General features: G+C 42.7%; 210 protein-coding genes, 3 pseudogenes and 1 other annotated feature (2 of these 214 only partly in view). Of the genes and pseudogenes, 163 read left to right on the forward strand and 50 right to left on the reverse strand.

What is annotated here, in order from left to right; all coding sequences use genetic code 11:
* From QT711_RS04785 to QT711_RS04855, 15 genes are all read left to right on the forward strand, one after another.
* Window positions 1–78, forward strand: partial view of a SpoIID/LytB domain-containing protein gene (locus QT711_RS04785; protein ID WP_317942382.1) — the 3' portion only. 1,500 nt of this gene lie to the left of the window's left edge; only the last 78 of its 1,578 coding nucleotides appear in the window; the start codon falls outside the window, past its left edge; the stop codon is at window positions 76–78.
* Between the two features lie 18 nt (window positions 79–96).
* On the forward strand, window positions 97–1,062 hold the full coding sequence (locus QT711_RS04790) for a BadF/BadG/BcrA/BcrD ATPase family protein (RefSeq protein WP_317942383.1): 966 nt from the start codon (window positions 97–99) through the stop codon (window positions 1,060–1,062).
* 21 nt (window positions 1,063–1,083) lie between these two features.
* A complete protein-coding gene (locus tag QT711_RS04795; RefSeq protein WP_317942607.1) occupies window positions 1,084–2,031 on the forward strand; it encodes a GNAT family N-acetyltransferase in 948 nt (315 codons plus the stop codon).
* Window positions 2,032–3,090: a serine hydrolase domain-containing protein gene (locus QT711_RS04800; RefSeq protein ID WP_317942384.1), complete on the forward strand. Its 1,059-nt coding sequence runs from the start codon at window positions 2,032–2,034 to the stop codon at window positions 3,088–3,090.
* A gap of 65 nt (window positions 3,091–3,155) precedes the next feature.
* Complete coding sequence (nagZ, locus tag QT711_RS04805) at window positions 3,156–4,724, forward strand: beta-N-acetylhexosaminidase (protein ID WP_317942385.1); 1,569 nt, start codon at window positions 3,156–3,158, stop codon at window positions 4,722–4,724.
* A 114-nt stretch (window positions 4,725–4,838) separates the two neighbouring features.
* Window positions 4,839–6,014 carry an anhydro-N-acetylmuramic acid kinase gene (locus tag QT711_RS04810; protein WP_317942608.1) on the forward strand — a complete coding sequence of 392 codons (1,176 nt, stop codon included), beginning with the start codon at window positions 4,839–4,841 and terminating at the stop codon, window positions 6,012–6,014.
* A 225-nt stretch (window positions 6,015–6,239) separates the two neighbouring features.
* Complete coding sequence (locus tag QT711_RS04815) at window positions 6,240–7,568, forward strand: extracellular solute-binding protein (protein WP_317942386.1); 1,329 nt, start codon at window positions 6,240–6,242, stop codon at window positions 7,566–7,568.
* Window positions 7,569–7,627: 59 nt separating this feature from the next.
* Window positions 7,628–8,566 carry a carbohydrate ABC transporter permease gene (locus tag QT711_RS04820; protein WP_317942387.1) on the forward strand — a complete coding sequence of 313 codons (939 nt, stop codon included), beginning with the start codon at window positions 7,628–7,630 and terminating at the stop codon, window positions 8,564–8,566.
* A 14-nt stretch (window positions 8,567–8,580) separates the two neighbouring features.
* Window positions 8,581–9,552, forward strand: coding sequence for a carbohydrate ABC transporter permease (locus QT711_RS04825; RefSeq protein ID WP_317942388.1), 972 nt, complete (start codon window positions 8,581–8,583; stop codon window positions 9,550–9,552).
* Window positions 9,549–10,718, forward strand: a complete 1,170-nt coding sequence (locus tag QT711_RS04830) for an exo-beta-N-acetylmuramidase NamZ family protein (protein ID WP_317942389.1) — start codon at window positions 9,549–9,551, stop codon at window positions 10,716–10,718. Before QT711_RS04825 ends, QT711_RS04830 begins: the two co-directional genes overlap by 4 nt.
* Window positions 10,719–10,729: 11 nt before the next feature.
* Window positions 10,730–11,644: an N-acetylmuramic acid 6-phosphate etherase gene (gene murQ / locus QT711_RS04835; protein ID WP_317942390.1), complete on the forward strand. Its 915-nt coding sequence runs from the start codon at window positions 10,730–10,732 to the stop codon at window positions 11,642–11,644.
* 68 nt (window positions 11,645–11,712) lie between these two features.
* The gene (locus QT711_RS04840; RefSeq protein WP_371389078.1) at window positions 11,713–12,588 is read left to right on the forward strand and encodes a MurR/RpiR family transcriptional regulator; all 876 of its coding nucleotides are present in this window, start codon (window positions 11,713–11,715) and stop codon (window positions 12,586–12,588) included.
* Window positions 12,589–12,600: 12 nt separating this feature from the next.
* A complete protein-coding gene (gene nagA, locus QT711_RS04845) occupies window positions 12,601–13,806 on the forward strand; it encodes an N-acetylglucosamine-6-phosphate deacetylase (protein WP_317942392.1) in 1,206 nt (401 codons plus the stop codon).
* A 22-nt stretch (window positions 13,807–13,828) separates the two neighbouring features.
* On the forward strand, window positions 13,829–14,926 hold the full coding sequence (locus tag QT711_RS04850) for an ABC transporter ATP-binding protein (RefSeq protein ID WP_317942393.1): 1,098 nt from the start codon (window positions 13,829–13,831) through the stop codon (window positions 14,924–14,926).
* Between the two features lie 518 nt (window positions 14,927–15,444).
* Window positions 15,445–17,187 carry an AAA family ATPase gene (locus QT711_RS04855; RefSeq protein ID WP_317942394.1) on the forward strand — a complete coding sequence of 581 codons (1,743 nt, stop codon included), beginning with the start codon at window positions 15,445–15,447 and terminating at the stop codon, window positions 17,185–17,187.
* Between the two features lie 499 nt (window positions 17,188–17,686).
* Here QT711_RS04855 and QT711_RS04860 read toward each other — a convergent pair whose 3' ends face one another.
* A complete protein-coding gene (locus QT711_RS04860) occupies window positions 17,687–17,821 on the reverse strand; it encodes a hypothetical protein (RefSeq protein WP_317942395.1) in 135 nt (44 codons plus the stop codon).
* A 243-nt stretch (window positions 17,822–18,064) separates the two neighbouring features.
* Here QT711_RS04860 and QT711_RS04865 point away from each other — a divergent pair, with 243 nt between their 5' ends.
* Window positions 18,065–22,582, forward strand: coding sequence for an endonuclease (locus QT711_RS04865; RefSeq protein ID WP_317942396.1), 4,518 nt, complete (start codon window positions 18,065–18,067; stop codon window positions 22,580–22,582).
* Between the two features lie 542 nt (window positions 22,583–23,124).
* On the opposite strand, the gene QT711_RS04870 is transcribed toward QT711_RS04865, so the two are convergent.
* Window positions 23,125–24,036: a hypothetical protein gene (locus QT711_RS04870; RefSeq protein WP_317942397.1), complete on the reverse strand. Its 912-nt coding sequence runs from the start codon at window positions 24,034–24,036 to the stop codon at window positions 23,125–23,127.
* Between the two features lie 284 nt (window positions 24,037–24,320).
* Here QT711_RS04870 and QT711_RS04875 point away from each other — a divergent pair, with 284 nt between their 5' ends.
* Window positions 24,321–25,814 carry a class I adenylate-forming enzyme family protein gene (locus QT711_RS04875; protein WP_317942398.1) on the forward strand — a complete coding sequence of 498 codons (1,494 nt, stop codon included), beginning with the start codon at window positions 24,321–24,323 and terminating at the stop codon, window positions 25,812–25,814.
* An 80-nt stretch (window positions 25,815–25,894) separates the two neighbouring features.
* On the opposite strand, the gene QT711_RS04880 is transcribed toward QT711_RS04875, so the two are convergent.
* Both QT711_RS04880 and QT711_RS04885 read right to left on the reverse strand, forming a co-directional pair.
* On the reverse strand, window positions 25,895–27,340 hold the full coding sequence (locus QT711_RS04880) for an S-layer homology domain-containing protein (protein WP_317942399.1): 1,446 nt from the start codon (window positions 27,338–27,340) through the stop codon (window positions 25,895–25,897).
* Between the two features lie 26 nt (window positions 27,341–27,366).
* Window positions 27,367–28,455, reverse strand: coding sequence for a hypothetical protein (locus tag QT711_RS04885; RefSeq protein WP_317942400.1), 1,089 nt, complete (start codon window positions 28,453–28,455; stop codon window positions 27,367–27,369).
* 279 nt (window positions 28,456–28,734) lie between these two features.
* On the opposite strand from QT711_RS04885, the gene QT711_RS04890 reads away from it, so the two are divergent.
* Genes QT711_RS04890 through QT711_RS04900 form a run of 3 tightly spaced genes read left to right on the forward strand, consistent with a single transcriptional unit; the run spans window position 28,735 to window position 32,195 of the window.
* Window positions 28,735–29,727 (forward strand): TAXI family TRAP transporter solute-binding subunit, encoded by a 993-nt coding sequence (locus QT711_RS04890; RefSeq protein WP_317942401.1) that lies wholly within the window; start codon window positions 28,735–28,737, stop codon window positions 29,725–29,727.
* Window positions 29,714–30,187 carry a DUF1850 domain-containing protein gene (locus QT711_RS04895; RefSeq protein ID WP_317942402.1) on the forward strand — a complete coding sequence of 158 codons (474 nt, stop codon included), beginning with the start codon at window positions 29,714–29,716 and terminating at the stop codon, window positions 30,185–30,187. The genes QT711_RS04890 and QT711_RS04895 overlap by 14 nt, the downstream gene beginning before the upstream one ends.
* Window positions 30,188–30,218: 31 nt before the next feature.
* The gene (locus QT711_RS04900; protein ID WP_317942609.1) at window positions 30,219–32,195 is read left to right on the forward strand and encodes a TRAP transporter permease; all 1,977 of its coding nucleotides are present in this window, start codon (window positions 30,219–30,221) and stop codon (window positions 32,193–32,195) included.
* 248 nt (window positions 32,196–32,443) lie between these two features.
* Here QT711_RS04900 and sda read toward each other — a convergent pair whose 3' ends face one another.
* Window positions 32,444–32,608: a sporulation histidine kinase inhibitor Sda gene (sda, locus tag QT711_RS04905; RefSeq protein ID WP_317942403.1), complete on the reverse strand. Its 165-nt coding sequence runs from the start codon at window positions 32,606–32,608 to the stop codon at window positions 32,444–32,446.
* 601 nt (window positions 32,609–33,209) lie between these two features.
* On the opposite strand from sda, the gene QT711_RS04910 reads away from it, so the two are divergent.
* The 12 genes from QT711_RS04910 (at window position 33,210) to QT711_RS04965 (ending at window position 48,263) form a co-directional block, all read left to right on the forward strand.
* Window positions 33,210–34,622, forward strand: coding sequence for an FAD-linked oxidase C-terminal domain-containing protein (locus QT711_RS04910; protein ID WP_317942404.1), 1,413 nt, complete (start codon window positions 33,210–33,212; stop codon window positions 34,620–34,622).
* Complete coding sequence (locus QT711_RS04915) at window positions 34,615–35,928, forward strand: (Fe-S)-binding protein (RefSeq protein WP_317942405.1); 1,314 nt, start codon at window positions 34,615–34,617, stop codon at window positions 35,926–35,928. Before QT711_RS04910 ends, QT711_RS04915 begins: the two co-directional genes overlap by 8 nt.
* Window positions 35,929–36,153: 225 nt before the next feature.
* Window positions 36,154–36,684 (forward strand): DL-endopeptidase inhibitor IseA family protein, encoded by a 531-nt coding sequence (locus QT711_RS04920; RefSeq protein WP_317942406.1) that lies wholly within the window; start codon window positions 36,154–36,156, stop codon window positions 36,682–36,684.
* A 376-nt stretch (window positions 36,685–37,060) separates the two neighbouring features.
* Window positions 37,061–38,728: a dihydroxy-acid dehydratase gene (gene ilvD / locus QT711_RS04925; protein ID WP_317942407.1), complete on the forward strand. Its 1,668-nt coding sequence runs from the start codon at window positions 37,061–37,063 to the stop codon at window positions 38,726–38,728.
* Window positions 38,729–39,157: 429 nt separating this feature from the next.
* On the forward strand, window positions 39,158–40,879 hold the full coding sequence (gene ilvB, locus QT711_RS04930) for an acetolactate synthase large subunit (RefSeq protein ID WP_317942610.1): 1,722 nt from the start codon (window positions 39,158–39,160) through the stop codon (window positions 40,877–40,879).
* Window positions 40,876–41,391, forward strand: a complete 516-nt coding sequence (gene ilvN / locus QT711_RS04935) for an acetolactate synthase small subunit (protein ID WP_317942408.1) — start codon at window positions 40,876–40,878, stop codon at window positions 41,389–41,391. Before ilvB ends, ilvN begins: the two co-directional genes overlap by 4 nt.
* A gap of 200 nt (window positions 41,392–41,591) precedes the next feature.
* Window positions 41,592–42,626, forward strand: a complete 1,035-nt coding sequence (gene ilvC, locus QT711_RS04940) for a ketol-acid reductoisomerase (RefSeq protein ID WP_317942409.1) — start codon at window positions 41,592–41,594, stop codon at window positions 42,624–42,626.
* Window positions 42,613–44,160, forward strand: a complete 1,548-nt coding sequence (locus QT711_RS04945; protein ID WP_317942611.1) for a 2-isopropylmalate synthase — start codon at window positions 42,613–42,615, stop codon at window positions 44,158–44,160. Before ilvC ends, QT711_RS04945 begins: the two co-directional genes overlap by 14 nt.
* Window positions 44,161–44,248: 88 nt before the next feature.
* Window positions 44,249–45,349 carry a 3-isopropylmalate dehydrogenase gene (gene leuB / locus QT711_RS04950; RefSeq protein WP_317942410.1) on the forward strand — a complete coding sequence of 367 codons (1,101 nt, stop codon included), beginning with the start codon at window positions 44,249–44,251 and terminating at the stop codon, window positions 45,347–45,349.
* Window positions 45,350–45,367: 18 nt separating this feature from the next.
* On the forward strand, window positions 45,368–46,777 hold the full coding sequence (gene leuC, locus QT711_RS04955; protein ID WP_317942411.1) for a 3-isopropylmalate dehydratase large subunit: 1,410 nt from the start codon (window positions 45,368–45,370) through the stop codon (window positions 46,775–46,777).
* Window positions 46,778–46,792: 15 nt separating this feature from the next.
* The gene (gene leuD, locus QT711_RS04960) at window positions 46,793–47,377 is read left to right on the forward strand and encodes a 3-isopropylmalate dehydratase small subunit (RefSeq protein WP_317942412.1); all 585 of its coding nucleotides are present in this window, start codon (window positions 46,793–46,795) and stop codon (window positions 47,375–47,377) included.
* A gap of 631 nt (window positions 47,378–48,008) precedes the next feature.
* Window positions 48,009–48,263, forward strand: coding sequence for a hypothetical protein (locus QT711_RS04965; protein WP_317942413.1), 255 nt, complete (start codon window positions 48,009–48,011; stop codon window positions 48,261–48,263).
* Here QT711_RS04965 and QT711_RS04970 read toward each other — a convergent pair.
* Window positions 48,260–48,922: a LytR/AlgR family response regulator transcription factor gene (locus QT711_RS04970; RefSeq protein WP_317942414.1), complete on the reverse strand. Its 663-nt coding sequence runs from the start codon at window positions 48,920–48,922 to the stop codon at window positions 48,260–48,262. The two genes, QT711_RS04965 and QT711_RS04970, sit on opposite strands and share 4 nt — an antisense overlap.
* 197 nt (window positions 48,923–49,119) lie before the next feature.
* On the opposite strand from QT711_RS04970, the gene aceA reads away from it, so the two are divergent.
* The 5 genes from aceA (at window position 49,120) to QT711_RS04995 (ending at window position 54,296) form a co-directional block, all read left to right on the forward strand.
* Window positions 49,120–50,400: an isocitrate lyase gene (gene aceA / locus QT711_RS04975; protein ID WP_398295691.1), complete on the forward strand. Its 1,281-nt coding sequence runs from the start codon at window positions 49,120–49,122 to the stop codon at window positions 50,398–50,400.
* 42 nt (window positions 50,401–50,442) lie between these two features.
* Entirely contained in the window at window positions 50,443–52,035 is a 1,593-nt protein-coding gene (gene aceB, locus QT711_RS04980; RefSeq protein WP_317942416.1) for a malate synthase A, read from the forward strand.
* 19 nt (window positions 52,036–52,054) lie between these two features.
* On the forward strand, window positions 52,055–52,177 hold the full coding sequence (locus QT711_RS04985; protein WP_317942417.1) for a YhfH family protein: 123 nt from the start codon (window positions 52,055–52,057) through the stop codon (window positions 52,175–52,177).
* A gap of 319 nt (window positions 52,178–52,496) precedes the next feature.
* Window positions 52,497–53,663 carry a pyridoxal-phosphate-dependent aminotransferase family protein gene (locus tag QT711_RS04990; protein WP_317942418.1) on the forward strand — a complete coding sequence of 389 codons (1,167 nt, stop codon included), beginning with the start codon at window positions 52,497–52,499 and terminating at the stop codon, window positions 53,661–53,663.
* Window positions 53,664–53,774: 111 nt separating this feature from the next.
* A complete protein-coding gene (locus QT711_RS04995; RefSeq protein ID WP_317942419.1) occupies window positions 53,775–54,296 on the forward strand; it encodes a hypothetical protein in 522 nt (173 codons plus the stop codon).
* Here QT711_RS04995 and QT711_RS05000 read toward each other — a convergent pair.
* The gene (locus tag QT711_RS05000) at window positions 54,273–55,136 is read right to left on the reverse strand and encodes a glycerophosphodiester phosphodiesterase (protein ID WP_317942420.1); all 864 of its coding nucleotides are present in this window, start codon (window positions 55,134–55,136) and stop codon (window positions 54,273–54,275) included. The two genes, QT711_RS04995 and QT711_RS05000, sit on opposite strands and share 24 nt — an antisense overlap.
* 126 nt (window positions 55,137–55,262) lie before the next feature.
* Here QT711_RS05000 and QT711_RS05005 point away from each other — a divergent pair, with 126 nt between their 5' ends.
* The 7 genes from QT711_RS05005 (at window position 55,263) to QT711_RS05035 (ending at window position 63,265) form a co-directional block, all read left to right on the forward strand.
* The gene (locus tag QT711_RS05005; protein ID WP_317942421.1) at window positions 55,263–56,393 is read left to right on the forward strand and encodes an ABC transporter ATP-binding protein; all 1,131 of its coding nucleotides are present in this window, start codon (window positions 55,263–55,265) and stop codon (window positions 56,391–56,393) included.
* Window positions 56,390–57,283, forward strand: coding sequence for a carbohydrate ABC transporter permease (locus tag QT711_RS05010; protein WP_317942422.1), 894 nt, complete (start codon window positions 56,390–56,392; stop codon window positions 57,281–57,283). Before QT711_RS05005 ends, QT711_RS05010 begins: the two co-directional genes overlap by 4 nt.
* A 2-nt stretch (window positions 57,284–57,285) precedes the next feature.
* Entirely contained in the window at window positions 57,286–58,098 is an 813-nt protein-coding gene (locus QT711_RS05015; RefSeq protein ID WP_317942612.1) for a carbohydrate ABC transporter permease, read from the forward strand.
* A 38-nt stretch (window positions 58,099–58,136) separates the two neighbouring features.
* On the forward strand, window positions 58,137–59,471 hold the full coding sequence (locus QT711_RS05020) for an ABC transporter substrate-binding protein (RefSeq protein WP_398295693.1): 1,335 nt from the start codon (window positions 58,137–58,139) through the stop codon (window positions 59,469–59,471).
* 237 nt (window positions 59,472–59,708) lie between these two features.
* Complete coding sequence (locus QT711_RS05025; RefSeq protein WP_317942424.1) at window positions 59,709–61,397, forward strand: methyl-accepting chemotaxis protein; 1,689 nt, start codon at window positions 59,709–59,711, stop codon at window positions 61,395–61,397.
* Window positions 61,398–61,792: 395 nt separating this feature from the next.
* A complete protein-coding gene (locus QT711_RS05030) occupies window positions 61,793–61,969 on the forward strand; it encodes a hypothetical protein (protein WP_317942425.1) in 177 nt (58 codons plus the stop codon).
* 207 nt (window positions 61,970–62,176) lie between these two features.
* The gene (locus QT711_RS05035) at window positions 62,177–63,265 is read left to right on the forward strand and encodes a CapA family protein (protein ID WP_317942426.1); all 1,089 of its coding nucleotides are present in this window, start codon (window positions 62,177–62,179) and stop codon (window positions 63,263–63,265) included.
* 41 nt (window positions 63,266–63,306) lie between these two features.
* Here the strand turns inward: QT711_RS05035 and QT711_RS05040 are convergent, their stop codons facing one another.
* A complete protein-coding gene (locus tag QT711_RS05040; protein WP_317942427.1) occupies window positions 63,307–64,140 on the reverse strand; it encodes a C40 family peptidase in 834 nt (277 codons plus the stop codon).
* Between the two features lie 427 nt (window positions 64,141–64,567).
* On the opposite strand from QT711_RS05040, the gene QT711_RS05045 reads away from it, so the two are divergent.
* From QT711_RS05045 to QT711_RS05065, 5 genes are all read left to right on the forward strand, one after another.
* On the forward strand, window positions 64,568–65,656 hold the full coding sequence (locus tag QT711_RS05045; protein ID WP_317942428.1) for a glycosyltransferase: 1,089 nt from the start codon (window positions 64,568–64,570) through the stop codon (window positions 65,654–65,656).
* A gap of 250 nt (window positions 65,657–65,906) precedes the next feature.
* Window positions 65,907–67,010: an amidohydrolase gene (locus tag QT711_RS05050; protein ID WP_317942429.1), complete on the forward strand. Its 1,104-nt coding sequence runs from the start codon at window positions 65,907–65,909 to the stop codon at window positions 67,008–67,010.
* 300 nt (window positions 67,011–67,310) lie between these two features.
* Window positions 67,311–68,312, forward strand: coding sequence for a TAXI family TRAP transporter solute-binding subunit (locus QT711_RS05055; protein WP_317942430.1), 1,002 nt, complete (start codon window positions 67,311–67,313; stop codon window positions 68,310–68,312).
* Window positions 68,313–68,340: 28 nt separating this feature from the next.
* The gene (locus QT711_RS05060; protein ID WP_317942431.1) at window positions 68,341–70,311 is read left to right on the forward strand and encodes a TRAP transporter permease; all 1,971 of its coding nucleotides are present in this window, start codon (window positions 68,341–68,343) and stop codon (window positions 70,309–70,311) included.
* 292 nt (window positions 70,312–70,603) lie between these two features.
* Window positions 70,604–71,341: an SDR family NAD(P)-dependent oxidoreductase gene (locus QT711_RS05065; protein WP_317942432.1), complete on the forward strand. Its 738-nt coding sequence runs from the start codon at window positions 70,604–70,606 to the stop codon at window positions 71,339–71,341.
* 338 nt (window positions 71,342–71,679) lie between these two features.
* Here the strand turns inward: QT711_RS05065 and QT711_RS05070 are convergent, their stop codons facing one another.
* From QT711_RS05070 to QT711_RS05085, 4 genes are all read right to left on the reverse strand, one after another.
* On the reverse strand, window positions 71,680–73,353 hold the full coding sequence (locus tag QT711_RS05070; RefSeq protein ID WP_317942433.1) for an ABC transporter ATP-binding protein: 1,674 nt from the start codon (window positions 73,351–73,353) through the stop codon (window positions 71,680–71,682).
* Complete coding sequence (locus QT711_RS05075; RefSeq protein WP_317942434.1) at window positions 73,350–74,120, reverse strand: energy-coupling factor transporter transmembrane component T family protein; 771 nt, start codon at window positions 74,118–74,120, stop codon at window positions 73,350–73,352. Before QT711_RS05075 ends, QT711_RS05070 begins: the two co-directional genes overlap by 4 nt.
* A 21-nt stretch (window positions 74,121–74,141) precedes the next feature.
* The gene (locus tag QT711_RS05080; protein WP_317942435.1) at window positions 74,142–74,744 is read right to left on the reverse strand and encodes an ECF transporter S component; all 603 of its coding nucleotides are present in this window, start codon (window positions 74,742–74,744) and stop codon (window positions 74,142–74,144) included.
* Between the two features lie 174 nt (window positions 74,745–74,918).
* Complete coding sequence (locus QT711_RS05085; protein WP_317942436.1) at window positions 74,919–75,278, reverse strand: SCP2 sterol-binding domain-containing protein; 360 nt, start codon at window positions 75,276–75,278, stop codon at window positions 74,919–74,921.
* Window positions 75,279–75,517: 239 nt separating this feature from the next.
* Between QT711_RS05085 and QT711_RS05090 the strand changes: the two genes are divergently transcribed.
* Window positions 75,518–77,419: a sensor domain-containing phosphodiesterase gene (locus QT711_RS05090; protein WP_317942437.1), complete on the forward strand. Its 1,902-nt coding sequence runs from the start codon at window positions 75,518–75,520 to the stop codon at window positions 77,417–77,419.
* Between the two features lie 75 nt (window positions 77,420–77,494).
* On the opposite strand, the gene QT711_RS05095 is transcribed toward QT711_RS05090, so the two are convergent.
* Genes QT711_RS05095 through QT711_RS05105 form a run of 3 tightly spaced genes read right to left on the reverse strand, consistent with a single transcriptional unit; the run spans window position 77,495 to window position 79,821 of the window.
* A complete protein-coding gene (locus QT711_RS05095) occupies window positions 77,495–79,144 on the reverse strand; it encodes a b(o/a)3-type cytochrome-c oxidase subunit 1 (protein WP_317942613.1) in 1,650 nt (549 codons plus the stop codon).
* The gene (locus tag QT711_RS05100; RefSeq protein WP_317942438.1) at window positions 79,144–79,650 is read right to left on the reverse strand and encodes a cytochrome c oxidase subunit II; all 507 of its coding nucleotides are present in this window, start codon (window positions 79,648–79,650) and stop codon (window positions 79,144–79,146) included. Before QT711_RS05100 ends, QT711_RS05095 begins: the two co-directional genes overlap by 1 nt.
* Window positions 79,651–79,674: 24 nt before the next feature.
* Entirely contained in the window at window positions 79,675–79,821 is a 147-nt protein-coding gene (locus QT711_RS05105) for a cytochrome c oxidase subunit 2A (RefSeq protein WP_317942439.1), read from the reverse strand.
* Window positions 79,822–80,130: 309 nt separating this feature from the next.
* Here QT711_RS05105 and QT711_RS05110 point away from each other — a divergent pair, with 309 nt between their 5' ends.
* Window positions 80,131–80,832 carry a glucosamine-6-phosphate deaminase gene (locus QT711_RS05110; RefSeq protein WP_317942440.1) on the forward strand — a complete coding sequence of 234 codons (702 nt, stop codon included), beginning with the start codon at window positions 80,131–80,133 and terminating at the stop codon, window positions 80,830–80,832.
* A gap of 329 nt (window positions 80,833–81,161) precedes the next feature.
* Window positions 81,162–81,647, forward strand: a complete 486-nt coding sequence (locus QT711_RS05115; protein ID WP_317942441.1) for a C40 family peptidase — start codon at window positions 81,162–81,164, stop codon at window positions 81,645–81,647.
* A 609-nt stretch (window positions 81,648–82,256) separates the two neighbouring features.
* Here QT711_RS05115 and QT711_RS05120 read toward each other — a convergent pair.
* Together QT711_RS05120 and secA2 are read right to left on the reverse strand one after the other, a co-directional pair.
* On the reverse strand, window positions 82,257–83,150 hold the full coding sequence (locus tag QT711_RS05120) for an accessory Sec system S-layer assembly protein (protein WP_317942442.1): 894 nt from the start codon (window positions 83,148–83,150) through the stop codon (window positions 82,257–82,259).
* Window positions 83,150–85,513, reverse strand: a complete 2,364-nt coding sequence (gene secA2, locus QT711_RS05125) for an accessory Sec system translocase SecA2 (RefSeq protein ID WP_317942443.1) — start codon at window positions 85,511–85,513, stop codon at window positions 83,150–83,152. Before secA2 ends, QT711_RS05120 begins: the two co-directional genes overlap by 1 nt.
* 228 nt (window positions 85,514–85,741) lie before the next feature.
* Here secA2 and QT711_RS05130 point away from each other — a divergent pair, with 228 nt between their 5' ends.
* Window positions 85,742–86,791: a glycosyltransferase family 4 protein gene (locus tag QT711_RS05130; protein WP_317942444.1), complete on the forward strand. Its 1,050-nt coding sequence runs from the start codon at window positions 85,742–85,744 to the stop codon at window positions 86,789–86,791.
* Between the two features lie 162 nt (window positions 86,792–86,953).
* On the opposite strand, the gene QT711_RS05135 is transcribed toward QT711_RS05130, so the two are convergent.
* Both QT711_RS05135 and QT711_RS05140 read right to left on the reverse strand, forming a co-directional pair.
* Window positions 86,954–88,021: an LCP family protein gene (locus QT711_RS05135; RefSeq protein ID WP_317942445.1), complete on the reverse strand. Its 1,068-nt coding sequence runs from the start codon at window positions 88,019–88,021 to the stop codon at window positions 86,954–86,956.
* A gap of 160 nt (window positions 88,022–88,181) precedes the next feature.
* A complete protein-coding gene (locus QT711_RS05140) occupies window positions 88,182–88,814 on the reverse strand; it encodes a YigZ family protein (protein WP_317942446.1) in 633 nt (210 codons plus the stop codon).
* Window positions 88,815–88,959: 145 nt separating this feature from the next.
* Between QT711_RS05140 and QT711_RS05145 the strand changes: the two genes are divergently transcribed.
* The 4 genes from QT711_RS05145 (at window position 88,960) to QT711_RS05160 (ending at window position 92,127) form a co-directional block, all read left to right on the forward strand.
* Window positions 88,960–90,117, forward strand: a complete 1,158-nt coding sequence (locus QT711_RS05145) for a sensor histidine kinase (RefSeq protein WP_317942447.1) — start codon at window positions 88,960–88,962, stop codon at window positions 90,115–90,117.
* A 20-nt stretch (window positions 90,118–90,137) separates the two neighbouring features.
* Entirely contained in the window at window positions 90,138–90,812 is a 675-nt protein-coding gene (locus QT711_RS05150; RefSeq protein WP_317942448.1) for a response regulator transcription factor, read from the forward strand.
* 150 nt (window positions 90,813–90,962) lie between these two features.
* Window positions 90,963–91,553, forward strand: coding sequence for a Cif family virulence factor (locus QT711_RS05155; RefSeq protein WP_317942449.1), 591 nt, complete (start codon window positions 90,963–90,965; stop codon window positions 91,551–91,553).
* Between the two features lie 190 nt (window positions 91,554–91,743).
* Complete coding sequence (locus tag QT711_RS05160) at window positions 91,744–92,127, forward strand: hypothetical protein (protein ID WP_317942450.1); 384 nt, start codon at window positions 91,744–91,746, stop codon at window positions 92,125–92,127.
* On the opposite strand, the gene QT711_RS05165 is transcribed toward QT711_RS05160, so the two are convergent.
* The 3 genes from QT711_RS05165 to QT711_RS05175 form a co-directional block, all read right to left on the reverse strand.
* Window positions 92,084–92,722 (reverse strand): competence protein ComK, encoded by a 639-nt coding sequence (locus QT711_RS05165; RefSeq protein WP_317942451.1) that lies wholly within the window; start codon window positions 92,720–92,722, stop codon window positions 92,084–92,086. The two genes, QT711_RS05160 and QT711_RS05165, sit on opposite strands and share 44 nt — an antisense overlap.
* 287 nt (window positions 92,723–93,009) lie before the next feature.
* On the reverse strand, window positions 93,010–94,185 hold the full coding sequence (locus QT711_RS05170; RefSeq protein WP_317942452.1) for a M20 metallopeptidase family protein: 1,176 nt from the start codon (window positions 94,183–94,185) through the stop codon (window positions 93,010–93,012).
* Window positions 94,186–94,272: 87 nt separating this feature from the next.
* A complete protein-coding gene (locus QT711_RS05175) occupies window positions 94,273–94,782 on the reverse strand; it encodes an antibiotic biosynthesis monooxygenase family protein (RefSeq protein WP_317942453.1) in 510 nt (169 codons plus the stop codon).
* A gap of 214 nt (window positions 94,783–94,996) precedes the next feature.
* On the opposite strand from QT711_RS05175, the gene hemE reads away from it, so the two are divergent.
* From hemE to QT711_RS05195, 4 genes are all read left to right on the forward strand, one after another.
* A complete protein-coding gene (gene hemE / locus QT711_RS05180) occupies window positions 94,997–96,034 on the forward strand; it encodes a uroporphyrinogen decarboxylase (protein WP_317942454.1) in 1,038 nt (345 codons plus the stop codon).
* A 26-nt stretch (window positions 96,035–96,060) separates the two neighbouring features.
* Window positions 96,061–96,993: a ferrochelatase gene (hemH, locus tag QT711_RS05185; protein WP_317942455.1), complete on the forward strand. Its 933-nt coding sequence runs from the start codon at window positions 96,061–96,063 to the stop codon at window positions 96,991–96,993.
* The gene (gene hemY, locus QT711_RS05190) at window positions 96,993–98,435 is read left to right on the forward strand and encodes a protoporphyrinogen oxidase (protein ID WP_317942456.1); all 1,443 of its coding nucleotides are present in this window, start codon (window positions 96,993–96,995) and stop codon (window positions 98,433–98,435) included. Before hemH ends, hemY begins: the two co-directional genes overlap by 1 nt.
* A gap of 867 nt (window positions 98,436–99,302) precedes the next feature.
* A complete protein-coding gene (locus tag QT711_RS05195) occupies window positions 99,303–100,163 on the forward strand; it encodes a glycerophosphodiester phosphodiesterase (RefSeq protein WP_317942457.1) in 861 nt (286 codons plus the stop codon).
* Window positions 100,164–100,245: 82 nt separating this feature from the next.
* Here QT711_RS05195 and yhfH (QT711_RS05200) read toward each other — a convergent pair whose 3' ends face one another.
* Window positions 100,246–100,371, reverse strand: a complete 126-nt coding sequence (gene yhfH / locus QT711_RS05200; RefSeq protein ID WP_317942458.1) for a protein YhfH — start codon at window positions 100,369–100,371, stop codon at window positions 100,246–100,248.
* A 190-nt stretch (window positions 100,372–100,561) separates the two neighbouring features.
* Complete coding sequence (gene yhfH, locus QT711_RS05205) at window positions 100,562–100,687, reverse strand: protein YhfH (RefSeq protein WP_317942614.1); 126 nt, start codon at window positions 100,685–100,687, stop codon at window positions 100,562–100,564.
* 134 nt (window positions 100,688–100,821) lie between these two features.
* Here yhfH (QT711_RS05205) and QT711_RS05210 point away from each other — a divergent pair, with 134 nt between their 5' ends.
* From QT711_RS05210 to QT711_RS05240, 7 genes are all read left to right on the forward strand, one after another.
* Window positions 100,822–101,814, forward strand: a complete 993-nt coding sequence (locus tag QT711_RS05210; protein WP_317942459.1) for a lipoate--protein ligase — start codon at window positions 100,822–100,824, stop codon at window positions 101,812–101,814.
* Between the two features lie 356 nt (window positions 101,815–102,170).
* Window positions 102,171–102,875, forward strand: a complete 705-nt coding sequence (locus QT711_RS05215; protein ID WP_317942460.1) for a response regulator transcription factor — start codon at window positions 102,171–102,173, stop codon at window positions 102,873–102,875.
* Window positions 102,872–103,924 carry a sensor histidine kinase gene (locus tag QT711_RS05220; protein WP_317942461.1) on the forward strand — a complete coding sequence of 351 codons (1,053 nt, stop codon included), beginning with the start codon at window positions 102,872–102,874 and terminating at the stop codon, window positions 103,922–103,924. The genes QT711_RS05215 and QT711_RS05220 overlap by 4 nt, the downstream gene beginning before the upstream one ends.
* A complete protein-coding gene (locus QT711_RS05225) occupies window positions 103,875–104,648 on the forward strand; it encodes an ABC transporter ATP-binding protein (protein ID WP_317942462.1) in 774 nt (257 codons plus the stop codon). The genes QT711_RS05220 and QT711_RS05225 overlap by 50 nt, the downstream gene beginning before the upstream one ends.
* 26 nt (window positions 104,649–104,674) lie before the next feature.
* Window positions 104,675–106,600: an ABC transporter permease gene (locus tag QT711_RS05230; protein WP_317942463.1), complete on the forward strand. Its 1,926-nt coding sequence runs from the start codon at window positions 104,675–104,677 to the stop codon at window positions 106,598–106,600.
* A 277-nt stretch (window positions 106,601–106,877) separates the two neighbouring features.
* The gene (locus tag QT711_RS05235; protein ID WP_317942464.1) at window positions 106,878–108,431 is read left to right on the forward strand and encodes a fatty acid--CoA ligase family protein; all 1,554 of its coding nucleotides are present in this window, start codon (window positions 106,878–106,880) and stop codon (window positions 108,429–108,431) included.
* A gap of 137 nt (window positions 108,432–108,568) precedes the next feature.
* On the forward strand, window positions 108,569–110,272 hold the full coding sequence (locus QT711_RS05240) for a methyl-accepting chemotaxis protein (RefSeq protein ID WP_317942465.1): 1,704 nt from the start codon (window positions 108,569–108,571) through the stop codon (window positions 110,270–110,272).
* A gap of 672 nt (window positions 110,273–110,944) precedes the next feature.
* Here the strand turns inward: QT711_RS05240 and QT711_RS05245 are convergent.
* Window positions 110,945–111,826 (reverse strand): LysR family transcriptional regulator, encoded by an 882-nt coding sequence (locus QT711_RS05245; protein ID WP_398295660.1) that lies wholly within the window; start codon window positions 111,824–111,826, stop codon window positions 110,945–110,947.
* A gap of 102 nt (window positions 111,827–111,928) precedes the next feature.
* Between QT711_RS05245 and QT711_RS05250 the strand changes: the two genes are divergently transcribed.
* The 4 genes from QT711_RS05250 to QT711_RS05265 all read left to right on the forward strand — a co-directional run bounded on the left by QT711_RS05250 (window position 111,929) and on the right by QT711_RS05265 (window position 116,793).
* Window positions 111,929–113,026 (forward strand): citrate synthase/methylcitrate synthase, encoded by a 1,098-nt coding sequence (locus tag QT711_RS05250; protein WP_317942467.1) that lies wholly within the window; start codon window positions 111,929–111,931, stop codon window positions 113,024–113,026.
* Between the two features lie 58 nt (window positions 113,027–113,084).
* The gene (locus QT711_RS05255; protein ID WP_317942468.1) at window positions 113,085–115,058 is read left to right on the forward strand and encodes a S9 family peptidase; all 1,974 of its coding nucleotides are present in this window, start codon (window positions 113,085–113,087) and stop codon (window positions 115,056–115,058) included.
* Window positions 115,059–115,166: 108 nt separating this feature from the next.
* Window positions 115,167–115,652: a GNAT family N-acetyltransferase gene (locus tag QT711_RS05260; protein WP_398295695.1), complete on the forward strand. Its 486-nt coding sequence runs from the start codon at window positions 115,167–115,169 to the stop codon at window positions 115,650–115,652.
* A gap of 856 nt (window positions 115,653–116,508) precedes the next feature.
* Complete coding sequence (locus tag QT711_RS05265) at window positions 116,509–116,793, forward strand: late competence development ComFB family protein (RefSeq protein ID WP_317942470.1); 285 nt, start codon at window positions 116,509–116,511, stop codon at window positions 116,791–116,793.
* A gap of 28 nt (window positions 116,794–116,821) precedes the next feature.
* Here QT711_RS05265 and QT711_RS05270 read toward each other — a convergent pair whose 3' ends face one another.
* Complete coding sequence (locus tag QT711_RS05270; protein WP_317942471.1) at window positions 116,822–117,634, reverse strand: flagellin N-terminal helical domain-containing protein; 813 nt, start codon at window positions 117,632–117,634, stop codon at window positions 116,822–116,824.
* Between the two features lie 128 nt (window positions 117,635–117,762).
* Between QT711_RS05270 and QT711_RS05275 the strand changes: the two genes are divergently transcribed.
* A complete protein-coding gene (locus QT711_RS05275; protein WP_317942472.1) occupies window positions 117,763–118,161 on the forward strand; it encodes a flagellar protein FliS in 399 nt (132 codons plus the stop codon).
* Window positions 118,162–118,310: 149 nt separating this feature from the next.
* On the opposite strand, the gene QT711_RS05280 is transcribed toward QT711_RS05275, so the two are convergent.
* Window positions 118,311–119,087, reverse strand: coding sequence for an enoyl-CoA hydratase-related protein (locus tag QT711_RS05280; protein WP_317942473.1), 777 nt, complete (start codon window positions 119,085–119,087; stop codon window positions 118,311–118,313).
* 147 nt (window positions 119,088–119,234) lie between these two features.
* Between QT711_RS05280 and QT711_RS05285 the strand changes: the two genes are divergently transcribed.
* From QT711_RS05285 to QT711_RS05380, 20 genes and pseudogenes are all read left to right on the forward strand, one after another.
* A complete protein-coding gene (locus QT711_RS05285) occupies window positions 119,235–120,485 on the forward strand; it encodes an EAL and HDOD domain-containing protein (protein ID WP_317942474.1) in 1,251 nt (416 codons plus the stop codon).
* A 69-nt stretch (window positions 120,486–120,554) separates the two neighbouring features.
* Entirely contained in the window at window positions 120,555–121,400 is an 846-nt protein-coding gene (locus tag QT711_RS05290; RefSeq protein ID WP_317942615.1) for a DegV family protein, read from the forward strand.
* Window positions 121,401–121,450: 50 nt separating this feature from the next.
* Window positions 121,451–122,830, forward strand: coding sequence for a DEAD/DEAH box helicase (locus tag QT711_RS05295; protein ID WP_317942475.1), 1,380 nt, complete (start codon window positions 121,451–121,453; stop codon window positions 122,828–122,830).
* A complete protein-coding gene (locus QT711_RS05300) occupies window positions 122,830–123,432 on the forward strand; it encodes a ComF family protein (RefSeq protein WP_317942476.1) in 603 nt (200 codons plus the stop codon). Before QT711_RS05295 ends, QT711_RS05300 begins: the two co-directional genes overlap by 1 nt.
* A gap of 25 nt (window positions 123,433–123,457) precedes the next feature.
* Window positions 123,458–123,871, forward strand: coding sequence for a TIGR03826 family flagellar region protein (locus QT711_RS05305; protein ID WP_317942477.1), 414 nt, complete (start codon window positions 123,458–123,460; stop codon window positions 123,869–123,871).
* 194 nt (window positions 123,872–124,065) lie between these two features.
* On the forward strand, window positions 124,066–124,329 hold the full coding sequence (gene flgM / locus QT711_RS05310) for a flagellar biosynthesis anti-sigma factor FlgM (protein WP_317942478.1): 264 nt from the start codon (window positions 124,066–124,068) through the stop codon (window positions 124,327–124,329).
* Between the two features lie 23 nt (window positions 124,330–124,352).
* Window positions 124,353–124,850, forward strand: a complete 498-nt coding sequence (locus tag QT711_RS05315) for a flagellar protein FlgN (protein ID WP_317942479.1) — start codon at window positions 124,353–124,355, stop codon at window positions 124,848–124,850.
* Between the two features lie 11 nt (window positions 124,851–124,861).
* Window positions 124,862–126,418: a flagellar hook-associated protein FlgK gene (flgK, locus tag QT711_RS05320; RefSeq protein WP_317942480.1), complete on the forward strand. Its 1,557-nt coding sequence runs from the start codon at window positions 124,862–124,864 to the stop codon at window positions 126,416–126,418.
* A 15-nt stretch (window positions 126,419–126,433) separates the two neighbouring features.
* Window positions 126,434–127,312 (forward strand): flagellar hook-associated protein FlgL, encoded by an 879-nt coding sequence (gene flgL / locus QT711_RS05325; RefSeq protein WP_317942481.1) that lies wholly within the window; start codon window positions 126,434–126,436, stop codon window positions 127,310–127,312.
* Between the two features lie 7 nt (window positions 127,313–127,319).
* Complete coding sequence (locus tag QT711_RS05330) at window positions 127,320–127,970, forward strand: DUF6470 family protein (RefSeq protein ID WP_317942482.1); 651 nt, start codon at window positions 127,320–127,322, stop codon at window positions 127,968–127,970.
* A gap of 79 nt (window positions 127,971–128,049) precedes the next feature.
* The gene (gene fliW, locus QT711_RS05335) at window positions 128,050–128,487 is read left to right on the forward strand and encodes a flagellar assembly protein FliW (RefSeq protein WP_317942483.1); all 438 of its coding nucleotides are present in this window, start codon (window positions 128,050–128,052) and stop codon (window positions 128,485–128,487) included.
* Between the two features lies 1 nt (window position 128,488).
* Entirely contained in the window at window positions 128,489–128,713 is a 225-nt protein-coding gene (gene csrA, locus QT711_RS05340) for a carbon storage regulator CsrA (RefSeq protein WP_317942484.1), read from the forward strand.
* Between the two features lie 242 nt (window positions 128,714–128,955).
* Window positions 128,956–129,909: a flagellin N-terminal helical domain-containing protein gene (locus QT711_RS05345; protein WP_317942485.1), complete on the forward strand. Its 954-nt coding sequence runs from the start codon at window positions 128,956–128,958 to the stop codon at window positions 129,907–129,909.
* A gap of 342 nt (window positions 129,910–130,251) precedes the next feature.
* Window positions 130,252–130,365 (forward strand): annotated as a pseudogene (locus QT711_RS05350) (flagellin); the annotation flags it as partial.
* 184 nt (window positions 130,366–130,549) lie between these two features.
* The gene (locus QT711_RS05355) at window positions 130,550–131,668 is read left to right on the forward strand and encodes a flagellin N-terminal helical domain-containing protein (RefSeq protein ID WP_317942486.1); all 1,119 of its coding nucleotides are present in this window, start codon (window positions 130,550–130,552) and stop codon (window positions 131,666–131,668) included.
* Between the two features lie 342 nt (window positions 131,669–132,010).
* Window positions 132,011–132,124: pseudogene (locus tag QT711_RS05360) on the forward strand (flagellin); the annotation flags it as partial.
* 184 nt (window positions 132,125–132,308) lie between these two features.
* Window positions 132,309–133,388 carry a flagellin N-terminal helical domain-containing protein gene (locus QT711_RS05365; protein WP_317942487.1) on the forward strand — a complete coding sequence of 360 codons (1,080 nt, stop codon included), beginning with the start codon at window positions 132,309–132,311 and terminating at the stop codon, window positions 133,386–133,388.
* 321 nt (window positions 133,389–133,709) lie between these two features.
* Window positions 133,710–133,844, forward strand: coding sequence for a flagellin (locus tag QT711_RS05370; RefSeq protein WP_398295665.1), 135 nt, complete (start codon window positions 133,710–133,712; stop codon window positions 133,842–133,844).
* A 151-nt stretch (window positions 133,845–133,995) separates the two neighbouring features.
* Complete coding sequence (locus QT711_RS05375) at window positions 133,996–135,876, forward strand: flagellin (protein ID WP_317942488.1); 1,881 nt, start codon at window positions 133,996–133,998, stop codon at window positions 135,874–135,876.
* A gap of 344 nt (window positions 135,877–136,220) precedes the next feature.
* Window positions 136,221–136,334, forward strand: a pseudogene (locus QT711_RS05380) (flagellin); the annotation flags it as partial.
* 474 nt (window positions 136,335–136,808) lie between these two features.
* Here QT711_RS05380 and QT711_RS05385 read toward each other — a convergent pair.
* On the reverse strand, window positions 136,809–137,732 hold the full coding sequence (locus QT711_RS05385; protein WP_317942489.1) for an endonuclease: 924 nt from the start codon (window positions 137,730–137,732) through the stop codon (window positions 136,809–136,811).
* Window positions 137,733–137,867: 135 nt separating this feature from the next.
* Between QT711_RS05385 and QT711_RS05390 the strand changes: the two genes are divergently transcribed.
* The 4 genes from QT711_RS05390 to QT711_RS05405 all read left to right on the forward strand — a co-directional run bounded on the left by QT711_RS05390 (window position 137,868) and on the right by QT711_RS05405 (window position 139,788).
* Window positions 137,868–138,467 carry a hypothetical protein gene (locus QT711_RS05390; protein ID WP_317942490.1) on the forward strand — a complete coding sequence of 200 codons (600 nt, stop codon included), beginning with the start codon at window positions 137,868–137,870 and terminating at the stop codon, window positions 138,465–138,467.
* Window positions 138,468–138,701: 234 nt separating this feature from the next.
* Window positions 138,702–139,037, forward strand: a complete 336-nt coding sequence (locus tag QT711_RS05395; RefSeq protein WP_317942491.1) for a GNAT family N-acetyltransferase — start codon at window positions 138,702–138,704, stop codon at window positions 139,035–139,037.
* Window positions 139,015–139,311 carry a hypothetical protein gene (locus QT711_RS05400; protein ID WP_317942492.1) on the forward strand — a complete coding sequence of 99 codons (297 nt, stop codon included), beginning with the start codon at window positions 139,015–139,017 and terminating at the stop codon, window positions 139,309–139,311. The genes QT711_RS05395 and QT711_RS05400 overlap by 23 nt, the downstream gene beginning before the upstream one ends.
* Before the next feature lie 168 nt (window positions 139,312–139,479).
* Entirely contained in the window at window positions 139,480–139,788 is a 309-nt protein-coding gene (locus QT711_RS05405) for a hypothetical protein (RefSeq protein WP_317942493.1), read from the forward strand.
* Window positions 139,789–139,987: 199 nt separating this feature from the next.
* Here QT711_RS05405 and QT711_RS05410 read toward each other — a convergent pair whose 3' ends face one another.
* A complete protein-coding gene (locus tag QT711_RS05410) occupies window positions 139,988–141,388 on the reverse strand; it encodes a plasmid pRiA4b ORF-3 family protein (protein WP_317942494.1) in 1,401 nt (466 codons plus the stop codon).
* 244 nt (window positions 141,389–141,632) lie between these two features.
* Between QT711_RS05410 and QT711_RS05415 the strand changes: the two genes are divergently transcribed.
* Window positions 141,633–141,986, forward strand: a complete 354-nt coding sequence (locus QT711_RS05415) for a hypothetical protein (protein WP_317942495.1) — start codon at window positions 141,633–141,635, stop codon at window positions 141,984–141,986.
* Between the two features lie 175 nt (window positions 141,987–142,161).
* On the forward strand, window positions 142,162–145,362 hold the full coding sequence (locus QT711_RS05420; RefSeq protein ID WP_317942496.1) for a BTAD domain-containing putative transcriptional regulator: 3,201 nt from the start codon (window positions 142,162–142,164) through the stop codon (window positions 145,360–145,362).
* A 214-nt stretch (window positions 145,363–145,576) separates the two neighbouring features.
* Here the strand turns inward: QT711_RS05420 and QT711_RS05425 are convergent, their stop codons facing one another.
* The 6 genes from QT711_RS05425 to QT711_RS05450 all read right to left on the reverse strand — a co-directional run bounded on the left by QT711_RS05425 (window position 145,577) and on the right by QT711_RS05450 (window position 148,939).
* Entirely contained in the window at window positions 145,577–146,440 is an 864-nt protein-coding gene (locus QT711_RS05425; protein WP_317942497.1) for a hypothetical protein, read from the reverse strand.
* Window positions 146,441–146,604: 164 nt separating this feature from the next.
* The gene (locus tag QT711_RS05430) at window positions 146,605–147,048 is read right to left on the reverse strand and encodes a GNAT family N-acetyltransferase (protein WP_317942498.1); all 444 of its coding nucleotides are present in this window, start codon (window positions 147,046–147,048) and stop codon (window positions 146,605–146,607) included.
* A 34-nt stretch (window positions 147,049–147,082) separates the two neighbouring features.
* Window positions 147,083–147,529, reverse strand: a complete 447-nt coding sequence (gene fosM, locus QT711_RS05435; protein WP_398295668.1) for a FosM family fosfomycin resistance protein — start codon at window positions 147,527–147,529, stop codon at window positions 147,083–147,085.
* A gap of 80 nt (window positions 147,530–147,609) precedes the next feature.
* Window positions 147,610–148,173, reverse strand: coding sequence for a hypothetical protein (locus QT711_RS05440; RefSeq protein WP_317942499.1), 564 nt, complete (start codon window positions 148,171–148,173; stop codon window positions 147,610–147,612).
* 84 nt (window positions 148,174–148,257) lie between these two features.
* Window positions 148,258–148,668, reverse strand: coding sequence for an ABC transporter permease (locus tag QT711_RS05445; protein WP_317942500.1), 411 nt, complete (start codon window positions 148,666–148,668; stop codon window positions 148,258–148,260).
* Window positions 148,669–148,726: 58 nt separating this feature from the next.
* On the reverse strand, window positions 148,727–148,939 hold the full coding sequence (locus QT711_RS05450) for a hypothetical protein (protein ID WP_317942501.1): 213 nt from the start codon (window positions 148,937–148,939) through the stop codon (window positions 148,727–148,729).
* Between the two features lie 447 nt (window positions 148,940–149,386).
* Here QT711_RS05450 and QT711_RS05455 point away from each other — a divergent pair, with 447 nt between their 5' ends.
* The 12 genes from QT711_RS05455 to QT711_RS05510 all read left to right on the forward strand — a co-directional run bounded on the left by QT711_RS05455 (window position 149,387) and on the right by QT711_RS05510 (window position 161,091).
* Window positions 149,387–150,583 carry a substrate-binding domain-containing protein gene (locus QT711_RS05455; protein ID WP_398295697.1) on the forward strand — a complete coding sequence of 399 codons (1,197 nt, stop codon included), beginning with the start codon at window positions 149,387–149,389 and terminating at the stop codon, window positions 150,581–150,583.
* Between the two features lie 95 nt (window positions 150,584–150,678).
* Window positions 150,679–151,452 carry an ABC transporter ATP-binding protein gene (locus tag QT711_RS05460; RefSeq protein WP_317942503.1) on the forward strand — a complete coding sequence of 258 codons (774 nt, stop codon included), beginning with the start codon at window positions 150,679–150,681 and terminating at the stop codon, window positions 151,450–151,452.
* Window positions 151,430–152,137, forward strand: coding sequence for an ABC transporter ATP-binding protein (locus QT711_RS05465; protein WP_317942504.1), 708 nt, complete (start codon window positions 151,430–151,432; stop codon window positions 152,135–152,137). The genes QT711_RS05460 and QT711_RS05465 overlap by 23 nt, the downstream gene beginning before the upstream one ends.
* 13 nt (window positions 152,138–152,150) lie before the next feature.
* Window positions 152,151–153,011, forward strand: a complete 861-nt coding sequence (locus QT711_RS05470; protein ID WP_317942505.1) for a branched-chain amino acid ABC transporter permease — start codon at window positions 152,151–152,153, stop codon at window positions 153,009–153,011.
* Between the two features lie 4 nt (window positions 153,012–153,015).
* Window positions 153,016–154,020, forward strand: coding sequence for a branched-chain amino acid ABC transporter permease (locus QT711_RS05475; protein ID WP_317942506.1), 1,005 nt, complete (start codon window positions 153,016–153,018; stop codon window positions 154,018–154,020).
* A complete protein-coding gene (locus tag QT711_RS05480; protein WP_317942507.1) occupies window positions 154,017–155,030 on the forward strand; it encodes a 3-oxoacyl-ACP synthase in 1,014 nt (337 codons plus the stop codon). Before QT711_RS05475 ends, QT711_RS05480 begins: the two co-directional genes overlap by 4 nt.
* Window positions 155,030–155,914, forward strand: a complete 885-nt coding sequence (gene phaZ / locus QT711_RS05485; protein WP_317942617.1) for an intracellular short-chain-length polyhydroxyalkanoate depolymerase — start codon at window positions 155,030–155,032, stop codon at window positions 155,912–155,914. The genes QT711_RS05480 and phaZ overlap by 1 nt, the downstream gene beginning before the upstream one ends.
* Before the next feature lie 12 nt (window positions 155,915–155,926).
* Window positions 155,927–156,667: a 3-oxoacyl-ACP reductase FabG gene (gene fabG, locus QT711_RS05490; protein ID WP_317942508.1), complete on the forward strand. Its 741-nt coding sequence runs from the start codon at window positions 155,927–155,929 to the stop codon at window positions 156,665–156,667.
* Window positions 156,668–156,684: 17 nt separating this feature from the next.
* A complete protein-coding gene (locus QT711_RS05495; RefSeq protein ID WP_317942509.1) occupies window positions 156,685–158,160 on the forward strand; it encodes a class I adenylate-forming enzyme family protein in 1,476 nt (491 codons plus the stop codon).
* Window positions 158,161–158,333: 173 nt separating this feature from the next.
* Window positions 158,334–158,588, forward strand: a complete 255-nt coding sequence (locus tag QT711_RS05500; protein ID WP_317942510.1) for a hypothetical protein — start codon at window positions 158,334–158,336, stop codon at window positions 158,586–158,588.
* Between the two features lie 165 nt (window positions 158,589–158,753).
* Window positions 158,754–159,458, forward strand: coding sequence for a gamma-glutamyl-gamma-aminobutyrate hydrolase family protein (locus QT711_RS05505; protein WP_317942511.1), 705 nt, complete (start codon window positions 158,754–158,756; stop codon window positions 159,456–159,458).
* 28 nt (window positions 159,459–159,486) lie between these two features.
* Window positions 159,487–161,091 (forward strand): gamma-glutamyltransferase family protein, encoded by a 1,605-nt coding sequence (locus QT711_RS05510; RefSeq protein ID WP_317942512.1) that lies wholly within the window; start codon window positions 159,487–159,489, stop codon window positions 161,089–161,091.
* A 270-nt stretch (window positions 161,092–161,361) separates the two neighbouring features.
* On the opposite strand, the gene QT711_RS05515 is transcribed toward QT711_RS05510, so the two are convergent.
* The gene (locus tag QT711_RS05515) at window positions 161,362–163,344 is read right to left on the reverse strand and encodes a methyl-accepting chemotaxis protein (RefSeq protein WP_317942513.1); all 1,983 of its coding nucleotides are present in this window, start codon (window positions 163,342–163,344) and stop codon (window positions 161,362–161,364) included.
* Between the two features lie 262 nt (window positions 163,345–163,606).
* Here QT711_RS05515 and flaG point away from each other — a divergent pair, with 262 nt between their 5' ends.
* The 18 genes from flaG to QT711_RS05605 all read left to right on the forward strand — a co-directional run bounded on the left by flaG (window position 163,607) and on the right by QT711_RS05605 (window position 182,353).
* Window positions 163,607–163,975 (forward strand): flagellar protein FlaG, encoded by a 369-nt coding sequence (gene flaG, locus QT711_RS05520; RefSeq protein WP_317942514.1) that lies wholly within the window; start codon window positions 163,607–163,609, stop codon window positions 163,973–163,975.
* A gap of 12 nt (window positions 163,976–163,987) precedes the next feature.
* Entirely contained in the window at window positions 163,988–165,463 is a 1,476-nt protein-coding gene (locus QT711_RS05525; protein ID WP_317942515.1) for a flagellar hook-associated protein 2, read from the forward strand.
* 62 nt (window positions 165,464–165,525) lie between these two features.
* A complete protein-coding gene (gene fliS, locus QT711_RS05530) occupies window positions 165,526–165,927 on the forward strand; it encodes a flagellar export chaperone FliS (RefSeq protein WP_317942516.1) in 402 nt (133 codons plus the stop codon).
* A 29-nt stretch (window positions 165,928–165,956) separates the two neighbouring features.
* On the forward strand, window positions 165,957–166,277 hold the full coding sequence (locus tag QT711_RS05535) for a hypothetical protein (protein WP_317942517.1): 321 nt from the start codon (window positions 165,957–165,959) through the stop codon (window positions 166,275–166,277).
* Window positions 166,278–166,444: 167 nt separating this feature from the next.
* A complete protein-coding gene (locus QT711_RS05540) occupies window positions 166,445–167,926 on the forward strand; it encodes a methyl-accepting chemotaxis protein (RefSeq protein WP_317942518.1) in 1,482 nt (493 codons plus the stop codon).
* Between the two features lie 37 nt (window positions 167,927–167,963).
* The gene (locus tag QT711_RS05545; RefSeq protein ID WP_317942519.1) at window positions 167,964–168,344 is read left to right on the forward strand and encodes a PilZ domain-containing protein; all 381 of its coding nucleotides are present in this window, start codon (window positions 167,964–167,966) and stop codon (window positions 168,342–168,344) included.
* Between the two features lie 129 nt (window positions 168,345–168,473).
* On the forward strand, window positions 168,474–169,037 hold the full coding sequence (hpf, locus tag QT711_RS05550) for a ribosome hibernation-promoting factor, HPF/YfiA family (RefSeq protein WP_317942520.1): 564 nt from the start codon (window positions 168,474–168,476) through the stop codon (window positions 169,035–169,037).
* A 192-nt stretch (window positions 169,038–169,229) separates the two neighbouring features.
* Window positions 169,230–171,737 carry a preprotein translocase subunit SecA gene (gene secA / locus QT711_RS05555; protein WP_317942618.1) on the forward strand — a complete coding sequence of 836 codons (2,508 nt, stop codon included), beginning with the start codon at window positions 169,230–169,232 and terminating at the stop codon, window positions 171,735–171,737.
* 92 nt (window positions 171,738–171,829) lie between these two features.
* Window positions 171,830–172,931, forward strand: a protein-coding gene (prfB, locus tag QT711_RS05560; RefSeq protein ID WP_317942619.1) for a peptide chain release factor 2 whose coding sequence is annotated in 2 segments (ribosomal slippage) — window positions 171,830–171,901 and window positions 171,903–172,931 — 1,101 coding nt in all. Because the reading frame shifts where the segments join, the coding sequence is not laid out codon by codon here.
* Window positions 172,932–173,165: 234 nt separating this feature from the next.
* Complete coding sequence (gene cccB / locus QT711_RS05565) at window positions 173,166–173,492, forward strand: cytochrome c551 (RefSeq protein WP_317942521.1); 327 nt, start codon at window positions 173,166–173,168, stop codon at window positions 173,490–173,492.
* 580 nt (window positions 173,493–174,072) lie between these two features.
* Window positions 174,073–174,759, forward strand: coding sequence for a cell division ATP-binding protein FtsE (gene ftsE / locus QT711_RS05570; protein WP_317942522.1), 687 nt, complete (start codon window positions 174,073–174,075; stop codon window positions 174,757–174,759).
* Complete coding sequence (gene ftsX, locus QT711_RS05575; protein WP_317942523.1) at window positions 174,749–175,633, forward strand: permease-like cell division protein FtsX; 885 nt, start codon at window positions 174,749–174,751, stop codon at window positions 175,631–175,633. The genes ftsE and ftsX overlap by 11 nt, the downstream gene beginning before the upstream one ends.
* Window positions 175,634–175,703: 70 nt before the next feature.
* Complete coding sequence (locus QT711_RS05580; RefSeq protein ID WP_317942524.1) at window positions 175,704–176,990, forward strand: murein hydrolase activator EnvC family protein; 1,287 nt, start codon at window positions 175,704–175,706, stop codon at window positions 176,988–176,990.
* 468 nt (window positions 176,991–177,458) lie between these two features.
* Window positions 177,459–178,118 carry a hypothetical protein gene (locus QT711_RS05585; RefSeq protein WP_317942525.1) on the forward strand — a complete coding sequence of 220 codons (660 nt, stop codon included), beginning with the start codon at window positions 177,459–177,461 and terminating at the stop codon, window positions 178,116–178,118.
* Window positions 178,111–178,707: a peroxiredoxin family protein gene (locus tag QT711_RS05590; protein ID WP_317942526.1), complete on the forward strand. Its 597-nt coding sequence runs from the start codon at window positions 178,111–178,113 to the stop codon at window positions 178,705–178,707. The genes QT711_RS05585 and QT711_RS05590 overlap by 8 nt, the downstream gene beginning before the upstream one ends.
* A gap of 71 nt (window positions 178,708–178,778) precedes the next feature.
* Entirely contained in the window at window positions 178,779–180,221 is a 1,443-nt protein-coding gene (locus QT711_RS05595) for a S41 family peptidase (RefSeq protein ID WP_317942527.1), read from the forward strand.
* 677 nt (window positions 180,222–180,898) lie between these two features.
* On the forward strand, window positions 180,899–182,065 hold the full coding sequence (locus tag QT711_RS05600) for a PDZ domain-containing protein (RefSeq protein WP_317942528.1): 1,167 nt from the start codon (window positions 180,899–180,901) through the stop codon (window positions 182,063–182,065).
* A gap of 24 nt (window positions 182,066–182,089) precedes the next feature.
* Window positions 182,090–182,353 (forward strand): CsbA family protein, encoded by a 264-nt coding sequence (locus QT711_RS05605; protein ID WP_398295673.1) that lies wholly within the window; start codon window positions 182,090–182,092, stop codon window positions 182,351–182,353.
* Between the two features lie 357 nt (window positions 182,354–182,710).
* On the opposite strand, the gene QT711_RS05610 is transcribed toward QT711_RS05605, so the two are convergent.
* Together QT711_RS05610 and QT711_RS05615 are read right to left on the reverse strand one after the other, a co-directional pair.
* The gene (locus QT711_RS05610; RefSeq protein WP_317942529.1) at window positions 182,711–183,019 is read right to left on the reverse strand and encodes an AzlD domain-containing protein; all 309 of its coding nucleotides are present in this window, start codon (window positions 183,017–183,019) and stop codon (window positions 182,711–182,713) included.
* Entirely contained in the window at window positions 183,019–183,744 is a 726-nt protein-coding gene (locus QT711_RS05615; RefSeq protein WP_317942530.1) for an AzlC family ABC transporter permease, read from the reverse strand. Before QT711_RS05615 ends, QT711_RS05610 begins: the two co-directional genes overlap by 1 nt.
* Window positions 183,745–183,894: 150 nt before the next feature.
* Between QT711_RS05615 and QT711_RS05620 the strand changes: the two genes are divergently transcribed.
* The 7 genes from QT711_RS05620 to QT711_RS05650 all read left to right on the forward strand — a co-directional run bounded on the left by QT711_RS05620 (window position 183,895) and on the right by QT711_RS05650 (window position 196,879).
* A complete protein-coding gene (locus QT711_RS05620; protein ID WP_317942531.1) occupies window positions 183,895–184,515 on the forward strand; it encodes a TVP38/TMEM64 family protein in 621 nt (206 codons plus the stop codon).
* An 895-nt stretch (window positions 184,516–185,410) separates the two neighbouring features.
* Window positions 185,411–188,902: a helicase-exonuclease AddAB subunit AddB gene (gene addB, locus QT711_RS05625; protein ID WP_317942532.1), complete on the forward strand. Its 3,492-nt coding sequence runs from the start codon at window positions 185,411–185,413 to the stop codon at window positions 188,900–188,902.
* Entirely contained in the window at window positions 188,880–192,593 is a 3,714-nt protein-coding gene (gene addA / locus QT711_RS05630; protein ID WP_317942533.1) for a helicase-exonuclease AddAB subunit AddA, read from the forward strand. The genes addB and addA overlap by 23 nt, the downstream gene beginning before the upstream one ends.
* Window positions 192,590–193,783 (forward strand): DUF418 domain-containing protein, encoded by a 1,194-nt coding sequence (locus tag QT711_RS05635; RefSeq protein WP_317942534.1) that lies wholly within the window; start codon window positions 192,590–192,592, stop codon window positions 193,781–193,783. The genes addA and QT711_RS05635 overlap by 4 nt, the downstream gene beginning before the upstream one ends.
* Before the next feature lie 81 nt (window positions 193,784–193,864).
* Window positions 193,865–194,764 (forward strand): fumarylacetoacetate hydrolase family protein, encoded by a 900-nt coding sequence (locus QT711_RS05640; RefSeq protein WP_317942535.1) that lies wholly within the window; start codon window positions 193,865–193,867, stop codon window positions 194,762–194,764.
* Between the two features lie 73 nt (window positions 194,765–194,837).
* The gene (locus QT711_RS05645) at window positions 194,838–195,212 is read left to right on the forward strand and encodes a YisL family protein (RefSeq protein WP_317942536.1); all 375 of its coding nucleotides are present in this window, start codon (window positions 194,838–194,840) and stop codon (window positions 195,210–195,212) included.
* Window positions 195,213–195,436: 224 nt separating this feature from the next.
* Window positions 195,437–196,879, forward strand: a complete 1,443-nt coding sequence (locus QT711_RS05650; RefSeq protein WP_317942537.1) for an alpha-amylase family glycosyl hydrolase — start codon at window positions 195,437–195,439, stop codon at window positions 196,877–196,879.
* Between the two features lie 52 nt (window positions 196,880–196,931).
* Here QT711_RS05650 and QT711_RS05655 read toward each other — a convergent pair whose 3' ends face one another.
* Together QT711_RS05655 and QT711_RS05660 are read right to left on the reverse strand one after the other, a co-directional pair.
* Entirely contained in the window at window positions 196,932–197,789 is an 858-nt protein-coding gene (locus QT711_RS05655) for a DegV family protein (protein ID WP_317942538.1), read from the reverse strand.
* Between the two features lie 15 nt (window positions 197,790–197,804).
* Entirely contained in the window at window positions 197,805–198,611 is an 807-nt protein-coding gene (locus tag QT711_RS05660) for a Cof-type HAD-IIB family hydrolase (protein WP_317942539.1), read from the reverse strand.
* Between the two features lie 173 nt (window positions 198,612–198,784).
* Between QT711_RS05660 and QT711_RS05665 the strand changes: the two genes are divergently transcribed.
* From QT711_RS05665 to QT711_RS05680, 4 genes are all read left to right on the forward strand, one after another.
* The gene (locus QT711_RS05665; RefSeq protein ID WP_317942540.1) at window positions 198,785–199,552 is read left to right on the forward strand and encodes a prolyl oligopeptidase family serine peptidase; all 768 of its coding nucleotides are present in this window, start codon (window positions 198,785–198,787) and stop codon (window positions 199,550–199,552) included.
* A 48-nt stretch (window positions 199,553–199,600) separates the two neighbouring features.
* Window positions 199,601–199,909 (forward strand): metal-sulfur cluster assembly factor, encoded by a 309-nt coding sequence (locus QT711_RS05670; protein WP_317942541.1) that lies wholly within the window; start codon window positions 199,601–199,603, stop codon window positions 199,907–199,909.
* A gap of 69 nt (window positions 199,910–199,978) precedes the next feature.
* Window positions 199,979–200,452: a ribonuclease E activity regulator RraA gene (rraA, locus tag QT711_RS05675; protein ID WP_317942542.1), complete on the forward strand. Its 474-nt coding sequence runs from the start codon at window positions 199,979–199,981 to the stop codon at window positions 200,450–200,452.
* A 114-nt stretch (window positions 200,453–200,566) separates the two neighbouring features.
* Window positions 200,567–202,702 carry an ATP-dependent Clp protease ATP-binding subunit gene (locus QT711_RS05680; protein ID WP_317942621.1) on the forward strand — a complete coding sequence of 712 codons (2,136 nt, stop codon included), beginning with the start codon at window positions 200,567–200,569 and terminating at the stop codon, window positions 202,700–202,702.
* 406 nt (window positions 202,703–203,108) lie between these two features.
* On the opposite strand, the gene QT711_RS05685 is transcribed toward QT711_RS05680, so the two are convergent.
* Window positions 203,109–203,294 carry a DUF2929 family protein gene (locus tag QT711_RS05685; protein ID WP_317942543.1) on the reverse strand — a complete coding sequence of 62 codons (186 nt, stop codon included), beginning with the start codon at window positions 203,292–203,294 and terminating at the stop codon, window positions 203,109–203,111.
* A 186-nt stretch (window positions 203,295–203,480) separates the two neighbouring features.
* Here QT711_RS05685 and QT711_RS05690 point away from each other — a divergent pair, with 186 nt between their 5' ends.
* Complete coding sequence (locus QT711_RS05690; RefSeq protein ID WP_317942544.1) at window positions 203,481–204,413, forward strand: beta-ketoacyl-ACP synthase III; 933 nt, start codon at window positions 203,481–203,483, stop codon at window positions 204,411–204,413.
* A gap of 137 nt (window positions 204,414–204,550) precedes the next feature.
* The gene (gene fabF, locus QT711_RS05695; RefSeq protein ID WP_317942545.1) at window positions 204,551–205,789 is read left to right on the forward strand and encodes a beta-ketoacyl-ACP synthase II; all 1,239 of its coding nucleotides are present in this window, start codon (window positions 204,551–204,553) and stop codon (window positions 205,787–205,789) included.
* A gap of 643 nt (window positions 205,790–206,432) precedes the next feature.
* On the opposite strand, the gene trpS is transcribed toward fabF, so the two are convergent.
* Complete coding sequence (trpS, locus tag QT711_RS05700) at window positions 206,433–207,434, reverse strand: tryptophan--tRNA ligase (RefSeq protein WP_317942546.1); 1,002 nt, start codon at window positions 207,432–207,434, stop codon at window positions 206,433–206,435.
* 42 nt (window positions 207,435–207,476) lie between these two features.
* Window positions 207,477–207,703 (reverse strand) — a binding site (T-box leader).
* 230 nt (window positions 207,704–207,933) lie between these two features.
* On the opposite strand from trpS, the gene QT711_RS05705 reads away from it, so the two are divergent.
* The 5 genes from QT711_RS05705 (at window position 207,934) to pepF (ending at window position 213,988) form a co-directional block, all read left to right on the forward strand.
* Complete coding sequence (locus QT711_RS05705; protein ID WP_317942547.1) at window positions 207,934–209,142, forward strand: putative glycoside hydrolase; 1,209 nt, start codon at window positions 207,934–207,936, stop codon at window positions 209,140–209,142.
* Between the two features lie 396 nt (window positions 209,143–209,538).
* Window positions 209,539–209,937, forward strand: coding sequence for a transcriptional regulator SpxA (spxA, locus tag QT711_RS05710; protein ID WP_317942548.1), 399 nt, complete (start codon window positions 209,539–209,541; stop codon window positions 209,935–209,937).
* Window positions 209,938–210,178: 241 nt separating this feature from the next.
* Window positions 210,179–210,835 (forward strand): adaptor protein MecA, encoded by a 657-nt coding sequence (mecA, locus tag QT711_RS05715; protein WP_317942549.1) that lies wholly within the window; start codon window positions 210,179–210,181, stop codon window positions 210,833–210,835.
* Between the two features lie 126 nt (window positions 210,836–210,961).
* Window positions 210,962–212,116 (forward strand): competence protein CoiA, encoded by a 1,155-nt coding sequence (locus QT711_RS05720; protein WP_317942550.1) that lies wholly within the window; start codon window positions 210,962–210,964, stop codon window positions 212,114–212,116.
* Between the two features lie 54 nt (window positions 212,117–212,170).
* A complete protein-coding gene (gene pepF, locus QT711_RS05725) occupies window positions 212,171–213,988 on the forward strand; it encodes an oligoendopeptidase F (protein WP_317942551.1) in 1,818 nt (605 codons plus the stop codon).
* 497 nt (window positions 213,989–214,485) lie between these two features.
* Here the strand turns inward: pepF and QT711_RS05730 are convergent, their stop codons facing one another.
* The 3 genes from QT711_RS05730 to QT711_RS05740 all read right to left on the reverse strand — a co-directional run bounded on the left by QT711_RS05730 (window position 214,486) and on the right by QT711_RS05740 (window position 216,469).
* Window positions 214,486–215,292: a DsbA family protein gene (locus QT711_RS05730; RefSeq protein ID WP_317942552.1), complete on the reverse strand. Its 807-nt coding sequence runs from the start codon at window positions 215,290–215,292 to the stop codon at window positions 214,486–214,488.
* Window positions 215,289–215,681 carry a globin domain-containing protein gene (locus QT711_RS05735; RefSeq protein WP_317942553.1) on the reverse strand — a complete coding sequence of 131 codons (393 nt, stop codon included), beginning with the start codon at window positions 215,679–215,681 and terminating at the stop codon, window positions 215,289–215,291. The genes QT711_RS05730 and QT711_RS05735 overlap by 4 nt, the downstream gene beginning before the upstream one ends.
* A gap of 92 nt (window positions 215,682–215,773) precedes the next feature.
* On the reverse strand, window positions 215,774–216,469 hold the full coding sequence (locus QT711_RS05740; RefSeq protein ID WP_317942554.1) for a lytic transglycosylase domain-containing protein: 696 nt from the start codon (window positions 216,467–216,469) through the stop codon (window positions 215,774–215,776).
* Between the two features lie 146 nt (window positions 216,470–216,615).
* Here QT711_RS05740 and QT711_RS05745 point away from each other — a divergent pair, with 146 nt between their 5' ends.
* The 4 genes from QT711_RS05745 to QT711_RS05760 are packed head-to-tail and all read left to right on the forward strand — an operon-like array spanning window position 216,616 to window position 219,413.
* Entirely contained in the window at window positions 216,616–217,005 is a 390-nt protein-coding gene (locus QT711_RS05745) for a UPF0738 family protein (protein WP_317942555.1), read from the forward strand.
* An 18-nt stretch (window positions 217,006–217,023) separates the two neighbouring features.
* Entirely contained in the window at window positions 217,024–217,680 is a 657-nt protein-coding gene (locus tag QT711_RS05750) for a GTP pyrophosphokinase (protein WP_317942556.1), read from the forward strand.
* A 16-nt stretch (window positions 217,681–217,696) separates the two neighbouring features.
* Complete coding sequence (locus tag QT711_RS05755; protein ID WP_317942557.1) at window positions 217,697–218,497, forward strand: NAD kinase; 801 nt, start codon at window positions 217,697–217,699, stop codon at window positions 218,495–218,497.
* Window positions 218,469–219,413, forward strand: coding sequence for an RluA family pseudouridine synthase (locus tag QT711_RS05760; protein WP_317942558.1), 945 nt, complete (start codon window positions 218,469–218,471; stop codon window positions 219,411–219,413). The genes QT711_RS05755 and QT711_RS05760 overlap by 29 nt, the downstream gene beginning before the upstream one ends.
* Here QT711_RS05760 and prpE read toward each other — a convergent pair.
* Complete coding sequence (gene prpE / locus QT711_RS05765) at window positions 219,394–220,137, reverse strand: bis(5'-nucleosyl)-tetraphosphatase PrpE (protein WP_317942559.1); 744 nt, start codon at window positions 220,135–220,137, stop codon at window positions 219,394–219,396. The genes QT711_RS05760 and prpE overlap by 20 nt on opposite strands.
* A 64-nt stretch (window positions 220,138–220,201) precedes the next feature.
* Between prpE and mgtE the strand changes: the two genes are divergently transcribed.
* Both mgtE and QT711_RS05775 read left to right on the forward strand, forming a co-directional pair.
* Window positions 220,202–221,602, forward strand: coding sequence for a magnesium transporter (gene mgtE / locus QT711_RS05770; RefSeq protein ID WP_398295679.1), 1,401 nt, complete (start codon window positions 220,202–220,204; stop codon window positions 221,600–221,602).
* A gap of 87 nt (window positions 221,603–221,689) precedes the next feature.
* Window positions 221,690–222,055 (forward strand): hypothetical protein, encoded by a 366-nt coding sequence (locus QT711_RS05775; RefSeq protein ID WP_317942560.1) that lies wholly within the window; start codon window positions 221,690–221,692, stop codon window positions 222,053–222,055.
* A gap of 149 nt (window positions 222,056–222,204) precedes the next feature.
* Here QT711_RS05775 and QT711_RS05780 read toward each other — a convergent pair whose 3' ends face one another.
* Window positions 222,205–222,762 (reverse strand): CotY/CotZ family spore coat protein, encoded by a 558-nt coding sequence (locus tag QT711_RS05780; RefSeq protein WP_317942561.1) that lies wholly within the window; start codon window positions 222,760–222,762, stop codon window positions 222,205–222,207.
* A 122-nt stretch (window positions 222,763–222,884) separates the two neighbouring features.
* On the opposite strand from QT711_RS05780, the gene QT711_RS05785 reads away from it, so the two are divergent.
* The 7 genes from QT711_RS05785 to QT711_RS05815 all read left to right on the forward strand — a co-directional run bounded on the left by QT711_RS05785 (window position 222,885) and on the right by QT711_RS05815 (window position 226,490).
* Window positions 222,885–223,283 (forward strand): hypothetical protein, encoded by a 399-nt coding sequence (locus QT711_RS05785; RefSeq protein WP_317942562.1) that lies wholly within the window; start codon window positions 222,885–222,887, stop codon window positions 223,281–223,283.
* The gene (gene spoVAC, locus QT711_RS05790) at window positions 223,283–223,738 is read left to right on the forward strand and encodes a stage V sporulation protein AC (protein ID WP_317942563.1); all 456 of its coding nucleotides are present in this window, start codon (window positions 223,283–223,285) and stop codon (window positions 223,736–223,738) included. Before QT711_RS05785 ends, spoVAC begins: the two co-directional genes overlap by 1 nt.
* Window positions 223,732–224,730 (forward strand): stage V sporulation protein AD, encoded by a 999-nt coding sequence (locus QT711_RS05795; RefSeq protein ID WP_317942564.1) that lies wholly within the window; start codon window positions 223,732–223,734, stop codon window positions 224,728–224,730. Before spoVAC ends, QT711_RS05795 begins: the two co-directional genes overlap by 7 nt.
* 9 nt (window positions 224,731–224,739) lie before the next feature.
* Window positions 224,740–225,102, forward strand: a complete 363-nt coding sequence (gene spoVAE / locus QT711_RS05800) for a stage V sporulation protein AE (protein ID WP_317942565.1) — start codon at window positions 224,740–224,742, stop codon at window positions 225,100–225,102.
* A gap of 74 nt (window positions 225,103–225,176) precedes the next feature.
* Window positions 225,177–225,311 carry a YjcZ family sporulation protein gene (locus tag QT711_RS05805; protein ID WP_317942566.1) on the forward strand — a complete coding sequence of 45 codons (135 nt, stop codon included), beginning with the start codon at window positions 225,177–225,179 and terminating at the stop codon, window positions 225,309–225,311.
* A gap of 17 nt (window positions 225,312–225,328) precedes the next feature.
* A complete protein-coding gene (locus QT711_RS05810; protein WP_317942567.1) occupies window positions 225,329–225,580 on the forward strand; it encodes a stage VI sporulation protein F in 252 nt (83 codons plus the stop codon).
* Between the two features lie 601 nt (window positions 225,581–226,181).
* Window positions 226,182–226,490 carry a hypothetical protein gene (locus QT711_RS05815; RefSeq protein ID WP_317942568.1) on the forward strand — a complete coding sequence of 103 codons (309 nt, stop codon included), beginning with the start codon at window positions 226,182–226,184 and terminating at the stop codon, window positions 226,488–226,490.
* A gap of 97 nt (window positions 226,491–226,587) precedes the next feature.
* Here QT711_RS05815 and QT711_RS05820 read toward each other — a convergent pair whose 3' ends face one another.
* The 3 genes from QT711_RS05820 to QT711_RS05830 all read right to left on the reverse strand — a co-directional run bounded on the left by QT711_RS05820 (window position 226,588) and on the right by QT711_RS05830 (window position 228,349).
* Entirely contained in the window at window positions 226,588–227,019 is a 432-nt protein-coding gene (locus QT711_RS05820; protein WP_317942569.1) for a GNAT family N-acetyltransferase, read from the reverse strand.
* Between the two features lie 2 nt (window positions 227,020–227,021).
* The gene (locus tag QT711_RS05825) at window positions 227,022–227,537 is read right to left on the reverse strand and encodes a YjcG family protein (protein ID WP_317942570.1); all 516 of its coding nucleotides are present in this window, start codon (window positions 227,535–227,537) and stop codon (window positions 227,022–227,024) included.
* Window positions 227,538–227,623: 86 nt separating this feature from the next.
* Window positions 227,624–228,349: an alpha/beta hydrolase gene (locus QT711_RS05830; RefSeq protein ID WP_317942571.1), complete on the reverse strand. Its 726-nt coding sequence runs from the start codon at window positions 228,347–228,349 to the stop codon at window positions 227,624–227,626.
* 203 nt (window positions 228,350–228,552) lie between these two features.
* Between QT711_RS05830 and QT711_RS05835 the strand changes: the two genes are divergently transcribed.
* The 3 genes from QT711_RS05835 to QT711_RS05845 all read left to right on the forward strand — a co-directional run.
* On the forward strand, window positions 228,553–229,122 hold the full coding sequence (locus QT711_RS05835; protein ID WP_317942572.1) for a phosphatidylglycerophosphatase A family protein: 570 nt from the start codon (window positions 228,553–228,555) through the stop codon (window positions 229,120–229,122).
* 170 nt (window positions 229,123–229,292) lie between these two features.
* Entirely contained in the window at window positions 229,293–230,261 is a 969-nt protein-coding gene (locus QT711_RS05840; RefSeq protein ID WP_317942573.1) for a TAXI family TRAP transporter solute-binding subunit, read from the forward strand.
* Window positions 230,262–230,335: 74 nt separating this feature from the next.
* A protein-coding gene (locus QT711_RS05845; RefSeq protein ID WP_317942623.1) for a DUF1850 domain-containing protein crosses the window boundary here: on the forward strand, window positions 230,336–230,686 show its 5' portion. 198 nt of this gene lie beyond the right edge of the window; only the first 351 of its 549 coding nucleotides appear in the window; it begins with the start codon at window positions 230,336–230,338; the stop codon falls past the right edge of the window.

Below are 230,686 nucleotides of genomic sequence, written 5' to 3' on the forward strand. Positions count from 1 at the left end.
ATGGCTGAAAAAGGCTATACGTACGATGTCATCTTAAAGCACTTTTATACAGGAATTGATTTGGAAACTAGATATTAAAAAGGCGGTCGTCGTATCATGTATGTTTTAGGAATAGACGGTGGGGGGACGCGAACAACTGCAGTTGTTGCGGATGAATTTGGGAACGTTTACATGCATGCTGTTGCTGGCAGAAGTAACCCGAACACCCTCACGCAAGAAGCATTTGAAGAAGTGTTAAGGTCTCTATTAGTGGACTTGAAAAAACAAAACGACGATGTTTTTCGACAACTTTCCTTATGTTATGCAGGCATAGCAGGTGTTGGCGAAAGTGGTCGTGATGAGGAGGTGGTAACCCTTTTGCGTAAAGGGTTACCGCCACAAACTGTTGTTACAGTACAAAATGATGCGTGGAATGCACTTTACGCAGGCACATTAGGGAAGCCGGGGATTGTGCAAATTGCAGGCACAGGAGCAATCACATTAGGTGTGAATGAAGAAGGCAAAGAGGCTCGAGTAGGTGGTTGGGGTTATTTGTTTGATGATGAAGGTAGCGGCTTCTATTTAGGCAAGCATGCGCTAAAAGCGATCTTTCGTGCGTACGATGGACGTGGTCCAGAGACTTCATTGTCGAACCGTTTTTGCAAGCACTTCCAAATAGCTCATGTTCCTACAATCATTTCAAAAGTCTATGGGAATGAGCATCCGAGATCGGTAATTGCGCCCCTTGCAAATATCGTTGTGGAAGAGGCACAACAAGGTGATGCGGTTGCGCTTGCTATTACAAACGAAGCGTGTAAAGAAATGGTGCATGCCATTCACACGTGTCATCGGACTTTATTTGCTAACAATCATGCAACAAACATCGTGTTATCAGGTGGCGTTTTTTCCGAAGGACCATTTTTTATAGAGAAATTTCGCGCACTGTCAAAAGTGTCGTTGCCGTCTGTTACATTTGAATTAACAAAAGTACCACCAGTCGGAGGAGCTGTTTTAGCAGCTTTTGCAAGTGAAGGCATACAAGTAGCAGAGGACTTTTCAGCTCGATTCAATGAACAGCTTTAGGGGGGTGTACCATTGGAAAAAGTGTACATGGATAAGCTTGATCATTCACAAATTGTGCAACTATGGAATGATACAATCGGAAATCGTTTTCCGATGACAAATGCGTTATGGCATCAAAATACCACCCGTGATTCAAATGTAAATTGGAAAGGATCCGTAGCGATCGTCGAAAATGGTGAGCTACTCGGCTTTGTTGTCACGAAACAGTTTCAAGAACAGCTTCCTGTACAAATGTCGACGTCAATTGGTTGGCTTCAATGCTTACTCGTCAAATCCTCTGCACGTCATCGTGGAATCGGGTCGAAGCTCCTTTATCATGCGGAAGAGGCATTAAAGGAAGCAAATGTACGTGAAATTCTTTTAGGGCGTGATCCGTGGCATTACTTCCCAGGTGTGCCGCTAGAAGATCTATCTGCTATTGAATGGTTCAAGGAAAAAGGCTATGAAAAGACTGCTGTCGAAACCGATTTGAAAAAGAATATGAGGAATGCTGAGTTGTACAAATTAACCAATTCAGCCGACCATTTTCGCGTGCTAAGTGATGAGGACGTACCGAACCTCGTCCAATTCCTAAAACACACTTTTCCTGGTCGTTGGCATTATGAAGCGGTTCATTACGAAAAACTGCTAGGGACAGGTCGGGAATTCATAGGTTTATATCAGAAGGCTAGATTGAAAGGCTTTTGCCGAATCAATGATGCACAATCGCCAGTTATTGCGCAAAACGTTTATTGGTCCGGATTAGTACAAGGTGAATTAGGTGGAATTGGTCCGTTAGGAATAGACAAGTCCATACGGGGGAAGCACTTTGGTTTGGATTTAGTAAAGGCGGCAGCCAATGAATTGGCGTCAAGAGGTGTGGATGAAATTGTCATTGACTGGACGCAACTGGATTCATTTTATAAAAAACTTGGTTTCATACCTTGGAAACGCTATCAAGGAATGCGCAAAACGATAGGGGTGAAGTGATTGAGAGAAGCGATACGAGCGTTTTTACAACGAGAAATCGATGAGCAAGTGACACCAGGTGCGGTCATTCAAATTCGGCACAAAGGGAAAATACTTGTAGATGAAGCACTCGGAACAAATAGCTTAGAAAATGACAAAGTCCCGATGACGAGTGCTCACGTTTTTGATATGGCGTCCTTAACAAAAGTGATGGTAACGTTGCCGGCAATTTTACAACTTTGTACCGCAGGCGAAATCCACTTACATGACAAAGTCGCTACATTCGTTGATGGTTTTGGCAATAAAGGAAAAGAAGCTATAACCATTCAACAATTGTTAACCCATTCTTCCGGTTTGATTGCGCATCGTCCTTATTTTGAAAGAAGGCTGTCAGCGCAAGCAGTATTGGAGGAAATTAAGCGCGATGAGTTGACTTATCAATCAGATACAGCTGTCGTCTATAGTGACTTAGGGTTCATCTTACTAAAGGAGATTATTGAACAAGTAACACAACAACCGCTTGAAGAATATGCAAAGACACATCTATTTGAACCGCTCTCCATGCAGGCTACTTGCTTTAAACCGCAAGTCGCTCGGGATAAGCTTGCTCCAACAGAATATGTTGAGCACTTACAAGGCCACAAATATGGCATTGTCCATGATGATAATACGGAATTTATGGGCGGTGTGAGTGGGCATGCAGGTTTATTCTCAACAATGGAAGATTTGTCACGTTTCACGTCGATGTTGGAGACGGAGGGTGTCTATAATGGAAGAACGATTATTCATCCACAGTGGTTAGCACTTTCTAAAAAGAATTTTACATCGTATTCAACCGAAAGCAGAGGGATTGGCTGGCAGTTGAAAGGAGAAGGGTCGAGTCCTATTGGAGACCTGATGTCTTCAAAAACATATGGTCATACAGGGTTTACTGGCACAAGTTTTTTCATTGACCCTGTGAATGAACTGACTGTCATGTTGTTGACCAACCGAGTCTACTTTGGAAGAACCGCTTCCATGATTCGCTTGCGGCCACGATTACATAACCTCATCATGACAAAACTATATGAAACTAAATGAGCGATTAGTCTTCATCGAGGGCAGTGGAATACATTGTAGGCTGCATTTTAAAAAGGAGGAGTACCATGAATTTACAAAAGAAGGTCGGTCGACTACTTGTAGCCGGATTTAAAGGGATCACGATGTCTGAGGAAATAAAACACTTGATCCATACGTATCACATAGGAGGAATTATACTATTTGGCAGAAACATTGGTACGCCTGAGGAAATTCGCAAGTTGACGAACAGTTTGCAACGTGAAGCGAAAAAAGCAGGGTATACATCACCTTTGCTCATATGCATTGATCAGGAAAACGGTGTAGTGAGACGATTGGGAGAAGGGACGACAATTATACCGGGAGCGATGCTATTAGGAGCGACAAAAGATTCTCTTTTAGCACAGCAAGCAGGTTTTTTGACGGGTAAAGAATTGAAAGCGCTCGGCATTAACTGGAACCTTGCTCCGGTCGTGGATGTGAATAATAACCCTGACAATCCGGTAATCGGTGTACGTTCTTTTGGTGAAAATCCAATGGAAGTCGCAGAAATGGCAAAACATTCAATGGTAGGTATGCAAGAAGCGGGGATAGCGACGACATTGAAGCATTTTCCGGGTCATGGCGATACGAGTGTTGATTCTCATCTTGATTTGCCGGTCATTGCACATGACTTGGACCGTTTACATGCGGTGGAATTAGTGCCATTTAAAACATGTATGAGTGCTGGGGCAGATGCGATCATGAGTGCGCACGTTTACTTTCCTGCATTAGAACGTGAAGCAAACGTGCCAGCGACGTTATCTCGTGCGGTCATAACAGGGCTATTGCGAGAACAATTAGGATTTGAAGGTGTCATTACGACAGACTGTATGGAAATGGATGCGATTGCTAAAGGTGTAGGGACAGTGGAGGGATGTGTCCGAGCAGTCGAAGCGGGTGTTGATTTTGTCATGGTTTCCCATTTGCATGACTTGCAAGAGCAAGCAGTCAAGGCGTTGGAACAAGCAGTACGAACGGGAAGAATAGCCGAAGAGCAAATTGACGCATCAATCGCTAGAATTGAGAAACTTGCCAATTTGTATTCGTCATGGGAGGAAATTGAGACAAACCTAAACGGCTTGGAAGAAGTCGGTTCCCTTCATCACCAACAGCAGATGCAAGAGGTCTACGCAAAAGGGATTACAGAAGTCGTAGGGCCTGGTACAACCATTCAACAAAATGACAATGTCTTACTCGTATATCCGACGAACAACTATGCAACGTTAGTGGAAGATAAACGCTATTCTACGTTATCCATGGCGACGCAATTAAACAAAGTTCACCGACATGTTACTGCAATGGAGATTGCATCGATGCAAGATGAAAACCGTCTTCGTGAAGTGTTAGAAGTTGCTCAAAACGTTGATCACATAGTTGTTCTGACGTTGAATGCAGTCCAACAAGACGAACAACAACAATTTGTTCAGCGGTTACTAGCAAGTGGAAACCCTGTAGACGTAGTAGCAATCCGTTCACCGTATGACGCCGGCTGCTTCGTAAACGTCAATCGAATGGTTTGTACGTATGAATTTACAGAAACAGCTTTTGTGGTGGTAGCCAAGTATTTAGTAGGGGAATGCCCTGTTAGTGGTAAGTTGCCTGTGACGATTACGTGATTGAAAATTCTTTTTAGAAAAATAAATTTGTATTGAAATTTAATTTCACAACAGCTAAACTATTGGTAAGCGTTTACAAAGTCTTATGAAGAATGGGGGATGCCTTTGAAGCCTATGCGCGTTTGTGGATTGATGTCTGGCACTTCTTTGGATGGTCTTGATATTGCCATTGTAGATTTTTCGTATGAACAGTCAACGCTGCAACATGCATTGATTGGTTTTACGACAAAGCCCTATGACGAGGTGTTACGCAAAAAGCTTCATGCACTCATGGATCCAAGGACATCTGTCCAAGAAGTTTCATCCATGAATATGTATTTGGGTGAACTGTTTGCGACATACGTAATAGAAGCTTTAGAAGAATTAGAGATTCCTATAGACACCGTTGATGTAATCAGTTCACATGGACAGACAATTTGGCACGAACCGTCTGTAGATGTGGCTGATGTATATGCTCGACCGAATACGCTACAAATTGGAGATATTGCAGTAATTGCTGAAAGAACGGGTCGGACTGTCATCGGAGATTTCAGAACGAGAGATATGGCTGTTGGAGGGCAAGGTGCTCCTTTAGTGCCGTATGCGGATAAGCTATTATTCCAATCAACAACTGGTCGTGTGCTCGTTAACATCGGCGGAATTGCTAATTTGACAGTGTTGCCTCCTATTCATTCAACAGAAAGCATCATTGCCTATGATACGGGGCCCGGCAATATGATCATTGACGCTTGTATCTTGAGGCATTCAAATGGCCAAGTGACATTTGATGAGAATGGAGAAATCGCTAGAAGTGGCAAGGTGCAAAATGCATGGCTGAGCGATTTGTTACAGCATTCGTATTTCAAAGCACCTATTCCCAAAAGCACGGGGCGCGAGTTGTTCGGAGAGGCGTATGTGAAAGAATTCTGGTATGAAGGGGATGCATACAACTGCACATCCGCCGACAAAATTGCAACCGCCACAATGTTCACCGCATCATCCATCACATCTGAAATTCTAAAATACCGAGACACACATGACGTACAAGAAGTGATTGTCAGTGGCGGTGGCGCACATAACAGTACGTTAATGGCAATGATCCAACAACTGTTACCTAGCGACATCCGGCTTATCACATCAGCCGAAGCAGGTATTAACGCAGACGCCAAAGAAGCCTTCGTCTTCGCACTACTCGGCTACTTAGGAATCCAAAAAACACCAAACTCCCTCCCAGAAGCAACAGGAGCGAGAAAAGAAACCATAATGGGAAAAATCGCATGGGGACACTCAAAAGCGGAGAGTGGCGTCTAGCTGCGACAGGCATAAGGCAAAGACGCGAAGTGGCGCCCTTTGCCACACAGCGGATTTCCTTATGACCCGAGCAGCTGCCACTCGAAGCTAGCCGACACCCTGGCGCTTAGCTATCCGTTTCCTGAAAAAAGTAAGACACACTCAATACAAGTAACAAATAACTATTAAACAAAAGGGGAAAAAGTTGTAACCATATAATCATTTAAAACTTTGGGGGGTTAAGAGATGAAGAGATTGTGGAAGAAGTCAGCTGCAGCCGTTTTGTCATTAGGGTTGGCAGCAACTGTACTTGGGGCGTGTAGTGAGAAAGAAGATGCAGGAAATGCAGAAGAATTTAAAGGGAAAATAACAATTTGGGACGGACCGAGATGGCCAGATGAAGACGACAATAAATTCCATTGGTTAGAAGCGAAAATTAAGGAATACGAAGAAGCGAATGATGGCGTTGAAATCGATTTAGTCCAAGTGCCTTGGGCTGAAATGGGCGATAAACTAGGTGTTGCGATTGCAGGTAAAGCTTGGCCAGATATCGCGCCAGTCGATATTAGTGGGAGCGCTGTAAGTATTGATCATATTGAACAAGGCGTCATCGAATCATTAGATCCGTATTTTGACAAAGACGCGAAAAAAGATTTCTACGAAAACGCGTTAGATGCATACACCCATGATGGGAAATTGTACGGTATTCCAAATAGTATTACGCTACACTCCATGCTTTTGAACTTGGATTTATTTGAAGAAGCAGGCGTTGAGCCTCCGAAAGATGGAAAATGGACATATGATGAGTTTTTGGCAGCTGCTGAGAAACTGACCTTCGACCGTGATGGGGATGGGAAAATCGATGTCCACGGCTTCTCCACATACATTATGCCTGGCTACTATGAAGCATGGCCGTTCTTCTACAAAAACGGAGGTTCACCACTTAATGATGATATGACGGAGTTCACTTTTGATTCACCAGAAACTGTGAAAGCGATTCAAGATTTAGCTGATTTAAAATTGACGCATAAAGTTGCGCCTGAAACACACGGTGGCAATGACGTTGGTGGAACGTTCCAAGCATGGGCGAATGAAGAGCAACGGACAGTCGCAATGCAACCTTGGGCAACATGGGCAATTGGTGCAGCACAAGGTAAATACCCGACAAACTTCATGGTTGCTGATTACCCAACTGGTGAATCAGGGGATCCAGTCACAATCGGTGGTGTTGGTGGATGGGTCATGATGCACCAAAAAGATGTAAATAAGAAAGCTGCCGTTGCAGACTTCATGAAATTCATCTCAACTGCAGAAGAGCAATCTCATATGGCTCAAAATTACGGAATTTTCCCTGCACGCATCAGTGCTGCAGAAATGGATCCATTCAAAGACAATCCTGAAATGACACGCGCGATGGAAATGTCTGACCAAGTTATTATGCTTCCACGTCATCCAGAATGGAGAAAAATCGATGAAGCAATCCAAACAGAGCTACAGCTCGTGTTTAACGGAGAGAAAACCGCCGAGCAGGCAATGGCTGATGCAAAGAAAGCTGTCGATAAAATACTAGAGTAAGATTTCACAAGCAGGCTATGCATCGCGTATGCCTGCTTCACTTTTAGGGGGTGTCCAACATGACGCAAATGCCAATGGGAGCCGTTCCAAAAAAAGAAGAGAAGTTACGCGTGAAAAAACCGAACAGACATGTGTTTCGGGCAATGAAAAAAAACTATAGTGCTTACCTCTTTCTATTACCTAAACTCATATTGTTTACATTGTTCGTTGCCATCCCAGTTGTATGGGCCTTCGTATTATCCTTTCAAAAGTACAAAATTTTCGGTAGTGAATTTGTCGGTTTTGAGAATTACATAGAAGTGTTTCAAAGTGAAGCATTTCGTATCGCTTTAAAAAACACTTTGCTATTTACAGCTGTAACCGTTCCATTCGGTGTCATTAGTGCACTCGTACTCGCGACACTCATATTTGAACTTGGGAAGTTCTCGCAAAGCCTTTTCAGATCTGCATTTTACTTACCGACCGTTACATCTATGGTCATCATTGCGATGGTATGGAGATGGATGTACAACTATGACTTCGGATTATTCAACTATGTTCTAGGGTGGTTCGGCGTAGAACCAATTAATTGGCTCGGTCAATCAAGCACAGCACTATGGGCATTAATTATTATGCAATGTCTCATTCCATTCGGTGTCGGCATTATTTTGTATTTGGCTTCGATGGGCTCGATTTCACAGTCATTGTATGAGGCGGCAAGGATGGATGGAGCAGGGAAGTTTAAGCAATGGATTCATATTACGATTCCGTTGCTCAAGCCGACGACGCTATACCTTGTTTTGTTAAGCACAATTGGTTCCTTCCAAGTGTTTACACAAATTATTATGATGACAGGTGGCGGACCGGGAAGTGCAACGGAAACGCTTGTCCACTTAATTTATAAAACCGGTTTCCGCGACTTTGAATTTGGATTGGCTGGGGCACAGTCCGTTGTATTGTTTGTCATTATCCTCATCTTTTCCGTCATCCAATTCCGGATGCTTCGCCACGATGAGTGATTGGGGGATAGGAAATGAAGAAAAAACCGCTAGATCGTATAAATAAATTTATCATATTCGGCTTGCTATTTGTCTTTGCAATCGTCTCATTGCTACCGTTGTATTGGGTGTTTTCCACTTCATTGCAATTAAGCAGCTACCAATCACAAGATATGGAGCGGCCAGTCTCTTATGTAGACTCTAATCCTCCAAAAATGTATCCGATGGGCATCCCGCTCTATTTTGAACATTGGGGAGAAGCGAGAGAAGCAGCGAAAGCGGGAGATGTGGAAGAAGAAGCTTACCATCGAGAGATGATGGATCATATCGTATCAAATACATTTGGTAGTTTTAAAACTTTGTTCAAAAAACACGATGTTGGGAAATGGTTTTTTAATAGTATTTATATCGCCGTTGTTGTAACGATTGGCATATTGCTCATCGACTCGATGGCCGGTTATGTATTGGCGAAAAAGAAGTTCCCAGGACGAAATCTCATCTTCTGGATTATCATTTCAACAATGATGATCCCTGGTCAAGTAACACTCGTGCCGTTATTCATCATGGTCGGGAATCTTGGGTTAATGGATACCCATTGGGCGTTAATCTTACCAGATCTATCAATGGTTTTCGGTGTATTTCTTATGAGGCAGTTCATGTATTCCGTTCCGGATGAGTTGCTTGAAGCGGCTAAGATCGACGGAGCAAGTGAATGGCGAACATTTTGGACAGTCGTCCTACCTCTTGCAAAACCGGGCTTGGCAGCACTTGGAATCTTTACATTCATGAATGTGTGGAACTCCTTCCTATGGCCAATTATCGTATTGAACACAGCGGAGCTTTACACGTTACCTGTCGGCTTGAAAACGTTGCAAGATGCCAACTTGGCAAGTTTCAAGCTACTCATGAGTGGAGCAGCCGTAGCAGCCATTCCGATGATTATTGTATTCATTCTATTCCAACGCTATTTTGTTAAAGGTTTAACACTAGGTGGCGTGAAAGAATGATGCGTTCACAACAAGTACAGTTAGGTGTGGATGTGTTTTTTGAACAGGATTTATCATCGCTCAAAGGAAAAAGAATTGGTTTATTGACAAATCAAACGGGCGTAAATGCAGAACTTGTCTCAACGATTCGATTAGTCCATGATCATCCCGATTTACATTTGGTGGCATTATTCGCCCCTGAACATGGGCTATTGACAAATGCAAGAGAAGGCGAAAAATTCACAGATGCAGTCCATTGTTCTACAGGTCTTCCGGTATTTAGTTTGTATGGGAAGTCGAAAAAGCCGACGGATGCAATGATGGATGCAGTGGATATTGTCATCTTTGATATGCAAGATATTGGTGCCCGCTATTATACGTACATGTACACGATGGCTTATATGATGCAAGCGTGTGCAAGAAAAGGGAAGCGGATGATTGTACTTGACCGGCCAAATCCGATTGGAGGAGAAGCCGTTGAAGGGAATTTCATAGAGGAAGGCTTTACATCATTTGTCGGATTATACCCGATTCCAAATCGTCACGGCATGACGATTGGGGAATTAGCGACTTATTTTAATGAAGTGTTTGGTATTCATTGTCAATTGGACGTCATTCACATGAAAGGCTGGAATCGCAATTTATACTTTCATGAAACGGGTCTTCCATGGGTGCCACCTTCACCCAATACAACAACCGTTCAGATGATGCTCCTCTACCCTGGTACATGTCTGATGGAAGGGACGAACCTTTCTGAAGGAAGGGGAACAACTCAACCTTTTGAAGTGATCGGAGCGCCTTTCATTGATGGTGAAAAACTGCAAGATCGTGTAAATTCACTAGGTATAGAAACCATTCGGGCACGAGCAACTGCATTTACACCGACTTACCAAAAATACGCAGGAGAACACTGTGAAGGCATTCAATTGCACGTGACAGAACCAAGACGAATACAGCCTTTACATACGTTTGTTACTGTGCTTGCTGAAATTATTGACATGTATCCAAAACAAGTGGAATTTTTGACGTACGGATCGTTGAAACATCCGATGTTTGACTTGCTCGCAGGAAATGCAGAGCTACGCCATGGTCTATTAAGAGGGAGTCTAGGAGATTATCAGGCTAAATGCCAATCGGATACAGCGGTTTTCATGGACAAAAGAGAAAAATACTTATGCTATAGATAGGAAGGCGGACGATGGAAAAGTTACCATTTCTACTCACAGAACAATCAAATGTAAAGACGACGCGATTAGATGAAATGTCAATTCGTGAAATCCTTACGACAATGAACGAAGAAGATGAAACGATTGCCCTTGCAGTTCGCCAAGTATTACCGCAAATCGAAAAAGCGGTCGAGAAAGTTGCCAACGCTTTTAAGGTCGGTGGACGTCTTATTTATGTCGGGGCAGGGACAAGTGGCAGAATAGGTGTGATGGATGCTGTGGAATGCCCGCCGACATTCAGTACGCCACCCGAACAAGTGCAAGCGGTTTTGGCGGGTGGTGCAGGTGCGATGTATGTGGCGGTTGAAGGAGCAGAAGATGATGCAATGCTTGGAGCGAAAGATCTAGAAGCCCTTCGAGTGAATGAAAAAGATGTCATCCTTGGAATCGCTGCGAGTGGCCGCACCCCTTATGTAAAAGGTGCACTCCTTTATGCGCAAGCATGTGGAGCGGTTACAGTGAGCTTATCGAGTAATGAACGAGCAATTATAAGTGAATGCGCGGATATCCCCATAGAGGTGTTAACAGGGCCTGAAATTTTGACAGGATCGACTCGCCTAAAAGCTGCTACTGCTCATAAAATGGTTCTAAATATGATTTCTACGACGGCAATGATTAAGAATGGAAAAGTGTATAAGAATTTGATGGTGGACTTGCACGCAAGTAATTACAAGTTGCGTGAACGTGCAAAAAAAATGGTCTGTACACTGACGGACATCGGTTACGAACAAGCGGAAGCAGTATTGGAAGAAACAGACTATAATGTAAAAGTAGCAGTTGTCATGATTTTGGCAGAAACGACAAAGGAACGAGCCCACCAATTACTCCTGGAATCGGACGGATTTGTTGGGAAAGCATTGAAACTGGCGACGAGTGAAGGTGTGTGATGAAGTTGTATCGTGCACTTCAAAGTCGAGATCAGAGAAACGTTGTGCATTGAAACGGAGGGATGGAGTTGGCTATTGCAAGTGGTGGGTTAATATTACTCAATGAGATGAAACAGATGCTCCCTCCTTCAGAACAGAAAATTGCAGATTATATATTAGGGAACCCAGAAGCAATTGTTACGATGACAGTTACTGAGCTTGGCGAAATGAGTCAAACGAGTGGAGCGGCCGTGACAAGACTTTGCAAGTCATTGAAGTTAAAAGGGTTTCAAGAGTTGAAATTACGCATAAATGGTGATTTAGGGAAAAAACTTGAAATTACAAACCGGGACATTCAACCGAATGAGTCCGTTTCGTCAACGATACAAAAGGTGACGGAGCATGCTGTCCACACATTGCTTGAAACAGCAGAATTATTGGATGCTACTCAGCTTGAATTGGCAGTGGACGCCATTGTCCAGGCTAAAAATGTTCACTTTTTTGGTGTAGGAGCTTCCGGAATTCCAGCAATTGATGCGCAACAGAAATTTTTACGTATCCATAAAGCATCGACTGCAAGTACGGATTTACATATGGGAGCTACCATTATGGCAAACGTAGGAGAAGAAGACGTAGTAGTCGTTATTTCATTCTCTGGAGAAACGTTTGAAGTGCAAAAAATCGTAGAATTGGCCAATTTAAACGGAGCAAAGACGATTAGTCTTACCAAGTACGGTCAAACACCGATTGCCCAAATCGCTGACATACAACTTTTCACTTCTCCTACAAAAGAAGCGAATTTACGAAGTGGTGCAACTTCTTCGAGGCTTGCACAATTGCATGTAATGGATATTCTTTTCATGTCAGTTGCGTCAAAGCAGTTCGATACAACAATCAATTATTTAGATGCTTCTAGAGAAGCGATTGAAACAATTCAAAGTAGCAGGCCGATAAAAACAAAATGACGGATTGAGAGGGTGATCAAGCTGTCTACTCAACTGCATATTCGCAACAGTAAAATTGCATGCGAAGACGGGACAATTATCGAGGGTGAAATGTTAGTGGAAAACGGTGTCATTACCAAGATTTCTCGAAGTCCTATTAAAGACGTGAAAGGAGAAAGTCTTGATGCGCAAGGTTGTCTTGCCTTACCAGGTTTTATTGATATCCACGTCCACGGCGCTGAAGGGGCTGACTTTATGGACGGGACAGATTTGGCCTTTGAGACGATTTCAAGCGCACTCTCAAAAGAAGGAACGACGTCATTTTTGGCAACTACATTAACACAATCAGACAATGACATTGTCCAAACAATTGCTACGGGTCGGCGATTCATGCAAAAGCATATGCCTAAAGCGGAAATGCTTGGCATCCACTTAGAAGGGCCGTTCATCCACGTAGAGCAGGCAGGTGCCCAACCACGTGAATTCATTCGTAAACCGTCTACCGATTTAGTCGAAAGATGGTTCGCTGATGGTTTTGACATATTGAAAGTGGTTACTTTGGCGCCTGAACTTGACGAACAGTACGCATTGACTTCCTTTTTAGCTGAAAAGGCGGTTATTGTCTCAGCTGGACATACGAAAGCGACTTGCGGCGACATTCAACAGGCAATCCAAAAGGGCTTAACGCATTTGACGCATTTTGGTAACGCGATGACTGGCCTCCATCACCGTGAAATCGGAGTTGTTGGGGCAGGCTTTCTGTTTGATCAATTAACGTGTGAAGTAATTGCAGACGGCGTTCATACATCAACGGAAATGTTACAGCTCCTGTTCAAAACAATGGGGTCAGAAAGAATAGTTCTTATTACAGACTCCATGCGCGCAAAAGGGCTCACGGATGGCGAGTATACATTAGGCGGTCAAGAAGTAGCAGTACAAGGGATTAAAGCAACGTTGAAAGATGGTACATTAGCAGGCAGTGTGTTACGAATGGATAATGCTTTGCGAAATATGTTTGAGGTTACAAGTTGTTCAGTACAGGATTTGGTGAACATGACATCTGCCAATGCAGCTAAACGGTTAGGCGTGTTTGAACGAAAAGGAAGCTTGGCAGTTGGGAAAGATGCAGACATTGTGCTATTAGATCATGATTTACAGGTGCATATGACGATCTGTAGGGGAGCAATAGGCTACAGACAAGATGTTGCATGTACAGCAAGTACAATGGAAGGAAAATGAGTAGCAATTGGGGGGAGCATGCATGGCTGAACTGAAGTTAGTGAATTTAACGAAGGAATACGATAAAGGCGTTATCGCAGTAAAAGACTTCAATCTTCATATTGAAGATAAAGAATTTATCGTTTTTGTTGGCCCATCAGGTTGTGGGAAGTCGACAACATTGCGTATGATTGCAGGACTCGAAGAGATTACTGACGGTGATTTTGAAATTGACGGTCAGCGTATGAACGACGTAGCGCCGAAAAATCGAGATATTGCGATGGTTTTTCAAAACTATGCTTTGTATCCTCATATGACAGTCTACGAAAATATGGCGTTCAGTTTGAAGTTGCGGAAAGTGAAGAAGAAAGAGATTGACGAAAAAGTACAGGAAGCAGCGAAAATACTTGGCTTAGAGGACTACTTATCACGTAAGCCAAAAGCATTATCAGGGGGGCAACGGCAACGTGTAGCGTTAGGTCGAGCAATTGTCCGTGATGCGAAAATCTTCTTAATGGATGAACCGTTGTCCAACCTGGACGCAAAATTACGTGTCCAAATGCGCGCAGAAATTCAGAAATTGCATAGACGTTTGCAGACGACGACGATATACGTAACCCATGACCAAACCGAAGCGATGACCATGGCGACAAGGCTCGTTGTGATGAAAGATGGTTTTATCCAACAAGTAGGTACACCGAAAGAAGTTTATGATTTCCCGAGAAATGTTTTTGTTGGTGGTTTCATTGGATCACCTGCTATGAACTTCTTCCACGGCACAATGACAGAAGTTGGTTTTGTCATCGGCGATGTACATGTTTCCATTCCAGAAGGGAAAAGCGCTTTGTTGAAAGAGAAAGGTTACGTCGGAAAAGAGCTGATTCTAGGTGTCCGTCCTGAAGATATTTATACGAAAGCGGCAGACGTGGAGCTCAATGCACAAGCTACATTCCAAGCGACGATTGAAGTCGCTGAACTGATGGGGGCAGAAACGTATTTATATTCTTCTTTGAATGGATCGGATTTCATCGCACGAATTGACTCAGACACGACAATCTCGCCGATGGATCAGATTACGCTCGCATTTGATATGGAAAAAGCACATTTTTTTGACGTGGAAACAGAAGAACGGATTTATTGAATACATTGGAAAAGGGTTGCTCCCATTTTGAGGAGCAACCCTTTGTTTTTTTGTATATTTACTTTTAACTTATTATGTTCATCTAAAAAAATCCAAAGTTGGATGCTGTTAAAATGAGTTGTGCCGCGGTAGTGTTCCACTGGGTGTCTTCTATCCTTAAGCAACGTAAGCCCTACCTTCTCTTACGTCCTTGCGACCCTTTAGCCGCGCCAGTGTGAATAAGTGTCTTCAAAAACAGTACGTAGAATGCCATCTAGTAAAAGTACCTATACGATGTTGTGAAAAAATAGTGTACCATGAATTTATGAAAAAAGCAAGTTGCTGAGATTGTAGTTATGAATGAGGTTAACTAGATATGCTTGAGAGACGTTGCGTTTATTCGGTAATAACAGAGGAATACCACTCTAGTTAGCGAGTTAGTGTGATAAATTTGTCAATGAAAATTCTTGTAAATTGCTGTTCTTCCTATCTTATATTATATATAATGGTTTTATCTTTTTAAAGGAGTTGGGGATGGCTTGAAGCCAAATTCTACATTTGCAACGAAAATTGTCGTCCTAGTCGCCTTAGTCATTGGAGTAGCTACAACTGTTGGATGGTATGTTTCGAATGCAAATAAAGGAATGAATGTCTCGTTTTCTGAATTTGAGAAAACGATACAGGCACAAGAAGGTCAGCAAGTCTCTTTGAAAGAGGCAGCAGATGGCACGCTTTCCCTTAAGACTGCTGAAGGACTGTATGTGACACAAGTCCGTCCGCAAAGTCAGTTGGCAGAACAATTAGTAGAAGAACATAATCTTTCATATAAATATGCAGATAGTGGACAATTCAGTGGTGTAATCTTCGGTGGATTGCTGGTCGCAGCACTTCTCACGTTGTTCATTTTACATCGAAAAGGAAAGTTAGGCGTCGGTGTATCTTCCATGAAAAACAGCGCTTCAAAGTCCACACCTTTACCGGACATAACACTTGACGATATTGGTGGACTTCCTGAAGAGATGAAAGAAGAAATCCACCAAACATTATCCATTATTAAAGATCCAAAACGCGCTTCACAAGTCGGGATTCAAGCGCCAAAAGGAATTTTGTTATATGGACCACCTGGAACAGGGAAGACGTTGCTCGCTCAAGCAATTGCGAATGAAATAGGCGCTACTTTCTATTCTTCGAGTGGTTCAGCTTTTACCGAGTTATTTGTCGGAGTCGGGGCATCCCGTGTCCGCACATTATTCCAGAATGCACGCAAGCAACGGCCCGCTGTCATCTTTATTGATGAAGTCGATGCGCTTGCTGGTAAACGGAAAGAGCATGGTGGCGAAGAGTCAGAGAAAACGTTAACGGAGGTGCTCGTTCAATTGGATGGTGGAAATGACAATGAAGGTATTTTATTCATTGCAGCAACGAACCGAAAAGACATGCTCGATGAAGCGTTTTTGCGTCCTGGGCGGATTGACTATACATTTAACGTACCGCTTCCTGATACGAATGGGCGTCGAGAAATCATCGACATCCACACAAAAGGAAGATTGCTGGCGGATGAAGTATATGCATCGTTGGATGTGTTAGCTGAAAGTACATCAGGCTTTTCCGGTGCGGAGTTAAGTTCATTGTTCGAAACGGCGAGTAAACGTGCGATTCGTGATGGCCGTGAGGAAATTGGGAAAGGTGATTTGGATTTCGCAATTGACCGCACAATTCTAGGAAGCACTTCCCGAGCACTAAACGATCCTGAAACGAAAAGACGAGTGGCGATCCATGAAGCAGGCCACGCGCTCGTCGCCGCGCTGACGAAACCGGGTTCTGTCCGTAAAGCAACAATTATACCGCGCGGTCAAGCGCTTGGTTATGTGGCACCGATTCAAAAAGAGCTTCATCTACAAACTGCAAGCGAACTAATGGATCAAGTGAGCATGATTTTAGCAGGTGGTGTTGCGGAAAGGCTTTATCTCGGCGAGCACAGCATTGGTGTGAGTGGTGATGTTCAACAAGCAAAGGACATCATTGAACGGATGGTAGATACAGGATTGCTTCAAGATCGCTTCGTGTTGACATTCAATAAAGGCGAAAAGGAATTGAAAATGAAAGCCATTTTTGAAGTGTCACTACGCAAAACAGAAGAGCTTATCCGAGAATATGCCCCTCAATTCGAAGAGTTGGTCACTGTCCTCTATCAAAAGGAGACGTTGGATGGTACAGAAGTCCAGCAGATTGTCGATGGAAAAGGTGTAAAGACAGAAGAATTGGTTGTTATATATGAATAAAGTTTAGATGATGCACTTCCTAGTTTGGTTGACTAGGGAGTGTTTTTGGGGTTTTGGGTTAAGGTGTATCACAACGTAGAGCAATCGCATTAGAAAGCTCACGTCGTAACACAACGTAACGTGCTCGTATCACAACGTAACCTGTTCGCATCACAACGTAAAGCTTTCGTATCACAACGCTCGCGCCGTAACACAACGTAACGTGCTCGCATCGCAATGTAACCCGTTCGTATCACAACGTAAAGCGTTCGCAACACAACGCTCGCGCCGTAACACAACGTAAAGTGCTCGTATCGCAACGTAACCCGTTCGCATCACAACGTAAATCGTTCGCAACACAACGCACGCGCCGTAACACAACGTAAAGTGCTCGTATCGCAATGTACCGAGTTCGTATCACAACGTAAAGCTTTCGTATCACAACGCACGCGCCGTAACACAACGTAAAGTGTTCGTATCGCAACGTACCGCGTTCGTATCTCAATGTAAAGCGTTCGCATCACAACGCTCGCATCGTAACACAACGTAAAGTGCTCGTATCGCAACGTAACCCGTTCGTATCACAACGTAAAGCGTTCGCATCACAACGTAAAGCGTTCGCATCACAACGCTCGCCACGCATCATTTCCGTCAACCAATCCACCCCTTCACTACATCTTCTCCAACTAACCTCACACGCACACTCCAGAAAAACACAACGAAAGCATTATTCGGTAATCGCTAAATATTACAAAAAGTCGCATAGTCATGCTGACAGGGCAGTGATACGATGGTGTTGTAGTCTCTACGACTATGAATCTAGTAAGAGGGGAGCGATTTTTCCTCGCGACGGTAATGCGCAGCACCAAATTTCAAACTCTAGGAGGAGATTGGTTCGATGCGAAGTAAAAGTTGGAAAAAGCGATTAAATGGTTTACTGGCTTTGTCATTAGTTGTTAGTATGGTTTTGCCTGTCATGCCAATGGATGTACGGGCAGAGACGGCAGCTTCAGACTTGATTATTTCCGAATATGTTGAAGGCAGTAGTTTTAATAAAGCAATTGAGTTGTATAACGGCACCGCGCAGTCACTTGATTTGCAAAATTACGCATTGGAGTTGTATGCGAATGGAGCAACGACCGCTACGAATAAGCTGGGATTGACAGGTTCTTTGCCGGCGGGGGAAACGTTTGTCGTCTACCATCGCGATGCTTCTGCGGCTATAAAGCAGCAAGGAGATCTGGAAAATAGTACGGTTACAAATTTTAATGGGGATGATGCACTCGTTTTAAAGAAAGCGAACAACGTCATTGATTCATTTGGACAAGTCGGTGCACGAAGCAATTGGGGTACGGATGTGACGTTAGTTCGCAAGCCGACAATCGTCTCGGGGGATGCAATTGCAGATGACGCATTTACTCGTGATGCTGAATGGATTGTCTATCCGAAAGATACGTTTGAACATTTAGGGACGCATGAGATGGATGGAGCTGATCCGGGTGAACCGGGGGATCCATCGATTTTACCAATCGTAGATGCGCGTGCATTGCCTGTTGGTGAAACGGTCACCATTAAAGGAATTGTCGCAGCGAAATTGAAAAATACAATTTCGGTACAAGATGCTTCTGGCGGCATAGCGGTTAGGCCGACAAGTTTGGCTGTTGCTGTTGGTGATGAAGTGACACTACAAGGTACACTTGCAGATTACCGAGGCTTATTACAATTAGACGGAGCGCAACTCGTTGACCGAACGGAAAACGTAGGTGAGCCCGCGCCAAAAGTTGTGACGGGAGATGCTGTTGGCGAAGCGAATGAATCCCAACTCGTAACCGTCCATAACGTCGTTCTTACAGACGTCCAAACAGGAAGTAGTTGGGCGAATTTCATGGCAACGGACGGCCATCCATTTATCGTTCGTGATGAAACGGCTTCCTTGGGACTAACGGTAGGGACGACGTACGACAGTATAACGGGTATCGTCCAGCAATTTGATAACGACTATCAAGTGATTCCACGTTCCGTAGGTGATGTCATTGTTGACAGTACGATTGTACAACCTGTCGTTGCACAACCAGGTAGTGGTACATTTGTTGGAAGTGTCGATGTTTCATTCACAACGGGCACAGCAAATGCAACAATTTTGTATACGTTGGATGGTTCAAATCCAATTGAACATGGCGTGACGTATGCAACACCGATTACGATTCAAGAAGATGCGACAGTGAAAGCGGTCGCGAAAACAGATGATGGACGATATAGTGAGATTTCAACGTTCACTTATACGATTGCGGAGCAACTTGCTATTCACGATATTCAAGGAGATGGCCATACATCGCCTTTTGTGAATGAAGTCGTAGAAGGTGTTGAAGGGATCGTTACGTATAAGTACGAGCTGAAAGGTTCTACGTATTACCACATTCAAACGCCCGATGCGAAGCGTGATGGAAATTTGCATACGTCTGAAGCAATCGTCTTATATAGCGGAAGAGACGTCTGGAATTTGGCGGTAGGCGACCTCGTTTCGGTTACGGGTACGGTAAGTGAGTATGCGATTGACGGTTATGCGGATCGTCAAGAGACAGACTTGAAGACGACGCAAATCAATGTCCGCAATGATCGTGGTGGACATGTCGAGGTTTTAGGACGAAATGTACCTTTACCAACTCCTTTCATGATTAATGAAGAGAACTTACCAAAGGAGCAGATTGCGTCAGAAGGATTTTCAACTTTTGATCCTACGACATATGCAGCGGATTTCTGGGAAAGCCGTGAAGCGATGCTTGTGCAAGTAGGCGATGTAAAAGCGGTTTCACCGCAACAACATGGCGATCTCGTCACGGTGTTTGAATCGGTAGCAACGGACACGTTAAACGGTGGACTCTTGTTAAAAGCCAACGACCAAAATGCGGAGCGAATCCAATTCAGATTGGAACCGAATGGCCCGGCACGTGATTTTGAAGTAGCGACAGGAGATCGATTTACTGGACCGTTAACTGGGGTTGTCGGCTATTCATTCCAAAACTATAAAATCTATGCGTCGTTAGATGAAATGCGTGCAGCTCATGTAAAAGGGGATGCTGTTCCTGAGCAGACGACGATTGTGAAAGCGGAGGATAAACTGACGATCGCATCGTATAACTTGGAGAACTTCTCCAATAACAAAAAGACGACAACTGATGAGAAAGCAAGAAAGCTGGCAAGAGCATTTGCGGTCGATATGCAAAGCCCTGATATTATTGGTGTGACCGAAGTACAAGACAACAATGGTCCAGACGCAGGGGATTCGCGGGCAAATGAAAGTTATGAACGACTTATTCAAGCGATTGTCGATGCAGGTGGTCCTCGTTATGCGTACGTGAATATTGACCCTGTCTACAATGAGGACGGCGGGCAACCGAATGCGAATATCCGCGTTGGATTTTTATATAATCCTGCACGTGTTTCACTGACGCAAGGAATGCCGCATGGAGATGCGACAACTGCTGCGGGTTATGTTGATGGAAAGCTGACCCATAACCCTGGACGAATTGATCCGAACAATGCAGCTTTTGCGAACAGCCGAAAGCCACTCGCCGCACAGTTCGATTTCCAAGGTGAGTCTGTGGTCGTCATCGCGAATCATTGGAATTCGAAGAGGGGAGACACGCCGTTATTTGGTGCAACACAACCTCCTGTATATGGCAGTGAAGTACAACGGAAGCAAATTGCCCGTATCGTGTATGACTTCATTTCAGACATAAAGACGGATAACCCTGAAGCAAATGTCGTGTCACTAGGTGATTTTAATGACTTCCAATTTGCAGAAAGTCTGTTGATTCACGAAGGTGACTTAATGACAAACATGGTCCATCACGTACCTGAAAGCGATCGTTATTCATACGTCTTCCAAGGGAATTCGCAAGTACTCGATCATATTTTAGTGTCCAATAATTTGGTGGAACAAACTGAAGTGGACATGTTGCACATTAATGCGGACTATACGGATATGGCAGGGCGTGCAAGTGACCATGACCCGGTTATTGTTCAAATCGGTTTTGAAGCACCGGTCATTTGGGAACCTGTTCCGATTCAGAAAGAGTATCGCTTAGTGAATGAACACAAAAAGAAACTAATGATTGCTGAACCAAGTGTAGCGGTCTTCATGGACGGACAATCTTCTCTTAAGGAAGGTGTTTACCTGAAAGGGGATTATGCAGAACTGACAGGAGACGGTTTCAAAACGAACAGAGTCATTTTGCAACCGAAGAAAAAGGGCTTAATTGTCAATATGAAAGGGACCGAAATGGGCCATGTCATTGTGGAAGGCTCACATCCGCTTGAAATCCGCGGAGCTGAAAATATTCGTAAAATCGACTTTGTCAAAGGTGCTGATGCATCGAAAGTCGTTTTCTACAATTCAAAAGGCAAACGGATTTCCGTTCCGGTCATTAACCGAGCGCCAATTGTCGTGAAGCCGATTGCTAACAAAGAGATTCGTGTTGGGGATTCAATCTCTATTCCTCTTCCAGAGCATTTTAATGATCCGGATGGAGATCCAATGACGTATTCCGCAACAAAAGGTACCATCAATCTAGTTACGGGTGAATTAAGGTTGCAGCTTGAAGAAGGCAATCACATTGTCGGCGTAACAGCAACAGATGGCGATAAATCCGTAACGACGACATTCACGGTCATTGTAACAGCTGAAGAAGTTGAAAACCCTACAGATGATTATTATCGGAATGCTTTAGGGAAAGAGGGGCAAGCATTAAAAGATGCCCTTCACGACATCATTTCAGACCATCGTCAACTGGCTTATAGTGAAGTGTGGGCTGCCCTAAGGGAAACAGATAGTGATCCGAATAACACGGACAATGTTATTTTGTTTTATTCCGGTAAGTCTCGTTCAAAAGATCGGAATGGTGGAAATGTTGGTGATTGGAACCGTGAACACGTATGGGCAAAATCGCATGGGGACTTTGGAACAAGCAAAGGCCCTGGAACGGATATCCATCATTTGCGTCCAACTGACGTACAAGTGAACAGCGCACGCGGCAACCTGGATTTTGATAATGGTGGGAGTCCGGTGAACGGCTGTGATGGTTGTTTTAAAACGGCAAACTCCTGGGAACCACCTGATCGAGTTAAAGGAGATGTCGCTCGCATGTTGTTTTACATGGCGACACGGTACGAAGCAGGAGACAGAGTAGACTTGGAGCTGAATGAGCTGCTGAACAATGGAAACAATCCGTATCATGGGAAACTTTCTGTGCTATTGGAATGGCACGAACAAGATCCAGTCGATGCTTTTGAAATGAATCGGAATGATGTAATTGAACAATGGCAAGGGAATCGCAATCCTTTCATCGACCATCCGGAATGGGTGCAGTCGATATGGAAGAAAGCAGGATCATCTGATCTAAGAAAAGCATCATAAAATAACAGGAGGCTGGGACAAAACTCTAAATAGACCGTTCCTCTGCGCTCCAAAAGGCACGCTTTCCGCGGGGCGCGCTTGAGCCAATCGAACAACGAAGAGTTCGATTTGCCGTATTTCTGCGTACTTTGCGGAAATTAAGGCATCCTTGCTCCCAACGCTGCGCTTTTGCTCGCAAAAGCCGTTCTACGTGACGGCTTTCCCTGTGGGGTCTCAACATTCGCGCTAAATCCCGCAGGACATTGAATAGGCTTCCTCGAATAAGCATCGCACGAAGGAAATGCGTTAGCATTTTCGAGGAGTCGGCCTTTTTCCGCTTCGATTCACTCATGAATACGAAAAGAAACATTGAAAAAATATAAAAAACTGCATAACGGCGAATTAGCCATAATGCAGTTTTTTCATGTTATGTCCCAGCCTCTTTATAAGAAACAGCGCAAAAAAAAAAGAATGCCACGGGGAGCGAATCCGTTGGCATTCTTTTTTACTACATAGTAGTACGTATATAAAGTAGAGCTTGGTTAATTATTTCTTCCTGCAATTTAGTTCACTTTCGTATAAGCACCGGAATCAACAGCATAAAAGAAGTTTTCATCAACAGCAATAAGCAGAAATTCATGCCCTTCTGGATTCAAAAAATTGGAAGAACGATAAATGAGCAGCTGACCGTCTTCGGGGTCTAAAAAGAACTCCGAATCTGAATTCGTATCTTTGTAATGTTCTCCTGTAAATGATTTTTTGACGTTGGCTAGATCATCTGCATTGGCTTTTGCCGTCAGAGCATAAAGTTCGTAATTGTGATACGTAATGAACATGTTGTCCGAAGCATAGTGATGAACAGTTTCATGCTCCATTAAAATGTCATCTTCATTGTTGTCAACAGGATCCGGATTTCCCCAAATTGCTTTTGCATCGGTTGGTGTATTGCCGAATGTCAATCCGTTTATATAAATTCGTCCTTCATCCACCTTGAAAAGGGGAGGGGCCTCTCCATTTTCAGGATTGATATACGTCCCGGTCAATCCTAGTGTTTCATTGCAATCCGTTCCTTCCGATTTTGCAAGAAGGGATTTTCCTTCGTGTGTAAGCGTGAGTTGACAGTCTTTGTTTGCAATTTCTAACTGAGCATCTTTATTCGTAATAGCACCGGAGCCTTTTAAGTCCTCTTCAGCAACAACCCTGTTATTCTCATTCGTCTGCTTTAGAACGAGTTGATAAGTAAACGCCGCTTGATCCTGCTCGGAAATTGTGAGCTGGCCGTTAATCGTATCATGTAGATAAACGTATTCATCTTCCCAGTTGTCTGTTTGTTCAGGTTTGTCTGCATCACTTGTTAAGTCTTCACTCGATGTATCAATAGGAACCTCTTTCTCTGCGGCATCTTCTACGTTTTTATCGGTACAAGCCGCAAGGATGAAGAGTAGGAAGATAAACGAGAACGCTAACTTCTTCATGAAAAAATCCCTTCTTTCTAGTTGTGCTATTTTGTTTCTCTACTGTTGTACGAAACTTTCGCTGTTATTGTTTCGAAGAATACGGAAAATATCTCAAAGATAGGCAAACAAATTCTTCGTTGTGATCGGTCTTCTTTATTCTATAAATCTCATAGCTTCCACCTAATGCGTTTAGTTATGAGCAGTTTACGCTTAAAAAAAGTATAGACATGCATTTGTAGTCTAAATATTTTATACTATTATTGTAGTCTGAAATATTAGTTTAGAGAAAGGGGAGATAAAAGATGATCATGACAGATGTTTTACGACAGTATGCAACGAGTCAACCCGACAAAGTCTGTACTACGTATAATGGACGGGAATGGAGCTATGGAGAGTTCTATGAGCAAGTGAGAAAGGTGGCGGGACTTTTTCAGACAAACGATTATCAAAAAGGGGATATTATTGCACTTTATAGTTTGAATTCCGATGCTTTTCTTGTCTATTATTTCGGCATTCAACTTGCTGGACTAACCGTCATGCCGATCAATACGAAGTTAGCACTTCCGGAAGTGGAATATATTTTCGATCACTCCGAAGCGAAAGCGGTTGTGTATGACAAGCGATTGGAAGATGTTATTGTGCGATCTCAATATGCATTCAAAGAGAAGTATCCGATTTGTATGGAGGACGGTATAAATATTTCTGAGGACATTTCATTCAATGAGGTCGTTATGAACATCGAAGATACAGCGGTTGTTATGTATACGTCCGGTACGACGGGTAAGCCAAAAGGTGTCATGTTAACCCATCAAAACATCATCTCCACAGCAGCAATTTGGTCTGAAGCAATGGACATGACAGAAAGTGATCGGATGTTAATTTCCACGCCATTGTTCCATTGTGCGGCGTGTCACGTTTTCATGATCCCCACTCTCTACAAAGGGGGTACCGTCATTATCGAGGAAGCTTTTTCACCTACAGGGACATTGGCTTTACTGCAAACGTCCAATGCGACCATTTTCTTCGGTGTTCCGGCGATGTACACAATCTTATTGAATATGCCGGAAATCAAGACAATCGATCTCCCATCACTTCGTCTATTTTGCTATGGAGCCGCCCCGATGCCATACGAAATGGTCAAGCGATTGAAAGAAACGTTTCCGAATGTGAAGGTCCAAAACTTGTATGGACAGACGGAAAATTCTCCTGCGGCAACGACACTGAAAGATCATTTAGCGTTAAGTAAAATTGGTTCAGTCGGAGAAGCATTGCCGCAAACGGACATCCAAGTGGTGGATGAATTCGGGGAACCTTTACCGATTGGGCAAGTGGGTGAAATCGTGATGCGCGGTCCTCAAGTGATGAAAGGGTATTTAAAAGATGAAGAAGAAACACGGCGTGCAATTCGAAATGGTTGGCTTTATTCCGGAGATTTAGGAAAAATGGATGAAGATGGATTACTGTATATTGTGGATCGTAAAAAAGACATGATCATTCGAGGGGGAGAGAATGTCTATCCTGTGGAAGTCGAAGAAGTTCTTTATCAAATTCCCGAATTGTTAGAGGCTGCCGTTGTCGGGATTCCCCATGAAGTGTTAGGGGAAGTACCGAAAGCTTATGTTGTTTTAAAAGAAGGAAAGGCATTGTCTAAAGTGGAATTAGTGGCTTTTTGTACAGAACGGTTAGCAAAATACAAAGTGCCTGATGAAGTGGAGTTTATGGAGGTTTTACCGAGAAATGCTTCAGGGAAAGTGTTGAAGCATACGTTACGATCACCTACTCAACAGGTCACTTAACTTGTGAATCAAAAGAATGTTTCAAAAAGGCAGCAAGCCCCTATTGAAAGGAGCTTACTGCCTTTATACATGTAGCAATCTTAATTCATCTGTAAAATATCCTCACGGTAATTCTCTTGCAAATCGTGTTCAAGAAATTCTAGGAAACGTTGAATCATTGCAGACGCTTCAGCTCTTGTTAATTGTTGTTGCGGTTTGAAGCGTTTATGCGCATCGCCTTGTACTAAGCCGAGCTCATAAGCGACGTATGCACTATCTTTTGCCCAATTTGGAATGAGTCGATCATCAGAGAATTTTGTTTTGTAGCCAGGACTTGGCGCTCTTCCTTCCATTCCAAGTGCTCTTACGAGTACGGCAACTGCTTGTGCACGTGTAATGGGGTCATCCGGTTTGAAGGTATCTGCTGTGATACCGTGAATGATTCCTTGATTCACTGCACTTTCAATATAGCTGTATCCTTTATCGCGTCGGTCAATATCTTTAAAAATGGATTTTGTGGAATTCACTTTGCTTTTTGTATCGTAGACACGCATGTCGACCGCTTTTAAAACGCCGATTGTGTATTGATAACGATTCATCGGTGTGTTCGGTGAAAAGAATTGAGAAGTTTCATCGAAAACCCCTATTGAATATAGTTTTTCAATCGCATCTTTTGCCCAATGCTTATTCAAGTCCCTGAACTTTGGAACAATGAGGCGCTCAATCGACGTTGCATTCTTTTGCGACAACTCGATGACACCGGCTCTTGAATAATAAGGATACGCATACGTGTATTTTCCGACCATCTCTGAATTGCTTACAACAATATGACCGCCAGGGAAACTGGAAATCGACGGGTCATGAGGTTGGTATTTTAATGTTTTTGTTTTACTGTCTGACACTTTGCTCGTCACAAATGTCGTCCCGGAATTCGTAATAATTTCATAGTCAATAATTTGTGTTTCGGTTGCACCCCAAAAGTTTTCATAACCCATATTTCGGCCAGTCATATGGACAGTGATGAGTTTCGTATAATCTTTTGGTGCACCTGGTCGGGTCACTTTATAAATTTTACGACCAACGAGGTCTCCCGAATAAAAGTCGGAAGCAGGGCGGTTATCGTTCACTGCTGCTTGGGAAAATTGGAAATCATCCAAAGTGAAAACCGCCTTGCTTGCTGTTGTAATTTTTTCCGAGTAGCTTTTAATCGTCGTTTGTGAAGTCGTCTGTCCCTTATCAGCACGATTTTCAAGCGTTGTTTCATAGACGATGGAACGTGTCAGTTTATCGCCACTTTTGCTTGTGAGATTAAATCGATACGTCTTCGTAATTTTGTCTTTCGTCTTACGTTCTGTTATGGTCGGCTTTCCGCTGAACGTAATCGGATAGCTATCCAAAAAGAAAGCTTCTTCGTACGTATACTCATTTGCTACTCCTCCACTGTAATCAGGAGGTGCGGCTTCAACTGGTGTAGATAAAAAGTTTGTTAGTAGAAGTGTTAAGCAAAGAACGAGCATGAATTTGAACTGTTTTATGAATTGTATCATTCGATTGGAATCTCACCTTTTCTAGTTTATTTAATATACACAACATTCACGTGAGCGATGCCGTCAATCCGATCTGTAATGACATATGCCTTGTCGCCTTTTTCAATGCTAGCAGAGTCGACAATTCGATTATTGCGGATGAAAATCGTACCGTCATGGAAATAATACTTTCCTGAAGTACGCAATGTAATGTATGCATAGTTCAAGTCAATGGAAGTGATGTCTTCTTGCAAACTTCCTGAGGTAGATTGTTGGATAATGATTCGTTCAATCACTTCGTTTCCAAATTGCGAAGACGTTACGAAATACACTTCATTGTTTTTGTAGGAACGAAAACTGTCCCTGTCGACTACTTCATCTCCATAATGAATGACTAGATCTTTTGCGAATGGTAACGAACTATTAGAACTGTAGTAGGAAGGAGAACTCCACCAATAGTGAGAGAACTTCATACCGTTTCGCAATTGAAGTTTATTTGTCATTGCATCAAGCTGTTGAATCGTGCCTTTTCTGAGAGCTTCTATTTCACGTCCTTGTCCTACAACTTCAATGACATCCATATAGGATGAGTTCGGAACATTCACCGTAACTTTTATTCGATCACCTTCGACTAGATTACTAATACTTCCCTTAACGGAATCTTTCAGGATTTTTGTTTGGCGTGAAACATGATACTTCTCTAAGTTGCCATCATCTCTTTTTAACGTAATCGTTTGTTTATTTACCAAATGAATGGTTCCATATACAATTTGCCCTCGTGTGTCCAATTGCCCGGGAACGGTTCCTGTTTTTCCTTTCATGCTCTTCACTTGCCCATTGGAAATGGAGACTTCTACTGCCATTCCTAGCTTAAAAGCATCCAGTTTTACTGGCAGCGTATCGACCGAAAGCGAGGGGTGTTGAGTAAGTGCAATATGTATTGTCTTCCCTTTTTCTGTTTTGATCGTAATGGATTTCGGTTTTTTCTCAACTGTATGTTTGTTGTTTCCTGCATCCTCAAATTGGACTTTCACAAAAGTTCCTTTCACTGTCGATGCAGCAGTTGCAGGACTTGTCAGCCATGTACTACTCACTAGTAAAAAAAGGATAGCTAACGATAAGATTCTCGAATACAAAATATGCCACCTCCATATGAATTTACAGATATTCTCCTATCCTCTTTATCGGCAATAATTGAAAGAGTATAAGGGAATTTACTGTATTTTTTTGATTTTATTAAAATCGACTAACTCGTTAAATAGAGGATTAGCGTACAGTTAGCTACTTAAAACGTATTTTCTTAAAGTTAGAATTCCTATTTAACTATGAATATTATTAACGATGTATTGATTTCAGAAAAATATTACTGTATTATTGTAAAAGTTGTTAGATAAATAGTAGGAAGGATGAATGGTATGAAGTTTAAGAAGTATGGACTATTTTTTGCAAGCGCTTTAATGAGTGCTTCAATCCTTGCAGCTTGTGGGGAATCTGACAAGGACGGGGGTTCGTCAAAAGGGGATGAAAGCGCTGACAGCCTTGAAACAAAGATTGTAACAATCGCAACGGGTGGATCATCTGGCCCATACAACATTATCGGAACGACATTAGCAAATGAGTTTTCAAAAGAATTTGGCGTGAACTCCAAGCCGCAATCGACGGGTGCTTCCGTTGAAAACATTAACTTAATTAAAGAAGGAAAAGTGGAAATGGCGTTTGTCATGAGTGATGTTCTGACAGAGGCTGTTGAAGGAACTGGAAACTTCTCAGAAAAAGTAGAGAACGTACAACAAATCGCAGCACTTTATCCGAATTTCGTTCAAATTGTAACGACAGCCGATTCTGGTATTAAAACAATTGAAGATTTAAAAGGTAAACGTGTCGCTGTTGGCGATCAAAACTCTGGCGTTGAAGTAAACGCAAGAAACTTGCTTGCAGGTTTTGGCATTACATATGATGATTTAAAAGTCGATTATTTAGGGTATGCAGAAGCAGCTGACGGCCTTAAATCCGGTAGTGTCGATGCAGCATTCCTAACAAGTGGACTTCCAAACTCTTCAGTAATGGAGCTTGCAGCGAGTATCGATTTAGCACTAGTTGCAGTAGATCGCGATAAAGTCGAAGAAATTGCAAAAGATCAACCGTATTTCGTTGCAATGGACATCCCTGCAGATACGTATGGCAATGCAGAAGCTGTACCGACAGCGGCAATTATGAATGCACTTGTCGTTAGCAGTGAACTAAGTGAAGAAGATGTGTATAAGTTAACTGAGAAATTCTTTAACAGCTTAGGTGAACTTAGCAACTCTCACCAAGCGGCAGCAGATATTTCACTTGAAGGTGCTCAAAAAGGAATGGTAGCACCTGTTCACCCTGGTGCACAAAAGTACTACGATGAGCAGAAGTAAAATTCTTGTAAGTGGGGGCATAGTCGTTATGCTCCTGCTTTCTCTATTTTTACTACGAATTCCAGCCATACAAGTGGATTACCCGGATGGTCGTTTTTATTTGATGGATACGTCACTTGACATTGGCTGGATTCATTCGGTAGAAAAGGAACCTTGGTTTGAAACGTATGAAAGAGATGGCGATCAGTTAACGTTAACGACGACAAAATTCAAAACGTTTGGCGCGGGCGTTCCAGCTTCAGCTGAATTGATAGAAGCGGATGATGGATTCATTCATATGACGATTAATGAACAAATGAACGAAATTAATTTAGCTGTTTCAAGCAATGTACGAACAACTTTATACACGAAAAACAACGAAATTCCATTGTATGAACTCGCCGATGAGTATGAAACGGTCAACATTCATGCCGAGAAAGTCTCTATTTGGAATTTAGTAAGAGGTGAAAAAATTGACTAAGCTTGAAAATAGGAAAGAGAAGCATGCAGAAATGGACGTGCTGACAGAGGAGCAGCAAGCCGCGTTACTCGAGAAGTTTGACACGGAATCCAAGGTACGAAAGTTTTCAGGGAAGAAAGTGGCGTTCTTCGTCTCAGCAATCGCTATTCTCTACTCCCTCTACCATTTGTACATTACATTTTACCCGATGCCAGCACTGCAACAACGTGCTGTTCACGTGGCCATCGGTATATCTCTCATTTTTCTCATCTATCCAACATACAGTCGCCAAGATCGGAGTAAAGTGGCGATTTTTGATTGGTTGCTGTTCATTTTAGGTTTACTGACAGCAGGGTATTTGATTAAGGAATACACAGCAATCGTCACGACACGAGGTGGAATTCCGAATACGATGGATATCGTCATGGCGATTATGACGGTTGTTCTCATATTGGAAGCAGCACGTAGGGTGACAGGATGGATTTTACCGTTACTCGCGCTTATTTTCCTATCGTATCCGTTTTTTAGTCATATGAGTTGGGTACCAACTAAAATGGCGACACGACCATACGATTTGGGGGATATCTTTGGCCAAATGTATTTGAAGACGGAAGGGTTGTACTCGACAGCAATCGGCGCGTCCGTATCGTTCATCTTCTTATTCATCCTCTTCGGTGCTTTTTTGGCAAAGTCAGGGATGGGCCAATTTTTCAATGATTTAGCCCTTGCTTTAGCAGGGCACAAACAAGGTGGTCCCGCAAAAGTTGCGGTCATTTCAAGTGGATTCATGGGAAGCATTAACGGTGCAGCCGTTGCGAACGTAGTAGGTACAGGTGCATTTACAATCCCTATGATGAAACGGGTTGGCTATTCGAAAAATTTTGCAGGAGCAGTTGAAGCGAGTGCGTCAGTTGGTGGGCAAATTCTTCCTCCGATTATGGGGGCAAGTGCTTTCATCATGGCAGAAACAACAGGTGTGAAATATGGAACGATTGCTTTAGCGGCGTTAATACCTGCTGTCCTCTATTTCCTTGCTGTCATTATGCAAGTCCATTTTCGTGCAGGAAAAGATAATTTAAAAGGAATACCAAAACCGGACTTACCACGCGTCAAGGAAGTGATGAAAGAGCGAGGACATCTTTTATTGCCTATCATTTTCCTCATTTTCCTTCTGTATCGCAACGTTCCGATTGGACACGCAGCATTTTACACAATTGTTGCGACAGTCGTTGTGGCGATGCTTCGAAAAACGACGAGAATGTCTTTCAAAGACATTTTAGAAGCATTGGATAGCGGTGCACGTCAATCGCTGTCCGTTATGGTAGCGTGTGCGGTCGTTGGCATTATTATCGGTGTGGTCAGCTTAACGAGCTTTGGGAACGTGATGACATCATCCATTGCGAGTCTTGGTGCAGGTTCTTTATTCCTAACGCTGTTCTTTACAATGCTGGCTTCAATGGTGTTAGGGATGGGCCTTCCGTCGATTCCTGCATATATCATTACCGCTACAATGGCTGCGCCAGCATTAGCAGCATTTGATATTCCAATTCTTGTTGCACATATGTTTGTCTTCTATTTCGGTATTTTTGCAAACATTACGCCCCCTGTTGCACTGGCTGCGTTTGCAGGTGCGGGCATCTCAGGAGGAGATCCGATGAAAACCGGATTCACTGCACTGAAACTATCAGCTGCAGGGTTCCTGATTCCGTACATGTTTGTTTATAACCCAGCAATGCTCATGATCGATACAACCGGAATTGCGATGAATGCACGTGAATTCCCAGTAGCCTCTACAGTGGACATTGTGATGATTACCATCACTGCGATCATAGGCGTAATTGGTTTAAGTGCAGCTATTGAAGGATACTTCAAAACGGCCTATCATCCGATTTGGCGGATTGTGCTTGCTGCAGGTGCACTCATGATGATTATTCCAGAAACCATTACCGACATCGTAGGGGTACTAATTGTCGGCGCAATGTTTGCTCAAAACTATCTGCAAAATAGAAAAGAGCAACAAGCAGTATAGTCTCAGCAATTTGAGACAATTGTATGATTCACTATGCTTAAATGCTGCTCGACGTTCAGGCAGCAACAAAAACCGCGTAAAGCCAAGCATCATAGCACTTGGCTTACGCGGTTTATTTTCTATTACGGCAAAGCGATAGTAGTTGGCAATAAAAAAAGACGAAGGTTTGTCTTAGTCGCCTTCATCTTGATCCAACAATCTATACGCATGTAGTTATCTGACTGACAATGAACCATTGCTTGTCCATTTTACATCGGCGTCTTTTTTTTGTTGTTACAAGAATTTGTACAGCGTGGTTGCAAAGAGCGACGATGAATTTCAGTTTCTAATAGTTGTATGAATTTCGGACAAAGCTTCAAGGCTTTTGCTTTTTGATAGGAATCCATCAATAAATCGTCCGATAATCTTGTCAATTTCACACACCTCCTTTGCATAAGTTCATTCGTCAATGCATACGTTATAAGTTTGTACTTATACATTACCAAATAAAAGGAGGAAGAACAACTGTTCCGTTATCCACAATTACACGTGGATAAGTTGTGGTTAACTTGTTTGTAACAGTGGAAATCCAAGTGTTTCAAAGTGGAGTATGTGGACAAAGTTATCCACAGGTTGTGAATGCGCGAAAAATGTCGAAAGATTCTTCTGAAAATAATGAGAGATGATTGATTCAAATAAGAAAATGCTTGTCATTTCTTGTTTTTTACCAGACAAATCGTTTTGAATGAACCATTCGACAAATCGCGACATTGGAATGAATATTTTCAGGATGCTGTCGCTTAGAAATCGACAATTAAGCGTCATTAACGGGCGTATTGCGTAAGTGATCGATAGATCGATCAATCCACTTTGTGGAAAGATGGGTGTAACGTAGTCCGCGGAAATGAAGGGGTACGCTTGTAAAGAGTTGAATGATAAACATGCTTTGTCTAGTTTCTGTTTGTGACATACATAATCTATCGTTATACTAATGGTAATTGTTCATATTAATAAGAATATTGAGGAGGTTGTTCATTGGAAGAACAAGTGAAGGAACAGTTAATTGCCATAACAGGTTCTGCATATGCAAAGACGTCAACAGCACAGTTACTGGCATATTCCTACGATGCGACTGCTAATTTCCAAGCGTTACCTGACATCGTTTTATCTCCCTCGTCGATTGAAGAGGTGCAAGAGATTGTCAGAGTTTGTTCAGCACATCGAATTCCAATTGTTTCACGTGGTTCAGGAACGAACTTGGCGGCAGGCACAACACCGACTTCGGGAGGGGTTGTCATCTTATTTAATCGGATGAATCAAATTTTAGAACTGGATGAAGAGAATTTGACGATAACTGTTCAACCCGGTGTGATTACGCAGGAGATAAATGAAAGAGTAGCTGAACGGGGTTTATTTTACCCGCCAGATCCTAGCTCAATGAGTATTTCCACAATTGGTGGAAATGTAAGTGAGAATTCAGGCGGATTACGTGGATTAAAATACGGCGTCACGCGTGACTATGTAAAATCGTTAACAGTCGTTTTGCCGAGTGGTGAGTTGCTTGAGACGGGTGGAAAACTGGCTAAGGATGTTGCAGGATACGACTTGACGAGCTTATTTGTTGGATCTGAAGGAACACTTGGGATCATTGTGGAAATTACGCTAGGCTTGCTTCCTGCGCCAATAACGAAAAAGACGCTAGTCGTTTTTTATGACAAACTTGAGCGGGCTGCAGAAACGGTTTCGTCGATTATTGCGGCAAAAATTGTGCCAGCAACACTTGAGTTCATGGACCAAGGAACAATTACGGCTGTAGAAGAATTCATGCAAATTGGTCTTCCGACAAATTGTGAAGCGATGCTTTTAATTGAACAAGATGGTGATCCGGAAGTTGTCGAACGGGATATGGAATTTGTACATACATTATGCATGAAGCAAGGCGCGATATCGACTCAGCTTGCTCAAACGAAAGAAGAGGCAGATCGTTTAAGTGTGGCGAGAAGAGTTGCTTTGTCTGCACTTGCCCGAAAACGTCCTACGACAATATTGGAAGATGCGACCGTTCCCCGTTCTGAAATTGCAAAGATGGTGAAGGCAATTCAAGAAATTGCGGTAAAACATAACTTGCTCATTTGTACGTTTGGACATGCTGGTGACGGAAATTTACATCCGACCATTCTTACAGATACGCGTGATGAAGAGGAAATGGCGCGAGTAGAGATGGCTTTCGCTGACATTTTCGACTATGCGATTTCGTTAGGAGGCACAATTACAGGCGAACACGGAGTAGGGGAGATGAAAGCCCCCTATTTAGAATGGAAAATAGGCAAGGCGGGTATTGCAACGATGAAAGGGATCAAGCAGGCAATTGATCCATTAAACATCATGAATCCAGGAAAGATATTCGCCAAATCAACGAAAAAAAGAGTGGTTGTGCACAATGAATAACAGCAAAGCGAAACAATACAAGCAAGCGTTTGTCACACATGTGGATGAAAATCGGTTAATGGATTGCATGCGTTGCGGTTTTTGTTTACCGGCTTGCCCGACATATATCCATTCGGATTTTGATGAAACACAGTCGCCGCGTGGTCGAATTGCTTTAATGAAAGCGGTACGAGATGGACTTGTGCAATGGGATAGTTCAATTGAGGAGGCTTTTGACTTGTGTTTAGGCTGCCGCGCTTGTGAGCCAGCTTGTCCAGCAGGTGTGCAATATGGAACGTTGATTGAGGAAACGCGGGAGGCGATCTTAGATGTGAAAGCTCAATCAGTGAAAGAGAAAGTCATTAGAAAAGGTGCATTTGATCATCTCTTTGCAGATCAAAGGAAAATGAAGACAGCGGTAAAACTACTAACCTTTTACCAACAGTCAGGTTTGCAGAAAGTCATTCGTAAAGTCGGGTTCATGGAACTGTTCCCACCATTTATGAAAGACATGGAAAAGGCATTGCCTGCGCCTTCTAAATCCGAAGGGATACGATTGTCCAAAAGGATAGGAACGACAAAAGTTGCGTTTTTTACAGGTTGTCTCATGGATACGATGTTCCAAGAAACGAACCGGCATACGATTGAACTACTGCAATATCTTGGCTGTGAAGTTGTCATTCCAAAAGGCCAACAATGTTGTGGAGCGTTGCAAGGGCATAGTGGAGAGATGGAGCGTGCTAAACGGAATGCTGAAAAGAATCTCAATGCTTTTGACGTGTCTTCTGTCGATTATATTGTAAATAATGCAGGAGGATGCGGTGCGTTTCTGTCTGAATATGACCGATTGGTGACGTCTGATTCTCCCTATTACGAAAAAGCGAAAGCGTTTGTGGCGAAGCAAATTGACATTACGACATTGCTCGTCAAACTGGGCATTATTGATGAATTAGAAGGAATTGAACCGTCTTCCGAAATTGTTACGTATCAAGATTCTTGTCACTTACGCAACGTAAACGGTGTAAAAGAAGAAACTCGAGCGATTGTTAAAGCGCTAAGTGGTAAGTACTTCATAGAAATGCCTAGCGCACATCTTTGTTGTGGATCAGCTGGTATTTATAATCTTCTTCAACCTGAAATGGCCTCAACAATTTTGAGGTCGAAAATGGAAGAAATCAAGGGGATAAAAGCTACCACCATTGTGACGACAAATCCAGGTTGCTTACTTCAGATGAAAGTAGGTGTTGAGCGAGCGGGACTTTCGAAAACTTCCCGAGCCATGCATATTGTAGACTTTATACATGAGAAGGTATATAACAAAATGTAAACGGTCTACCTAGTTTGTCGGGATGGAATTATAAAAAATCATTTAAATACGCCCTAACAGCATTATCAATAAGCCGCTGCAACGTATCCTGCTTATGGAAATGTGTGATGAGAACCTTAATCCTCCGATAAGGTAAATGTTCCTCTGTGAATTTTTATACAAAGTGTATGCGCGCATTGTCCGTCTCATACGCTAATGTATGAGCAAGACAGGGGGGCGATGGTATTGAGGAAGGTCTGTACGGTAGGGGTGGTCATTCTCCTTTTCCTGTTGACTGCCTGTGGAAGTGGAACGAAAAGGGATCCGGTTGCTCTAACACCAAAAGATGCGGTAGAGTTGGCGACTACATGGGCAGAAACGGGTAATACCCTACTCGCTGGCGGTACGTACGAAGAAGGGGAGTACAAAACGTTTACCCATAATGGGATTGAATATCGCTTTTTAGCGGAGCATGTGAATACAAAAAAGAAGTTGAAATCCGAATTACACAAATACGTCACAAAGAAAAAAGCAAAACGTTTTATGAAAGAGAACGGATTTATTAAACACGATGGGATTTTGGCGCAACCTGTTGTTGAAATTAGTTCTGTATTGCAGTGGGAAATCGCTACAGCGAGCGTATTGAAGAGCAAGAAGAAAAAGATGACGTTTGAACTGACGGTGCCGATTGGAGAAACACGTACCGCGGAAACATTTCATGTCACCTACAAGTATGTTAAGAAAGCAGGGTGGCGGATAGACGCGTTCACTGAGTAAATATTCTTGTCCGATTCATGCTTCATTTACCATGTAAAAATTGGTGAATGGAGTTTTTTTCTGTTTTGCAGACTGTTCGAGATTTCTTTATTTTATACCAAATAATTGTTAATTGATGAGTTGAAATTGTTTTTACGTGACCATTGAAAAAAATATTTTTAAATGGTCATATTTTTTATGATATGCAATATATCGCAGATGTAAGCGGATACATTTTTTATTATAATTCGTAATTGAGAAATAATTAAAAATAGACGGTTGACTCCAGTTGCGTTCCGATATATGATAGCAACAATCTATTTTGATATGTGAGTTGATTCTCATATTTCTATTAGTTTTGTGAAAGCTGATAGATGAGCGGACTAGGAGAGATATTATGAGAAGTGACATGATTAAAAAAGGTGTCGATCGAGCACCACATAGAAGTCTACTATATGCGACAGGCATTAAGACGAGAGATTTGGAAAAACCTTTCATCGGTGTGTGCAATTCGTATATTGATATTATTCCAGGTCATAAACATTTGAATAAATTTGCCGAGATTGTAAAAGAAGCAATTTGGGAAGCGGGTGGTGTTCCGTTTGAATTCAACACGATTGGTGTCGATGACGGAATCGCGATGGGCCATATCGGAATGCGGTATTCACTTCCGAGCCGTGAATTAATTGCCGATTCTGCTGAAACGGTCATTAACGCTCACTGGTTCGACGGCGTGTTCTACATTCCGAACTGTGACAAAATTACACCCGGAATGCTAATGGCAGCAGTTCGGACGAATGTTCCTTCTGTTTTTGTCTCAGGTGGTCCGATGGAAGCTGGCGTATCAGCTACTGGTGCTCAACTTTCACTGACTTCTGTATTTGAAGGTGTTGGCGCATTTAAATCAGGTAAGATGTCTGCTGAAGAGTTGCTCGACATTGAAAACAATGCTTGCCCAACTTGTGGTTCCTGTTCAGGCATGTTTACAGCAAACTCCATGAACTGTCTCATGGAAATGCTTGGATTGGCTTTGCCGGGTAACGGAACAATCGTCGCAACTTCAGACGAACGCCATAAATTGATTAAAGATGCTGCAAAACATTTAGTACGAATGGTAAAAGAAAATGTGAAACCGCGTGACATTGTCACAAAAGAAGCAATTGATGATGCGTTTGCGCTTGATATGGCAATGGGTGGATCGACAAATACGGTTCTTCATACATTAGCAATCGCACATGAAGCAGAAATTGAGTATAGTGTCCAAGATATTAATAAAGTTGCAGAACGTGTGCCGTATTTAGCGAAGATCATGCCAGCGTCCGATATTTCGATGGATGATATTTTCAAAGCAGGTGGGGTCAGTGCAATTATTAACGAACTGACGAAAATACCAGGTGCGATTCATCCAAACAGATTGACGATTACGGGTAAGACAATCGGTGAAGACGTGCAAGATTATAAGATTACAAACGAGCAAGTCATCCGGACGAAAGACAATCCATATAGTCCTGTTGGAGGGTTATCCGTCTTATTCGGTAATATCGCTCCTGAAGGTGGCGTTATCAAAGTCGGGGCAGTTGACCCGTCGATTAAAGAATTTACAGGTGAAGCGATTGTCTTTGATTCGCAAGAGGCTGCACAAGAAAACATTGATAATGGCACAGTGAAAGAAGGCCATGTCGTCGTTATTCGGTATGAAGGTCCAAAAGGTGGACCGGGTATGCCTGAAATGCTAGCACCAACTTCCGCAATTCAAGGAAGAGGTTTAGGTACGAAGGTAGCACTTATTACGGACGGTCGTTTTTCAGGAGCGTCACGAGGCATTTCGATCGGGCATATTTCTCCAGAAGCGGCAGAAGGTGGTCCAATTGCGTTAGTGCAAAATGGAGACATCATTGCAATTGATTTGACGAATCGGACGATTGAACTGCAAGTTTCAGATGAAGAATTGGCAAGTCGTAAAGAAACGCTACAGCCTTTTGAACCAAAGATTAAAAAAGGCTACTTAGCAAGGTATTCAAAACTTGTAACGTCCGCAAGCACTGGCGGCGTCATGAAAATATAACAACTCGATGATGAGGCAAAAGGGAATAGAGTCTTGCATTTACCAGAGAGCCGGTCGTGCTGGAAGCCGGCGATGCAACTATTCGCGATATCACCTCGGAGTGGATGGCTGAACAGGAAACTAAGTAGGCGATTCCGGGCTAGCATAAAAAGCCCGTTAGCAAAGAATGGATTGTATCGATCTGTGAAATTAGGCTGTGTCATCTACTGACAGCTACCTTACAGTTTCACGATTGCTATCCATTCATGAGGCGACGCAAGTCGTAAACAAGGGTGGTACCATGAAAAGCTTTTTCATCCCTTACACAGAGAGTAGGTCTTTTTGTGTGGGGAGAAAAAGCTTTTCTTTTTTTATAGACGGTAGAACAAATCAGTTAGGAGGAGTTTGTAAATGAGTGCGGAAGTTCAAACGAAGCAAGCAGTTGCGGAAATGGCGCCTGAGCCCATGGAAGAGCAACAGAAAAATCAACCGATGGATGGATCTGCAGTCTTGATTCAAGGATTGAAAGATCAAGGTGTCGAAGTCATTTTCGGTTATCCCGGGGGTGCAGTCTTACCAATTTACGATGCATTGTACAAGGATCCGATTCCCCATGTGCTTGCACGTCATGAACAGGGAGCAATTCATGCAGCGGAAGGCTATGCGCGCGTCTCTGGCAAACCGGGTGTTGTCATTGCCACATCGGGACCAGGAGCGACAAACCTTGTCACCGGCATTACCGATGCAATGATGGATTCATTGCCGCTCGTCGTATTTACCGGCCAAGTAGCAACGACAGTCATCGGAACGGATGCTTTTCAAGAAGCAGATATTATCGGTATTACAACGCCAATTACAAAACATAACTACCAAGTGCAACATGTGGCGGACTTGCCGAGAATTATTAAAGAGGCATTTCATATTGCTTCGACGGGTAGACGTGGTCCGGTAGTCGTCGATATTCCTAAAAACGTTGCGACTGAAATCTTTGTGACGGAAGAAGAACGTCGCGCAGAAGTGAATTTGCCAGGTTACCAACCGACGACAACTCCTAACTACTTACAAATACAAAAAGCGGTCGAAGCAATTTCGGCAGCGAAGAAACCGTTAATTCTTGCAGGCGCTGGTGTATTGCACGGTCAGGCAATGGAAGAATTGAAAACTTTTGTAGAAACAAATAAGATTCCAGTTACCAATACATTGCTTGGTTTAGGCAGTATTGCAGGCGATCATGAGCTGTTTCTAGGGATGGCAGGTATGCATGGAACGTACACAGCCAATATGGCGATTAGTGAATGTGACGTACTCGTCAATATTGGGGCGCGATTTGATGATCGGTTGACAGGAAACTTGAATCACTTCGCTTTGAACGCAAAAGTCATCCATATTGACATCGATCCTGCAGAAATCGGCAAAAACGTACCGACAGCGATTCCAATCGTGGCGGACGCAAAAGAAGCATTGCAAGCATTGCTTCAACAAGACATGAAAGCACCTGATACAGCTGACTGGCTTGCACACTTGGCTGCATTAACCGAAGAAGCACCATTGTGGTACAACGAAGATGAGCATGAAATCTTGCCACAAGAAGCCATTCAAATGGTGCACCGAATTACGGAAGGAAATGCTATTGTTACGACGGACGTCGGGCAACATCAAATGTGGGCAGCCCAATATTACAAGTTGAACAATCCAGATCATTGGGTCACTTCTGGTGGACTCGGAACAATGGGATTCGGTTTCCCAGCGGCGATTGGGGCACAACTCGCAAAGCCGGATAAAAGAGTTATTGCATTCGTCGGAGATGGTGGTTTCCAAATGACCGCTCAAGAACTTTCTTTACTGCAAGAAATGAGAATTCCGGTGAAAATTGTCATTCTAAACAACGGTGCACTTGGAATGGTTCGTCAATGGCAGCAGACATTTTACGACGAACGGTATTCACAGTCTTTAATTCCTGTACAACCGGATTTTGTTAAACTAGCAGACGCATACGACATTAAAGGGTACCGCATTACGAAAAAAGACAATGCGGAAGAATTATTCCGTGAAGCGTTGTTGTCGGATGAACCCGTCCTCATTGATTGCAGAGTGAAGATGATGGAAAACGTCTATCCGATGATTGCACCAGGTAAAGGCATTCATGAAATGATCGGGGTGAAAAATGTATGAAGAGAGTTATTTCCGTAACGGTCATTAACCAAAGTGGTGTATTGAACCGCGTGACAGGCTTATTAATGAAACGCCAGTTCAATATTGAAAACATTACGGTCGGTCATACCGAACAAGCGGGCATGTCGAAAATGACGTTTATCGTCCATGTGGAAGATGAGCGGAAAATCGAACAGTTGGTGAAACAGCTGCAGAAACAAATCGATGTCATAAAAGTGAATGACATTACCGATAAAGCGATTGTTATGCGGGAATTGGCGCTTGTGAAAGTCGTTTCACCTCCTCATGCGCGTGCAGAAATTAATAGCATCGTAGAGCCATTCCGTGCAACCATTATCGACTCAGGAAAAAATGTCGTCACGTATCAAGTGACGGGAACACCTGAAAAAATCGAGGCATTCATCGATCTCGTCAAACCTTACGGCATTAAAGAATTGGCAAGAACCGGGGCGACAGCATTCACAAGAGAAAACCAAAAAGCCCCATCACCACAACTTTCTATTTTGAAATAGGCATTGTGAACGGATTACGGCTAGTCAGTAGCGGAACGAAAGGTTTGCGAATCAAGTGAAATAGGCGATCAACTTATATCGATATGTCAGAATTAATATTCATTTGAACGTTAACCTGCTGTTCATTGCAAAGAGTAGTCAGATTCATAACGAGCCTTTCTATAAAAAAACTAAACCCAAAACCCAAGGAGGAACTACCAATGGCTAAAATGTATTATAACCAAGATATCAACGAAGGACTTTTACAAGGAAAGACGATTGCAGTTGTAGGATACGGTTCACAAGGTCATGCGCACGCGCAGAACTTGAAAGATTCAGGATTCAATGTCGTAGTTGGTGTACGCCCAGGTAAATCGTTCGACCAAGCAAAAGAAGACGGACTTGAAGTGAAAACAGTTGCTGAAGCGGCTGAACAAGCGGATATCATTATGATTCTTCTTCCGGATGAAAGACAGAAGAAAGTATATGACGAAGAAATCAAACCGGCATTAACAGCAGGAAAATCACTCGTATTCGCACATGGTTTCAATGTACACTTCGGTCAAATCGTTCCTCCGGCAGATGTGGATGTATTCCTCGTTGCACCTAAAGGGCCAGGACACCTTGTACGTAGAACATACGAAGCAGGTGCAGGTGTACCAGCATTGTTTGCGGTCTATCAAGACGTATCGGGCCAAGCGAAAGATGTAGCACTTGCATATGCGAAAGGAATCGGTTCAGCACGTGCAGGCGTTCTTGAAACATCTTTCAAAGAAGAGACAGAAACGGATCTATTCGGAGAGCAAGCAGTACTTTGTGGTGGATTAACTTCACTTGTAAAAGCAGGTTTTGAAACATTAGTAGAAGCGGGCTATCAACCGGAATTAGCGTATTTCGAAACGATGCATGAATTGAAATTAATCGTCGATTTGATGTATGAAGGCGGTATGTCAGGTATGCGTTATTCCATCTCCGACACTGCTGAGTGGGGTGATTTCGTTTCAGGTCCACGCGTTGTCGATGCAGATACGAAAGCACGCATGAAAGACATCCTGACAGATATCCAAGAAGGGAAGTTCGCGAAAGGGTGGATCGACGAAAACGAAAACGGTCGTCCGAACTTCAACGCCTATGAAGAATCAGAAGCGAAGCACCAAATTGAAGTGGTCGGTGAAAAACTTCGTGCAATGATGCCTTTCGTAAACGATGGTAAGAAAACAAAACAGGAAGAAGTGGTGGGTAGTGCGCAAAATTGACATCTTTGATACAACCCTTCGTGACGGTGAACAATCCGCTGGCATTAACTTAAATACAGCAGAAAAGATGGAAATTGCCCGCCAACTTGAACGTTTTGGTGCTACGGTGATTGAAGCAGGATTCCCTGCTTCTTCACCTGGTGATTTCGAAGCAGTACAGAGAATCGCAAATACCGTGAAAAACTCAACAGTGACAGGGCTTGCAAGAGCGATGAAAAGTGATATTGATACATCTTGGGAAGCGTTAAAAGGCGGTCAACAGCCACACCTCCATGTGTTTTTGGCAACTTCGCCAATCCATATGGAATACAAACTCAAAAAGACACCCGATCAAGTCGTTGATATCGCAGTGGAAGCAGTAAAATATGCAAAAAAATTCTTTCCGCTTGTTCAATGGTCTGCAGAAGATGCATTTCGATCCGATCCAGCTTTCTTAGTTCGTATTATTAATCAAGTGATCCAAGCTGGCGCTACGACAATTAATATTCCTGATACCGTCGGTTATGCAACTCCGCAGGAATACGGTGCGTTATTTAAATTCTTGAAAGAGAATGTGACAGGCATTGATCGAGTAAAACTGTCGGCACATTGCCATAACGACTTAGGGATGGCCGTTGCGAATTCCATAGCGGCAATCGAAAACGGCGCCGATCAAGTTGAAGGGACGATTAATGGAATTGGTGAGCGTGCTGGTAATGCAGCGCTTGAGGAAATTGCTGTTGCACTCCATATTCGAAAAGATTTCTATGGACTAGAAACAGGCATCAATCTTCAGGAAATCAAGCGCACAAGCCAGTTGGTAAGTCAGCTTACAGGTGTCGTCATTCAACCGAACAAAGCGGTTGTCGGGAAAAATGCATTTGCCCATGAATCAGGCATCCATCAAGATGGTATGTTGAAAAATCGTGAAACGTATGAAATCATTACACCGGAGTTGATCGGTGAAACGACAGCACCGCTTGCACTTGGCAAGCATTCAGGCCGTCATGCATTTAAAGATCGTGCAATTACAATGGGCTTTGATTTGACTGAAAATCAATTGAACGAAGCATTCAGTGCGTTCAAGAAACTTGCTGATCGTAAAAAAGAAATTACGGAAGATGATTTGTTTGTTCTCTTCACCGGTAAGCAAATTGAAAACGCGAATGCGGACATTTATGAATTGACGAATGTGCAAGTCCAATATGGAACGTCAAATGTACCGACTGCCACAGTATCTGCGAATGTACCAACAGGTGAGAATGTCGTTATTGCAACAACTGGCGCCGGTTCAGTAGAGGCGATATTCAATGCATTGGAGCTACTTGTCAAAGGGCAAGTGAACATTATGGATTACCGTGTCACGTCAATCGGTAAAGGTCGAGACGCACTTGGGGAAGCAGTCGTCAACTTGCGTTTTAACGGAGAGACTTATACAGGAAGAGATATTTCACAAGATGTACTAGAAGCATCTGCAAAAGCTTATTTGAACGCGATTAATCGAAAGTTAGTGAAGGACTCAGTGAAAGTGGCTGAGCCGGTCAGTCAGGTGTAAAATACAAAGATTTCTAAGTAGTCAAGACTGAAAATTTCGTTTTTTTATAATGGAAAGGCTGTACACATTTAAAAGGAGGAGAAGAACAATGGAAAAAAGAGTAGCTGTATTACAAGGCGATGGTATCGGACCGGAAGTGACTGAGGCGGCTGTCAGAGTTCTCGAAGTTGTGGCAAGACGATTTAATCATAATTTCCATTTCAATTACGGTTCAATTGGCGGAGCAGCGATTGATGAATTTAATCATCCACTTCCTGAGGAAACAATCGCTCTCTGCGAATCGAGTGATGCAATACTCTTAGGGGCTGTCGGCGGACCTAAGTGGGATCAAAATCCTTCTGAGCTGAGACCAGAAAAAGGACTTTTAGCCATTCGAAAGCATTTTGACCTATTTGCCAACTTGCGTCCTGTGAAAGCTGTCCCCTCCTTGCTTCATGCTTCTCCTTTAAAGGAAGAAGTCGTTCAAGCAGTCGATATGATGATTGTGCGAGAACTAACAGGCGGCCTTTATTTCGGTGAACCGAGTCGCAAAACGGATAAGGCAGCGGTGGACACACTTGTTTATACACGCGAGGAAATTGAACGTATTGTAGAAAAAGCTTTTGAACTTGCTCGTTTACGTAGAGGGAAAGTGACTTCAGTTGATAAAGCAAACGTACTTGAATCGAGCAAGCTTTGGCGAGAGATTGTCGATGAAAAGCGGAAGAGCTATCCAGATATTGAAGTGGAACATCAACTTGTCGATTCAGCTGCCATGAAGCTTATTACAAATCCTGGTGCGTTCGATGTCATCGTGACGGAAAATATGTTCGGCGATATTTTAAGTGATGAAGCGTCTGTTATTACGGGTTCGCTCGGTTTATTGCCATCAGCGAGTGTGCGATCAGATGGGTTCGGGTTATATGAACCGGTACACGGCTCAGCACCTGATGTTGCAGGTAAAGGCATTGCCAATCCAGCGGCGACCATCTTATCTACAGCGATGATGTTACGCTATTCGTTCGGGCTAGAAACAGAAGCCGCAACAATCGAAAAAGCGATTGATACCGTTTTTGAGGACGGACATTACACAGCAGATTTGTCCGGCGGCAGCGATCGGGTTCTATCTACAAAAGAGTGGACGGATAAAGTAATTGAAGAATTGGATCTACAATCTGTTTCAAATAGCATTATGTTTTCTTACGTGTAAATGGAAGGGGAAGCGCAAATGGCAAAGACGATTATTGAGAAGGTTTGGGACCGACATATTGTATATGAAGAACAGGGGAAACCGGATCTGTTATATATCGACCTTCATTTATTGCATGAAGTAACCTCTCCACAGGCATTCGAAGGATTACGACTGGCAGGTCGGAAAGTGAGGCGGCCGGATCTTTGTTTCGCGACGATGGATCATAACGTGCCGACAAAGAACTTACCGATCATCCAAGATCCGATTGCTAAAAAGCAAATCACGACGTTGGAGCGGAACTGTCAGGAGTTCGGTATTGAGCTGGCGGATATGGAGCATCCGGACCAAGGAATTGTACACATTATCGGACCTGAGCTTGGCTTGACACAACCCGGCAAAACGATTGTTTGCGGAGATAGCCACACATCTACACACGGTGCTTTCGGTGCAATCGCATTTGGTATTGGTACGAGTGAAGTTGAGCATGTCTTGTCAACGCAAACGTTATGGCAATCAAAACCGAAGACGATGGAAATTCGCATCAACGGTAAACTTGGATTTGGAGTAACTGCAAAAGATGTTATCTTAGCAATCATTGCGAAATTCGGTATCGATGTTGGAACAGGCCATATCGTGGAATTTACAGGGGAAGCAATTCGTTCGATGACGATGGAAGAGCGGATGACGATTTGCAACATGTCCATTGAAGCGGGAGCGAAAGCGGGGTTGATTAGCCCGGACCAAACGACAGTGGACTACTTGAGAGATCGACGGTACGTTCCTAAAGGAGCTGCTTTTGAGGAAGCGGCTGCGGAATGGCTTGCTTTGGCGACAGATGAAGGGGCGGTTTACGACACGACGCTGGAAATAGACGCAGCAGCTATCGAACCGTTCGTCACATGGGGAACGAATCCGTCAATGGGATCAGGCATTAGCGCAAATGTCCCTTCAGCAGATGATTTTGCGAATGAATCTGACAAAGAAGCGCTAAAGAAAGCACTTGCCTACATGGGCCTTTCTGAAGGGACACCACTTACGCAAATTGACATTCAACATGTATTCATCGGTTCTTGTACAAATGCACGGCTAAGCGATTTACGGAATGCAGCGGAAGTAATTGCCGGACAAAAAGTGCATCCTTCTGTGACAGCAATTGTCGTACCTGGCTCCCGCACCGTCAAAAAGCAAGCGGAAGAAGAAGGATTGGATAAGATCTTTACGGAAGCTGGTTTTGAATGGCGGGAATCAGGCTGTAGCATGTGCTTAGCGATGAATGATGATGTCGTACCGGCAGGAGAAAGATGTGCATCGACATCCAACCGGAACTTTGAAGGACGCCAAGGCGCAGGATCTCGCACGCACTTAATGAGTCCAGCGATGGCTGCAGCTGCGGCCATCAAAGGACGATTCGTAGATGTCCGTGAGATGAAACTTGCCCATGCATGACGAAAGGATGATTGTATGAAACCGATTAATGAAGTGCGCAGTGTACTCACTCCGCTAGATCATAAAAATGTCGACACGGACCAAATTATTTCGAAAGAGTTCTTGAAACGGATCGAGCGTACCGGCTTCGGAAAATACCTTTTCTATCATTGGCGATACAATGCAGACGGTTCGGTGAATGAAAAGTTCGTATTGAACGATGAACGCTTTAAAGACTCGACAATTCTCGTTGCCCACGATAACTTCGGTTGTGGGTCTTCAAGAGAACACGCTCCATGGGCAATCTTGGACTATGGTTTCCAAGTCGTCATCGCGCCATCATTTGCAGACATCTTCCACAACAACTGTTTTAAAAACGGCATCTTACCTATCCGCCTGTCGGTAGGAGAAGTTGAAGAACTGCTCGCAAAAGGGAAAGCTGCCCCTTATGCACTAGAAGTAAACTTGGAACAACAAACCGTACGCGGTGAAGATGGCAAAACGTACAGTTTTACAATTGACCCGTATTACAAGCAAATGCTCTTAAACGGTTGGGACGAAATTTCCTTAACATTTCAGTATGAAGAGCACATTGCTGCGTATGAGCAGCAGCATGCGTAATCGATTAAATAGAATGAGAACTGCCCGGAAAGTGAGTGAGAACTTACTTTTCGGGTGGTTTTTTATTTGGGAACTGGATGAGAGGGATTTTTGGTGTAATGCGTGACGGTTATGCGCCGATAGTATTGCGATGCGAGGGTTGAGTGTTGTAATACGAGCTATTTACGTTGCGATACGAGGCGTTTATGTTGTGATACGGCGCGAGTATTGCGATGCGAGGGTTGAGTGTTGTGATACGAGCAGTTTACGTTGCGATACGAGACGTTTATGTTGTGATACGGCGCGAGTATTGCGATGCGCGGGGGTAGTGTTGTGATACGAGCAGTTTACGTTGCGATACGAGACGTTTATGTTGTGATACGGCGCGAGTATTGCGATGCGCGGGGGTAGTGTTGTGATACGAGCAGTTTACGTTGTGATGCGGAGCGTTTATGTTGTGATACGGCGAGAGTGTTGCGATGCGAGGGTTGAGTGTTGTGATACGAGCAGTTTACGTTGCGATGCGGAGCGTTTATGTTGTGATACGGTGCGAGTATTGCGATGCGAGGGTTGAGTGTTGTGATACGAGCTATTTACGTTGTGAAGCGGGGCGTTTATGTTGTGATACGGCGCGAGTATTGTGATGCGAGGGTTGAGTGTTGTGATACGAGCAGTTTACGTTGCGATGCGGGGCGTTTATGTTGTGATACGCCAAGATAAACAAGCCCCTGTACCATCTGTATTGCTTCGGAGCAATGCAGATAGTACAGGGGCTATTTCTTGCGGACTTTACCCGATATGGAACGAAAATGGTTTAACGATCGCTCATCTTTTCATGACCATTTGTAGGGATTTTATTACACTCCAACTGTTCATACATACAATAGGTTCCTATTACTATCGTTAAAACCCCAACACACACCGCACTTCATTTACGTATTTTTGACTGATTGGTAGCTCTGTACCATCCGTTATGATCACTTGTAAGTTCGAAGAGAAGTCTCTTGAAATACGTTCGATGCATGCGGTATTTACGATATAGGATCGGTGTATTCTCAAAAATGAAGGCGGTAGTTTCTTTTCTAATTCTTTTAATGTGTTTGCAATGCTGTATTGTCCGTCTTCGGTGTAGAAGAAGGTTTTCTTTTGGAAGCTTTCGAGATGGGTGATTCGATCAGTTTGAATGGGAAACCACTCATTATCTGCTTTGCCCGTTAAGAGACGGACAGGTTGTGGATTCGATAGTTCGCTGGTTTGCGGACGGTAGACGACAAGAGCACCTTGCATGCCATCCAGTTCGATTGGATAGCCGTTGCCATACTTTGGTTCGTTATAGGATGAATGATCTAAGAAGTTTTCCACTTTCCGTCGTTCTTGCAGGACGAGTTGGGCGATGCTGCCTGTTGCAACCTGTTTTCCTTTTAAATTCTCCTCTTTTCCATTGTGATACAAGTAGTGACCCTCACAAGCAATCGCAAACGTTGCGTCTCTCGGAATCCAATCTTCTAGTAAACTTCTATACTGTTGCACAAACTCCCATGTTCGCTCTGTGTTTCCTAACGTCATTCATCGTTCCCCCCAGCTAAGTTATCGAGCTTATTCTTCATTCATCCGTAAAAAAGCACCTTTTGTCGGAAAGCACTGACAGTTTAGAATTTCTGTTATATATTAATGTATAACAAGTTTAGCTGTTATGGAACAGTAAGAAAGTAACATTTACTGGAGAGCTAAACAAAATTTATTGGAAGGTGTGGATTGTATTGATGAATCGTCAAGAACAAGTGGAGCAATTGGAGCGCGCGTGGGGGACTGCGGAACGTTGGAAGGGAATTGAGCGGACGTATTCCGCAGAGGAAGTTGTTAAGCTTCGGGGATCTGTGCAAATTCAACATACATTAGCGCAAAGAGGTGCCGAACGTCTTTGGCGATCGCTCCATGATATGGACTTTGTCAATGCACTAGGGGCACTCACTGGTAATCAAGCCGTACAACAAGTGAAAGCTGGACTGCAAGCAATTTACCTAAGTGGTTGGCAAGTGGCTGCAGATGCAAATATGGCAGGGCACATGTATCCTGACCAAAGCCTTTACCCGGTAAACAGTGTACCGAATGTCGTCAAACGGATTAACCAAGCACTTCAGCGGGCGGACCAAATCGATCACGCTGAAGGAAGAACAGATGGTTTTGATTGGTTCGCACCGATTGTGGCGGATGCTGAAGCAGGTTTTGGTGGACCGTTGAATGTTTTCGAATTAATGAAAGCGATGATTGAAGCAGGGGCGGCAGGTGTTCATTTTGAAGATCAATTAGCTTCTGAGAAAAAATGTGGCCACCTTGGCGGGAAGGTTTTATTGCCAACACAAAATGCTGTCAGGAATTTAGTCTCTGCTCGGTTGGCAGCTGATGTGCTAGGTGTGGATACAATCATCATTGCAAGAACGGATGCAGATGCAGCGGATTTAATAACGAGTGATATCGATGAGCGGGATCATGCGTTCATTACAGGAGAGCGGACGCCAGAAGGGTTTTATCGTACGCGGGCCGGTATCGATCAAGCGATTGCTAGGGGGCTTGCTTATGCACCTTATGCAGATCTTGTTTGGTGTGAAACGTCAACGCCGAACTTGGATGAAGCAAAACGATTTGCTGACGCGATTCATGAAAAATTCCCTGGAAAGATGCTGGCGTATAATTGTTCGCCTTCATTCAACTGGAAAGCAAATTTGGATGATGAAACCATTGCGAAATACCAACGAGAACTCGGAAAGATGGGGTACAAATTCCAATTTGTCACGTTAGCGGGCTTCCATTCGTTGAACCATAGCATGTTTGAGTTGGCACACGGTTACAAAGACCACGGAATGGCAGCGTATTCGAAGTTGCAGCAAGCGGAATTTGCGAATGAATCCAAGGGGTATACGGCGACACGCCACCAGCGGGAAGTAGGTACAGGGTATTTTGATGAAGTGGCACAAGTCATTTCTGGCGGAACGTCCTCCACTACAGCGATGAAAGGATCAACGGAAGAAGCACAATTCGTTTGAGGCATACAGTTTTTAAATAAAGAGAGGGTGGTTTTTCTGACCATGCAACAAGCACGTTTCAATATGGATATTGTCGGTGAAATGACGGCTGGAACGGAAGAGTTGTTAACACCAGAAGCATTGGAATTCCTCTATAGTTTGCATGAGAATTTTAATGAACAGCGAAAGAAATTGCTGGAAATTCGGAAACAACGGCAAGTGCAATTCAATGCAGGAGAAACACCTCGGTTTTTGGAAGAGACCCGATCCATCCGGGAGGGGGATTGGACAGTGGCGCCAATTCCTCCTGATTTACAGGACCGTCGAGTTGAAATTACAGGCCCGGTAGACCGGAAAATGATCATCAATGCGCTAAACTGTGGTGCAAAAGCATTTATGGCGGATTTTGAAGATGCGACTTCTCCGACATGGTCGAATCTAATTGAAGGGCAAATCAATTTGAAGGATGCAGTGCGCAAAACCATTGAATACGAGCATCCTGTAACGGGAAAGAAGTATCGCTTGAATGAAGAGACGGCTGTTTTAATTGTCCGCACACGGGGGTTGCATTTGGATGAGAAGCACATTGTCATAAATGGCGAACCGATGGCAGGAGCATTTTTCGATTTCGGATTGTATTTTTTTCATAATGCGCAAGCGTTGATTGCCCGCGATACAGGACCGTATTTTTACTTGCCAAAGCTGGAAAGTCATGTGGAAGCAAAACTGTGGAATGATGTTTTCAAGTTTGCACAAGAACGACTCGGGATTCCATATGGAACGATTCGTGCAACGATGCTTATTGAAACAATTACGGCTGCGTTTGAGATGGATGAAATTTTATACGAATTGCGTGATCATGCAGCAGGTTTGAACTGTGGTCGCTGGGATTACATTTTTAGTTTCATTAAACGGCTACGCGAACACCCGGAAGTCATTTTACCGGATCGAGCACAAGTGACGATGGCATCCCCTTTCATGCGCGCATATACGCAACTTTGCATTCAAACGTGTCATAGACGAAATGCGTTTGCAATGGGAGGAATGGCTGCACAAATTCCAATCCGTGATGATCAGGCTGCAAATGAACGGGCATTTCAGAAAGTGGCCGAAGATAAACGGAGAGAAGTGACCGATGGACATGATGGCACGTGGGTAGCACATCCTGGCCTTGTAGCGGTCGCCATGGATGCGTTTACTAACGAGATGAAAACATCGAATCAGCTCCATCGAAAACGGGAAGACGTCCAAGTAACTGCGGCAGACTTGCTGGAAGTTCCAACAGGGACGATTACAGAAGAAGGTTTGCGAATGAATTGCAGTGTCGGTGTTCAATATATCGCATCTTGGCTAAGTGGAAATGGTGCCGCACCGATTATTCATTTAATGGAAGATGCTGCGACAGCGGAAATTTCAAGGTCACAAGTGTGGCAATGGATTCGCCATCCGAAAGGACAATTAGAAGACGGACGTGACATTACGATAGAGCTGTTTAAGGAAGTTTTTGAAGAAGAGATGGAGCAATTGAAAGCGCGAGTTGGCGAAAGTACGTATCGACTCGGTCGTTTTCAAGAAGCGGCAGAGCTATTTGTTCAATTAACAGTACAAGAGGAATTTGAAGAATTTTTAACAATCCCTGGTTATTTAAAAATCTAAAAGAGTGGAGGAGATTCAAATGAGGAAAGTCGAAGAGCCAAAGACGATGAAAATTTGCCGGGAATGTGGATGTGAAATCGTGGAGCAGGTTGAGTCACTCCTATATGAATGTGAACGTTGCATTGGCAAACATAAAGAGTAGATGAGCTTTTCTAGTAAGTACGAAATTGGACAGCGTGTGATAGACAGTTTGGCTGTCTGTTGCACGCTGATTCATTTATGGAGTAGGTTTGAAAATGACGTGTGGAAGAAAAGTCAGTTGCACAGGTTGTTAACCGTGGAGCAATTAAGGTTTTTGCTTGTAAGGATTTTACTGAGTGAATGCTTTTATTACAAAGAACCGCTATTTTGTAAGTGACGATTGATAGGCTCGACATTCATTGGACAAAAAGAGGGCTTTCAAGACGTCAAGTCGAATCCTATAAGGTGACTAACAATTATAAAACATAGGGGGATGTCAGATGAGGAATGAAGAAATGTTGCTAATACCAGGACCGACACCGGTTGTCGATTCAATTTACGATGCGATGGCTAGTGAAACGAGGGGGCATACAGACCCGCGTTTTGTAGCACAATACAAAGCGTCGATCGAGAAGACACGAGAGTTGTTCAACACGGATGGAGAAGTGTTTGTCGTTGCGGGTTCAGGAACAATTGCAATGGAAATGGCCCTTGTTAACACAGTGGCTGCAGGTGAACGTTTGCTTATTATTAGTCAAGGCTATTTTGGTGACCGTTTCATTCAACTGGGGAAAGCGTTTGGCATTGAAATAGATGTATTACAAGCGGAATGGGGGAAACAAGTAGCAGCTGAAGAGGTCGAGCGTATGATGAAAGAGCATACATACAAAGCGGTTACGATTACGCATGCGGATACATCAACCGGTGTCGCGGCAGACTTGGAGACGCTTGTCCCAATCGTTAAACAACATGGCGCGCTCGTTATTGTGGACGGCGTTTGTGCAACGGCGGCGATGGAAGAAGATATGCAGAAGGAATATGGGGATGCAGGACATACAATCGATGTCGTACTGACCGGTTCCCAAAAAGCAATCGGGGTCCCACCAGGTTTGGCGATTGTAGCGTTCAATCAAACTGCATTAGCGGCTAGGAAGAAAATCGAAAGAGTCCCTGCATATTACTGCGACATTGCTAATTGGATACCAATTATGCAAGATCCGTCTAAGTATTTTGCAACGCCGCCAGTAAACTTGATTTATGCGTATGATGAAGGCATGAAACTCGTATTGGATGAAGGTTTGACGAAACGGTATGCAAGACATACATCATTCGGTCGCGCAGTTCGTGCTGCATTAAAAGTTTACGGTATGCAACCATTAGCGGATGAAACGGTTGCCGCATCTACACTCAGTTGTATCCTATATCCTGAAGGAGTCGATGATGCAGCATTCCGAAGTACATTAGCGAAGAAAGGCATCATTGTCGCAGGAGCGTTAGCACATTTAGCGGGCAAAGCGTTCCGCATCGGCCATATGGGCAACACGACAGAAGACATGTTAGCAACCGCAGTAGAACAAATTGGAAACACATTAGTCGAGTTAGGCCATGAAGTGTCCGTCGATGAGGCAGTCAGACGTTTTAAAGAAGAAGTTTCAGCAGTTGTCTAAATAGAAGTAGAAGTTCATCGTTATTTGAAAGTACGTCTAGTTTGCGAATTAACGATCATCCTTTGCAGCGAATCAACCTATCATAAATGTCGATAGGTTGATTCTTTTTTCATGGGGGAGGAGTTTACCACCGATTCGCCAGTTATCACCGATTCTCAAGGGTTTATCACCGAATCTCCGGTAGTTATCACCGATACTCGGAGGTTTATCACCGATTCGCCAGTTACCACCGATACTCAGGGTGTTACCACCGTTTCGTGCGAGTTTACCACCGATTCAGGTCGCTTTACCACCGATACTAGCGAGTTTACCACCGATTCAGGTCGCTTTACCACCGTTACTAGCGAGTTTACCACCGATTCGCCAGTTATCACCGATACTCGGGTAGTTATCACCGATTCTCAGAGGTTTATCACCGATACTCGGGTAGTTATCACCGATACTGGGGTGTTTATCACCGATACTCAGGGTGTTATCACCGATTCAGGTTGCTTTACTACCCATTCACAAGACTTCACCACCAATTCACCAGTTCCCACCATTTCTCAAAAGATTACCACCATAACGCTAGCTATCCTCCAATGCTTTCTCGCTACGTCTTCCAACAGTTCACTCCACATTCATCTCTTTTAATACCTCAACTGCCACATCAGGGACATCGGTAAAAATGCCGTTCACTTGCAGCTCAATCATTCGGCGGATGGCATCTTTATCGTTTACCGTGAAAGGGTGAACGTGCAACCCCGCTGCGTGCGCTCGATCGACCAATTCTTTTGTGACGATTTTTTCGTCAACGCCGATGCCTGATGCGTACTTTGCAACTTTGCGTAAATGCGATTTTGTTAGCATCGATTCGTTTTTTTCGGAATACAGTTGAATAAGTGGGATGGAAGGCTCTTCCTTATGAATTTCCTTAAGAGCATCACCATCGAATGATTGCAAAATGACGGTTGGAAACCCGTTGCCTTGTTGTAGCAAGTTATTGTCTCGTAATTGCTGTAACAAAGTCTTCTCGATACCGGGATAGGTGGAAGGTGTTTTTAATTCAATATAGTAATTCACGTCATCTTTAAAATGGGAAAAAACTTCTTCTGTACTTACGATTCGCAGTGGGTCAATGTCTGTTTGCATCGTCACAGGTATTTTCTTTCGTTGACTCGCTTTGCGTTGGATTGCCTTTAATTGCTTGAACGTCGTATCAGCGATTGCTTGTTTGTCATTGCCTAGTTCGATGAAACGGTCGTGCAGTGCTACGAGCTCTTTGTCTTGTGTTCGATGCACATCCAATTCAATATAGTCCGCTTGCATTTGGACAGCAAGTTCATAGGAAAGTAATGAATGCTCCGGTGCATAAGCGGATGCGCCGCGATGGGCAATGATGAGAAATTCATTGTCTGGCAAGGACGCAACCTTGTCCTGTTGTGCACATGAAACTAGCAGGATGAGAAGGAACAACAAAACGAGTTTTTTCATTCGCGAGTACCTCCTATGTAAAGTAATTGTAAAATAGCGAAAAATAGAAGGATTCATTCGCCCAAATGTCGAAGTGTGTCAGTAGGAAAATTTAGTCATAGATAAAAAAGGAAGGAATTTGATTGAATGAAAAAAGTGGAACTGATCGACGTATCAAAATCGTATGATAAGCAAGTTGATGTTATATCCAATATAAACGTAACAATCGAGCCAGGCGAGTTTTTTGTTCTCGTCGGTCCTTCAGGTTGTGGGAAGAGTACGATGTTACGAATGATTGCAGGGCTCGAGGAAATTACCGGAGGAACGTTAAAAATTGGCGATCAAGTGGCCAATCATTTGACGCCGAACAAACGTGATTTGTCGATGGTGTTTCAAAATTATGCACTCTACCCGCATTTGACTGTCCAGCAAAACATTACGTTTGGGCTCGATGTGAAGCGGATGAAGAAGGACGAGCAACGGCAAAAAGCACAAGAAGTTGCAGAAATGCTTGGTTTGCAAGCGTACTTAGATCGCAAACCACGAGAATTATCAGGAGGGCAACGGCAACGTGTCGCACTGGCAAGATCCATCGTTAGTGAAACACCGATCTGTTTGATGGATGAACCGCTATCAAACTTGGACGCTAAGCTTCGTGCGCATATGCGCTCGGAAATTCGACGAATTCAACGCAAACTTGGCATTACGATGATTTATGTCACCCACGACCAAGTCGAAGCAATGACGATGGGGGATCGAATCATGATTCTGCATGAAGGCAAAATTCAGCAAATCGGTAAACCGATTGATATTTACAATTACCCTGCCAATCCGTTTGTCGCAACGTTCATCGGTGCACCGCCTATGAATTTAGCAAAAGCCGAACTTGACAAGCAGACGTCACACCTTGTTATTGGACAAACGATTCGCCTACCGATTCCAGCTGATCAGCTTGATATGCTGCCACAGAAGATGACAATTGGTGTACGGCCGGAAAATCTTCATTCAGAAGCACAAGCGGAAGACCATACGATAGCTTTTCAAGTAGAGGTAACAAATGTTGAGATTTTAGGGAATGAAACGGTCTTTTCTTTCACAATTGGGGAGGAGGAGTGGATGGCGAAATGGACGGGTCAATGGCACATCGGAATTGGCGACAGTCTTTCAATTTATGTACATTTTGATGTACTCTCCATTTTTGATGAGCATAGCGGTGAATTAATTAAAAAAACAATTGATAACGGAAACTATATTGCGAATAAAGAGGTGTCCCCATGAACCGAACCTTGAAGTGGCGGAAAATCCTAGATGTCAGCACAGCGCTACTCTACTTGTTACCGTCGATTATATTATTTGCAGTGTTCATCTTTTATCCAATGTTCCACACGATCTATTTAAGTTTTTTTCTCACCGATCAAGCAGGGAATGCTGCACTTAATGTCGGATTTGAAAACTATCAATACTTGTTAAGTTCATCTGAATTCCAAAATAGCATGAAAGCAACAGCGTTATTTGTCCTCTACACGGTTCCAATCGGCGTCATTTTAGCGTTGTTTTTTGCTTTGTTGGCAAATGAAAAATTAAAAGGAATCGGCTTTTTTAGAACGATGTATTCTTCAACGATGGGCATATCGGTTGCTGCATCTTCTGTTATTTGGCTTTTCATGTTTAATCCTAGCATTGGAATGTTCAACCGGTTGTTAAGCGTGTTCAATCTTCCGCAAATCCAATGGTTATTGGACCCTGAGTGGGCATTAATTTCCGTCGCTGTTTCAACGATCTGGATGAATACAGGTTTTTCCTTCCTAATTCTATTAGGTGGTTTACAAAATATTGATGAACACCTTTATGAGAGTTCGAGAATTGATGGTGCTGGGTATTTTTATCGACTTAGAAGAATTACGGTTCCAATGTTGTCGCCAACGCTGTTTTTTATTACTACGATTTCACTCATTAATGCATTCCAGACATTCGGACAAATTGATATTTTAACAAAAGGTGGTCCTTCTCAATCTACGAATCTCATTGTTTACTCGATCTACCGAGAGGCTTTCATCAATTATCAATTTGGGACTGCGAGTGCACAAGCCGTCATACTATTTGTCATTATATTAGTTGTGACGATTCTCCAATTTAAGTTTGTGGAGAGGAAGGTGCACTATCAATGAAAATGGGTTTGCTGCAAAAAATATGGATTTATTTCTTACTTATCGTCACATCGGCATTCGTCTTTTTCCCTGTCGCATATGCCTTTATGATTTCATTCATGACAGGGCCAGAAATTATCCAAGGGAACTTCATCCCACAATCAATCACGTTCGAAAACTACGTGAAAGTATTCGAGCGTTTGCCATTAATAAACTATTTACTCAATAGTTTTGTCGTATCAGTTAGTGTAATGCTCGGACAGCTTGTCGTTTGTAGTTTGGCAGCATACGCATTCGTTTTCTTTACATTTAAAGGGCGCGATTTTATCTTCTTCCTGTTCATATCAACGATGATGATTCCATGGGAAGCGACGATGATTCCAAACGTATTTACGATTCGATCACTCGATTGGCTCAATACATACCAAGGTTTGACAGTTCCCTTTTTCGCCTTGGCCTTTGGGACATTTTTGCTTCGACAACATTTCCTTACCATCCCGAAAGAGTTGCATGAAGCATCGCAAATTGCGGGAGTTGGCCGGTTTAAGTTCTTCTGGAAAGTTGTGTTACCCGTTTCGAAAACTAGCCTTGTCACGCTAGGTGCGTACGGATTTTTAACAACGTGGAATATGTATTTGTGGCCATTATTAATTACAACCAATGAATCCGTAAGAACGGTCCAAATTGGTTTGAAGCAATTGCAATCTCAAGAAATTGCAACCGAATGGGGGGTGGTCATGGCAGGGGTTATCGTCGTTATTATACCAACATTGCTATTGCTATTTATCGGTCAGAAACAATTGCAAAAAGGTCTTTCCAAAGGTGCGTTAAAGTAAACCAATTTTAGAGGGGTGCATGAGAGATGAAGAAAATGATGAAGTCATCGTTATTTTGGCTGTTGCTCGTAACGATTGGACTGCTAGCTGCATGTACGAACAGTGACAAAGAAGATGCGACTGAACGAGAAGTAACGAAGACAGAAGACGGCAAAGTTTCGATTGAATTTTGGCATGCGATGTCAGGCACAGGACAAGAATCGATTGATACAATCGTAAAAGGCTTTAATGAGTCGCAGGATAAATATGAAGTAAAAGCGGAATTCCAAGGTTCTTATGAAGAATCTTTGACGAAGTTGCGTGGCGTAGGCGGCACGAAGGATGCCCCTGCGATTACACAAGTGTTTGAAGTCGGAACAAAATATATGATCGAGAGTGGCTACATCGAGCCGATGCAGTCTTTCATTGACAAAGATAATTATGACCTTTCGCAGCTTGAAGAAAACATCTTAAACTATTACAAAGTGGATGGAAAATTGTACTCTATGCCATTTAACTCATCAACACCTGTCATGATGTACAACAAAGATGCATTTAAAGCAGCAGGATTGGATCCTGAAAATGCACCTGCAACTTTTTCAGAAGTTATTGAAGCAGCAGAGAAATTGACGAAAGATGATATGAAAGGTTTCTCTATGTTAACGTATGGCTGGTTCTTCGAGCAACTCGTCGCCACACAAGGCGGCTTATATGTGAATGAAGACAATGGCCGCTCGGGTGATGCAACAGAAGTATTATTTAACGGCGCAGAAGGGTTAAACGTATTTAACTTCCTTGACACGATGAACAAAGCGGGCACGTTCGGCAACTTCGGTACGAACTGGGATGACATCCGTGCGGCATTTGCTACGGAAAAAGTCGCGATGTACATGGACTCCTCAGCAGGTGTTGCGGGTGCCATTGCAAATGCACCGTTTGAAGTAGGAGTAGCGTATATTCCACATGCTGACGAAGTGAAACGAAACGGCGTTGTCATCGGCGGCGCTTCATTGTGGATGTCCAAAGGCATTGCGGAAGAAGAGCAAGAAGCGGCTTGGGAATTCATGAAGTACATGACGACACCTGAAGTACAGGCAAAATGGCATCTAGATACAGGTTACTTTGCCATCAACCCAGCAGCTTATGAGGAAGAAAGCGTGAAAGCAAAGTGGGCGGAATATCCACAATTCAAAGTGACAGTCGATCAGTTGCAAGATACAGTACCGGGCCTTGCGACACAAGGAGCGCTCATCTCAGTTTTCCCGGAATCCAGACAGCAAATTGTCACTGCATTGGAAGAACTGTACCAAGGAAAAGACCCGCAAGAAGTGCTAGACAAAGCGGCTGAAGGTACAAACCGTGCAATAGAAATTGCTAACAAAACGAAAAAATGATAAGAAAACTGCCGAATGGTCAATCGACCGCGGCAGTTTTTTCTTGCAAGCGAGTACTTATAACAATTCCTCTATTTTGCTTATTTTATGAAATCTGAATAGTAACCTCTTCCCTCTATTGTATAGTTAAGAAGTAGTGGTATACTAAAGTATAGTTTGACAATTTTATGAGTCTATCGACTTGTGAACGTGTGCAATTATACATATTCAGTCACGGGTAAAATGGGGGGATGTACAATGAGAAAGTCTGTTTCTAGAAAAATGTGGGGTGGGTTTGGAGCAATTTTGTTATTGCTAATCATTGTGGGGGCTTTAAGTTTATGGATTACAATTGATGTCAATCAAAAATACGAAATGTTGCTTCAAGATGAAGTGAAAAAAGTGGATTTGGTCAATGAATTCATTCTGAAACAAAAAGAAATTCAAAGTGAAGTAAGAGGGTATATGTTGTATAAAGATGAGCAGTTTTTGACGAATCGCGAAGCCTACTTGGAGCGGTCAGATACACTCGTGCAAGAACTAGGTTCTATTATTTCAGGAGACCAAATGCAAACGCATTTTGAAGCGTTACAAGAATCCAATAAAGCATTTGTTGAATTACAAGACGTAATCGTGTCCAACACGAAAGCTGGGAAAGACGAGCTTGCGATTACAATTGGAAAATCTTCATCGAATGTCGGCAATATCGTATTGGATCGTGCAGAGATGATTAAGCAAGTTCAATACGATTCAATGGATAAAAAACTTGTTGAGATTGAGGAGAGAATGTTTGGTGCCATCATTTTCAGTGTATCTCTCATCGGGCTTTCCGTTATTATCGGGTTAATGATTTCGACAGTCATCAGTAGAAGTATTTCGAGGCCAGTACAAGTTGTAACGGATGGCCTGGATGCCATTGCAAAAGGAGATTTCTCCATTGATCCTCTTGTTGTCAAAAATAAAGATGAAATTGGTCTAATGGCGACGGCCTTTAACAAAATGGGGGCAGATGTCGCCAACATGATCAGAAGAATTAATGACTCTTCCATGCAACTCGCAGCTCAATCTGAACAACTTTCGGCAAGTTCAGAAGAGAGCTTAGCATCATCTGAAATCGTTTCCCAGACAGCAGAGCGCCAATTTGCAAGTAGTGAGCAACAGAAACAGATTACTGAACAAACTGCTTCATCAATGAATGAATTGACGATAGGTGTTTCTGAAATTGCAGCGAATAATGAACAGATGCTCCAGTCCGCTGAACAAGCTTCACAACTTGTCGTGAGAGGTTCGCAAAGAATTATGGGTGTGTCGGATCAAATGAACACAATTCATGCAACGATTCGTGAATCTTCAGCTATTATGGAAGAGATGGCAATACACTCAAATGAAATCCAAAAAATTACGACTTTAATTACTTCCATAGCGGATCAAACAAACTTATTAGCTTTAAATGCAGCAATTGAAGCTGCGCGGGCAGGCGAGCACGGCAAAGGGTTTGCGGTAGTAGCAGAAGAGGTAAGGCACCTAGCAGAACAGTCAAAGTCCTCAGCTGCTGAAATTGGAAAGATGGTTGAAAGAATTCAACATGCATCTACTCGTGCAGTTCAATCGATCAGCTCTGGAAGTGAACGAGTCGACGCAGGCATTGAAGCGTCCAAGCAATCCAATACAGTATTCAACGAAATTCAAAGCTCGGTCGGAGACGTCGTGGCAAAAATTGAAACAGTTTCTGCAGCGATCGAACAAATCCAGGCGATGGCAGAAGAAGTGATGAACGGTTCTTCGGAAATTCGTACGTTAAGTTTACAGACGACAAGTACAGCGAGTGAAACAAGTGCGGCAACGATTGAACAATTAGCCGTCAGCCACGAAATCTCCGAAAGTGCTCAAAGTCTTGCAAAGCTTGCAGAAGACCTCCAGCACGAACTTCAGCATTTTAAAGTCTAATAGGAAACTCTAGAGCAGGGAAAGAATACACCATTCTTTCCCTGTTTTTTGCCTTATGATTGGGTGTCTCTGGACGATTTACAGTTGTCTAGTGGAGTGTGAAATGGAGAGATTCGCGATTTGGCAGAATGAAGCGCATTGTTTACGTGAGTCGAAGGTCACGAAATGGCGATAACTTTGTGAATTCGATTGATAACTTCTTTTATGTAATCGAATAGATTGTGAACTCAATCGATAACGCTACTTATTCAATCGAATAGATTGTGAACTCAATGGATAACTCGAATACCTCTTCGATTGACGGTAGGTAAGATATCAAAAATGCAATTTCTACATACATCTGGTCAATCAGGGTATCTTGAAGGTGAGGGCAAAATTGAAAGGAGTTGAGAACCTTGAAGAAAAACGAGGAGAATGGCTCATCCAATCAACAAGTAACGAACGAATTTACGGGAATGCCTCAAGCAAAACCTTTTCCAGATTTCGAACCAAAGCAAAGTGCGGAGAAGCAAATAGCTCAATTTCAACAAACAGTAGAGAGTAAGAGTGAACGAAATAAATCGGATAAATAAAGGGGGAGTGTCCGGACGACCCATAACTGTGCCTCTCTTCTTGCTCAACATGCAGAAACGTTCAAAACTGCGTACAGTAAATAGATAACTTGACTGTACGCAGTTTCTTAACCTGCTCAACTTCATTTATCTTAAATTCGTGTGTTTAAAAAGAAATTCCTGAAGTATACTGAGACATATAGAGTCTAGTAGACAGGGGATAGTTGATTGAAGCAATTGGTACTACTATTTAGTATAGCTGTTACGAGCTGTTTGGTAGCTGGAGCAGGTTATATGAATGCTACTCATTCTCACCGTGTAAGTGATTTTGCGTTTATACAATGCCATCCCTCCATGCTAACTATGGAAGTACAAACTTCGAGACTAACGATTGGAATGATGGGGGATATTCTGTTACATCATCCTTTATATACATACAGTTCGTATGAAGAATCGTTCCGGCTTGTTAGCGAAGAGATGAAAAATATCGATTTTTTGCTAGCAAACCAGGAGTCGATGCCAGGAGGAACAGAACTCGGCTTATCGGGTTATCCATTGTTTAATAGTCCAAAGCATATCATAAGAGACTTGCAATTAGCGGGTGTTGACATGTTGTCAATTGCAAACAACCATACGATGGATCGATCAGAAACAGGTCTGTTAAACACGATAAAGCATATGAAAGAATATGGGATGCCGTATGTAGGCGCGTATGAATCTCTAGAAGATCGAGAGACGAAAAGGATTGTGGAAATAGAAGGCGTGCGAATAGGAATCCTCGCTTACACGTATGGGTTAAATGGATTGCCGGTTCCTAAAGGAAAAGAATACGTTGTTTCCCTATTGGATAAAGTGGGTATGGAAAAAGATATACAGGGAATTAAGGATGAAGTCGACGTAGTAATTGTTTCCGTGCACTGGGGTGAAGAATATTCATTACAACCTTCAGCAACACAAGAGGAGTTGGCGCATTGGTTTGCTGAACAGGGTGTCGATATTGTATTTGGACACCATCCTCACGTATTGCAACCGTTTACCCAAATTGAAAACACGAAGATTTTCTATTCACTCGGAAACTTTTATTCTGCCCAGCAATTTGACTCCACATTTGTTGGCGGTATTGGTAAGGTACAAGTTGCTCGTCATGAGATTGCGGGCAAAAGGTTCGTTGAAATAGGTGAAGCATCTTTTTACCCGACGGCTGTCCTAAAGCAAGAAGCGAAAGGTCCGTTTATTGTAGCACCTCTCCAACATGCTAGTACTCTGTATGACGAACAGTGGGTGGAAAGAATTGTAGGGCTCACTTTGTATCAATAAAAAACAAGCACCCGCTGTAGGAGTGCTTGTTTGACTATACATTATTTTGTCAAACGGCTCATGAAGATTTTAAATTCATTTGCTGTCACTTTTTTGTTAGTACCGAATGTTCCATCTGTGTAACCGGAAGTAATGCCATTTTTGTAAAGTGTGTTAATGTAATTATTTGCCCAGTTGGAGTGTGCCACATCTTTAAATGGCGTTTGACCTGCAATAATCGGCATGTCGTATGCTTCAACTAATACTTTTGCCAATTGGCTACGTGTCAAATAATCGTCCGGCATGAATTCGCCAGCTGAATTTCCAGAGAAAATGCCCGCTTCTGCCGCTGCAGCAATTACTTTGTATTGCGGGTGAGATGTTGTTACATCTTTGAATGCAGGACCATCAGTTGGTACTGACAAGTTCAATTCTTCCACTAAAATTTGCGCGATTTCAGCACGTGTTGCATAGTCGACTTCAGGTGCAGAAGCGATTGTTGTTTCTGCTTGGAAGTTGTTTACACGACGAGCGCCAATGTAGCGGCTTCCCCAATATGCAGGATCGTTGATGGATGAAACCATAACGCCTCTGCTTGTTGAAGCGTGAATGAATTTACTGGAGCCAACATAAATACCGACGTGGGAAGCCCCTTTGCCAAATGTATTAAAAAATACGAGATCGCCTGTTTTTAAATTGCTTTTAGATATTGCTTTTCCAGAAGCATATTGACTTTTCGTGTCTCTCGGAATGGAGACGCCTTCTTTTTTAAACACAAATTGCGTGTAACCTGAGCAGTCAAATCCTGCTGTAGTTGTTCCGCCGTATCGATAAGGTGTACCTTTATATGCACTTGCAGTCTGTATAAGTGAAGTTGCCGAACTCGCTGATGCCATGGCTGGAGTGGACGTTGAGAGTAAAAGACATGCAAAAACTAAAAACATCATTCTCTTCATAATCGCTTCTCAAATTCCCCTTTCGCACATTCTTTTGTCGTGTGCTTTATCTGTTGAGATAATCCTAACATAGCTAAACCTTCATTTCGGTTACAGAAACATTACAGAAACGTTACATTGTGCAAGATTGTGAGAAAACCTCTATTTTCGTAGCATGCAAGACTAGTTTTTATGTAATTCCCCATTCATTCGACAAGAAAAACTGGAATTCATGCTGGATTTTCGATAAATTGGTGGATGAATGTAACATAATCGTAATAGTCGTTCCTATGCAACACACCCGAAGGACAAAAGCATCTATGATACAATTTAAAAGATACAATTTAAAAGAAGAACGAGCTAACAGTAGATAGGAATGAATACATACATGAAAAAAGTAACCGTATTGAGCAATATGTATCCTTCAATTGAACATCCGACATACGGAATTTTCGTCAAGAATCAAGTGGAACTTCTGAAGTCTAAAGGAATAGACGTAGACGTCGTTGCCATTCAGGACCCTGCAAAAGGGAAAGTAGCGAATGTGAAAAAATACGCGAAATGGTTTATGAAGTCCTTGTTTCATCTAATGAAAAACAAGCGGAAGATTGCTTTGACGCACGCGCATTATGCGTTTCCGACAGGTTTTATTTCAATGATGGGCAAGAAGCTTTTCAACTTGCCGTATATCGTAACTGTACACGGCGGAGACATTGACAAAATGGCTTCCAAAAATGCGAGAATTGCAGCGATGACAAAGAAAATCTTACTGGCTGCAGATGCGGTTATCGTAGTAGGCGAACGTTTAAAAAAGGACGTCATCGAGCGTTTTAATGTGCCTGAAGAGAACGTTCAAGTCATGAGTATGGGCGTCGATACGTCTGTTTTTGTCCCACTGGAAAAATCGGAAGCGAGAAAAGAATTAGGCATTCCCTCTGAGCAAAAGATGGTGCTCTATGTCGGGAATATGATAGAGGCAAAAGGGATTTTAGAGTTGCTCGAAGCAAGTGCCATCTTGCAGAAGGAAGATCCCAACATTACGTTATACTTGATCGGTTCGGATAAAGACAAAGGATTTATGGAGAAGTTTCAGGAGAAAACAGCTTCCACAGCAGTTCCTGTCGTTCATCAGCTACCGATGCAACAACGAGAAGTTGCCAAATGGATTGCAGCAGCAGATTTGTTTGTCTTACCTTCACACCATGAAGGTTTTGGACTCGTTGCACTTGAAGCGATGGCAATCGGGACACCGGTCGTTGGAACTGATGTCGGAGGGTTGTCTTATTTGTTAGCGGATAATACAGGAATTCTTGTGGAACCGAGAAATGCGGCAGCGCTTGCGAAAGGGATGAGACAAGCCCTTACAGAGGTAGATGAAGATCGAAAACTCAAAATGGAAGCGGCCGTCAGCATGCATTCATATGATGTCATCGCAAAAAGATTGCTAGCCCTTTATGAAGGTATTGGGAATAAATAATGAACACAAAGTGGCAACATTGAATACAACTTCGTCTAGTTAATAAACGTCCAACCCTGTAGTACGTCTGCTTGTGAATGATCGCTTTATTCATATCTACTCACAAGTAAATCAATGAATAGCTTCAGTTACGTCAAATACGTTTTAAGTCAATGTAGGCATCATTAAAAGCCGTCCAATAAACGGCTTTTTTTCTTTGTTCACATCAGTTATCCTAAAGGAAGAAGAGATTTGGATTGGAGTGAGTTCATTGAGTATTCATACACAAATTGGGGACTGGTTTGACCATTTCCACGCGTACCCTGAAGTGAGCTGGAAAGAAGTTGAAACAACGAAGAAAATTTCAGAGATATTAACAGCGATGAATGTGAAACACCATACGTTCGATGATGTAACGGGTGTAATAGCAGAAATTGGTGAAGGAGAACGGATCATTGCCGTTCGAGCTGATATTGATGCTTTATGGCAAGAAGTCGATGGGACTTACCAAGCGAATCACTCATGTGGGCATGACGCAAATATTTCAATGGTGTTAGGTGCTCTTGCTTACTTACAGGAACAAGAACTTGGGTGCCGAATCCGCTTCATTTTTCAGCCAGCAGAGGAAAAAGGGAATGGGGCTAATTCGATGATCGAACGCGGAGCGGTTGATGGCGTATCCCATTTGTTTGGTGTACATCTACGACCAAAAGAAGAAATTCCATTCGGTAAAATTTCACCTGCTATTCATCACGGAGCCGCAATCTTTTTAGAAGGAAAAGTGAACGGAATAGACGCACACGGTGCACGACCACATCAAGGGAAAAATGCACTCGATCCGATTTTTGCAATTGCTGATTACATAAAGACCATTCATTTCTCTCCTTATGAAGCGTATTCAGCCAAATTGACGAAGGTCCAAGCGGGTGGCGAAAGCTTGAATATCATTCCAGGAACAGCAACTTTCGGGATTGACGTTCGCGCACAATCTAATACAGTATTAAAAGAATTAAGAGACCGCATTGAGCAAGGCATCCATTCAATTGGACAGCTTCATTCGGTTGCTATTGAATTGGAGTGGTCGGACTATACCCCGGCAGCAGAAGTGGCCGACGAAGCGATGGAATTAGCAAAGGAAGGCATTTTGGAGACGTTTGGTGAAGAGGCGTTTGCACCAGCAATTGTTACTTCCGGAAGTGATGATTTTCATTTTTACACAATCCATCGTCCGGACTTGAAAGCGGCGATGATCGGCATTGGTGCAGATCTGGGACCCGGGCTTCATCATCCAAAAATGACGTTCAACTATGACGCACTTGATATGGGTGCGAAAGTACTTGCTACTACTTTACGCAAAGCATCTTACCAATCTTAATCAGTAATCATCCATGCGGCATAAGGCTGTGTGGATGATTTTTATTGTTAAGGGAACGAGGAAGTAACGAATTAACAATCAGAATAAAGTGAAAATTGATTGATTTTTTAAGAGATTTTAGTATACTAGTAAGTAGATTCCATTTTTCATAGCGCAAGCACCTCTGAATAGGCTTGTATTGAACAAACGGTAGCTCGGTTTTTATCATACTTGTTTTCAATACGATGCATAACTTCTTTTAACAACCACTTTTGTAAGCGCTTACGAAATGATGGGGAACAAACAGAAGGGGGAACTACTGTGAAGAAGACTCGACTACAAAGTTTCGTACTCGTATTACTTGGAGCGCTACTCGTATTATCTGCATGTGGCGGTGGTAAGAAAAATATTGCAATCGGCCCACCTGCAAGTGAAACAAACAACGTGTCGAAAATTATTTTAGGGGCATACGGCATTGAGGATGGGGATTACAAGGCATTCCAAGAAGGTTTTGGAGCAGCTGCAGATGGCGTACAAGATGGGAATATTGACATTTCAATCGGTATTTTAGGACTTCCTGCAGCGAGTATCGAGAGCCTCCAAGCTTCTGCGGGAGATGTCAAAATGCTAAGTCTATCGGATGACGCAATTAAAAAAATCGAAGAACAATCAGGTTACAAGCGTTTTACAATTCCAAAAGAGTCATATGATTTCTTAACAGAAGATGTGGAGACGGTGACAGCCTACGCAATTTTAATGGGAAATACGGATACGATTGATGAAGAGCTCGGTTACGAGTTGGCGAAAAGTATGATTGAAAATGCGAGTGAAAATACGCACGCACAAGCAAAACAGATGATTCTTGAAAATGCATTGAATGGAGCGGAAGGGTTATTAATCCATCCAGGTGCGAAAAAATATTATGAAGAGCAAGGGTTAACTGTGGAGAATGAAGTGGCGACTGTTTCTGCTGACAAAAGTGATCGAAAAGCAGAATTTACGCTTGGTACAGGCAGTCAAGGTGGAACATATTATCCGCTTGGTGGAGAAATGGCAAACTTATGGAACAAATATATTGAAGGTATCAATGTAACGAATATGGAAACAGGGGCGTCTGTTGAGAATCTTTCGTCCATCAGCAAAGGACAGATGGATTTAGGGATGACGGTTCACGTACCAGCTTTAAATGCATTGAATGGTAAAGCGGACTTTGAAGGCAATCCGGTCACCAATGCAGCTTTCATCGGTCATATTTATCCTGAAGTTGTTCAAATTGTCACGAGAGAAAAGACAGAGATTAGTAGTTTCGATGACCTGAAATAAATTCATCTGCGTAGAAAGGCGGCAATTTATGAAAGAACAAAAGGTGGTAGATGCACAAGATATTCTTGAAAAGTACGACAAGGAAAGTCAGTTTCGTACGGAAATTGGTAAGTGGAAGTGGATCGTTTCATTTCTTGCGATTGCATTAACCGTTTTTCATTTGTATACGGGTGCGACGAGTGTATTGCCTTCTCAACAGCAGGGGGCAATCCATTTGGGCACCGCATTAGGCATTGTCTTTCTATTGTATCCGGCAAAGAAGGCGTGGCGGTCAACCCAGAAACATGTTCCTTGGTATGATGTACTACTGGCATTCACTGCTATGTATGTGTCTTATCATAAAATCATCTTTCTTGACGCCATTCAGCAAAGTATCGTATCAGGATACAGCTTGCTAGACATCATCATTTCAATAGTGGGTGTGCTTCTTGTTCTCGAAGCAGCTAGGCGGACGATCGGATTGCCGATTGTCATCGTGGCGTCAGTGGCAATTTTATATGCTGTATTGGGGAATTATGTTCCAACAAAAATCTTGTCCCATGCCGGATTTTCAGTAGACCGAACGATGGCGACACTTTGGTTCCGGGAAAGCGGTGTTTTCGGCACGCCACTACAGATTTCCGCGAAATTCATCTTTTTGTTCCTGTTTTTTGGTGTGTTGCTTGTCAATACACCTATTGGGAAATTCTTTAATAACTTAGCTTTTTCACTTACAGGTCGCTATACTGGCGGAACTGCCAAAGCAGCAGTGGTTGCGAGTGCATTACAAGGAACTGTTTCGGGAAGTTCTGTCGGGAATACAGTTGCTACGGGAAGTTTTACGATTCCGATGATGAAAAGAGCCGGTTTTAAACCAGAATTTTCTGCAGCGACAGAAGCTTCTGCGTCAACAGGCGGACAAATCATGCCGCCAATGATGGGTGCAGCAGCATTCATTATGATGGAATATCTCGGAGTCAGCTATGCCACAATAATGTTAGCCGCGCTTATTCCAGCGATTTTGTACTTCACAGGCATTTTCATCGGCACGCATTTTGAGGCGAAAAGATTGAAAATACTCGGATTACCAAAGTCGGAGTTGCCTGTCTTTAAGAAAATTTTTGTGCGGGATGGCTATATGATTGTGCCATTGCTCGTTATTATTGTCACGATTATGTCTGGTTTCACTCCGCAGCGAGCAGCTTTATTCGGTATCCTTTCAGCGTTCATCATCTGGCTATTTAATGCACTGATCCGGAAAGAATCGGAATTCAATTTTAAGCGGATCTTGTACGTGTTGGAGCAAGGTGGTAGAGTGGCGCTTCCTGTTATTGCCGCGGTTGCTACGGCAGGAATCATTGCAGGTGTGGTCAGTATGACAGGACTAGGGGCTAAATTTGCTGCAGGCATTATTGCATTATCAAATGGGTATCTCATTTTAGCATTATTTTTTACAATGATTGCTTGTATCATATTAGGAATGGGCTTGCCGACTACTGCAAATTATGTTGTGACAGCAACGATCGCCGCGCCTGCTCTTATTAATGAATTCGGCATTGCCCCGATTGCTGCGCATATGTTTGTATTCTACTTTGGCATCGTAGCAGATATTACGCCGCCTGTTTGTTTAGCTGCGTATGCAGGAGCAGGAATTGCGAAGGCAAATCCATTTAAAACAGGTACAACCGCCGTAAAATTAGCCATCGCAGCTTTCATTATTCCCTATATCTTCATCTACAACCCGATTCTTGTCTTTGTAGATGTCACACCGGTAAAACTTATTTTAGGTTTGTTAACGGCACTCATCGGCATGATGGGGGTGAGTAGCGCTGTTATCGGTTATTTCATACGGAATTGTCGAATGATTGAAAGGTTATTCCTTTTTACAGGCGGTTTACTGTTAATCATCCCTGAACTGACGACAAGTACAATAGGGCTCTTGCTCATTACAATCGTCTGGTTCATTCAACGCAGAAGACCCAAAGAACAAGGAGTTGTCCAGCAAGAAATAACGGTTTAATCGTATACTACATCACTAAATAGTTAATAAAGGTAGTCGGAAGATGAATTCCTGCTACCTTTTTATTTTCGCTAGTAGGCAAAATTGCATCAGTATGGTCTTAACGGCATTGGACCGTTTATTACCAATAATTTTTTGAAGTTTTTAGTGAATAATTAGCTCTTTACCTGTACATAACAAGCATCGACAAACAAATGACAATTTCTTGGAATCGAGTCTTTACGGTTGAGTTTCATTGTAAAAAGGATTATTATTTAAGTGTTAAATTAAATTGAGAATTGGAGCGGTAAACATGAACAGATTCCAAGATAAAGTTGTATTCATTACAGGTGGCGCATCCGGTATGGGTGAGAAAATGGTAAAATTGTACGCTGCTGAAGGCGCGAAAGTTGTAGCTGCTGATATTAACGAAGCTGCCTTGACTGAAAAATGGGGTTCTTATGATAACGTAATGACGGTTGTGCTAAATGTTACAGACGACGCACAATGGGCAGAAGCGATGAAAAAAGCAGTCGATTCTCTTGGCAAAATTGATATCCTCGTTAACAACGCTGGTATCTCTACTGAAAAAGGAATGAATGACATTACAATCGAAGACTGGCGTCGCCTGTCTGACATCAATGGATTCGGTACATTCCTCGGAATGAAACACGCATCTCAATACATGAAAGAAGCAAAAAAAGGTTCAATCGTGAACATTTCTTCTTACACGGCTTTAATCGGCATGGGACTTAACCCATATTCAGCATCTAAAGGGTCAGTTCGTGCTATTTCTAAAGCAGCTGCAGCAGAGTTTGGACAACATGGAATTCGGGTTAATACGATTTTCCCAGGCATTATTGAAACTCCTATGACTAAATCTCTTGAAGACACGAAAGATGTTGTCAATGCACTTATCCGTATGACACCATTACAACGTCTAGGTCAACCAGAAGATGTTGCGAATGCAGTTCTTTTCTTGTCATCTGATGAAGCATCATATATTTCTGGTGCGGAATTAGTTATTGATGGTGGATACTCAGCACGATAATTACCTTATAACAGCCACACCACCTCGATTTAGTGGATGTGGCTGTTTTTTGCTATTATTTTCTTCTACTACAATAGACATTTGTATACCTTTTCTGAAGTGCATTTATTGGCTAAAGGCATGCGGCGCGTCTCACTAACTTCGCTTCTCAAAATCTCCGCGTCCATAAGCAAACGCCGCATAACTCGCTCAAACGCGGCAAACTCCTCAGAAACGCGGCATAACTCGCCCTAACGCGGCAAACTCCCCCGAAACGCCGCATAACTCGCTCAAACACGGCAAAACTCCCCCAAATCGCCGCATAACCAGCCCAAATCCCACCAAACCCCACAAAAAATCTACCTGCATTCAAACAAAATTTCTTCCTCTTTCAAAACCACTTCATTGTACCCGAGCGAATGCACAATTTGAGTAATCATCGGTTGCTCAACATTTGCAAGGGTTAATCGCTCTAGATCCGCAAACGCTTCTCGTGTTGGCCCGTCAAATAGAACGCTTCCCGCGTGGAAAATAATCGTCCGATTAAACGTCGAGGCTACAAAATCCATATCGTGTAAAATGCAAATGACGAGTTTTCCGCTTTCTTGTAAAGAATGTATGATCTTTTTTATTTGCTGTTTCCCTTGATAGTCTTGCCCAATCGTCGGTTCATCGAAAATGATAATCGGTGGGTCCATTGCCAAAATGGAAGCGATTGTAACCATTTTTCGTTCCGCTAGGCTGAGATCATAGGGGTGCTCCTGTGCTTTATGTTGCAAGCCGACGAGCTCTAATGCGTTCTCAGCATTGGCATACGCAACATCTTTTGAAACACCGATTGTTAACGGACCAAATAGTACTTCTTCCCATACAGTACTTTTAAAGATTTGATCGTTGGGATTCTGAAAGATGAGGCCAACAGTTTTGGCGAGTGACGCTGTTGTTTCATCACGTGTATGTTTTCCGTCAATCAGTATATGTCCTGAATCAGGAGTGAGCAAAGCCTTTAACAATTTAACAAAAGTTGTTTTGCCGGCTCCGTTTTCACCAATAATGGCAATTGGCTCACCACTTAACGTCAAATTGATCTGCTGAAGGACCTCATTAGTAGCATATCGATAAGCAAGTTCACGGACCTCAATTACCGGTGTTTTCGGTTGTCTCGTGGATGTAAGCACTTCATCAAACGAAAAACTCACTGTTCTTGTCGGCTTCCAAATGTTTTGAACATGTGGATCATCACCAACCCGAACAGATTGAGGTTGAGAGGAAATCCGTTTAAGTTTTTCGGTCATCGGTAACTCCACACCGTACGCTTCCAAGTCATCTCTAGCAAACAACTCTTCCGGTTTGCTAGCCTGCAATAATTGTCCTTCATGCATGAATAAAATTCGATCAGCATGAGTCGATAATTTTTCAGTATTTTGTTCAATCATAATAATGGTCATACCACTATCTGCTAACCTTCTGGCAATCCGAAAGACATCAGCCGCTCCCTTTGGATCAAGTTGAGACGTCGGTTCATCCAAAATGAGTACATCGGGTTGCATCGCGAGTATACTGGCAAGGGCAACACGCTGCATCTGTCCACCAGATAAGGAAAATGGGTTTCTTTCGTACAAGTTTTCTATGTCGAGCAAACGCATACACTCTGAAATTCGCTGTTGCATTTGTTTTCGAGAGACCCCCATGTTCTCTAAACCAAAAGCAATCTCTTCATAGACAGTCGTTTTCGCCCCTGTCATCTGCGCAAAAGGATTGTCGAATACAACTCCGACTTTTGACATGATGTCACACAAATCATTGGCAAGTATTTCCTCGTTATCAATCATTACTTTTCCGCCGTATGCTCCTTTAAAGAAATGGGGAACGAGACCGGACAATGCGTACGCTAATGTCGTCTTTCCAGCTGTATTCATTCCGACAATGCCAATAAATTCTCCTTTATCAATTGAAAATGAAAGATCTTCTAACGCAAATGTTGTACTGTTTGGGTATTTATACTTCAACTGTTGCGCACGTATGAAACTCATACAAATAACCTCCAAAAGACGACACCCATAAATGCTGTACATAGAAGAGCCCTTACCAACACACTGTGTGCGTAAACAATTGGCTCTTGAATGGACGTCCGTTTCCCTCTTACGTTAAAACCACGTGCTTCTAATGCAAGAGAGCGCTCACGTGTTTCGCTCAATCCATTTAGCACAACCGGTCCGAGCAGGGGAATGAAAGACTTTAAGCGAACCCATAAACTACCTTCTGTTTCCAATCCTCTTGATCGTTGTGCTTCGGTAATTTTCTGTGCACGTCCTAGCATTTGTGGAATGATTTGCAACACGGAGAGCAGTACATATCCGAACCGTGGGGATAACCCTTTTTGAACAAGAGCATCGACCAATTCACTTGGTTTTGTCGTTAAGATGAGCACCCCAAAGCTTAACAGCATATTCATTAGCCGGAGCGTTAGTAAAAGAGCAACTGAAAAACCTTCCTTGTAAATAGGGAAAGTACCAATCTCAACTAGAATAGTGGCACGGTCAGGATGAAAGAAGCCGTGAATAATGAGAATAGACCCGATTAAAAACAAGCTCAATCCGATAACGGGTAAGATAAACTTGAACACATTGCCGATCCACAGTACGAAGCACGCAAGCAACACGGCACCGACGGCGAATAAATGACTTTGCATCATATAGGTTGAGACAACAGATAAGACAACGAACAATAGTTTTGTGAGTGGATCGATTCGGTGTATTGGTGACGGCCTCTCAACATACAACGTCATGTTCTTGTTCAATGCTATCAAACCTTTCCTAATTTATAGCCGCTCGATTTCACTACCCGAGGTATACAGTTGTTTAACGTTTTTCGGGAGCCCTTTAAACAGTAAATAACTGAGCAAAACAGTGACCACTTTGTCTGGTACATCGACAACTACACTATCTGCGAATGAAGCGAACCAAACAGGCAACTCGTTTGAGATGAGTAGTGCAAACAGCGCATCTCCCCAAACGTTGTCTGTCAGACCATCCCAAAAAAGAATATTCAACGGTGTTGAGACAGTCGCAGCTACGAGTCCGACAACGAGTCCAAGGACGATTGCCTTCTTCACACTAGATATCCACCCTTTATACGCCATAATTCCGGCGACAAGACCGATGACCGCTTGTGTAATTGCATAGACGAAAGAAACGGGATTTGTTGTAAAGCCGTAGATGATGTTATTAATAATGCCAACTAGCGCACCAATAATTGGCCCGGCTAGCATACTTGAAAGCACTGTGCCAATGGAATCCACCCAAAGCGGTAACTTTAACAAACTTGCAAACAGTTTTCCAAGATAATTGATACCAATCGCAACAGGAATCAAAACGAGTGCTACAGTTGAAAACTGGAACGACCACATACTTCTTTTATTCATTTGATCTTCTCCTCAACACATTATTATGTCTTTTAACCGGTGTAAAGACACATGTATATACTAATATATTTACAGAGAATAAGGAAGAGCCTATTTACTAAATCCTAAGCGAGTAGATTTTCCTCGATACGTAAAAAAACCGACTCAAGTATTCCATTGAGTCAGCAATCTACGTTATAATTGATATTCTTTTAATAAATTTTCAAGTTGTAAAGCAAGGCCAATATTGCCTTTTACTTTTAACTTACCCATCATGAACGCTGCTGCTGAGTTGAAATCGCCAATAAGCAGTTTTTTGAAGTCTTTGACACTCATCTTCAGTGAACAATCAACTTCTTCACTGGATTTACCGTCTGTTTCATCATAGACTTCTGCACTTTCGTCCATAAATTTCATGACATAACTGCCACCATCTTCACCGGTCAACTCAATACGATACGTCGTCTTCAATCCTTTATAGGGTTCTCGATTTTCAAGCAATCGCTTCCTGATCTCATGCCAAATTGCATCCATGCTCATCGCTTCAACATTCATCCATCAACATCCTCCTAGTAAGTGACTGATTATTCATTCAGTATAGCATATCTCCATGCAGGGGGAGTAAATAAAGTTCCATAATATCGAAGAACCTACGTAAATTGTAAATGTGTCTGAAAGAAGAGTGCCATAAAAGAAGAATTATGAAAAATAGCGGATAATGCTTTAAGAAATGTATAAATTTGTCGATAACAGGAGTAGGTATTTATTGTATAGAAAGGTGGTGTACTAGTTATATGCAACATTCCCTAGAGGAAATTGAGAAGATATTGGAACAGATGATGGAAAAGCAAGAATATATTTTTACACATGCACAACAATTGAACGTATCTAGAGAGTCTATTGCAGATATGCTGCTTGAAATTTGTATCCGTATCGCACGAATTATTGATTGTGAAAAAGTAAGTATTTGGTTGTTTAATGAAGATCATTCAATGTTAAACGCGCAAACGATTTATGAACATCCAAACACACAAGTTCCGCTAACAAATCTTTACCGACACTCGGCACCTTCTTATTTCAAAGCAATTGAGCAAGAGCGAATTATTGCTGTGTCTAACGTCATGACCGATTCGAGAACATGTGAGTTGAAAGAAGACAGCCAATACCGAAATGGACCCATTCAATCTATAGTAGACGCCTCTATTTTACTCAGTAAAGGGATTGGAGGCGTGCTTTGTTGTGAATCAATCCATCAGAGAGAGTGGACGGTTTTTGAAAAAGTACTTGTAACATCCATTGCGGACATGCTGTCTTTCCTCTTTGACCGTTTAGAACGAATTGAAGTGGAAGAGCATGTTCATCACTTAGCCTATAAAGATTTGGTCACAGGACTGGACAATCAATATGCTTTCAATGAGAAAGTGACAGAAAAGCTCCGAACATTGGCAACACATGAGCGTGGATTGTTCATGTATTTTGTGCTCGATCAATTCACAGAAGTCCAAGGTGTGCTCGGCCATGATGGAGCTGACCAAATGCTGAAAATAACAGCTGAGCGTTTAAAAGAGCTCTTTCCTGAACCTGCCCAGACAGCACGAATCGCTTTTGATCATTTCATCCTCTTTTCGCCATTCGAAGGAGAATTGAGTGACAAAAGAAAAATGTTGGATCATATTACCAACAAGTTAAAGCATCCCATGTACATTTGTGGACAGGAAGTGTATATGACTTTTAGTTATGGTGCCGCAATTTATCCTGATCATGCGAAAGATGTAAAACATGGAATTCAAGCAGCTTATATGGCATTGCAAGCGGGGAGAAAGACGTCCAATCGAAAAAGTGGCAGTGTTTACAACCCTAACATGCATACATATTTAAAAGAAACAATGTTATCTGAAATGAATTTACGCAGAGGTTTGGATTTAAATGAATTTCAGCTCCACTATCAGCCGCAAGTCAATTGTCGAACGGGGGAAGTCATAGGTTTTGAAGCACTGCTCAGATGGCAACACCCTGAAAGAGGACTTATTTTTCCATCTGATTTTATCGAACTGGCTGAGTCGACCGGTTTAATAACGCCAATAGGTGAATGGGTCATTCGAGAAGCGGTTAAACAAATTAGCGAATGGAACAAAATGGGTATTGAGAATGTTACCGTGTCCATCAACTTGTCTCCTAGACACTTTCTACACCACAATTTACCATTCTTCTTGGAACAATGTATTCAAGAAGCACGTATTAAACCGCAAAGGCTCGTTTTGGAAATTACAGAAAATGTTGCCATGGAAGAACAAAGTGCTGTGACTAGCCGCATTAAACTTTTAAAGGAAATGGGCTATTCCGTGTCAATCGATGATTTTGGAAAAGGCTATTCAGCATTTATTTATTTGAAGCATTTTCCGATTAATGAAATAAAAATTGACCGTGAATTCATAAGTGAGTTAGGATCGAACATGCAAAGCATCGGGATTGTGCAGACGATCATTCATCTCGCTGAAATGTTAGGGTTACGGACAATTGGTGAAGGTGTGGAAACAAAAGAGCAGTGGGACATCCTAAAGCAACTTGGTTGTTCGCAGCTCCAAGGGTATTATTTCAGTAAACCGATTGAGGTAAATCAAATAAATGAACTGTTTCACAAGTACGGTAGGGGAGGTAAGCTCCTTCTTCCTTCTGCGAGTAAAGTATTATTATAAGTTGAGTCGTTTGATCTGACTTGAAAAATGAAAAACCGCACGAAAGTTTCGTGCGGTTTTTCTATTCCATTCTTTTTATCGACCGATTGGCCAATCAAACGGAATGGACCCTGGTGGAGAGTGTTTTAGAATATCAAACACTGGAATTGTGTATGCGAAAAGGATAAGGGCAATCGTAATGCCAATCCATAAGTACCAGTTCTCTAAAATCTTTGGTGTCGGTTCTGCATCTTCTTCCTCTTCTGCAATCGGAAATTCCTGAACGCCTTTCGGTGCGAAATAAGCGAGTTGAATGAAAATGTAAATCATCAATAAGATACCGATAAAGAGAATTGTGCCGCCGACTGCTTGCGCAATTTGATAACTGATCCACGTATCCACTTGCTCGCCACCTGCGTAATTCGAGAAGTTGGAACGGCGTGGACCACCTAATAATCCTTGAATATGCATGGCGGTTGACATGATCGTCATACCAACTGTCCAAATGATCGTTTGGATGATGCCGAGGCGATTCAGTTTTGGCGTCAAACGTCTACCCGTCAAATGAGGCACTAGCCAATAGGCAATTCCGAAATACGTAAGGAGAACAGTAGTTGCCACAGTTAAATGGAAGTGGCCAGTTACCCAAATCGTATTATGGACAAGTGTGTTTACTTGGTGGGAAGCATTAACGATACCTCCAGCTCCCCCAGGAATGAACGCGACCATGCCGATAAACGGTGCTAGAAAACGAACGTCTTTCCAAGGTAAATACTTAAACCAGCCAAACAATCCTTTATGTCCTTTTCTTCGTCCAGTCGTTTCAAAAGTAGCGAAAATCGAGAATGCAGTCATAAGTGTTGGAACGACAACCATGAACGTCAACACAACTTGTATGAACTTCCACGTAGGATCGATGCCCGGTTCGGTCAATTGGTGATGGAAACCAACCGGAATGGAAAACATGAGCAATAGGATGAAAGATAATCTTGCAAGGGAATCACTGAATAATTTTCCGCCGATAATTTTCGGGATAATTGCATACCATGCCATATAAGCAGGAAGTAACCAGAAATAAACGAGTGGATGCCCGAAATACCAAAACAATGTCCGGCTTAACAAAACGTTAATTGTGGCAGCGTACCCTAATGACCAAGGGATAAATTGAATGAGTACGGATGCGGCTACTCCAAGTGAAGCAATGAACCACATGGCCATGTTGATCGTTACCATGAATGCAAGCAAAGGTGATTTCTGACCAGGATTTGCTTTCTTCCAAACATACAACTGACGGAAATTGACGAACACAGCAATCCAACTTCCGACGATGACGAGAGCTAGCCCTATATAGAAGGCAACGTGGGCACGTAACGGTGCGTAAAATGTATAAAGCACATTCGCTTGACCAACGAGAATTGTAATGGCAGCCATAACCGTACCAACGAGCATTGTCCAAAAGGCAATCCATGCCCATTGACGTTGTTTATCCGAGAGACCGACTGTTTTTCCTAATAACGCAAACTGAAAACCTACAATGAAAAAAGTTGTTAAGACAAGCCCGAGAATGACTCCATGCACAGTGAGTATCGTGTAATAATTAATGCCAAATGGTAATTGAAATTCACCAGCTCGAGCGAGCGTTTGCAATAAACCCATCAACCCACCAATTAAAAGCGAAACAAAAGTCACATACATAAAAGACATATATAAACGGGATTCTTTCTTAGAAAAATTCCAGTCTTTCATCATTCCTCATACACCTCCACAGTTGCAAACATTTGATGGTGACCGATGCCGCAGTATTCGTTACAAACGACAGTAAACTCTCCCGTATTTTTCATAACTGTCTCCAAACGACTTACATGTCCTGGTTCTACCATCATGTTGACATTCGTCCCTGCAACTTGGAAGCCGTGGATGACGTCCTTTGTTGTGATTTGAAATAAAACCGTAGATCCTTTTGGCACGCGGATTTTTTTAACGGGTTTCCCATCATCATCTACTCCGAAATCATAATTGAAAGCTGAAGCAACAATGTTGACGGTGTATTTGCCGTCAGCAACTTCACGCAGTCCAAGATTTTCAGGCTTAAATGCTTCATGCGCTTCTACATTTTGTGGATCGATTGTTTCAATATGACTTTGTGGATGCGCACCTTTCCAAAAGGCTGCAAATCCGATAATCGCTAAAAAAAGTACGAGTGACCCTAAGCCGAATGCAAGCCATATCTTTTCAAATTTATGCAAATGCATCGTATTTCCCCCTAACCTGTATCATTATCGTGATAAAAAGAGTGCATAAATGCCGAACCAAGAAACTAGTATGAAGATCCCTAAAAGCATGACTGCGATGAATGTACCTTTTAAATCCATCCCATGCTCGTTGGAACTTGGTACAAGTTGTTTGGAATTGTCTTTCGTCATTCCTTCCACCTCCTACATTCGAAAGTCGTTTGCTCATACTTTTATCTTAAGCATGTGGTAGAAATAGAGAATTAGGGAATTCCCTATGATTCAATAGATCGGGAATTCGTTCACACTTTGTACAAATGGTCTTCATAATATCGCCATAGATATGTAGTAGTGATTGAATAGGTTTGTTGGAGTGGAAAGAGGGAATAACAGAGTCGACTACCCTTTTTGTGTAAATTATTCGTTTAGTTGACCATACTGTTTATGGAAATTACAATGTAAGAGGTACAATAAATCTAAAATGAAAGTCGGTTGAGAATGATGGAAAAATGTAAACTAATTAAAGTTGAAAGCCCTGAGAAAGGTGCTGAACAATTTTATCAGTTGATAAAAGAAGAGCTTGAAAACGATCGACTTCATGTGCTTGGATTGGCTACAGGAAGTACGATGATTCCGGTCTATGCAAAACTAACAGCGTCTGAGCTGGATTTTTCAAATGTAACAACATTCAATTTGGATGAATACGTCGGTCTACCAGCAACGAGTCCAAACAGTTATGCATATTTCATGGATGACCATTTATTTAATAAGAAGAAGTTCAAAGAAACGAATATACCAAATGGAATGGCTGCAGATCTAGACGCGGAATGTAATCGTTATGAGCAAGCGCTGCAACAAGCAGGTCTTGACATTCAATTGCTCGGAGTCGGAGAAAATGGCCATATCGCATTTAACGAACCTGGCACACCTGCTGACTCGGTTACGCACGTAGCAGAATTGACGGATTCCACACTAGGTGTCAACAGTCAATACTTCGACAACGATGAAAAAATCCCAACGACTGCTTTGACAATGGGGATTGCTTCTATTATGAGTGCGAAAAAATTAGTCTTGCTCGCTTTCGGCGAGAAAAAACGACCAGCAATTACGAAGTTCTTGGAAGGGAAAATTGATTCCGATTGGACAATTACGTACTTGCACGAACATGATGATGTTACGATTATTACAGATTTAGACATGTAACAAGGAAGAGAAGGGGCGGGCAAACATAAGAGTGTCCTTTTCTCTAAATAATTTCATAGCATAAGAAAAACTGCGTGAGGGCGACTTGTCCTTCACGCAGTTTTATTTATGCGTGCATTCGCTTGTATTAGGTATTCATTGAAATGAGCAAGTAAAGTGTACAAATAGGAGCTGTTATGGGCGGAAAATGACAAATATGTTTCAACGTGAAATACAACGCGATTTTTGTAATGTTATTGTTACATAACTGTAATATAGGACGAGCATAGTACGTGTTAAAGTTAATGCAGATGATTTATTCAGATAAATATAAAATTTTGGGGGATTATATGAGAATATTAGCACAGGTGCAAAAGTCATTTGTTATTTTTGCAGTTTCTATCGTATTGCTCGTCTCGCCGTTCGCTAGCCAAGCTGAAGCGTCATCAATTACTATATCTGACACTGCAAAGAGTTTAAAAGGAATAAAATATAAATATGGCGGTACGACAAAAGCTGGTTTCGATTGTTCAGGGTACATCCAATACGTATTTAAGCAACATGACATTTCATTACCTCGCACCTCTTCAGGGATGCATGCAACAGGTACGAAAGTGAACAAAGCTGACTTACTTCCAGGTGACCTTGTTTTCTTCAATACTTCCGGTAAAGGGGTATCTCACGTAGGCATCTACGTTGGTAACGGGAAATTCGCCCATGCCTCGTCTTCAAAAGGTGTACGTGTAGATGCATTAAACGATCCTTATTACTGGGGAGATAAGTACGTTGGTGCTAAACGCATTAACGGTGCCACTTCTGTTGCATCAACAAAATAAGTAATATAAGTCTCTTCCAAGAGCGGATTTTCTTTTATAGAAATTCCGTTCTTTTTGTATGCATTCAATTCAGTTGCATAAGTACTATGTGTCAAAACCTGTCGCGAATAAAAACGAACCTTACATCGCCTCTCGCATCTTTCCATGCTTTAAGGTCCTGTAAGCATTACGGTATAAAAAGCAAAACCTATATTGTAGCAAACACCTTCGCAATGCATAAACTTATCGACTAGCTCTCTGCTTAAAAGCTACATTTGTTTTGCAAACAAACCCTCTAAATTGTCAAAACCCATTTTGGCGCGACAAGCTATCATTTTTGAATAGAATGTATCCGCGGTACTTAAAAGTACATAAGTTGTATCACACAACCGCGGCAAACTTTCCCAAAACGCTGCATAAATGTTCAGAACGCGGCAAACTTCTCTGAAACGCCGCATAAATGTTTAGAACACGGCAAACTTCCCCAAAACGCCGCATAACTCTCCAAAACGCGGCAAACTTCCCCAAAACGCCGCATAACTCCTCCCAAACACCGCATAACAAAAAAATCCGCAGGAAACCCACTGTAAGGTCCCTGCGGCAATTCCATTATGCTTTTAATCTCTCTAGTTATTGAGGCACACGAATGGACCAACGGGAGAAATCAGGGTCCTCTTTTTGTACCATTTCTTTCGGATAAATAAACGTCCACGGTTTTGATGTATTGGCCTTCACATCGAATGAATCGAGTTTGAATGATCCACGTGCAATCAGATCACCTGTAGCATCAATTAATTCTAATGGTAGATTTTCAATGTTGATTTGTTTTGAGTGGCCGTTACGGATGAATACAGAAGTGGCGATACTGCCGTCTTCCTGTTGTTTCACTTGAAATCCGGCGATGTTCACTTCACGTGGTTTTAATTTCGGCATACTTTCAACTGCTTTTTCAAGCGCTGCTTTCTGATCTGCTGAAAGCCCTTCTTCCCAAGCCGGCTCTAATTCTAGTTTGTGCGGCACCATCGATTGGACGTTAAACGCTAGTTTCCAACCTTCAGCTGGTGGGGTTTCCGCAAACAGATTTTCTTTCGTAAAGACGAATACCCAAGGACGTGCACTCGTTGCTGGGATATCTCCCAATTCTTCTAAGTTGAATTGTTGGGACGCAAGCATATTCCCTTCACGGTCTAGCAATAACAACTCGACTTCGCCAAGTGTAATGGACTGACTGAGAGAAGAGCGGAAAAAAGCTTTTACGAGCCAATTACCGTTCGATTCATCTACGTCTATGTCGATACCGGATAAGGAAATTTGATCGGGCTTCAAAGGTTCCAATTCATTCGCTAGAAATCTGAAGACGTATTCCTGTTCTTGAGAAATTGTCCATTGAGGGTGAAGGGACAACGTTGTCTCAATATCATCTGTGCTCGCAGATGGGGCATTGCCTTCTAAAATTTCTTCGGAACCAATTGTACTATCGGAGCCTTTTTTTTCGGTTTTTGTAAATAATGAAAAGAGTTTCATTAATCTTGTCCCTCCTGTTGTTGTGAAATCAACTTCATGAAACCAATAATTTCAGAAGCAATGTTTCGGCGTAATTGTTGATAATGTTTGCCAAATAACTGCAACCCTTCTCGTTGGTAAATACGCATCGGATCTTCTTGTCCATAAGAACGTAAGCCGATTCCTTCCTTTAGACGCGCCATCACTTCCAGGTGTTTCACCCACATGGAGTCGATATGGCTCAGCATCACTTGAGGGATGATTTCTTTAACTTCCTCATTGTCGACAAATCTGTCCAGATAGTCAAAAAGGGTTTGCAGCGCTTCATCGTAAACTTTAACAATTTCAGATGGCTTTTCCAAATTTCGTGGAAGTGTTATTGGCTCTAATAGAAGTCCATTCATCGTGCGTTCAATTCGATCAAAATCGTATTGGTCAGGCGTTTCGTGTTCAGGACAGCTATCATAGACGACAAACTCAACCGCTTCCGTCACCATTGTCTTTAATTGTTCAAAGAGATTTTCACGTTCTAGCACTTTATCTCGCAATGAATAGACGACACCACGCTGATCGTTAATAACATCGTCCAATTTCAAGTTGTATTCACGCATGGAGAAATGCGCGCCTTCTACGATTCGTTGAGTGCGTTCTGTTAGCTCATTTACTTCAGTATTTTGAACAAGACCATCTTCGTCCGCTTTTACTTTCTTATTGAACTTTTCAAGGTCATCTTTTGCAAAACGTTTGAACATATCATCTTCGAGTGAAATGAAGAATTGGCTTTCCCCTTTATCACCTTGACGACCGGAACGTCCACGCAATTGATTATCAATGCGGCGGCTTTCATGTTTTTCGGTTCCTAAGACAAAGAGGCCACCATTTTCTTCAACCCCTTCACCAAGCATAATGTCAGTTCCACGTCCAGCCATGTTTGTAGCGACCGTAATATGACCATATTGCCCCGCTTGGGAAATGAGGTCGACTTCTTGTTCGACACTTTTTGCATTTAACAGGTGGTAACTAAGGTTTTCTTTATCCAAATACTCGGCGACTTTCTCAGATTGTAAAATGGAAGTGGTCCCGACAAGGACAGGTTGTCCTGTCTTATGACGTTTCGCAACTTCTTTTGCAACAGCAATGTACTTTTGATCGGTTGTGACAAAGACATTATCTGGTGAATCGACACGTGCTCGTGGTCGGTTTGTCGGAATTTGAATGACTTCCATGTTGTACACTTCACGAAATTCTTTTTCCTGTGTTTTTGCAGTTCCGGTCATACCACTTAGATGTGGATACATTCTAAAATAGTTTTGAATGGTAATTTGAGCTTGGGCTTTGTTTTCCTCTGTAATCGTAAGCCCTTCTTTTGCTTCGATTGCCTGGTGCAAGCCGTCGGATAGTGTACGGCCTTCCATAATCCTTCCCGTGAACATATCCACGAGCTCCACTTTGTCGTCTTTGACGATATAATCTACATCTCTTTCAAAAATGACAAAAGCGCGGACAGCTTGAATCATATAATGATAAAGTGTCTGGTGTTCGAGTTCATACAGATTGTCGATCCCAAACGCCTTTTCAACTTGTTCAATCCCTTCATCAGTAAGGGATGTCGCTTTTGTCTCGTCGTCAAAGTCGAAGTGGACACCTTTTTTAAATCGTTTGGCAAGTCTTGCTGCAATGAAATGCAAATCTGCATCCGCTTGCATTTTCCCTGCAACAATCAATGGCGTCTTCGCTTCGTCAATTAACACACTATCCACTTCATCAATGATTGCGAAGTGGTACGGTCGCTGTACTTTTTGAGAAGGGTATTGGACCATGTTATCCCGAAGGTAATCAAAACCAAATTCCGTTCCAACTCCGTACGTAATGTCTGCCATGTACGCATCTTGTTTTTCAGGGCCTTGCATCATCGGTACATTCAGTCCGACTGTCAAACCAAGGAAACGATGAATTTGACCGATTTGTTCATAATCGCGTTTTGCAAGATAGTCATTTACAGTGATGACATGGACACCTTTCCCTTCAAGGGCACGCAAATAAGAGGGGAGGGATGCAACAAGTGTTTTTCCTTCCCCTGTCGGCATTTCTGCAATATTTCCTTCTGACAGTACCATCCCGCCAATGAGTTGGACGTCAAAATGACGCATCCCCAATACTCTCTTGGATGCTTCGCGAACGACGGCAAATGCTTCAGGGAGTATCGTTTGAATTGTATCTCCATCATGAATTTGCGTCTTGAAAACTTCTGTCATATGTGCAAGTTCTTCATCTGACAACGTTTCGTATTTAGCTTCTAAACTATTTATGTGTTCGACAACTTTCCGGTATTTTCGTAGTTGTCTTTCGCTCGTTTGGGTTGAACGTTTAAAAAATGATAACATGTATTGACGCTCCTTTAATTGATCCTTCACCTAAGGATATGGTTCTATTTTATCAAAGTACTTATAAAAAGACTACCGTGAGCGGTAAAAGAACAATAGTAGATTTAGGATAGTTTGCAGAAAAAGAGGGTATAGTAGTTTCAAGTTGCTAACTTGGGTGCTTTCCAACAGCAAACGTGCTATAATACTTGTGGCTAATTAAATTATTGATTTACGGGGAGGAAGGACATGTTATTCCTTGCAATGGCCGTAGCTTTCGTAGCTGCCATCATACTCACTCCGCTCGTCATTAAATTCGCATTTCGGATTGGGGCAGTCGATCATCCTAATTATCGTAAAGTGCATGCTTCTGTCATGCCGCGAATCGGTGGAGTTGCTATATTTGGCGCATTCTTTATCGGCTATTTATTATTACGTCCCGAAGATGATCTTGTAAACGCTACGGGAATTCTCGTTGGCGCGTTCATCATTATCATTACAGGTTTTTTGGATGATATGCTGGAAATCACCGCTAAAGCGAAGATGTTCGGACAGCTCATTGCTGCGATCATCGTCATTACATGGGGCGGCCTTCAAATTGACTATATTAACTTACCATTTTATGGCCAGTTCGACTTTGGTTATTTAAGTATACCAATCACAATTATTTGGATTATCGGCATCACGAATGCCATTAACCTAATTGATGGTTTAGATGGCTTGGCGGCCGGTGTTTCTACAATTGCACTGATTTCCATAACGGTGATGGCTGTCATCATGGGCAATGTGTTTGTTGTCGCAACAGCTGCAATATTGGCAGCAAGCTCTCTCGGTTTTCTGTTTTACAATTTTCATCCTGCGAAAATCTTCATGGGAGATACCGGAGCGCTATTTCTCGGCTATATGATCGCAGTTCTTGCACTTTTAGGGTTCAAAAATATCGCAGTCGTATCACTCGTCATCCCGATTATTATGTTAGGTGTACCGATTTCTGATACATTCTTTGCGATTGTAAGACGCGTACGAATGAAACAACCGATTACTGCACCTGACAAATCCCATTTGCATCATTGTTTATTGCGAGCAGGGTTTTCACACCGCCAAACTGTGTTAATCATTTACGGTTTAGCAATTTTATTCGGTGTGGCAGCAGTACTCTTCTCACAAGCCACTGTTTGGGGAGCAATTGTCTTAATTGCAGTCATGTTACTTGCAATTGAACTTTTTGTGGAAGTAATTGGTCTAGCAGGAACGAATTATCGACCATTATTGAATCTTGTACGAATGATAGGGAAATGAAAAAAGGTGATGTGCACAAATTGTGCATGTCACCTTTTTTTCATGTTGGAGCAGAGGAGTGAAACTTTACTCGTCTCTCTATGTGTTTTCCAATAGAAAACAGGTAGAGGGAAATCGACATTAATCGTTTCTCTCTACCTGTGTTTCCATTTGTAAGGCTCTTCAATCTGAGAAGTCGTCACTACCATCAGCCGTTTCGTCCGCTGAATGTAATCCGTTTGAATTCGAATCGGTTAATGATGAAGAATCAGGGATGAGTCCTAAATGGGACTGCAATAACTGACTGACATTTTCTAGGTCGCTATCTTTCAGTTTGTAATAATACACCCCGGTAGACCAATCATCATATCCTTGCAAGTTAATTGTATCAATTTGTGGCATGCCATCTTTTGCATACTCCCAAAACGAGGTCATCTCTTTGAAAGTCATGTCGGTTTTCATATTATCCCCAACTGCGTCAATGACATCACCATATTTGGAGATCGATTTAACAGACACCATTTCTTTAATAATTGATTGGAGAATCATTTGTTGACGTTTGCCTCGTTCGATATCACTGTCCAATTTACGCGTTCTTGCCAGTGCAAGGGCATGACGTCCATCTAACACGTGCAAGCCCTTTTTCAATTGGATAGCGTTTTTATCATTTTCATCTTTTTCCAATCGATCATATGGAACTTCTACTTCGATGCCGCCAAGCGCATCCACGACTTCAATGAACGCATTAAAATTCATTTTCACATAATAATCAACCGGAATGTCGAGCATTTCTTCCACTGCTTCAATTGAAGCATGTGTGCCGCCATAAGCGTGAGCATGGGTAATCTTATCTTTATAACCGACTTTCGGGATGTACACATACGAATCACGCGGAATGCTTAATAACTTAACGGATTTCTCTTCGGGATTAAACGTAGCGACAAGAAGGGCGTCCGAACGGCTATTTCCTTCGCCTTGCATCCTTGCTTCGCTGTCATCTACACCGATGAGCAGGACTGAGACATTGTCTTTGGCAGGTTCCACTTTCGCCTCGCCACGAAGATCCGACTTTTGTGTGCTCGGAACTGGCTCGTAAGCGCGGTCCACCGCTTTTTCAGCCTTCTGATGCAAAGAAAGTGCATAAGCTGAAACGAGTAACAAAGTCGCGAAGGAAACGGAAAGCCCAATTTTAATGGCCAGTCTTTTCTTTGATGTCTTCTTTTTCATGTTTCTATACTCTTTTCTTTTCATTCAGGTTTAAGCCCCCTGTATCAGCTCGGTAAGGTGTGAAGCTGATATAATCGATCCATCTACTAGCTCTATGTCAAAAAACTCTTGTTGTCACTATTTTTTGCAATCAATCGTCAACTTTCAACATTATACTATTAAATGGCGCATCCGTATACTATTATCAACAATCGAATTCTAAAAACGCTGTCGATATTTTGGTGATTTCAGCTTTAGCACTTGTTAATTCTGTAATCCACTCGGAAAACGTATCCGTTTCAGAAACTGGAACATATAGCAGTAAATGAACGTCTTCTTCATAGAGGATCTGTTCAAGCGGGTATGTGGACTGACGTACTTCATTTTCAAGTTTACCAAGCAACGTATAATCAATGGACACTTTCATCAGTTCATGGAGCTTTCGTTCAACAACGCCTGTTGCAGCAATTCCCTCAGTCGTCGCACGTCCATACGCACGGATTAATCCGCCACCCCCTAGTTTGATGCCACCGAAATAACGGGTGACAACGACAGCGGTATCTTTTAAACCTTGCTTCTTTAGTACTTCTAGCATAGGAAAGCCAGCGGTTCCGGAAGGCTCACCATCATCATTTGCTTTTTGGATCTGATCATGCTCTCCAATTAAATACGCTGAACAGTTGTGTGTGGCCGTATGATGCATCTTTTTAATATCCTGGATGAAATCGAGCGCTTCTTCTTCGGTTTCAACACGTTTAACAGATGTTAGAAATCTCGATTTCTGAATGACGAGTTCACTTTCGCCGTAAAGTTTGACAGTTTTATAATCTGCTCGCATTTGCAGCACCCCTATCACTTGTAATACAATCGTAATACGCAATTAGTTTTATAATGATATAATAACAAAGTGTATAAGGAATTAATGAATACTGCAACATTGCAACTGTTGTACGTGTTTTGATTTCCGGACGGGAGAGGTTGAATTGGCTGAGAAGACAATAGACATCCAAAAACTTGAAAGTATTTTCGACAACATGGTCAATGTGATGGATCAATCTAAAAATGACATATTTACAATCAGCGAGCAAAGCCGACAAGCTCTCCAGGAGATGCAAAACGAAGTAGCGATCATTAAAGAAGAGATTTCCCGGGTAATAGATGAAGGGGATTATTTGGAAGACATGACGCGCCATTCCAGAAGAAGGCTTGCAGATGTCTCCAAGAATTTTATGAACTATTCCGAGGAAGAAGTACGTAAAGCCTACGAAACTGCAAATGATCTACTTGTAAGATTATCGATCAATCGAATGGAAGAGAAGCAATTACGCGTACGAAGAGATGAACTAGATCGTCGCATTGTCGCTCTTTTGGATACGATTGAAAAAGCAGATCAGCTTGTCAATCAAGTGACAACCGTCATTTCTTATTTGACATCTGATTTAAAAAAAGTTGGAGAAGCACTCGAAACAGCTCGCCAAAAACAAGAATTCGCCATACAAATCATTCACGCCCAGGAGGAAGAAAGAAAACGCCTCTCTCGTGATATCCATGATGGGCCCGCTCAAATGTTAGCAAATGTTTTGTTGCGCTCAGGACTTATCGAAAAGACGTTTGCAGAAAGAGGCCCGAATGAAGCTTTGTCTGAGCTAAGTCAATTAAAAGTGATGGTTCGAAATGCGCTGCTTGAAGTACGTCGTATTATTTACGACTTACGTCCAATGGCGCTCGACGATTTAGGTTTAATCCCTACTCTCAGAAAGTATGTTACGACCGTTATGGAATATGAAGAAGGTGTAACAATCCATTTCATGAATAACGGGACGGAAATACGTTTTGACTCAACAATTGAGGTAGCGATTTTCAGACTTGTCCAAGAATCCATCTCGAATGCACTAAAACATGGAAACTCCAGGGATGTTTGGGTGAAAGTCGAATGGCTCCGTGATACAATGAATATTGTTGTGAAAGACAACGGAAAAGGATTCGATATAAATCAAACTAAAGAGAAATCATTTGGCATTATAGGAATGCGGGAACGAATCGAGTTGCTGAAAGGTGAAATGAAAATCATGTCAGCTATCGGGAATGGTACAACGTTGCTATTCCGTATTCCGTTACAAGAAAATAGTATTGTTGAATAGGGTATTGGGAGGGAATGAAAATGACGAAAATTTTGATTGTAGATGACCATCAATTATTCCGTGAAGGTGTAAAACGAATTCTTGATTTTGAAAATTCATTTGACGTAGTAGGTGAAGGGGACGACGGCTCTGAAGTAGCTGAGCTTTATCGTCGTTTCAATCCTGATGTCGTCTTGATGGACATTAACATGCCAGGCATGAATGGTGTGGAAGCAACGGAGAATTTGAAAAATGAATTCCCGGACGCAAAAGTCATCATTTTATCAATCCATGACGATGAATCATATGTATCCCATGCACTCAAATCAGGTGCACTTGGTTACATGTTAAAAGAAATGGATGCCGATGCAATTGTACAAGCTATTAAAGTGGTAGCTGCTGGTGGATCGTATCTACATCCGAAAGTCACACATAATTTAGTAGCAGAATTCCGTCGTTTAAGCGAGCGGGAGCACAAAGGTTCTTTCCAACAAAATGATATTCGTCGCCCACTCCATTTGTTGACGAAGCGCGAATGTGAAGTCCTCCAATTGTTGACGGATGGTCAAAGTAACCGTACGATTGGTGAAACACTCTTTATTTCTGAAAAAACGGTTAAAAACCATGTGTCGAGTATTCTTCAAAAGATGGGTGTCAATGACCGTACACAAGCCGTTGTTACGGCGATTAAAAATGGCTGGGTGGAAGTAAAGTAATTGCCTTCCCCCATTATGGGTAATTAGATGTACCTTCATCTTGATCCCGCTTGGAAGCATCTCGCTAGCGCAAGTGGAAGACGGATGATACAGTTTGAAGGGACCTTCTATTTTAAGAAGGTCCCTTTCGAAGTTTGAGGAGGCAAAAGGATGAAAAAGACAGTCGTTTATTTGATGCTTGTATTTGTGCTTGTACTAAGTGCTTGTTCGAAGAATGAAGAGGATAATGCCAATCAAGGCTCTGTAAATGATGGGGAAACGTCCAATGAATTCGGCTCTATTGATCACGGTGTTGATGAAAACAAAGTAGGGTTCAACCTATCAGGCGGCGAAATCGAAGAAGCTGCCGATGTCCCTGCGGAAGAGAAAACCGCGTTAATGGAAGCGTTTGACACGTATATTCATGCATTTAACGCGCAAGACGTAGATGAATATATGCGTACACTCTCAAAAAATCCGCAAAGCTTTTCCATTGATGAAGAGCGTACTTACATTGAAGGGGTTTTTGGTGAATACGAGATCAGTCGTGATGCAAAAGACGTAACAATTGTAAAATATGATGCGGATAAAGGGGAAGCCCAAGTGTTTTCCAATTTGGATACGACATTAAAGCAGAAGTCTTCGGGCCTTGAAACGAACCGTACCGGCAGACAAGTGACCGTTTTCACGAAAGAAGACGGCAACTGGAAAGTGACGTCTGTTTATTACATGGAGGACCAGCCTAGCGGCGAAGCAAAATGATAAGTACGTAACGAGTAATGAGTGATTTCTTGTCAACTAGACGGGGAATCGCTTTTTTGTTGAATCCGTTGTAAGAATCGTGCAGTTTATTCCTATGTATAAAATTCCCTTCTCGCTCCATATTGATTTTAAGACTGTATGTGGTATTATAAGAACAAATGTTCTTGTTGTTGTGAGAGGAGGAATGGGTATGCCTTTAATTCCTGCAAAGGCATTGCCGCACTTTGAAAATATGATCTACTTGCCGTTGCTTGTAATTGTGTTGGAACGTGACCGTGTAGGTATTGAAAAAGGTCCCTTTAAACTGAAGGGACCTTACCTTACAATGATTGATACGGTATTGTCACAAGTCCACGAGGAGTTACAAGAGACAAAAATCTTTTTAAAACGTAATAACATGAAAGTGCTCCAAAAAAGTAGGGATAACATGTTTACGGAATATATTTTTTTAAATGGTGGTTATGAAGACCATCGTCGTTACTTAAATGTTAGACTTCGAAATCGGACGGAAGAGCTACTTCATCTTTATTTCATGAAGGGGTTGAACCATCCGCGGACGAATGATCGTCACTGATTTTTTTTGTAGATGAATAGAGTTCATCTAAATGTTCTTCTAACACGACAGAATCGCCATGCTCTCTTTGAGTCAATGTGTGTTCAGGTTCTTGAGAGGATAAGAGGTTGGACGTGCGATTCAATTCTTTCTGTTTGTTGATGAAGTTAATTTCAACCAATCGCGCTAACGAGAACTGTCGATACATTGTAGCGACTGTGACACCGATTTTTATATCCATACCGTTCTTCAATTTTACGATTGTTTGCAAACCATCGGGTAGGAAAGAATCAATTGCATGATAGGCAATCCACGTGTTGTAATCTGATTTTGCGGACATTGTTGGGATGAAGATAAAGGGCATGCCATAAGAATTCGCTATTAGCAGAGGTAGTTTGTGCCGTCTACCTAGTAAATTTGCCGAAGATTGCATAGCGTTATCGAAACTTCCACCGTAAAATTTACATGAACGCGTAACGATATGTAAAGGTTTCTTAGCAATCGTAAACGTATCGTTCTGTTCAATTACAGACGTATAAATCCTTTTCCCATAAGTTTTAGGACTCATTACTAATGTGTCAAAAGATATAACATAATTTGTTTTCGATTCATTCAATTTCCATTTCCTCCTTTTCTCGTAAACAGTACCCTAAATAGTATTATAGAGCACATAAAATTAAATGCAACCTTTTTTCATGAATAATTCGAAATATTAACCAAATCAGAGAATTATTTTAATTAAAAAATAGGTTAAATAACATATTAATTAGGTATTATTATGCAATTATTAAGTCTTCTAGAACTAGTACAAATATACCCTCGAAAGGGATTTCTATTGATAAAAAAAGAAGGAATTTTCTTGTTGTCTAAGAAAATTCCTTCTTTTAATAAAATATTTATTTTTCACTCAGTTTTCTGATAATCCAGCGCTGCAGCACCTAATGTTTTGGCTGCAATTAACATCGCTCGTTCTTCAAAATCGAATTTTGGATGATGGTGAGGGAAAGGAGCTGCATCCACAGGTTGAGCACCCGTAAAGAAAAATGTGCCTGGCACTTTTTCTAAGTAGTACGCAAAGTCTTCTCCACCCATTTGAGGCTTGCTTTCTACGATTGCGCTAATGTCAGGAACAGTTTTAGCGACTTGCTGAAGGAATTCAGTTTCCTTTTGATGGTTCACAACAGCAGGGTAGCCTCGGAAATAGTTGAAAGTAATTGTGCAATCATTTGTGAGGGCAGTCCCTTCAACGACACGTCGCATTTCTTGTTCCATCAAGTCGCGGATTTCTGGGCTAAATGTTCGTACGGTCCCACCAAGTTTTGCGGAGTCTGCAATGACATTAAAAGCATTATCTGCCATGAATGAGCCAATGGACAGAACTGCGGATTCAATCGGATCGACACGACGTGAGACAAGTTGCTGTAAGTTCATGACAAGCTGTGCACCAATGACGACTGCATCTTTCGTCTGGTGAGGTGCAGCACCGTGTCCGCCAGCGCCTTGGATTGTAATTTCAAAACGATCAGCAGCAGCCATGATAGGACCTGTACGGTATTCAATTGATGAATAAGGGGTTAGTGACCATAAGTGCGTTCCAAAAATGACGTCTACGCCATCGAGGCAACCGTCTTCAATCATTGAGATGGCTCCACCAGGTGCAAATTCCTCAGCGTGTTGGTGGATGAAAACGTATTCTCCTGCCAAATCTTCTCGAAGGTCGAAAATGACTTTCGCCAATTGCAACAAAGCTGCTGTATGGCCGTCATGACCACAAGCATGCATGACGCCTGGAACAGTCGATTTGTAAGGGACGTCTTTTTCATCCTGAATCGGCAACGCATCAAAGTCTGCGCGTAATGCGACTGTCTTGCCTGGGCGTGCGCCTTTGACCCTCGCTACAACGCCATTGCCGCCAACGCCTGATTGGACCTCGATACCAAGATTTGCATAGAAATCATGGATATATTGTGCGGTCTTTACTTCTTTAAAAGATAGTTCGGGATGCATATGAAGATGTCTTCTGATGACGACCATATCTTCGTACGCAAGGTCCAGTTTCTCAAATAGTTGCTCATTCATTCAATTACCCCTCTCAAAACGTTATTTATCTGCATTTATCATTATAACAATACGTGAGATGGGTCGCAATGTAGTCTGAACTATTGATCAATCTGTTTCTTCAGGTTTTGCAATGTATGTTGTGACATACGATGCGCTAGAAAAAATATGCGTTGTATTATCAGCGAATTCATCCGGGGATGGATGGGAAAACTTGAAAGAAGGAGAGTTTTTCCAACGATCATAGTCAGAAGCCTCTTCCCATTCGGTCATAACAACGTACGTATCCGATTCAAGTGGACGTAGTAGTCTGTAAGCAATAAACCCTTGTTGGGTTTCAAGTTGCTCTCCTTGTGACGAAAAGCGGTGTTCAAAAACAGGTCGTCCTTCATCCGTCACAGGGATATTATTGCATACAAAATAGCCTTTATCGGTAATAGAACCCGTAGAACTTATGACTTCATACCGTCGCGGTGTTTGAAACACAGATTTTGATTCGGTTTCATGAATAAGTAGCGACTGTCCACTACCGTGCATGAGCACCATCTGTTTATCTGAATGACGTTCTTGCAGTTTTTCCATAAAGTCTCTCGTTCCAGTTGTCATGTACATATACATTCTCAAAACCTCCAATGAAAGTGATACTACTCATATTTTCCCCCAAATAGGTAATTAAAACAAACAATGTCTAAATGATGGCAGATTGCACGGGAAATGAACACAATTTCGTGACAAATCAAGGCAAATACTATACATTACACGTGGAAACGGATATATTTGAAAACGAATAGGTAAAACGATAATTATTATAAAGAAAGTAGGAATCGATCGTATGTCCACATTTAACGATACACTGCTTCGTGCTGCAAGAGGAGAAAAGATTGAGCATACGCCTGTTTGGTATATGAGACAAGCAGGACGCTCTCAACCTGAGTACCGTGCCATCAAAGAAAAATATTCACTAGAAGAAATTACACATCAACCTGAACTTTGTGCATATGTGACAAAATTGCCAGTCGATAATTACAATGTCGATGCTGCGATTTTGTATAAAGACATTGTGACGCCGTTACCAGGAATTGGTGTAGATGTGAAAATAAAAGCTGGCGTCGGTCCGGTCATTTCAAACCCGATTCGATCCGTCAAAGATGTACATAACTTAGGGGAGTTCTCTCCTGAAGATGACATCCCTTTCGTACTGGATACAATTAAAATCTTAAAAGAGCAATTAACTGTCCCCTTAATTGGTTTTGCTGGAGCGCCGTTTACGCTTGCAAGCTATATGATTGAAGGTGGCCCGTCTAAAAGTTACAATTTGACAAAGTCCTTCATGGTATCTGAACCAGAAGCTTGGTTTGCGTTGATGGACAAATTAGCTGATACAATTATCGCTTCCATTCAAGCACAAGTAAAAGCTGGAGCAATGGCAATTCAAGTATTTGATTCATGGGTAGGTGCATTGAACGTTTCCGATTACAGAATCTTCATCAAGCCTGTCATGACGCGTATTTTTACTGAACTTCGTAAATTGAATGTGCCGTTAATTACATTTGGCGTCGGGGCAAGTCATTTGGCGAATGAATGGCATGACCTCCCTGTAGATGTCGTCGGCCTTGACTGGCGTTTATCGGTAAAAGAAGCAGGCGAGCGCGGATTAACAAAAACATTGCAAGGAAACTTGGATCCTTCTTTATTGTTAGCGGATTGGAACATCATTGAAGAGCGTGCAAAAACGATTATTGAACAAGGTGTTGAACACGGAAGCCATATCTTTAACCTCGGACATGGTGTATTCCCGGATGTCCAACCGGCAACATTAAAAAGGTTGACGGAATTTGTTCATGCATATAGTGCCCAACTACGTAACTAAATTCTATGAAAAACGAGGTGTACGTAATGACGAAAAAGAAAATGGGACTTTTAGTGATGGCGTATGGAACGCCATATAAGGAAGAAGATATTGAAGCATACTACACGCATATTCGTAGAGGTCGTCCACCAGCACCTGAGCAATTAGAGGATTTGCGCAGCCGTTACCAAGCAATTGGGGGGATTTCACCTCTTGCAAAAATTACGGAAAACCAAGCAAATGCACTCGGAGAACAGTTGAATGCGGTTCAAGAGGACATTGAGTTTACTGTTTATATCGGCTTAAAACATATTACACCGTTTGTTGAGGAAGCGGTGGAAGCGATGCACAATGACGGAATTCAAGAAGCAGTCTCGATTGTTCTTGCTCCACATTATTCTTCATTCTCCGTGAAATCTTACAACACACGTGCTAAGGAAGAAGCAGACAAATACGGCATTGCCATTACATCAGTCGAAAGCTGGTATAAGCAACCGAAGTTTATCCAATACTGGGCTGAAAAAATTCGTGGTACGTTTACTAGCATGAACGAAGCTGAACGTGAAAAAGCATGTCTCGTCGTTTCTGCACACTCACTGCCTGAGAAAATCAAGCAATTTGGAGATCCTTATCCGGAGCAATTGGCGGAAACGGCTAAACTGATTGCAGAAGCAGCGGAAGTTGACACGTACGCGGTTGGTTGGCAAAGTGAAGGACAAACAGGTGAGCCTTGGTTAGGACCGGATGTACAGGATTTAACGCGTGATCTTCATGAGGAAAAAGGATATGAAGCATTCGTCTATACACCAGTTGGATTCATCTCAGATCATTTAGAAGTGCTTTACGACAACGATTTTGAATGTAAAGTCGTTTGCGATGAAATAGGTGCTGCCTATTATCGTCCGGAAATGCCGAATACGGATCCACTTTTCATAGATGCAATGGCTGATGCAGTGCGCGATCAATTGAAAAAAGCCTAATGGAAGAAGTGATGATTGACATGAATGTACAAAAGAAGAAAGTCGTCATCGTAGGTGGAGGAATTACAGGATTATCAGCAGCCTTTTATTTGCAAAAAACAGCTCGGGAACAGGATTTGCCGATTGAGGTTGTATTGATTGAAGCATCGAATCGTTTAGGTGGAAAAATCCAGACCGTTCGACGTGATGGATTTGTCATTGAACGCGGACCCGATAGCTTTCTCATTCGGAAAAAAAGCATGGATACATTTGCAAAGGATTTAGGGATTGCGGATGAACTCGTTCGCAATGCGACCGGGCAGGCGTATATCCTTGTGGATGATGAACTTCAACCCATTCCAGGCGGTTCAATCATGGGGATACCGACAGAGGTTACGCCTTTCTTAAAGTCCAATCTCTTTTCGCTAACCGGGAAATTGCGGGCAGCAGGTGATTTTGTGTTGCCTCGTTCCGGAGTGGAAGGCGATCAGTCACTCGGCCATTTTTTTAGACGCCGTTTTGGTGCAGAAATTGTCGACAACCTCATTGAACCACTATTGTCTGGCGTTTACGCAGGGGATATCGATCAAATGAGTTTAGAATCGACGTATCCACAATTTTACGAAGTCGAGAAGAAACACCGAAGTTTAATCCTGGGAATGAAAAAGACGACGCCTAAGAAAGTGCCGCAAAAAGATAGTCACAGCGGATCAAAACAAGGCGCATTCCATTCTTTCCGTAATGGATTATCGACGATTGTCGAGGCGGCAGAAGAGCAATTGGAACCAGGAACAATCAGAAAAGGCATCCGAATTTCAACGATAGAAAAACGAGGCAACCAATCAGTGTTGCGGTTGAACAACGGTGAAACGATTGTTGCGGATGCAGTCATTATGACAACGGGTCATATGGCAGCGAGCCAGTTGTTTGAGCCACATGGAATTTTGCAAGGACTGAAGGAAATCCATACGACGTCTGTAGCGACAGTCGCGCTTGCCTTTCCAAAAGATGCCGTCATTCAAGACAAGGAAGGTACAGGCTTCCTCGTTTCAAGAAGTAGCGATTATTCGATAACAGCTTGTACGTGGGTCCACCGAAAATGGCCAACAACAACACCTGACGGCAAAATCCTGCTTCGTGCATTTGTCGGCCGCATTGGCGACGAAGCGATCGTTGACTTACCTGACGATGAAATCGAACGGATTGTTCTCGAAGATTTAGGGAAAATCATTACAATCAACGGAAAGCCCGATTTCACGATTGTCACGCGTTATAAAGAAGACCGCCCTCAATATCGAGTCGGCCATCGCCAGCGTGTCGCTGCGGCAAAAGCCGAATTGCAACAAGCCTTTCCAATGGTTAAATTAGCAGGCGCCTCTTATGAAGGCGTCGGCTTGCCAGATTGTATTGACCAAGGAAAAGCAGCTGTAGAAGATGTACTGAATGGATTGTTTGAGCGTTGAGGATGAATAGTAGTGGAAAAACCCGCCTTGTGCGGGTTTTTTATTTTGAGATGGATGTGGCTGGCGGATATGCGGTGTTTTGGGGGAATATGCGGCGTTTTGGCGAGTTATGCGGCGTTTTGAGGAAATATGCGGAGTTCTACAGGAATATGCGGCGATATGCGCGCGAATGCGGCGTTTTGAGGAATTATGCCGCGTTTGGAAGAGTTATGCTGTGTTTGAATTACCGAGCCTACCGCGTCGATAAATAAGTTTAATGACGCGCAAGCGCAGAATAAAGGAACTGCCGCGTTGATAAATCTGTTTAATGACGCGCAAGCGCAGAATAAAGGAGCTGTCGCGTCGATAAATCTGTTTAATGACGCGCAAGCGCTGAAAAACGGAGCAACCGCGTCGATAAAATCCGTTTAATGACGCGCAAGCACTGAAAAACAGATCTATCGCGTCGAAAAATCCGTTTAATGACGCACAAGCGCAGAATAACGGAGCTACCGCGTCGATAAATCAGTTTAATGACGCGGTAGCGATAAGTTTCCAAGATCTCGGGTCATTAATGAAAATTGTTTCTATTATTTGCGCTGTATCGTTGAAAGACCCAATCTCTGAAAGAACTACGTAACTCTTTTCAGCTAGTTGCGCTGTAAACATCAATAAGTACCGCGGGCCGGCAAAGGGTACGAAATTGATTGACTCGCGCTGCATGCTTTTGACAAATTAAGGGGCTTGTAAAAGGGAGCAAACAGTCAAGGGATGTTCGCAGTAGGAGAGAGGGCTCAAGTAAGTGTATTGGGCGAGGTTTACGGCATAGAAGAATCGGAAATAGGTAGCGTATGAAAAGAGCGGTCTTGAACGGAAGTGATGACATTGATGAAAAAGATAGCGAGCGTACTAATCGGAACGGTACTCATGAGTGGCTGTTCGATGAGTAGCACGTGGGACAATCCGATCCCTAAAGACGAATTTCTTGTCGTTGCACATCGAGGCGCATCTACGTATGAACCGGAAAATACGTTACCTGCTTTTAAGCTTGCGGAGAACTTGGATGCTGACTACATCGAACTAGATATCCAGTTGACGAAAGATGGAGAGCTCGTAGTCATGCATGACAAAGATGTAAAACGGACAACGGAATCAGAGGGAAAGATTCAACAGGCTACAGTAGCTGAACTGAAACAGCTGACTGCAGACGAAAAGAAAGGAGGGGAAAAGGCGGATCACACGTTACCTGAGGAAGCATATAAAGTCCCGACGTTGAAGGAAGTTATTGAAGCAGTTGGTGAACGTGTACATTTTATTATTGAATTAAAAAATACGAAAGAATACATCGGTATAGAAGCGAAGCTAGTGGAATTCATGGAAGAGCATGCGTTAATTGGCCCAGATCAGAACGGCATGCCAAAAGTGATTGTGCACTCGTTCAATAAGCGAGCGTTAAAACAAATACATAAACTTGCTCCCAATATACCTCTCCTACAGCTCATCTCCTTTGATGAAGGGGAAGAAGCGGAAGTGGATGAAAAAGAGGTGCAAGACATCCAAACGTATGCAAAAGGAATTGGGGTAACATACGAAGCGCTCACGCCCGCATTTGTCAATACGATGCATGGAAAGAACTTGGCAGTTTTCGCCTATACCGTTAATGATGAAACAGCGGCTTTACGTTTACAAGCGATGGGCGTGAATGGCATTCATACAGATCAACCTGATTTGTTGAAAGAGGAAGGGTAATGACGAGTAAAAGACCTGAAAAACGCGTGAAACCAATGTTTAGAGAACTTGGCTTCACGCGTTATTTATTTTCCGAGACGACTTAAACGATGTTGCAGGAATCGCACTTGTTGCTATAGCACTCATGCTGTTCTTCGATGACTTCTCCACAAGTGACACAGTTTTTAGGCGGTAAATTCTTAAAGAACTCGATAACGCTTTCCAACATGGATGGTTCCCTCCTATCAATTGTACTAATACTAAATTGAAACAGGTTGTTTGTCATAGTACAGGTACGTCAAAAAAAGAATGTGTGCGATCAATGACATGGCATTTACGTAACGTTTCAGATGTGTACTTCTGTTTTATTACTGTTTTATTTAACTTAAGTTGTAATAGTACAGTGGCGATAAAAAAATTTACACCATCGTACAAGACTCGCAAGTATTGCTGTAACATTCGTGCTGTTCTTCTATGTCATTTCCACAAGTGGCACAGGCTTTAGGGGGCAGGTTTTTAAAGAATTCTACAATACTCTCAACCATCTCATCCATCACCTCTTGTTCTATAACTGAATTTGGTAGTGTCATTGTATTATAACAGACAATCATATGTCAACACTTATTTGTTCTTTTCAGATAAAATAGAGGTGAATTCATTTATTTAGGGAGCGATTAGCGTGTATTTTATTGATAATAAAGGGATCACAGATCCAAGAATAAACCTTGCGATTGAAGAGTATGTACTGAAAAATATGGATGTAGACAAAGATTCGTTTTTACTGTTCTATATTAACGAACCGTCCATCATCATCGGGAAAAATCAAAACACAATTGAAGAAATTAATACAGAATATGTCGATGCGAACGGTATTCATGTTGTGAGAAGGCTATCTGGTGGCGGCGCAGTCTATCACGACTTAGGCAACTTGAATTACAGCTTCATCACGAAAGATGACGGCGAGTCGTTCCGCAATTTTAAGAAGTTTACACAGCCTGTCATCAAAGCGTTGAATGAAATGGGTGTAAAAGCAGAATTACTTGGACGGAATGACATTCTTGTAGAAGGCCGTAAAGTTTCTGGAAATGCACAGTTTGCTACACTTGGACGCATGTTCACACATGGCACATTAATGTTTGATACAGAAATTGAACGTGTCGTTTCCGCCTTGAAAGTGCGCAAAGATAAAATTGAATCCAAAGGCATTAAATCCATCCGAAGCCGAGTTGCCAACATTTCCGAATTCATCAATGAACAGATGACGATTGAGCAGTTCCGTAAGAAAATCTTGACGTCAATCTTTAACGGAGAAGAAAATGTAAAAGAACTTGAATTGACGGAAGAGGATTGGACTAAGATACATGCGTTATCGGCTGAACGCTATGCAAATTGGGATTGGAACTATGGAAAATCACCGAAGTCTAATGTCCAACACTCCCACCGTTTTCCGGTCGGTGGCATAGATGTCCGCTTGCAAGTTGAAAAAGGGACCATCCAATCTGTTCAAATTTACGGCGACTTTTTCGGCGTAGGTGAAGTGACTGCAATTGAAGAGCGATTACAAAACGTCCAATATAACCGAGAAGCCATTAACGCTGCGTTAGAAGGGCTCGATATTCCGACGTTATTAGGCGGCATTACAAGCGAGGAGTTCGTCAATTTAATCTATTAAGTTAGAGACCGGTGAAAACCGGTTTTTTCTTTTGCTGTAGTATACGGTGTAAGAGCGGTTTTTGTGTAGGTTTCCTGCATACATTGTAGCTCTTTTGAAACTGGTAAGTCCAAATCAGTTCTTTACTAAAAAAAGGTATCGTTTCATTCAAGGATTGACCTTGTGTAAAAAAAAGCGATAGACTGAGCTCGCAACGCTTGCGTGGACAATAGGTGTTGGGGTTATTAAATTAGAGATGTACGCGGAGGGCTAGTTGTACGGGAGAGACGTTGCCATAACGCGATTGCCCAAAACGGTTTGCTCTGCGGTTTTTCCAGTTTTACGGTATACTGGTTGTATGTGAGGAGGGAAGTTGGATGGTGAACCATCGCATTTTTATTGTTGAGGATGACCGGAAGATTGCGCAGTTGTTGGCAGATACGTTGCGAAAGTATCAGTATGATGTGGCAATTGTGGAGGATTTTGATGCGGTCGTTGAGGAGTGTAGGGCGTTCGATCCGCATATGATTTTGCTTGATATAAATTTGCCGTCGTATGACGGGTATTATTGGTGTCGTCAGTTGAGGCAACAGACAATGTGTCCAATTCTTTTCATTTCAGCGCGGTCCGGGGATATGGATCAGGTGTTTGCGCTGGAGAATGGAGGGGATGATTTCATTACGAAACCTTTCCATTATGAAATCGTCCTTGCGAAGATACGGAGTCATTTGCGCAGGGCGTTCGGGGAGTATGCGCCGAGCCAAGGGGAGCGTACGGTGAAGCTCGGTTCGTTGACGTTATACATTGAACGGATGGAGCTGCATTTACGCGATGAAGTCATTCCCCTTCAAAAGAAGGAATGTGTCATTTTGGAGTTGTTAATGGAGGCTTCGCCGAAAGTCGTTTCTCGAGAGACGTTGTTGGAGGAGTTATGGGACGACCAGTCATTCGTAGATGAAAACACATTGAATGTGAATATGACGCGTGTGCGGAAAAAGCTCGTCGACTATGGCGTCCACTCTGTCGTGGAGACGGTACGAGGGTCGGGGTATCGATTCGTGCCTGCGCCGGAGGAATTATGAGACAAGTCCTGTTATTTTTGAAGGAATATTTGTCGTGGATCATATTTGAAATGTTGCTTGTGACATTCATTCTATTACTGTATTGGTTGGATGGGTTTCGTGGATTAAATACAGCGATCTATTCAATTATTATGAGCATCATGTTGCTGACGGGGTTTTTAGGTGCGAAGTTCATAACGCGGCGGGCGTATTACAATACGATTGTGAAGAAGCCAAAGCGGATGGAGGATGCGCTTATTCGGAAAGTGCAAACACCTGAACAAATTGAGTCAGCCCGATTCATGCGCGATTTATATGGTTTGTATCAAAATGAAGTCCAAACGCTGTATGCATCACAACATCGCCAACTGCATTTTATGAATCAATGGGTGCACCAGATGAAGACGCCGATTTCGGTCATTGGGCTGTTGCTGCAGGAAGATGGAGAGCTGGATAAGCGAAGTGTGCAGGAAGAGATCGAGAAGTTGCAACGTGGATTGGATGCCGTGCTTGTCAATGCTCGACTGGAGACATTCGAAGAAGATATGCAAATCGAACAGGTCGGCTTAAAGGGTTTAATTCAACAAATTGTAACGGAACATAAACGGTTGTTCATCACGAATGGGGTGTATCCCGTCATTTCGATTGATGAACGGATTGTTGTGGCGACAGATGCGAAATGGCTGAAAATTGTTATTGGGCAATTCATTACGAACGCTGTGAAATATACGTTTGAAAAAGGGAAGCACCTCTATTTGACGTTGGAAAAAACAGAAGAGGGTTTTGCGTTGACGATCCGAGATGAAGGGATTGGTATTCCTGCTTCAGATTTGAAACGGGTGACAAAAGCATTTTTTACAGGTGAGAACGGCCGTTTGACGGGCGAATCAACGGGAATGGGCTTGTACATCGCTCAAGAAGTGTGTGAAAAGCTCGGGCATTCATTGACGATTGAATCTGAAGTTGGACAAGGGACATCCGTGAAAATTCTTTTCATGAACGGAGAAGGCGGTGATGTGAATGACGAAGAAACCGATCGTGGAAATGACGCAAGTGACGAAGATTTATGAAAGTAAAGTGATGCACCGGGCGTTGAACCGTCTTGACTTTGAAGCGGAGGAAGGCGAGTTCATTGCCATTATGGGGCCTTCTGGAAGTGGTAAGACGACGTTGCTAAATATTATTTCAACGATTGACATTCCTACATATGGACGTGTGCTCATTGACGGCGTCGAGCCCGAAACGTTGAAAGCGAATGAACTTGCCCTCTTTCGGCGACATAATTTAGGATTCGTGTTCCAAGATTTCAATCTCCTTCAAATGTTGACGGTGGAAGAGAATATCGTCATGCCGTTAACGTTAGATGGCTTGCCGATCATGGAAATGAAAAAACGTATTCATCAATTGGCGGAACAACTTAGTTTGTCGGATATTTTAAACCGACGGCCTGATGAATTATCCGGTGGACAAGCGCAGCGGACTGCGATTTGCCGCGCACTCATCCACAAACCGAAGCTCATTTTGGCGGATGAACCGACTGGCAACTTGGATTCGAATTCAGCGAAAGAAGTGCTAGAGTTACTCAGTCAAATAAATGAACATGAGCGGACGACAATCATTATGGTGACGCATGATCCGATAGCCGCGAGTTATTGTGACCGCGTGCTGTTTATTAAAGATGGTGAGTTTTTCAATGAGATTTATAAAGATGAGAGACGCCAAACGTTTTTCCAACGAATTTTGAACGTCTTAAGTTTGCTTGGCGGCAATGTCAACGATTTACGGTTGTTATAATCAATGGAACGGAAAGGAGGAGGCGCATGACTTTTCGTCAATTTGCGTTTCGGAATGTAGTGCGAAATCGGCGTGTGTACGCGGCGTTCTTCATGGCGAGTGTATTTTCAGTGATGGTCTTTTTTCTGAATTCCATGCTGCTTTTCCATCCTTCCATTGAGAGTAGTGCGTTAAAAGATATTGCTTTCCTCGGAATGGGGACGGCCGAAATTATATTATACATATTTACGGTTTTCTTTTTGTTTTATTCGATGCGCGCGTTCCTTCAAGCACGAACGAAGGAGTTTGGCATTCTATTACAGTTAGGCATGCAAAAACGCCAGTTGCATCGATTGATTTTTACGGAAACGATTTTGATCGGTGCCGCCTCAATTGGTGTCGGGACATTTTTAGGGTACATGTTTTCCAAATTCTTTTTTATGGTCGTTAAACGAATTGTCATGTTTTCGTACTTGCCTTTGTATTTTTCATGGAAACCGTTTGCGTTGACAGTCGGTGCATTTCTCAGTTTATTTATGATTATTTCATTAGTAGCACCGGTTTTTATTCGAACGGGGCAATTGCTTGAGTTGATTCGTGGAGAAGTGAATGAAAAAGAGAAATTAGGCTTTTCAAAAGTGCGTGGCATTCTCGGCGTGCTGTTGCTTGGTATGTCCTATACATTGGCTGCGCTGACGTCGAACAGCATCGTCATTGGACTTGTCTTTTTATTGCCACCTTTAGCAACTGTCGGGACGTATTACTTTTTTACCGATTCGTTGCCGCTCATTCTTCATCTCCTGAAGCTCCGAAAGGAATTTTACTGGCGGCATTTTCGCCTGCTCGCCATATCGGAAGGGATCGTTCGCATTAAAGAAAATGCACGAATGTTTTTCATTGTGACGATCGTGTCGACGGTCGCTTTCATGTCGGTCGGCATCTTGGCGTCGCTTACTTCATTCGCGTCACAATACCGGGAAGTGAATCCGCTTGGTCTCGTGTACAAGAGTTTTCCGGGAAACGAGTTGGAGCATCAGCATCTACGTCAAATTCATGAAGACTTAAAAAGCAATGGTTTAGACTATACACACGTTCGTTTTCCAGTGTTGGAACAGCAGTCGTCTGCTACTGCGTTTACTGTCAATATCGTCAGAATCGCAGATATCAATAAACTCGCGAAGTCTTCTGGCAATCAAGCACTCGAACTTTCAAAAGGAGAAGCGTTGTTTCTACCTCCAACAACGTCTACGTTTGCACAATTGAACAAGCAGACGGTGGAGACAGTATTGCAAGAGAGTGGTGTAGCAGAACGGATTGACGGGGCGTATCCTTATCAGTTGTTCCCAGCCCACGCGCTCGGGACAAACGCAATTGTCGTTAGCAATGAAGATTTTGAAGCGATTGCCCGTTTTGTCGACCAGCCGGCATTTGTCTATCATGCGTATGATATACAGGATTGGCAGGAGACGAAAAATATTGGACTGTCAATCAACCACGCTCTAGGCGAATCAATGATTACGGGTTCTACCTATGCACCACGTTTCTATTTTGACAACCCGGGCTTGAATTACTCTGTCATGCGGACCACATTTACATTGTTACTCCTGATCGGTTTGTTATTGGCAGGTGTATTCCTTTTGGCAGCAGGAAGTTTCATTTATTTCCGTCTGTATACTTCACTGGATAGCGATCGCAAACAATTCGATGTACTTCGGCGTATGGGTATTACGGATAAAGAGTTTAAAAAAATTGTCAATCGGCAGCTCATTCCCCAATTCTTTATCCCTTGGTCCGTCGCGTTAATTCATAGTTCGTTTGCTTTTTTATCGCTACAAGTCATCTGGGACGCACTTGCAGAAATCTCGATTGTGCGGGAACTTATAATGGTGTTGGTCGGTTTTACGCTCTTGCAAATTGTCTATTTCTACTTAATTCGTTGGCGCTATTTGGCACATATTCGAACACCGGGCTAAAGCCTGGTGTTTTCATTTTGAAGGTTACGCTAAAAGCTAGTATCTCCTCGCCAAACATTTCCTTTAATTTCATCGCCACCTCTCCAATGAACCCTTCACACCTTCATTCCAACGAGTAGGACATTTTTGCAGAATATCAAACCACCAATCGATTAGAAATCGAACTTCTTGCCTATCGCTAGATTATTCAAAAGTATTGTGAACTTTTAACTTTTCTTATATAATAATAGAGATGGTTTATGAATGGTCATTCATTTTTTGGGAGGGAGAGGTTCGAATGAATTTGGTGTCTAAGGTTTATGAAACTTCAAAGTTGCAGCCAGAGAAATCGGCGTATCACTTCATGGGGAAAGATACATCGTATGCAGAGTTCGACCAGTCGGTATCGATGTTTGCAACGGCTTTACAAGGATTGGGGGTTGAAAGAGGGGACCATGTTGCGTTTTTATTGGGCAACACGCCACACTTTCTAATTTCCTTGTATGCGACGATGCGCATTGGGGCGACGGCAATTCCGATTAATCCGATTTATTCATCGGATGAGATTTCGTATATCTTACATAATAGTGATGCGAAAGTTGTCATTGCGGTCGATCCGCTTTTACCGTTAGTCGAAAAAGCTGTTCAAGGATTTCCGGCGATTGAGCAGTTCATCATTTGTGAAGTGAGCGAGGATGTCGGTCAACGATTTGTCGCTTTACCTGATACGGTAAAGTCGAAAGTAAAGCTGTTTTCATCGGTGATTGCGACAGGGCGTCCAAATATTCAACCGGTTGCTGTTGAGGAAAATGAAACCGCAATCATTTTGTATACGTCTGGGACGACAGGACAGCCGAAAGGGGCGATGCTCACACATGGAAACTTGTTTTCAAACGCGCGCGATGTAGCAGACTATCTAGGTTTCTCAGAAGATGACCGTGTCGTCGCAACGTTGCCGGTTTTTCATGTATTTGCGTTAACAGTTGTCGTCAATGCACCCTTGCTAAAAGGAGCGACTATTTTGCTCGTGCCACGTTTTAGCCCGGGTGATGTGTTCGAGACAATTAAAACAAAACAGGCAACCGTTTTTGCGGGTGTACCGACGATGTACAATTTCCTTTATCAATACCCTGCAGCTGTGAAAGAAGATTTTGCGACCGTCCGATTAGCCATATCAGGCGGGGCATCCTTGCCAGTTGCGTTATTACACAACTTTGAGAACAAATTTGATGTGCGTGTTTCTGAAGGATATGGGCTATCAGAAGCATCTCCCGTCACTTGCTTTAATCCGCTTGACCGCGATCGAGTTCCAGGATCCATTGGCACGAATATCGTCAATGTCGAAAACAAAGTTGTCAATGAACTTGGGGAAGAAGTGACGGTTGGAGAAGTTGGCGAGTTAATTGTCAAAGGGCCGAATGTCATGAAAGGTTATTACAAAATGCCTGAAGAAACAGCCGCGACCATTCGAGACGGTTGGCTCTATACCGGCGATTTGGCACGTCAAGATGAGGGCGGGTATTTCTACATTGTCGATCGGAAGAAAGATTTAATAATTGTCGGAGGATTTAACGTTTATCCGCGTGAAGTGGAGGAAGTGTTGTTTGCTCATCCCGCAATTTCCGAAGCCGCAGTCATCGGTGTGCCTGATCCAGACTTTGGCGAAGAAGTGCAAGCATTCGTCGTCTTAAAAGAAGATGCGCAAGTGACAGAAGAGCAGCTTAAACAGTTCTGTACACAAAAACTTGCCAAATACAAAGTACCTGCAGTCATTGAGTTTTTGGATGAATTGCCGAAAAATACGACCGGTAAAATCTTGCGTCGTTCTTTGAAAAACCAAGTGAAAATATAACTAGACAGGCCTTTCCTTAAATTGTGAGGAAGGGCTTTTATTTATTGATAATACGGAATATGCCAAATTCACTACTCAAGAGAGAAGGAAGTGTAGCCGATAAAATACGTACAATACATATTAAAGGAGCAACTACCATGCGTTGGACTGTAGGCAGAAAACTATTTACCATCTTTACCGTGATGATTGTCTTAATTATCGGGATGAGCATTGCGGGCATCATGAGTACGTTTACGTTGAATCAAAACACGAAAACAATTAACGATGATGTGTTTCCAAAAATTGAAAAGCAAACAAATGTTGAAAGTGGGATTCAAAGTGTTATTAGTATTACACAAAGGCATATGTTATCGAAAGATCGCTCTTTTGAAGCGGACTACGAACGCCAAATTGATGAAGAGATTTTAAAGGTAGAAGAAAATGCGACCGCTTACAATGAGCTGTTAAATTCCGAACAAGAACAGCAACTCTTCCAACAAGTTACTGACGAATGGCAACGCTTTTTAGAAGAAATTGATTCAATTCTTTCATTAAGTGCAGCAAAAAAAGTGCAGGAAGCGACACAACAATCGTATGAAGCAGTTAAGATGGCGAATGCGATGGAAGACTCGTTGCAACAATTGAGTGAATTACACCATGACGAGCTTCTCGCTATTGAAGAGGAAGGACAATTGCTTTACAATTCCGTGTTGCTCATTTTATCAATCAGTACAATTGTAGCCGTTCTTATTGCCATTTTTGGTATTCGCTATTTGCTACGCACGATTAAGAAACCGATTGTCACATTATCAGACCGCTTCAAATCTATGGCAACAGGTGATTTAGCAATCGCACCAATTGTCGTCAAATCACAAGATGAAATTGGACAGCTTGGCAATGATTCTAATCAGTTGCTTACGAATTTAAACGAATTAATTGCAGATCTGACGGAAAACGTCGATACGTTAGCTTCTACTTCTTCGGAATTCTCATCAAGCGCAGACGAGTCTTCTCGTGCATCCGAGCAAATCACCAATTCGATTATTGATGTATCAGAAGTTGTTGCAACACAATTGCAAAGTGCTCATACAAGTAGCGAACTTGTTGATGGAATTACGAATCAGCTAGGAGATGCAGTGATGTCGATTCAGCAAGTTTCTGAACTCGCCTTAACGACCAAACAACTGACAAAAGACGGCTCTGAGCGAATGGCTTCAACGGTTCAGAAAATGAGTGACATCCAACAATCAACCGAACAGACGTCAACCGTTGTCCATTCACTTCAAACGAAATCAACGGAAATTGGCAATATTGTATCGCTCATCACGAATATAGCAGGGCAAACCAATTTGTTAGCACTCAATGCTTCCATCGAGGCGGCACGAGCAGGCGAACACGGAAAAGGCTTTGCCGTCGTAGCCTCTGAAGTAGGGAAACTTGCAATCAACTCGGGAGAAGCGGCAGCACATATTCAAAAATTAATAGAAGAAATCCAACAGGAAGTGCAAGGAGCAATCCAAGCAATGGATACGTCAAAAGAATTCGTCGATGACGGGCTGACATTAGTGCAACGAACAGGTGACAGTTTCAAGGAAATCGACTACTACGTTGGAGCTGTTTCCACGCAAGCACAAGAAATTGCAACAATTAGCGATGTCATTAACACAAGCATCCAACAAGTGAAAAAACTTGTTATGGAAGTTGAACAATTATCCGAACGCTCCGATGAAAACGCCCAAAATATCGTCGCCGCCTCCGAAGAACAGAGCGCGACCATGGAAGAAATCTCTGCCTCATCAGCCGTCCTAAGCTCAATGGCAGACACATTGCAACAAACCATATCGAAATTTAATCTGAAATAAAAACGAAGCGGTACCAAATTAGGGGATCGCTTTGTTTTTGTAAAATGAAGAGATATCGAGAAGGCAGCAAACCATATCATGTAATTTATTCGATCTAAAAAAAAGACGTGATTTTAGACCAGATCAGGTTGTGGAGTATTTGCCAGTGAGCTGATTAGCAGTAGACCGAAACTGTTAATCAATTTTTTAAAAAAATATGATGTTGACATACAACTAAAATTAAAAGAAACCTTTAATATAAATGTTTCCTAATAGCTTAAAAAGAAGGTGAATAAATCCTATCCGTATCAGTATCTATGATGAAATCAACCGTTATATCCTCTGTATAAGGAATTTGGTCAAAATGGTACAGTCTACAAAATACTTGCGGAAGGTCCCTTATCTCATAAGTAAATTCTTGGGCTCGGAGATACATTTTTCTTAACTGTGGTTTAGAACACTTTCTACCTGTTAGTAAGGCTTGGTGAAAAAAACCATCTATTTCAATAATCATCATTATCACGGCTGGTTGCTAATCAGCCCATATAGCTTAAATTTTATTATAATTGTATTAAATCGTAAGCCACCTATAACTTTAATCAGCAAGAAAGTAAAGGCATTGCTTAACAATAGGGCATGATAACCTCATTCTCACAAAGAAACAAGCCCCCCCTTGCTTCCTAAACCAAACTCTCAACCAAAATAATAACTAGACACTTCTTGAATGAACGCCTCTTCTAAATCGCCAATATTTTTCACAATGAGGAAAGTTGACACTGTAGGCAATTCAAATAGGTCAAAATGGGGTCTCATTAGACGGCCTTCTAGTAACTCACGTCTCACTATTGAGTGAGGTAGAAACGAAATGCCGATGCCTTCTTGAATGAATCGCTTAGCGATATGAGCTTGCGTCACTTTCATCGTCCGAACACCAGGAACATGTTTACTAAGGGTGACAAGCAATGGATCCCAATAGACCGGGTGGTGATGCGTAAGTAAATCATTTTGTTGAAGCGTGGCACGAACATCAACTGGTGGGCCGCTCTCTTCATCGTATCGGTCGTTAGGGGCGATAAAAACCACAGGATCATCGTAAATTCGAATGGATTCTAATCCTTTTAATGTTGCATCGAGCGCGGAAATCCCTAAATGCACATCACCACTTTCGACGAGTTGCTCAATGTGTGCAGAGTCCTCCACACGAATTGTCAACTCGACATCGGAATAGCGCTCCCTGAAGGTACGTAAGCAGTACGGCAAAATCGTTTCAGCCATTAAGGGAGAGATAGCGATCGTCCACTTCCTGCGATAGCCTTGCGTGAATGCACTCATTCGCTGCAAGGTACCTTCCATGGATTGGAGTAAGTGCAAAGCCTCTTCATAAAACAATTTTCCTGCATCCGTTAACGTCACCCGGTTGTTAATTCGATCAAAAAGTCGACAATTCAAATGCTCTTCCAATAGTCGAATGTGTACAGTGACGCTGGGTTGTGACAATAAACGCCTCTCCGCAGCTTTTCTGAAATTCAGCGTTTCTGCTGCTGCAATGAATGTCTGTAACCATTGGTAATCCAATCCATCCACTCCTTAATTAATAATCTTAATCAAAGTGATTAATAGAATTCAATTTATCTAATTATAGCAATTGCGTATAGTAAAGAAAAGGAGGAATGGAAGATGTTTCAAAAAGGATTAAAAGATGTCGTAGCCGTGCATACGAAAATCGCGGATGTCATTGGAGAAAAAGGTGAATTGCAATACAGAGGTGTTCAAGTGGGACAGTTAGTAACCCAATATTCATTTGAACAAATCCTTTACTTGCTTTTAAACGGACAACGTCCAAATCAAGAGCAATTACAGGAAGTCCAGTCTGCGTTACTTCAAAATAGAACGTTACCACAACATGTACAAGCAATCATTGATGCACTCCCTTCAGAAGTCTCATTAATGGATGCGATGAGAACGGGCATTTCAGCATTTTGTGACCGCGATTTTGTACGTAAAACAAGTAATGAACAAGCAATCCAGCTAATTGCAGCACTTCCAGTCATCGTTGCACGCCATTATCGGAACCAACAAGGGCTAGAACTTATCGAACCGGATGCTAATTTGAACCATACAGCCAATTACTTATGGATGCTGACAGGTGTGTCACCTACAGAAGTGCATGTGGAGGCGCTTGAAACCTATTTAAAGCTAACAATGGAGCATGGCTTAAATGCATCGACTTTTGCTGGCCGTGTCACGATTTCGACCGAATCCGATCTGACAGCCGCCATTACATCAGCGATTGGTACAATGAAAGGCCCTTTACACGGGGGTGCACCTGCTGGCGTCATTGATTTGCTAAATGAAATTGGTAGCCCTGAAAATATTCAACCTGTCATCGAAGAAAAAATGCGTAGAGGCGAACGGATTATGGGATTTGGTCATCGTGTCTACAAAACAGAAGACCCTCGATCCGTTATCCTGCGGGACAAATGCCTAAGCATGTCTGGAAGAGATGCGTGGCTCGACCTTGCAACGACAGCGGAGAAAGAAATCATCAGGTTGCTCGATAAGCATAAGCCTGGACGAAAATTGTATACAAATGTGGAATATTACGCTGCTGCCATCATGCGTTCCATCGACATGCCAACAGAACTATTCACCCCGACATTCAGTGTGGCAAGAATTGTAGGATGGGCCGCACATGCAATTGAACAACAACAAGACAACACAATTTTCCGCCCACAATCCGTCTATGTCGGCGCCTTTTCAGAAAAGAGTTGCTGACAAAGCAGGAAACTATCCTCCGAGTGTCGAAATATGTACGGAAAAGGGGGAATGCACCATGACAAAAAAGGTAGAAATGACCGACTTATTCCAACTGCAATCCGTTACAGATCCACAACTCTCGCCGGATGGCAACGAAGCGGTCTTCATTAAAACACATATTGACGAGAAGAAAAACACATACATCGCCAACCTTTATCACGTCGATCTTGCGACAAAAGAAACGACACAATGGACATACGGCATAGATCGTATTTCATTGCCAAAATGGTCTGCGGACGGAAAGCAAATCGCTTTTTTGGCGAATCGCGAAGAGAAGAACCAACTGTATATCCTATCCGCCCGCGGAGGGGAAGCGAAACAGATGACTTCCTTTGCATACGGCATTTCTAACTATCGATGGGCGCCGTGTGGGAAGAAAATCTGGTTTGATGCACCTGTGAAAGAAGGCAAAACATTTACCGATGAAGAGGAAAAGGATGACGATAACAGGCCGCATTCAGTTCGTATAACGAACATGAACTACAAAATGGATCGAATTGGACTCGTTCCGCAAGATATGTTCCAGCAAGTCGGGGTAATTGATGTTGAAAGTGGAGAAGTGACACAATTCACGGAAGGCTCGTTTAAATATTCATTGCAAGCAGTTTCCAATGATGGCAAACAGCTTGTCATTGGCGTGAATCGACAAGAGAACTTGGATTATGCATTTCACACGCCACTGTTGTTAGTGGACGTTGAAACAAAGGAAGAGACGGTTATCATTGACGAGGACGGACACTATGGCGGAGCTTGTTTTTCATTTGACGACAACTATATTGCCTTTGTAGGCGCGGACCGAACATTTGAAATCGCTTCCCACGCAAATCTGTATGTGTATGATACGAAACGAGGGAATCGTATCAATGTGACGGAGTGTATGGATGCACCAGTCGGCGACCATACCGTTGCTGACCATCAACAAGCCGCAAATGCACCAAGTGTCGTATGGACGAAAGACAACCATCTGTACTTTCCACTCTCTACGATGGGCGATGTCCGTTTGTATTTCGGGACGATGGAAGGGGAGTTGTATCCAGCGACGCCTGAAAATGAACACATTTACGGTTACGACCTGACAAAAGACGGAGCGACAGCCATCGTTGCAGTGAGCAATGCAACGAATCCTGGCGAGTTGTATGTGCAAACCATCGCCACCGGGGAGAGGGTCGCCCTCACTTCATTTAACGAACAATATGTGCAAGAAGTTGAGCTGGTAGAACCGGAAGCCATTGTTTTTAAAGGTGCGTTGGACTGGGACGTACACGGATGGATTATGAAACCAGCCGGCTTTGAAGAGGGAAAAAAGTATCCGTTAGTCGTCAATATTCACGGTGGACCACATGCGATGTACGGCAATACGTTTTTCCACGAAATGCAATTATTTGCTGCACAAGGGTGGGGGGTACTTTACGTGAACCCACGTGGTAGTCATAGTTATAGCCAACTGTTCGTCGATGCGGTGCGGGGGGATTATGGTGGCAATGATTTTAAAGACATTATGGCAGCTGTAGATTATGCACTTTCTGAGTATGGTTGGATTGACGAAAACCGTCTCGGTGTCACTGGCGGTAGCTATGGTGGCTTTATGACAAACTGGATTGTCAGTCATACAAATCGATTTAAAGCGGCCGCAACACAACGCTCCATCTCCAACTGGATCAGCTTTTTCGGTGTGTCAGACATCGGCTACTATTTCACAGATTGGGAACATGGAGCAGATATGACAGACGTGGAAACGTTATGGAAACACTCACCGTTAAAATATGCAAAAGATGTTGAGACGCCGCTACTGATCCTTCATTCTGAAAAGGATTTCCGATGCCCGATTGAGCAAGCGGAACAGCTGTACATTACATTAAAGAGCATGGGGAAAGAGACGGAGTTCGTTCGTTTCCCGGAAGCAGACCACAATTTACCGAGAACCGGCATCCCAAATCTTCGGATTGAACGGTTAACTGAACTAACAGGATGGTTCAAAAAATATTTGTGAAATTTTATACTACGACTGACTGAAGCGTTGGCGTAAGGAGGCACACGATTGACGTATACAACTGACGGTGTCACAATTCGACCCGTAAAAGAAGAAGACTTGTATCGCATGTGGGAATTGACGTTCAAAGAGGAAAATCCCGAATGGAAGAAATGGGACGCGCCGTATTACCCGCACAATACGATGGCTTACGAAAAATATGTAGAACGTAAAGACAAGATTGTCGATCAGGACGACCATTGGGCAATCGAAGCAAACGGTGAACTCATTGGCATGCTAAGTTATTATTGGGAACACAAGCCATCACTTTGGCTCGAAATGGGCATCCTCATTTACGAACCGAAGTATTGGAGTGGCGGGTACGGCACAAAGGCACTCACGATGTGGATCAATCATTTATTCAATGAAATGCCGCTCGTCCGTGTCGGCTTGACAACATGGTCCGGCAACAAGCGCATGATTCGCGTCGCCGAAAAGCTCGGCATGACGATGGAAGCCCGCATACGCAAAGTTCGCTACTGGGAAGGCGTCTACTACGACTCCATCCGCATGGGCATTTTGCGAGAAGAATGGGAACAGCAAGAAAGAAGCTAAAACAATGAAGCGCACACGTCTATAAAATGATGTGTGCGCTTTTTATGGATGCATCCTACTCAGCAAATCGTTTAATTTGTCAAAAGCTATTTGGCGCGATTGGGAAATTAGGTTGAAAAGTAACCATCCGCGGTTCAGGTAGCTCTATAAGCAACGAAATAAACATATTTTCTCTGAATGCGGCATAATTCTTCTAAACGCGTCAAACTTCCGTAGAACACAGCATAAATTTACAGAACGCGGCAAATTTCTGAAGAACGCCGCATAACTCAATGAGTAGCAGCGAACCGTCTACAAGAAAAATCGTTAGTTTGTCAAAAGCCATTCGGCGCGATTGGGCATTGAAGTTAAAAGGCAACCAGCCGCGGTTCAGGTAGCTATAAGTAACGATATCCGCATACTTTCTTTGAACGCGGCATAAATCTTTCGAACGCCGCAAACTTCACGAAAACACGGCATAAATCCACAGAACGCGTCAAACTTCTCTAGAACGCCGCATAACGCGTCCAAACACAGCAAACCGCTTGAAAGCAATTCTTTTAATTTGTCAAAACCCATTTTGCGCGAGCGAGAATGCCGGATATAAAAACCTTCCGCGGTTCGATGAGTCTAATTAAGAACACCGCATACTTTATCCGAACGCGGCATTAAATCTTCTAACAACGCATAACTTCTCTAAACGAGGCATTCATCTACAAAACGCGGCATACTCCTCAGAAACGCCGCATAAATCCGCCAATCGCCGCATAACTCCTACATTTCACTATTTTTCCAATCAGTGATAGAATAGAATTATAGTCATCCGAAAATCGCTTGTGAAACGAAAGGACTAGTAGTGTCGTAGGAGGTGCTAATTTTGCCAATCTATAATGTCATGGAGGATGTCGTGCATGACGTTTTACAGCAATACAAAAAAGAACTCCAACTCACATGTGACTGTCAACGGTGCCATGACGACATTATGGCCATCGCATTGAACCAATTGAAGCCACACTATATCGTCAACGAGCAACATAAGCCATACATACGCGCGGGGCATGTCACGGATCGACAAGGCGTCACCAATATTCTCTCGACCGTCGTAAAAGCGGCCCGAATCGTAACCGACTCCCCACGCTGTGAAAACGCAAAAAAAGAGTAGGTCAGGACAATCCCTGAGCCTACTCTTTTCAATTTGAAAACAACGACATGACGCGTTGCACACTTTGATTCACATGTCCGACGAGTAAATGGTCACCTTGCTGGCGAATATCCATTTGAATAAAGTTCATCATTTCTTTCGCCATATCCGTATCTTCAAGCAACGAAAGCGAGCGAGAAAGATTGTTCTCAAATACTAAGGCATTCGTCAAATGATGTTCAACCGACTCCATGTCAGCACCGACGCGAGTCAAATGCCCAGAAACCGTTTGAATCGCATCATCAATTTTCGTAATCAATGCATTCGCGTCATCTCGCATGCGCAACGATGCGTTTTCAAGACCAAGTTTCTTCGTACTCACATCGACTAAGTTAATCTTCATCTGCTGTCCAGGATTCGCGCCGACTTGCAAAATGAGCGAAGCGTCCTGACCTAAAATTTTCTTCGTATTAAACTCCAGCTTTTCCGCTGTATCGTCGATCGCTCCAAGCAAATGGTCAAGTTCGACTTGGCTTGCAGCACGGTCATTCACCGTTAGCGTATCATTCGAACTCATGACTGCCAATTCGCGTGCCCGTTGTAAAAGCCCGTTTACATTGTTCAGCCCTTCATTCGATGCTTCTAGCACAGATAGACCGTCTTGCATATTGCTTTGCGCTCGTGAAATCCCACGGATCTGTGCTCGCATTGTTTCAGAAATTGCTAATCCCGAAGCATTGTCGCTACCTTTCGCAATCTTAACACCGGATCCTAATTTCACTAAGCTCTTTTCAATCTGACTCGCATTCCGTTGTGAACGGTTCGTCGAAAAAGCGATGTGCTCCTGACTCATTACGCGCATCTCTTCACCCCCCAATTCCAATAATCAACACTTCTCATTCTTATTATCGGCATATAGCCATTGAAATGAACTGAGAATTGCCGATACTAAAGAAAAAGCGACACGGAGGGATCAAATTGCCGACCTCAATGGAGATGGAGAAAGCGATCCAAATTTACAAAGAAGCAAGCACGTCCACATTGTCCATGATGGAATATGTACTCCTCTTACTGAGCGAAATGCAAAAATACATTCAGCAGTGCCAAGTGGCGATTGTAAGCACGGATAATGAAGAGCGCGACAGAACGCTTTCTAAAGCACAAGACTTCCTTTTTGAAATCATGACAACTACAAATCAAGAAACTGTAGAAAGCGAAAGGCTTATGACCCTCTACATCCATATGAACCAATGCCTCGTCAAAACACGAATGACGCAATCAGGTGAACTCCTTCCCCACATAGAGCAGCTCACTGCCCAGCTCATCGAATCCTGGCAAATCGCCAAACAAGTCACACGCCGCCGCACCTACAAAACAGACCAACTGTAAACAATAATGGCGCACTGAACGATTCGGATTGTTAGGAATTTTTTTGGGGACAGGCACCGAAACAATTCCTTCTATTCAGAATAAAACAGGTGCCAGGCACCCGAACAATTCTGTGGATTGGGAATTGTGTGGATGACTGGCACCTTGTTTTACTTTCCTTTGAAGACGGGTTTGCGTTTTTCGGCGAAGGCATGGAGGGCTTCCAGGCGGTCTTCGGTTGGGATGGTGATTTCGTAGGCTTTGCGTTCGATGGCAAGGCCGGTTTGCAAGTCGGTGTTCATGCCGTGTTTCACGGCGAATTTCGCTTGTTGGACAGCAATTGGGCCGTTTGCGAGTAATTGCTCGGTAAATGCGTCGACGAGCTGAGGCAATTCCTCTTGTGGCGCGATGTTCGTTACGAGTCCATAACGCAATGCTTCTGAAGCATCCAATCTGCGTGCAGTTAAAATGAGTTCGAGTGCTTTTGCTTCACCGATCAATCTTGGCAAACGTTGTGTACCACCAGCACCTGGAATAATGGCGAGGCCTGTTTCCGTCAGCCCCATCACGGCACTATCGACCGCGAATCGGAAGTCGCAAGCGAGTGCAAGTTCCATTCCACCGCCGAATGCATAGCCGTTCAGCATGGCAATCGTCGGTTGTGATAGGTTTTCAATCATGGTAAACACTTCACCGATTTTATAAATGTTTCGTTTGACGCGTGCTTCCGTCAACGTTTTACGTTCTTTTAAGTCAGCCCCCACACTGAAAGCACGATCGCCTGCGCCTGTAAAAATGACAACCCGAATATCAGGGTTAATCCGAATCGACTCGATAATTTGTCCAAGCTCCGTCAATAAGTCATAATTAAATGCATTCATCGCTTTTGGACGATTCAATGTCACCCAAGCGACATGTCCTTTTTGCTCTAAACGTACAGTTTCCATACCAAAACCCCTTTTCTACTTGATGTACTCTTTTCAACATATCATTTTTCACAAAAAGCCGCTATGAATATAGCAAGTATTATTATGCAAAAAGTAATAGTTGAAAGTAACTATTTTTGGTATACTCGAAAAAAGAGAGGTGAGAAAATGGAAGTGAATGTGTTTGTAGGTAGACAACCTATTTTGGATCGAGAAGGACAAATTTTCGGTTATGAATTGTTGTATCGGAACAGTGAAGAAAATCGGTTTCCAGCAGTCAATCCTGAAAGTGCAACATTACAAGTTCTCATGAACTCATTTTTATCAATCGGCATCGATAATGTAGCGGAATCCTATAAATCCTTTATTAATTTCTCGGGTGAACTTCTCATAGAAGACATCTTTTCCAGACTATCACCCGCCCGCGTCATTATTGAAATACTAGAAGACGTTGAAATTACGTCCATCTTGATTCATAGAATGAAAGAAATTAAACAACATGGCTACCAATTTGCGTTAGATGATTTTATTATGCAAGATCAATATGCACAACATACCGAGTTGTTCGCGTTAATTGATTATGTAAAAGTCGATTTTCTCGCAGTGAACGAGGCGGAACGAAAAAACATAGAGGTTTTTATCAAAAAATATCCACACATTCGGATGGTGGCGGAAAAAATCGAAACGGAAGCTCAGTTCATGGAAGCGAAAGCAAGCGGTTATGATCTGTTCCAAGGGTATTTCTTTGCCAAGCCTGAAATCATTAAAGGGGTAGACATTCCTTCAACATTGAGTTCGCATTCGTACATTTTACATAAATTGAGCGAAGAGGACGCTGACATTGATGAAGTCGTTGAACTTATTGTCCATGACATGTCCATTACGTATAAGCTACTCCGATTCATTAACACGATGCACTTTGGCGTTCCGAAAAAAGTAGGTTCCGTCAAACAAGCAGTCATACTCATCGGATTTGAGCATTTAAAAAAATGGATGCGCATTCTACTCGTCCACCATATCGGCGAACATTCATCATCAGGTCAAGTGAAAGCACTCGTATCTTTCTCACTCACAAGGGCGCGGATGTGCGAGCTCATCGCCAAACGGATCGGAAAAGAAAATAGCGACGAATATTTCTTCGTTGGCATGTTTTCCTTAATGGACGTCATTATGAATAAAAGCTGGGATGACATTTTACCGCTTATCCCGTTCTCGGAAAGCATCGCCAATACGTTAAAAGGCGAAGAGACGGAAATGACGACTGTGTTACAACTAGCGATTGCCACGGAAAAATTGGATTGGTCACAAATACGCAAGTACCGTGCGCAACTTGAAATCTCTGAGAAAGAGTTAAGTGAGTTTTCTCGCATGTCGATTCGTTGGGCGCAACAATTGGATGAGTCGTACGTAGAAGCGTAATAACCGACGGCTTCACCTTTTCTTTTCACTTCCATTTCGAGTAGAATGGATGCAGGAGTTGATATTGAAGTGAAAACTGCAATCGTTACAGACAGTACAGCTTATTTGCCTTCCAATCTCATTCGTGAACTTGGTATTCACATCATTCCGTTGACGGTTACGATTGAAGGACAAGCATATGAAGAAGAAATCGACCTTTCATCGACCGATTTTTATGATAAAGTGCGTGGAGACGGACCGCTACCAAAGACGTCTCAACCGCCAATTGGAAAATTCACCGAGCTATATGCACATCTTCGGGAAGAATACGACGCAATCGTATCTATTCATTTATCAAGCGGAATTAGTGGTACATATGCAGGTGCGGTCCAAGCGGGAGAAATGGTCGAAGGCATTGACATACGGCCATTTGATTCGGAAATATCGTGTTACATGCAAGGGTTTTACGTGATCCGTGCAGCGGAGATGGCAAAAGAAGGTGCGACACCCGACGCGATTATCGAAGCGTTAAACGCTATGAAAAAGACAATGCGTGCGTACTTTATGGTAGATGACCTCGCACATTTACAACGTGGCGGCCGACTATCCAGTGCTCAAGCGCTCATCGGGGGTCTGCTTCAAGTTAAACCGATTTTGCATTTCCAAGAAAAAGTGATCGTTCCGTTTGAAAAAATTCGCACTCGTAAAAAAGCGATGAAACGGATTGCCGATTTAGTAGCGGAAGATGCACAAAAGATGCCATTGGAAGTAGCAATCATCCATGCGAATCGTCCAGAAGAAGCGGAAGCGTGGCGGGATGAATTGCAGGGACGTCTACCAGATGTTTCATTCACAATCAGTCATTTCGGACCGGTCATCGGTACGCATTTAGGCGAAGGATCGATGGGACTTGGTTGGGTGGAACGTAAACAATAAGAAGTACGGATGCTAGCTGCCTTACAATACATGGTAAAGGGGGTGTCGACATGAGGAAACAAATGAATCCGGCAATCAGGAATTTCTTGAGCGGCCGCATTTGGTTGCGCATGCACACCCCTTTTGCGTCCCATGAAATCGATGAACAAATCGCCGCCGGCACAATTACAGTTATAAAAGGAATACGAACGGAAAACGGCTCGCTCTTCCAACCGAAGCGGCACATATGCAATCGTTGCGAAAACGGTGATGCGTCACGATTTACAACGTTTCAATGCGCGAAATGTGAAGGGCCGTGTACGTATTGCCGAAACTGCTTAAAAATGGGGCGTGTATCGTCATGTACTGAACTGATTACGTGGACTGGACCACCAATAATGTACCCGACTGACCACACGCTTGCATGGCAAGGTACACTCACGCCGAAGCAGCAACAAGCTTCAGACGAATTACTAGAAAGCCAAAACAAAAGTCTTTCCCATTTACTGTACGCGGTTTGCGGATCGGGCAAGACAGAAATTCTATTTCAACCGATTCATGCGATGTTGCGACAAGGAAAACGCGTCGGTATCGCAGCCCCTCGTGTCGATGTCATTTTGGAATTGGAGCCGAGGTTACGCGCAGCTTTTCCACAAACGTCCATTGAAGCACTGTATGGTGGGGCACAACCGTCAATGGAAGCAGCACAGCTCGTCCTTGCGACAACCCACCAACTGTACCGGTTTACACAAGCGTTTGACGCCATCTTTGTCGATGAAGCAGATGCTTTCCCGTATAAAGCGGATGCGACGCTTCAACGAGCGGTCATGAAAGCGGCAAAGCCTGAAACACCTGTTCATTCTGTCACCGCAACCCCCTCAGACAAACTCCTTCGCGAACGAAAAAAGACAGGTGCCGTGTCAATCATCTATCGTCGTTACCATGGACACCCACTCCCTATGCCGGTTTTTCATTCATTGTGGAACTACGAGAAGCAAATCCAAAAAGGAACATTACCTCGTAAACTCCTACAATGGACAGAAGAACGAATCGCTAAAAACGAACCCTTTCTACTTTTCTTTCATCACATTGGCTTAATGGAAGCAGCGGAGCCTTTATTCCAAACGATTCATCCGCAAATTCGTTCGGTCCATGCGCAACATCCAGACCGGAAAGAACACGTTCAAGCATTGCGCGACCAACAAGTTCCAGGTCTCCTTACAACGACGATACTAGAACGTGGCATTACAATTCCGAATGTACAAGTTGCCGTTATCGGAGCGGAACAAGCGATTTTTGACAAAGGGGCATTGATCCAAATTGGTGGACGGGTTGGTCGTTCCGCACTCTACCCAACTGGCCAGTTCACACTGTTTCATAACGGCATTTCGTATGCGATGGACGAAGCGAAAAACGAAATTCGCCGGTTGAATGAAGGAGGAGATATGTAATGCACTGTCTTCTTTGTGATGAAAAAATGATTGCTAAGCCAAGTTGGCAAGCACTTATTGCCATCGAAAAGTCGAGTTTAATTTGTGAAGACTGTTCAAAAACGTTCAAACGTGTCGACATAAAAGATAGGAGTGAAACGATTACAGACATCCATTCGATCTACGCTTACAACGAAGGGATGCGTGCGTACATCCATCAGTACAAGTTTTTGCAAGACGTTGCACTCGCACCGGTATTTGCTGACGCGTTGCGTGCGGTATTGCAACGGAAAGATGCAATTATCGTGCCGATCCCGATGCATCCGCAAAAGAAAATTGAGCGGACATTTGCCCATATCGATGAACTGTTGCATGCAGCGCGCATTCCGTTTGAAGATGTGCTCGTTAAGACAAATACCGATGTGATGGGCGAAAAGACGAGAGACGAACGATTGGCGATGCGCCCTTTATTTGCAATGAAAGAAGGAATTGACATCCAACAAAAGACGTACATACTCGTCGATGACATTTACACGACAGGTACGACGCTTCAACACGCAGCTACAGTATTGAAAGAGGCTGGCGCTGTACAAGTTGAAGCTGTCACATTAGTACGTGCATAAAATCCACTCATCAGGAGGAAACAGAATGGCAGAAATAAAAGATTGTCCATCATGCGGAAATTTCTTTAACTTCACAGGCATCCGTGATGTATGCGCTAATTGCGCAAAAGACGAAGAAAAACAATACGAAGAAGTATACAGATTTCTTAGAAGGCGTGAAAACCGTGCCGCAACGATCGAACGCATTGTAGAAGTGACAGGCGTTACGGAAACGTTATTACACAAATGGGTACGTAAAGGCCGTTTACAACCGGCACTTTTCCCGAACCTCGGCTATCCGTGCGATAACTGCGGCAAGCTAACGGCAAAAGGGAAACTTTGCGAAACGTGTACAGCTGAATTGAAAAGTGAACTGCGTACATTTGACGCAGCGCAAGAATTTAGAGAAGCCGTTACGAAGAATGATACTGGAACGTACTTGGCGGAAAAGAAAGTTTGAATGAAAAACAGACTGTACGGCGCAGTCTGTTTTTACACCCAACGTTTGTCTGCGGTATTCAAGGGAACAATAGCCCTAGGACATCCAAGGCAAAACGCATATATCCCGTTTTCGTTCAAAAGACCCTAAACGTTGTCACAAATCTGCCGAAATAGAGGATAAGCACATACTTTTACTTGAAAGGAGCGAGCGAAGTGAAAATCAATAAAATCAATACGCCAGCGATAAATCCGTATCGTCAAGCACAAATGAAAGCGGAACAGGCGAAGGAGCAACCGAAAGTGAAGACAGATAAACTTGAAATCTCGTCTGAAGCGAAACAACTATCTGAAGTATCGCCTGTTACCGCTAAACGGAATGAGAAAGTACAACAACTCAAAGCACAAATCGAATCAGGAACGTATCAAGTCGATGCGGAAAAACTCGCTTCCAACTTGATGAAGTACTTTAACAAATAATGATAGGAAAGCAGGGCAAAGCAATGAGCATCGACACACTATTGTCCATCTTCGACAACTTGGAAAAACTGCATAAAAGCTTGCTCCGCATCGCAAATGACAAAGCAGCATGCATAAAAGACGGCGATCTCGATGGCATGAACCAATTGCTGAAAGACGAACAGGCACATCTTGCTGCAATCGTACAACTCGAGCAAGATCGACAACAAGCTGTCATCGCCTATTTGGAAGGACATGGATGTCCTCTTCCAAACAGCCCAACAATGACAACAATTATCGAAGCAACACCCGAACCGGATAAGAAGCAGCTTGAGGAGGCGAAGGACCGTCTCCTGCATGTGATTCATGAATTGAAATGGCAAAACGACTTGAACCAAAAACTGACGTACCAATCCCTTCAATTTGTGAATCTGTCGCTGGACATGGTCCGCCCACGTCCGGAATCGGCTACGTACTCAAAAACAGAAATTAGCGGTCAAAAAGAGACGAAGGATTTACCAACCTTTGACTCGCAAGCTTAAGGAGGAACATGATGCGCTCCACATTCATGGGATTAGAAACTAGCAAACGCGGTATGTTCACACAACAATCCGCCTTATATACAACAGGACACAACATCAGTAATGCCAACACACTCGGCTACTCCCGCCAACGCGTCAATATGCAAGCGACTGCAGGTTATCCTGGTGCAGGCTTGAATGCACCGACCATGCCTGGTTTTCTTGGGACAGGTGTTGAAGCAGGCTCGATTCAGCGAATCCGCGACGGATTTGTCGACCAGCAATTCAGAGGCGAATCCAACAAACTCGGCTACTGGGAATCAAGAACAAATGCCATCTCTCAAATGGAAGATGTGTTAGCAGAACCATCTGCATACGGACTCCAACAATCTTTAAGCGACTTCTGGCAGTCTCTGCAAACACTTGCCGCTAACCCTGAAAACGGTGGAGCACGTGCCGTTGCAGTAGAACGTGGAGTCGCAGTTGCGGACTCCTTCAACTATATTCATAAATCGTTATCAGAAATCCAAACCAATCTTGGCAAGGAAATCGGTGTCACAACGAAAAATGTTAACTCGATCTTAAAGCAAATCGGTGAACTGAATAAGCAAATCGCACAAGTCGAACCCAATGGCTACATGCCAAACGATTTATACGATGCACGTGATAATTTGCTAGATGAATTAGCTGGAATTATGCCGATTGAAGTAGATTATGAGAAATCAGGCGGACGTGCACTGGAGATTGCGGAAGGAACCGTTACAGTGAAAATTAAAACGAACGACCCCGCAAACCCGTTCATCACAGTCGTACAAAAGGACTCCTACTCAGAATTATCGCCAGTCGGCAATGGGGGAACAGACGCAGAGGGGAATCCGAAAGGTCCGATGACAAGGTTCACATTTACAGGTGGTCCTGCTGAAGTGAACACAATTAACGTCAATAATTTGCAAAATGCCGGTTCGTTGAAATCACTGACGGATTCGTATGGCTATGTAGATAGCAATGGGGATACAAAAGGTTTGTATCCGGATATGCTCGCAAAGTTGAATAAGATGGCAAATGTTTTTGCGGATGCTTTTAATACAGTTCATCAAGACGGGAAAGACCTAAATGGGGATACAGGCGAAGCGTTCTTTGTTTCCAAAGATGGACAACCTATCGATGCAAGCAATATTGGTATTAATAGTGTCATTGAAAAGGATCCTAACAAACTAGCAGCTTCAACTTCCGATCCAAATGTAACAGATCCTGAAGTCGGTAATGGAGAGAACGCGAAAAAACTGGGCGATGTCCTTTTCAATAAATTGCCTGGATTAGACGGCTCTAGTGTCCAAACTTATTATTCAGGCGTCATTGGTGAACTCGGCGTACAAGGCGAACAATCAATTAAGATGGTCAAAAACGCCATTACGTTGCTTGGCGCTGTATCCAACCGACGTGACTCCATCAGTTCCGTGTCTCTAGACGAAGAAATGACAAACATGATTAAATTCCAGCAAGCGTATAACGCATCCGCCCGAATGATAACCGTCGTCGACGAAACACTCGACAAAATCATTAACGGCATGGGCGTAGCAGGTAGGTAACTAGGAGGTAACTAAATGCGCATTACACAATCAATGCTTTCCAATAACATGCTCAGAAACGTCATGTCGAGCTACAGCAAAATGGGCAAACTGCAAGAACAACTAAGCTCTGGTAAAAAAGTGAATCGTCCATCTGATGACCCTGTAACCGTCATGAAAAGCCTAGGCTACGGGATGACAGTCGACAAAGTCGCTCAATACCAAAAGAACTTAGGTGAAGTAAACAACTGGCTCGATAGCTCAGATGATGCACTAGACGGAGTCGGAAAAGTCCTTCACCGTGCAAAAGAACTTGTCACAAATGCAGCAAACACGGGGACAATGACACCGGAAGACCGTGAAAAAATAAAAATTGAGCTTGACCAAATGCGAACGCAGTTACAAGATCTCGCCAATACCAAAGTTGGAGACAAATACATTTTTAGCGGAACGTTGACCGATAAACCCTTATACGAGAATGGTGCCTATCCAGACGTGACAACAGACCCTGCATTCAATAAAAATGTAGAAATCGAAGTATTTGACGGCGTCACGCTACGCGTTAATACAACAGCAGCAGAAACATTTAAAGCAATGGACGATTTGTTTAATGAGCTTGAAACAATGAGTGACGATGGTGCAGGATTCGGTGATGCTCTCGGTAAAATCGACGGACTCATGGATGATGTCCTCACAAAACGTGCCGACATCGGAGCGCGCTCTAATCGTGGGGAACTCATGAACAACCGTCTTGAAATGCAAGAAGGCGCAGCGAAAAAACAACGCTCCGAAAACGAAGACATCGACTACGAAAAAGTCATCACGGACATGATCACCCAAGAATCCATTCACCGTGCAGCTCTTTCTGTTGGTGCGCGAATCATTCAACCTTCGTTAGTGGACTTTCTGAGATAAACAATTTTTGAGCAACACACGGGTGCCTGGCATGGACACCATTCGCATGCTTTTAGCGAATTGTGGCCGTGCCAGGCTCCCCCCTTATATTCGAGGTGATTCCATGAACATCCCACAACTTCAAATCCAAACAACACGCGGCAAATTAGGTCTGCAAATCGAGAAACCCGTCCAGGAAATTGAACAACCAAAAGCAACGCAACAAATCGAACAACCAGCCGCCATCCTGGAAATGTCAACAACACAACCTCAACTATCAATCGATACAACCGAAAATCGTGCGGATCTTGATTTGAAAAGTCCCATTCGACGTGGAAATGAAAATGCCCAATACGGTGTCCAACAGCTAATGGAAGGCATTGCTCGACGCGCACAAGAAGGCCAACAGCTCTTGCGAATCGAAAATGGCGGAAACGTATTAGCCGAACTGAGCAAGCAAATTACAGAAAAAGACCCTGCACCGATTGGTATCCGTTTTGTTGGTGATCGTTTAAAAGTAAAAACGAACATCACACCCGGCTCGTTATCAATCAACGCAACACCACAAAAGCCAACTCATGATGTTCAAGTGAATAAACCAATCCATACATACACACCAGGTAAAGTCACTGGACATGTTGAGCAATACCCATCCATTCAGATTGATTGGCAAGTGTAGCACGAGTCACGTAAAGATTACTTCGTGGCTTTTTGCTTACATACCAATCACGTAGCTTTTCAGAAAAGGAGCGACCGAAATGCAAATTGAAACAAAATTCCATGGAACTATCCAAATCCAAAAAGACCAACTATGGAACTTTCCAAAAGGATTACCGGGCTTTGAAAACGAAAAAACATTCTCGTTACTACCGATAGAAGGCAACAATACATTCCAAGTATTACAATCTGTCAACACACCAGCTGTAGCCTTCATCGTCACAAACCCATACACACTCGTAGAAGACTACTCATTTGACATCGACGAGCCTACAATTGAATTGCTCAACATCGAGAAACCAGAAGACCTTTTCGTACTCGGCATCCTAACAGTCAAACAGCCTTTCGAAACATCAACCATCAATTTGCAAGCACCACTCATTTTCCAAATGCATAACCGGACAGCAAAACAAATGATCCTAAACGACAACCGTTTTACAACCCGACACGTCATCGGTCACAGCAAGGAGGAAGTCTAACATGTTAGTCCTCTCCCGAAAAACAAACGAAACCATCAAAATAGGTGACGATATAGAACTCCACATTCTTGAAGTGAAGGGTGACACTATTCGAATCGGCATAGAAGCTCCGAAAACTGTAGACATACTCCGTGGGGAACTGGTCCAATCAATCACTGAAACAAACACAGAGGCACTTACATTAGATGCTTCTCTCTTTTCACAACTAACAAAGAAAGAACAATGATACCTCGAAATGGATGCCCTGGATTACTTCCCGGCATCCATTTTCAATCCGCTACTTACATTCCTTAAAATAAACCAAAATTCAATAAAAACGTTTGAAAACGCTAAACTCCTAACCAACTTGTCCGATACTAATATTGTAAGCGGCAGTAACGAGTTCGGCCGGCTCTTACTCCGTGAGCAACAAATTTACTTAGGGTCACAAGGACGTGAACCCATAAACACTCAAGGAGGAAAATTACAATGAGAATTAATCACAACATCGCGGCTCTTAACACACACCGCCAACTAGGTGCTAACAACACACAAGCATCTAAAAACCTAGAAAAACTATCTTCAGGTCTTAAAATCAACCGTGCAGGAGACGACGCAGCAGGTCTAGCAATCTCCGAAAAAATGCGAGGCCAGATCCGTGGTTTGGATATGGCATCTAAAAACGCACAAGATGGAATTTCTTTAATTCAAACAGCTGAAGGTGCTTTGAATGAAACACATGCAATTCTTCAACGTATGCGTGAATTAGCAGTTCAATCTTCCAATGATACAAATAACGATGCAGATAGGGCAGAACTTCAAAAAGAAGTTAACCAATTGGCTGAAGAGATTACTAGAATCGCTGATAATACAGAATTTAACACTAAAAATCTATTGGGTAAAAATGGATTTGATGGTAAGTTCCATATTGGTGCAAATTCCAGTCAAGACATCTCATTAAAAATCAATGATATGAGTGCAGATACTCTTAAAGTGCTTGAAACATATACGGCAGCAGATGTAACCAATCTTGCTCATGATGGTGCAACTGCAGCGACTGCTAAAGTTTTGCAAGATGAAGGTGGTACGAATGTAGCAGTACATGTTGATGGTGCTTATTATAAACTGTCAGACGTTGAAGCAAATGCTACTAATGATGGATTCGTAGTAAAAGAAGGTGCTAAAGCATTCATTGAAGGTGCTGCATTAGCAGATGCTGAAACTGTAGACCGTGGAATCGATATCTCTGATCAAGCTTCAGCTTCAACTGCAATCAAGACTATTAACGATGCAATCGAAACAGTATCTACTGAACGTTCAAAATTAGGTGCAACACAAAACCGCCTAGAGCACACAATCAACAACCTTGGAACTTCCTCCGAAAACCTAACAGCTGCGGAATCACGTATCCGCGACGTGGATTATGTCTTAGCTGCTGCGTAAGCAGAGACAGACACAGTCGTCCTGACTGGTAACGGTCAGTGAGTACGATCGGGTGAATTGCTGGAAACCCCTGAAGCTTTCTTCCCCACAACGTAACCGGAAACGGTAAGCGTGACGGGCCGAAAAGAAGAGAGATTGGGCAATCAGCAGCCAAGCTCCTGTCTCGAAAGAGTGGAGAAGGTTCAACGACTAGGGTATACCATCTACAGCACTTGCCAGGATGATGAAACCCATAGGAAACGCAAGACTGAGTACCTTGCCGATCCGAAGTGCCCGACCCCTACCGAGCAATCGAAGGGTGAAGATATAGTCTAGTCATTAGTGAAAGCTAATGTTCGCACGATGGCGAAAGAAATGATGGAGTTCACAAAGAACAACATCCTTACTCAAGCAGCACAAGCAATGCTTGCACAAGCAAACCAACAACCACAAGGTGTACTTCAACTTCTGCGTTAATTTTTTTAGCATGGCCGATAATTTGGTCATGTTTTTTTATTTAATAGCTAAATGAACACAAAATCTTACCGATAATTAATATGTAAGCGGCAGTAACGAGTTCGGCCGGCTCTTACTCCGTGAGCAATAAGTTATTTAGGGTCACAAGGACGTGAACCAATAAACACTCAAGGAGGAAATATCAATGAGAATTAACCACAACATCGCGGCGCTTAACACACACCGCCAACTAGGTGCTAACAACACACAAGCATCTAAAAACCTAGAAAAACTATCTTCAGGTCTTAAAATCAACCGAGCTGGGGACGATGCAGCGGGTCTTGCAATCTCCGAAAAAATGCGAGGCCAGATCCGTGGATTGGACATGGCTTCTAAAAACGCACAAGACGGTATCTCTTTGATTCAAACCGCTGAAGGCGCACTGAATGAAACCCACTCAATTCTTCAACGTATGCGTGAACTTGCGGTTCAGTCTTCAAACGACACAAACAATGATTCTGACCGTTCTGAACTTCAAAAAGAGGTAAACCAATTAGCTCAAGAAATTACTCGCATTGCTGAAAATACAGAGTTTAATACAAAAAACCTTCTTGGCGAAAATGGATTTGAGGGAAAATTCCATATCGGCGCAAACACAGGCCAAGATATTGATTTAAAAATTAATGACATGGGTGCTGAAGCATTGAAAGTTGTTGGTAAAGAACTATCAACTACTGCAATTGATACAGATTACCTTGTAACTAATGAAAGAGGCGAAGCAGTAACGATTGCTTATACAGCAGCAGCAACGACTCCAGACACTGCTACTGGTAACGCAGCTGTAGCAAATACTGCTGTCTTTGATAAAGATACAAATACATTGACTATCACTTTAGCGCAAGCAGCAGGTACTAATGAGACTACTGGTGGCGCTGGAGATGCGGCAGCAGGAGCGATTACAGCGACTAAAGATGATGTACTTAAAGCAATTAACAGTGTAGAAGGGTTATCAGCAAAGTTTGCTAATGGAGTAACTGGTACGGATCTAGCGACAGTAGGAACCGGTGGAGCAGTTGCTGTCTCAACTGAAACTGCTGTAGTAGATCCAAATAAAGGGATTAATATATCATCACAAACTTCTGCGTCGGCTGCGGTAAAAACTATTAACGACGCTATCGAAACAGTATCTGCTGAGCGCTCTAAATTAGGTGCAACACAAAACCGCCTAGAGCACACAATCAACAACCTCGGAACTTCCTCCGAAAACCTAACGGCTGCGGAATCACGTATCCGCGACGTAGATTATGTCTTAACTGCTGCGTAAGCAGAGACAGACACAGTCGTCCTGACTGGTAACGGTCAGTGAGTACGATCGGGTGAATTGCTGGAAACCCCTGAAGCTTTCTTCCCCACAACGTAACCGGAAACGGTAAGCGTGACGGGCCGAAAAGAAGAGAGATTGGGCAATCAGCAGCCAAGCTCCTGTCTCGAAAGAGTGGAGAAGGTTCAACGACTAGGGTATACCATCTACAGCACTTGCCAGGATGATGAAACCCATAGGAAACGCAAGACTGAGTACCTTGCCGATCCGAAGTGCCCGACCCCTACCGAGCAATCGAAGGGTGAAGATATAGTCTAGTCATTAGTGAAAGCTAATGTTCGCACGATGGCGAAAGAAATGATGGAGTTCACAAAGAACAACATCCTTACTCAAGCAGCACAAGCAATGCTTGCACAAGCAAACCAACAACCACAAGGTGTACTTCAACTTCTGCGTTAATTTTTTTAGCATGGCCGATAATTTGGTCATGCTTTTTTATTTAATAGCTAAATGAACACAAAATCTTACCGATAATTAATATGTAAGCGGCAGTAACGAGTTCGGCCGGCTCTTACTCCGTGAGCAATAAGTTATTTAGGGTCACAAGGACGTGAACCAATAAACACTCAAGGAGGAAATATCAATGAGAATTAACCACAACATCGCGGCGCTTAACACACACCGCCAACTAGGTGCTAACAACACACAAGCATCTAAAAACCTAGAAAAACTATCTTCAGGTCTTAAAATCAACCGAGCTGGGGACGATGCAGCGGGTCTTGCAATCTCTGAAAAAATGCGAGGCCAGATCCGTGGATTGGACATGGCTTCTAAAAACGCACAAGACGGTATCTCTTTGATTCAAACCGCTGAAGGCGCACTGAATGAAACCCACTCAATTCTTCAACGTATGCGTGAACTTGCGGTTCAGTCTTCAAACGACACAAACAATAATTCTGACCGTTCAGAGTTACAAAAAGAACTACACCAACTATCTCAAGAAATTACACGTATTGCAGATAATACTGAGTTCAATACAAAAAACCTTTTAGGGAAAAATGGATTTGAAGGCAAATTCCATATTGGTGCTAATGAAGGTCAAGCTATCGATTTAAAAATAAATAATATGGATGCCGAATCATTAAAAGTTATTGGCTATACAGGAGCAAAGGTAGATTTAAATAACAATGCCGCTATTGAAGTATCTTCAAACCTTTCAACAGCTGTAGAAATTAATTTTACTGCTGCTAAAACAGGGAATAACGATGCTGCAGTTAAAGAAACTACAGCCACAGTAGGAGCAGATGGTAAAATTACAGTGACTTTAGCACAAGCCGCTGGTACTGGTGCAGCTGCAGGGGCTATTACTGCAACTCAGCAAGATGTATTAGATGCACTAAATAAAACTGGGATTGTAACTGCTACCCAAAAAGGAGCGGGTGATCTTTCAACAGCCGCAGCTGTTGGAGCAGCAGCAACTACTGCAACTGCGGGAACTATTGATGAAGATAAAGGAATCAATATTTCAACGCAAAGTAATGCATCTGATGCTATTAAGACTATTAACAACGCAATTGAAACAGTATCAGCAGAACGTTCTAAACTCGGTGCAACACAAAACCGCCTAGAGCACACAATCAACAACCTCGGAACTTCTTCTGAAAACCTAACAGCTGCGGAATCACGTATCCGCGACGTGGATTATGTCTTAGCTGCTGCGTAAGCAGTGACAGACACAGTCGTCCTGACTGGTAACGGTCAGAGAGTACGATCGGGTGAATTGCTGGAAACCCCTGAAGCTTTCTTCCCCACAACGTAACTGTAAACGGTAAACGTGACGGGCTGAAAAGAAGAGAGATTGGGCAATCAGCAGCCAAGCTCCTGTCTCGAAAGAGTGGAGAAGGTTCAACGACTAGGGTATACCATCTACAGCACTTGCCAGGATGATGAAACCCATAGGAAACGCAAGACTGAGTACCTTGCCGATCCGAAGTGCCCGACCCCTACCGAGCAATCGAAGGGTGAAGATATAGTCTAGTCATTAGTGAAAGCTAATGTTCGCACGATGGCGAAAGAAATGATGGAGTTCACAAAGAACAACATCCTTACTCAAGCAGCACAAGCAATGTTGGCTCAAGCAAACCAACAACCACAAGGCGTACTTCAACTTTTACGTTAATTTTAGACTTATTCAAAGAGACTCTAGTTTTGCTAGGGTCTCTTTTTGGTGTATTTTAGCAGAAGTATTCAATGTTTCATTGAGAGTGCTACAAAATCTGTAAATTATGCCGATAAAGATATTATAAATGATATTATTAGAGGTAATGCAGATGATGATAATTAGACAAAACATTCTAGGTCTTAAAGTAAGCAATAAACTAGATGCAACTAACAGAAAAGCTTCCAATTCGTTAAAAAGACTTTCTTCAGGCTTGAAAATTAATCAAGCTGCTGATGATGCAGCTGGTTTAGCAATTTCGGAGAAAATGAGAGCACAGATTAGAGGGCTGGATCAAGCAAATAAAAACATACAAGATGCTGTTTCATTGATCATGACTGCGGAAAAAGGGCTTTCTGACATAAGTGATCCAAGTTTATTAAGGATTAGAGAGCTAGTTGTTGAAGCTGCAAATGGTACATTGAATTCTCAGGACCGGTTGTATATTCAACAAGAAGTTGATCAATTAAAAAAGGGTATTAACGATATTGCCAACAATACACACTTTAATGGGATTAATCTCCTTAACCAAATTGTAAAGGACAGCTCACTTGATGAAGTAATAATACAGCAGGGTTTAGCAGCTAAACTAACAGTTCCAAATCCGCTTGTCTCAAGTTTTCAGGTTTTTGCAGGTCAGAATGATACTTTTGAATTTCAGGTGAATGGCAAGTTGACGAAAATTCAAATACCTCCGGGTCAATATAATCGCAACTCTCTACTTGAAGAACTTAATTCAAAACTGAAAGCTCATAACGTGCCTCTTACTGCATCGTATTCCGAAGGCTTACCTAAATTGGAATTTACAAGTCCGATAGGAGATTATTCAATTGAAAATGTCACTGGAGATGGTACAGAGGGATATTTAATTACGTTAGTACATGCAAGTCGAACTGGTGGGGTTGCAAGATCAGGTTTGCCTGCATTAAACCCAGGAATAACAATTACCTTTGGCGTTAACGATACTTTGACCTTTGAAGTGAACTCGAAATCTTATTCAATTAGTATTCCATCCGGAGAATATACCGTATACGGAGCCTTACAATCAGACCAAAATGAAAATTCAACCTTACTGGAGCATATAAACACGCAACTTAATAGTGTTGGAGCCCCGGTTAAAGCTCAATTTATTTATTATAAAAATCCGGATCCGCCATTTAACAATGGAACAGGATTATATTTTACTGCGCTCGAAAGTCCAGATAAATCAAGTAGCCTAGCTGATGGTATGCATACATTTGGTAATTTCGGTGGGAATGCAAAGTCAACATTATTTGATAGTACAGTAAGCGGATGGAATGTTAAAGATTCTTCGACTCTTGAATCTGGAATAATAAAAACCCATCCTGCGTTTGTAACTGGGGAAGCGGATCTTTCCAAAGGATTAGTGATTGTAAAAGGAGAAAATGATACTTTTAATTTTGATTTAAATGGCAATGAAAAATCAATTACTCTACGACCAGATTCATACAGTGCTTTAAGTTTGATAAATGAAATAAATTACCAGCTCAATAGTAATAATATTGAAGTCACAGCAGAGTTGAATTCATCAAATAAAATAGTTATTAAACAAACCAATCCAACTAGTGGAGATAAAATCAACCACTTATCTGGAAATGCCATGCCGAGTTTGTTTTACGAAATCATCCGTGGAAAAGCCCCTGTTGTTGAAACTAATATTATTCCCTCGGAAGGGAATTTAAATGTACAGGTTGGTCCAAATAGTGGTGATAGTTTTAAAATAGCTCTAACTAATGTAGGCGTAGCAGCTCTGGGTATAGATGATCTTGCAGTAATGACTATTGAGAGTGCGAACAAAGCAATTGCAGCTATTGATAATGCAATTAAAATTGTATCATCTGAGCGCGGAAGATTTGGCTCATATCAGAATCGGCTAGAGTATGCAACTCAGCAGACTTCTGTTGCTGCTGAAAACTTAACTGCTGCGGAATCACGTATCCGCGACGTGGATTATGTCTTAGTTGCTGCCTAAGCAGTGACAGACACAGTCGTCCTGACTGGTAACGGTCAGTGAGTACGATCGGGTGAATTGCTGGAAACCCCTGAAGCTTTCTTCCCCACAACGTAACTGGAAACGGTATGCGTGACGGGTCAAAAAGAAGAGAGATTGGGCAATCAGCAGCCAAGCTCCTGTCTTGAAAGAGTGGAGAAGGTTCAACGACTAGGGTATACAATCTACAAGCGTAAGCTCATGATGATGAAACCCATAGGAAACGCAAGACTGAGTACCTTGCCGATCCGAAGTGCCCGACCCCTACCGAGCAATCGAAGGGTGAAGATATAGTCTAGTCATTAGTGAAAGCTAATGTTCGCACGATGGCGAAAGAAATGATGGAGTTCACAAAGAACAACATCCTAACTCAAGCAGCACAAGCAATGTTGGCTCAAGCACAACAAAGCCCGCAAGGAGTACTTCAACTTCTTCGGTAATGTTGTACGGGCGTCTTAACTGGTAACGGTTAAGAGCATGACTGGGTGAATTGCTGGAACCTCCTAAGAGCTCTTCTGCCACAGCGCAACTGGAAACGGTAAACGCGATGGCCTGAAAAACGAAGAGATTGGACAATCAGCAGCGAAGCCCCTGTCGGGAAACCGTGGGGAACGTTCAACGACTAGGATATACCGTCTAAGGCAATCACTATGACGATGAAATCCGTAGGGTGTTACGAGTCGTAACATTCGAAGTGCCCAGCCCTTGTGTGTTAGCAGGGTGAAGATATAGTCTGACCTCGTTTAGAAATAACGGGACAAGTCGCAAGCAAACCAACAACCACAAGGCGTACTTCAATTGCTACGTTAATATGGTTAACAAAACGCGGTCCGGAGTTATTCGGATCGCGTTTTTCTCTTGCTTTTCTTGTTAAGAATAATATGACAAAAAATAGTTTTCCTGATCTTTAAAACTTAAAACACTATTGCTCTATTAAAGGAATTGCATTCAAAACAATACTCTACCAACTCACTAATCGTCAATCCAGTCTGTTGCCGTATCCTCGCTAGATTCAGCCTGTGCGCTTCTCTAATAACAATTTGATAGTTATTCATATCTTTTGGTTCGCTACGAAGTTGAAGAAAAGTGTGGAAAATATGATTGGTGCAAACTGTGTTTGTTGTTGAATCGATAAAGAGTGTTACTAGTGAATTAAGCTTCTCGTTTATTTCAGCTGTAGGTTTTTCAATTTTATAAATGGAAGGTAAATAGATTGTCGTTCTTGTAGCAATTGGCTGAAGTGGTTGGATTACTAATGATTTCCTGTTCATTGATTCGTGTAGCCAGGGAGAAACAAGATGAAGAAAGTAATGAATCTGAAATTTATCATATAGAATTAAACGATTTTGTGCATCCGTTTTAAAATGTAATTTCCATTTATTCCATAACAAACACTTCAGAAATTCAATTTCTTCATTAGTAAAGCTGTCTGTCGATAAAATAATTTTATGCATAACACCGTTAACGATTTTTAAATGACCGTCGTCTTGGTACCACCAAGCTAATGATCGCTCGTCCATATGTTGTTGAATCCATTGTTTAGGCAAGCGCTTCTTTCCCTGAGGATACCAAATTTTATACAATGAAGTGATTAATTCATCTGTCTTTGATTGGACAACATAGCTCTCCGAAAAACCTTTCGACAGACGTTTGTCTAGTACTTTGCGGTATGCTGGACGATTGATTGGAATGTCATTTACTAATTGCTCATAACAATGATATGTCCACCCAAAATCCTCTGTTCGATGCATAAATTGAAAGCGCGGTTTTCTTCTATCCTGCTTCGTCATACAACCATCCCCCAATAATTTTCCGCACATGTAGTTCATAAAAGACATATCCTACCCCCCTTTTCTAAAGAACATATATTCTTATTGTATCAATTTTCTTAAGATAAGCCATCATTTAACTAACGGCTATTCCTGTCGATAAATACAGTAGGAATAAACTTGGAATGTATGGAGGAAATCATTTTGAAATTAATTATTGGAGAACAAGTCATTGAATACATTATACCAACAGCAGAGGAAGTCATTGAACGGATAAATGAATACGTAACAGGCGGGCTCTATTTCAGTCATTTCATTGCTGATGGAACAGAAGTATATGACGAGCATGAAGAATTTTTGGAGCAGAAATTAGAGTCCATTGAAGAGCTGCATGTAGTCATTAAAACGGAGAAGGAATTCATGAATGACGTTCTCTTGTCAGCAGAGGAGTATTTGCAACGGGCTGTTCCTGAGCTTCGTACATTGGCAGATGATTTTAACCGTGTTCCTACGGCTGATACATGGGATCGATTTGAACTATTGATAGGTGGAGCGGATTGGCTCAATGATATGTTAAAAGTAGTGAATAACAGCCATGAACGCCCGTCAGATTGGAAGACGTTTCAGAAGCTGACGTCTACGCTACAAGCTGAAGTGTCCAAGCTTGGAAAGGCTTTAGAAAAGAAAAAGAACCGTGAAATTGCTGCTATCCTGAAGAATGGATTTTTGCCTGTCTTTGAACAGCTAGAGAAGGCATTCGGCGAGACGATTGATTCGGAGTTTATTCGTAAAAACTTGAATTAAGACCATGTGTTTTTGGCAGCTTCTAGAGGCTGTCTACTTATTTTCTAAACCACTAGCCTCTCTTAAACATTGGAGTTAAACAGAATAAGATACATTTAGATTGCCCATCAACAATAATTGGTGAGCAATCTTTTTTATTCCCAGAGATAGTAGCCAAGAAATGATATGCCATTGCCAACTCCAATGTTTTTCATTATTGTTAGAATATACATTATACTCCAAAGGGATGATTGCATGATTTACGAAATTCGAAAAGTAGATAAAAAGAATCATGAAGAAATACTGTCTCTCCGAGTCACAGTTGAACAGCAAGGCTTTATCGAGTCTCCTGCAGAGTGTTTGAAGGATGCTGAGGAGTGGCCGGAGTTTCGGCCAGTTGGATTGTATGCTGATAATCAGTTAGTCGGTTTTGCGATGTATGGTGCGCTGTTGGACAGTGGGGGCGGACGGAATTTGTGGATGGATCGGCTTTTAATCGATGCACAGCATCAACGAAAGGGCTATGGCCGGCGGTTTACTGAACTGCTAATTGAGTACGGAGCCGGAATTGGAGGAATGGATCATCCATGAATGGGTGCATCCTGAGACGTTTGCACTTCACTTGCAACGCTCGGCGTTCGTTAAAACGGAGGATCGATTTATAGGAGGAGACGTTGTCGTCTGGGTGAATGATGAGGACGTTATTCAGCATGCTGCCTATTGCATTGATGGCGTGTTGTTCTTTAATAAAAGTGGTCAGATTTTCACTAACCCGTGGAAAATTGTTGATTGGTCGGATCTAGAAGAGGATTGGAAACGGTATACATCTATCGTTTATAGGAAACATCTTCCGTGTCACAGTTAACACTCCCTCTAAAGTGTTAGGGTTTGTCATTTTGCAGAGTGGAGATTATATCGTCAGAAGTCTGTTTTTATGTTAAAATGAGAAGGAATCGAATGAAAACTGTCGATTCTTGACAATCACACCTAAAGATCTTCATATATATTCATTAAAAAAGTGGGAGGAATGAAAATGAGCCAAGCTGTCACCCAAGAAGTCATCTTACAAGCTATTCTCGAGTTATCTGCTCAAGTAAAAGCAAACAAAGATGAATGGAAGGCAGACATCAAAGAAGTCAAAGATGAAATAGGTCTTTTGAAGTCGGATGTAGCCACGTTAAAAGAGGATGTAGCTACGTTAAAAGAAGATGTTGCCAGCATCAAGGACTGGATGGTAAAGACAGATGAACGTCTTGAAACAATCGATGCAAAGATGGATGTGTTTACAAAAGGCTTGCTTGATACGCAGGCTGAAGTCGTTAAACTGAAAAAAGTATTGTAACAACGTGAAAAAGACTTTGCAGTTTCGTTAATTACTAGCCGTTATCTAGGAGAGAAGCCTAGAGTAACGGCTTTATTAATGGAACTAACCATTTTTTCTGAAATAGAAAACGCCTGTTGCCATGGAACATGACGTTTTCTAGTATGATTACAACAGATTCATTAACCTCTTAATTACCTATAAGTTATAGAAACAGCAATCACTCCCACTCGTCATCCTCATCCCAATCAAAATACTGCTCTGGTCCTTCTCCTTTTTCCGCTAACACAAACGGTTCAATTGGATCTGTTCGCTCCCTATCAATTTGCTCAACTTCAACGATAAATGTCCATTCAGCTCCAAAATCATACACATAGAGAAAACGTTGGCCGACTTGTAAGCCGAGCGTATCGATGCGGATTAAGGAAGCATCTGTGTGTTCAAACTCATCGTTTGGAGAGCCAATGCAGTTGTGGGACCACTTTTTACCGTCCATGAAAAAACTGTATAAATGCTCATCTTCAAAGCCGTATGATTGGAGGATGAGTTGATGCAAATCATCCATTGTCGACTGGCCGTTAAATACGAGTCTCCTCCATGCCCGGGTCTCGTAAAGTACTTTGAATGTATAGGTCCCTTCTTGATAACGCTCCTGTTCACGAGGCAAGGTGTTTGTTAATTCCCCTGCAGGAAAGTGTGGAATGAAAGGTTGATGGAACGGTTGATCGCTTTGATCGACTGATAAATAATCATCTAGTTTGTCGTAATCCTCATCGTTTAGGAAAAATCCAATAATGTCTTCAGTTGGCGCGCCAGGAAACCAATCCGGTTCGTGGTTTTGTTTCCGATAAGCAATGTTCCATGCTTCCAAACTTCTTTCAAAAATGAGAATAGGCATGATTGCCGTCCCTAATTTGGTCAAAGTGATGCTTTTCGCAAAGTATGCGTCTTTCCGAAAGTACTGTTGAATCTGTTCCACATCGTCTTCACATTGCCATAAACCGAACCACTCAAAGTACAGTAAGAAATAATGCCAATTCCAAGTCGATGATTTAATCTCTTGGCCAAACGGCGTTTTAGGGGGTGTAATCGAGACAGGCATGCCAGGACCAATTCGGTGTAGCGCAGCAAAAATATAAGCGTGAGTTGCTTCGGGCGTAGCAGTCGTTAACGTTTGCCAATTTGTATCCACCCAGAAAATCTCTAGTAGAGCACAGTATTTTTCACTATGCGTCAAACGTTTATATTGGTCAATACGATCGGTGCTGAGAAGATAGGCACTTGTAGCGTTTCGCTTAATGAGCACAAGCCGACCACTAATCGCTAAGTGATAAAGGAAGTGAATGTAAGGATAAGATTTTTGATCGGAATTGACGGTCGCAAGTGGTGCTTTTATACTTAATAAATCATTGAGGGCAACCAAGTGTTTCCGCGTCATATATTCATTCGTTTTCGTCAAAGCAATCTTATGTTGTTGGCAATAGTCTATAAAACGTTCAAAGTCGGTAATCAAATCCTCTGGAAAATTGCCTTTCTCATGGGGTGGTACTTGAATAATCGGCTGTTCCACATCGTCTTGAATTGCATCTAAAAATGATAATTGCTGAGGGTGCTTTCTCAATTGGTTACATCTCCTTATAGCATCTCGATTCGTTTTAGTTATGTACAGTGTAGCAATAGTACCCTATGAATTTCTACTATCCAATCAAATACCTAAATAGGTTGACAATTAATTAACTTAAGATACACTTAAATAAGAACGTATATTCCTGTATATGGTAGATTTATTCTAAGGATAAACACGTTCAAACATGCTATGATAAGTATAAAGAAAGTCGGACAAAATTTTGAAGGGAGGGAACCTGATGAACATCGAACTGAAAGAGATGTTGCAGTCTGGCATTCATGAAGCCATTCAACCACTGTATGACCGATTTGACAAGTTGGAATCCAGATTTGATGTGCTTGAATCCAGATTCGACAACCTTGAATCAAGATTCGACCAATTTGAGACGTATACAAAAAACAAATTTGCAGAAGTGGATGCGAAACTTACGTCAATTTCACAACAAGTTGCTGAGCCCACTCAACAGATGGTGGAAATGCGGGAACAGATGGGTATGAAGAGTGAATACATTCCGCAAATGGCCAGTATAAACGGTCGCTTGGATGAGTTAGAAATTGATATGAAAATCCTTAAAAAAGCGATAGCGAATTAAATAATAATCTCTTCTTCCATTGCGAGTTCGCAGTGGTTTTTTCGTTTTCAAATTAACTCATACCTTCTCCCTTACCACTCACATCATTTCACGATTTCTCCAACTATCAACCAATTCAGAACCTTCTTATGTTAAACTAGACTAAAAGATTCAGCAAAGCAGGTGATCGATACCAATGCAAGTGAAACCGGTCATACAATCGAAGCTTATGGCACCTATGCCAGCTGCTACGTATATGCGTAGAGCTTCATTCATAAAAAAGATGCGGCAAGCGGAGTACGTAAAGTTGACGCTTGTGCATAGTGGTGCGGGGTACGGAAAAAGTTCCGGGCTTTCGGCGTTCATTCATGATTTGAAAGCAGCGTCTAGCTGGTATTCTGTTGCGCAAGAAGATGATGACATCTTGCCGTTCCTCACCCATTTAACACATAGTATTCGCAGAGTCCATCCGGCATTGGATCGATCGCTTGTGGAATGGGAAGAGTCTGTCGTTCTGCCAAAAGACGTTGATATCGAGCAATGGCTCGCAAAATTTATGAATGCACTTTGTGAAATTGAAACACCGTTGTTTATCGTCATCGATGATTTTCATCACGTCGACCATGTGTTTACAATTAATTATATCCTCGAGAAACTTATTTCATTGTTGCCGCCACATGTCCACCTCGTCATCGCATCACGCACGCGGCCGAGGTGGTCGAGTCTCGTGAAATTAAAGTTGTCGGGGCAGTTATGTGAACTAACAGAAGCAGATCTGTTGTTTTCTGAAGAGGAAGTTTCCGTGTTTTACGAAGATTATTTTCACCAACCGTTAACGACGGAAGAGGCGGCTTCCATTATACGATTGACAGAAGGGTGGGCGATCGCCGTCAACTTGTTGGCCATCCATCTGACAGGATCCAACGAAGACTTTTCCATTGAAATGAAACCCGCCTTACAAGACCTATTCGCGTATTTATCGGAAGAAGTGTTCAACCGGATGACACCGCACGAACAGGAATGTGCACTTGCGTTTTCCGTGTTCCAAACGTTTACCGAAGACGTAATCGACGCTTTTTATGGCGAGGAAGCAGTCATTGTGTTACGTGAACTTGCAAACCGCCACGTATTCATTCAATCGCTTGGTGAGGGGGCTTATCGTTACCATGCGCTGTTCCAACAATTTCTCGAACGCAAATGGCAATCGATTGATCCGTCTCAATACGTCACCATCCAAAAAAAAGCAGTCGCTTATTTTATTGACGAACGAGATGCGAACCAAGCCATTTTACATGCTGTAAAGACTGGGGACGCGGACTTCATCGGAGCAGTCATTGTCGAAAATGGAGCTGCTCTCATTCAATCCGGCCAATTTGAATGGTTGCTTGATATATGTAAGGCGTTAGACGTGGCAATAAAAGACAAGCATTATCCCATTTATTACTTTGAAGGGGAAGCACACCGCTACCGGGCTTTTTATGAAAAAGCACGTATCGCTTATACAAAATGCATCGACAACGCGACAGTTCAGCAAGATGATTACTATATCGGAAAAGCACATGCTGGAATTGCGCACATATACTTGGATACAATTCAGCCAGGTTTAGCGGACCCGCATTTATTAAATGCCATCTTCTATTCCGAAAAAAGCGAGCGGACCACTTGTTTAGAAAAAGAGCGGCTTAAACGTCAATTCGCCGAGAATCTCGTTAACTTAGGCAAAGCGCAAGCGGCAGAACAATGGGTAAACAGTGAAATCGCGGAGCAACAAATTTTACAAGAAGGGAACTTGGATGCCCGCATAGCATTGCGAACGGGAAAATTGACAGAAGCACAAGCGATCCTGACAACACGCGAACAGAATTCTAATTTACCGGATTCTCATCGAGAGTCCGATGTACTGTTATCCTTACTTTATTCGATGACGGGACAAGCGGAGCTGGCAATGGAATGTGCCGCAAACGGTATTCGATTAGGGGAAGAAGAAAAATCGGCGTTCATCGAAGCGGTTGGTTGGATTCGGATGGGGCACGCGAAAGTTTTACATGATGCGAGTGAGACGGAAACTGCAAAAGCGTATTATTTACGGGCGATTGAACAGATGGATGATTTGAAAGTATCTCGTGGAAATGCCGAGCCGTATATGGGGTTATCGATTTTATTGGCAAGGCAAGGAAATTTTTCGGAAGCGATTCAATATGGCAAAGCGGGCTTGCTGGAAACGGAACGCGTTCAAGACGGCTGGCTATCCGGCCTCATTCATATCGGATTGGCCATTGTGTATGTGTATGCACAGCAGGAAGATTTTGCGGAAGAACACTTGAAAAAAGCTGAAGTGCTATTAATACAATGTGGTGATCGTTATGGAGAAATGCTGACCGCATTCTGGTTCATGAAGATGTATGGCGTAGCTGGAACTGTCGAGTCATTTTCAACTTACGCGAATCGTTTCTTCACACTCCTTGCAGAACAGAAATACGATTTTTATGTAACAACAGACACCATTTTTGGCCCATTTGATCGACAATCGATGCATCCGCTCGTTCTTCAAGCAGCAGAACAACTACCTGAACATGACGGCGTCCAGCATGCGATCCATGTCCTCCAATTACAAGACGTACAAACACATCCAGGTTACAAAGTGGATGTCAACATGTTGGGACCCTTTACTGTCCATCTAGGCATGGAGGAAGTGCATGAACGCAAGTGGCAGCGTGACAAAGCAAAAGAACTGTTCCTTTATTTATTGCTCAATAAAAATCGATTTGTCCCGAAAGAGGAAATCATGCTCGCGTTATGGACTGATGTCGAAGAGAAAACGGCTGATCGGGATTTCAAAGTCGCCCTCAATGCACTCTTAAAAGTACTGGAACCGAACCGGACAGCAAGGGAACCGTCCTTTTTCGTCCTACGGAAACAGACGATGTATCGATTGAACCCGAAAGCGGTCATACAAACAGACGTGGAACGGTTTAAAGTCTACATGGAGAGAGGATTAGCGGAAAAGTCGGCATCGAAAGTAGTAGAAGCTTTGCTGAAAGCCGCTTCGCTCTACAAAGGAAAACTTTTCGAGGAAAAAATGACGGTCGAATGGATTGTGCAGGAACGTGAACAAATGGAACAGCAATACATTCTCGTTCTCGAACGTATCGCGCAATCCTACACCCGTCTGCAGCAATACAACAAAACAATTGAATGGGCAGAAAAACTCGTACGCATCGACCCAACATGGGAAGAAGCCTACCGCTTGCTCATGTACGCCCACTACCAACTGCAAAATCGTCCTCAATCCATCAAGTGGTACAATAAATGTAAAGAAGTATTACGAAATGAGTACGCAATCAATCCGATGGAAACAACCGAGCAAATGTATAAAATGATTATGAATGAACTGTAGGAAGCCTACTTACCGCTTCCTGCAGTTTAATGAAAATGAGTAAACACGCATACAAAAACGTTAGCAATAGCTTAACAAACCTGTCCCATCAAAAACCGGGTAATGCAATAAAAACGAGCAAAACAAATAGAGAACCGCCAGCCTCGCCTATTAATTGTTTAACGGAATAAGAGTTTCACAATATGTTCTCACCTGTGCTCTTTACTTTCTTCCGTCAATCTCCGGATTTCATTTCATACAGATACAACTCATCTCCGTCTAAAAACAGCAATTTATCCTCACGATTATTGACTAATTGTGGAATAACGGGTTGACCGTCTGGTTTTATTAACTCAATTTTTCGGACAGTCTTAAATTCATTTTCTATTCGTTTGAGCTCAAAAAGTATTCGTCCACTAATTCCCTGGTGTGCTACAATTTTATCCCCTTTTACTGCAAACGCTCCTCTAAAAGCAATATCCTCGGTTGAATAGTACTCTGTCCGATTATCTTTTCGAATACCAAACTTTGCATCGATGCTGAAGAAAAAAATGATTTGTCCGTGTGCTGTACCATTCAGTGCCAAACATTCAAAAATAGCATATTGTTTATCATCTTCTAATGAGTCGATTTGAACTCCAGATGCATTCCAACCGACTAAACCACTACGCCCAATTGGTTTCTCCCATCCGTAATTACCGAAAACACCTTCATCAAAGTACCCAGTCCAAATCTCTTGATCCTTAGTAACATAGACTTTTCCGATGCCGTCACCTAAACAAAATGACCGTACGAAACTACCGTTCTTATCATAGACGCGAGCGTTTTCTTCAATATTGGATGCATCATGATAGTAAGATCTTGCACAAACCAGAAGTACATGATCGTTATCAATGGGCTGTACGTGATGATAATTCCAAGTTTCATTTGGTAAATGAAGCACAGTCTTCTGTCCGTCTTTCACATAAATGACTTGATAATAGTAACTTTCTTCAGTAATCGTTGCAGGGAACGAACCGTTAACTAATGGTGGGTGCTCATTTACGAGTAGGATGTAAACATCATTATCGTGTCCTATTGCGATTGACAATGGTGTCATGTGTTTCAACTCTTCTTGTAAGTTAGCTATGGGCTGTATAGGTATTTTGGTTATTGATACCAATCTTAATCAGCAACCTTTCATCTATTATTGGTTGGTCTTAGTAAAGCTTGAAAAGATGCGACTTATAAAACGTCCGCTTTGGCTTAGTAATTATTCATCATCTAGTTCAGTAACTTCACCATCGTGTAATAACTACTTCCCGGTGGATAATCTTTCACTTCTCCAACGACAACATACCCGTGCAATTCATAAAATGTTTTTGCTTGAAAATCAAACGTTGTTAACAGTACTTTAGTTGCGCCCTTTTTATAGGCAATGTCTTCGACTCTTTGTAATAATAAACGGCCCAATCCATTGCCGCGTAAATTTGGATGGAGCCAAAAGTCATTGATTTCAACCCAATTCCAATATACTTCCGCTGCAATCCCACCAATCCAATTGCCGTCATCATCGCCTACAATCAAATGGATAGGTTGTATTGCACCTTGCTGTCTACTATTTTCATGATGGATCGAATGCTCATTATTAAACTCTCTAATTTTCGTTTTCAGAAAGGCCGAAAAATCCTCGTTGCTCTCCAATACGGTATCAATCGTGTAGTTCATCTCATTGTTCTCCAATCAAAGATTCATAGGTTGTTCATTCGAAAAACGACATATGCGGTTTCTCCTGCTTATAATAATCCATTCTTTCTTGCAAAGTACCTGTATGAAATTCAAACTTGTGGCCATCAGGATCAGTAAAATAAATCGACTTTTTGTCTCGAGCATCTCGAGGTCGTCCTGAAAGAATCGTTACACCAAGCTTCTTCAACAGTTCATATGCATGCGAAAATTCAGCTTCTTCTATTGAAAACGCAATATTTGTATATGATTCGCTTATCTCATTTCGTGGGATATCTTTCTCTTCATTAAGCGCTAACCACAGTCCGTTCAAATCAAAATAAGCAGTACTTTTTCCTTTAACGAGCAGTTTTGCATTAAACACATCTTCATAAAACCGAATGGAACTCTCTAAATCGGAAACAGAAAACAATAAATGATTTAGACCTTTGACTTGCAATAAATTCACCTCATTTATACACATATTTACAGCAATACGACAAACGTTTTTTCAGTTTGATGTATCGTCCAGAGAGTAGAGAATTAATGAATTTGTGGTTAGAATTATTTAATGAGTATTTCAATTTGATCGCTATGTTTTTCCATCAATTCATTTAGGTAGTCATTGTTTTTCTTATCAAATTCCTTTAGCTCTACTTCGTCAAAACTATCCGGATCACCAAAGGTTTCTCGGACATATGCATGTATATAGGCAATTTGTTCACTCCTACGTTCTACATATTTTGAATAATAATCTTCAGCATTCATCCCTAACTTCTTTGCTTGCGATGTAATAAATACTTGTATAGATTCTCGTAATGAATCGTTTTCATGTTGTGGTAGCTGCAACAACATTTCCTGTTGGGAAGCAATATCCTTAGAAACGTCTACCTTCATTTCTTTAGCTTCTTGAAGCAATAACTCGAGTTTCACAGCCCCTTCGATGTTTCCTATTACTTTTTCGTCTTCATACATAAAACGTAAATCGCCAATCGTAATTTCTTGTCCATTCACAATCGCAGCAATGTCCTCATCGTCATAATCGCTTAGATTACGACCGCTTCCTTGGCAACCCGCCAACGATATAAGTAATAAAAAAGTAATGACACTGTAGACAAACCTTTTCATAATGCACCCCCAGTCCTTTGTTCAATCTTAAATAATGAAAAGCTTCTCCATTTCAATTCCCGCAATTCTCAACTCCTCAGTTCACTAACTCCAATGTGTTTTTTGTTTCAATGAATGATTGCTAAGGAAGTAAAACATTGTAATAACAACTGCGCAAACAAAAGGATAGCCAAAATAAACTGAAAAACGCATATGGTCCACTAAACTAAACTCTCCCCATTCAAGCCATAATCGCCAACCCATTCCTATGGAGCTTAGTATTAAGGAAAGCATAAAAACAACCCAAACTTTATCTGAAAATAAGCCTGCAAAAATATTAGCCGCAAGGAAATATAGGAATAATGTCAAACTCATACTGAACAAGTTAAACCCTTTTAATCCTGGTATTACAAACGTGAATGTAATTCCCGAATAGAAAAGGATGATGCATACCGCGAGTAACAGAAATGCAGTTCTTGAATCTCCTACTCTTTCATAAAACTGTTCACTTAACAAATGCAACCCCCCATACCTAATCTACATAGTCATTTCATTTGTATTGTACGTGACTTGCTCATTTCTTACACTCAAACGAATAGCTGCTCGTCACAGAATTATGGATTTCCAAAACAATACTTCCGCCAACCTCATAACACCCTTCACTCGCGAGTTTAATCTCTTTCGTATTAAAGTAACTCGTAGTCAATACCATAAACGCAACAATGAGCAATGCAACTGCTCCCACTGACCATACTTTCGTCGCAACGGCTTTCTTTTGTTGATCCATCTTTACCACTCCTTTCTCAGTAAGAACGTCTACAACCATAACTCTCCAATTTAACGGACAAACCTCTTACCATCTTCTACGAATTAAAATCATATAAGTTCCAACAATTCTAAAGATAGCTAGCGGCATTGCTAGTTTTGGACTCGTCTTTATCTCGTAGTTATGTATTGAATTGTATTTTTCTTTTTTTCTATCTCCTTGCTAAGGAATTAATTTGAACATCATCAATCCCTTTCTTTAATCAAATCTTTTTTAAACTAGACTTGCCTTAATCTCTGCACAGTTCGCAGAAATACGGCAAATCGAAACACCTTCGTGGTTCGATTTGTAACTGAAATGTAACTCGCATCCTTTACAGTAAGAACTAGAAAGAAAGCGGTTACAAAAACGACATGAAAAGAGGGGTTCACGTTGAAGAAAAAGCTATGGTTGTTCTCTTTACTCGCAATGATGCTCATCATCCTTGCCGCTTGTAACATTGACGAAGACACGGAAAAACCGGAAGCGTCAACTGGAGACGATAACGGTGAAGAAGTGCAAGGTACCATCAAAATCGGTGTCCTCGCTTCCTTGACCGGAGCACTTGAAGCGTACGGCAAGCAAACAAAACAAGGCTTCGAATTAGGTCTTGAATATGCGACAGGCGGAACGATGGAAGTCGCTGGTAAGAAAATCGAAGTCGTCTTTGAAGACACAGAAACAAAGCCAGAAGTCGCTGTACAAAAAGCTACGAAACTATTAGAAGAAGACGAAGTGGACTTCATCGTCGGTTCTTCTAGCTCAGGGGATACATTGGCAGTTCTTCCGCTTGCTGAAGAATATGAAAAAATTATGATCGTTGAACCGGCTGTTGCGGACAGTATCACAGGTTCTGAATTCAACCCGTTTATCTTCCGTACAGCGCGTAACTCATCACAAGATGCTGTTGCTGGAGCTGCCGCTATTGCAGGTCCGGGCGTGAAGATTGCTACGTTTGCACCGGATTATTCTTTCGGTTGGGATGGCGTCGCAGCGTTTAAAAAAGCAGCTGAAGATTTAGGGGCTGAAGTTGTCCTTGAAGAGTTTGCAGATCCTGCAGCTACAGACTTCACATCCAACCTTCAAAAAATTATTGAAGAAGATCCAGATTACTTGTATGTCGTATGGGCGGGTGCCAACTCCCCTTGGAATCAAATTGCAGATTTGAAGCTCCAGGAAAAAGGCATCAAGATTTCAACAGGTGCACCGGATATCGCGGCACTTTCTGTGATGGAACCACTTATCGGCATGGAAGGGTTCACGGTTTATTACCATACGCTTCCTGACAATGAAGTGAATGACTGGCTCGTGAAAGAACACAAAGAACGTTTTAATGGCGAAGTTCCGGATTTATTTACACCCGGGGGCATGTCAGCGGCGATTGCGATTGTCGAAGCGTTGAAGAAATCTGAAGGGGATGCGGACGGCAACAACTTGATTAGCATTATGGAAGGAATGTCATTTGAAACACCAAAAGGAACGATGACATTCCGTGAAGAAGACCACCAAGCGATGCAATCCCTGTATTCCATTAAGCTTGAAAAACAAGACGGTGTCCCTTATCCAGTGCCAGTTCTTATTCGAGAACTTACACCGGATGAGACGGAGCCACCGATTAATAACTAAACAAGAAGGACAGTGCGCGTACTGTCCTTCTCAATCGGATGAACCGTGCATTCATCCGATTGAGAAGGATGGAACAGGTGGGAGGAGAGGGAAAGATGGATCCAATTTTAAAGACCGATCAGTTAACGATCCGTTTCGGCGGACATACAGCAGTTTCCAACGTCAGTTTTGAAATGCCTGCGCGACAATTAAAATCAATTATTGGCCCAAATGGTGCGGGCAAGACGACGTTTTTTAATTTACTGAGTGGTGAATTAAAACCGACAGAAGGCGAAGTGTTCTTTAAAGGAAAACGGATTACAACGATGTCTGCAGTTGCACGCACACGTCTAGGACTTGGCCGTTCCTTTCAAATTACAAACGTCTTTCCGAATTTGACGGTGCTTGAAAACGTTCGGCTTGCTGTGCAATCCAAAAAGAATATCCGGTACCAGATGACTCGCCACTTCTTTCATTACAAGTCGTTAATGGAAGAAGCACAACAGCTCATCGATCTCGTGTTGTTACAAGGTAGGGAGCACGCAATTGCGAGCCAATTGTCTCATGGGGAAAAGCGGAAATTGGAGATTGCGATGTTGTTAGCACTCGATACCGAAGTATTGTTGCTGGATGAACCGACGGCAGGGATGTCACTTGAAGAAGTGCCGGCTATTTTGGACGTCATTAAGAAAATTAAACAAAAAGGCGACAAGACGATTTTATTAATTGAGCACAAGATGGACATGATTCTAGACTTGTCGGATTCAATCATGGTGCTGTTTAACGGCAAATTGCTTGCTGATGGCAGTCCGCAAGAAATTATGGACAACGAAACCGTGCAAAATGCGTATTTAGGAGGTCTCTATGATGAAAACGCTGTTGAAAGTTGACGATATCCATACGCATATTGGGCAGTACCATATTTTGCAAGGCATTTCGTTTGAAGCACGCGTTGGGGAAGTAAGTGTTTTGCTTGGTCGGAATGGAGCTGGGAAAACAACGACATTGAAAACAATTATGGGATTGACGCCAGCTTCAAAAGGAAGTGTCACGTTTGACGAACGGGACATTACGAAACGGGCTACATACGACATTGCGAATTCAGGCATCGGTTACGTGCCGGAAGACCAGGGGATCTTCGGTGAGTTAACGGTCGAAGAAAATATGAAAGTTGCGATGCGAAAAGAGGACGACGCAACGTTGGCGAGACAAGAATATGTCCTTGAGTTATTCCCGGATCTTAAAACGTATTGGAAGAAAGACGGCGGGCACTTGTCAGGTGGGCAAAAACAAATGTTGGCGATGGCGCGAGCGTTTGTCCATGAAAACAAACTGCTGCTGATCGATGAACCATCGAAAGGGCTCGCTCCGATTGTCATTGAAAAAGTGATGGAAGCCATTATGGAAATGAAAAAGAAGACGACGATTGTCCTCGTTGAACAGAATTTCATCATGGCGAGTCGAATAGGGGATCGTTACACGTTGATCGATGACGGAGCGACTGTGCAAACGGGCGCAATGAAAGAACTGATTCATGATGAAGAAGTGAAACGCAAATATTTAGGGATTGGATGAAGGAGGCGGAACGATGGAGTTACTAATCAATTTGACGATAAATGGTTTAGCTACTGGGATGCTCATTTTTCTTCTCGCTTCCGGATTGACGTTGATTTTTGGCTTGATGAGTGTACTGAACTTTGCACATGGCGGCTTGTTTGCTTGGGGAGCCTATTCGGGTGTGTGGTTTTACGCATTGACGGATAGTTTCGTGCTGGGCATTGTCGGTGCAATAATTACTGGAATCGTTCTAGGGTTTATTACAGAAAAGCTTATCATTACACCCGTGTATGGCAATCACGTTCAACAAATCCTTATTACTCTCGGGTTCATGCTCGTGTTGACGGAATTGCTGAAAGTTGTATGGGGGCCCAATCAAATCGCGGCGAAAGTACCGCCTTATTTAGCGGGAAGTTGGGAGTTTGGGGATGTCCTTATTATTAAATACCGACTGTTCATCATCATCGTCGGCTTTGTCATTTTTGGTTTGTTTCAGTACATGTTACAAAAAACGAAAATTGGTCTCATTGTTCGTGCAGGGGTTATGAACAAAGAGATGGTGCAAGCACTCGGCATTAACATTAAACGCGTGTTCTTGTATGTGTTCATGGCTGGGGCTGCACTTGCGGCTTTAGGAGGAGCGTTAATGGCACCGTATTCAGGTGTTGTGTATGCAGAGATGGGGTTTGAATTTGCGATTTTGGCTTTCATCGTCGTTGTTATCGGCGGAATGGGGAGCTTTCCGGGTTCATTGCTGGCAGCGATTCTTGTTGGTTTGGCAGGAAGTTATATGGCTTATTACGTTCCGGCACTTTCACTTGCGGTCAATATGATGCTCATGGCGATCGTATTAATATTCCGTCCGCAAGGGCTATTTACGGCAAAGGGGTGACGGCATGAAACAGAAATTTCAATGGAACAACTATTTACTTGGCGTTGGCGTTTTGGCACTTGTCATCTTCCCGTTCGTATCGGATTCCAGGACGTGGACGATCTTATTGACCCAAATCTTCATCTTTTCGATTCTAGCAATGAGTTACGATATTTTGCTTGGTTACACAGGAATCGTATCGTTCGGGCATGCGATGTTTTTCGGGATGGGTGCTTATACGACAGCCATTATGATGAAAAAAGCAGAGCCAACGATGGGCATTTTCTTCCTGTCAATGGGGGTTGGCATGTTGTTGGCAGGCGTTGTCAGTTTTTTTATCGGTTTGTTGACATTGCGGTTGAAGAGTCACTTCTTTGCAATGCTTACACTCGCCGTATCGGGCTTGTTTTTGGTGCTTGCTGAAAAGTGGCGAACGTTAACGTATGGGAATGACGGCTTTACGTTTAAAGCCCCAGAATTTTTCAAAGACCGTATGATGTTTTATTTCTTAGTGCTCGCTATGTTGGTGCTTGTGTATATTTGTTTACGCCGATTTGTCAATTCGCCGTTTGGGCGTGTGCTTGTTGCGGTTCGTGAGAATGAACAACGGACACAATCACTCGGTTTTAACCCATTACATTACAAAGTGATTGCATCGGTCGTTGCTGGGGTAATTGCGAGTTTGGCAGGTTCGTTATATGCCGTTTCTTTACGGTTTGTCAATACGAGTGTGCTCGCAATGGACATTACGTTGGACGCGTTGCTTATGACAATCATCGGTGGTGTCGGTACATTGATCGGCCCGATTGTCGGTGCGGGCATTATTGAGTTAACGCAACATTATTTGTCAGGCCTTGCAAAAGAGTATCCGATTTTTGAACGATGGATCATTTTCTTCGGCATCATTTATATTTTAGCGGTTATCTTCTTCCCGAGAGGTGTCGTTGGTACGATACGCGAAAAAATGTGGAAAAGGCAGTCGAAGAAGAGTGAAGTGAAACCGGTCACGAAGAAGGAGGGATTAGGATGACTGTCGGGATTGTCAGTACAGGCATGTATATTCCTTCTTCCAAAATGACTGGAGAGGAAATTGCTGAACGTGCGAATTTACCGATTGAAGTTGTGAAAACGAAGATGGGCATTACGGAAAAGCCGATTCCAGGTGAACAAGATCATACGGTTGCAATGGCTGTATGGGCTGCGCAGGACGCGATGCGAAAAGGCGGCGTTGATGCAAAAGAAATCGATGTCATCATTTACATTGGTGAAGAACATAAGGAATATCCATTATGGACAGCAGCAATTAAGATCCAAGAAGAAATTGGTGCCCATCATGCATGGGGATTTGACGTAGCACTTCGTTGTGGAACGACGATTATGGCGATGAAGGTCGCGAAAAGTTTGCTGTTGTCTGATCCATCGATTCAGACCATTTTGTTGGCAGGCGGTTATCGAAATGGCGATTTTATCGATTATGAAAATGAACGTACGCGCTTCATGTTCAATTTAGGTGCTGGTGGCGCCGCAATGATACTTCGCCGCGATCACCCGACAAACCTCATTTTAGAAGCAGAAATTATGACAGATGGGTCATTTTCAGAAGATGTCGTCGTGCCGATTGGTGGTACGAAGCAACCGTTGACACCGGCTGATTTGGCGAATGGCTTGTATCGATTGGATGTGTTAGATCCGGTCGGCATGAAAGAGCGGCTTGAACAGAAATCCATGCAAAACTTCTTAAAAGTGATTCGCAGTTCATTGCAAAAGAGCGGGTATCACGAAAAGGACCTCGATTATTTGGCCATTTTGCATATGAAGCGGTCTGCTCATGACTATGTGTTGCGAGAACTCGGTCTAGCGGATGAACAATCAATCTACTTGCACGAGTACGGTCATATCGGCCAGATGGATCAAATCCTTTCATTGGAGCTCGCTCAACAAGCTGGCAAACTAAAAGATGGAGACATTACAGTTCTTGTCAGTGCCGGAATCGGGTATGCTTGGGGGGCAGTCACTGTGAAATGGGGAGGAGAGAAATGATGGAATTGAAAAAAGTCGCTTTGGCAAATGGGGAACAGATTGCGTATCGTGAACGCGCTGGCGGTGAGCGAGTTGTCGTACTCGTCCACGGCAATATGACGTCTTCCAAACATTGGGATATGCTCATGGAAAAGTTGGACGACAAGTTTACGGTAGTTGCACCAGATCTGCGTGGATTCGGGGAGTCTACGTATCATGAACGGATTACGAGTATAAGAGACTTCTCGGAGGACGTGCATCATGTAATTGAAGCGCTGAACTTGGAGAAATTCGACATGGTTGGCTGGTCGACAGGCGGTGCAGTAGCGATGCAATATGTCGCGGATCATCCAGGAAAGTGTGAAAAACTCGTCTTACTCGCTTCTGCTTCGACACGCGGTTATCCGTTTTTCGGTACGAATGAAGACGGCAGTCCAAATTTAGAACGACGGTTAGTTTCACTTGAAGATGTCGAACAGGACGCTGGAAAAACAAAAGCGATTCAAGGCTTGTACGATTCTGCCAATCGAGAAGGGTTAACAGCAGTTTGGAATGCGTTAATCTATACGCACAACACGCCAGACGCAGAGAAGTACGAGGAGTACGTTGACGATATGTTGACACAGCGAAATTTGGCAGATGTGTATTATGCATTAAATACATTCAACATCAGTTCAATGCATAATGGCGTAACAGAAGGGTCAAATCAAGTGAAGGACATTCAAATACCGACACTTGTTTTAAGAGGCGATAGAGATTATGTGGTGACGGAACAAATGACGAATGAAATAATGGAAGATTTCGGAGACAATGCGCAATTTATCGCTTTAACGGATATGGGGCATTCTCCACTCGTCGATGATATAGATACGTTAACAAAAACCATTGAAACGTTTTTAGATTAAGGAGATGGCAACATGCGACTACAAGGGAAAGTAGCAATTATTACAGGTGGTGCAAACGGAATCGGCCTTGCTGCTTGTCAAAGGTTCGCTGAAGAAGGGGCTTCTGTCATGATGGCAGATTTTGATGAAACAGCTGGGACGGAACAAGTTGCGGCTTGTAAGGAAAAGGGCTATGACGTAACGTTTTGCCAAGTGAATGTAGTGGATCGCGACAGTGTCGCACGATTAGTGGAAGAAACGATTGCTCGCTTCGGCAAAATTGATGTGTTAATTAACAATGCGGGCATTACAAATGATGCAACATTGTTGAAAATGGATCCGGCAGATTTTCAACGCGTGCTGGATGTGAATTTGACAGGAGTTTTTAACTGCACGCAAGCGGTTGTTCCGAAAATGATTGAAGCGGGTGCAGGGAAAATCATTAATACGTCTTCTGTCAGTGGCGTCTATGGGAACTTCGGACAGACGAATTACGCGGCGACGAAAGCGGCAGTCATCGGCATGACGAAAACGTGGGCAAAGGAATTTGGACGCAAGGGCATTAATGTCAATGCGGTCGCGCCTGGCTTTACTGCGACGGCAATGGTGAAGAAGATGCCTGAGAAAGTGATCGACCAAATGGCGTCTGCTGTTTCACTGCAACGACTTGGCAAGCCGGAAGACATTGCAAATGCGTATTTGTTTTTAGCAAGCAATGAATCGGATTATGTACATGGGCATGTGCTACACGTGGATGGCGGCATCATGATGTAATGGAAGGAGGAAGTCCAATGTTTCATACGTGTAACTGGATCATTGAAAGAACAGCGTTATCAACTGAACACATTGCTTTGATAGATATTCACACAGGTGAACGCGTGTCGTATGGCGTGTTACAAAATCGGATTGATCGATGGGCTTCCTTTTTCCATGCGAAAGGGTTCACGAAGGGTGAACGGATTGCTGTTTATTCACCGAATAAGCCTGAGTTGTTTGCCATTTTGTTTGCATGTGAGCAAGTCGGTTTAATCTACGTGCCATTGAACTGGCGATTGAGCCAAGCAGAGTTACAAGGTGTTTTGGACGATTGTAAACCGATTCTTACGCTATACGATGAGGGGTTCGAAGCCACCGTTCAACAGTTAAAGGTGAATGAGGCACATCGGTTAACGATCGTTGAGCAAGTGCCGAACACGAATGATTGGATCCCGCATGTACTTAATCAAGCTGAAGATCCGTGGATGATCATTTATACAGGCGGTACGACCGGTGCACCTAAAGGCGTCGTTCTCTCCTATTCAGCCATTAACTGGAATGCGTTAAATACAATTTCTACATGGGGATTAACAGAAAACGATGTGACGATCAATTACATGCCGTTGTTTCATACAGGTGGATTAAACGCATTAAGTATTCCTTTGTTCATGGCTGGTGGAACGGTTGCGATCGGCCACCAATTCGATGCCGAAGAAGCTTTACGTGCCACGAATCACTATGAAGCAACCATATCGTTGTTCGTGCCAACGATGTATCAAATGATGATGCAGACGGATTATTTCAAGCATGCTTCCTTTCCGACCATGGATTGTTTTCTATCGGGTGGAGCACCTTGTCCTGAAACCGTCTATCGTGCATTCCATAAAAAAGGATTGTGTTTTAAAGAAGGATACGGTTTGACTGAGGCAGGGCCGAACAACTTTTTCATCCGACCGGAAGATGCTGCTCGAAAAATTGGTTCGGTCGGCAAGAGCATGCTTTTTAACGAGACAGTTGTGCGAGATGAGAAGGGTAACCGTTGTGCTCCCGGTGAGATTGGTGAACTTTTCGTGAAAGGGCCACACATGTTCAGTGGTTATTGGAACAATCCCACGCAAACGTCAGAAACGATTCAAAATGGCTGGATACGGACGGGTGATTTGGCAAAAGTGGATGCAGACGGTGATACATATATTGTCGGCCGAAAAAAAGATATGATTATTACAGGCGGTGAAAACGTCTATCCACAAGAAGTCGAACAGTGTTTGATCACTTTTGATGGAATTCGGGAAGTGGCTGTAGTTGGGATGTCAGATGACGTCTGGGGCGAAAAAGTCGTCGCATTCGTGGCTGTTTATGATGAGGTGGAAGTTGACCGAGAATCGCTCTTGTCGCATTGCAAACATAAATTGGCTGCATACAAGATTCCAAAAGAAGTTATCGTCGTACCCGAATTGCCGAAAACCCATGTCGGGAAAATCAATAAAAGTGAGTTGCTTGCACGGTTGTGAAGCGCATGTCTATTTGTCAGTAGCCCTAAATGGTTACTGGCAATTTTATGTCTGGATGTGCCAATGAAATAGGATGGCTTGTATGGTATCCTTATGCTAATTGCTGTCGACATGAACGAGGATGGAAACAATATAGAATAGTAATATCAAATCGGAAAATTGGAGTGATAAAGATGAATCCCAATAACGAAAATACAATTATGCAAGCAATCATGGAATTATCCGGTCAACTGAAAGAGATGAAATTGGAGTTGATTGGGGAAATGCAAGCGATTAGACAAGATTTGAACAGGGTGGAGGAAAGACTTAGCCAAGATGTGAAAGAACTAGATGAAAAGGTTGACCTCGTTGATGCAAAACTGGATGTATTATCTAAAGCATTGATAACGACGCAAGCGGATGTTCTTCGATTAAAACAAGCGAAATAAATCGAATAGAAACTGCAACTACTTCTACCATTTGTCCTCGTGCCAATGGTATTTTTTTAGCTAAAATAAATTGATTAAATGTTCGAATGGTTTACAATATAAGATACAACGATGAATAGTCTACTAGGGAGGGCTGCTCGTTTTTTAGTAAAAGGGGGAAAGTGTGTGAAGCCGATCATTGGGGTGACGACGGATGTGGATAATGCGGGAAACCACCTGACGAATGCGAGCTATATTGACGCGATTCTAAAAGCGGGAGGGGTACCAATTATCCTGCCGACTGGAATTGATCGAGATGTGCAACAGCTTTGCAACATGTTGGATGGTTTGCTATTGACGGGCGGAGGAGATGTCGATCCCGTCCATTTGGGTGAAGATCCCCATCCGAAATTAGGTGAGGTAACGCCTGAACGTGATTCTGTTGAATTGTTGCTAGCGCGGCAATTCTTGAATGCGAATAAACCGATTCTTGGAATTTGCCGGGGAATGCAATTGTTAAATATCGTTTTTGGCGGCGGGATTTATCAAGACATGCAAGCGCAGTATGACAAACCGTTACTCCAACATATACAGCAGTCAAAAAGGTGGTTTACTTCACATGAAGTGAAAGTGACACGGCAAACGAAGTTCCATGCGATTGTAGGAATGGATGTTATTCGAGTCAACTCTTTTCATCATCAAGCGGTTAAAGATATTGGTCGACCGCTCGTTGTATCGGCAATTGCAAATGATGGCATTGTTGAAGTGATTGAAAGTACAGCGCATGCATTTGTCATCGGGGTTCAATGGCATCCTGAAATGCTAATGATGAAGGGAGACGTTTATTCTAACCGTTTGTTCGATGCATTTGTGCGAGCGTGTAAAAAGTAGATTTGTAGACAACTTGGGGGAATGCATTATGGACTATTTATACAATCCGTTTCAAACGACTCGGCATGCAGCATTTGCAAGAAGAGGAATGGTGGCGACGTCTCAACCACTCGCTGCACAAGCAGGCATTGAAATAATGCGACGTGGCGGCAATGCAATTGACGCAGCGATCGCGACAGCTGCGACGTTGACCGTTGTAGAACCAACGTCTAACGGAATTGGCGGGGATGCGTTTGCACTCGTTTGGATGAAAGATCAGTTATATGGATTAAACGCATCTGGACCCGCGCCTGAATTACTCACAGTGGAAGCTGTGATAGCAGCTGGTCACGAGAAAATTCCCACGTATGGTGTTGTGCCCATTACCGTACCAGGCGTTCCCGCAGCATGGGCGGAACTTTCGAGCAAGTTTGGTAGGCTTTCTTTGTTAGAGACATTGGAGCCTGCCATCCGCTATGCGGAAGAAGGTTTTCCGTTAACGCCGATTCTCGGGAAGTATTGGGAAATTGCTTATCACAAATTCAAAAATGCGTGTAATGGTTCAGAATTTGAGGCGTGGTTTAATACGTTTGCACCAAATGGACGTGCTCCTCAAACGGGGGAGATTTGGCGTTCGCCCGATCACGCGAAAACATTACATGCAATTGGAGAGACGAATGCTAACGCATTTTATCATGGACATCTTGCGGATGAAATTGATGCTTTCATGCAACAGCACGGAGGGTTTTTGCGCAAAAGAGACTTGGCGAATTACAAAGTTGAGTGGGTTAAACCGCTTTCGGTGAACTACAAAGGGTATGACGTATGGGAGATGCCGCCGAATGGGCAAGGAATGATTACGTTAATGGCGCTCAATATCTTTTCTGAAATGAACCCCGCTGTCCCGAATGACGTGCGCTCGTTACATGAACAAATTGAAGCGATGAAACTCGCCTTTATTGATGGGAAAGCCTTCATATCCGAAGAGACAGACATGCCTGTTTCGGTTAAGACGTTATTGTCACAGGCATATGCAAAACGGCGAGCTGCCGAAATTTCGGAGCGTGCGTCAATTCCGGCTCCCTATGATTTACCAAAAGGAGGAACAGTCTATTTAGCGACAGCTGACGGGGAAGGGAATATGGTATCGTTCATCCAATCAAATTACATGGGATTTGGTTCTGGCGTTGTCGTACCGGGAACAGGTATTGCGCTGCAAAACCGTGCCGTCGATTTTTCGCTTGAACCGGATCATCCGAATGTGTTGAAACCAGGCAAACGTTCCTATAACACGATTATTCCGGGGTTCTTATCGAAAGACGGACAAGCAATCGGACCGTTTGGCATCATGGGTGGATTCATGCAACCACAAGGTCATTTCCAAGTGATCATTAATACGCTGGACTACCAGTTGAATCCGCAAGCGACGCTGGATGCACCAAGGTGGCAATGGGTAAAAGAGAACGTGGTGCATGTTGAACCGAACTTCCCGAACCATTTGGCGCAAGCATTGACGCGCCTCGGCCACCAAGTCGTCCCGACACTCGATAGCGGATCGTTCGGCAGAGGGCAAATCATTTGGCGGAATCCTGAAACAGGCGTCCTGTCTGGAGGTACTGAATCCAGAACGGACGGCGCAATTGCTGTTTGGTAATAAATGCATATGAAAAACGCCTGGCGACAGAGTTTGACTTGTCGCGCAGGCGTTTTTTTTGTTTGGGTTTTTCCAAGTTGTATGAGTGTGTTTGTGTTATTCGATCGAATTCACAATTTATTCGATTGGATACGCAAAGTTATCGGTCAAGTTCACAAAGTTATCGGTCAAGTTCACAAAGTTATCGCCGAATCGGGACCTTCCGACTAGCAAAAATGCATGGCTTCCTCGCAAAGAACACTCCTCAACACTCCAATTGCCACTCATCCATCAAATCTTAAACTGTCGAATCGTCTTCGTTAGTTCTTCACTCAGATCCGTCAGTGTTTCTGCGGCTTCTGTAACGGATTGAATTGCCCGTAACTGTTCGTCTGTTGAGGCACTCACTTCTTCACAGGCGGCAGCCGTTTGCTGAGATGTTGCGGCCATCGTTTGAACGATGAGGGCGACGTCGTCTTTGTTTTGTGTCACTTTGTTAATTTCCTGTGTAACGGAATTAATAGATGCTTGCATGTCTTCCATTAATACTGTTAGTTCTTTAAAAGAAGCTTCCGTTTCTTCTACAACTTTCCCTTGGTTGCGGAATGTCTCGATAGTTTCCGTCATTTCAGTGGAAACGAGTTTCGATTCGTTTTGAAGTTCTGTAACCGTTACTTTGACATCTTCTGTCGCAGCTGCAGATTGTTCGGCTAGTTTACGAACTTCCTCTGCAACAACTGCAAACCCTTTGCCGTGTTCTCCAGCCCGGGCTGCTTCGATGCTGGCATTCAAAGCGAGCAAGTTTGTTTGAGATGAAATGTCAGTAATCGTTTCCATCACCCCACCAATCGCTTTCACTTTTTCACCAAGTGTCGCAATGGATTCGCTCATGGTTTGGAGTTTTAAGCCTGAAGAAGTAAACGTCTCTTTCAGTTCAGCCATCTGTTGTTGACCGTTCGCGTTCATTGTTCCAGTCTGCTGTGCGATGCCCGTCATTTCATCTGCACGGTTATTGATATCATTAATTTGACTACCTAGATGTTCAGTGCGCTCCGATACCATTTCAGAATCCTCCGCTGACTTAGCCGCACCTTCTGCAATTTCTGTCACGGCATGTGCCACTTGTGAGCTGGAAGCGTTCGTCTCTTCAGCAACGGCACTTAAATTCTCAGAGTTTGAACGGACTTGATCAGCTGAAGTGCTCACAACTGTAAGTATGCCTTTCATATTGGCAATCATCGTATTGAAATTGTCTCCGAGTTGCCCAATTTCATCTTTCGATTGAATATCCGACGTTACAGTCAAATCGCCTTTTGCCACGGTATCCATCAGCGTTTTAAGTTTACCAATCGGTTTAATCATTCGAGAAATGACGAAGTACATTGCTACAGATACGATGATGATCGTAATTAACGATATAATGAGCATGGATGTACGAAGATCATTCGCCATTCCCATTAGCTTGTCTTTCTCATAAACTGCGATGACTTTCCATCCGAAGTCTGGAAGTGTCGTAAACACATCGACTTTATCAATTCCTTCTTCGTCTGTAAATTCAATATCGCCGTATTGATAGTCATATAACTTCTGAACATAAGGCGAATCCATTAAACTCTCACCGTTTTTAGTTGGGTGAGATAAAGCTACTCCATCATTATCTAATAAGATGGTGAAGCCTTCGAAAGGCAATTTGTTTTTATTCAACTCGGTGGTCAGTTCAGTTAATAAAATATCGACACCAACAACACCAACAATTGAGCCATTTTGTTGCACAGCGTGAGATGCGGTAATGACAAATTCTCCTGTAGAGCTATCAATATAGGCGTTTGACCAGTGGACTTCATTTGGAGAAGCCATCGCTTCTGTAAACCACAACCGTTCATTTACATTCAGGTTGCTCGTGTCCGCTGCTGGATAGATGGTAATTGAATTTGATGGGGTTGCAAAATACGCGGATGATGCATCTGAATAGATTGCTTGGAAACTTTTCAATTCATTTACAAGATTTGTCTGTTTGGCGATCTCTTCCTCGTTTGCTGTAGAAGATTGAACAATCTCCGAATTTGCGAGCTGTCCAATTCCTTTAGCGTACTGCTCAAAATAATTTTCGATGGAACTACCAGCTTGTTGGATCGTGGACTCGCTCATGCTGATCACGCGTTCCACTGATCTTTTCTTCACTTGATCATTGGTCATGTAAACCATTAGAAAAATTCCAAGAAGAAAAAGTAAAATTGCTGTAATAATGATTTTCGTGCGAATGGATTTAAACATGAAGGACTTCCTTTCTATACATATGTACATATGGTTCTTCGGTAGAATATGTGTAATGTTAACATGCAATATTTACTAAATTGTTTACAATGAAAATACATAACTGTTTAGATTAAGGTGAAAGCTAGAATTCTTTTTTACATACAGTCGTTTATTGAGTGAATGAAAACGGGTTGTTTTTATCGTTTTTTCACTCAACAACTGAAACGGTTAGCCGATAAAGATAGTAATGGAGTGCTCACAAACGGGGAGGTTGACGTGTATGGTAAGTCGAATTGGGGGAAGTACTGGACCGCAACAAGCAGGAGCAATTGTGGATAGTACATTGTCAGAAGCTACTATAAAAGTTTCTGAAGTACAGGCGATTCCGCAACAAACTGAACAGCCGGCAGAAGACAAACAATTGCCGATTGAAAAAGCACAACAAATGACAGATAGTATGAATAAATTCTTGGAAAGTGCGAACACCCAACTGCGATTCAAGTTGCATAACGAACTGAATGAATATTATGTAACGATTGTCGATGCGAAGACAGACGAAGTGGTCCGAGAAATTCCTTCAAAAAAATTGATGGACATGCATGCAGCGATGAAGGAATTTGTCGGATTACTCATAGACCGCAAAATCTGAGGAGGATGAACAATGCGAATTAGTGGATTAGCAACAGGTATGGATACCGAACAAATTATTAAGGATATGATGACAGCTCATCGAATTCCATTAGATAAAATAACGCAAAAGAAACAATACTTACAGTGGCAACTAGACGACTACCGCAGCATGAACCGTAATTTGCGTGACACCGCTTATAAAGTAACTGATACGATGGGCCGTCAAGCGACGTTCATGCAGAAGACAGTGAGTATTTCAAATCCAGATGCTGTGGGGATTAAAGGATTAAGTGCAAATGCTGAATTTGCAGGAACAATTGAAATTAGCCAATTAGCTAAACAAGCTACTTATCAGGGTAGAGATAAAGATAGAGTGTTTGCTGAAGATGCAGATTTATCTAAAAAGCTTAGCGAACTAAATATTACTGGTGTCCAAAAAATTTCAATTACTGCACCAGGTAAAAATGGAGTTATCGAGACAAAGGAAGTTGAAATAGATACAGATCAGCATACTATTCAATCCGCTTTAGATAAGATTTCAAAAGAGACAGGAGTAACTGCTTTTTACGATCAACACACCGGGAAAATTGCAATGACTTCAAAGGAAAGCGGAAAAGGAGATATAACTGTATCGGGTGATTTTTCTGTATCAATTAAATTAGATGGAGGTACAGGAGTTCCTGGTCAAAACGCACAATTCACCTTCAACGGCCTAACAACCGAGCGCTCTTCGAACACATTCAACATCAACGGCTTCGAAGTGAACTTGAAACAAGTCACAACAGGACCAGTCACATTCAGCTCGGCACCTGACACAGACAAGATTTTAGAATCAGTCGTGAAATTTGTTGATGATTATAATAAACTGATTGATGAGCTGCATACGAAAATTCGTGAACCGAAGTACCGTAATTTCCAACCGCTTTCAGATGAACAGAAGAAAGAGATGAAGGAAAAAGAAATTGAACTGTGGGAAGAGAAGGCGAAGAGTGGTACGCTTCGTAATGACCCGACAGTAGCAAGTATGTTGACAGAACTGCGTCAAATGATGAGCAGTTCCGTTACGATGTCGGATGGTACAAAGATTAGTTTAAAAGATATTGGTATTGAACCGATTAAAGATTTTAAGGAAAATGGTAAGCTGAAGATTGATGAAGATAAGTTAAGAAAAGCAATCAGTGAAAATCCGAACCAAGTGTATGAAGTGTTTGGCAAGCCTGCTAAAGATGCCGACAAAGGCGGAATCGCGGCTCAATTCCGTAAGACGGTCGATAATACGATTTCAGTTATCTCTCAAAAGGCCGGGTCGACTGGGTCAGTAAGTGATTCGTTTACATTAGGGCGTACGATGAAGAGTATGGACAAGCAAATTGAACGCTTTGAAGATCGATTGAAAATGACGGAAGACCGTTTGTGGCGCCAGTTTACGGCAATGGAACGTGCAATCCAACGTGCAAATGCGCAATCTGCAAGTTTGATGGGTGCTTTTGGTGGCGGCGGCATGTAAGAACGGCTTAGGTGATTGCTACTTGATTTTTGGCAAACCAATAAAAGGAGTTTTTAAAGAGCATGGCAATGAATAATCCATATGCAACGTATCAGAACAATTCGGTGAATACGTCGACTCCGGGAGAATTGACGCTGCTGTTATACAACGGATGCTTGAAATTCATTCAACAAGCAAAAAAGGCATTGGAAGCGGGCAATATTGAAGAGAAAAATACAGCTACGCAAAAAGCCCAAGCGATCGTGTCAGAATTGATGGTGACTTTGGATCAATCCGTCGCAATTTCGGAAAACATGATGGTCCTTTATGAATTTGTGAACCATCGTCTGTTAGAAGGGAACATAAAGAATGACCCTGTTCTTTATGATGAAGCGGCGAGTATCATTACGGAGTTTCGGGATACGTGGAAACAAGTTATTCAAATCAATCGTACAAAGCAGTACGGGAAAATGGATGAAGTATGATTCGCGCATCACTGCTCCGTTGGCAGGAAGTGTCCCGACAAATTCTGACGGTTTCCGCGAATACGAGTGAAGAACAACGAGATGACGCGATTGAGAAAATCTCTAATTTGTTGGATGAACGTGACAGGTTACAAGCTGACATTTCACCACCGTTTACACAAGCGGAAGATGAATTAGGGCAATCTCTTATGCAACTCGAAAAGCAAGTGGTGCAAGCTTTAGAACGGTACAAACAAACGATTCGTTCATCCATTACAGCGACACAATCGAAAAAAGAACATGTGAAAAGCTACGTCAATCCTTACGCGAACGTATCGCGTGATGGGACGTTCTACGATACGAAATCCTAAACGAAACCGACCATTTTTTGGTCGGTTTTTTAAATTGAGGAAAACCTCCTATGTGAATGAACATTCATTAATGCTACGATGTACATAAAACTAATTGACTAGTGAATGTATCGTGAATAGGCAGAAAAAATAAAATGTTAGTCGGCGATTCAAAGGGGGAAAAGAAATTGGAAACAGCAAATGTGGACCACATGATTCAACAGCAATTTGCAAAGAAAAATTTTATATTGTTTGTAACATTAGGCGGCTCCAGCTTACTTGGAACAATTTTTTATTTTTTGACGGGACAAGACACGATGAAAACACTGAGTATGACCATTCCGCTTGTCATGTCGATACTACTTTACGGATTTGCTTTGAAAGTGTATTGGGTTGAAAGGCTTTTTCCGTGGTTGCTCATCGGACTGTCTACATTCGCAGCACTATTTAATGGAATTGTCGGTGACCCATCGATAGCGACAGCGGGCATCGCATTTTTCATAGCGGGTATTGCAAGTGTCCATGCATCCATGCGAATCATGTCGTATGGATTCATTTTGTCTTTATCCATTATGTTTGTATTTTTAACGAAGTATCCGTATCAAGAGCAGATTTCGACGAGTAAAGGGGCAATTTTATTACCACTCGTTTTAATGGCAATTGGTTTGCTCGTTCAAATTAAGCAAACGAAAAAACTGGAACACAAAGTCCATCTTTTCACTGAACAACAAGCTGAACGTGTAGCTACAGAAGAGCAAAAACACCGTAGTTTGACGATGGAAGTCGAACAGGTTGCTGCGGATTTAGAGTCCATTGGTCACACCGCTAGTCGTCATCATGCATCCCAAAAAGAATTGTTGACAATCATGAATTCCATTGCTGTCGGTGTTGAGCAAGAGGCTGAGCAAATTGGCCGAATTGCACAGCATGCAAAACGTGCAAAGACAGACGTAGCTAATATGCGTGTGGAAACGCGTGCCATGTATGATGAAGCGGTAGCAATACGAACAGCGTCAGATGATGTTGTCGAACTGATGCGCACAGTGCAAAACGGGATGACAGAAGTGGACCGCTTGTTAGTTGAATTGGATCGTGCATTTCATGTATTATCAGCGAACATCGAGCAGACCAATGGATTGGCAAAAGCAATTGCCGCCATAACGGATCAAACGAATCTCCTTGCGCTTAACGCTTCTATTGAAGCTGCTCGCGCAGGAATACATGGCAAGGGCTTTGCGGTTGTAGCAGGAGAAATTCGAAAACTTGCCCATATGACTGCTGGTACGCTTGATGAAATTAATCAAAACTTAAGTGACGTCAACAAGATGAACGCTACATCTCAACAAACGTTGGCCGCTAGTTCGGACAGTTTAAAAGCACAAGGGGTACTAACATCTGAAGCGGAGCATAAAATTCAACAAATGCACTCGGTCTTGGATCAATTCCATGTACAATTTCAACAGTTCGATGTGAAAATGAAAGTGATTACTGATGAAACTTCCGATATCGGTGAGATGACAATCAACTTTGCGGATTTGCTTGCTCAGTCGAGTGCATCACTTGAAGAAGTGAATGCAACTGTGCACACTGCAGTTGAAGATAATGAACAAATCATTAGCACGTTAGAGGGAACAATGAAACGGACAAAAGCATTGGTTACTATTCGATAAAGTTGGTTTCATTTGGTATAATAAAGAGGAAGATTGGATGAAAAGTGAGGTACGGGATATGTACTATAAACGACACGAATATTTTAGGTATGAATTCAACGAGCCGTTGGAAGCAAACTTTAAAATGCTCTTGGCCGAAGGGGCGTTTGAATCCAATCCGGGGTTGTGCCGATTAGTGGATATAAGCCCAGGTGGTTGCAAAATGCTCACCAATTACGAATTTCCTGACGTTCGTGGCGCCGTTCATTTACGATTGACGTGCACACTATTTAAAGAACCATTGACGATTGATGGGCAAATTGTATGGAAAAAGAAAGACAAGGAAGGCTATCAATATGGAATGGACTTTATTGAAAATCCGCTGATGGAAAAATTGATTGTCGATGAATTAAAGTTGCGCAGACAATCAGAAAAATAAAACGGCAATAACCAAATGTGATTCATTTCGTCACATTCCGACAAGATTTTAATTTTCCTTCAAAAAAAGAAGGAGATTGAAATAGATATGTAGAAGTATACAGTAAGGTTAAACAAAGGAGGAGTTCATATGCTAGACTTTAACATCCGAGGGGAAAACCTTGAGGTAACTCCGGCAATTCGTGAGTACGTCGAGAAAAAGGTTCAAAAGCTTGAACGATACTTCACAGAGGGCGCGAATGCTACGGCCCACGTCAACCTGAAAGTGTATAATGACCGGCAGACTAAAGTGGAAATCACAATTCCTATGAAAAATTTGACACTCCGTGCAGAGGAACGACATGATGATATGTACGCTGCAATCGACTTGATTGTCGACAAATTGGAACGTCAAATCCGTAAATACAAAACGAGAGTAAACCGTAAGTTTCGTGAGCGTGAAGGTGTAGCTGCCTTCCTACAATCGGTGGAAAAAGAGAAGAATGTGCAAGAGGAAGCTGTGCATGATGAGGCTGAGTTCCAAGTTGTTCGCACAAAGCAATTTGACTTGAAACCGATGGACCAAGAGGAAGCAATCCTTCAAATGAATATGCTCGGTCATAGCTTCTTCATCTTTACAGATGCAGAGTCAGACGGCACACAAATCGTTTACAAACGCCGCGACGGAAAATACGGCTTGATTGAAACAAACTAATAAGGTTAACCCCTTTCCCTGGAGCAATCCAGGGTTTTTTATGTTCAATTAACGATTACATGTAATTGGAGCAGGTTGGAAAATTATTGTACAAAAAGGATTCCTCTATTTTACAAAAAGTGCACGGACTATTTGCACCGCGCTTTTTACAATGCTAAAATGGAGGGTGAACTTAATGAGGATGTGACTTGTATGCTTGGCGTATTGAATAAAATGTTTGATCCGAATAAGAGAGATTTAAAACGATTAGAAAAAATAGCTGATTCAGTAGAAGCGCTTGCAGGCGAGATGGAGCAATTGTCTGATGAACAGCTTGCTGCAAAAACAGCTGAGTTTAAAGAACGTGTTGCCAATGGTGAGACATTGGATGCGATTCAACCGGAGGCATTTGCAGTTGTTCGTGAAGCGGCAAAACGCGTGCTAGGGATGTATCCGTTCCGCGTCCAATTGATGGGTGCGGCCGCATTGCACGAAGGGAATATTGCAGAGATGAAGACCGGGGAAGGGAAGACGCTGACGTCGACACTTTCCGTTTATTTGAATGCGCTTGAAGCAAAAGGTGTACATGTTGTTACGGTGAACGAATACTTGGCGAGCCGAGATGCAAATGAGATGGGGCAGTTGTTTGAGTTCCTCGGATTGTCAGTAGGGTTGAACTTGAACAGTTTGTCCAAAGAAGAAAAACGTGAAGCGTATGCAGCTGATATTACGTATACGACGAACAACGAACTTGGATTTGATTATTTACGAGACAATATGGTCTTGTATGAAGAGCATAAAGTGCAACGTCCGCTCCATTATGCGGTCATTGACGAAGTCGATTCCATTTTAATCGATGAAGCACGAACACCGTTAATTATTTCAGGACAGGCGGCGAAATCGGCTGAGCTTTATCGATTGGCGAATCGTTTTGTCACAACGTTGAAGAAGGAAGAAGATTATTCGTATGACGAGTCGACGAAAGGTGTCGTCTTAACGGAAGCTGGAATTGAGAAAGCTGAAAAAGCGTTTGGCATCGAGAACTTGTTTGACTTAAAACATGTCACGCTGAATCATGCGATTAATCAATCGTTAAAGGCACATGCTAGTATGCATATTGATGTGGACTATGTCGTTCAAGAAGGCGAAGTCGTCATTGTCGATTCATTCACAGGTCGATTAATGAAAGGTCGTCGGTATAGTGATGGATTGCACCAAGCGATTGAAGCGAAAGAAGGTTTGGAAGTCCAAAATGAAACGATGACTTTGGCAACGATTACGTTCCAAAACTTTTTCCGGATGTATGATAAGTTGTCTGGGATGACCGGTACAGCGAAGACGGAAGAGGAAGAGTTCCGCAATATTTACAACATGAATGTCATTGCAGTGCCTACAAACCGTCCGATTGCGCGTGATGACCGTCCAGATCTGATTTATGCATCAATGGATGGGAAATATAAAGCAGTTGCTGAAGATATCCGCGAACGCCATAAAAATGGACAACCCGTCCTTGTCGGTACGGTTGCAATTGAGACTTCTGAAATCATTTCTAATTTCTTGAAAAAATATGGCATTCCACACAATGTCTTAAACGCGAAAAACCATGGACGAGAAGCTGAGATCATTTTGGAAGCGGGTCAACGTGGAGCAGTTACGATTGCAACGAACATGGCCGGCCGTGGTACAGATATTAAACTTGGCGAAGGTGTTCAAGAAGTTGGCGGACTAGCTGTTATCGGTACAGAGCGCCATGAATCGCGCCGGATTGATAATCAGTTACGTGGTCGTTCCGGTCGTCAAGGTGACCCAGGGGTGACACAATTCTATCTTTCTCTTGAAGATGAGTTGATGCGCCGTTTCGGTTCCGAGCAAATGAAAGGCATGATGACGAAGCTCGGAATGGACGATACAACCCCAATCCAATCGAAAATGGTTTCACGCTCCGTTGAATCTGCTCAAAAGCGTGTGGAAGGGAACAACTTTGATTCCCGGAAGCGGTTGTTGCAATATGACGATGTATTGCGTCAACAACGTGAAATCATTTATAAAGAACGGAATGAAGTGCTCGCGTCTGACAATATCCGTGAGGTGTTGGAAGGCATGTTGACGAGTGTCATCGAACGTGTTGTTGCGATGCACGCACCGGATGAGAAAGATGCAGAGTGGAAATTAAAAGGACTCGAAGATTTCCTCGGTGCCAATTTGTTACCGGAAGGTGCATTGACGGCAGCGGATATGGAAGGGAAATCTGAAGAGGAATTAAATAAATTGATTCACGATGCAGTCATTGAACGATATAATGAGAAAGAAGCGGAAATGTCCGAAGAGCGGATGCGCGAGTTTGAAAAAGTTGTCTTGCTTCGGGCAATTGATTCGAAATGGACGGATCATATCGATGCAATGGACCAGTTGCGTCATGGGATTCATTTGCGTGCATACGGTCAAACCGATCCACTTCGTGCGTACCAGTCGGAAGGCTTCGCGATGTTTGAAGACATGGTAACAGCAATCGAAAATGATGCTTCGAAATATGTCATGAAAGCAGAAATTCGCAACAACCTTGAACGTGAGGAAGTGGCGAAAGGGCAAGCGGTGAATCCGAAAGAAGACGGTGAAAAAGTGACGAAAAAGCCGGTTCGTCGTGCCGTTAATATTGGACGTAACGATCCGTGTCCTTGCGGCAGTGGCAAAAAGTACAAAAATTGTCATGGCAAGGCGTAAATGCCATGTAAAAAAGCAAAACTTGACTTCCCATCAGTGGCTCCGTCTGCTGATGGAAGTTTCATTTTTATTTTCAGGAGGAAACAACAATGATGGAATTATCCGATGTACGTAATGAGCTTGACAAAACAGCTAAGAAATTAGCGGACTTTAGGGGGTCTCTTTGACTTAGAAAACAAAGAGGCACGAATCCAAGAATTAGACGAAATAATGTTGGAACCGAGTTTTTGGGATAGCCAAGATACTGCACAGAAAGTAATTGCAGAGTCAAATGCCCTTAAAGATACAGTCGGCGAATTCAATGAGTTGAACAGTACACAGGAAAACCTGGAAATGACACTTGAGTTGCTTCGTGAAGAAAACGACGAAGATTTACAAGAAGAATTATTTGCAGAGTTGAAAAGCTTTAAAAAGAAAATGGAAGATTTCGATCTCCAAATGCTGTTAAGCGATGAGTACGATAAAAACAATGCGATTTTGGAAATTCATTCTGGTGCTGGTGGTACAGAGTCACAGGACTGGGCTTCCATGTTGTTGCGCATGTATACACGTTGGTCTGAAGATCAAGGCTTCAAAGTGGAAACCCTTGACTATCAAGCGGGCGATGAAGCAGGCGTGAAGTCTGTAACGGTATCCATTAAAGGCCACAACGCTTATGGCTACTTGAAAGCAGAAAAAGGCGTCCATCGTCTTGTCCGTATTTCTCCGTTCGATTCATCCGGAAGACGTCATACATCGTTCTCATCTGTTGAAGTGATGCCAGAGTTTGACGGTGATGTAGACGTTGAATTAAAGATGGAAGACGTCAAAGTGGATACGTATCGTTCAAGTGGTGCAGGTGGACAGCACGTCAATACGACCGATTCTGCGGTACGGATGACGCATATTCCAACAGGTGCCATTGTAACGTGTCAAACGGAGCGTTCCCAAATTAAAAACCGTGAGCGTGCAATTAACCTATTGAAGGCGAAGATTTACCAACTTCGTTTGGAAGAAGAAGAAGCACGCTTATTGGAAATCCGTGGAGAGCAAAAAGAAATTGGTTGGGGAAGTCAAATCCGCTCGTACGTTTTCCATCCGTATTCCATGGTAAAAGATCACCGTACGAACGAAGAGACTGGAAATGTCGGTGCTGTCATGGATGGCGAAATCGATATTTTCATCAATGCGTATTTACGTTCTCGAATTGCATAATGAAATGGAAAAAACACACCTCGGTGTGTTTTTTTCATTTCATGTTTGAAATAAGTAAAGATGTGTATAGTAAAAGGTAAAGGCGACCTGGAATTGTACCTACTTAAAATGGGAAACAATGCGAAATGTCACCAATTTGATAAAATTGGATGCTTGGCTTGGCAGTGTACCTTTCCACTCCTTTGGTATACTAAGGGATGTAGCATAGTGAATATTGGATAGGAGGAAAAGAAGATGAAAAGCAAACTTTTAGCAGCACTTTTCGGCGCAACACTTGTCCTCGGTGCATGTGGCGGCGGAGACAAAGCGGACGACGGTGGCAATGGTGACACAGCAGCTGGTATTGACGCGGATAAAGTTTACCAAGCAAACTGTGCAAGTTGTCATGGGGGTAACCTTGAAGGACGCGGAAGTGCTCCTTCTTTAGCGAATGTTGGTTCTACACATTCTGAAGAGGAAATTCACGATATTATCCAAAATGGACAAGGCGGCATGCCACCAGGATTAATCCAAGGTGAAGAATTGGAAGCTGTAGCAAAATGGCTAGCTGAAAAGAAATAATTTTGATAAAAGCGCAATGGGTGCAAGGCAACCCGTTGCGTTTTTTTGCGTGGTGGGGTTGATGAGAATTGCGATACGAGGGCCTTATGTTGTGATGCGGAGAGAGAGTATTGCGATACGAAGACTTTATGTTGTGATACGAAGCGATAGCGTTATGATGCGGGGGAGCTTTGTGAAAGACCACAATATGACGCGATTACACGGAAGAGCTTTATCTTGTCAAGTGTTGCAGGCACAATGTATGGATTGCTTTACTACGTGAGCCTTATCGTACAAAATACTTATGTATTAAAACGTGGGTAAATTTTATTGAGATTCCATCAAACAGTAGAAAGTTGACGTGAATACTATTACGAAAACATTACGTGGAAAATTCGTTCATCCGCTGGAAAGTTCTCGGTCATTCCTAGCAATTCTAGATGCCGTGCATAATCGACTTTTTGTAGTAAAATTCAAAAATCTAGCAAACGATGTCGAACCAAATGAAACATATCTGTAATACTAAGGAAGCAATGACATGTTATAATGAGATTGTTGGTGAAAAAAATGAGGTAGTAAATAATATTCAGGTGGTTTTTACATGATTGTGATGAAAGATGTATATAAGAAATACCCGAATGGTGTCATGGCAGCAAATGGCATCAATGTTGAAATTGGCCGTGGCGAGTTTGTGTACGTTGTCGGACCAAGTGGGGCGGGAAAATCGACGTTCATCAAAATGATGTATCGTGAGGAAGTTCCCACTAGTGGAGATATATTTATAAATGGCATCAATCTTGCAACGCTACGCAATAAGCGAGTGCCGCATTTAAGACGGCAAATTGGTGTAGTTTTTCAAGATTTTAAACTTTTACCGAAATTGAATGTTTACGAGAATGTAGCGTTTGCGCTTGAAGTAATCGAAGAAACGCCCAAGCAAATACGAAAAAAAGTGAATGATGTGCTTGCGCTTGTTGGCTTAACGCAAAAAGCGCGCATGTTTCCAAATGAATTATCAGGCGGGGAGCAACAACGCGTTTCAATTGCACGCTCGATTGTTAACGTTCCGAAAGTGGTCATTGCAGACGAACCTACTGGAAACCTTGACCCGGATACGTCATGGGACATTATGAAGATATTTGAACAAATTAATGCGCGCGGAACGACGATTGTTATGGCGACGCACAACAAAGAAATTGTCAACACGATCAGACACCGTGTCATTGCGGTTGAAGGTGGAATGATCACGAGAGACGAAAGTGAAGGAGTATACGGTTATGAAAGCTAGGACAGCGGGGCGACATGTTAGGGAAAGTTTGAAAAGCCTTGGTCGGAACAGCTGGATGACGTTTGCTTCGGTTAGTGCTGTAACGGTTACATTGTTACTTGTTGGTGTGTTCATCGTCATCATGATGAACTTAAATCAGTTAGCAGACAATCTTGAAAATGATGTTGAAATTAAAGTGATTGCCGATCCGGCTGCGAATGAAGAACAAGTGAAGAAATTGGAAAAAGAAGTTATTAAAACACCGGGTGTCGCGGAAGTCGTTTATTCTTCGAGAGACCAGGAATTAGATAAGATGATTAAATCTTTTGGCGATGAATTGAATTTGTACAAGCAAAGTAATCCTTTAGGGGACGCATTTTACGTCCGTGCAGAGGATCCTCACCAAACAGCAGCGATTGCTAAGAAAATCGATACATACGATAACATCTATCAAGTCGAGTATGGTGAAGGAAAAATTGATAAATTATTTAATGTGTTAACGATGAGCAGGAATATTGGGCTTGCGCTCATTCTAGCCTTGCTGTTCACTGCGATGTTCTTAATTTCGAACACGATCCGTCTCACAATCGTTGCGAGAGGACGAGAAATTGAGATTATGAAACTTGTAGGGGCGACTAACGGTTTTGTCCGCATTCCGTTCGTATTAGAAGGGGTTTGGCTTGGAGTATTAGGATCCATCATTCCAATGGCGGTTATCTCCTTCTCATATTACGAACTGTACGCACAGTGGGAGCCGAGGTTGCAAAACGAATTATTCCAACTGTTAAGTGCAACGCCGTTCATCTTGCAAGTGAATGCATTGCTGCTCTTTATGGGTGTGTTCATCGGAGTATGGGGAAGTTTCATGTCCGTACGCAAGTTCCTAAGAGCGTAATTGTCTATAAAACAATGTTATTACAATGAGAAGTGACTGTGCCGATTGTAATGAAGGGGGAAAAGAGAAGTTGAAGAAGAACCGATTCATGATGGCAGGTGTAATTGCTGTACTTCTTTTATCATCGATTGTTGGAACAACCGAAGCGCTAGCCAATACTTTAGATGATTTGAAGAAAGAACAGAAACAGAATAACCAAAAGAAATCAGATTTAAAATCATCCATCCAAACAAAAGACAATGCGATTAAAGCGACGAAAACAGAAATTCAAAAATTTCTAGATCAGATTTCCAAGCTGAATAAAGAAATAGAAGAAACGAACGCAAACATTAATCGTGTAATTGACAATATCAATAAGACGAATGAAGAAATCGAAGCACTTCGTGCATCCATTAAAGATTTGGAAAAGAAAATCGCTGAGCGTGATGAAGTGTTAAGAGAACGTGTACGTGCCATGCAAGTGAAGGGCGGAAAAGTGAGCTATGTCGATGTGTTACTCGGAGCAAACAGTTTTGCCGATTTCATCGACCGCTTCTCTGCAGTTACAACGTTAATGGACGCGGATCGTGATATTATGCGTAAGCAAAAAGAAGATATGGACCAACTTGAAGCTGAAAAAGCACTTGTTGAAAAGAAATTAGCGGAGCTACAAGATAACAAAGCGCAACTCGAGAAGTTAAAAGCTGGACTTGAAGCGAAGAAGCAAGAAAAGAATAAAGTCATCGACCAATTGGAAGCTGAACAAGAAAGACTGTCGAAGGAAAAGAAGAGTTTAGAAGAAGACTATCATGAAGCGATTGAAGTCGAAGCAGAGCTCGAAAAGAAAGTCATTGCAGAGCAAAAACGTATTGCTGAAATCGCTCGAAAAGAAGCAGAACGCAAACGCAAAGAACAGGAAGCTGCCCAAGCAGGGAAACCAGGTTCATTGCCTAACGTATCGAGTGGCTTTTGGACAAAACCAGCGAATGGTAGGTATTCATCTTCATTTGGTTGGAGAGTCCATCCAATCTATGGAACGAAAAAGCAGCACCGTGGAGCGGATTTAGCAGCTCCGATCGGTACACCAGTTGTCGCAGCGGGTGATGGTGTTGTCAACTATGCTGGTAAAATGGGTGGTTACGGGAATGTCATCATGATTACGCATTCCAATAACGGCAACATTTTCACAACGGTGTATGCACATCTATCTCAAATTAATGTAAGTGTTGGACAAGTTGTCGATAAAGGCGGCAGAATTGGCGCAGTCGGGAATACGGGTGCATCAACAGGTCCTCACCTTCATTTTGAGATGCATATTGGAAACTGGACAGCATCTGGTCCGAGTGCAGTAAATCCATTACGTTATGTGTCGTTTTAAGTTGTAGTTGATTCAATAAAGTCGATATCTAATCCGCATGAAAGCAAGTAATCAATACTTGACTTTCATGCGGATTATTATATGGAAAAGTCAATCATTCGGACATTGTCAAACTTAATTCGTATACCATAAAAGAGAGTAGATTTTCAATGAATCTGGCAGTGCTTTCAATTAATTAGATGTTAAAATACTGGTTGAAAACGTGAGGGGTGAAAAAAGATTTCCAAGCGTTCTTGGCGAAAGTGCAAGGAAAGTAATCGTCCATTATTTCAATGAGTAAAGTGAGATGAACTTGCTTCCTAGGTGAGCGAGTTCATCTTTTTGCATGACGAAATACTTATTTTCAATAAATGTGACGAGAATATGAAAACGGCTTGTTATAAATCCTCATCTTGTAGGCACTTTTCTAGCAATAAGAAAAGAATTCCGATACCATAGCCCGTATATGGAGTAAAGGAGTTTACGCGAATGCCAGTAACGGAATATTATTTGATCGGTAGTATAACAGTGCCCTCGAATTGGGTGGCACTCATCGTCGGCTTTCTCGTTGCATATATTGCTATTCGAAAAAGGTATGGCAAACAGCTAGCTGAGCGCTTCAGTGATGCGGTGTTTTACATAATCATCATTTGGAAACTATCGGTCGTAATTACAGATTTCAGTACAGTCATCAAAGCGCCTATGGCCATTGTGTATTTTAATGGTGGGATGATTGGTTTTTGTCTCGGATTGGTATTTGTAGCATTACGACTTCTGCTAGATGTGCGAAAAGAACGATTGGATATTTCGGGTGTCATTGGTTTGTTTATGGGAGCGGTCGTTGTCCAAGCGGTGTATCAAGTAATGATGGCGCTATTGAATGATGGCGGTTTAGTGCCTAAAATCGTAACGGCAATCGGCTTTCTTAGTTTGGTCGTTTACCTATGGATTGTGGCTAAGAAGACGGAGGAAAACAGTATTTTACTGCCGATACTGTTCATGGCAGTACACTTCTTCGTCGCAACTCTACAGCCTAGAGGGTTAACAGATTCGTCGTTTTTCGTCAGTATGTCTATTGGATTATTTTTTATTGCCTTATTTTGGAGAATGAATGCAAAAGTGATGAAACGGAGGGAATCCTTTGAATAAGAAAGTAATTGGGTATGTAATTGCCGCTTTAGTCATTGGCTCGATGGTTGTCATTATGATTAATAATACGGTGAAAAAGCCGGAGCCGGTGGATACGTCTGGTGTGATTGTGGATAAGCAGGATGGCGGTTCGAGTGATGTATCTGAAGCGCAAACTGGGATTGAGCAAGGAAATTTGCCACCGGATTTTGAGTTGACGACATTGGCTGGAGAACAAGTGAAACTGTCAGAGTTGAAGGGTAAGAAAGTAGTCTTGAATTTCTGGGCAACGTGGTGCCCGCCATGTAAAGCCGAAATGCCGCATATGGAAAATTACTATAACAATAACAAAGATAAAGAAAATGTTGAGATTCTAGCTGTGAACTTGACGAACAGTGAGAAAGGCGAAAAAGATGTTCAAAATTTCATTGATGCGTATAACATTACGTTCCCAATTCCTTTGGATGAACAAGGTATTGTCGGTGAAACGTATCAAGCTTTCCAAATTCCTACAACGTATATGTTGAATACGGATGGTACGATTGCGCATAAGATCGTTGGACCGATGGATGAAGCAATCATGGAACAGTTAGTACAAGATTTAGATTAATAATTGCCGGATTTCTGTTGTCGTATCGACCGCACTCTGTTCATATAGTGAATGGAGGAGGGAAGGTATCGATGCGCAGAAGCCGGTTTTTTTTATTCGCCTTATTAGCAGTGTTGGCGACAGGCGTATTTCTAGTGTTGGATGGATGCTCGGTCAGTGATAAGAAAAGTGCTGACACGGTCATGCCGGGCTCGTTTCCAGTCATTGACGAGGCGTATAGCATTATTCAGGAGAATGCAGTATACCCGGTCGAAGGGGACATGCTCGTTGAAGGTGCGTTAAGGGGGATGGCAGATGTCATAGGGGATCCGTATTCGACGTATTTGTCGGAGGAGGAGGCTGCATCTCACAAGGAATCATTGGCAGGAGAGAGAGTCGGGATTGGTGCTGAAATTACCCGTTCAGGTGGAAAATATATTATCGTTTCACCAATTAAAGGATCTCCTGCTGAAAAAGCTGGACTTCAGCCGTATGATGAAATTGTCCGTATTAACGGAGAGGCGTTAGGTGGCTTAAAGTTACAAGAAGTCGTGAAGAAGATTCGTGGCAAGGAAGGCTCGGCGTTGGAATTGACGATTTATCGTCCTGACTTAAATAAGCATCTTGAATTGAAAGTAGTTCGGGAAGTCATTCCTGTGAAAACAGTATCTGCTGAACTGATGGAAGTAAGGGGCGAAAAAATTGGTTACATAGCTCTGACAATGTTTGGCGATGAAACAGCGGATGAATGGAAGAAAGCGACCGACAAAGTGATTAAAGAAGGCGCGGAGGCACTCATTATTGATGTGCGTGGCAATCCAGGTGGATACTTGCGCGCTGTCGGTGAGGTTGCAGGGAGTTTATTGGCGGATGATACGGTTTTTGCCTATATGCAAAATGTCAAAGGGGAATTGACGCCACTCGTTGTAGAGCCGTCTGAAAAGTTTTCGTTTGACGGAAAGTTAAAAACGATGCCGGTTGTTTTATTGCAAGATAAAGGGAGTGCATCGGCAAGTGAAGTGTTAAGTGGGGCATTGAAAGATTTACGCCGCGGTTTCATTATTGGTGATGTGAGTTTTGGTAAAGGGACCGTGCAAGATACGATGGAGTTGTCAAATGGTGGAGAGATGAAGTTGTCCACGCACAAATGGCTGACGCCGAAAGAGACATGGATTCATGGGAAGGGTGTCAACGTTGATTTGGCATCTGAGCAAGACAAATTGTTTACAGAGCATATCCGATTCTCTACCGATGTGTATGCGGAAGGCGATTATCATGAGGATATATCCTATGCTCAGCGGTTGCTCAGTGGGTTAGGGTATTCAGTTGGCAGGGATGATGGCTATTTTGATGAATCGACCGTTGAAGCTGTACGTGCATTTAGAATGGAAGCGAAAGTGTCTGAAGAAAATATTATGGATCGGAAGTTTTTTACGGCATTGCGTGAGAAAGTGGAAAGTTACCGGAAAGATAAGGAGAATGACAAGCAGTTGCAAGTTGCTATTGGGTATGTGCATCATTTGTTAAGTGAATGATTGATAGATTAGGCGCTCGTTTGAGAGGACGGGTGCTTTTTTGTTGTTTTTGGATATGGGGTGATTTCGGTGGTTATGCCGTGTTTTACGAAGTTATGAGCCGTTTGAGGGAAATATGCGGTGTTCTACGAAAATATGAGCTGTTTGAGGGGAATATGCTGAGTTATGGCTAAATATGCTGCGTTTGAGGCAATGCGGCGTTTTGAATAAATATGCCGCGTTTTACGAAGTTATGAGCCGTTTGAGAGGAATATGCTGAGTTCTACGAAAATATGAGCCGTTTGAGGGGAATATGCTGAGTTATGGCTAAATATGCGGCGTTTGGGGGCAATGCTGCGTTTTGGATAAATATGCTGTGTTCTAAGGGATTATGAGCCTTTTCAGGAAATTGCTGAGTTCTGTGAAGTTATGAGCCGTTTGAGGGGAAATATGCGGCGTTCTTAAAGATAATGAGCCGTTTTGACGGAATATGCTTTGTTTGAAAACTAGGATGAGGATTGGGGGTGCGCGGGGAGGGGGTGTAGAGAGCGGTGATCTGTCGCGCTGAATGGGTTTTGACAAATCAGAGGGGTTTGGTTTAGTAAAAAGGAAAAAAATGATTGCTGTCTCACACGCAAGACGATTCTTTTGATACAATAAGGAATAATCATGTTTGTAGGATAGGACGGTGAGCGTGGATGAGTGAACATGTAGTAGTGGACGTGTTAAAAGCGGTCGGGCTCTTTTTCTTGAATCCAGTTTGGTTGGTTGCTATTTTTGCAGCTGTTGGACTAGGGTATTTTCGGGTGAAAAATGAGAGGCGTAGTTTTCATGTTCGTTTGCATCCGGGACTGACGGAGTTGAAAAGGGTAATTAAAGAATCGTGGTTGCCTGCTTTGCTGTTATCACTTGTCGTTTCAGGTGTTGGATTGACGGTAGATGTTGGCTGGTTAGTTCTCTTGTCGGGCATTGCCATCGTCACGATGCTCACGTTTTATTATCAAGTGGCGTCACCAATTTATGCTACCGCTTTCGCTTTTTTTGGTCTCGTTGCTGTGCAACAGTTTGTTGGTGAGATTACGGTTCGCGGATGGTCATTAACGTCAATTGACTTTATGAGTGAAATTGCAATTACCATTCCTGTCATAGCGGGGTTACTGTTGATGGTGGAAGGGTTCCTCGTTGGAACCGCAGCTCATTATGCATCACCTTTTTTGACGAAAACGAAAAGAGGCTTACGCGCAGCGGCTTTTAAGACAAAACGTCTTTGGTTATTGCCAGTGATTTTTCTCGTGCCGGGTGATTTTTTAACGGCTTTCACTCCTTACTGGCCACAATTTACTGTAGGTGCAACAGAATTCAGTTTCATACCTGTACCAATTATTATTGGCTTTTCCCAAGTTGCCCGGGCAAGTTTTCCGGATGATTTATTACCGAAAATGGGACGAGTCATCATATGGATAGGTGTGCTTGTTGCTGCAGTCGGGGTTCTTGCTTGGTGGATGCCGATTATGGGTTGGGTTGCATTAGTGATTGGTGTTGTCGGTCGTGCAGCGCTTTCAATTGTCGTTGCTGTGCGCGAACGGCATGGTGGATTCGTTGGAGCACCACAATCGACAGGTGTCATGATTGCGGGGATTTTACCGGATTCTCCTGGTGAGAAGCTTGGATTGGTTCCGGGAGAGTGCATTCGTACAGTGAATGGCATTCAAGTGTCCAATGAAAAAGAATTGTATGATGCAATCCAAGTGAATGCTGCTCATTGTCGTTTGCAAGTAATTGGTCGCGATGGAGAAGTGAGGCTCATGCAACAAGTATTGTATCGACACGATCATCATCGGTTAGGGCTGCTTGTTGTCCGCTAATCCAGTAAGAAAGTTGGTTGTAAAATGGATATCGCCTTATTGGAAACGAAGTTACTGCTCGCCTTGTTTTTGCCTGGCTTGCTCGTCGTTTTTTTCACACGCGTAACATTCCATCACTTCGTTGGCCTTGCGTTGACAGTTGCCCTTATAGCTGCGTCGATATATGCCGGATACACACATAATTGGCTGTTATATGTGGCAGACGCATTGTCACTCACAATCGGCTTCTGGTATGCCACGCGGATGGTGAAGAAGGCGAGGAAACGCCAGCAAGGAGTGGATGAATAATGTTTGTGAAACCGCTCCAAGTTTGGGGCGGTTTTTTGAGTGCAACTGGTAGTCGTAATTGTAGTAAATCGGTATATTTTTAACGGATTAGGTTGAAGTAGGAACCTAGGTAAGGCTGGGAGAAAGGTAGAGATTTTAGTGTGATTAATAAAAAGCTTATAAAATACTGCGTGACTTCAAGGATTTTGCAACTTGGATTCACGCAGTTTTCCGTATTGTTGACTGTTGTTCTAGTCCCTATTCTTATTAAGAAGGGATAGGTTTGGATGAATGCGGGTATGTACCATTGATAGAATAGGACTTCTCATGACGCGATTGACCAAAAAAAGAAAACCGCCGTGCATGGCAGTTTTCATGTTACATGAAGAGGCTATAGATGGCGAGAACGCCGATTGTGCCTAGGACGACGGGCATGAGGGTGCCGCCGAGGAAGGCGATGAGGAATGCGGTTGCTGCGCCGATGATGCCGAAGAGGATGTTGCCTTCTTGGACGAATAGGACGGCGGGAAAGATGAGTGCACCGAGGACAGCGTATGGAATGTTGCTAAGGACGCCGCTAATGATGGGTGGGAGTTCTTTTCCGTCGAGTATGGTGAGTGGGATCATGCGTGGGATGTAGGTGACGAGCGCCATCCCAAAGAGCATCCACCAGTATGTAGGGCCCATTAGTCTTTCTTCCTTTCTTTGTACATGCCGGCTGCATTTTTGCCGCGGCGTGTGTAGATGATTTCGATGAAGATGGCGGATCCGAGTGTGGACACGAGGATTGCCCAGCCGGTCGTTAGCAGTTCTCCGAAGTAGAGGATGCAATGGATGACGGCTGCTGTTGTTGCGAGCATGACGACTTTTCGATTTCCTTTTGTCGCTGGGACGAGTAGACCGATGAACATGGCGTAAAGCGCAATGGACATGGCGATCTGCAGGAAGCCCGGTAAGTTGGCGCCGACGAAGTGGCCGACTGCTGTAAAGATGACCCAGCTACCGTAGGCGACAGAGGCGACACCGAATGCGAATGCGGATGTTATTTTGTCTTCTTCACGCGTCGCAAGGATGGAGAAGGTTTCGTCTGTAATGCCGAATGCGTATGTAGCTTTTACCCATTTTGGTGCACGTTGCATCTTTTCATTGAGTGATGCCGTCATAAGAAAGTGACGGATGTTGACGACGAATGTGTTGATGACGATGGTGACGGGATCTACTCCAAGTTTGATGAGGCTGAGGGTCATGTATTGAGAGGCGCCAGCGAATACGAACAAGCTCATGGCTGTTGCTTCAATGATGTTCAGTCCGGTTGTTTTGGCGAGTAGCCCGAATGTGAGTGCGACGGGAAAGTAGCCGATTGCGATGCTGATGCCTGCTTTCACGCCTGCTATAAACTGTTTGTTTCGCATTTTGTCACGTCTTTCTAATATGTATAGTTGAAATTATACTATATTTTGATGTTTCAGTGGTATTCTATAAGAAAAAAGGGAATAGTTGAGATAGGAATTGAGAATTGGCCGAAGATGAGTCGATTTGTGGACAGGTGAGGGTGTATACATATGAGCGAATGGATGGATGTTGATAAAATTATTGAATTGGCGGAGCATTATAAGGCGCTTGGGCCTTTTATTGGCATTTTACTGCCGTTTATTGAGGCTTTCTTGCCTTTTTTGCCGCTGTTTGTATTTGTTTTTGCGAATGCTGGTGCTTACGGATTATGGCTTGGTTTCATTTTGTCTTGGGCGGGAACAGTTGCAGGTTCATACGTAGTATTTCTCATTATTCGCAAGTATGGTAGGAATCGATTTTTGCGTTTTTTAACAAAGCACAAACGCGTTCAACAACTCATCGGCTGGGTGGAGCGAAATGGTTTCGGTCCGTTATTTTTGCTGCTTTGTTTTCCATTTACGCCGTCAGCGCTTGTAAATCTAGTCGCCGGTTTATCAAATATGAAGAAAAAAAACTATTTGATGATTTTGATGGCAGGAAAATTTGTCATGATCTTTACGATTAGTTTTATTGGATATGATTTAAAGGCGTTGCTGACGCAGCCGATTCGGACGGCCATTGTGATAGGGATTATTGTGATATTGTGGCTAGTTGGGAAATGGTTTGAGAAGCGACTTGAGAAACGGGTGGAGGAAGAGTCGAGTACGATTTTTCAGGGGGAAGATGAGTAGTAATTTGATATGCTTTTTGAGTTATGCGGCTTTCGGGGAGAAAATGCGGAGTTTCGCGGAGTTATGCTGCGTTTGAGGAGTTTATACGTTGTTTGGCGTTTTGGGTGGCGCGGGATAGTTGCGTTGCAGGGATTTGCTAGTCGCGCAGAATGCTTTTGACAAATCAACAGTTTTGGAAATTAGTAGCGTTATGCGGTTTTTGAGGCGAATATGTGGAGTTCTGAGGAGTTATGCGGTTTTCGTGATGACTATGCGGCGTTTCGAGGGGGAATGCTGCGTTTGAGGAGTTTATGCGTTGTTTGGCGTTTTTTAGTGGCGCGGGATGGTTTCGTTGCAGGGATTTGCTAGTCGCGCAGAATGCTTTTGACAAATCAACGGTTTTGGAAATTAGTAGCGTTATGCGGTTTTTGGGGCGAATATGCGGAGTTCTGAGTAGTTATGCGGTTTTCGGGATGAATATGCCGCGTTTCGAGGAGTTATGCCGCGTTTGAGGAGTTTATGCGTTGTTTGGTGTTTTAGTGGCGCGGGTTGGTTTCGTTGCAAGGATTTGCTAGTCGCGCAGAATGCTTTTGACAAATCAACGGTTTTGGAAATTAGTAGCGTTATGCGGTTTTTGAGGCGAATATGTGGAGTTCTGAGGAGTTATGCGGTTTTCGTGATGACTATGCGGCGTTTCGAGGGGGGATGCTGCGTTTGAGGAGTTTATGCGTTGTTTGGCGTTTTTTAGTGGCGCGGGATGGTTTCGTTGCAGGGATTTGCTAGTCGCGCAGAATGCATTTGACAAATGAATGGGTTGTTTGTGGATGTATTTAGTTCCTGTCCTCTTAAACTTTCGGTACAATGGAAGGAAGAGATGAGAGGGATTTTTTTATTGGTTGGAAGGGGGCGTTTTAGGATGACGTTGCGTTTTGTGACGGGACGAGCTGGGACTGGTAAGACGACGTTGATTGAGCGGGAGATTGCGGAGTCGTTGGAGCAGGATCCGCTTGGTCCGGCGATTATATTGCTTGTGCCTGACCAGATGTCGTATTCGATGGAGCATAGCTTGTCGGTGAATTTTGGCTTAAAGGGCATGATTCGTGCACAAGTTTCGACGTTTAAACGGCTTGCGTGGCGGGTGTTGCAAGAGACAGGTGGCATTACGCGTAAAGAGGTTGATGGTTTTGGTTATCGCATGCTTGTGCGAAGCGTGTTGGAGGAGAATCGGGATGAGCTGAAACTGTTTCGGCAAGCTGCCAATAAAAGAGGATTTACGGAGAAGATTGGCGATTTAATGAAGGAATTCTCCCGGTATTGTTTGGACCAGGAATTGCTTGGCAAGCTGTTAGCGGAGTTGTCCGCGGGACATGCACCGCGTACGTTGCAAGACAAGGTGAGCGATTTAACACTACTGCTTGGAAAGATAGAAGAAAAGCTCGGTACGGCGTATGTCGATAGTGAAGGCCACCTCGCTTTGCTTGCATCGCAAGTGCAGCATTCGGAGTTGATTCGTGATGCGGATATATATGTAGATGGTTTTGAGAGTTTCACGTCGCGAGAATACGAGATTTTGAAGGAGTTAATGAAGTACGGGAAAAGCGTGACGGTTGTATTGCCGATGGAAGCGGGTGTTTCGGGCCATGCAGACCATGAGTTGTTTTTCAATCCGGTGCGGACGGCGTTAAAGTTGCGGGAGATTGCCCGGTTGGAATCAGTCGATGTGGAAGGTAACATGCATTTGGAAGAAGCGTTGCGTTTTCGAAATGCAGAATTACGGCACTTTGAGAAGGAGTTTGAGAAGTACCCGCCCTCTGAACGGACTTTTGAAGGAGCTGTTACCCTTATTGAAGCGGCGGATCGGCGTGCGGAAGTACATGCTGTGGCGCGGCATATCCGGGAGCTTGTTAGGGATGGTGAGCGTTATAAACAGATTGCCATTTTGTACCGGCAGCCTGAAGTATATGATGAGCTCATTGAGACGATTTTTTCCCAGTATGACATACCGGTGTTCATTAGCCGTAAAAAACCAATGCTCCATCACCCGCTCATTGAGTTTTCACGATCCATTTTGGAAGTTGTGACGAATGGTTGGACGTACGAAGCAGTTTTTAGGGCGATAAAAACAGATTTGTTTTTCCCGCATCGTGAAGACAAGCAGTTATGGCGTGAGCGAGCGGACAGGTTGGAAAACTATGTGCTGGCAAACGGTATTTACGGGAATCGTTGGTATGATGAGGGTCGTTGGAAAGTGAAACGATACCGGGGGTTGGAGCTCCATACGACTGTGCAGACGGACGAGGAATTGCAGTTTCAAAAAGAATTGCATCTCATTCGTGACATCGTAAGGGATCCGCTTGTCCAGTTTGAAGGACGGTTAAAACGGGCTCGTAGTGGACGGGATATCGCTGAGGCGTTGTTTTTATTCATGGAATCGTTGCAGATCTTCGATAAGATTGTTGACTTGCGGGCTGAGGAAGAACGTGCGGGTCGATTATTAAGTGCAGCGGAACACGACCAAGCATGGAATTCATGGATTAATGTGCTGGACCAATTTGTGCTTATGTTCGGGGAAAAGGATATGCCATTGAAAGAAGCTGCTCGTATTTTGGATGAAGGTTTGGATACGTTGGAATTTACACGCATTCCACCTTCTTTGGACCAAGTGACTGTTACGACAATTGAGCTGTCGAGTATGATGGATAGCGATGTTGTATTTGTAATGGGTGTCAATGACGGGGTACTGCCGCAACGGATGGATGCAGAGGGAATCTTATCCGATTCGGACCGGGAGTGGTTCAATCGGAGCGGTATTGAACTCGCTCCTTCATCCAAGACGAAATTAATGGACGAGTCGTATATGGCGTATCGTGCGTTCACTTCCGCAAAGGACAAGCTCTTTATTACGTACCCAATTGCCGACGAAGAAGGAAAATCCTTATTGCCTTCGTTGTATATCGCAAGAATCCAAACGATCGTGAAAGGAGTTCCTTTGCAAGTTGCAGTGACGGATCCATCGGAGTTGTTGGATCACGCCGATGAAGCGACTTACATTAGTCACCCTCGGACGGCATTGCCTTATGTTTCCATGAAAGTGAAAGAGGCTGCTCATCGCAATGAACTGGCGCCGCAATGGCAAGCGGTATTGACATATTACGAAGAAGATCCACTTTGGTCTTCTGTTCTGCATGATATTACGACGTCGATGAAAGAGCGGAACCGCACGGAACGGTTAGCTCCTACGTTAACAGAAGGCTTGTATGGAAAATCGTTCGTATCCAGTGTTTCGCGTGTTGAATCGTATTATAGCTGTCCGTTCCAGCATTTTGCATCGTATGGATTAGGTTTACAGGAGCGGATGGAGTATACGTTGGAAGCTCCTTCAATCGGGGATTTGTTCCATGCGGCATTAAAATGGATTTCGGATGAAATGAATCGAAGTGGTAGGTCATGGGCGGAGTTGACGAAGGAAGATTGTTGGGCGCTAGCCAAGGGAGCGATGGACGCGATTACTCCGTTGTTTTTCAATCGGATATTACTGTCGACAAGTCGTTACCAGTATATCCGCCGGAAATTGACGCATATTTTGACACGGACGATGTATGCGCTTGGCAAGCAGGCGACGACGAGCTCGTTCAAGCCGGTGGCAATTGAAGCTGCATTTGGACCAGGGGAGCCGTTGCCGCCACTGTCAATTCCACTTCGTCGGGGCAATCAAATGAATTTACGCGGACGTATTGACCGAATTGACGCGACCGAAATTGAGGGCAAGATATACTTGCGAATTGTCGACTACAAATCATCAGCAAAGCAGTTGGATTTGACGGATGTCTATTACGGTATCTCCTTGCAAATGTTGACGTATTTAGATGTAGCGGTTGAACATGCGGAAGAGTGGATCGGGTTTAAAGCGGATCCTGCGGGTGTCCTTTATTTGCATATCCATAACCCGATGATTCGGACTGAACTGGAAATGACCGAGGCAATGATCGAGCAGGAAATGTTCAAGTCCTATAAGATGCGGGGCTATTTGCTAGATGAGCCTGAAGTTGTCATGGGAATGGATGCGCAAATTGGCAAGACGTCTGCTGTCATCCCTGCCGCATTTAAGACAGACGGTTCATTCACAAAAGCATCGAAGGTTTTGTCGACGGATGATTTGCATGTCGTCAGGAAATTTGTGCGACATCGGCACCAACAGGCGGGAGATGGCATGTTAGCGGGCGATACACGGGTCTATCCCTATAAATTGAAGGACCGGATGCCTTGTCAGTTTTGTTCGTATCAATCCGTTTGTCAATTCGATCCAACTGATCCTGAGCAGGCGTACAGGCAATATGATTCGATGGATGCCGAGCAAACACTTGAAAAGATGCGAGAGGATGTGAATGATGATGGACATTCCAATTAAACCGGCAGACGTGACGTTTACGGATGCACAGTGGAAAGCGATCTGGGCGACAGGGAAAGATGTGCTCGTGTCAGCTGCGGCTGGATCTGGGAAAACAAAAGTGTTGATTACAAGAATGATTCAGAAAGTATTGAATGAGCAAGACCCGATTGACGTCGACCAATTGCTCGTTGTCACATTCACGAATGCTGCGGCTGCAGAAATGCGTCATCGGATGGCAGGTGCGTTAGAAGAGGCGATTGCTGAAAAACCAGCGTCCATCCATTTACGACGACAGTTGAGTCTGTTGAATAAAGCCCAGATTTCCACTTTGCACTCGTTCTGTCTAAATGTAGTGCGTCAGTATGCCTATTTGATTGATATCGATCCAGGCTTTCGGATTGCAGATACAACGGAAGCGGCTTTGTTACGCGATGATACGATTGGGGAAGTGCTGGAGGATGCGTACAATGCCGGCAATCCTGAAGCAATGTATCGTTTAGCGGATAGCTTTACATCCGATCGGAACGACCAGTCAATTGAAAAACTGATTGACAAACTTTATGACTATTCAAGAGTGCATCCTTCTCCTGAACGATGGCTCCGCATGTTACCGATGCAATATGAAATTGGTGATGATGTCTCAATTGATGAATTAGCGTTCATTGACCCGTTGAAAACAGCGATTCGCCACACATTGGAAGAGGCAATTGCTTTGACGGAAGATATGAAACGGATCGCTCTGCTGCCTGAAGGTCCGGAACCTCTCGTTGTAACGGCGGATGCGGATTTGCAATGGCTGTTGGAAGCGAAGCGCCGGATAGATGAGGGGACTTGGGAAGATACGTACCATTTCTTCGGTTCGTTGACATGGGTGAAAGCGGGAACGATTCGCAAAAATACGTGTGATGAAGAACTGGCGAAGCGGGCGAAAGCGATACGTGATTCCGTTAAAAAAATCATCAATACTTTGAAAGAGTCCTATTTTACAAGAACACCGAAGCGGTTGCTCGATGAAATCCGATTAATGGCACCGAGTATGCATACGCTTGTAGAGTTAGTCATCGATTTTGGTGAGCGGTATAAACAAGTGAAAATGGATCGGGGACTCGTAGACTTTTCCGATTTGGAGCATTTTGCGTTAATGATTCTTGCGGAAGAAAGAGATGGTGAATGGGTTCCTTCTGATATCGCGATGGACTACTTAAATCGTTTTGCGGAAGTGCTTGTGGATGAGTATCAAGATGTAAATTTATTACAGGAAGCGATTATCCAGCTTGTGAAACGGGGGAGCGAAGCGGATGGAAACTTGTTCATGGTTGGTGATGTGAAACAATCAATCTATCGGTTCCGTCTGGCAGAGCCTGGTTTATTCCTCGGGAAATATAATCGATTTACGACAGATGACGGCGAACAAGGACTAAAAATCGACTTGAACGCAAATTTCAGAAGTCGCAAGGAAGTGTTGGATGCGACAAATTATGTCTTTTCTCAAGTGATGGGGAAACGTGTCGGAGAAGTGGAGTATGATGAGGCGGCTGCCTTGAAATATGGTGCCAAGTATCCCGAAAAGGAAACTGCAGCAACGCTTACGCTACTGTACGAAGCGGATGAAGAGGAGCTTGACGATGAAGCAACAGAGCTCGTTGGCCAAAGTTTAAAAAGTTCACAAGCCGAAGCGCGTTATATGATTCAACGTATTAAAGGCTTGATGGCTTCGGGGGAAGAAGTGACGGATGCTTTTTCGGATAAACGGCGTCCGTTAAAATATAGTGACATTGTCATTCTTATGCGTTCAATGACGTGGTCTGGCGAAATTGCAGAAGAATTCAAGTTGGCAGGGATTCCGATTTACGCTGAATTGTCACGAGGTTATTTTGAAGCGATTGAAGTGATGATTATGCTGAACACCTTGCGTGTCATTGATAATCCTTACCAAGATATTCCACTTGCTTCCGTCTTGCGTGCTCCGTTTGTCGGCATGACAGAGAATGAGTTGGCGCAAGTCCGATTAGCAGCGAAGAATAAACCTTTCTACGATGCATTGAAATATTTTATGGCGACGGGAGGAGCAGGTATTGATCCCGTCACACAACAGAAATTGCAACGATTTTTCTTGCAGTTTGAAGATTGGCGTAATTTAGCTCGTCGCGGTTCGTTGTCCGAGCTTATTTGGCAAGTGTACGCAGATACGCACTATTACGAAATTGTTGGCGCAATGCCAAATGGCAAGCAACGGCAAGCGAACTTACGCGCCTTGCATGACCGTGCGATTGATTATGAAAAAACATCTTTCAGAGGACTGTTCCGTTTTCTCCGCTTCATCGACAGAATGCAAAAACGAGGAGATGACCTAGGAGCTGCTCGTTACGTTAGTGATACGGAAGATGTTGTGCGAATCATGACAATCCATTCATCCAAAGGGCTCGAATTCCCATATGTGTTCGTAGCAGGAACAGGTCGCCAATTCAATAAGATGGATTTCAATGTACCGTATTTATTTGACCAGCATTTTGGTCTTGCGGTAAAGGCAATCGATCCCGATTTACGGATTACGTATACATCGCTTCCGTTTTTAGCGATGAAGGAAAAAAAGCAATTGGAGATGCGGGCGGAAGAAATGCGTGTGTTATACGTAGCGATGACGCGGGCGAAAGAACATCTGGAACTTGTTGCCACTGTGAAAGACATTGAGAAGACGATGACGAAATGGCAAGATGCACAACTGATTGAGCCGGGTTCAATGTTACCGGAATATACGCGCTCAAGAGCAAACGGGTATTTGGATTGGATTGGACCTGCAGTTGCAAGGCATGCCGATTTTGAATTGTTCGGTGTAACGAATGGCGGTAGACTCATTGCGGATGATTCAAAATGGAAAATTGCAGCGTATCCGACGGCGTCTTTCTTAGAGCCGGCAGAAGAGGAAATTGCCGTAGAGGAGAAAGAGATCGTTGGTTCGGAGGAAGTAAATGATGACTGGCTAACGGAAGTAAAGCGACGATTCGATTACCGGTATCCGCACGGAGCATCTGTGCAGAAACGTTCAAAACAGACCGTCAGTGAACTGAAACGGTTAGCACAGCTTGAGCAAGATGCTACGTATGATAATTTCTTTTCTACATTGGATGATGAAGTGAGTACACCCTATTTGCATGCACGTCCATCGTTCATGCAAACGCGAGCATTATCGAGTGCGGAAATCGGATCAGCGATGCATACGATTATGCAACATATTGACCTCACTTCAAAGCCGACGGTTCAGGATGTTGCTCGATTTGTGACGGAATTGACTACGCGGCAATTATTGATGCCTGAAGAAGCAAATGCTGTAGATGTAAATGCGATCATAACATTCTTTTCGACGAACATGTATAATCGATTGTCCGCTTCGGCAACAGTCCTACGGGAAGTTCCGTTTACGTATGCGTATGATGCAGAAGACGGGGATCATCAGATTTTGCAAGGGATCGCGGATTGTTTGTTCCAGGAAAAGGACGGATGGGTGCTGCTTGATTACAAAACGGATCGTGTCCGTGGGCAGCTTGCTTCCGATGAGTCGTTAACAGAGGAGATGCAAAAACGGTACGGCATACAGTTGAGCCTTTATAAAAAAGCGATCGAATCGATTGCGAAAATACACATAAAAGAAATGGTCCTCTACTTATTTGACGGGGAGAGGGTTGTGAATGTTCAGGAGGAATCTGTTTGAAAGTCTCACCAACATTGTTAGGGAATCGAATTGAGTCATTGGATATGTTGAGGGGTTTTGCACTCCTCGGTATCTTTATTGCAAATATGCTTACTTTCCATTCGCCCTATTTTTATATTGATCCACATACGTATTTCAGTACGCCTGGTGATCAATTTTCTTATAAAATTATTAGCATTTTCATAGAAGCAAGTTTCTATCCGATTTTTGCGATGCTGTTCGGTTATGGTCTGCAAATGCAGTACGCAAAATCTGTTGTGAATAAAACACCATTTGCGCCAATTATGGCAAAGCGTCTCGCAATTTTAATGGCATTCGGACTGATACACGCGCTATTCATATGGTCCGGTGATATTTTGTTTACGTATGCAATTATGGGGTTCATCATGATTGGGGCTGTGAGAATACCTAAAAAATGGCTCCTACCCGTTGCGCTCGTCGTTTATTTAATTCCAACGTTGTTGCTCATTGGGGGGACTTATTTTGTAACAAAAATGTTTCCAGATGACCTGATGGAAGGCTATTCAGACATCCAACGCATTGAACAAGCGATTACAGCATACGGACATGGCTCGTATGTCGATGCGCTATTGTTCCGCATTCCAGAATGGTTGCTAATAGGTTTGCCGGCGATGTTCATGGGTGTGTTTATGGTGCTTCCGTTAATTATGCTTGGTGCAGTCTTTGCAAAGGTGAAGTTGTTTGAACGTGCAGCACAGTTCAAAGGCAGAATTGCACTTGTTACACTCCTTTCGTTAGTAGCGGGTATTGTCATTAAATCATTGCCGTATATTGATGAGCCGACGTACTACTACAAACTCACTCAGCAATTGATCGGTGGGCCGATTTTAGCGATCGGATATGCAGGCGTCATTTTGTTGTTATGTCAATTGCCGATTTTCCAAAAGGTATTCCGGCCAATTTCAAAAGCAGGTCGTATGTCTTTGACGACTTACTTGACGCAATCCATCGTTGCAACATTAATTTTCTACAATTATGGGTTCGGTTTGTATGGAAAAGTGGACATTGAGACGGGAACGTTAATGGCGATTGGCATCTTCATTCTACAAGTGATTTTTGCCGAATTGTGGCTGATGAAGTTTAAGATGGGTCCATTTGAATGGATATGGCGTAAAGTGACGTATGGAAAGAATCTGACGAAAAAAGAGGAGAAAGTGCAAGTTTTGTAGAAATAAAGGAGACAGCTACAGTCATCGTTAGCTAGTAGTTTGTGCAGGGAAGAAATCAAACAAGGAAGGTAGGGCTAGCACATGAAACTTTTATCGTTCCGGTATGAAGGGAACATCTTATTCGGTCCGAAAGTGAAGAAAGAGGAAGCGGTCTGGGATGTACGATCCATTGCAGAGGCTTTTGGCGAAACAGATTTCCCGACAACAATCATCGAGGGCATCAAAGAAGGGCTACAGTTTGTTGAGAAGGTGAGAAAACTGACTGAACAAGCGAAGACGAGTGAGAATCCGGAACAGTTCAAACATGACTTTACGAAAATCGAATGGTTATCGCCTGTGCCACGAACACCTAAAAACGTTTTGTGTGTCGGTAAGAACTATGCTGACCATGCAGCTGAAATGGGTAGTGATGCACCACCTGAGAAATTAATGATCTTCACGAAATCACCGACTGCACTTGCTGCAGATGAACAGGTGCTACCTGTCCATGCCGAAGTTACGCAAAACTTGGATTACGAAGGCGAGTTAGCTGTCGTTATCGGTAAGAAAGGACGCAATATCCCGAAACAACTTGCCTATGATTATGTTTTTGGGTATTCCATTGCAAATGACATTACAGCAAGAGATATCCAATCGGCTCATAAACAATATTTCTTAGGCAAGAGTTTAGACGGATCTTGTCCAATCGGGCCGTACATTGTGACCAAAGATGAGCTCCCAAATCCGCATAATCTTAGCATTGTGACAAAAGTGAATGATGAAGTACGCCAAAATGGCCATACAGCAAATATGATCTTTAAAATAGATGAATTGATTGTGGAGATATCGAAATACGTAACACTGGAACCGGGAGATGTTATTTTGACAGGTACGCCTGCTGGTGTCGGAAAAGGAATGAATCCACCGAAATTTTTGCGTGCTGGCGATACGGTGCAAATTGCTGTAGAGGGAATTGGCACACTTGTAAACCGCTTTGCCTAAGCGTATTTTAGTGCGATTAGGTTTACGAATATGGTAGGATTAAGGGGTAAAGACAATAAATGAGGTGAATCACTTGGGCTTTTTATCAGACACGACCCATTTTCATATTTTCACATGGGTAGTCGGCATTATCGTTTTTCTCGTTGCTGCAGTGATGGCGAACGGGACAAAAGGCAAAAAAATTACACATATGATTGCACGCTTATTTTATGTGCTCATCCTTCTATCTGGCGTACTGCTATTCATTAAAGGAATGGATTACGGTCGAGGCGCAGAGTACGGCATCAAATTCCTGCTCGGCTTATTGACGATCGGCATGATGGAAATGGTGCTCGTTCGTTCTACAAAAGGGAAAAACGTTACCCTATTTTGGATTCTTTTCTTCGTGTTCCTATTCGCAACAATGTTCTTCGGTTTTAAATTACCGATGGGCTGGGAGTTGTTTTAAGGTACAGAAGGTCCAACTCTATTGATGTACTGGGATTGAAAACCGTCAGCTAATCATGCTGACGGTTTTTACTTGGACAAAAATTGGAGACTGCTGACGTTTTCCTCCATTCACAAATTCGACTCAATTCCAGACGTCCGACATTTTTTTCATTTCATTACATGGCGTGGAAAGCATCCATTTGATAAAATGGCTAAAGATAGCTTGTCGAGGAGGCTTTTTTTGTGAAAGGTAAACGTATAAGTAGTGTTATCGCCATTTTTTTACTGTTCATTTCAACGATGTTGCCGACAGAAGCAGCTGCTTCTACTGAACGCACGTTGAAGGATGAAAGTATATATGACTTATTAGTAGACCGGTTTAATAATGGGATCGGTACGAATGATGTGGACGTGGATGCAACAAATCGTCATGCGTTTAATGGTGGGGACTTTGCAGGGATCCAGTCGAGGTTGCAACATATTACTGAAATGGGCTTTACGATGATTTCAATTGGGCCTGTGTTTGAAACGGACACGTATGATGGCGCACAAGCACGGTCTTACGAAAAGTTGGAACCGCATTTTGGAACCGCTGAAGAATTAACAAGTTTAGTGAAAGCAGCACATGAAAAAGACATAAAGGTCATAGCAGATTTCCCCATGAATGACGTGAGTAAACAGCATGACTGGGTAAAGAATGAACAATTTTCGCATACTGAAACGACTGACGGTACAATTCAATGGGATTCAAATGATGATGCCCTCCAGGAAGCGTTACTTCAAGCGGTCGTAGATTTTGTGACTACACACGATTTAGATGGGGTCCGATTGACAAAGTTGGAAGGCTATTCGGATGCATTTGTAAATGAAGTGATTGAAGCCGTCCATGAAGCAAAAGCAGGCGCCTATGTCATCACGAATGAGGAGAGCGATGCGGACTTCGAAGCGACGCGGCACAACGCTCAAGAAGACGCACTCCGTCAAGCATTTACGAAAACCGATGCGAACTCATCAGGTATTGATATTTTTACCGATGCAAATGCAACGAATATTATCCAACTTGACGATTTGTCCGGTTCCCGGTTAACGTATGAAATGGTTGAAGCAAGAATGTTTCCGCCGACTCGCTGGAAAGTAGCCGTAACGGCATTATTCACGTTGCCAGGAGTGCCTTTAATGACATATGGCTCTGAAATTGCAGTAAACGGTAAAGAAGCTCCAGATAGTCACCCATTGCTCAATTTTAAAACCGATATGGAATTAAAAGACTTGATCGGTAATTTAAATACGCTGCGAAACCAATCGGAAACGCTTCGCAATGGTGATTTCAAAATGTTGCACAATCAAGATGGTTTCATGGTTTACACACGAACTTCAGAAGACGAAACGTGGTTAATTGCTGTTAACAACACGTCAAAAACGGTTGATATTAAAATTCCAGCAGAGCAAATCGGTGAGAAAAAGAAATTACGCGGCTTGCTGGACAGTGATTTGGTGAAAGAAACAGACGACGGGTATTTCCACGTCGTGTTAGACCGGGAACTAGCAGAAGTATATATTGCTGATGAAGACAAAGGATTTAATATACCGTATTTAATTGCCTCGCTTCTTGTTTATATACTCTTTTTAACGTTCCTTTTCCTTGTCATTAAGAAAGGAAGAGCGCGTAGAAAAGCGGAAGGATGAATAAACGCCTTTTCATGACAGGTGGTAAGCCTGTCTGAAAAGGCGTTTTTCTTTATGCGTTCATTTCTTTATTCAAAAAGAAGATGGCGATTGTGCCAGGGCCAGCGTGTGACCCGATGACGGAACCAATCATATGGATTTCAGTTGCTTTTGGCTTAAAACGTTCTTCGATGAGTGCTTGAACTTCTTTGGCGGTCTGTAAGTCATCACCATGACTGATGGCAATCGTTTGGTTGGCTAAATTTACTCCACGCTCATCCATAAGGTCGATCATCCGTTTTAATACTTTTTTGCGACCGCGATGTTTTTCAATCGGTACGAGTTTGCCGCTTTCTACATGAAGCAACGGTTTAATATTCAATAATCCACCGATGAATGCACTTGCTTTTGACACCCGTCCGCCTTTCGCCAAATAATCTAAATCCTCTACTGTAAATAAATGCTCCATATGAGCAGCCATATGGCGAATTTTGCGTTCGATTGTCCGGATATCGTCACCTGCATCCCGTAAACGAACAGCCTCTTTTACGAGAAGTCCATGGCCAAGCGAAGCGCATCGCGAATCAATGATAATCATATTCATACTCGGATTGACTTCTTTTACTTGGTCTCGCATCATGACTGCAGTATTGTACGTACCTGATAACTCAGAAGAGAAAGCGATATACAGTCCGTCTTCTCCGCTTTTTGCTAACTCCTTCCACGTATTGAGCAACAGTTCCGGAGAGGCTTGTGACGTTTTCGGATGCTTTCCACTACGTATTGCGGAGTAGATTTCGTGCGCATCAATTTCGGTAATGTCATCAAACTCTTTGTCATCTACTAATACTTTCAATGGAATTAGCGTTACATTGTTTTCTTCAAAAAATGATTTCGGTAAATCTGAACCACTATCCGCAAAAATTCTCATAACTACCCCTCATTTCTATAGTTTTAAGCGTTCCTTTAAGAACGTTGCAATTCCATCTTCGTTGTTCGTCATCGTCACTTCATTTGCAATCGATTTTAATCGGTCAATGCCATTGCCCATGGCGACTCCCGTACCTGCATAATCGATCATTTCAAGGTCGTTGTCTTCATCCCCGAACGCGATGATCCGTTCCCGCGGGATGTCGAGCCATTTGGAAACATGTGAAATCCCAACCGCTTTGTTCAATCCGTGACGGACAATTTCAATGACATCAAAAGGAGCTCCCCATCGTCTATGGTCAATCACTTCCGCATGCACATCTGCTAAATGGCGTCTGATCGGATCGACATTTTTCGAGTCTGCATGAATGAGTAAACTTGTTGGATCGACTTGTAATGAATGGCGTATATCACCTGCTGTAATAATCGGCTCTCCAAATGTCAGTACATCGAGCATCTTCTCGTCGTGCACTTGCATATACACATCGTCCATCACTTCAGCAATGATATTGTGAAAACGAAAATCCTGCATCGCATCGACGACGTTCCTTACGACAGGTAAGGAAATCGTTTCGTGAATGGTTTGCCAATTCGTATCCGTTGGATTATGGACAAACGCACCGTTAAAATTGACAATAGGTGTTTGTAAACCGAGTTGCTTGTAATAGACAGCGCTCGCTCGATACGGTCGTCCTGTTGCAATCATAATCTGATGCCCTTGTTCTTCCGCCAATTTCAAAGTATGTGCAGTTTTTTCTGAGATGATTTTTTCATCTGTTAATAATGTCCCGTCCAAATCGAGGACAATTAAATGCGGTTTCATTGAGTCGTCCCCCTCGTTGTTAAATATGTTTTTGAGTAATTGGCTCTTATTATCTACTGTTCAGTGTAGCGTTATCATAAGGCGTAAGTCAAAAAATTCCGCCACACGCCTATTTTTTGTTTTTCTAGTAAAACTTTGTTACGATTTACTAAAAAGGTATAGAAGGTGTTTGCATGATTGTTAGAGAGGAACAATGGGGCAAGACGAATATCCCTTTATTACATATTGTGGATGAATCCCTGCAAAATAGCAACATTCCAGCTGTAATCTTCTTACATGGATTTACAAGTGCGAAAGAGCACAATTTACATTACGCATATAACATGGCCAAGCAAGGGCTCCGTGTCCTTCTTCCTGAAGCGCATTTGCATGGCGTTCGCAGTGAACAGTTAGATGAAGTGCAATTAAGCCTTCGATTTTGGGAAATCGTGTTAACGTCGATTGAAGAAATGGCAGTGCTGCACAATGAACTGCAACAAAGAGGGGTAACGAAAATTGGCATGGGGGGCACTTCCATGGGAGGCATTACGACGCTCGGTTGTTTGACAGCTTATCCGTGGATTGATGTGGCAACAGTCATGATGGGGGCACCCGGTTACGTCGAATTGGCGAAAGCACAAATTGCGCAATTTGAGAGAAGAGGTTTCAAGTTACCCATTTCGGATGAAGACCGTCAATCGTTGCTCGATACATTAGCATTTTTTGATATGACGAAACAACGTGAAAAATTAGCTGGGCGACCTGTATTTTTCTGGCATGGAAAGAATGATACGACGGTACCTTATGAACCAACGTTTAATTTCTATAATGCCGCTAAAAAAGATTACATCAACCTACCAGAACGGTTCGAATTCATGACCGATTCAGAAGCGGGACATGCTGTTTCTCGAACAGGCATGTTGCGTTCGGTCGATTGGCTCGCAAGTTATTTGAATGAATAGCATAACCTTGCTATGATGAAGGGACAACGAAACGAAAGGGGTATTTGAATGAGCGAGGATATGAAAGGCAGCTTGATGGGTGCTCTTGAAAATGTCATCGACCCTGAATTAGGGATCGATATTGTCAACCTAGGTCTTGTTTACGATGCGGAGTTAAACGAAGAAGGTACGGCGATTGTTACGATGACGTTAACTTCAATGGGCTGTCCGATGGGACCGCAAATTGTAGCGAACATTAAACAAGAACTTATGGAGCTTCCTGAAGTAAAAGATGTAGATGTAAATATTGTCTGGAGTCCACCATGGTCTCGTGACAATATGTCCCGCTATGCAAAAATGGCACTTGGCGTGCGCTAATTATACACCGAAGAGACTGTTTGACGATATGTCATGCAGTCTTTTTTTACTAGCTAAGGAGGAAATTCAATGAAAACAACAGACTTGTTTGACCAATACGGTGAAGAATTGACGCTTTGCTCACTCAAGTTTCATTCATTCGGCAAGCAGAAGCGCTTTTTTGGACCAATTGAAACAGTGCGTGTGTTTGAAGATAACGTCCTTGTTAGGGAAACCCTTGAGCAAATGAATGAAGGAACGGTTCTAGTCGTAGACGGTGGAGGTTCTGTTAGATGTGCATTGCTTGGAGACCAATTGGCGCAAATTGCCGAAACACGTAAAGTAGCAGGTATCATCATTAATGGATGTGTGCGTGATACGGCCGAACTAGCAGCACTTGATGTAGGAATCCTGGCAATTGGAAAGAATCCAATTCGTAGTAAAAAGGAAGGGAAAGGCGAGCGGTCAGTTTCTTTGTTTTTTGGTGATGTCAATTGGACGCCCGGGCATTATGTTTATGCGGACGAGGATGGGGTACTCGTATCACCAAGAAAACTTCATTAACGATTTAACGCGTTCAGTACGTGCAAAAAACTTTACGTTTTGATCATTTTTGACTATACTATAATTAATCAAAGATAGTCAAAGTCAAACAGTTGAGGTGATAGATGAATGAGAATGGATAGCGTACAAGAAGATCAAAAAACGCCGTTGGAACAATTTGGACGAAATTTAGTGGAAGACGTACGAAAAGGGAAGATGGATCCGGTCATTGGACGGGATGAAGAAATTCGCAATGTCATCCGGATTTTATCTAGAAAAACAAAAAACAACCCTGTCCTTATTGGAGAACCAGGCGTTGGGAAAACAGCAATTGTGGAAGGGCTTGCCCAACGGATTGTAAAAGGCGATGTGCCTGAAGGACTTAAAAACCGTCAAATTTTCGAGTTGGACATGAGCTCGCTCATTGCAGGAGCGAAATATCGTGGTGAATTTGAAGAGCGGTTAAAAGGTGTCCTCAAGCAAGTGAAAGAGAGTGAAGGGGAAATAATCCTTTTCATTGACGAAATCCATACGATTGTCGGCGCGGGTAAAACAGACGGTGCGATGGATGCCGGTAACATGTTAAAACCGATGCTCGCGCGTGGTGAACTGCATTGTATCGGCGCGACGACGCTTGATGAATACCGCATGTATATCGAAAAAGATCCTGCTCTAGAGCGTCGATTCCAACAAGTGCTCGTTCGTGAACCGTCTGTAGAGGATACGATTTCAATTTTACGTGGGTTGAAAGAACGCTTCGAACTCCATCATGGTGTCAGAATTCATGACCGTGCGCTTGTGGCGGCAGCAACATTATCTGACCGTTATTTGACGGAGCGTTTCATGCCGGACAAAGCGATTGACCTAATGGATGAGGCGAGTGCAATGATCCGGACTGAAATCGATTCAATGCCTCAAGAACTAGACTCGGTGACGCGGAGAATTATGCAGCTAGAAATTGAAGAACAAGCATTACGGAAAGAAAAAGATGCGATGAGTCAGACGCGTCTTGCAACATTACGGGATGAATTGCAGGAATTAAAGGATTCATCTGCCGAGATGCGAGAACAATGGGATAAAGAAAAAGAGGCGTTGAACAGTATCCAAACGAAGCGTGAACAACTCGATCGTTATCGTCGGGAGCTTGAAGATGCACAAAATCGTTTTGATTTGAATAAAGCGGCAGAACTCCAATACGGAAAAATTCCTAATTTGGAGAAGGAGTTACAAGAACTTGAAGCTTCTCTCGTCGATCAAGATTCAACCCGATTACTCCGAGAAGAAGTGACGGAAGAGGAAATCGCAACGATTGTCGCGAGATGGACCGGCATTCCTGTGACGAAACTTGTAGAAGGGGAAAGGGAAAAATTGCTTCGACTGCGTGAAACGTTGGAAGAACGTGTCGTTGGGCAAGACGATGCCGTGCAACTTGTAACAGAAGCAGTTTGGCGAGCGCGCGCAGGTATTAAAGACCCGAATAAGCCAATTGGTTCTTTCCTCTTCCTTGGGCCAACAGGAGTAGGGAAAACAGAATTGGCGAAAACGTTAGCGGCGACTCTTTTTGACTCAGAAGATCACTTTATTCGAATTGATATGTCGGAATACATGGAAAAGCATAGTGTGTCCCGTCTAGTCGGTGCACCTCCCGGTTATATCGGATATGAGGAAGGCGGACAGTTGACGGAAGCGGTTCGGCGCAACCCTTATTCCGTTGTGTTGCTCGACGAAATTGAAAAAGCACACCCGGATGTGTCGAACATCCTGCTTCAAATCTTAGACGACGGTCGCATAACCGATTCTCAAGGTAGACTTGTCAATTTTACAAATACCGTCGTTATCATGACATCGAACCTCGGATCGGCGTATTTACTAGACGGTCAGTTTGACTCGGATGAACATGCCGCAGAAGACTTAGTCATGGCGGAGTTGCGAAGACATTTCAAACCGGAGCTACTAAACCGAATGGATGACATTATCATTTTCCATTCATTATCTGGAGACACGTTCCGTTTGATCGCCGGTAAAATGCTTGATGATTTGGCGAAACGACTCGATTCACAAGATGTTGAGTTGGTGTTCGATGATGCGGTCCTAGATTGGATTGTAGATCAAGGGACCGACGCGGATTTTGGTGCTAGACCATTAAAACGGTTCATCCAACGCCATGTCGAAACGGCTGTGGCTAAAGAAATCATTAAAGGTGACTTGAAAGACGGGCAAAAGTTGATGCTTGAGATGGTCAACGGAGCGTTACAAGTGGAAAAAGTATAATGAAGAATGAGGTTGGGACAAAATAATATAATGCATGCAGGCAAATATCGTCGGCATGCATTTTTTCTGCTTTTACTAAGTTTCTTTTTTATATTAATGAGTGGATCGGAACGGAAAAAGGCCGACTCCTGCGGGATTTAGCGCGAATGTTGAGACCCCGCAGGGAAAGCCGTCACGTAGAACGGCTTTTGCGAGCAAAAGCGCAGCGTTGGGAGCAAGGATGCCTTAATTTCCGCAAAGTACGCAGAAATACGGCAAATCGAACTCTTCGTTGTTCGATTGGCTCAAGCGCGCCCCGCGGAAAGCGTGCCTTTTGTAGTGCAGAGGAACGGTCTATTTAGAGTTTTTGTCCTAGCCTCATTTTTTGCACAAAAAAACCGCCCTCTGTAAGGACGGTTCCGGTTGCTCAGTAATCTGCTACTTCCTCATCTGACATAGTAGATGTAATAACGAGAATGATTGCTCCAAGAACAACAGAAGCGATGACACCACTCATGAAGTCGAAATGTGGGATTCCAGCGATTGATCCTGCAACATAATTCAACATGGTCACTAAAAGGAAAGACCATACGAAAGCCATAATATATTTCATCAGATTCACCTCGACAATACTTATTCATTAATTATCATACCATAGCCCATACATTCATCAAACAAAATAATGTACACTTTCCACATTCTTTGGCAAAATTGTGTCTGCATATTGAAAAGTATAGGCACATCTTTTATAATTAATACCAGGTACTAATAATAGATGATAAGGAACGGGGTATGTGAAATGAACGCAGGGTTGATAGGTGTCGGGAAGTATGTCCCTTCTCAAATTGTTACGAATAAAGACTTGGAAGCACGTATTGATACGACGGATGAATGGATTCGTACGCGTACTGGAATTGAAGAAAGACGCATTGCAGATGCTGATATGGATACATCGGATATGGCGTACCATGCTGCGGTAAGTGCAATTGAAAACGCAGGTCTTCAGCCTGAAGATATCGGCATGATTTTAGTGGCGACCGTAACAGGTGATCGTCCATTCCCGTCTGTTGCAACGATGATACAAGAGCGTTTAGGTGCAAAAAATGCAGCTGCGATGGATGTATCTGCAGCTTGTGCAGGGTTCATGTATGGTGTTGTAACAGCGAAACATTTTGTCGAAGCAGGAACGTATAAGCATGTTCTTGTCGTCGGCGTAGAAAAGTTATCCAAAATTACCGATTGGGAAGATCGAAATACAGCAGTGCTATTTGGAGATGGAGCCGGTGCTGCAGTTGTTAGTGAAGTGAGTGAGGGCCGAGGAATCTTATCGTTTGAACTCGGTGCGGATGGTGTAGGCGGAAAATACCTTTACCAAGACAAATACATTCATATGAATGGTCGTGAAGTGTTTAAATTTGCTGTCCGCCAAATGGGTGAATCGGCTGTAAGTGTGACGGAAAAGGCCGGGTTGACGACTGATGACGTTGATTATTTAATACCTCACCAAGCAAATATCCGGATTATGGAAGCATCACGTGAGCGTTTAGGACTGCCTGTTGAGAAAATGTCCAAAACCGTCCATAAATATGGCAACACGTCAGCTGCTTCAATCCCTATTTCTTTAGTAGATGATTTAGCAGAAGGTCGCGTGAAAGACGATGACATTATCGTGTTGGTCGGTTTCGGCGGCGGATTGACATGGGGCGCGCTTTGCATTAAATGGGGAAAATAAGTGAACATTATTATATAATGAATAAGAATTGAAAAGTCATCTAGGTGTACGACTTTAATCTACTTGCCTGTCGAGTAGGCTGAACGGTTAAATTTTGTTATTTAATTACTAGTTTTTAATGAAGGGGAGTTTTGAGTATGGAAAAACGTCGAGTTGTCGTAACGGGAATCGGAGCTGTCTCTCCTGTCGGAAATTCTGCTGAAGCATCTTGGGAAGCGGTCATTAATGGAAAATCTGGAATCGGGCCACTGACAAGACTAGATAGCGAGCAGTTCCCAGTGAAAGTAGCAGCAGAAGTGAAAGACTTTGACATTGAAGAATACTTACCACGGAAAGAAGCGCGAAAAATGGACCGTTTTACGCATTATGCAATGGCGGCATCCATTATGGCGATGAAAGATGCAAATCTTGAATTGGACGAGGAAACGGCTTACCGCACAGGTGTATGGATCGGTTCAGGAATTGGTGGAATGGAAACGCATGAACAGCAGTTCAAAACGTTTATGGAAAAAGGATATCGCCGTGTAAGTCCTTTCTTCGTCCCAATGATGATTCCAGATATGGCCTCTGGTCAAGTTTCCATCCATTTTGGCGCGAAAGGCATTAATTCGTGTACAGTAACTGCTTGTGCATCTGGAACGAACTCTATCGGAGATGCGTTTGAAGTGATTAAACGTGGAGATGCGGACGTCATGATCACAGGTGGAGCAGAAGCACCAATTACAACGATGTCTGTTGCTGGTTTCTGCGCAAACACTGCACTATCGTTAAACCCGGATCCTGCAACCGCATCCCGTCCATTTGATAAAGAGCGTGACGGATTTGTCATTGGTGAAGGTGCGGGTATCTTAATCCTTGAAGAATACGAGCACGCAGTAAAACGTGGCGCGAAAATTTACGCGGAATTAGTCGGTTACGGTTCTACAGGTGACGCGCATCACATTACGGCGCCAGCACCTGAAGGTGAAGGCGGCGCGCGTGCAATGCGACAAGCATTGGAAGAAGCTGAAATTACGCCTGAAAAAATCGATTACATTAATGCGCACGGTACGAGCACACCGTACAACGATCTATTTGAAACAATGGCTGCCAAAACCGTATTTGGCGAACATGCATACAAGCTTGCAATGAGCTCAACGAAGTCCATGACGGGTCACCTTTTAGGGGCAGCAGGTGGTTTGGAAGCAATCTTTACGGTAAAGGCTTTACAAGAAGGCATCTTGCCGCCAACGATGAATTATGTCAATGAAGATCCGGAATGCGATCTCGATTACGTTGTGAATGAAGCACGCAAAGTTGATATCGACTATGCAATGAGCAACTCACTCGGATTTGGCGGACATAACGCATCACTTGTGTTTAAGAAAATAGGATGAAGATCGACTGATTGACTGCAAACCTGATTTTTTGGGTTTGCAGTTTTTTTATGCTGGGATTCTGCTGCTAAGTTTGCGGCGTTCTTGGGGATTATGCGGCGAAACGTGGTTAGTATGCGGCGTTTTAGCTGATTATGCGGCAAACTCGGTCAATATGCTGTGTTTCCAGTGTTTATGAGCCGTTTGACAAAGTTATGAGCTGTTTTGAAGGGAAATGTTGAATACCGTTTTCCATTTTACAAAATGTATCATTGTTCAAATCTCAGTACTCTACCTGAATCAATCCATCTCCTATGACCCGAACCGCGGGCAATCACCACGTCATACCCCACAAAAATTCGCGCCAAATGGTTTTTGACAAACTAAATCTATTCCTCACTGTAACAATTACATCTTTATTCCCAACAGAACAATCCCCTTTTAGATCAGTAGTCTAAAAGGGGATTGACCGTTCATACAATGGAAGAAAAAAGGGCGATGTACATGACGCGAATCTTTCTCTTTCTTCTCAGTTACGGACTCATTGTTGTAACCGTCTCGCACATGATATTTTACTTCAACTATCTTTCATTAGGATACAGTTGGAAGCAAATCATCTTATTTATCATACAAACAGCAGACTTCACACTCTTTGTATTGGCTGTTATCTTACTCCTATTGACCGTCTTCTTCCGAGCCCCATCGCAGACTCCATTTTTCTAAACGTCTCTGTTGCAATGGCATTCGCTTTTTCGGCGCCTTTATCTAAATAAGCATCCAGTTCCGGTGAGTTCAATAACTCCTCATACCTTTGTTGAATCGGTGTTAAGTGGTTAATGACTGCTTCTGCGACGCCCGCTTTAAACGCGCCGTAGCCAAGGCCATCATACTTCGATTCAAGCTCTGCGATTGAAACACCGGTCAAAGCAGATTCAATCGTCAATAGATTGGATACGCCTGGTTTGTTTTCAACATCGTACTTCACAATACCATCTGAATCCGTGACCGCACTTTTGATTTTCTTTTCAATTTGTTTTGGCGTGTCTAACAAGGAAATCGTTCCTTTTTTATTCGGATCAGATTTACTCATTTTTTTCAAAGGATCTTGTAAAGATTTAATACGTGCGCCACTTTTAGGAATGCGTACTTCAGGAATTGTCAGGACATTTCCGTAGCGCTTGTTAAAACGCTCCGCTAAGTCACGTGTTAACTCAACGTGTTGTTTTTGATCGTCCCCAACTGGCACAATATCCGTATTGTAGATTAAGATATCGGCAGCCATGAGCGGCGGGTACGTAAGAAGTGCTGCAGAAACGCCTTCTTTTCCATCGGATTTATCTTTGAATTGTGTCATCCGTTCGAGCTCACCGATATACGAAATACATTGCATCATCCATCCAGCTTGCACATGTGCAGGCACTTCAGATTGGATGAACAGGACGGATTTCTCTGGGTCAATGCCACTCGCGATGTAAATTGCTGCAAGTGAACGAATTGTTCGTGCTAATTCGTCAGGGTCTTGTTGCACCGTAATTGCGTGTTGATCGACAATGCAAAAACGACATTCGTATTCGTGTTGGAGCTCTGTAAATTGCTTAAATGCCCCGATATAGTTCCCTAATGTCACTGTACCTGTAGGCTGTACGCCTGAGAAAATGGTTTTCATTAAAACGCCTCCTTAAAATAAAAAAACACCAGTCATCCCTAAAAAAGGGACGACTGATGTGTATCAACCGTGGTACCACCCGAATTGACCTGCGTGCAGGCCACTCAACACCCTTAACGCGGGAAACGTGAGATGCTAATCAGGTGCGTACACCCTTTCACAAATCAAGCTCAGGAATCCACTTCTTCTTGTGTGTCCTACCTGTTTGCACCAACCACAGGCTCTCTTGAAAGTCACAACAAGCGTACTCTTTCCGTCTTTGCTTTTTGCAAGATAATTGTCAATAGTATAGTACGGCAACCGATACAATGCAATAGAAAAGTTTCGTTTAGTTAAATGGAATTTTATCCTTGTCACTCTTTCAATCGTTCTACTCGGCAAGAAAGGTGTTGATTCGCGAATAAAATAGGTTTTTCAACAAGAAATGTAGGGAATAGATGATTTAGTCTATTCAATGGAATTTCGCTTTGATAGAATGAGGGGAGAGAGGATGGGTGTCATGAGAAATTTGAAAATAGCAAGCTCTTTCGTACTTGCTGCATCTCTCGCACTGCCGATGAGTGTGCAAGCTACTGAACAAAAAGATTCCGATAGCAGTTTTGCTGAACGTACATATGGTTTTAACGCGATAGACGAAAATGTTGTAGCGACTTCTCAATTATTCCGGTATGATTCCGGTCTTGTTTTTGAATATCCTGATGCAGTGAGAGGCATCTATGTCACTGGGCATTCGGCAGGGGGGTCTCGTTTTGAAAGATTGTTAAAATTACTGGATTCGACAGATTTGAATGCGATGGTTATTGACGTGAAAGACGATTATGGGAACTTGACGTACAAACCAGCAGAGGACTCTCCGCTCTATAAAAAAGATATTGGCAAGCCCTATATTAAAGATCCTCGAAAAATGCTAGAAACATTGGAAAAGCAAAAGGTCTATCCAATTGCTCGCGTTGTAGTTTTTAAAGACAGTGTACTTGCTAAACAACAGCCTGAATTGTCATTTAAAGATGGTGATAAAGTATGGGAGAATGGTAGAAAAGAAGCTTTTGTAAATCCATTCATGAAAGAAGTTTGGGATCATAATGTTGAAATAGCCATTGAAGCTGCCAAGATGGGCTTCCAAGAAATTCAGTTCGACTATGTCCGTTTCCCAGAAGGGTTTGAGAAACGTCATGAAACCTTGCAATACTCGATGGGTACTTATGCTGAATCAGACTTAGACCCTGTTCAACGAAGAGTGCAAGCCGTAACAGATTTTGTAGCGTATGCCAAAGAAAAATTGAAACCGTATGACGTAGACGTCTCCGTTGACATATTTGGGTACTCTGCGACTTTGCCGGAAGCCCCTGGAATCGGACAAAACTTCTCCAAAATCTCTGAGAATGTTGATGTCATCTCTTCGATGATTTATCCGAGCCACTGGACATCTTATTTCGGTATTGCAAAACCCGATCTTGAACCGTATCGACTTATAACTGAATACGCGAAAGTGGAAAATGCAAAACTTGGTGAGCTAGAAAATCCGCCAGTTTCGCGGCCATGGTTACAAGATTTTAGTGCGCCTTGGTTAGGGGCAGGCAACTACCTTCGCTACGGGAAGAACGAAGTGGAAGCACAAATCAAAGCGTTGAAAGATAATGGCATTAATGAATATCTTTTATGGAATGCAGGTAATAACTATACGGAAGGTGTAGATTATACACCGTAATGAGATTCCCAGAGTCGATTCAAAGATTCTGGGATTTTTTCATTGAAACCTGAAACTTTTTGGAATGTGTATACGTACTATTACGTGAGAAGTGATTTTTCATTCATACAATCTAAATGAGAAAAGAAAATATTTAAGGCTTGTATGTTTAAATGTTATTTTCGGCGGGTATAACAGTAAAGAGGTAAAAGTAGTACATAGATTGACGGGCTACAAACTTGGTTATATTGCGGAAATGTGACAGGCGAAAATGGTGTTTCACTTTTTTAGTAAAAAGTGTATTCATTGAGAATGAATATGTGTATAATAAGAAGTATGTATGATACATTAAAATTATTCTAATTTAGTTTAACTACAATACAAATGAGCAAGACAATTGAAAGGAAGTGTCAGCGAATGGGAGTTACATTATTTACCTCACCTAGTTGCACATCATGTAGAAAAGCGAAGGCATGGTTGGAAGAACATGATATTCCATATTCTGAGCGTAATATTTTTTCAGAGCCTTTGAATATTAATGAAATTAAACAAATTCTTCGAATGACGGAAGATGGAACCGATGAGATCATTTCAACACGTTCAAAAATCTTCCAGAAATTGAACGTCGATGTAGAAAGCTTGCCGTTGCAACGTTTGTATGAGTTAATTCAAGAACATCCTGGTCTTTTAAGAAGACCAATCATACTAGATGAAAAGAGGCTGCAGGTAGGGTATAATGAAGATGAAATCAGACGATTCCTACCTAGAAAAGTAAGGGCCTATCAGCTGCTTGAAGCGCGGCGCATGGTAAACTAACTGAAGAAATAGTAATGCTGATAGGGAGTTGACGGATAATTCGCCAAAACCTATCAGCTTTTTCATTTTCCCCTTGCTTTGCCGGCTGATGTTCACTACAATGCTAATATCATGTCTTAACAGAAGAGAAACCCTTTCAAAATGGAAAGGACGGACATATAGTAAGAATAAGCATTGCAGGTATATTGCAAAAATACAGAAATGGGCTTAAGCCTGTTATTAAGGAAGGGAGAGAGAAGGGATGGAAATAGAGCGTATCAATGATAATACTGTAAAGTTTTATTTATCGTATATAGATATAGAAGAACGAGGATTTACGCGCGAAGAAGTTTGGTACAATCGCGATAAAAGTGAAGAATTGTTCTGGGAGATGATGGACGAAGTTAACGATGAAACTGAATTTGAAGTAGAAGGACCGTTGTGGATACAAGTCCATGCGATGAATAATGGGATAGAAGTAACGGTTACCCGAGCTCAGTTGAACGAAGACGATGAATCTGAAGAAAGCTTTGGTTTAGTCGATCCGCGTAAGCAATACCAGCCTGATCCAAGTCTGTTCGAGGATTCAGAGCAACTGCTAAAAGAATTGAATGATGATCCCGGTGTGTGGAACTCCGATATGTTCGTATTTGAAGACTTCGAGCATTTGATTCCACTATCGAAAAAAATTCCGCCTTACGCAGTCGAAACATCACTCTATTCATTTGAAAACAAATTCTACTTGTATGTAGTCTTTGATGACTCGACGATGGATGATAACGATAAATCTGATTTTGGCAGTATTCTATCAGAGTATGGTTCAATTTCCCAAGTGACGATTCACCGACTCGAAGAATATGGCAAACTGATTATCCAATCAGATGTCCTAGAAACAATTGACAAGCATTTTGAAACTTGAAGATCCATTCAGCTGTTACCAATGAGAAATAATTGGTAACAGCTGTTTTCTGTTTTATATACAAAGTTCTAACAATAACGTTGCAAAACCATCCAAACATTCGTACAATTGAGCGGAGAGGAGTGAGTGGACATATTAACTGCGCGTACAACGGATGGGCAACTTGTAATCTTGTCAAAAGATGATTGTCGCATTTCGTTACGGAATCGAAGAGACATGGAGACATTTTATTGTCCTCAATGTAAAAAACCTGTACACATGAAAGTAGGAGATTTTAAAGTACCTCATTTTGCGCATGCATTCAATTCTTCCTGTCAAAATTTATTTGCAGAAGGAGAGTCAGCTGAACATCTCCTCGGAAAACAATTATTGTATGAATGGTTGTTACAAAAACGAAAGAAAGATGTCGTGTTAGAGCCGGTGATGAAGGCGATTCAACAACGCCCTGACTTGTTAGTGACATCCGATGAAGAATATGTACCAATTGAATTTCAGTGCAGCACAATCCCGGTAAATCAACTCCAAAAACGTACGGATGGGTTTCGTACAATCGGGATGAAACCGATATGGATCTTACAGACACCTATCTCATTAGTAGATTGTCCCCAAGGTGTAAGTGTTTTGAGACTTTCAAAGTTTCAAGAGTGGTTTACTTTAAATCCCCCAATTGAAGGAGACGTCCTTCTGACCTTTTATCCCCACACAAAGACTTTTCACTACTACCATCATTTGTTACATCTAGCCGGTCAACGATATATAGGTACACATCACGTATTACCGATGCATTATCAAGTTTTTCCTTTGGCGCGTCCTAAGCTACTCAATGAAAATGCCTTGCGTTCTTACGCAGACATGTATAAGGCTTTCCGTGAGGACGATTTAAAGAAGCGGATACTGTTGAATAGAAAAGGCATTAAAGATCCATTCTTATTAAGCTGTTACAAGTTGCGGATCTTGCCTGTTGAGTTACCTTTGTGGATTGGCGTGCCAACGAAAGGGCACGATGCATTCCGAGAAGCGGACTATGAATGGCAACTACGTTTGCTGCATTTCTGTAAACAACATAGCTTGCCTGTCCAGCGTGTAGGTCGAACTTGGATAAGCCGTTTTGTCAACCAGTTTTCAAATCCTTCTACTGAAAAAGTGGAAGCCTGTAGAAATTATAGTCGATTTCTACGGCAACACAACTTCCAATCATTAGGAGAAGAAACTGATTTTAGTGAAAATGAGGTTTTGCAAATCATTTCAGAAAGATTTCTTGCAAAAGCAACGCAGAATTGAGAGAATGATAATGATTCGGATTACGAAGAAAGAGGATAGGGAGGATTTTGTATAATGAGTGAAGCGAAAAACAAAGTTTTGACGCGTGATCAGGTAAAAGTAGAAGAAACTTGGCGTCTTGAAGACATATTTGAAACGGATGAAGCTTGGGAACAAGCGTTTAAAGAAATCGAAACGTTAAGTGAGAAAGCGCCTTCATTTAAAGGGACGTTAGCGGACAGTCCTGAAGCCCTATACGATGCATTGGCCTATCGAGATAACTTGTATGAAAAGATCGGTAAATTATACACGTATGCTCATTTGAAAAGTGACCAAGACACGACGAACAGCTTCTATCAAGCGATGGAAAGCCGAGCAAAATCACTCGTTATCAAAGTGTCTACAGCGTTATCTTATTTAACACCTGAACTACTAACAATTCCTGAAGAGGACCTTAATCGATACGTCGAAGAAAATGATCATTTAAAATTATACAAGCAAGAATTTGAAATTTTAAATGCACATCGTCCGCATGTACTACCTGCTGAACAGGAAGCATTGCTAGCGCAAATTGGTGAAGTGACAGGAAGTCCATCTGAAACGTTCAGCATGTTAAATAATGCGGATTTAACGTTCCCGATGGTGAAAGATGAGGACGGAGAAGAAGTGGAGCTGTCACACGGCCGTTATATCCGTTTCCTAGAAAGTAAAGAACCGAGAGTGCGTGAAGAGGCATTCAAAGCGATGTATAGCAAATATGGTGAGTTTAAAAATACCTTTGCATCAACATTAAGTGGAAACGTGAAAAGTCATAATGTAAACGCACGCATCCGGAATTATACATCTGCTCGCCATGCAGCACTGTCTCAAAATCATATTCCAGAGCAAGTGTATGATAACCTCGTTGAAACGATTAACAAAAATCTTGGATTGCATCATCGATACGTCGCACTGCGTAAGAAAGTGTTAGAACTTAACGAACTTCATATGTGGGACATGTTCGCTCCTATGGTCAAAGACGTAGAAATGAAAATTCCATATGAAGAAGCGAAAGAAACAATGTTGGACAGTTTCCATCCACTTGGTGAGGAATATGCTTCCATTGTGAAGGAAGGTCTTGAAAACCGTTGGGTCGATGTGCGAGAAAATAAAGGCAAGCGCTCGGGTGCGTATTCTTCAGGTTCATATGGCACAAATCCGTATGTCTTAATGAACTGGCAAGATAATGTAGACAACATGTTTACGTTGGCGCATGAATTTGGTCATAGTGTACACAGCTATTATTCACGTAAATCTCAACCGTATGTGTACAGTGGCTACTCCATTTTCGTCGCTGAAGTAGCGTCGACTGTGAATGAAGCGTTATTAAATGATCATCTGTTGAAAACAATAGATGATGAACAAAAGCGCATTTACTTGCTTAACCACTGGTTAGAAGGATTCCGTGGAACTGTTTTCCGTCAAACGATGTTTGCTGAGTTCGAGCATTTGATCCATCAGCTAGATCAGCAAGGGGTTGCACTGACAGCAGATAAGTTGTCAGAGGAATATGCAGCGTTGAACAAGAAGTATTTTGGAGACGCAGTAGAAGAAGATAAGGAAATTGCACTGGAATGGGCTCGAATTCCTCACTTCTACTACAATTACTACGTCTACCAATATGCGACGGGCTTCAGTGCAGCGATTGCGTTAAGCCATCAGATTTTAACGGAAGGACAGCCTGCAGTAGACCGTTACATTAATCAGTTCTTAAAAGCAGGATCTTCAGACTATCCAATTGAAGTGCTTAAAAAAGCGGGTGTCGATATGACAAGTAAAGAACCGATTGAAGAGGCATGCCGAGTATTTGAAGAGCGTTTAAATGAATTGGAAGTATTGTTGAACAAGCAGTAAAGTAGAAAAATACAGACTGACAAAGCATTTTTGAATGCTGAGTCAGTCTTTTTTATTATCTTGAGAATTTGTTATATTTATATAACGGAATAGATAGCGCTTTCATTTCTACAATTGTTTATATTTTGTTGGATTGAAAGAGTAAAACATTGGTAGGTAAAGGGTTTGTCTAAAAAATAATTTGTGACAGTCATGTGAATTTTAGCGTGAAATGTTGCTTGTACAATTATTTTATGATAAGTTATAGATGTGAAATAAATCACATACCAAACATACACCCCTTTTGTTTGAACGTGAACATTTCTCCCATTCCCTTTGTAAAGAGCATCCCTCTCCCCCAGGAGCGGATGCTCTTTTTGTATACTTCGAGCAGAAGTGTTACGAAGATCTATATTGTCTTCCTCGCGGCGCTTTCAAATAAGGGTTTGTTAAGCATTTAAAAAGCTGTTTCAAGAAGGTGTTTTCACTTCTTGAAACAGCTTTATGTTTTCGTCGATTTAATTTCTTTTTCTCCATAACGTCAAGTCTTGGCAAGTAACGCGCTCCACTTTTTGAAGAAGGAGTTGTTTTTTTAACTCGCGTTCTGCACACTTTTCCTGTAGCTGATAAATATCAGCAATCTCCTTTGTCGTTAACGAGTCAAATCGTTTAAACAAATCTTCCAAAGTTGGTGGGAGATCAGGTTCGATTGCATAGCCTACCATCTCTTCTAATATTTGCTCGTAAATTTCATAATGATGCAATCCATTTACTTTCAGCCCTTCATCTTCAATATTTTCATTGAAGAACACGAAAGAAGGAGCATTATCAACTTCCATTTCATTGGCCAAATACAAGTCTACTTGCAATGCACGCAATACGTTATTGGATGAAAAGTCTAGTATGAATTCATCTACATCCAAACCGATGCGTTCTGCAATGTCGACTAGTGTGTCAAATGAGAGGATGTTGCCAGCTTGCAAGTACGTATATTCAAAGAGTTTGGATAGAAAGCGGAAACCTGCTCGCTTACCTTGGAACTCCGCTGCTTTCATCGCGATGCTTGGAAAAGCGGGATGATGATTTTCACAAGAATTCGTTGTCTCTTTACTTCTCAAGCAAGAGAGATTCATCTTTGGCAACGAAGTGCGTAAAACGATTTTTAACGTAAAGTAGCGTTCGTATTCTACTTGTAGTTTGCGAAGTAATGGTGTTAATGTCCAACTTTCATTGCATAATGGATCCACAAATACATAGATTTCAATCGGCTTTGACAATGAAGCTGATGAACTAATGCTGCTTTCCAACATGGTCTCTCGATTCACTGCCCATCCTCCTCGCTTTTATTCACCATATGATTCGCAGTCAATACGAGTCTTTGATAATAGACGTCACGAAGAGGACCTTCTAGTCCGACATCATCCATTGCTTCCTCCATGCAGGAGAGCCAGGCTCTTGCACGAGTTGGTGTTATAGGAAAAGGCATATGACGCGCTTTCATCATCGGATGTCCGTGTTCTTCCGTGAATAAGTTCGGTCCGCCTAAGTATTGTGTTTGGAATTGTTTTTGCTTTCGTGCTGTTTCCGTCAGGTCTTTTGGGAAAATCGGATATAAGTCTGGATGGACAGCCACTTTTTCATAAAAACGATCAATGAGCTCTGATAATTTTGCAGCGCCGATTTCCTCATAAGGAATCAAAGGTTTTCGAGTCATGTATGTCAATCTCCTTTGCTCTGACTGTATGAGTATTTTAACAACCATACAATTCTTTCACAAATAAATCGCCTTCAAAGAACGATGGGGCGTTACCCGATGGAGCGATTATAATAGTTTAATACAGTGGCTACGTAACGTTGAGTTTCCTTGAAAGGAGGGATCCCTCCATACTTTTTGACATTACCGGGACCTGCATTATAGGCTGCTAATGCAAGTTCTACATCTCCGAATTGATTGAGCATTTGACGAAGGTATTTTGCCCCACCCATAATATTTTGCTCCGGATCAAAACTATTTTTTACGCCGAGGTATTTTGCAGTCCCTGGCATAAGTTGCATTAAGCCTGTGGCACCTGCATGACTAATTGCATCTGGGTTGAAGTTCGACTCTTGTCGAATGACAGATGAAATGAGCTGTTCAGGCAAATTGTAGGCATCTGCTGCTTGCCGGATGACATGGGTAAACTGATTGTCGGTCATCGTAGTCTGCATATCTTCATGAACGGAATAATTCGTGTACCTTTCCAATCCATTTAATGCAGGCATATAAACTGCTTCCGGATTGCGATAACGTAAGCTTTCGAATGTCTGCAAACTGCCAGACAGACCGAATGCGTTGTGCTGAAAATAGTTAGATTGCAGATTGTCATTACTTGTAGCGTTAAGTACTTCACTCAACATTGTGATAAATAGAGATGTTTCGTAATTTATAGATTGTGATTGTACTGCACCAAGTGTCTGCATCGATTGTATGTCTAGTAAAGAACGTATTGCACGCGCGTCCATTTCATACCCTATCCCTTCCTGACTGTTGCAAACAGTTAACTCTCATTCAAGTATAACAAGTTCCTTCTAAAAACGCATGTTACAGACTGCATGAGTGCGTTTCATATGGTAGACTGAACGTATGATTAGTGAAAGGAAGAAGTCTGATGCGAATTCAAAACCGTATAAAAGAAGGACAAAAAGTAGGAAATGACATGCACTTCATATTAGAAGCAAACGAAAGTCATTCCATTGGCACACCTGCACAAAAAATGATTACCGACTCAGATGAAACAGCATTCGTTTATTTAATGGATGTAGATGAAGGCTACGCTTACATACACTTTCCGCGGGAGACATGGTCATCTATGTTGCAAGCATTGGATGGGGGTGCAGATCCGTACCTCGTCTGGAAGGATGAATCAATACCTTTAAAAGGCTTTATCGAGGAGCTAACGATGCTTTTATACAATATTGAGGGGAACGACAATTATGGAGAGGCATTCACAACTGCAGTTGAGCAGGAGTTCGAGGCTTTCCTTCAACGTGTGAACTAACAGTCGGGAGGGCTAGTGATGAGGGAATGGAAACAATTTCTTGAGCCTTATAAGCAGGCAGTTGCAGAACTGAAAGTGAAACTAAAAGGATTACGGGCACAATACGAACTGGAAGGTGTTCATATGCCTGTCGAATTTGTGACAGGCCGTGTAAAGCCTCTTGCAAGCATATATGATAAAACACTGGAAAAAAGAATCCCATTCAAACCATCTGCTGAATTGGCAGAAGAGTTGCCAGACATAGCCGGTTTGCGTATCATGTGCCAATTTGTAGATGATATCGGAAAGGTTGTCACAACTTTACGTAAACGTACTGATCTTCGAGTGATCGAAGAAAGGGATTATATCTCCAATAAAAAACCGAGCGGCTATCGATCGTTCCACATGATCATTGAGTACCCTGTCCAAACGATTCATGGAGAGAAGACGATTCTTGCTGAGATTCAAATACGAACGCTTGCGATGAATTTTTGGGCTTCCATTGAGCATTCTCTGAATTACAAATACCAAGGTGAATTGCCAGATGAAATCCGTCATCGTTTGGAAAGAGCTGCTGAAGCGGCTTTCAGATTGGATGAAGAAATGTCGTTAATACGGGATGAAATCCACGAAGCGCAACAATATTTTAGTGCATATAAGGAAACCGATGATCGTGATTATGGTGAGAACAAATGAAAGGAGCGTATGAGCGATGAAATTTGCGATTCAAAGCCGAAATGATGCCTTGTCTAATCGTTTGAAAGATGAAGCGGTCGACTATTTGACAGATTTCGGACTTGTTTTTGATGAAACGGAACCGGAAATTGTCCTTTCAATTGGTGGCGATGGTACATTATTGCATGCATTCCACAAACATATCCATCGTTTACAAGAGACCGCTTTTATCGGTATCCATACTGGACATTTAGGGTTTTATGCAGATTGGAAACCGGAAGAGATGGAAAAACTAGTGCTGTCAATTGCACGGAAAGAATATAACGTCATCGAGTATCCTTTGCTTGAAGTGACGATTAATTACCGTCAAACAGAGAAAGCTACAACGTATTTGGCGCTCAATGAATCGACCGTGAAATCTCCTGAAGTGACGCTTGTAATGGACGTTGAACTGAACGGTGTGCACTTTGAAAGATTCCGTGGAGACGGACTTTGTATGTCGACTCCGTCAGGTTCGACAGCATATAATAAGGCACTCGGTGGCGCAATAATCCATCCATCATTACCAGCTATCCAATTGACTGAGATGGCGTCGATTAATAATCGTGTGTTTAGGACAGTTGGGTCGCCTCTCATTTTGCCTGCCCATCATCGTTGTGTGTTGACACCTGTAAAAGGACCAGATTTCATGGTGACGATCGATCATTTGCAACTGTTGCATAAAGACGTTAAGTCGATTGAATACAAAGTTGCATCCGAAAAGGTACGATTTGGCCGGTTCAGACCATTCCCGTTTTGGACGAGAGTACATGATTCATTCATTTCCAGCGATGAATAATAATCCGTTCACCTTACAGTTCAGTGTCAAAGAAGACCACATACAATTGCGGGACTTCCTCCAGCGTCAAGGGATCTCCAAGCGAACATTGACAGCGGTGAAGTATGACGGTGGCAAGCTCCTCGTCAATGGCAATGAACAAACGGTTAGATATACGCTTGTAGAAGGTGATACGGTAACGATTTGCTTCCCGATAGAACAGCCAAGTGAAGGGTTAACGCCGGAATCTGGACCGTTATCGATCGTGTACGAAGATGAAACAATCGTCATCATCGATAAACCTGCGGGGCAAGGGACAATTCCATCGAGAGATCAATCCAGTGGAACAATCGCGAATGTAGTAGCAGGGAAATTCGCAGATGAGCGTGTCCCGTCTACCGTCCATGTTGTAACAAGATTGGACAGAGATACATCTGGCCTTCTTTGCATCGCTAAAAATCGTCATATCCATCATTTGTTAAACGAACAAATGAGAATGACGGGTTTTTATCGTCAGTACATTGCTTTCGTTGAAGGTTGGGTGGATTGGAATGAGCAAATGATTGAACAGCCCATTGGACGAAAAGATGGTAGCATTATTGAACGGATTGTAAGGGAGGATGGACAATACGCCAGAACGGACGCCAAAGTCTTTGGCCGTTTTGAATGTCTTGGCAGCCAATATACTGGCGTATCGCTTGTACTGCATACAGGGCGCACACATCAAATCCGTGTCCACATGCAATGGCTTGGCCATCCACTCGTTGGTGATGATTTATATGGTGGTACTCGCTCATTGTTGAACAGGCAAGCATTGCATTGTGCTTCCATTGGATTCCGCCATCCGTTAACAGGTGAACAACTGTCATTCACAAGTGGCATGCCTGTCGATATGAAAATGTTGAACGAGCATTTGATTACGCATCAAAAGATGTGAATTTTTCTGGAAAGAATGGTTGCAAGGAAGGTACTGAAACAATCTCCATTTCTGGATAGCGTACTGCTGTTAACTTTCCACCAAACACACACCCGGTATCGATGTTTACTGTTCGCTGGACAAATCGGGCATCGAGGACGGGTGTGTGTCCATAAACAATCCAAGGTGTTCCTACGTAAGATTTTGCCCAATCCCTTCTGACAGGCCGTCCATCTGGATGTGTTTTACCTGTAATATCGCCGTACAGAACAAAAGTCTCCACTTTTTTCGAAAATGGTTCGCCTATCATATTTTCACGAATGCCCGCATGTGCGATAATGAGTTTCCTATCGTCAAGTGACACATATAAGGGTAGTGCTTCATAAAAGCGACGATATCGTTCGTAAAATTGTATTTTTTCACTTGGGGGAATGGCCTCCAATTCAGCGACAGTCGTTTCAAGTCCATGTGTTTGCTGAACCTTATTCCCTTTAGCCAAACGATAGAGTTTATTGCAATGATTGCCAGGAGAGTAAAGTAAGAGACCGTGATCTTGCATGTTGAATAGGAAAAGAAGTGTTTGGTAACTGTTTGGACCGCGATCCATAGCATCACCGACAAATGCAAGGCGTCTTCCATCCTTATGTACAGGAAGTCCCGACTCCATTGAATAACCAAGCTTTTCAATCAGTAGGATCAATTCGTCATAACAGCCGTGAATATCGCCTATAATATCAAATTTCAATCGTATCACTCCTTGAATGTAAGGTTCTTATTCATTATCATACCAATAGAGTATAGAAACATGCATGTCGGAATGGAAGGAAGGTGTAGCCATGAGTATAAATGAAGATGTACGCGATGAAAGAGTCATCGATGAAGAAAAACTGATTGCTTCTTTGGAGCAACAAGACATCAAATCATTTCGGGAAGAATATTTGATGCTTCACCCGTATGATCGGGCAGTTTTCTATGAAAAAGTGGATACCAATTATCGTAAAAGGATGTATTATTTCCTTTCGCCAAAAGAGTTGGCAGAGATTTTTGAGACGAGCGAAATCGATGAAGAAGAGTATAAAGAGTTCCTTCAGGAGATGGACACGACGTATGCTGCAGACATGATTTCCTATATGTTCGTTGACAACGCGGTAGATGTCCTGAAAGAGCTAGATAAATCGCACATCGCCAGTTATTTGACATTAATGAACAAAGAAGCGGCTACACAGATCAAGTCCCTTCTCCATTATGAAGAATACACAGCGGGTTCAATCATGACGACTGAATATGTGTCGGTCCCACAAAATTCGACTGTGCGATCCGCTATGACGATTTTGCGTAATGAAGCACCATCCGCTGAAACCATCTATTACGTATTCGTTGTAGATGAAGATAATCACCTTACAGGTGTCGTATCTTTACGTGACTTGATCATTACAGACGAAGATACATTAATCAAAAACATTATGAATGAACGGGTTGTCAGTGTACTCGTGTCTGCCGATCAAGAAGATGTTGCTCGGACGACACAGGACTACAACTTACTGGCAGTACCTGTCGTCGATTTCCAACAACATATGCTCGGGATTATTACCGTTGACGATATTATCGACGTAATTGATGAAGAAGCGTCAGATGACTACTCCAAACTCGCGGCCGTTTCCAATATGGATTCTTTCGACAAAACGTCCATATCAGCTGCAAAGAAAAGGATACCGTGGTTAATCATCCTACTCGTACTTGGAATGCTTACGGCCAATCTAATTGATCTTTTCACAGATACGATTTCACAAGTTGCAATACTTGCTGCTTTCATCCCACTCATTGCCGGAACTGCCGGGAATAGTGGAACGCAAGCGTTGGCCGTTGCAGTCCGTGGAATTGCGACACGAGATGTTGAAGAGGAAAGTAAGTTTAAATTGCTTTTAAGGGAAGCAGGAACCGGGTTAATTACGGGGCTTGTCTGTGCAATTTTTGTCATCGGACTCATTTTCATTTGGAAACATGAATTCATCATCGCATTATTAGTCGGTGCAGCGATCTTGGTTTCGATTTTCGTTGCAACCATTTCTGGCTCATTCATTCCATTGTTTATGCACAAAATGAAAATCGACCCTGCAGTTGCTTCAGGACCTTTTATTACAACATTGAATGATGTCATCAGCATTATCATTTACTTAGGATTAGCAACAGTTTTCATAAGCAGTTTATAAAAACGAAAAAGAACTTCATCCAACATAGGCGCATATACTACGGAAAAAGGGGGAGTTATCATATCCACGAATACTCCGTTATTATTTGTGCAAGGGCCACCTGTCTATGTAAAAGTGAAAGTCCTGGAAGAAGAAAGCACTTCCGTCTTTTTTATGAATGAGGAAGAAGTGAAAGAAACGATTGAAATCCAACCGTCGATTACACAAGCAGGAGATACAGACGAAGGAAACATAAGTATTCTCAATAAAATCAATTACTTAAGTGGACCGTTTCAAAAACAGGCCTATCAACCATTACAATTTGTAGTCGAAGGCCAAAAGGTGAAAGGGGACATCCAACGAGTACAAGGAAATGTTCTTTGGATTAAAACCGATCAAGATGTAAAAGAAATTGAAATTGAAAAGATTGAGGATATTTTGTGGAGAGGTCAATCGTTCAATACGAAAATTTAACAGGTAGAGAGGGAGCTTCTAAATGTAGAAGCTCCTTATTAGCGTATACTAAAATAAATAAGGGTGAAGGTATTAGGTTATTCATTGCTATTAGAAAAAGCCTGATCAGGTTAACTGATCAGGCAATATAAGCACCACAGGCATTGCGATTAGTCTTCGTCACAATCAATAAACACGTCTTTCACACATTGAATGCCACAGAAGCATTTCAAGTCTACAGTGACACACGTTCCAGTCGCTGTGAATCTTTCCACTTCACATACTGCGTCAAGATCCAACTTTCCGTGTTTAAATAAGTCAACTTTTCTACCTCTAGCGTCGCGAGGTTCAAGAACTTGTAATGTAGCACAGCAGTTATCAAAAATCTTTTGCACTCTGAAGAAGATTGAGAAACATGTAGCACACTCTCTACGACCTTGTTCGGAGGTCGTTGTGTCTTCTGTTTCAGCGAACCTTCTATTTCTCTTGAACAATGCTTTGAATGGATTACCTTTTTCATCCAACAACATGAAGACACGTGTATTTGCACGTTGTCTTGTAGGACTTACAAGGCTACCGAGCGGAGTCAGGAAACAGTCAGTTTTGCAATCGTCGCAGTCGAAATCATCTCTGATATCCTGCACGCGCTTAATGGCACGGACCACTTCACAAATACAACTGTCGTGGTGCCGTACATTTCCGACGTCATCATTTCTTCCACATCCCATTCATTCCACCTCCTTTTCTCAACTCCTTATACTTTATGCACCTGTTCATGTAGGGCTAGGGCAAACATCACGACTATGCATAAAAACAAATGCACAGTCCATACTGTTAAAAAAAGGGGCTGATGACGATTCGTCAACTACTACCCATTCTGTGTCTCGTGTTATTGTTGTCCGGTTGTATACCGAATGAATTTAGAGTTGAGAACGGGACGGAAGAAAATTCAAGTACAGCTGAACAAGTAATTAAAGACGAGTCCCGTGTGAAAGGAGCTGCTGTCCTTTTTCATGAAGATCATTTACTTGTCGGCATCCGCGTCAAAACATTTTCCAGGTTCAATAAGCGGAAAATTGCCTCGGCAATAGAAAAGGAATTGCAGGAAGAGTATCCGGAGTTGTCTGTTTTCGTATCGGCAGATAGTAAGATCTTGACTGAAACGACGAAACTAATTCTGAATAAAGAGCAAATTGATGTACTCGAAGAAATCCACGAGCTTATTGCCTTAGCGGAGGAACAGACATAATGGACAAGCAGAAGTACGCAAAAATCGAGCAAAGTATTACACCGAAGAAACCTCTATTGAAAAATTGCATTAAAGCATTCTTAACAGGTGGTTTTATCTGTCTAATCGCCCAATTCATTGCTGTTTTTTATATGCTATTTTTTAATTTCACTGAGCGCACAGCAAGCAATCCGACAGTCGCAACAATGATTTTCATTTCAATGCTATTGACAGGATTCGGTGTTTATAAAAAAATTGGACAGTTTGGTGGAGCGGGTGGGGCAGTTCCGATAACAGGTTTCGGAAATGCCGTCGTTTCAGCGGCAATTGAACACAAGTCTGAAGGGTTCGTACTCGGCGTTGGCGGAAACATGTTTAAATTGGCTGGTTCAGTCATTCTATTCGGCGTGTTCTCGGCATTTCTAGTTGCACTTGTTAAAACGATACTCGTGAAGTTAGGAGTCGTTTCATGGTGAAAGGCTTGCTGACATTCTCTTCAAAACCTTCCATTGTAGCGACAGGTGTAACAGCCGGTCCACTTGAAAAGAAAAGTCCATTTTCTCATCAATTTGACAAAATGTACGAAGATGAACGTTGTGAGATGAAAACGAATGAACAAGGCCATGCAAAGTTAGTCGAAGATGCTTGTATGATTGCACTAAGTAAACTTGAGAAAGTGCCGAGCCAAGCCGATTATTTATTAATTGGTGATTTAGTGAATCAAATGACTCCATCAAATTTCGGGGCGACCACGCTTGGTATTCCATATATCGGGTTATTCTCAGCATGTGCAACTTCTGTTTCTTCATTACTAATGGGTGCACTTTTAACGGAAGCTGGTATGTCAAAACTTGCAATCGCAGGTTCTGCTAGTCAACATAACGCGATTGAAAGGCAATTCCGTTATCCGATTGAATATGGAGCACAAAAGGCAGATACCGCACAATGGACCGTCACTGCAGCGGGCATGGCCGCCGTCACTCCACATGAAAATGGTTTTCCTTCTATTGAATGTGGAACAATTGGCAAAGCAATTGATATGGGCATGACGGACCCTTTGAATATGGGAGCCGCAATGGCGCCGGCAGCTGCAGACACTTTAAAGCGACATTTTGATGGACATCAAACTTCTTCCACAGATTATGATTTGATCATGACAGGGGATTTAGGAAAGAATGGATTTGCGATCTTTCAAAAACTTGCTGGCAATCAAGGAATTACGAAGTTCGATAATTTCAGTGATGCAGGCATGGAGTTTTATGGAAATAATCCTGATTTTATGTCAGGAGCCAGTGGTGCAGGGTGTTCGGCTGCTGTTTATTTATCCGAGGTTTATAACAAGCTCATGAAAAAAGAGTATAAGCGTGTGTTGCTCATAGCGACAGGTGCGTTGTTGTCCCCATTGACCTTCCAGCAAGGCGATACGATCCCATGTGTTGCACATGCAGTCGAAATAACGATGAAATGAGTGGTTCATTTGTTTTCAATTTATATAACTGCGTTCATAGTAGGTGGACTCATTTGCGTCATTGGTCAAATCATGTTTGATGTATTCAAGATGACTCCGGCACATACGCTATGCACATTAGTCGTAATTGGCTCCGTTTTAGACGGTTTTGGCTTATACGAGCCGCTTATTGACTTTGCCGGCACCGGTGCAACCATTCCCATTACTTCTTTTGGGAATGCATTAACACATGGGGCATTAGAGGAAGCTGAAAAACATGGACTAATTGGTGTGTTAACAGGGATGTTCGAAGTGACGAGCTCTGGAATCAGTTCTGCCATCCTATTCGCGTTCATCGCATCCTTCATTTTCAAACCAAAAGGCAATGTCTAAAATAATCTGTGCGAACGCCCCCTCTTTCTCTCCACTATCTGCATACGATAGATGGAAGGGAAGGAGGGATTTTTATGTACGGTGGATGCAATCCTTACGGCTACGGAGGATATGGCGGTTACGGAAAAGGCTCATACGGCGGTTCCACATTCGTTCTAATTGTAGTTCTCTTCATCTTGCTGATCATTGTGGGAGCGACCTTTTGCTAAGGGGGAGGATAGACAATATGAATGATTCTTTTTTCAAGAAGATTGAATCCAAAACGGGTGTGCCAATGGAAGAGGTATTCGCACTAGCGAACGCAATCCAACACGCAAACTTCAACGACGAACGGCAAGTCCGTAAAATCGTTCAGAAGGTAGGAAAACTCGCAAAGAAAAACGTCCCCCAACACATGGAAGACGAACTCGTCAAATCAATCGTCAAAAACGGCAGTTCCGTCAACATCAACGACATCCAAAAAATGATGGGGAACTAACAAAAGCGGAAGGCGTCGTCTAGCCCCGACAGGCACTGGAAGACATGAAGTAAAGGCGTCCTTTGCCTTTAGCTTCATGTCTGAAGTGACCCGAGGGGCTGACGCCTGTAGCTGGATGTAACCAAAAGCGGAAGGCGTCGTTTAGCCCCGACATGCGCTGGTCGACTAAGTACGCCACGTCCTGTGGCAACGTCGACACTAGTACATCGTGTCCGTCGGAGGTCTTGAAATAAAGGCGCCCTTTGCCTTTATCTCAAGACCGAAGCGACTCGAGGGGCTGATGCCTGCAGCTGGATGTAACCTAAAGCGAAGAAAGGCGTTAAGCCGCGACAAGCGCTGGTCGACTAAGTGCGCCACGTCCTGTGGCAACGTCAACACTAGTACGTCGTGTACGTCGGAAGAAATGAAATAAAGGCGCTCTTTGCCTTTACTTTCATTTCTGAAGTGACCCGAGGAGCTGCCTTTCGTCCGTAAAAAAACAGAGAGCGAGCCTCTCTGTTTTTTACTTTATCTACAGTAAATTAATTCTTTATTCAAAAAATGTTTCATAGTGTAGAGAACGGGGAATAAGAAGTAAAATCGTTTGAAAAGAGGTGTGGGTATGGGTTACATTTTGCCATTTCAACCAATTCAATCTGAAATGTATGCGAATCGCATGAATGCCGGGCGGACTAATTTTGCTTATATTAATCGAGTCGAAAAAGTGAACCTGGATCCAGAACAGTTAGGAAAGTTCAATAATACGTTATTGCAAGAACAGGAGAGGTTAATGGACGAGAATGAAAATCCGTCTTCAGCAAGTAACCACCCTCCTGCAATGAAAGGATTTATTTACCCAGACCCGACAAACTTGTCTCCCGAAATTGCCTATGTTGTTGGGAAAGGTCTTGCGGTGAATGCATATGTGTAAATGACCGCAGAAAATAATGACTTAGCTGCAAAGATGATGAAAAAGAGAGCAGATTTGAAAACCGGCCACCCGGTTATCAAATCTGCTCTTTTCTGTACTAGTTAATTTCTTTCTCCATTGCTCGATGGGGAATATCAGCATCCATGAATTCGGGAGATGTGACGACATACCCAAGTTTCTCATAGAATGGCACTGCATAAGATTGCGCATTAAGCACAATTTTCGTCATGTTTTCAGAACGCGCATATTTCTCCAGTTCTTCCATGATCAAAGAACCTAAGTGTTTTCCACGAAATTCTTGTAAAATACAAACACGCTCCACTTTTGCAATCCCTTTGTTAATTTCACGAATACGACCTGCTCCAATCGGATTTTCATCAATGTATACAATAAAATGATTGGCTGTCTGATCATATTCATCTATTTCTAATGTAATAGGAACACCTTGTTCATCCACGAAAACTTTTTTACGCACATAAAAAGCATCATCCCGCTCTCTATCTGAGCGGGCAATTTTAACATCTATCAATTTCAGTTTTCCTCGTCAAGACGAAACGTTTCGTATACAGTCCACGATCCATCTTCAAGTTGATAGAGAAGGTGAATGCGGTCAATAATTTCCGTATGGTCAACTCCAACCATCTTCAATTGTCCGATAATATCGTCATGTTCACCTGAACTGAGCTTTTGTGCAATTGTAATATGTGGAACAAAAGAATATTCCGGTGCATTACCGAAGAAATCTTCGTTTAGGTCTTTGTGGAGTGCAAGTAACTCATCATTCTCCGTCACTTTAAAGAAAATGGTATTGGTAATAGGAGCGAATGTGCTCACTTTTGAAACGTTCAGTTCAAATGGTTTGTTTTTATTCGCAACTTCACGGATTGCTTTTGCAACATGTTCTATTTCTTTATCATCTGCTTCGAAAACGCCTTTGACTGTCATGTGTGGCGTAATTAGCGCATAATGTGGGTCATACCGTTTTCGATACCCATTTGCTACGTCTTGAAGTTTCTTGGATGGGAATGCTACGATACCATATTTCATACTAAATGACCTCCTCTTGGAATGTTTAAAACATACATCATATTGCTAATTATAGCAGAATGTATAACAATTTGTCCTCATTGACATCATTCATCTTGAAATGAATGCTGAATTGAACGACGAACATCCTTTTGCCAATGCTTCCACGTATGGTCTCCATCGAACTCTTCATAGAAGTACGAAAACCCTTTTTTCTTAATAAGGGTGTTCAATTGTCGATTCGGTGTAAGGAAATCTTGAACTCCATCCTCTGTTGTCTTCACTTCTGTTTCGTCTTTTCCGATGACATGGTATATGGAAAATGTAGACACATCCTTGTGTGCTTCGACTTTTTCCAATACACTATCATTTACAAATGGAGAATGAAGAATTACTTTCCCAAAGCAATTCGGATATTTTAAAGCGGTCAGCAATGAAATAGTTGCTGCCAGTGAATCTCCTATTAAGCCTCTCCCAGCCCCAATTTGATACGTCGGATAGTGTTCATCGATATAAGGAACCAGTTCATGCGCTAAAAAACGAATATAATTTTCGTGTCGATCCCCGTCCGGGTGATACATTCTCCGCCGTTCGGATACACTTTTATAAGGAATGCCAACAACAATCATATTCCCAATTTCGCCATCATGAACGAGCTCATCCACCACACGGCCGATCCGTCCGTATTGAAAATAGTCTTTTCCGTCTGAAGCAAACAACACGGAGTATTTATATAGTGGAGAGTATTGTTGTGGTAAATGAATGAGCAGTTGCATGTCCTCATTCAGCGCATTGCTATAAAAATTCACTTCTTCAATTTTGCCGTATTTCATTGTCGGTTCCCTCCTAGTTGAGTGTGTACGAAGATTGTACCATAAGGGAGTGAACAGGTATAATGCTTGGACAGGCTATACACCTTTTGTATGGGCAACGAGTTGAATGAAGTGGACGGTACGTTAGAATGAACGTACAATGTAAAGATTTTTGTCATACTATAGTTGATAAATCGAAAGATCATCGAAGGAGGAATTACGTTATGTTTACTGGTAAAAATATTGTCCATTCCGATGTCGTTACAACAGCAACAAAAGAAGCATTGTTCCGCAGAGGCGTGACATTAGAAGACATCGCTAAAATTGTTTATGAAATGCAAGTCCCTTATCATGAGGGATTGGAATTGGATGAATGTGTGGACTCGGTAGAGCGCGTGTTAAGGAAACGTGAACTGCAACATGCAATCCTTGTGGGTATTGAACTCGATGAATTAGCCGAACAGGGCAAACTTTCAGCTCCATTGCAACAAATTGTTGTTTCAGATGAAGGACTGTTCGGAGTGGATGAAACGATTGCTTTAGGAGCCGTTTTTACATATGGTTCCATCGCTGTAACGACATTCGGCCATTTGGATAAAAATAAAATCGGCATTATAAATGATCTAGACACCAAAAAAGGGAACGGTGTTCATACATTTTTAGATGACTTAATTGCGAGTGTCGCATCGTGTGCAGCATCTCGACTTGCACACCGTAAACGTGATTTAGACGAAGCAGGCATAACATACCTTGAAGCGAATGCGCAAAAAGACAAACCTTCGCCGAATGAGTGAGAAACGGAAAGAAGAAGTAGGCAGTAATGATACTTCTTCTTTTTTAGTAATAATGAAATCGGTTGCAAATTACTGAGTATTCCATAGAAAGATTGACAAGTGATTATATACTCATGGTAGAATAGTTGGGAGTTAGAAACTAGTACTCTACAAAAGGGGAGAGAGATTGTATGAATAAAAAAGGTATGCGTATACTTGCAATTATCTCAATGTTTGCATTGCTTGTTCTTTCAGCATGTGGTGGCAAAGATGATGCAAGTGGGGACAAAACAAAAGAAGACTATGATTATCTGTCTTTATTGACGGGTGGAACACAAGGTACGTACTATGCGTTAGGTGGCGCACTAGCTGATATCATCTCATCTGAAACAGGTGTAAAAACGACTGCTGAAGTTTCACAAGCATCAGCTGCTAACATGACAGCATTAAAAGATGGAAAAGCTGAAATCGCTTTCGTACAAACAGACATCGCGTACTATGCTTCTAAAGGTGAAATGATGTTCGACGGTGAAGTGGTTGACCAAGTATCTGCTATTGGAGCACTTTATCCGGAAACTGTTCAATTGGTTACTACTGAGAAGTCAGGCATTAAGTCATTTGAAGATTTAAAAGGTAAGAAAGTTTCTGTAGGTGCGCCAGGTTCAGGCACGTATGCGAACGCAGAGCAACTTCTTGAAATCCACGGTTTGTCTATGTCTGATATCGAACAACAAGATTTGGACTTCGGTGAGTCTCAAGAAAGTTTACAATCTGGCCAAATCGATGCAGCATTCATCACAGCAGGTACACCAACAGCAGCGGTTGAAGGTTTGAACGCTGTTGCAAAAGTTTTCATTGTCCCTGTTGCGGATGATAAAGCAGATGCGCTAATCGAAAAATATCAATATTACGCGAAAGAAGTCATTCCAGCTGGAACGTACGGAATTGCTGAAGATACACCGACAGTATCTGTTGGTGCTATGCTAGTCATTCAAAATGACGTACCAGAAGACTTGGCGTATGAAATTACAAAAGCAATTTATGACAACACGTCTAAATTGACGCATCCAAAAGGTGCATTGATCAAGAAAGAAACAGGACTTGATGGTATTGGCATTCCTGTTCATCCAGGTGCTCAGAAGTACTTTGATGAAAAATAAGTAAGTATTGACAAACTGCAAGTAGCGCGGGGCGGTGAAGCAATTAGCTTCAGCCGTCCCATTCTTCATTGCAAGTGAGAAAGGCGGATGGGGAGATGATGCAAAAGAGTGTATGGCTGCCCATTCTACTTCTTATTCTGCTTACCAGCCTCGTTTCTATTTTCTTACCCATACATAAGTCGTTCACCTTTACGGACTATCGATCTGATCATCCAAAGACGTATTATGTAGAACTGGAGAATGATAGGAATTTTCAAATCCGGTATGTTCACTCCATTTTTTTGACAGATGTCATTGAAAGTTATCAAGTCACAGAAACAGATAAACTTCAGTTCCTGTCCATGCAATATGAAGATGTCGGTATCGGTTTACCGGGTTATGCTGAAGAAGGTGAAACGTTGGTTATCGAAGATGGCGTATATACG

This window comes from Sporosarcina saromensis (assembly GCF_033253735.1).
Lineage (GTDB): Bacteria > Bacillota > Bacilli > Bacillales_A > Planococcaceae > Sporosarcina > Sporosarcina saromensis.

Excerpts from the sequence above, each read along its gene's own strand:
- QT711_RS05795 (WP_317942564.1), top strand. The coding sequence starts at position 223,732 with ATGGTGAAAGGCTTGCTGACATTCTCTTCAAAACCTTCCATTGTAGCG.
- QT711_RS04810 (WP_317942608.1), top strand. The coding sequence starts at position 4,839 with ATGCGCGTTTGTGGATTGATGTCTGGCACTTCTTTGGATGGTCTTGAT.
- QT711_RS05275 (WP_317942472.1), top strand. The coding sequence starts at position 117,763 with ATGGAGATGGAGAAAGCGATCCAAATTTACAAAGAAGCAAGCACGTCC.
- rraA (WP_317942542.1), top strand. The coding sequence starts at position 199,979 with ATGAAAACAACAGACTTGTTTGACCAATACGGTGAAGAATTGACGCTT.
- cccB (WP_317942521.1), top strand. The coding sequence starts at position 173,166 with ATGAAAAGCAAACTTTTAGCAGCACTTTTCGGCGCAACACTTGTCCTC.
- QT711_RS05345 (WP_317942485.1), top strand. The coding sequence starts at position 128,956 with ATGAGAATTAATCACAACATCGCGGCTCTTAACACACACCGCCAACTA.
- QT711_RS04900 (WP_317942609.1), top strand. The coding sequence starts at position 30,219 with ATGGACGTGCTGACAGAGGAGCAGCAAGCCGCGTTACTCGAGAAGTTT.
- secA (WP_317942618.1), top strand. The coding sequence starts at position 169,230 with ATGCTTGGCGTATTGAATAAAATGTTTGATCCGAATAAGAGAGATTTA.
- QT711_RS04865 (WP_317942396.1), top strand. The coding sequence starts at position 18,065 with ATGCGAAGTAAAAGTTGGAAAAAGCGATTAAATGGTTTACTGGCTTTG.
- QT711_RS05640 (WP_317942535.1), top strand. The coding sequence starts at position 193,865 with ATGAAACTTTTATCGTTCCGGTATGAAGGGAACATCTTATTCGGTCCG.
- QT711_RS04995 (WP_317942419.1), top strand. The coding sequence starts at position 53,775 with ATGGGGGAGGAGTTTACCACCGATTCGCCAGTTATCACCGATTCTCAA.
- QT711_RS05100 (WP_317942438.1), bottom strand. The coding sequence starts at position 79,650 with ATGCATTTGCATAAATTTGAAAAGATATGGCTTGCATTCGGCTTAGGG.
- ilvC (WP_317942409.1), top strand. The coding sequence starts at position 41,592 with ATGGCTAAAATGTATTATAACCAAGATATCAACGAAGGACTTTTACAA.
- ilvN (WP_317942408.1), top strand. The coding sequence starts at position 40,876 with ATGAAGAGAGTTATTTCCGTAACGGTCATTAACCAAAGTGGTGTATTG.
- QT711_RS04820 (WP_317942387.1), top strand. The coding sequence starts at position 7,628 with ATGACGCAAATGCCAATGGGAGCCGTTCCAAAAAAAGAAGAGAAGTTA.
- QT711_RS05080 (WP_317942435.1), bottom strand. The coding sequence starts at position 74,744 with ATGAATAAAAGAAGTATGTGGTCGTTCCAGTTTTCAACTGTAGCACTC.
- QT711_RS05270 (WP_317942471.1), bottom strand. The coding sequence starts at position 117,634 with ATGCGCGTAATGAGTCAGGAGCACATCGCTTTTTCGACGAACCGTTCA.
- spoVAC (WP_317942563.1), top strand. The coding sequence starts at position 223,283 with ATGGACAAGCAGAAGTACGCAAAAATCGAGCAAAGTATTACACCGAAG.
- mgtE (WP_398295679.1), top strand. The coding sequence starts at position 220,202 with ATGTCGGAATGGAAGGAAGGTGTAGCCATGAGTATAAATGAAGATGTA.
- QT711_RS05150 (WP_317942448.1), top strand. The coding sequence starts at position 90,138 with ATGACGAAAATTTTGATTGTAGATGACCATCAATTATTCCGTGAAGGT.
- QT711_RS05365 (WP_317942487.1), top strand. The coding sequence starts at position 132,309 with ATGAGAATTAACCACAACATCGCGGCGCTTAACACACACCGCCAACTA.
- ilvB (WP_317942610.1), top strand. The coding sequence starts at position 39,158 with ATGGCGCCTGAGCCCATGGAAGAGCAACAGAAAAATCAACCGATGGAT.
- QT711_RS05440 (WP_317942499.1), bottom strand. The coding sequence starts at position 148,173 with ATGAAAAGGTTTGTCTACAGTGTCATTACTTTTTTATTACTTATATCG.
- fabG (WP_317942508.1), top strand. The coding sequence starts at position 155,927 with ATGCGACTACAAGGGAAAGTAGCAATTATTACAGGTGGTGCAAACGGA.
- flaG (WP_317942514.1), top strand. The coding sequence starts at position 163,607 with ATGGTAAGTCGAATTGGGGGAAGTACTGGACCGCAACAAGCAGGAGCA.
- QT711_RS05585 (WP_317942525.1), top strand. The coding sequence starts at position 177,459 with ATGCCAGTAACGGAATATTATTTGATCGGTAGTATAACAGTGCCCTCG.
- QT711_RS05120 (WP_317942442.1), bottom strand. The coding sequence starts at position 83,150 with ATGAAACTCTTTTCATTATTTACAAAAACCGAAAAAAAAGGCTCCGAT.
- QT711_RS04815 (WP_317942386.1), top strand. The coding sequence starts at position 6,240 with ATGAAGAGATTGTGGAAGAAGTCAGCTGCAGCCGTTTTGTCATTAGGG.
- QT711_RS04875 (WP_317942398.1), top strand. The coding sequence starts at position 24,321 with ATGATCATGACAGATGTTTTACGACAGTATGCAACGAGTCAACCCGAC.
- QT711_RS05685 (WP_317942543.1), bottom strand. The coding sequence starts at position 203,294 with ATGAAATATATTATGGCTTTCGTATGGTCTTTCCTTTTAGTGACCATG.
- QT711_RS05760 (WP_317942558.1), top strand. The coding sequence starts at position 218,469 with ATGATTCATTCATTTCCAGCGATGAATAATAATCCGTTCACCTTACAG.
- QT711_RS05295 (WP_317942475.1), top strand. The coding sequence starts at position 121,451 with ATGAGGAAACAAATGAATCCGGCAATCAGGAATTTCTTGAGCGGCCGC.
- flgK (WP_317942480.1), top strand. The coding sequence starts at position 124,862 with ATGCGCTCCACATTCATGGGATTAGAAACTAGCAAACGCGGTATGTTC.
- QT711_RS05460 (WP_317942503.1), top strand. The coding sequence starts at position 150,679 with ATGGATCCAATTTTAAAGACCGATCAGTTAACGATCCGTTTCGGCGGA.
- QT711_RS05525 (WP_317942515.1), top strand. The coding sequence starts at position 163,988 with ATGCGAATTAGTGGATTAGCAACAGGTATGGATACCGAACAAATTATT.
- fosM (WP_398295668.1), bottom strand. The coding sequence starts at position 147,529 with ATGTGTATAAATGAGGTGAATTTATTGCAAGTCAAAGGTCTAAATCAT.
- QT711_RS05230 (WP_317942463.1), top strand. The coding sequence starts at position 104,675 with ATGACTTTTCGTCAATTTGCGTTTCGGAATGTAGTGCGAAATCGGCGT.
- spxA (WP_317942548.1), top strand. The coding sequence starts at position 209,539 with ATGGGAGTTACATTATTTACCTCACCTAGTTGCACATCATGTAGAAAA.
- aceB (WP_317942416.1), top strand. The coding sequence starts at position 50,443 with ATGCAACAAGCACGTTTCAATATGGATATTGTCGGTGAAATGACGGCT.
- ilvD (WP_317942407.1), top strand. The coding sequence starts at position 37,061 with ATGAGAAGTGACATGATTAAAAAAGGTGTCGATCGAGCACCACATAGA.
- secA2 (WP_317942443.1), bottom strand. The coding sequence starts at position 85,513 with ATGTTATCATTTTTTAAACGTTCAACCCAAACGAGCGAAAGACAACTA.
- QT711_RS05755 (WP_317942557.1), top strand. The coding sequence starts at position 217,697 with ATGAAATTTGCGATTCAAAGCCGAAATGATGCCTTGTCTAATCGTTTG.
- QT711_RS05610 (WP_317942529.1), bottom strand. The coding sequence starts at position 183,019 with ATGGGCCCTACATACTGGTGGATGCTCTTTGGGATGGCGCTCGTCACC.
- QT711_RS05045 (WP_317942428.1), top strand. The coding sequence starts at position 64,568 with ATGAAAAAAGTAACCGTATTGAGCAATATGTATCCTTCAATTGAACAT.
- QT711_RS05405 (WP_317942493.1), top strand. The coding sequence starts at position 139,480 with ATGAGCCAAGCTGTCACCCAAGAAGTCATCTTACAAGCTATTCTCGAG.
- QT711_RS05815 (WP_317942568.1), top strand. The coding sequence starts at position 226,182 with ATGGGTTACATTTTGCCATTTCAACCAATTCAATCTGAAATGTATGCG.
- QT711_RS05835 (WP_317942572.1), top strand. The coding sequence starts at position 228,553 with ATGTTTACTGGTAAAAATATTGTCCATTCCGATGTCGTTACAACAGCA.
- leuD (WP_317942412.1), top strand. The coding sequence starts at position 46,793 with ATGAAACCGATTAATGAAGTGCGCAGTGTACTCACTCCGCTAGATCAT.
- QT711_RS05195 (WP_317942457.1), top strand. The coding sequence starts at position 99,303 with ATGAAAAAGATAGCGAGCGTACTAATCGGAACGGTACTCATGAGTGGC.
- QT711_RS05090 (WP_317942437.1), top strand. The coding sequence starts at position 75,518 with ATGCAACATTCCCTAGAGGAAATTGAGAAGATATTGGAACAGATGATG.
- addA (WP_317942533.1), top strand. The coding sequence starts at position 188,880 with ATGATGATGGACATTCCAATTAAACCGGCAGACGTGACGTTTACGGAT.
- QT711_RS05115 (WP_317942441.1), top strand. The coding sequence starts at position 81,162 with ATGAGAATATTAGCACAGGTGCAAAAGTCATTTGTTATTTTTGCAGTT.
- QT711_RS05415 (WP_317942495.1), top strand. The coding sequence starts at position 141,633 with ATGAACATCGAACTGAAAGAGATGTTGCAGTCTGGCATTCATGAAGCC.
- QT711_RS05600 (WP_317942528.1), top strand. The coding sequence starts at position 180,899 with ATGAGTGAACATGTAGTAGTGGACGTGTTAAAAGCGGTCGGGCTCTTT.
- QT711_RS05235 (WP_317942464.1), top strand. The coding sequence starts at position 106,878 with ATGAATTTGGTGTCTAAGGTTTATGAAACTTCAAAGTTGCAGCCAGAG.
- QT711_RS05805 (WP_317942566.1), top strand. The coding sequence starts at position 225,177 with ATGTACGGTGGATGCAATCCTTACGGCTACGGAGGATATGGCGGTTAC.
- QT711_RS05605 (WP_398295673.1), top strand. The coding sequence starts at position 182,090 with ATGGATATCGCCTTATTGGAAACGAAGTTACTGCTCGCCTTGTTTTTG.
- hemY (WP_317942456.1), top strand. The coding sequence starts at position 96,993 with ATGGAAGAAGTGATGATTGACATGAATGTACAAAAGAAGAAAGTCGTC.
- ftsE (WP_317942522.1), top strand. The coding sequence starts at position 174,073 with ATGATTGTGATGAAAGATGTATATAAGAAATACCCGAATGGTGTCATG.
- csrA (WP_317942484.1), top strand. The coding sequence starts at position 128,489 with ATGTTAGTCCTCTCCCGAAAAACAAACGAAACCATCAAAATAGGTGAC.
- QT711_RS05020 (WP_398295693.1), top strand. The coding sequence starts at position 58,137 with ATGAAGTCATCGTTATTTTGGCTGTTGCTCGTAACGATTGGACTGCTA.
- QT711_RS05005 (WP_317942421.1), top strand. The coding sequence starts at position 55,263 with ATGAAAAAAGTGGAACTGATCGACGTATCAAAATCGTATGATAAGCAA.
- QT711_RS05155 (WP_317942449.1), top strand. The coding sequence starts at position 90,963 with ATGAAAAAGACAGTCGTTTATTTGATGCTTGTATTTGTGCTTGTACTA.
- QT711_RS05395 (WP_317942491.1), top strand. The coding sequence starts at position 138,702 with ATGATTTACGAAATTCGAAAAGTAGATAAAAAGAATCATGAAGAAATA.
- QT711_RS04990 (WP_317942418.1), top strand. The coding sequence starts at position 52,497 with ATGAGGAATGAAGAAATGTTGCTAATACCAGGACCGACACCGGTTGTC.
- QT711_RS05780 (WP_317942561.1), bottom strand. The coding sequence starts at position 222,762 with ATGGGATGTGGAAGAAATGATGACGTCGGAAATGTACGGCACCACGAC.
- QT711_RS05060 (WP_317942431.1), top strand. The coding sequence starts at position 68,341 with ATGAAAGAACAAAAGGTGGTAGATGCACAAGATATTCTTGAAAAGTAC.
- QT711_RS05385 (WP_317942489.1), bottom strand. The coding sequence starts at position 137,732 with ATGTCTTTTATGAACTACATGTGCGGAAAATTATTGGGGGATGGTTGT.
- QT711_RS05620 (WP_317942531.1), top strand. The coding sequence starts at position 183,895 with ATGAGCGAATGGATGGATGTTGATAAAATTATTGAATTGGCGGAGCAT.
- QT711_RS04850 (WP_317942393.1), top strand. The coding sequence starts at position 13,829 with ATGGCTGAACTGAAGTTAGTGAATTTAACGAAGGAATACGATAAAGGC.
- QT711_RS05450 (WP_317942501.1), bottom strand. The coding sequence starts at position 148,939 with ATGGATCAACAAAAGAAAGCCGTTGCGACGAAAGTATGGTCAGTGGGA.
- yhfH (WP_317942614.1), bottom strand. The coding sequence starts at position 100,687 with ATGGTTGAGAGTATTGTAGAATTCTTTAAAAACCTGCCCCCTAAAGCC.
- QT711_RS05500 (WP_317942510.1), top strand. The coding sequence starts at position 158,334 with ATGAATCCCAATAACGAAAATACAATTATGCAAGCAATCATGGAATTA.
- QT711_RS05425 (WP_317942497.1), bottom strand. The coding sequence starts at position 146,440 with ATGACACCATTGTCAATCGCAATAGGACACGATAATGATGTTTACATC.
- QT711_RS05015 (WP_317942612.1), top strand. The coding sequence starts at position 57,286 with ATGGGTTTGCTGCAAAAAATATGGATTTATTTCTTACTTATCGTCACA.
- QT711_RS05480 (WP_317942507.1), top strand. The coding sequence starts at position 154,017 with ATGACTGTCGGGATTGTCAGTACAGGCATGTATATTCCTTCTTCCAAA.
- QT711_RS05680 (WP_317942621.1), top strand. The coding sequence starts at position 200,567 with ATGGATAGCGTACAAGAAGATCAAAAAACGCCGTTGGAACAATTTGGA.
- QT711_RS05170 (WP_317942452.1), bottom strand. The coding sequence starts at position 94,185 with ATGAATGAGCAACTATTTGAGAAACTGGACCTTGCGTACGAAGATATG.
- hemH (WP_317942455.1), top strand. The coding sequence starts at position 96,061 with ATGACGAAAAAGAAAATGGGACTTTTAGTGATGGCGTATGGAACGCCA.
- QT711_RS05670 (WP_317942541.1), top strand. The coding sequence starts at position 199,601 with ATGAGCGAGGATATGAAAGGCAGCTTGATGGGTGCTCTTGAAAATGTC.
- QT711_RS04895 (WP_317942402.1), top strand. The coding sequence starts at position 29,714 with ATGAGCAGAAGTAAAATTCTTGTAAGTGGGGGCATAGTCGTTATGCTC.
- trpS (WP_317942546.1), bottom strand. The coding sequence starts at position 207,434 with ATGAAAACCATTTTCTCAGGCGTACAGCCTACAGGTACAGTGACATTA.
- QT711_RS05220 (WP_317942461.1), top strand. The coding sequence starts at position 102,872 with ATGAGACAAGTCCTGTTATTTTTGAAGGAATATTTGTCGTGGATCATA.
- QT711_RS04825 (WP_317942388.1), top strand. The coding sequence starts at position 8,581 with ATGAAGAAAAAACCGCTAGATCGTATAAATAAATTTATCATATTCGGC.
- QT711_RS05595 (WP_317942527.1), top strand. The coding sequence starts at position 178,779 with ATGCGCAGAAGCCGGTTTTTTTTATTCGCCTTATTAGCAGTGTTGGCG.
- QT711_RS04790 (WP_317942383.1), top strand. The coding sequence starts at position 97 with ATGTATGTTTTAGGAATAGACGGTGGGGGGACGCGAACAACTGCAGTT.
- QT711_RS05280 (WP_317942473.1), bottom strand. The coding sequence starts at position 119,087 with ATGGAAACTGTACGTTTAGAGCAAAAAGGACATGTCGCTTGGGTGACA.
- QT711_RS05745 (WP_317942555.1), top strand. The coding sequence starts at position 216,616 with ATGCGAATTCAAAACCGTATAAAAGAAGGACAAAAAGTAGGAAATGAC.
- nagZ (WP_317942385.1), top strand. The coding sequence starts at position 3,156 with ATGAATTTACAAAAGAAGGTCGGTCGACTACTTGTAGCCGGATTTAAA.
- QT711_RS05665 (WP_317942540.1), top strand. The coding sequence starts at position 198,785 with ATGATTGTTAGAGAGGAACAATGGGGCAAGACGAATATCCCTTTATTA.
- QT711_RS05175 (WP_317942453.1), bottom strand. The coding sequence starts at position 94,782 with ATGTATATGTACATGACAACTGGAACGAGAGACTTTATGGAAAAACTG.
- QT711_RS05010 (WP_317942422.1), top strand. The coding sequence starts at position 56,390 with ATGAACCGAACCTTGAAGTGGCGGAAAATCCTAGATGTCAGCACAGCG.
- QT711_RS05285 (WP_317942474.1), top strand. The coding sequence starts at position 119,235 with ATGGAAGTGAATGTGTTTGTAGGTAGACAACCTATTTTGGATCGAGAA.
- QT711_RS05305 (WP_317942477.1), top strand. The coding sequence starts at position 123,458 with ATGGCAGAAATAAAAGATTGTCCATCATGCGGAAATTTCTTTAACTTC.
- QT711_RS05430 (WP_317942498.1), bottom strand. The coding sequence starts at position 147,048 with ATGAACTACACGATTGATACCGTATTGGAGAGCAACGAGGATTTTTCG.
- leuB (WP_317942410.1), top strand. The coding sequence starts at position 44,249 with ATGGAAAAAAGAGTAGCTGTATTACAAGGCGATGGTATCGGACCGGAA.
- QT711_RS05065 (WP_317942432.1), top strand. The coding sequence starts at position 70,604 with ATGAACAGATTCCAAGATAAAGTTGTATTCATTACAGGTGGCGCATCC.
- QT711_RS05465 (WP_317942504.1), top strand. The coding sequence starts at position 151,430 with ATGAAAACGCTGTTGAAAGTTGACGATATCCATACGCATATTGGGCAG.
- hemE (WP_317942454.1), top strand. The coding sequence starts at position 94,997 with ATGTCCACATTTAACGATACACTGCTTCGTGCTGCAAGAGGAGAAAAG.
- QT711_RS05025 (WP_317942424.1), top strand. The coding sequence starts at position 59,709 with ATGAGAAAGTCTGTTTCTAGAAAAATGTGGGGTGGGTTTGGAGCAATT.
- QT711_RS05825 (WP_317942570.1), bottom strand. The coding sequence starts at position 227,537 with ATGAAATATGGTATCGTAGCATTCCCATCCAAGAAACTTCAAGACGTA.
- QT711_RS05830 (WP_317942571.1), bottom strand. The coding sequence starts at position 228,349 with ATGAAATACGGCAAAATTGAAGAAGTGAATTTTTATAGCAATGCGCTG.
- ftsX (WP_317942523.1), top strand. The coding sequence starts at position 174,749 with ATGAAAGCTAGGACAGCGGGGCGACATGTTAGGGAAAGTTTGAAAAGC.
- QT711_RS05750 (WP_317942556.1), top strand. The coding sequence starts at position 217,024 with ATGAGGGAATGGAAACAATTTCTTGAGCCTTATAAGCAGGCAGTTGCA.
- QT711_RS05785 (WP_317942562.1), top strand. The coding sequence starts at position 222,885 with ATGACGATTCGTCAACTACTACCCATTCTGTGTCTCGTGTTATTGTTG.
- QT711_RS05040 (WP_317942427.1), bottom strand. The coding sequence starts at position 64,140 with ATGGCATCAGCGAGTTCGGCAACTTCACTTATACAGACTGCAAGTGCA.
- QT711_RS04830 (WP_317942389.1), top strand. The coding sequence starts at position 9,549 with ATGATGCGTTCACAACAAGTACAGTTAGGTGTGGATGTGTTTTTTGAA.
- addB (WP_317942532.1), top strand. The coding sequence starts at position 185,411 with ATGACGTTGCGTTTTGTGACGGGACGAGCTGGGACTGGTAAGACGACG.
- fliW (WP_317942483.1), top strand. The coding sequence starts at position 128,050 with ATGCAAATTGAAACAAAATTCCATGGAACTATCCAAATCCAAAAAGAC.
- leuC (WP_317942411.1), top strand. The coding sequence starts at position 45,368 with ATGGCAAAGACGATTATTGAGAAGGTTTGGGACCGACATATTGTATAT.
- QT711_RS04880 (WP_317942399.1), bottom strand. The coding sequence starts at position 27,340 with ATGATACAATTCATAAAACAGTTCAAATTCATGCTCGTTCTTTGCTTA.
- QT711_RS05160 (WP_317942450.1), top strand. The coding sequence starts at position 91,744 with ATGCCTTTAATTCCTGCAAAGGCATTGCCGCACTTTGAAAATATGATC.
- QT711_RS05095 (WP_317942613.1), bottom strand. The coding sequence starts at position 79,144 with ATGAAAGACTGGAATTTTTCTAAGAAAGAATCCCGTTTATATATGTCT.
- QT711_RS05085 (WP_317942436.1), bottom strand. The coding sequence starts at position 75,278 with ATGAATGTTGAAGCGATGAGCATGGATGCAATTTGGCATGAGATCAGG.
- QT711_RS05735 (WP_317942553.1), bottom strand. The coding sequence starts at position 215,681 with ATGACTCGAAAACCTTTGATTCCTTATGAGGAAATCGGCGCTGCAAAA.
- hpf (WP_317942520.1), top strand. The coding sequence starts at position 168,474 with ATGCTAGACTTTAACATCCGAGGGGAAAACCTTGAGGTAACTCCGGCA.
- QT711_RS04970 (WP_317942414.1), bottom strand. The coding sequence starts at position 48,922 with ATGACGTTAGGAAACACAGAGCGAACATGGGAGTTTGTGCAACAGTAT.
- QT711_RS05110 (WP_317942440.1), top strand. The coding sequence starts at position 80,131 with ATGGAAAAATGTAAACTAATTAAAGTTGAAAGCCCTGAGAAAGGTGCT.
- QT711_RS05475 (WP_317942506.1), top strand. The coding sequence starts at position 153,016 with ATGAAACAGAAATTTCAATGGAACAACTATTTACTTGGCGTTGGCGTT.
- QT711_RS05355 (WP_317942486.1), top strand. The coding sequence starts at position 130,550 with ATGAGAATTAACCACAACATCGCGGCGCTTAACACACACCGCCAACTA.
- QT711_RS04915 (WP_317942405.1), top strand. The coding sequence starts at position 34,615 with ATGAATAACAGCAAAGCGAAACAATACAAGCAAGCGTTTGTCACACAT.
- QT711_RS05690 (WP_317942544.1), top strand. The coding sequence starts at position 203,481 with ATGAACGCAGGGTTGATAGGTGTCGGGAAGTATGTCCCTTCTCAAATT.
- pepF (WP_317942551.1), top strand. The coding sequence starts at position 212,171 with ATGAGTGAAGCGAAAAACAAAGTTTTGACGCGTGATCAGGTAAAAGTA.
- QT711_RS05255 (WP_317942468.1), top strand. The coding sequence starts at position 113,085 with ATGACAAAAAAGGTAGAAATGACCGACTTATTCCAACTGCAATCCGTT.
- QT711_RS05140 (WP_317942446.1), bottom strand. The coding sequence starts at position 88,814 with ATGCGAGCAGATTATAAAACTGTCAAACTTTACGGCGAAAGTGAACTC.
- QT711_RS05470 (WP_317942505.1), top strand. The coding sequence starts at position 152,151 with ATGGAGTTACTAATCAATTTGACGATAAATGGTTTAGCTACTGGGATG.
- murQ (WP_317942390.1), top strand. The coding sequence starts at position 10,730 with ATGGAAAAGTTACCATTTCTACTCACAGAACAATCAAATGTAAAGACG.
- QT711_RS05240 (WP_317942465.1), top strand. The coding sequence starts at position 108,569 with ATGCGTTGGACTGTAGGCAGAAAACTATTTACCATCTTTACCGTGATG.
- fabF (WP_317942545.1), top strand. The coding sequence starts at position 204,551 with ATGGAAAAACGTCGAGTTGTCGTAACGGGAATCGGAGCTGTCTCTCCT.
- QT711_RS05810 (WP_317942567.1), top strand. The coding sequence starts at position 225,329 with ATGAATGATTCTTTTTTCAAGAAGATTGAATCCAAAACGGGTGTGCCA.
- QT711_RS05135 (WP_317942445.1), bottom strand. The coding sequence starts at position 88,021 with ATGAAAAGAAAAGAGTATAGAAACATGAAAAAGAAGACATCAAAGAAA.
- QT711_RS05130 (WP_317942444.1), top strand. The coding sequence starts at position 85,742 with ATGTTATTCCTTGCAATGGCCGTAGCTTTCGTAGCTGCCATCATACTC.
- QT711_RS05215 (WP_317942460.1), top strand. The coding sequence starts at position 102,171 with ATGGTGAACCATCGCATTTTTATTGTTGAGGATGACCGGAAGATTGCG.
- QT711_RS05655 (WP_317942538.1), bottom strand. The coding sequence starts at position 197,789 with ATGAGAATTTTTGCGGATAGTGGTTCAGATTTACCGAAATCATTTTTT.
- QT711_RS05315 (WP_317942479.1), top strand. The coding sequence starts at position 124,353 with ATGAGCATCGACACACTATTGTCCATCTTCGACAACTTGGAAAAACTG.
- QT711_RS05260 (WP_398295695.1), top strand. The coding sequence starts at position 115,167 with ATGTGGGAATTGACGTTCAAAGAGGAAAATCCCGAATGGAAGAAATGG.
- QT711_RS05375 (WP_317942488.1), top strand. The coding sequence starts at position 133,996 with ATGATGATAATTAGACAAAACATTCTAGGTCTTAAAGTAAGCAATAAA.
- QT711_RS05840 (WP_317942573.1), top strand. The coding sequence starts at position 229,293 with ATGAATAAAAAAGGTATGCGTATACTTGCAATTATCTCAATGTTTGCA.
- QT711_RS05455 (WP_398295697.1), top strand. The coding sequence starts at position 149,387 with ATGATGCTCATCATCCTTGCCGCTTGTAACATTGACGAAGACACGGAA.
- QT711_RS05225 (WP_317942462.1), top strand. The coding sequence starts at position 103,875 with ATGACGAAGAAACCGATCGTGGAAATGACGCAAGTGACGAAGATTTAT.
- QT711_RS05495 (WP_317942509.1), top strand. The coding sequence starts at position 156,685 with ATGTTTCATACGTGTAACTGGATCATTGAAAGAACAGCGTTATCAACT.
- yhfH (WP_317942458.1), bottom strand. The coding sequence starts at position 100,371 with ATGTTGGAAAGCGTTATCGAGTTCTTTAAGAATTTACCGCCTAAAAAC.
- QT711_RS05420 (WP_317942496.1), top strand. The coding sequence starts at position 142,162 with ATGCAAGTGAAACCGGTCATACAATCGAAGCTTATGGCACCTATGCCA.
- QT711_RS05105 (WP_317942439.1), bottom strand. The coding sequence starts at position 79,821 with ATGACGAAAGACAATTCCAAACAACTTGTACCAAGTTCCAACGAGCAT.
- QT711_RS05300 (WP_317942476.1), top strand. The coding sequence starts at position 122,830 with ATGCACTGTCTTCTTTGTGATGAAAAAATGATTGCTAAGCCAAGTTGG.
- QT711_RS05070 (WP_317942433.1), bottom strand. The coding sequence starts at position 73,353 with ATGAGTTTCATACGTGCGCAACAGTTGAAGTATAAATACCCAAACAGT.
- QT711_RS05510 (WP_317942512.1), top strand. The coding sequence starts at position 159,487 with ATGGACTATTTATACAATCCGTTTCAAACGACTCGGCATGCAGCATTT.
- QT711_RS05705 (WP_317942547.1), top strand. The coding sequence starts at position 207,934 with ATGAGAAATTTGAAAATAGCAAGCTCTTTCGTACTTGCTGCATCTCTC.
- QT711_RS05740 (WP_317942554.1), bottom strand. The coding sequence starts at position 216,469 with ATGGACGCGCGTGCAATACGTTCTTTACTAGACATACAATCGATGCAG.
- aceA (WP_398295691.1), top strand. The coding sequence starts at position 49,120 with ATGAATCGTCAAGAACAAGTGGAGCAATTGGAGCGCGCGTGGGGGACT.
- QT711_RS05000 (WP_317942420.1), bottom strand. The coding sequence starts at position 55,136 with ATGAAAAAACTCGTTTTGTTGTTCCTTCTCATCCTGCTAGTTTCATGT.
- QT711_RS05545 (WP_317942519.1), top strand. The coding sequence starts at position 167,964 with ATGAAAAGTGAGGTACGGGATATGTACTATAAACGACACGAATATTTT.
- QT711_RS05660 (WP_317942539.1), bottom strand. The coding sequence starts at position 198,611 with ATGAAACCGCATTTAATTGTCCTCGATTTGGACGGGACATTATTAACA.
- phaZ (WP_317942617.1), top strand. The coding sequence starts at position 155,030 with ATGGAATTGAAAAAAGTCGCTTTGGCAAATGGGGAACAGATTGCGTAT.
- QT711_RS04890 (WP_317942401.1), top strand. The coding sequence starts at position 28,735 with ATGAAGTTTAAGAAGTATGGACTATTTTTTGCAAGCGCTTTAATGAGT.
- QT711_RS05515 (WP_317942513.1), bottom strand. The coding sequence starts at position 163,344 with ATGTTTAAATCCATTCGCACGAAAATCATTATTACAGCAATTTTACTT.
- mecA (WP_317942549.1), top strand. The coding sequence starts at position 210,179 with ATGGAAATAGAGCGTATCAATGATAATACTGTAAAGTTTTATTTATCG.
- fliS (WP_317942516.1), top strand. The coding sequence starts at position 165,526 with ATGGCAATGAATAATCCATATGCAACGTATCAGAACAATTCGGTGAAT.
- QT711_RS05250 (WP_317942467.1), top strand. The coding sequence starts at position 111,929 with ATGTTTCAAAAAGGATTAAAAGATGTCGTAGCCGTGCATACGAAAATC.
- QT711_RS04985 (WP_317942417.1), top strand. The coding sequence starts at position 52,055 with ATGAGGAAAGTCGAAGAGCCAAAGACGATGAAAATTTGCCGGGAATGT.
- QT711_RS04870 (WP_317942397.1), bottom strand. The coding sequence starts at position 24,036 with ATGAAGAAGTTAGCGTTCTCGTTTATCTTCCTACTCTTCATCCTTGCG.
- flgL (WP_317942481.1), top strand. The coding sequence starts at position 126,434 with ATGCGCATTACACAATCAATGCTTTCCAATAACATGCTCAGAAACGTC.
- QT711_RS05615 (WP_317942530.1), bottom strand. The coding sequence starts at position 183,744 with ATGCGAAACAAACAGTTTATAGCAGGCGTGAAAGCAGGCATCAGCATC.